At 70.0% G+C, this 185,700-nt stretch carries 165 protein-coding genes and 6 pseudogenes; 83 read left to right on the forward strand and 88 right to left on the reverse strand.

Going from position 1 to position 185,700, the window contains the following annotated elements; translation table 11 throughout:
- Positions 1-223: 223 nt before the first annotated feature.
- On the reverse strand, positions 224-709 hold the full coding sequence (locus tag DP939_RS31150; RefSeq protein WP_318656331.1) for a radical SAM protein: 486 nt from the start codon (positions 707-709) through the stop codon (positions 224-226).
- 18 nt (positions 710-727) lie between these two features.
- Here DP939_RS31150 and DP939_RS31155 point away from each other — a divergent pair, with 18 nt between their 5' ends.
- Positions 728-2,038, forward strand: a complete 1,311-nt coding sequence (locus DP939_RS31155; protein WP_113984555.1) for a helix-turn-helix transcriptional regulator — start codon at positions 728-730, stop codon at positions 2,036-2,038.
- A 140-nt stretch (positions 2,039-2,178) separates the two neighbouring features.
- Here the strand turns inward: DP939_RS31155 and DP939_RS31160 are convergent, their stop codons facing one another.
- Positions 2,179-2,700, reverse strand: coding sequence for an orotate phosphoribosyltransferase (locus DP939_RS31160; RefSeq protein ID WP_113984556.1), 522 nt, complete (start codon positions 2,698-2,700; stop codon positions 2,179-2,181).
- A gap of 65 nt (positions 2,701-2,765) precedes the next feature.
- Between DP939_RS31160 and DP939_RS31165 the strand changes: the two genes are divergently transcribed.
- Positions 2,766-3,272, forward strand: coding sequence for a GNAT family N-acetyltransferase (locus DP939_RS31165; RefSeq protein WP_199565535.1), 507 nt, complete (start codon positions 2,766-2,768; stop codon positions 3,270-3,272).
- 144 nt (positions 3,273-3,416) lie between these two features.
- Here the strand turns inward: DP939_RS31165 and DP939_RS49385 are convergent.
- Positions 3,417-3,710 (reverse strand): annotated as a pseudogene (locus DP939_RS49385) (PPOX class F420-dependent oxidoreductase); the annotation flags it as partial.
- An 84-nt stretch (positions 3,711-3,794) separates the two neighbouring features.
- Between DP939_RS49385 and DP939_RS31175 the strand changes: the two are divergent.
- From DP939_RS31175 to DP939_RS31190, 4 genes are all read left to right on the forward strand, one after another.
- Positions 3,795-5,111, forward strand: coding sequence for a WD40 repeat domain-containing protein (locus DP939_RS31175; protein ID WP_158578777.1), 1,317 nt, complete (start codon positions 3,795-3,797; stop codon positions 5,109-5,111).
- 92 nt (positions 5,112-5,203) lie between these two features.
- On the forward strand, positions 5,204-6,163 hold the full coding sequence (locus DP939_RS31180; protein WP_113984418.1) for an ATP-binding cassette domain-containing protein: 960 nt from the start codon (positions 5,204-5,206) through the stop codon (positions 6,161-6,163).
- Complete coding sequence (locus DP939_RS31185; protein WP_113984419.1) at positions 6,160-6,978, forward strand: ABC transporter permease; 819 nt, start codon at positions 6,160-6,162, stop codon at positions 6,976-6,978. The genes DP939_RS31180 and DP939_RS31185 overlap by 4 nt, the downstream gene beginning before the upstream one ends.
- Before the next feature lie 177 nt (positions 6,979-7,155).
- Positions 7,156-9,027: a serine hydrolase gene (locus tag DP939_RS31190; RefSeq protein WP_113984420.1), complete on the forward strand. Its 1,872-nt coding sequence runs from the start codon at positions 7,156-7,158 to the stop codon at positions 9,025-9,027.
- On the opposite strand, the gene DP939_RS31195 is transcribed toward DP939_RS31190, so the two are convergent.
- Complete coding sequence (locus DP939_RS31195; RefSeq protein ID WP_147268210.1) at positions 9,024-12,110, reverse strand: BTAD domain-containing putative transcriptional regulator; 3,087 nt, start codon at positions 12,108-12,110, stop codon at positions 9,024-9,026. The genes DP939_RS31190 and DP939_RS31195 overlap by 4 nt on opposite strands.
- A gap of 495 nt (positions 12,111-12,605) precedes the next feature.
- Positions 12,606-12,854: a DUF5302 domain-containing protein gene (locus tag DP939_RS31200; protein ID WP_113984558.1), complete on the reverse strand. Its 249-nt coding sequence runs from the start codon at positions 12,852-12,854 to the stop codon at positions 12,606-12,608.
- 514 nt (positions 12,855-13,368) lie between these two features.
- On the opposite strand from DP939_RS31200, the gene DP939_RS46380 reads away from it, so the two are divergent.
- Positions 13,369-14,508 carry a trypsin-like serine peptidase gene (locus DP939_RS46380; protein WP_158578778.1) on the forward strand — a complete coding sequence of 380 codons (1,140 nt, stop codon included), beginning with the start codon at positions 13,369-13,371 and terminating at the stop codon, positions 14,506-14,508.
- Positions 14,509-14,596: 88 nt separating this feature from the next.
- Here DP939_RS46380 and DP939_RS31215 read toward each other — a convergent pair whose 3' ends face one another.
- The gene (locus DP939_RS31215) at positions 14,597-15,280 is read right to left on the reverse strand and encodes a hypothetical protein (RefSeq protein WP_113984424.1); all 684 of its coding nucleotides are present in this window, start codon (positions 15,278-15,280) and stop codon (positions 14,597-14,599) included.
- A complete protein-coding gene (locus DP939_RS31220; RefSeq protein WP_113984425.1) occupies positions 15,277-15,822 on the reverse strand; it encodes an RNA polymerase sigma factor in 546 nt (181 codons plus the stop codon). Before DP939_RS31220 ends, DP939_RS31215 begins: the two co-directional genes overlap by 4 nt.
- A gap of 98 nt (positions 15,823-15,920) precedes the next feature.
- Here DP939_RS31220 and DP939_RS31225 point away from each other — a divergent pair, with 98 nt between their 5' ends.
- A complete protein-coding gene (locus DP939_RS31225; RefSeq protein WP_113984426.1) occupies positions 15,921-16,445 on the forward strand; it encodes a DinB family protein in 525 nt (174 codons plus the stop codon).
- A gap of 45 nt (positions 16,446-16,490) precedes the next feature.
- On the opposite strand, the gene DP939_RS31230 is transcribed toward DP939_RS31225, so the two are convergent.
- Positions 16,491-16,676 carry a hypothetical protein gene (locus tag DP939_RS31230; RefSeq protein ID WP_199565536.1) on the reverse strand — a complete coding sequence of 62 codons (186 nt, stop codon included), beginning with the start codon at positions 16,674-16,676 and terminating at the stop codon, positions 16,491-16,493.
- Positions 16,677-16,838: 162 nt separating this feature from the next.
- On the opposite strand from DP939_RS31230, the gene DP939_RS46385 reads away from it, so the two are divergent.
- The 7 genes from DP939_RS46385 to DP939_RS31260 are packed head-to-tail and all read left to right on the forward strand — an operon-like array spanning position 16,839 to position 24,903.
- Entirely contained in the window at positions 16,839-17,009 is a 171-nt protein-coding gene (locus tag DP939_RS46385) for a hypothetical protein (RefSeq protein WP_158578780.1), read from the forward strand.
- Positions 17,006-18,472, forward strand: coding sequence for a purine-cytosine permease family protein (locus tag DP939_RS31235; protein WP_113984428.1), 1,467 nt, complete (start codon positions 17,006-17,008; stop codon positions 18,470-18,472). Before DP939_RS46385 ends, DP939_RS31235 begins: the two co-directional genes overlap by 4 nt.
- Complete coding sequence (locus DP939_RS31240) at positions 18,472-19,575, forward strand: alcohol dehydrogenase catalytic domain-containing protein (RefSeq protein ID WP_113984429.1); 1,104 nt, start codon at positions 18,472-18,474, stop codon at positions 19,573-19,575. Before DP939_RS31235 ends, DP939_RS31240 begins: the two co-directional genes overlap by 1 nt.
- A 21-nt stretch (positions 19,576-19,596) precedes the next feature.
- The gene (locus tag DP939_RS31245) at positions 19,597-21,228 is read left to right on the forward strand and encodes a nitrilase-related carbon-nitrogen hydrolase (protein WP_113984430.1); all 1,632 of its coding nucleotides are present in this window, start codon (positions 19,597-19,599) and stop codon (positions 21,226-21,228) included.
- 33 nt (positions 21,229-21,261) lie between these two features.
- Positions 21,262-22,722, forward strand: a complete 1,461-nt coding sequence (locus tag DP939_RS31250) for a PucR family transcriptional regulator (protein ID WP_113984431.1) — start codon at positions 21,262-21,264, stop codon at positions 22,720-22,722.
- 47 nt (positions 22,723-22,769) lie between these two features.
- Positions 22,770-23,528, forward strand: coding sequence for an alpha/beta fold hydrolase (locus tag DP939_RS31255; protein WP_158578782.1), 759 nt, complete (start codon positions 22,770-22,772; stop codon positions 23,526-23,528).
- Complete coding sequence (locus tag DP939_RS31260) at positions 23,521-24,903, forward strand: hypothetical protein (protein ID WP_113984433.1); 1,383 nt, start codon at positions 23,521-23,523, stop codon at positions 24,901-24,903. The genes DP939_RS31255 and DP939_RS31260 overlap by 8 nt, the downstream gene beginning before the upstream one ends.
- Here DP939_RS31260 and DP939_RS31265 read toward each other — a convergent pair.
- The 3 genes from DP939_RS31265 to DP939_RS31275 all read right to left on the reverse strand — a co-directional run bounded on the left by DP939_RS31265 (position 24,893) and on the right by DP939_RS31275 (position 28,699).
- Positions 24,893-25,339: a hypothetical protein gene (locus DP939_RS31265; RefSeq protein WP_113984434.1), complete on the reverse strand. Its 447-nt coding sequence runs from the start codon at positions 25,337-25,339 to the stop codon at positions 24,893-24,895. The two genes, DP939_RS31260 and DP939_RS31265, sit on opposite strands and share 11 nt — an antisense overlap.
- A 41-nt stretch (positions 25,340-25,380) precedes the next feature.
- Complete coding sequence (locus tag DP939_RS31270; protein WP_113984435.1) at positions 25,381-25,836, reverse strand: DoxX family protein; 456 nt, start codon at positions 25,834-25,836, stop codon at positions 25,381-25,383.
- Positions 25,837-26,134: 298 nt separating this feature from the next.
- The gene (locus DP939_RS31275; protein ID WP_113984436.1) at positions 26,135-28,699 is read right to left on the reverse strand and encodes a glycosyl hydrolase family 18 protein; all 2,565 of its coding nucleotides are present in this window, start codon (positions 28,697-28,699) and stop codon (positions 26,135-26,137) included.
- Between the two features lie 306 nt (positions 28,700-29,005).
- On the opposite strand from DP939_RS31275, the gene DP939_RS31280 reads away from it, so the two are divergent.
- Positions 29,006-30,622, forward strand: a complete 1,617-nt coding sequence (locus DP939_RS31280; protein WP_113984437.1) for an FAD-dependent oxidoreductase — start codon at positions 29,006-29,008, stop codon at positions 30,620-30,622.
- Positions 30,623-30,754: 132 nt separating this feature from the next.
- The gene (locus DP939_RS31285; protein WP_113984438.1) at positions 30,755-31,642 is read left to right on the forward strand and encodes a ParB/RepB/Spo0J family partition protein; all 888 of its coding nucleotides are present in this window, start codon (positions 30,755-30,757) and stop codon (positions 31,640-31,642) included.
- A 13-nt stretch (positions 31,643-31,655) separates the two neighbouring features.
- Here DP939_RS31285 and DP939_RS31290 read toward each other — a convergent pair whose 3' ends face one another.
- Together DP939_RS31290 and DP939_RS31295 are read right to left on the reverse strand one after the other, a co-directional pair.
- Positions 31,656-32,114, reverse strand: a complete 459-nt coding sequence (locus DP939_RS31290; protein ID WP_113984439.1) for a pyridoxamine 5'-phosphate oxidase family protein — start codon at positions 32,112-32,114, stop codon at positions 31,656-31,658.
- A gap of 95 nt (positions 32,115-32,209) precedes the next feature.
- Positions 32,210-32,671, reverse strand: coding sequence for a DUF1772 domain-containing protein (locus tag DP939_RS31295; RefSeq protein WP_113984440.1), 462 nt, complete (start codon positions 32,669-32,671; stop codon positions 32,210-32,212).
- Between the two features lie 164 nt (positions 32,672-32,835).
- Here DP939_RS31295 and DP939_RS31300 point away from each other — a divergent pair, with 164 nt between their 5' ends.
- Together DP939_RS31300 and DP939_RS31305 are read left to right on the forward strand one after the other, a co-directional pair.
- Positions 32,836-33,309, forward strand: coding sequence for a DUF1772 domain-containing protein (locus tag DP939_RS31300; RefSeq protein ID WP_113984441.1), 474 nt, complete (start codon positions 32,836-32,838; stop codon positions 33,307-33,309).
- A gap of 13 nt (positions 33,310-33,322) precedes the next feature.
- Positions 33,323-33,652 (forward strand): antibiotic biosynthesis monooxygenase family protein, encoded by a 330-nt coding sequence (locus DP939_RS31305; protein WP_113984442.1) that lies wholly within the window; start codon positions 33,323-33,325, stop codon positions 33,650-33,652.
- 27 nt (positions 33,653-33,679) lie between these two features.
- On the opposite strand, the gene DP939_RS31310 is transcribed toward DP939_RS31305, so the two are convergent.
- Entirely contained in the window at positions 33,680-34,429 is a 750-nt protein-coding gene (locus DP939_RS31310) for an AfsR/SARP family transcriptional regulator (RefSeq protein WP_113984443.1), read from the reverse strand.
- Positions 34,430-34,656: 227 nt separating this feature from the next.
- On the opposite strand from DP939_RS31310, the gene DP939_RS31315 reads away from it, so the two are divergent.
- Positions 34,657-34,980 carry a TcmI family type II polyketide cyclase gene (locus DP939_RS31315; protein WP_113984444.1) on the forward strand — a complete coding sequence of 108 codons (324 nt, stop codon included), beginning with the start codon at positions 34,657-34,659 and terminating at the stop codon, positions 34,978-34,980.
- On the forward strand, positions 34,968-36,008 hold the full coding sequence (locus DP939_RS31320; protein WP_225878613.1) for a methyltransferase: 1,041 nt from the start codon (positions 34,968-34,970) through the stop codon (positions 36,006-36,008). Before DP939_RS31315 ends, DP939_RS31320 begins: the two co-directional genes overlap by 13 nt.
- Positions 36,009-36,032: 24 nt before the next feature.
- On the opposite strand, the gene DP939_RS31325 is transcribed toward DP939_RS31320, so the two are convergent.
- Positions 36,033-36,845: an AfsR/SARP family transcriptional regulator gene (locus DP939_RS31325; RefSeq protein WP_113984445.1), complete on the reverse strand. Its 813-nt coding sequence runs from the start codon at positions 36,843-36,845 to the stop codon at positions 36,033-36,035.
- Between the two features lie 36 nt (positions 36,846-36,881).
- Positions 36,882-39,161: a terpene synthase family protein gene (locus DP939_RS31330; RefSeq protein ID WP_113984446.1), complete on the reverse strand. Its 2,280-nt coding sequence runs from the start codon at positions 39,159-39,161 to the stop codon at positions 36,882-36,884.
- Between the two features lie 174 nt (positions 39,162-39,335).
- Between DP939_RS31330 and DP939_RS31335 the strand changes: the two genes are divergently transcribed.
- The 3 genes from DP939_RS31335 (at position 39,336) to DP939_RS31345 (ending at position 42,649) form a co-directional block, all read left to right on the forward strand.
- Positions 39,336-39,734, forward strand: a complete 399-nt coding sequence (locus tag DP939_RS31335; protein WP_113984447.1) for a hypothetical protein — start codon at positions 39,336-39,338, stop codon at positions 39,732-39,734.
- A gap of 24 nt (positions 39,735-39,758) precedes the next feature.
- Positions 39,759-41,627, forward strand: coding sequence for a hypothetical protein (locus tag DP939_RS48895; protein WP_113984448.1), 1,869 nt, complete (start codon positions 39,759-39,761; stop codon positions 41,625-41,627).
- A gap of 122 nt (positions 41,628-41,749) precedes the next feature.
- On the forward strand, positions 41,750-42,649 hold the full coding sequence (locus tag DP939_RS31345; protein WP_225878627.1) for a NaeI family type II restriction endonuclease: 900 nt from the start codon (positions 41,750-41,752) through the stop codon (positions 42,647-42,649).
- A gap of 284 nt (positions 42,650-42,933) precedes the next feature.
- Here the strand turns inward: DP939_RS31345 and DP939_RS31350 are convergent, their stop codons facing one another.
- On the reverse strand, positions 42,934-43,419 hold the full coding sequence (locus DP939_RS31350) for a very short patch repair endonuclease (protein WP_113984450.1): 486 nt from the start codon (positions 43,417-43,419) through the stop codon (positions 42,934-42,936).
- Positions 43,420-43,546: 127 nt separating this feature from the next.
- On the opposite strand from DP939_RS31350, the gene DP939_RS31355 reads away from it, so the two are divergent.
- A complete protein-coding gene (locus DP939_RS31355; RefSeq protein ID WP_199565537.1) occupies positions 43,547-44,818 on the forward strand; it encodes a DNA cytosine methyltransferase in 1,272 nt (423 codons plus the stop codon).
- Between the two features lie 21 nt (positions 44,819-44,839).
- On the opposite strand, the gene DP939_RS31360 is transcribed toward DP939_RS31355, so the two are convergent.
- Positions 44,840-45,535 carry a hypothetical protein gene (locus DP939_RS31360; RefSeq protein WP_225878614.1) on the reverse strand — a complete coding sequence of 232 codons (696 nt, stop codon included), beginning with the start codon at positions 45,533-45,535 and terminating at the stop codon, positions 44,840-44,842.
- Positions 45,536-45,643: 108 nt separating this feature from the next.
- On the opposite strand from DP939_RS31360, the gene DP939_RS31365 reads away from it, so the two are divergent.
- The 3 genes from DP939_RS31365 to DP939_RS31375 all read left to right on the forward strand — a co-directional run bounded on the left by DP939_RS31365 (position 45,644) and on the right by DP939_RS31375 (position 49,714).
- A complete protein-coding gene (locus DP939_RS31365) occupies positions 45,644-47,053 on the forward strand; it encodes a ParB N-terminal domain-containing protein (protein ID WP_113984451.1) in 1,410 nt (469 codons plus the stop codon).
- A complete protein-coding gene (locus tag DP939_RS31370; protein WP_113984452.1) occupies positions 47,053-48,885 on the forward strand; it encodes a DEAD/DEAH box helicase in 1,833 nt (610 codons plus the stop codon). The genes DP939_RS31365 and DP939_RS31370 overlap by 1 nt, the downstream gene beginning before the upstream one ends.
- 121 nt (positions 48,886-49,006) lie before the next feature.
- Positions 49,007-49,714 carry a protein NO VEIN domain-containing protein gene (locus tag DP939_RS31375; RefSeq protein ID WP_158578784.1) on the forward strand — a complete coding sequence of 236 codons (708 nt, stop codon included), beginning with the start codon at positions 49,007-49,009 and terminating at the stop codon, positions 49,712-49,714.
- Positions 49,715-49,727: 13 nt separating this feature from the next.
- Here the strand turns inward: DP939_RS31375 and DP939_RS31380 are convergent, their stop codons facing one another.
- Positions 49,728-50,039, reverse strand: a complete 312-nt coding sequence (locus DP939_RS31380) for a DUF6881 domain-containing protein (RefSeq protein WP_199565538.1) — start codon at positions 50,037-50,039, stop codon at positions 49,728-49,730.
- Positions 49,993-50,439, reverse strand: a complete 447-nt coding sequence (locus DP939_RS49390) for an HYD1 signature containing ADP-ribosyltransferase family protein (protein ID WP_113984454.1) — start codon at positions 50,437-50,439, stop codon at positions 49,993-49,995. The genes DP939_RS31380 and DP939_RS49390 overlap by 47 nt, the downstream gene beginning before the upstream one ends.
- A gap of 279 nt (positions 50,440-50,718) precedes the next feature.
- Between DP939_RS49390 and DP939_RS31390 the strand changes: the two genes are divergently transcribed.
- Positions 50,719-51,567 carry an SEL1-like repeat protein gene (locus DP939_RS31390; protein ID WP_113984455.1) on the forward strand — a complete coding sequence of 283 codons (849 nt, stop codon included), beginning with the start codon at positions 50,719-50,721 and terminating at the stop codon, positions 51,565-51,567.
- 112 nt (positions 51,568-51,679) lie between these two features.
- Here the strand turns inward: DP939_RS31390 and DP939_RS31395 are convergent, their stop codons facing one another.
- The 9 genes from DP939_RS31395 to DP939_RS31435 all read right to left on the reverse strand — a co-directional run bounded on the left by DP939_RS31395 (position 51,680) and on the right by DP939_RS31435 (position 61,226).
- Positions 51,680-52,483, reverse strand: coding sequence for an SDR family NAD(P)-dependent oxidoreductase (locus tag DP939_RS31395; RefSeq protein WP_113984456.1), 804 nt, complete (start codon positions 52,481-52,483; stop codon positions 51,680-51,682).
- A gap of 120 nt (positions 52,484-52,603) precedes the next feature.
- Positions 52,604-52,903 carry a nucleoside triphosphate pyrophosphohydrolase gene (locus tag DP939_RS31400; RefSeq protein ID WP_113984457.1) on the reverse strand — a complete coding sequence of 100 codons (300 nt, stop codon included), beginning with the start codon at positions 52,901-52,903 and terminating at the stop codon, positions 52,604-52,606.
- A 31-nt stretch (positions 52,904-52,934) separates the two neighbouring features.
- The gene (locus DP939_RS31405; RefSeq protein ID WP_113984458.1) at positions 52,935-54,962 is read right to left on the reverse strand and encodes a xanthine dehydrogenase family protein molybdopterin-binding subunit; all 2,028 of its coding nucleotides are present in this window, start codon (positions 54,960-54,962) and stop codon (positions 52,935-52,937) included.
- Positions 54,959-55,933, reverse strand: coding sequence for an FAD binding domain-containing protein (locus tag DP939_RS31410; protein ID WP_113984459.1), 975 nt, complete (start codon positions 55,931-55,933; stop codon positions 54,959-54,961). The genes DP939_RS31405 and DP939_RS31410 overlap by 4 nt, the downstream gene beginning before the upstream one ends.
- Positions 55,930-56,460, reverse strand: coding sequence for a 2Fe-2S iron-sulfur cluster-binding protein (locus tag DP939_RS31415; protein ID WP_225878615.1), 531 nt, complete (start codon positions 56,458-56,460; stop codon positions 55,930-55,932). The genes DP939_RS31410 and DP939_RS31415 overlap by 4 nt, the downstream gene beginning before the upstream one ends.
- A gap of 57 nt (positions 56,461-56,517) precedes the next feature.
- A complete protein-coding gene (locus DP939_RS31420) occupies positions 56,518-57,687 on the reverse strand; it encodes an FAD-dependent oxidoreductase (protein ID WP_113984461.1) in 1,170 nt (389 codons plus the stop codon).
- 60 nt (positions 57,688-57,747) lie between these two features.
- Positions 57,748-59,400: a PstS family phosphate ABC transporter substrate-binding protein gene (locus DP939_RS31425; protein WP_199565539.1), complete on the reverse strand. Its 1,653-nt coding sequence runs from the start codon at positions 59,398-59,400 to the stop codon at positions 57,748-57,750.
- Between the two features lie 198 nt (positions 59,401-59,598).
- Positions 59,599-60,972, reverse strand: a complete 1,374-nt coding sequence (locus DP939_RS31430) for a serine hydrolase (protein ID WP_113984463.1) — start codon at positions 60,970-60,972, stop codon at positions 59,599-59,601.
- Positions 60,973-60,977: 5 nt separating this feature from the next.
- Complete coding sequence (locus DP939_RS31435; protein ID WP_199565540.1) at positions 60,978-61,226, reverse strand: hypothetical protein; 249 nt, start codon at positions 61,224-61,226, stop codon at positions 60,978-60,980.
- A 181-nt stretch (positions 61,227-61,407) separates the two neighbouring features.
- On the opposite strand from DP939_RS31435, the gene DP939_RS31440 reads away from it, so the two are divergent.
- The 5 genes from DP939_RS31440 (at position 61,408) to DP939_RS31460 (ending at position 65,844) form a co-directional block, all read left to right on the forward strand.
- Positions 61,408-62,325 carry a GbsR/MarR family transcriptional regulator gene (locus DP939_RS31440; protein WP_113984465.1) on the forward strand — a complete coding sequence of 306 codons (918 nt, stop codon included), beginning with the start codon at positions 61,408-61,410 and terminating at the stop codon, positions 62,323-62,325.
- Positions 62,326-62,414: 89 nt separating this feature from the next.
- Complete coding sequence (locus DP939_RS31445; protein WP_199565541.1) at positions 62,415-63,440, forward strand: D-2-hydroxyacid dehydrogenase; 1,026 nt, start codon at positions 62,415-62,417, stop codon at positions 63,438-63,440.
- Positions 63,441-63,443: 3 nt separating this feature from the next.
- Positions 63,444-64,346: a dihydrodipicolinate synthase family protein gene (locus tag DP939_RS31450; RefSeq protein WP_113984467.1), complete on the forward strand. Its 903-nt coding sequence runs from the start codon at positions 63,444-63,446 to the stop codon at positions 64,344-64,346.
- Positions 64,347-65,126: an SDR family oxidoreductase gene (locus tag DP939_RS31455; protein WP_113984468.1), complete on the forward strand. Its 780-nt coding sequence runs from the start codon at positions 64,347-64,349 to the stop codon at positions 65,124-65,126.
- 79 nt (positions 65,127-65,205) lie between these two features.
- Positions 65,206-65,844 (forward strand): GntR family transcriptional regulator, encoded by a 639-nt coding sequence (locus DP939_RS31460; protein ID WP_113984469.1) that lies wholly within the window; start codon positions 65,206-65,208, stop codon positions 65,842-65,844.
- Positions 65,845-65,873: 29 nt separating this feature from the next.
- Here DP939_RS31460 and DP939_RS31465 read toward each other — a convergent pair whose 3' ends face one another.
- A complete protein-coding gene (locus tag DP939_RS31465) occupies positions 65,874-68,435 on the reverse strand; it encodes an NPP1 family protein (RefSeq protein ID WP_113984470.1) in 2,562 nt (853 codons plus the stop codon).
- Between the two features lie 280 nt (positions 68,436-68,715).
- Between DP939_RS31465 and DP939_RS48155 the strand changes: the two genes are divergently transcribed.
- Entirely contained in the window at positions 68,716-69,546 is an 831-nt protein-coding gene (locus tag DP939_RS48155; protein ID WP_225878616.1) for a MarR family transcriptional regulator, read from the forward strand.
- Here the strand turns inward: DP939_RS48155 and DP939_RS31475 are convergent.
- Together DP939_RS31475 and DP939_RS31480 are read right to left on the reverse strand one after the other, a co-directional pair.
- Positions 69,512-69,742 carry a hypothetical protein gene (locus tag DP939_RS31475; RefSeq protein WP_113984471.1) on the reverse strand — a complete coding sequence of 77 codons (231 nt, stop codon included), beginning with the start codon at positions 69,740-69,742 and terminating at the stop codon, positions 69,512-69,514. The two genes, DP939_RS48155 and DP939_RS31475, sit on opposite strands and share 35 nt — an antisense overlap.
- Before the next feature lie 30 nt (positions 69,743-69,772).
- On the reverse strand, positions 69,773-71,965 hold the full coding sequence (locus tag DP939_RS31480) for a hypothetical protein (RefSeq protein WP_113984472.1): 2,193 nt from the start codon (positions 71,963-71,965) through the stop codon (positions 69,773-69,775).
- Between the two features lie 413 nt (positions 71,966-72,378).
- On the opposite strand from DP939_RS31480, the gene DP939_RS48900 reads away from it, so the two are divergent.
- A complete protein-coding gene (locus DP939_RS48900; protein ID WP_263972358.1) occupies positions 72,379-72,513 on the forward strand; it encodes a hypothetical protein in 135 nt (44 codons plus the stop codon).
- A gap of 3 nt (positions 72,514-72,516) precedes the next feature.
- Positions 72,517-73,644 (forward strand): methyltransferase domain-containing protein, encoded by a 1,128-nt coding sequence (locus DP939_RS31485; protein WP_225878617.1) that lies wholly within the window; start codon positions 72,517-72,519, stop codon positions 73,642-73,644.
- On the opposite strand, the gene DP939_RS31490 is transcribed toward DP939_RS31485, so the two are convergent.
- The gene (locus tag DP939_RS31490; RefSeq protein ID WP_113984473.1) at positions 73,629-75,164 is read right to left on the reverse strand and encodes a helix-turn-helix domain-containing protein; all 1,536 of its coding nucleotides are present in this window, start codon (positions 75,162-75,164) and stop codon (positions 73,629-73,631) included. The genes DP939_RS31485 and DP939_RS31490 overlap by 16 nt on opposite strands.
- Positions 75,165-75,231: 67 nt before the next feature.
- Between DP939_RS31490 and DP939_RS31495 the strand changes: the two genes are divergently transcribed.
- The gene (locus DP939_RS31495; RefSeq protein WP_147268211.1) at positions 75,232-75,561 is read left to right on the forward strand and encodes a hypothetical protein; all 330 of its coding nucleotides are present in this window, start codon (positions 75,232-75,234) and stop codon (positions 75,559-75,561) included.
- 941 nt (positions 75,562-76,502) lie between these two features.
- Here the strand turns inward: DP939_RS31495 and DP939_RS31500 are convergent.
- The 11 genes from DP939_RS31500 to DP939_RS31550 all read right to left on the reverse strand — a co-directional run bounded on the left by DP939_RS31500 (position 76,503) and on the right by DP939_RS31550 (position 90,110).
- Entirely contained in the window at positions 76,503-77,174 is a 672-nt protein-coding gene (locus DP939_RS31500; RefSeq protein WP_158578788.1) for a carboxymuconolactone decarboxylase family protein, read from the reverse strand.
- 29 nt (positions 77,175-77,203) lie between these two features.
- On the reverse strand, positions 77,204-78,670 hold the full coding sequence (locus tag DP939_RS31505) for a flavin-containing monooxygenase (RefSeq protein WP_113984476.1): 1,467 nt from the start codon (positions 78,668-78,670) through the stop codon (positions 77,204-77,206).
- Complete coding sequence (locus DP939_RS31510) at positions 78,667-79,944, reverse strand: M20/M25/M40 family metallo-hydrolase (protein ID WP_113984477.1); 1,278 nt, start codon at positions 79,942-79,944, stop codon at positions 78,667-78,669. The genes DP939_RS31505 and DP939_RS31510 overlap by 4 nt, the downstream gene beginning before the upstream one ends.
- On the reverse strand, positions 79,944-81,140 hold the full coding sequence (locus DP939_RS31515) for a M20 family metallopeptidase (RefSeq protein ID WP_113984478.1): 1,197 nt from the start codon (positions 81,138-81,140) through the stop codon (positions 79,944-79,946). The genes DP939_RS31510 and DP939_RS31515 overlap by 1 nt, the downstream gene beginning before the upstream one ends.
- The gene (locus DP939_RS31520) at positions 81,140-82,261 is read right to left on the reverse strand and encodes a GDSL-type esterase/lipase family protein (RefSeq protein ID WP_113984479.1); all 1,122 of its coding nucleotides are present in this window, start codon (positions 82,259-82,261) and stop codon (positions 81,140-81,142) included. Before DP939_RS31520 ends, DP939_RS31515 begins: the two co-directional genes overlap by 1 nt.
- Entirely contained in the window at positions 82,254-83,378 is a 1,125-nt protein-coding gene (locus DP939_RS31525; RefSeq protein WP_113984480.1) for a CaiB/BaiF CoA transferase family protein, read from the reverse strand. The genes DP939_RS31520 and DP939_RS31525 overlap by 8 nt, the downstream gene beginning before the upstream one ends.
- Positions 83,375-84,988: a urocanate hydratase gene (locus DP939_RS31530; RefSeq protein WP_113984481.1), complete on the reverse strand. Its 1,614-nt coding sequence runs from the start codon at positions 84,986-84,988 to the stop codon at positions 83,375-83,377. The genes DP939_RS31525 and DP939_RS31530 overlap by 4 nt, the downstream gene beginning before the upstream one ends.
- A gap of 37 nt (positions 84,989-85,025) precedes the next feature.
- On the reverse strand, positions 85,026-85,604 hold the full coding sequence (locus DP939_RS31535; RefSeq protein ID WP_199565542.1) for a PadR family transcriptional regulator: 579 nt from the start codon (positions 85,602-85,604) through the stop codon (positions 85,026-85,028).
- Positions 85,605-85,678: 74 nt separating this feature from the next.
- Complete coding sequence (locus tag DP939_RS31540) at positions 85,679-87,316, reverse strand: thiamine pyrophosphate-binding protein (RefSeq protein WP_113984482.1); 1,638 nt, start codon at positions 87,314-87,316, stop codon at positions 85,679-85,681.
- Positions 87,313-88,746: an aldehyde dehydrogenase family protein gene (locus DP939_RS31545; protein ID WP_113984483.1), complete on the reverse strand. Its 1,434-nt coding sequence runs from the start codon at positions 88,744-88,746 to the stop codon at positions 87,313-87,315. The genes DP939_RS31540 and DP939_RS31545 overlap by 4 nt, the downstream gene beginning before the upstream one ends.
- Positions 88,747-88,877: 131 nt before the next feature.
- The gene (locus DP939_RS31550; RefSeq protein WP_113984484.1) at positions 88,878-90,110 is read right to left on the reverse strand and encodes a PucR family transcriptional regulator; all 1,233 of its coding nucleotides are present in this window, start codon (positions 90,108-90,110) and stop codon (positions 88,878-88,880) included.
- Between the two features lie 233 nt (positions 90,111-90,343).
- Here DP939_RS31550 and DP939_RS31555 point away from each other — a divergent pair, with 233 nt between their 5' ends.
- The 8 genes from DP939_RS31555 (at position 90,344) to DP939_RS31590 (ending at position 99,325) form a co-directional block, all read left to right on the forward strand.
- Positions 90,344-91,258: an ABC transporter permease gene (locus tag DP939_RS31555; protein WP_113984485.1), complete on the forward strand. Its 915-nt coding sequence runs from the start codon at positions 90,344-90,346 to the stop codon at positions 91,256-91,258.
- Positions 91,255-92,121 carry an ABC transporter permease gene (locus tag DP939_RS31560; protein WP_113984486.1) on the forward strand — a complete coding sequence of 289 codons (867 nt, stop codon included), beginning with the start codon at positions 91,255-91,257 and terminating at the stop codon, positions 92,119-92,121. Before DP939_RS31555 ends, DP939_RS31560 begins: the two co-directional genes overlap by 4 nt.
- On the forward strand, positions 92,118-93,200 hold the full coding sequence (locus DP939_RS31565) for an ABC transporter ATP-binding protein (RefSeq protein WP_113984487.1): 1,083 nt from the start codon (positions 92,118-92,120) through the stop codon (positions 93,198-93,200). Before DP939_RS31560 ends, DP939_RS31565 begins: the two co-directional genes overlap by 4 nt.
- Positions 93,200-93,988: an enoyl-CoA hydratase/isomerase family protein gene (locus DP939_RS31570; protein ID WP_113984488.1), complete on the forward strand. Its 789-nt coding sequence runs from the start codon at positions 93,200-93,202 to the stop codon at positions 93,986-93,988. Before DP939_RS31565 ends, DP939_RS31570 begins: the two co-directional genes overlap by 1 nt.
- Positions 93,988-96,126: an acetate--CoA ligase family protein gene (locus DP939_RS31575; RefSeq protein ID WP_113984489.1), complete on the forward strand. Its 2,139-nt coding sequence runs from the start codon at positions 93,988-93,990 to the stop codon at positions 96,124-96,126. The genes DP939_RS31570 and DP939_RS31575 overlap by 1 nt, the downstream gene beginning before the upstream one ends.
- Entirely contained in the window at positions 96,126-97,286 is a 1,161-nt protein-coding gene (locus DP939_RS31580) for an acyl-CoA dehydrogenase family protein (protein ID WP_113984490.1), read from the forward strand. The genes DP939_RS31575 and DP939_RS31580 overlap by 1 nt, the downstream gene beginning before the upstream one ends.
- A gap of 64 nt (positions 97,287-97,350) precedes the next feature.
- A complete protein-coding gene (locus DP939_RS31585; RefSeq protein ID WP_158578790.1) occupies positions 97,351-98,484 on the forward strand; it encodes an ABC transporter substrate-binding protein in 1,134 nt (377 codons plus the stop codon).
- A 34-nt stretch (positions 98,485-98,518) separates the two neighbouring features.
- The gene (locus DP939_RS31590) at positions 98,519-99,325 is read left to right on the forward strand and encodes an SDR family oxidoreductase (protein ID WP_199565543.1); all 807 of its coding nucleotides are present in this window, start codon (positions 98,519-98,521) and stop codon (positions 99,323-99,325) included.
- Between the two features lie 15 nt (positions 99,326-99,340).
- Here DP939_RS31590 and DP939_RS31595 read toward each other — a convergent pair whose 3' ends face one another.
- Genes DP939_RS31595 through DP939_RS31605 form a run of 3 tightly spaced genes read right to left on the reverse strand, consistent with a single transcriptional unit; the run spans position 99,341 to position 101,505 of the window.
- A complete protein-coding gene (locus tag DP939_RS31595) occupies positions 99,341-99,904 on the reverse strand; it encodes a carboxymuconolactone decarboxylase family protein (RefSeq protein WP_158578792.1) in 564 nt (187 codons plus the stop codon).
- 4 nt (positions 99,905-99,908) lie between these two features.
- Positions 99,909-100,793, reverse strand: a complete 885-nt coding sequence (locus tag DP939_RS31600) for an MBL fold metallo-hydrolase (protein ID WP_113984494.1) — start codon at positions 100,791-100,793, stop codon at positions 99,909-99,911.
- A gap of 10 nt (positions 100,794-100,803) precedes the next feature.
- Positions 100,804-101,505, reverse strand: coding sequence for a hypothetical protein (locus DP939_RS31605; RefSeq protein WP_147268212.1), 702 nt, complete (start codon positions 101,503-101,505; stop codon positions 100,804-100,806).
- Positions 101,506-101,674: 169 nt separating this feature from the next.
- Between DP939_RS31605 and DP939_RS31610 the strand changes: the two genes are divergently transcribed.
- Complete coding sequence (locus DP939_RS31610) at positions 101,675-103,096, forward strand: WGR domain-containing protein (RefSeq protein ID WP_113984496.1); 1,422 nt, start codon at positions 101,675-101,677, stop codon at positions 103,094-103,096.
- Here the strand turns inward: DP939_RS31610 and DP939_RS31615 are convergent.
- The 5 genes from DP939_RS31615 to DP939_RS31635 all read right to left on the reverse strand — a co-directional run bounded on the left by DP939_RS31615 (position 103,080) and on the right by DP939_RS31635 (position 108,015).
- Positions 103,080-103,913, reverse strand: a complete 834-nt coding sequence (locus DP939_RS31615; RefSeq protein ID WP_113984497.1) for an ABC transporter ATP-binding protein — start codon at positions 103,911-103,913, stop codon at positions 103,080-103,082. The two genes, DP939_RS31610 and DP939_RS31615, sit on opposite strands and share 17 nt — an antisense overlap.
- Positions 103,910-104,944 (reverse strand): FecCD family ABC transporter permease, encoded by a 1,035-nt coding sequence (locus tag DP939_RS31620; RefSeq protein WP_113984498.1) that lies wholly within the window; start codon positions 104,942-104,944, stop codon positions 103,910-103,912. The genes DP939_RS31615 and DP939_RS31620 overlap by 4 nt, the downstream gene beginning before the upstream one ends.
- Positions 104,941-105,984 (reverse strand): FecCD family ABC transporter permease, encoded by a 1,044-nt coding sequence (locus tag DP939_RS31625; protein ID WP_113984499.1) that lies wholly within the window; start codon positions 105,982-105,984, stop codon positions 104,941-104,943. Before DP939_RS31625 ends, DP939_RS31620 begins: the two co-directional genes overlap by 4 nt.
- Positions 105,981-107,027 (reverse strand): iron-siderophore ABC transporter substrate-binding protein, encoded by a 1,047-nt coding sequence (locus DP939_RS31630; RefSeq protein ID WP_113984566.1) that lies wholly within the window; start codon positions 107,025-107,027, stop codon positions 105,981-105,983. Before DP939_RS31630 ends, DP939_RS31625 begins: the two co-directional genes overlap by 4 nt.
- Positions 107,028-107,232: 205 nt before the next feature.
- Entirely contained in the window at positions 107,233-108,015 is a 783-nt protein-coding gene (locus DP939_RS31635) for a helix-turn-helix transcriptional regulator (RefSeq protein WP_225878619.1), read from the reverse strand.
- Between the two features lie 30 nt (positions 108,016-108,045).
- Between DP939_RS31635 and DP939_RS31640 the strand changes: the two genes are divergently transcribed.
- On the forward strand, positions 108,046-108,672 hold the full coding sequence (locus tag DP939_RS31640; RefSeq protein WP_113984500.1) for an MSMEG_1061 family FMN-dependent PPOX-type flavoprotein: 627 nt from the start codon (positions 108,046-108,048) through the stop codon (positions 108,670-108,672).
- A 3-nt stretch (positions 108,673-108,675) separates the two neighbouring features.
- On the opposite strand, the gene DP939_RS31645 is transcribed toward DP939_RS31640, so the two are convergent.
- From DP939_RS31645 to DP939_RS31655, 3 genes are all read right to left on the reverse strand, one after another.
- Positions 108,676-109,197, reverse strand: coding sequence for a DinB family protein (locus DP939_RS31645; protein ID WP_113984501.1), 522 nt, complete (start codon positions 109,195-109,197; stop codon positions 108,676-108,678).
- Positions 109,198-109,199: 2 nt separating this feature from the next.
- Positions 109,200-110,234, reverse strand: a complete 1,035-nt coding sequence (locus DP939_RS31650; protein ID WP_225878620.1) for an alpha/beta hydrolase-fold protein — start codon at positions 110,232-110,234, stop codon at positions 109,200-109,202.
- Between the two features lie 138 nt (positions 110,235-110,372).
- On the reverse strand, positions 110,373-110,852 hold the full coding sequence (locus DP939_RS31655) for an Lrp/AsnC family transcriptional regulator (protein ID WP_113984502.1): 480 nt from the start codon (positions 110,850-110,852) through the stop codon (positions 110,373-110,375).
- A 127-nt stretch (positions 110,853-110,979) separates the two neighbouring features.
- On the opposite strand from DP939_RS31655, the gene DP939_RS31660 reads away from it, so the two are divergent.
- From DP939_RS31660 to DP939_RS31680, 5 genes are all read left to right on the forward strand, one after another.
- Complete coding sequence (locus DP939_RS31660) at positions 110,980-111,906, forward strand: STM4015 family protein (protein ID WP_113984503.1); 927 nt, start codon at positions 110,980-110,982, stop codon at positions 111,904-111,906.
- Entirely contained in the window at positions 111,903-113,261 is a 1,359-nt protein-coding gene (locus DP939_RS46390) for an STM4014 family protein (protein ID WP_113984504.1), read from the forward strand. Before DP939_RS31660 ends, DP939_RS46390 begins: the two co-directional genes overlap by 4 nt.
- Positions 113,258-114,064: an STM4013/SEN3800 family hydrolase gene (locus tag DP939_RS31670; protein WP_113984505.1), complete on the forward strand. Its 807-nt coding sequence runs from the start codon at positions 113,258-113,260 to the stop codon at positions 114,062-114,064. Before DP939_RS46390 ends, DP939_RS31670 begins: the two co-directional genes overlap by 4 nt.
- Positions 114,061-115,347 (forward strand): STM4012 family radical SAM protein, encoded by a 1,287-nt coding sequence (locus DP939_RS31675; RefSeq protein ID WP_113984569.1) that lies wholly within the window; start codon positions 114,061-114,063, stop codon positions 115,345-115,347. Before DP939_RS31670 ends, DP939_RS31675 begins: the two co-directional genes overlap by 4 nt.
- Before the next feature lie 460 nt (positions 115,348-115,807).
- Positions 115,808-116,692: an STM4011 family radical SAM protein gene (locus tag DP939_RS31680; RefSeq protein WP_113984570.1), complete on the forward strand. Its 885-nt coding sequence runs from the start codon at positions 115,808-115,810 to the stop codon at positions 116,690-116,692.
- A 499-nt stretch (positions 116,693-117,191) separates the two neighbouring features.
- On the opposite strand, the gene DP939_RS31685 is transcribed toward DP939_RS31680, so the two are convergent.
- From DP939_RS31685 to DP939_RS31700, 4 genes are all read right to left on the reverse strand, one after another.
- Positions 117,192-118,361, reverse strand: coding sequence for a DUF6745 domain-containing protein (locus DP939_RS31685; protein WP_225878621.1), 1,170 nt, complete (start codon positions 118,359-118,361; stop codon positions 117,192-117,194).
- Positions 118,362-118,421: 60 nt separating this feature from the next.
- Entirely contained in the window at positions 118,422-118,742 is a 321-nt protein-coding gene (locus DP939_RS31690) for a hypothetical protein (RefSeq protein WP_113984506.1), read from the reverse strand.
- Positions 118,743-118,879: 137 nt separating this feature from the next.
- Positions 118,880-119,107 carry a hypothetical protein gene (locus DP939_RS31695; protein WP_113984507.1) on the reverse strand — a complete coding sequence of 76 codons (228 nt, stop codon included), beginning with the start codon at positions 119,105-119,107 and terminating at the stop codon, positions 118,880-118,882.
- A 184-nt stretch (positions 119,108-119,291) separates the two neighbouring features.
- A complete protein-coding gene (locus DP939_RS31700) occupies positions 119,292-119,744 on the reverse strand; it encodes a VOC family protein (RefSeq protein ID WP_113984508.1) in 453 nt (150 codons plus the stop codon).
- A 149-nt stretch (positions 119,745-119,893) separates the two neighbouring features.
- Between DP939_RS31700 and DP939_RS31705 the strand changes: the two genes are divergently transcribed.
- Complete coding sequence (locus DP939_RS31705) at positions 119,894-120,346, forward strand: hypothetical protein (protein WP_147268213.1); 453 nt, start codon at positions 119,894-119,896, stop codon at positions 120,344-120,346.
- A 9-nt stretch (positions 120,347-120,355) separates the two neighbouring features.
- Here DP939_RS31705 and DP939_RS31710 read toward each other — a convergent pair whose 3' ends face one another.
- Together DP939_RS31710 and DP939_RS31715 are read right to left on the reverse strand one after the other, a co-directional pair.
- Entirely contained in the window at positions 120,356-120,955 is a 600-nt protein-coding gene (locus DP939_RS31710; protein ID WP_113984510.1) for a dihydrofolate reductase family protein, read from the reverse strand.
- Between the two features lie 77 nt (positions 120,956-121,032).
- Positions 121,033-122,175 (reverse strand): MFS transporter, encoded by a 1,143-nt coding sequence (locus DP939_RS31715; RefSeq protein WP_225878622.1) that lies wholly within the window; start codon positions 122,173-122,175, stop codon positions 121,033-121,035.
- A gap of 170 nt (positions 122,176-122,345) precedes the next feature.
- Between DP939_RS31715 and DP939_RS31720 the strand changes: the two genes are divergently transcribed.
- The 3 genes from DP939_RS31720 (at position 122,346) to DP939_RS31730 (ending at position 126,748) form a co-directional block, all read left to right on the forward strand.
- Positions 122,346-123,266, forward strand: a complete 921-nt coding sequence (locus DP939_RS31720) for a LysR family transcriptional regulator (RefSeq protein WP_113984512.1) — start codon at positions 122,346-122,348, stop codon at positions 123,264-123,266.
- Positions 123,267-123,355: 89 nt separating this feature from the next.
- The gene (locus DP939_RS31725; protein ID WP_147268214.1) at positions 123,356-123,859 is read left to right on the forward strand and encodes a hypothetical protein; all 504 of its coding nucleotides are present in this window, start codon (positions 123,356-123,358) and stop codon (positions 123,857-123,859) included.
- Between the two features lie 3 nt (positions 123,860-123,862).
- The gene (locus DP939_RS31730) at positions 123,863-126,748 is read left to right on the forward strand and encodes a M48 family metalloprotease (protein WP_113984514.1); all 2,886 of its coding nucleotides are present in this window, start codon (positions 123,863-123,865) and stop codon (positions 126,746-126,748) included.
- 20 nt (positions 126,749-126,768) lie between these two features.
- Here the strand turns inward: DP939_RS31730 and DP939_RS31735 are convergent, their stop codons facing one another.
- The 4 genes from DP939_RS31735 to DP939_RS31750 all read right to left on the reverse strand — a co-directional run bounded on the left by DP939_RS31735 (position 126,769) and on the right by DP939_RS31750 (position 129,774).
- Positions 126,769-127,197: a hypothetical protein gene (locus DP939_RS31735; protein ID WP_113984515.1), complete on the reverse strand. Its 429-nt coding sequence runs from the start codon at positions 127,195-127,197 to the stop codon at positions 126,769-126,771.
- A gap of 322 nt (positions 127,198-127,519) precedes the next feature.
- Positions 127,520-127,888 (reverse strand): nuclear transport factor 2 family protein, encoded by a 369-nt coding sequence (locus tag DP939_RS31740; protein WP_113984516.1) that lies wholly within the window; start codon positions 127,886-127,888, stop codon positions 127,520-127,522.
- 80 nt (positions 127,889-127,968) lie between these two features.
- The gene (locus DP939_RS31745) at positions 127,969-128,928 is read right to left on the reverse strand and encodes an NAD-dependent epimerase/dehydratase family protein (RefSeq protein WP_113984517.1); all 960 of its coding nucleotides are present in this window, start codon (positions 128,926-128,928) and stop codon (positions 127,969-127,971) included.
- A 15-nt stretch (positions 128,929-128,943) separates the two neighbouring features.
- The gene (locus tag DP939_RS31750; RefSeq protein ID WP_113984518.1) at positions 128,944-129,774 is read right to left on the reverse strand and encodes an AfsR/SARP family transcriptional regulator; all 831 of its coding nucleotides are present in this window, start codon (positions 129,772-129,774) and stop codon (positions 128,944-128,946) included.
- A 242-nt stretch (positions 129,775-130,016) separates the two neighbouring features.
- On the opposite strand from DP939_RS31750, the gene DP939_RS31755 reads away from it, so the two are divergent.
- From DP939_RS31755 to DP939_RS31795, 9 genes are read left to right on the forward strand one after another with little or no spacing between them, the layout of a single operon-like run.
- Complete coding sequence (locus DP939_RS31755; protein ID WP_113984519.1) at positions 130,017-132,101, forward strand: Agd3-related carbohydrate-binding protein; 2,085 nt, start codon at positions 130,017-130,019, stop codon at positions 132,099-132,101.
- A complete protein-coding gene (gene pelF / locus DP939_RS31760; RefSeq protein ID WP_113984520.1) occupies positions 132,098-133,516 on the forward strand; it encodes a GT4 family glycosyltransferase PelF in 1,419 nt (472 codons plus the stop codon). The genes DP939_RS31755 and pelF overlap by 4 nt, the downstream gene beginning before the upstream one ends.
- Positions 133,513-134,913 (forward strand): hypothetical protein, encoded by a 1,401-nt coding sequence (locus DP939_RS31765; protein WP_113984521.1) that lies wholly within the window; start codon positions 133,513-133,515, stop codon positions 134,911-134,913. Before pelF ends, DP939_RS31765 begins: the two co-directional genes overlap by 4 nt.
- A 22-nt stretch (positions 134,914-134,935) precedes the next feature.
- Positions 134,936-135,658: a sugar phosphate nucleotidyltransferase gene (locus DP939_RS31770; RefSeq protein WP_113984522.1), complete on the forward strand. Its 723-nt coding sequence runs from the start codon at positions 134,936-134,938 to the stop codon at positions 135,656-135,658.
- Positions 135,655-136,542, forward strand: a complete 888-nt coding sequence (locus tag DP939_RS31775; RefSeq protein ID WP_113984523.1) for an NAD-dependent epimerase/dehydratase family protein — start codon at positions 135,655-135,657, stop codon at positions 136,540-136,542. The genes DP939_RS31770 and DP939_RS31775 overlap by 4 nt, the downstream gene beginning before the upstream one ends.
- Positions 136,539-137,432, forward strand: coding sequence for an endo alpha-1,4 polygalactosaminidase (locus DP939_RS31780; RefSeq protein WP_113984524.1), 894 nt, complete (start codon positions 136,539-136,541; stop codon positions 137,430-137,432). The genes DP939_RS31775 and DP939_RS31780 overlap by 4 nt, the downstream gene beginning before the upstream one ends.
- A 29-nt stretch (positions 137,433-137,461) precedes the next feature.
- On the forward strand, positions 137,462-138,769 hold the full coding sequence (locus tag DP939_RS31785; RefSeq protein ID WP_199565546.1) for a nucleotide sugar dehydrogenase: 1,308 nt from the start codon (positions 137,462-137,464) through the stop codon (positions 138,767-138,769).
- Positions 138,766-139,713 carry an NAD-dependent epimerase/dehydratase family protein gene (locus DP939_RS31790; RefSeq protein WP_113984526.1) on the forward strand — a complete coding sequence of 316 codons (948 nt, stop codon included), beginning with the start codon at positions 138,766-138,768 and terminating at the stop codon, positions 139,711-139,713. Before DP939_RS31785 ends, DP939_RS31790 begins: the two co-directional genes overlap by 4 nt.
- On the forward strand, positions 139,713-140,402 hold the full coding sequence (locus DP939_RS31795) for a hypothetical protein (RefSeq protein WP_113984572.1): 690 nt from the start codon (positions 139,713-139,715) through the stop codon (positions 140,400-140,402). Before DP939_RS31790 ends, DP939_RS31795 begins: the two co-directional genes overlap by 1 nt.
- Before the next feature lie 38 nt (positions 140,403-140,440).
- Here DP939_RS31795 and DP939_RS31800 read toward each other — a convergent pair whose 3' ends face one another.
- On the reverse strand, positions 140,441-141,046 hold the full coding sequence (locus DP939_RS31800; protein WP_113984527.1) for a dioxygenase family protein: 606 nt from the start codon (positions 141,044-141,046) through the stop codon (positions 140,441-140,443).
- A 103-nt stretch (positions 141,047-141,149) separates the two neighbouring features.
- On the reverse strand, positions 141,150-142,352 hold the full coding sequence (locus DP939_RS31805; RefSeq protein ID WP_113984528.1) for a hypothetical protein: 1,203 nt from the start codon (positions 142,350-142,352) through the stop codon (positions 141,150-141,152).
- A 245-nt stretch (positions 142,353-142,597) separates the two neighbouring features.
- On the opposite strand from DP939_RS31805, the gene DP939_RS31810 reads away from it, so the two are divergent.
- Together DP939_RS31810 and DP939_RS31815 are read left to right on the forward strand one after the other, a co-directional pair.
- The gene (locus tag DP939_RS31810; protein ID WP_225878623.1) at positions 142,598-143,188 is read left to right on the forward strand and encodes a hemerythrin domain-containing protein; all 591 of its coding nucleotides are present in this window, start codon (positions 142,598-142,600) and stop codon (positions 143,186-143,188) included.
- Positions 143,189-143,340: 152 nt separating this feature from the next.
- On the forward strand, positions 143,341-144,336 hold the full coding sequence (locus tag DP939_RS31815) for a TerC/Alx family metal homeostasis membrane protein (RefSeq protein ID WP_113984529.1): 996 nt from the start codon (positions 143,341-143,343) through the stop codon (positions 144,334-144,336).
- Between the two features lie 290 nt (positions 144,337-144,626).
- On the opposite strand, the gene DP939_RS31825 is transcribed toward DP939_RS31815, so the two are convergent.
- The 5 genes from DP939_RS31825 to DP939_RS31845 form a co-directional block, all read right to left on the reverse strand.
- Complete coding sequence (locus DP939_RS31825; RefSeq protein ID WP_113984530.1) at positions 144,627-145,943, reverse strand: DUF4407 domain-containing protein; 1,317 nt, start codon at positions 145,941-145,943, stop codon at positions 144,627-144,629.
- 1 nt (position 145,944) lies between these two features.
- On the reverse strand, positions 145,945-147,069 hold the full coding sequence (locus DP939_RS31830; RefSeq protein ID WP_113984531.1) for a hypothetical protein: 1,125 nt from the start codon (positions 147,067-147,069) through the stop codon (positions 145,945-145,947).
- Complete coding sequence (locus DP939_RS31835) at positions 147,066-149,093, reverse strand: hypothetical protein (protein ID WP_113984532.1); 2,028 nt, start codon at positions 149,091-149,093, stop codon at positions 147,066-147,068. The genes DP939_RS31830 and DP939_RS31835 overlap by 4 nt, the downstream gene beginning before the upstream one ends.
- On the reverse strand, positions 149,077-150,006 hold the full coding sequence (locus DP939_RS31840) for a hypothetical protein (RefSeq protein WP_113984533.1): 930 nt from the start codon (positions 150,004-150,006) through the stop codon (positions 149,077-149,079). Before DP939_RS31840 ends, DP939_RS31835 begins: the two co-directional genes overlap by 17 nt.
- Before the next feature lie 102 nt (positions 150,007-150,108).
- Positions 150,109-150,777, reverse strand: coding sequence for a Crp/Fnr family transcriptional regulator (locus tag DP939_RS31845; RefSeq protein WP_113984534.1), 669 nt, complete (start codon positions 150,775-150,777; stop codon positions 150,109-150,111).
- Positions 150,778-151,413: 636 nt separating this feature from the next.
- Here DP939_RS31845 and DP939_RS31855 point away from each other — a divergent pair.
- A complete protein-coding gene (locus tag DP939_RS31855) occupies positions 151,414-151,899 on the forward strand; it encodes a hypothetical protein (protein ID WP_113984535.1) in 486 nt (161 codons plus the stop codon).
- Here DP939_RS31855 and DP939_RS31860 read toward each other — a convergent pair.
- Positions 151,896-153,212 carry an erythromycin esterase family protein gene (locus DP939_RS31860; RefSeq protein WP_113984536.1) on the reverse strand — a complete coding sequence of 439 codons (1,317 nt, stop codon included), beginning with the start codon at positions 153,210-153,212 and terminating at the stop codon, positions 151,896-151,898. The two genes, DP939_RS31855 and DP939_RS31860, sit on opposite strands and share 4 nt — an antisense overlap.
- A 62-nt stretch (positions 153,213-153,274) precedes the next feature.
- Between DP939_RS31860 and DP939_RS31865 the strand changes: the two genes are divergently transcribed.
- Positions 153,275-153,859, forward strand: a complete 585-nt coding sequence (locus tag DP939_RS31865; protein WP_113984537.1) for a helix-turn-helix domain-containing protein — start codon at positions 153,275-153,277, stop codon at positions 153,857-153,859.
- Here DP939_RS31865 and DP939_RS31870 read toward each other — a convergent pair.
- Positions 153,825-154,973, reverse strand: a complete 1,149-nt coding sequence (locus tag DP939_RS31870) for an FAD-dependent monooxygenase (RefSeq protein ID WP_199565547.1) — start codon at positions 154,971-154,973, stop codon at positions 153,825-153,827. The two genes, DP939_RS31865 and DP939_RS31870, sit on opposite strands and share 35 nt — an antisense overlap.
- 91 nt (positions 154,974-155,064) lie before the next feature.
- On the opposite strand from DP939_RS31870, the gene DP939_RS31875 reads away from it, so the two are divergent.
- Positions 155,065-155,709, forward strand: coding sequence for a TetR/AcrR family transcriptional regulator (locus DP939_RS31875; RefSeq protein WP_113984539.1), 645 nt, complete (start codon positions 155,065-155,067; stop codon positions 155,707-155,709).
- Between the two features lie 113 nt (positions 155,710-155,822).
- A complete protein-coding gene (locus tag DP939_RS31880; protein WP_113984540.1) occupies positions 155,823-156,803 on the forward strand; it encodes an AraC-like ligand-binding domain-containing protein in 981 nt (326 codons plus the stop codon).
- On the opposite strand, the gene DP939_RS31885 is transcribed toward DP939_RS31880, so the two are convergent.
- Positions 156,800-158,080, reverse strand: coding sequence for a multidrug effflux MFS transporter (locus DP939_RS31885; protein WP_158578794.1), 1,281 nt, complete (start codon positions 158,078-158,080; stop codon positions 156,800-156,802). The genes DP939_RS31880 and DP939_RS31885 overlap by 4 nt on opposite strands.
- A 321-nt stretch (positions 158,081-158,401) precedes the next feature.
- Here DP939_RS31885 and DP939_RS31890 point away from each other — a divergent pair, with 321 nt between their 5' ends.
- The 5 genes from DP939_RS31890 to DP939_RS31920 all read left to right on the forward strand — a co-directional run bounded on the left by DP939_RS31890 (position 158,402) and on the right by DP939_RS31920 (position 164,115).
- On the forward strand, positions 158,402-159,388 hold the full coding sequence (locus DP939_RS31890; RefSeq protein ID WP_113984574.1) for a methyltransferase family protein: 987 nt from the start codon (positions 158,402-158,404) through the stop codon (positions 159,386-159,388).
- A gap of 194 nt (positions 159,389-159,582) precedes the next feature.
- Positions 159,583-160,797, forward strand: coding sequence for an aldo/keto reductase (locus DP939_RS45605; RefSeq protein WP_147268216.1), 1,215 nt, complete (start codon positions 159,583-159,585; stop codon positions 160,795-160,797).
- A complete protein-coding gene (locus DP939_RS46395) occupies positions 160,719-161,384 on the forward strand; it encodes a N,N-dimethylformamidase beta subunit family domain-containing protein (protein ID WP_158578795.1) in 666 nt (221 codons plus the stop codon). The genes DP939_RS45605 and DP939_RS46395 overlap by 79 nt, the downstream gene beginning before the upstream one ends.
- Positions 161,377-163,128 carry a CocE/NonD family hydrolase gene (locus tag DP939_RS31915; protein WP_199565548.1) on the forward strand — a complete coding sequence of 584 codons (1,752 nt, stop codon included), beginning with the start codon at positions 161,377-161,379 and terminating at the stop codon, positions 163,126-163,128. Before DP939_RS46395 ends, DP939_RS31915 begins: the two co-directional genes overlap by 8 nt.
- Complete coding sequence (locus tag DP939_RS31920; RefSeq protein WP_225878624.1) at positions 163,129-164,115, forward strand: aldo/keto reductase; 987 nt, start codon at positions 163,129-163,131, stop codon at positions 164,113-164,115. It abuts the gene before it with no gap.
- A 47-nt stretch (positions 164,116-164,162) separates the two neighbouring features.
- On the opposite strand, the gene DP939_RS31925 is transcribed toward DP939_RS31920, so the two are convergent.
- The 3 genes from DP939_RS31925 to DP939_RS31935 are packed head-to-tail and all read right to left on the reverse strand — an operon-like array spanning position 164,163 to position 166,950.
- Positions 164,163-164,609, reverse strand: coding sequence for a hypothetical protein (locus DP939_RS31925; protein WP_113984544.1), 447 nt, complete (start codon positions 164,607-164,609; stop codon positions 164,163-164,165).
- Positions 164,610-164,640: 31 nt separating this feature from the next.
- The gene (locus DP939_RS31930; protein WP_113984545.1) at positions 164,641-165,348 is read right to left on the reverse strand and encodes a TetR/AcrR family transcriptional regulator; all 708 of its coding nucleotides are present in this window, start codon (positions 165,346-165,348) and stop codon (positions 164,641-164,643) included.
- A gap of 42 nt (positions 165,349-165,390) precedes the next feature.
- Positions 165,391-166,950: an FAD-dependent monooxygenase gene (locus DP939_RS31935; protein ID WP_113984546.1), complete on the reverse strand. Its 1,560-nt coding sequence runs from the start codon at positions 166,948-166,950 to the stop codon at positions 165,391-165,393.
- Positions 166,951-167,268: 318 nt separating this feature from the next.
- Between DP939_RS31935 and DP939_RS49395 the strand changes: the two are divergent.
- Together DP939_RS49395 and DP939_RS31945 are read left to right on the forward strand one after the other, a co-directional pair.
- Positions 167,269-167,436, forward strand: a pseudogene (locus DP939_RS49395) (alcohol dehydrogenase catalytic domain-containing protein); the annotation flags it as partial.
- 118 nt (positions 167,437-167,554) lie between these two features.
- On the forward strand, positions 167,555-167,926 hold the full coding sequence (locus DP939_RS31945) for an aldehyde dehydrogenase family protein (protein ID WP_225878629.1): 372 nt from the start codon (positions 167,555-167,557) through the stop codon (positions 167,924-167,926).
- Positions 167,927-168,215: 289 nt separating this feature from the next.
- Here the strand turns inward: DP939_RS31945 and DP939_RS31950 are convergent, their stop codons facing one another.
- The 4 genes and pseudogenes from DP939_RS31950 to DP939_RS31965 all read right to left on the reverse strand — a co-directional run bounded on the left by DP939_RS31950 (position 168,216) and on the right by DP939_RS31965 (position 172,280).
- Complete coding sequence (locus tag DP939_RS31950; RefSeq protein ID WP_147268218.1) at positions 168,216-169,409, reverse strand: sensor histidine kinase; 1,194 nt, start codon at positions 169,407-169,409, stop codon at positions 168,216-168,218.
- A gap of 133 nt (positions 169,410-169,542) precedes the next feature.
- A pseudogene (locus DP939_RS49400) lies at positions 169,543-170,775 on the reverse strand (FtsX-like permease family protein); the annotation flags it as partial.
- A pseudogene (locus DP939_RS49405) lies at positions 170,769-171,532 on the reverse strand (ABC transporter ATP-binding protein). The pseudogenes DP939_RS49400 and DP939_RS49405, both read right to left, overlap by 7 nt.
- Before the next feature lie 101 nt (positions 171,533-171,633).
- Positions 171,634-172,280, reverse strand: a pseudogene (locus DP939_RS31965) (response regulator transcription factor).
- 261 nt (positions 172,281-172,541) lie between these two features.
- On the opposite strand from DP939_RS31965, the gene DP939_RS31970 reads away from it, so the two are divergent.
- Positions 172,542-173,774, forward strand: a complete 1,233-nt coding sequence (locus tag DP939_RS31970; protein ID WP_158578798.1) for a cytochrome P450 — start codon at positions 172,542-172,544, stop codon at positions 173,772-173,774.
- A 32-nt stretch (positions 173,775-173,806) separates the two neighbouring features.
- Here DP939_RS31970 and DP939_RS46405 read toward each other — a convergent pair whose 3' ends face one another.
- The 3 genes and pseudogenes from DP939_RS46405 to DP939_RS31980 form a co-directional block, all read right to left on the reverse strand.
- Complete coding sequence (locus DP939_RS46405; RefSeq protein WP_158578800.1) at positions 173,807-173,965, reverse strand: hypothetical protein; 159 nt, start codon at positions 173,963-173,965, stop codon at positions 173,807-173,809.
- 597 nt (positions 173,966-174,562) lie between these two features.
- On the reverse strand, positions 174,563-176,020 hold the full coding sequence (locus DP939_RS31975; protein ID WP_225878625.1) for a serine/threonine-protein kinase: 1,458 nt from the start codon (positions 176,018-176,020) through the stop codon (positions 174,563-174,565).
- A gap of 219 nt (positions 176,021-176,239) precedes the next feature.
- A pseudogene (locus tag DP939_RS31980) lies at positions 176,240-177,543 on the reverse strand (IS256 family transposase).
- A 403-nt stretch (positions 177,544-177,946) separates the two neighbouring features.
- Between DP939_RS31980 and DP939_RS49410 the strand changes: the two are divergent.
- The gene (locus DP939_RS49410) at positions 177,947-178,072 is read left to right on the forward strand and encodes a zinc-ribbon domain-containing protein (RefSeq protein WP_225878630.1); all 126 of its coding nucleotides are present in this window, start codon (positions 177,947-177,949) and stop codon (positions 178,070-178,072) included.
- 374 nt (positions 178,073-178,446) lie between these two features.
- Positions 178,447-179,019 (forward strand): endonuclease VII domain-containing protein, encoded by a 573-nt coding sequence (locus tag DP939_RS49415; protein ID WP_225878631.1) that lies wholly within the window; start codon positions 178,447-178,449, stop codon positions 179,017-179,019.
- A gap of 172 nt (positions 179,020-179,191) precedes the next feature.
- On the opposite strand, the gene DP939_RS31995 is transcribed toward DP939_RS49415, so the two are convergent.
- The 3 genes from DP939_RS31995 to DP939_RS32005 are packed head-to-tail and all read right to left on the reverse strand — an operon-like array spanning position 179,192 to position 185,271.
- Positions 179,192-182,605, reverse strand: a complete 3,414-nt coding sequence (locus DP939_RS31995) for a DEAD/DEAH box helicase family protein (RefSeq protein ID WP_113984552.1) — start codon at positions 182,603-182,605, stop codon at positions 179,192-179,194.
- Positions 182,606-182,650: 45 nt separating this feature from the next.
- Complete coding sequence (locus DP939_RS32000; protein ID WP_113984553.1) at positions 182,651-183,757, reverse strand: restriction endonuclease subunit S; 1,107 nt, start codon at positions 183,755-183,757, stop codon at positions 182,651-182,653.
- Positions 183,754-185,271: a type I restriction-modification system subunit M gene (locus DP939_RS32005; protein ID WP_113984578.1), complete on the reverse strand. Its 1,518-nt coding sequence runs from the start codon at positions 185,269-185,271 to the stop codon at positions 183,754-183,756. The genes DP939_RS32000 and DP939_RS32005 overlap by 4 nt, the downstream gene beginning before the upstream one ends.
- Before the next feature lie 256 nt (positions 185,272-185,527).
- Between DP939_RS32005 and DP939_RS32010 the strand changes: the two genes are divergently transcribed.
- The coding region (locus tag DP939_RS32010; RefSeq protein ID WP_147268219.1) for a transposase at positions 185,528-185,700 on the forward strand (173 nt) is incomplete at its 3' end.

Consider the following 185,700-nt stretch of genomic DNA (forward strand, 5'->3'; position numbering starts at 1 on the left):
CACTGTCGAGACCTCTTCAGAGATTCACTTGCGTTCGTCCTTCGGGTCTCCCCCTTGTCCTGTTGCGCCCGATGGCACCGGGCATTCTTGGGACTTCTTTTCGGGAGGCTCCACACAAAGCCGTTACCGGCTATGCGCGCTCCCTCGGGGGCCCGCCCTTTATGACCACTGAGCGGGATTCTCCACTTTCCTCTGGCGCGGAGAACGCAGGCGGCGAGAACCATCAGGCCGCACAGTAGGACGTGGCCAGGCGTACGCCGGGCAGGCGGAAGGTCTCCCACAGCGTGGGGGTGATGTGAACGAGGTTGGTGTAGATCTCGACCTCAACGTCTGCGCTGCGTGCGTGGCGCACGAGCTCGGGCAGGTCGGCGCGCAATGTCGGCTCGCCGCCGATGAACGTCACGATCGTGACGCCGATCCCGGCCGCCTGGTCGATGACCCGCCGCCAGTCCGCTGTGGTCATGGTTCCGTGAGTGCCGCCTGGGCCGCTTGACGCATAGCAGTGCCCGCATTGAAGCTGGCACTTGCCTGTGATCTCCAGCCACATGAAATCGAGGTCCATCCGCGTCTCCTTCGGGGATGCTGATGGGCCCACGACATATCGGCCGGTAGGAGGTATCCACGCGGTGAGCTGATGCCGCACGCCGTGTGCAGATCGTGCATACGGGCTCGCCGCTCGTGACAAGGCGTCGTACGGTGGGAACGTCATGTGATCGCAGGAGCGACGATGGACGCACGCGACGCGCTGTGGGACTCGTCTCGGGTTCGGAACCTGATCGACGCGAGAGACGTCGGTGGCGTGATCAAGGCCGCCCGCGTTGCGCGGGGATGGCTTCAGGCCGACCTGGGGCGTGCCGTGAACTGCTCGGCATCCACCATCTCCCGTCTGGAGACTGCTCGCCGAACCACCAGCGATCTGCCTCTGCTGCGCCGTGTCGCTGAGGCTGTTGAGATTCCGCCGGATGTTCTCGGTGCTGCGTTGGGACTGTCCGCCCCGGCATCTATTACGGTGGCCAGCACCGTTCCCCAGCGGCTCCAGGAGGATTCGGTGCGACGCCGCACGTTCATGGCTGCTGGGGCAGCCGTTCCGATCTCGCTGCTGGACAGCCTCGATGACGCGCTCGCCGTCCTACCGGCCCCCGCCGCCGAGCCCACAGCCGCCCGGGTCGCCGGACGGCTGACACAGGCGCGGTCCTTGTTCAACGCCGGCGCGGTGATTCGGGTGGTGAGCAGGCTTCCGGATCTGTTGAGCCTCGCCCACGCCGTCGCCGAGCAGCGGCGGGAACCGGCGGGCTACGTCGCCCTGGCCGCCTGCTACGACTTGGCGACCGAAGCACTGAACAAGATCGGCCACCGTGGAGCAGGCCGGATCACCGCCGACCGTGCCACTGCTTACGCCGGCCTGTCGGATTCGCCCATCGCGATGGCCGCTGCGGCCCGCCCGCTGTCCATCATCTTGCGGCATGAGGACCGCCACGCCGCCGCTGACCGTGTGACGATGCACGCCGTCGCCCGGCTGGAGAAGACCGGCCTGGCGGCCCCCGGCGAATCCGCTGCCTACGCCCAGATGCTCTGCACCTGTGCCTATGCCGCCGCTCAGGCAGGCGACCGTGAGCGCGCCCTGGAGATGATCACGGAGGCGGAGCGTTGCGCTGCGCGGCTCCCCGTGCGCAGTGCGGATGGGCGGCCGTTCAAGGTCACACCCGCTCAGGTCGCCCTGTATTGGGTGGGTGTCCACTGGTCGTTGGGCGATCCAGGATCGGCCGTGCACGTGGGCCGTTCCATTCAGGCGGCGCAGTTGCCTTCTCCGGAGCGGCGGGCGCGGTTGCATACGGATCTGGCGCGCGCCTGGTGGCAGTGGGGGAAACCTGAGCAAACCGCACGAGCGTTGCTGGAAGCGCGCCGAGAAGCCCCTGATGAGATCCGTCGGCCGTCGATTCATCGGATCGTGACGGAGCTTGCGGCTCAGTACCCCCGGGTGGCAGGAGTTCGGGCACTCGCCGCTGAAGGCCATGTGAGGGTGTCGGTCCGGGGGTGAGCCGCATCCGATGGCGTCATCTTCGGTGAGATGACAGGTGGATCGAGCCCACGTGGCAGGCAGGGGCCGATTTCGTGTTTGGTGCGTATTTCGCCGATCAGGTGCGCTGAGGCGGGCCGTCCAGCGGGAGGTGGGGGTTGTCAGGCTTGGGCGAGGTCGGTGCGGGTCAGGAGGGCGTGGAGGTGGATGCCGTGGGTGGCGAGGGACTCCGTGCCGCCCTCCTGGCGGTCGATGACGCAGAGGGCGTGGTCGATGTGGGCGCCGAGGTCGCGCAACTGGCCGGTGGAGATGGCGACCTGGCCGCCGGAGGTGACGACGTCCTCGATGACCAGGACCTGGCGGTCGTTGACCTCGGCGCCCTCGGCGAGGCGGGCCGTGCCGTACGGCTTGGCGGTCTTGCGGACGAACGCGCAGGGGAGGCCGGTGTGCCGGCCGAGGGCGGTGACCACGGCGATGCCGCCCATCTCCAGGCCGGCAAGGACCTGGGTGCCTTCGGGGACCAGGGGGGCCATGGCCCCGGCCAGGTCGTCGAGCAGGGCCGGGTCGGCCTCGAACTGGTACTTGTCGAAGTATTCGTCGGCCACGCGCCCCGAACGCAGGACGAACCGGCCGGTCAGCCGGCTGCGCTCGCGTACTCGACGGGCAAGATCCACCCTGCTCACCGCGACAGCATCCCACATCAGGCGGACGTTCCTGGGCACGAAGGGACAGTGTGGGGGTCCCGGATGTGTCGCTCAGGCCGGTGACCGAGGACGACCTCGGTATGTTCCGGCGCTTCATGACCGACCCGGAGCCGGCGGGGCCGGCGTGGCCGGGGTTCCGGGACGCCCAGGCGCCCGCGCGGCGGTTCGCGGCGGACGGGTATCTCGGCGCGGATGACGGCAGGCTCGTCGTGGCGGTGGACGGGGTCGCGGCGGGCTATGTGAGCTGGGTCGCGCGTGGGTCGAGCCTGTCGCGGCACTGGGAGATCGGGATCGGGCTGCTGCCGGACCTGCGCGGGCGCGGGGTGGGGTGGCGGGCCCAGGCGATGCTGTGCGACTACCTGTTCGCCCAGACGCCGGTGCAGCGGATCGAGGCGCTGACCCACCCGGAGAACGTCGGCGAGCAGAAGTCGCTGGAGAAGGCGGGGTTCACCCGGGAGGGGGTGTTGCGCTCGCTGGAGTTCCGGGCGGGGCGGTGGCGCGACGCCTGGCTCTACAGCCGCCTTCGCGACGATCCGGCCCCGCGCCCCTGAGGTCAGGCGGCGGCGGATGTGTGGACGGTGCGCTGCAGGGGGGGCGCTGGCGGCTTCGGCGGCGTTGGTGATGGGGTGGCCGACGAGGTTCAGGCTCCAGGAGATGGCGGGGGTGATCCGCAGGTAGTTGCCAGGGCCGAGGTGACCGGTCCGGTCGACCAGGTCGGCGGTGCCGTAGATGCGGATGAAGCGGGGCGACCAGGGGTCGGTGGAGGCGAGGTCGTCGACGATCAGCGAGACCTTGGTCTGGCCGGACCGTACGTTGCGGGCCCGGCGGGTGTTCGCCGCGTCGATGCCGCCGATGTAGATGTGGCCGTCGGCGTACTCGAAGCTGCAGGCGACCACGTCCGGCTGGCCGTCGGGGGAGACGGTGGCGACGCGGGCGAGCGGCTGGGAACGCATGTACGCGATCTCTTCTTCGGTGAAGGACATGGTCATTACTCTTCAACCTCAACTTGGGTGGAGGTCAACCCAGGGGGCATCCCGTTGACCTCCGACCGCGTTCGACATGATGATCAACACATGTCGAGAAATGTCGTCACGACGGCGGGCCTTGTCGCCGCCGTGTTGTTAACCGGGGCCTGCACCGCCGAGCGGGTCGCCGTTCCGATGGTTCGCCAGGCCGCGACCACGGCACCATCGCCGCTGCCCCCGCCCCCGCCCCTGCCGTTGCCTCCCGACGCCGAGGGCACGCCGGTCCCGGGCCTGCCGCACAGAAAGACACCCGGCCCGATGCCCCGCCCCGATGTCGAGGTCATCACAGGGGAGCCGGAGCCGCAGCCGTCCGTGCCGCCCATGCCGAGCCCCGTGCCGCCGTCCCTGCCGCCGTCCCTGCCGCCGTCCCTGCTGCCATCCGTGCCGCCGGACACACTGGCCCCCGACGCCACCCGCATCCCCGCCACCGGCGTATCCGCCCTGCCCCCGCCCCCGCCCGCCCTCGCGTCCTCGCTCGCGCAGCCGTACGCCACCGGCCTGCCCCTGCCGCCCACGGGCCCGCCGCGCTTCATCCTCGCCGGACGCACGCCCATCCCGCACTACGAGGGCCGGGCCAAGGAGCCGTCCAGCCACACCCTCGTCCGCCCCGCCGTGCACGACGCCGCGACCGGCAAGCTCATCGCCGAGGTCCCGCTGCCGCCCGGTGTGACGACGTCCTGGCAGTACGTCGCGGCCGCGCGGGACAATCGCACGTTCGCCGTGTCCACCCTGACCCGTCCAGGAGGCGATACCCGGTACGTCGTCGTACGGCTGGACGACCACGGCCGCCCGGCGAAGACGCTGCTCGTCCCGGGCGACGTGGACGACGCGCACGCGGTCGCGCTCAGCGCGGACGGATCTCGACTGGCCTTCGCCGGCTTCGACAGGGTCTCCATCGTCGATGTCGCGACCGGACAGCGCCGGGACTGGAACAGCCGCTCGCCCCTGATCAGCGGCCTGGCCTGGTCGCCGGACGGGCGGCGGCTCGCGTTCGCGGCCTCGCCGCACGGGCTGGGCGTCCTCGACCCGGCCCGGCCGGAGACGGACCTGATCGCCGCCTCCACGATCGTCAAGCAACATGAAGCGATGTCGTTCCTCCAGTCGGTCGCGTACTCCGCCGACGGCAGATCGCTGATCTACTCGCAGGGCAACGAGATCGCGACGATCCCGGCCGGTGGCGGCGAGTCGCGCGCGCTCGTCCGGCTGAAGCTGCCGGGCGGCGGGATCATCCAGCGGTTCGCCCTGGAGGGCACCGGCCGGTACGCGCTCCTCACGCACGGACCATGGCTGATCCGCGTGGACCTTGAAAAGCGCACCGCCCGTACGCTCCCGAACCCGGGCGACTTCGGGCAACCCGCCTGGTGAGGCCGCCGCTGTCAGCCGGATGTCAGGGCTGACAGCGCGCTGTGCGCGGATTGACAGCGCGGTCTCGCACGATATGCGGCATGACGATAGGCATGAGCACATCTGCCCCCGCCTTCGAGGCGGAGGGCCTGACCAAGCGCTTCGGGGAGACGGTCGCGCTGAAGGGGATCGACCTGGCCGCCAGGCCGGGGACCGTACTTGGCGTGCTCGGGCCGAACGGGGCGGGCAAGACGACGGCGGTGCGCATCCTCGCCACGCTGCTGCGCGCCGACGGGGGCCGCGCCACCGTGGGCGGGCTCGACGTCGTGCGGCACGCCGAGCGCGTGCGCCGGATGATCGGGCTGACCGGCCAGTACGCGTCGGTGGACGAGGACCTGACCGGCACCGAGAACCTGGTCCTCATCGGCGAACTCCTCGACCTGCGCCGCAAGGATGCCAAGGCGCGCGCGGATGCGCTGCTCGCGGAGTTCGGGCTGGCCGAGGCCGCGGGCAGGCGGGTCAAGACGTACTCCGGCGGCATGCGCCGCCGCCTGGACCTGGCGGCGAGCATGGTCGGCCGGCCCAGCGTGATCTACCTGGACGAACCGACCACCGGCCTGGACCCGGCCAAGCGCGACGACGTCTGGAACATGGTCCGCGCGCAGGTCGCCGACGGTGTCACGGTACTGCTGACCACCCAGTACCTGGAGGAGGCCGACGCGCTCGCCGACGAGATCTCGGTCATCGACCACGGCAAGGTCATCGCGCACGGCACCCCGGCCGAGCTGAAGAGCGTGGCGGGCGGCCAGACCATCCTGGTGCGGCCCACCGATCCGGCCAGGCTGGAGGAGACGGGGGCGATCTTGAGCGCGGTCGCCGGGCGCAGGGCCGAATCGCCCGGCCGGGGCGTGATCACCGTCCCGGTGGACGGCGACGCGGCCTTCACCGAGGTGGTGGGACGGCTGGCGGCGGCCGGTATCGGCGTCACCGAGCTGTCGTTGCGCCTGCCCAGCCTGGACGAGGTCTTCTTCACCCTGACCGGAAGCCACACCACCGAGGAGGAGGCGGCGTGACCGTCACGGAGACACGGGCCAGGACCACGGCCCCGGTGGCGGCCACGGAGCCGCGCCCGTTCGGGCTGATCAGGCACAGCTACACGCTGGCCAGGCGCAGCATCATCAAGACCATCCGGACCCCGGAACAGCTCATCGACGTCACCCTCCAGCCGCTGATCTTCCTGGTGATGTTCGTCTACCTGCTGGGCGGCGCGGTGTCGGGGTCCACCGAGGCGTACCTGCAGCACATCCTTCCGGCGATCATGGTCCAAACGGTGATCTTCGCCGGGATGGCCACCGGCGTGAACCTCAACACCGACATCGCCAAGGGCGTCTTCGACCGGTTCCGCAGCCTGCCGATCGCCCGTTCGGCGCCGCTGCTCGGGTCGGTGGCGGGCGACCTGATCAGGTACCTGGTGGCGATCGTGTCGCTGATGCTGTTCGGCACGCTGATGGGCTTCCGGGTGCAGACCGACCCGCTGTCGGCGCTGCTGGCCTGCGTGGTGACCGTGATCTTCGCGTTCAGCGTGAGCTGGATCTTCGTGCTGTTCGGGATGCTGATGCGCGAGCCGGGCGGCGTGCAGGGCGTGGCGTTCCTGACCATGTTCCCGCTGACCTTCGGAACCAGCATGATCGCGCCCGAGGAGACGCTGCCGGGGTGGTTGCAGGCGTGGGTGGGCATCAACCCGGTGTCGAAGGTGATGGACGCGGCGCGCGGGCTGATGGTCGGCGGCCCGGTGGCCGGGCCGGTGCTCTGGTCGCTGGCGTGGAGCGTGGTGTTCTTCGCGGTGTTCGCCCCGCTCGCCGTCCGGGCCTACCGCCGCAAGGCATGAGCCCGTCCTGAAGTACCGGCCCTCGAACGCTATGCGGGCCGTCAATTCTGGAGCGGGGCCGGTTCGGCGCGGCGCGTACGGGGGTATCGGCATCACGACCCCCGGGCCGCGCCGCGACGGCTTCCGGGGCCGGTGGCGGACAGGCAGTGGCAAGCCCGGCACCGAAGGGGGGTGGCCATGGCCTACGCCTGGCAGACCCGGCATGTCCAGACCGCCGCCGACTACCAAACACTGGTCGACACCCTGCGGCCACAGAACTACCGCCCCCTCGACGTGAACGGTTACAGCATCAACGGGGTCCCCCACTTCGCCTCGATCTGGGAGCAGTCGCCGGGCCCGGACTGGCTGCTCCGGCACGACCTGACCAGCGACCAGCACAGCGCGCTCTTCCAGACGCTCCCGGGCCAGGGCTACCGTCCCATCGCGGTCAGCCCGTACGACAAGGGAGGAACGGCGCGGTTCGCCTCACTCTGGTACAAGGACGCCGGATACGCCTTCGACGCGCGGCACGGCATCCTGCCGGCCGACTTCCAGGCGGTCTTCGACCAGCTCAAGGCCCAGGGCTACCGTCCGGTGGACTTCTGCGCCTACACCGACGGCGGCCAGCTCCGCTTCTCCGCCATCTGGGACAAGTCGCCGATGCCGGAATGGGCGGTCCGGCACGGTATGACACCCGGCACCTTCACCGCCGAACGCGCGCACTGGGAGGCGCACGGCTTCGTGCTGTGGCGGGTGAGCGGCTACCTGGACGGGGGGACCAGGTACGCGGCGATCTGGATCAAGGGCGCGCCCGAGGTCACCTGGCAGGCCAGGCAGGGGCTCAGCTCCGCGGAGTACCAGGCGCAGTTCGACGCGCTCAGGGCGCGCGGCTTCCGGCCCGCGAAGATCAACGGCTACGGCACGGGCGCCGCCACCCAGTACGCCGGGATCTGGCACAAGCCCTACCTGTCCGCCGACGAGGAGACGTTCATCGGCAACACCATGGCCACCTTCATGACCGCGCACGGCGTCCCGGGGGCATCAGTGGCCGTGACCAACCGGGGGCGGCTGGTCTTCGCCAGGGGGTTCGGCGTGACGGACCCGGCCACGAACGTGCCGGTCACCGCGAGCCACCTGTTCCGGATCGCCAGCGTCGCCAAGCCGATCACCGCGGTCACCGTCTTCCGGCTGATCGAACGCGGCCTGCTCGCCCTGGGCGACCGCGTCTTCGGCGCGGGGGGACGGCTCGGTACGACCTTCGGCAGGCAGCCCTACGCCCCGAACATCGACCGGATCACCGTGCAGCACCTGCTGGAGCACACCGCCGGCTGGGCCAGGTCGCAGGACCCGATGTTCAGCCGGTACACCCTGACCCAGCGCGAACTGATCGACTGGATGCTCGGGCACGACGGACGCACCCCGCCCACCTTCAACGCCCCGCTCACCCACACGCCGGGGACCACCTTCGAGTACCTGAACTTCGGGTACTGCCTGCTCGGCCGGGTCATCGAGAGGGTCACCGGCCTGACGTACGCCGAAGCCGTACGCCAGAACGTGCTCGTCCCGTGCGGCATCACCGACATGCACATCGCCGGTGACACCCTGGCCGACCGGCGCGCCAACGAGGTCGTCTACACGCCCCGGGGCAGCACGCTGAGCCCGTACGGCATCCGCATCTCCCGCATGGACTCCCACGGAGGCTGGATCGCCTCGCCGGCCGACCTGATGCGGTTCCTGGTGCGCGTGGACGGATTCGCCAGCAAGCAGGACATCCTGACGGCCGCATCGATCGCCACCATGTCCACGCCCACGACCGCCGTGGACGTCGGCGGCGGCACCGTCGACTACGCCAAGGGCTGGCACATCCACTCCAGCGGCAACCGCTGGCACGACGGCGACGTGCCGGGCACCGCGGCCATGTTCGTCCGCACCGCGGACCAGATCGGCTGGGCGGTACTGGTCAACTCGCGCAACGACTCCAACCTCGACGGGATGCGCGCCGACATCGACCAACTGCGGCGTACGGTGACCCAGCGCATCACCGACTGGCCCGCCACCGACCTGTTCTAGACGCCCTGGACGAGGGCGAGGGCGGCCTCGCGGGACAGGGCGCGGCCCTCGGCGTAAGCGGCGTCGTAGGCGGCGCGGCCGAGTTCGGTGGACAGCCGCCCGGTGATCCGGGCCACGTCCAGGTGGAACAGGTCGGGCGCACCGCGGATCTGCTCGCTCGCGCCCAGCATCCCGGCCGCGCGGCGCGGGTCGCCGCGGGCGGCCGTCGCGCCGGCCACCAGCACCGCGATCCTGGCCACGACCGGCATGTCCCTGGCCGACATCGCGTACTCGAACGCCTTCCCGGCCTCCGCGAGAGCCGTGCCGGGGTCGCCGCGGGCGACCGCGAGCTGCCCCATCGCGGTCCGCAGCAGCGCGTGGAACTGCGGCGCCACGAACGGGGCGCCGGTCAGCAGGCGGTGGCTCTCGGCGTAGGCGCGTTCGGCCGCCGCGAGGTCGCCGTCGTGCCGGGCCAGGTCGCCCAGGTCGAGCAGGGCGAAGGCGACGTTGCGCGGCGAGGTCTCGTCGTTGCCCGGGGCCGCGATGGCCTCCAGTTCGGCGCGGGCGCGCTCGACGTCGCCCTGCCTGAGCCGGGTGCCGGCCAGCCAGACGCGCTGGTGCCCGGCGTCGGCGTGGGGGACCAGTTCCCGGGTCAGCCTGATGGCCTCCTCCAGCGCCGCGATGGCCTCCGGGAAGGCCCCGAAGACCGAATGCGTCTCGGCCAGCGAGGTGAGCGCCATGCTGAGCGCCCAGCGCTCACCGGACTCGCGCAACGCCGCCACGGACGCCACGAGGTCGTCACGGCACTCGGCCATCCGGCCCTCGTTCTCCAGCAGCGCGGCGCGCAGCGACAGCAGGGAGCCGCGGACCCACGGGTCGGGGTGGGCGATCCTGCTCCCGACCACCCGCATGCCGAGTTCGGTGTCATCGGTGAACAGCGCGAACAGCGGACGCAGCAGGATGAGCATCGGGTCGTCGGTGGCCTCGGCGTCGGCCTCGTCGGCGATCCGCCGGAGGAGTCCGGTGACCTCCTGCATGTCCTCCACGCCGTTGGAGAGAATCTGGCTGACCAGATAGATCCCGGTGATCACAAGACGGGCCCGTCTGGGCGATTCGCCGGGGACGGCGAGCGCTTCGCGGATGCGCGCCGTGGTCGCGGTGCCGTCGCCGCGGATCGTCCAGTACATGCCGAGCGCGGCGGCCAGCCGTACGGCGGTGGCGGCGTCGCCCGCCTCGGCGGCCCAGTGCAGCGCGGCGAGCATGTTGTCGTGCTCGGCGTCCAGCCTGGCCACCCAGGGGCGCTGCGCGCCGCTGCGGACGTACGGCTCGGCGGTCTCGGCCAGCCGCAGGTAGTAGGCCGCGTGCGCGGCCCGCAGCCCGGCCAGCTCGCCGCGTTCGGCCAGCAGGGCCTGCCCGTACTCCCTGATCGTCTCCAGCATCCGGTAGCGCGGGCCCTCGGCGACCTGCACCAGCGACTTGTCCACCAGGGCCGACAGCAGGTCGAGGGTGCCGCCGACGTGCTCGATGGCGTCGAGGGTGGCCCCGGCGGGGAAGACGGCCAGGCGTTCGGCCAGCGCGCGTTCGTCGTCACCGAGCAGGTCCCAGCTCCAGGCGACCACCGCGCGCAGCGTCTGGTGGCGGGGCAGCGCGGTACGGCTGCCGCCGCCCAGCAGCCGGAAGCGGTCGTCCAGGCGGGCGGCCACCTGCTCGGCGGTCAGCGAACGCATCCGCGCGGCGGCCAGCTCGATCGCCAGCGGCAGGCCGTCCAGCCTGCGGCAGATCTCCACGGCCATGGCCGTGGTGCGCTCGTCGAGCGCGAAGCCCGGACGTACCGCGGCCACCCGGTCGGCGAACAGGCGTACGGCGGGACTGTGCCCGGCGGGCTCGCCGGGCTCGGGCAGCGGCAGCGGCGGTACCGGGCACAACGCCTCACCGAGGATGCCCAGCGGCTCACGGCTGGTGGCCAGCACGCGCAGCCTGGGGCAGTGCCCCAGCAGCTCCTCGGCGAGGTGGGCGGCGGCGTCGATGACGTGCTCGCAGTTGTCCAGCACCAGCGTGGTCTCGGCGGACGACAGCGCCTCGAACAGCCCGCCCATGGTGTCGCGCGGGCCGCCCGCCTTGGCCGCCTGGCCGCCGTTCGGGAACGTGGGGTTGCCCAGCGCGGCCAGCACGGCGGCGGGTACGTCGCCGCCGTCGGCGACGGAGGCCAGCTCCACCAGCCACGCGCCGCGCGGCAGATCGGCGGCCACGGTGGTGGCCAGCCGGGTCTTGCCCGCCCCGCCAGGGCCCACCAGCGTCACCAGGCGGCTCTCCTTGAACTGCGCGGTGATCCGCTCGATCTCGGTGGTACGGCCGACGAAGCTGGTCAGCGGGGTGCGCAGGTTGCCGCGGCGACGGGGTGCGGCGGGGGGCTCGGCGCGCAGCAGTTCGAGGTGGATCTCGCGCAGCTCGGGGCCGGGATCGACGCCCAGCTCCTCGGCCAGCTCCCGGCTGAACTCCGCGTACCCCGCCAGCGCCTCGGCCCGCTGGCCGGTGGCGGCGAGGGCGCGCATCAGCAGACCGCGCACCCGCTCGCGACGGGGATGGCGGGCGGCCAGCTCGCGCAGCCCGGCCACGGCGGGGGCGACCTCTCCGGCGGCGATCCTGGCCGCGTAGTGGTCTTCGGTGGCGGTCAGCCTGGCCTCTTCCAGGCGGACGGCGGTCCCGATGGCGAAGGGCGCGTCGGCGACATCGGCCAGCGCCTGGCCGCGCCAGAGGGCGAGGGCCTGGCCGAGTACGCGTGTCGCGGTGTGCGGATCGCCCGCCTCCAGCGCGCGCCGCCCCTCGGCGGCCAGCCGCTCGAACCGGTGCGCGTCGACCGCCTCCCGCGGTACGTCGAGCCGGTAACCGCCCGGCACGGACTCCACCCCATGCGGCCGGCCGAGCGCCCGCCGCAGCCGCGACACCAGCGTCTGCAACGCATTGGCCGGATCGACCGGCGAGGCGGCCCCCCACAACGCCGCGGCCAGCTCATCGGTGGCCACCATCCGCCCGGGGTCCAGCGCCAGCCGCACCAGCAACGTCCGCAACCGCGCCCCACCCACCTCCACGTCCCGCCCATCCACCCCGACCACCACAAGCGACCCCAACACCCCGACCCACGGCCCCTGCCGCTCATCGCGCGCCTCTCCCCGCGACTCTGCGGACCGGTGGGTTCGCGCCTCCGCCGTATCGCCCTGGTCGTGGGCGACGCTCAGGTCTGTGGGCCGGCTGGGGCGATGGGTGTGGGGCGTCACGGGGAGCTCTGGCCGGAAGCGGTACTCGGGCCTGCGGGTCGGCCGGGCAGGCGTGTGCGGGCGTTCTGCGGGTGTCGGAGCTGGTGGGCTCGTGCCCCGACCGTATCGCCCTGGTCGTGAGCAGGTCTCACGTCCATGCGCTGGCCTTCTGGGATTGCGGGATCGCCCGGCGTCGTGGGCGATGCTCGGGGCGGGGACTTGAGGGGGAGGTGGGGGGTGGGGCGGCCGGGCGCGCGGGGGGCTGCGAGGGCCGCCCCGTGCTGGGCGGCGCTCGCGTCCCTGGGGCAGCCCGGCACGCCCATGCTCACCGCGTGACCGTACCCCTCAGCCGCTCTTGCGCCGGAACGAGCGTCGCTGCGAGGCCGGGCCGTGCGCCCCACCGATCTTGGAGCGGCCCCGGCCGCCGTTCTTGGCGTTGGCGTCGGCCTGTGCGCTGCGCTTGCGCTCCAGCGCCTCGCGGAACTTGCGCTTCAACTCTTCGTCAGTCGTGGCGTCGTCGGCGGTGGTCTCCGCCTCCTCGGCCACGTTGGCATCGGTCTCCTGTCCCTCGGGTTCCTGCTGCGTGGGAGCCATGAAGACCTCCTGATCTCGGGCGGTGTTTGCCTTCTCATTCTGGCACCACCGGACCGCGAGGTGGCCGAACCGGTGGCTCACAGAACATGTCATGACAAATCACACTGCGCGCTTTACCTCCCCCTGCCGCCCGGCTCTCAGCGCCTGCGGGGCCGCCCTCTCCGGCCTCCAGCGCCAGGCTGCAGGCCGTCTGCCCAGAGCGCCGGTACCCGGCCGCAGGGCGCACTCGGCCCGGCGTACGGGCGTGTCGCGCGGGCTGTTCGGTGGGGTGGGACGTCGGGGTCGGGGGCTATTGGACCGGCCGACCTCCGTACGACATCGGCCAAGAATTGCGAAAAAGGTCCGTTGTGCGGCTTTGTTGAAGCAAATTACGTGCTGGGATAAAGGCCGGAACAACGGACATATGATGAAATGCTGGGCCAGGCAAAGTCGGCGCAAAGAAATGTCTTTACAGAGAGTAATTGATCAAGCACGATTGGGGGGCTGCTAGCGGAAAGTTCACGAAAGGGTGCGCATGACAATTCGATTCAGCCGTAGTGGCGTCGCCCTCACCATCACCGCCCTCGCCCTATCCGGTACTGCGGCCTTCGGGTCCGGGCCCGCCGTGGCACGGGCGGAGTCGCCCGCGGCCGCCGCGGGCGGAGTATCCAACGCCGAGCCGACCAGTGGGCGGATCGACGACTTCTGGACCGCCGAGCGCATCGCCGCCGCCCCGCCCGCCGACGCCCCCGGCCCCGGGGCCGCCGACCGCGACGCCCAGGACCAGGTGGAGAACACCCTGGCCCCGGTCTCCGCGCCGGGCACCCCGCCGACCGAGCGGCAGGCCACCCCCGAGGCCGCTCCCGACACCACCGACACCGCCCCCGAGGCCGAGCCCAACGCTCCCGAGAGCGCCCCCGACACCGACGCCTCGCCCGCCCTGGCCGGGCCGCGGGCCGAGCGTTGGCACCGGCAGGGCAGCATGCCCGCCACCAGCATCGGCAAGCTGTACTTCGTCCGCCCGGACGGCGCGACCGGATACTGCTCGGGCAGTGTCATCGCGAGCGCCAACCGCAACACCGTCTGGACCGCCGGCCACTGCATCCACCAGGGCGGCGGCGGAACGGCGAATTACTTCCACGATGTCATTTTCATCCCCGACGCCGACAACGGCCTTGAGCCGCACGGCCGCTGGGTGTGGCGTTACATGACCACCACCAACGGCTGGGCGAACAGCGGCAATTTCTCCTACGACCTCGCCGCCGTCGCGTTCAGCCCGCAGGCGGCCCGCGGCAACCTTTCCGACTATGTCGGCTCGCAGGGCTATAAATTCGGATTCGGGCAGGAATTCCAGAATGTCCATGCGTTCGGTTATCCGCAGGACGGCTACCAGCGCACCGACTTCACCGGCAACGACCTCTGGTACTGCGTCGGCAACACCCACCGGGTGAGCGACACCGACGACCGGATGCGGATCGAGTGCGACATGTTCCACGGCTCCAGCGGCGGGCCCTGGCTGGAAGACCTCCAGCTCTCCCGGGGCTGGGGCTACATCATCGGCATCAACAGCCACCGCTACGTGGACGGCAACGGCAACCCGATCGACATCTACATGTACTCCCCCAACCACGGAGACGCCGCGATCAACGTCCACAACGCCGTGTCCAACGCCTGACCTCCTCTCCCCTGCCCGCCCCCCAGGGAGTGGGCGCAGGCCCGGCGACCGCCCTGCTCGGGAGGCGGACGCCGGGCCTGATGGGGTTTCACCCCTCCTGGGAGGTCGTGGTGCCGGGTGGGTCCGTGGCCGTGCCCTGCTGTTCGTTCAAGCTCGGCCCGCGGTCGTCGTCGTTCCCGCCGGGCGGGGGAAGGGCGGGCAGCGGGACGGGGTGGCAGGGGGCGACCGGGCCGGTGATGATCTCCAGGGCACTGGAGACGGGGGCCTTGTCCGTGCCACCGGCGGAGACGGTGAGCACCAGCGTGTCGCCCTTCGCGATCCGCCCCTGTTCGATCGTGAATCCGAGTGATCCGTCGGCACCCATGGTCAGGCCGGTGGTCAGCTTCCCGGAGTGCCGGGCGGCCTTCCCCCGGGGCTGCCGGCAGGTCTGCCCGGAGGGCAGGTAGTCCACCACCGCCGAGATGCCCTTCCGCCGCAGCGCGGCCTCCAGCCCGTCCGCGTCGCGGAAGTCGTCGATCCGCACCCCGACGCTCCCGTCCGGGTCGGTGGTGACCGCGAAGGCGGCCCCGCCGAGCCCCCCGCCGATGGTCACTGTCGTCGCGGCCACCGCCGCGACCCCGGCCGCCGCGGCGGCCAGGCCGTACCCGCGCCGCCACCGCGGCCCGCGCGCGACCGGCGCAAGGCCGATCCCCGCGTCCGCCGGATCCGTCGCCGACCTGCCGGCCATGTCCTGCTTCAGCGCACTGAGCAGGCGCTCCTCGAAGTTGCTCATACCTCTCCCTCCACGTACACGACAGGTGGCGAAGCGACGGCCGCCAGCGCCCGGCGGGCCCGGTGCAGGCGGACCCGCGCGGTGACCCGTTTGACGCCCAGGGCTTCGGCCGCCTCCGACACCGTGAGCTGGTCGATCACTACGAGTTCCAGCACGGCCCGCTCCCCTTCCGGCAGGTCGCGCATGGCCTCCCAGGCCCGCCGGGTACCGCGTTCGGCGTCGATCCGGTCTTCCATCCGGCCGACGTCGTCGTCGTCCATCAGCCGCCGCCCGGCGACCCGGCCGGTGACCCGGTTCTCGACCGCCGTGCGGCGGTGCTCGGCGGACACCACGTTGCGCGCCACGCCGTACAGCCAGGCGATCTCGCTGCCCCGCCCGGGGCGGTACCCGTGCGCGGCGTCCAGGGCCGCCAGGAAGATGTCCGCGGTCAGGTCGGCGGCCAGATGCGGATCGCTGACCCGCCGTACGACGAACCGCATGACCGCGTCCACGTGACGGCGGTAGAAGTCCTCGAAGACCGCGGGGTCTTGATGGAGGCGCACCGGCCTCGCTCCCTTCGTCGTCCGCCCTTACATCCCTACTTGGGGCGAGCGCCGAAATGCGTTTCCGGCCGATGACCGTTCCCCGCCATGATGAGGGCATGATCTGGACGGCTCCACCCATCACGCGCGTCGAGATGCCAGTGACCGGCGACGAACGCACGTTGCTCGAAGGCTGGCTGGACTTCCACCGCGAGACGCTGCAGGCCAAATGCGCCGGGCTGACCTTCGCCCAGCTCACCGAGCGGGCGGCCGAGCCCTCGGGGCTGACGCTGCTCGGCCTGATCCGGCACATGGCCGAGGTCGAGCGCTCGTGGTTCCGTCACAGGTTCGCGGGGGAGGACGTCGAGTCGCTGTACTGCGGCGACCCGGACAACCTGGACGGCGACTTCGACGACGTGGACACCGCCGACCCCGAGGCGGACTTCGCCACCCTCCGCCGGGAGATCGAACTCGCCCGCGCGGCGGCGGCCGGCCGCTCCCTGGACGAGACCTTCTATCACACCCACCGCAAGGCGGAGATGAGCCTGCGCTGGATCTATCTGCACATGATCGAGGAGTACGCCCGCCACAACGGGCACGCCGACCTGCTACGCGAGCGCGTGGACGGCGTCACCGGCGTCTGACGGCCCAACGGCCCAACGGCCCAACGGCACGAGAACGCCGCAAGGTCAGTCGCCGACGGCGTCGCGCATCCGCTCGTCGGTCCAGTAGTCGGCCACCTTGGCGGGGTCGCCCTGGTTGTGGACCCCCTCGGCCGCGTCGCCGGACCCGCGGGTCAGCGCCAGCGCCGCCGCGGCGGCCCCCACGACGGCAAGCACCACGATGGCCGTCACGGTGAGTGTTCTCCTGTTCACAATTCCATACTACGCCGTCGCCCCGCCCGGAAACAGCACCCGGCGGCAAAGCCGCCAACCGCCCGCCGCGATTGCCGGAAATACAGTGCGGACTCCTTCTTCCCTCCTGCCTACTGTTGGTGTTCACGCAGGTCAGCACGGTGGGCCTGGTGAGGAGGACGAATGGACGTGAAGGACCCCGCGCTGCGCGCCGAGCTGGAACGCCGGCTCGCGACGCTGGCGCGCGACGAGATCGACGACCCGGCCCACGAGCGGCTGTCCCGCGCGGACCTCTGGCTGCTGCTGGCGATCGCCGCCGCGCTCACGCTGGCCGGCTGGGTGATGGCCGGATGACGACCGACCGCGCCACCAGGATCAATGAGGACGTCACCCGAGAGGCCACCTTCGGCTCGCTGCCGGTGCTCCGCAGCGAGCGGGTCTGGAACTTCACCGACTTCACCTGGGTGAACATCGGCCTGGCCATCGCCACCTGGGCGTTCCTGGTCGGCGGGTCCACAGCGGCGCTGGTCGGGTTCCAGAAGGGCCTGGCCGCCATGATCATCGGTAACGCGATCAGCGTGGCCGTGATGCTGCTGGCCAGCGTCGTGTCCAGCCAGCGCTACGGCGTCGAGCAGTACACGATCCTGCGCAGCGTGTTCGGCGTCGGCGGGGTCGCGGTGCTCGCGTTCACCGTGGTGCTGTTCACCGAGATGGGCTGGTCGGCGCTGCTCGGGGTGATGTTCGGCCGGGCCGCCACCCAGGTGTCCAACCAGGTGCTCGGTACCGCCATCGGCCCGAACGCGCTGCTGGTCACCCTGCTCGCGCTGGTGGCCATCGCCGCCGCCTGGGCGATCCTGGCCAAGGGGCCGCTGACCATGCGGTTCCTGAACCGCGTGGTGGCTCCCGGGCTGGCCGTGCTGACCATCGGCATGATCGTGCTGCTGGTCGCCCGTACCTCCTGGCCGGAACTGCTGGCCGCCCCGCCGCTCGACCCCTTCCCCGACGAGACGCTCAACTTCGCGCTCGCCGTGGAGTTCAATCTGGGCGTCGGCCTGTCCTGGTGGCCGGTGATGGGCAGCCTGGCCCGACTCACGGACCGTCCGCGCAGCGCGCTGTGGCCGGGGTACATCGGCCTGTTCGGGGCGACCATCGTGGCGCAGGTGGTGGGTATGGCCGCCGCGCTGACCCTCGGCGACTCCGACCCGACGGTGTGGATGATCCCGCTCGGCGGTCCATGGCTGGGGGTGCTGGCGCTGGTGTTCATCGCGTTCGCCAACCTGACCAGCCTCACCTCGATCGTCTACTCGACGTGCCTGGCGCTGCGCCAGGCGGGCGGCAACCTGCTCAACCGCATCCGCTGGGAGTGGCTGACCGGCGCGTTCTTCCTGCTACCGGCGATCATCAGCTTCTGGCCGAGCCTGCTGTACGACGGGTTCCTGGTGTTCGTCACCTGGAGCGGGGCGTTCCTGGCGGCGATCTGCGGCACGGTCATCGCCGACTACTTCGTGCTGCGCGGCCAGCGGCTCGACCTGCGCGGCCTGTACGAGCCGGGCCCGGCCAGCCCGTACCACTTCACCGGCGGCTTCAACCTCGCCGGCCTGGCCTCCACCGCGCTCGGCGCCGTCACCTACGTCACCCTCTACAACCCGCAGACGCTGGCCACCCAGCCCGCGTTCAACGTGCTGACCGCGTCCATCCCCGCGATCGTCGTCTCCGGGCTGGTCCACCTGGGCCTGTCCCACGTGCTCAACAAGAGCCAGGGCGGCTACGCCGCCGTACGCCCGGCGGCCGTGCGCACGACAGCCGAGGAGTCCTGATGCCCCGTACCGCGATGGCCGCCGTCCACGACGGCGACGGCAGTGAGCTGAAGGTCCGCGAGGTGACCGTGGACGATCCCGGCCCGGGGGAGGTGCTGGTACGGCTGGGCGCGTCCGGTGTGTGCGGCTCTGACCGGCATGTGATCGACGGCGAGTGGACGCTGCCCACGCCCACCGTGCTCGGTCACGAGGGCGCGGGCGTCGTCGAGGCGGTCGGCGCGGGCGTGACCGACGTGGCCCCCGGCGACAACGTGATCCTGTCCTGGTGTTACCCGTGCCGCCGCTGCCGGGCCTGCGCCGCGGGCAAGGCGTGGGCCTGCACCGGCACCCGCTCCGGCGAGTGCCTGCTGCCGGACGGCGGCACCCGGCTCAGCGACGAGAACGGCATGGTCTACCCCTACCTGGCGGTGGGCACGATGAGCGAGTACACGGTCGTGCCGGAGTCGGCCGCGGTACGCGTGCCCGCCGAGGTCCCCTTCGACGTGGCCAGCCTGATCGGCTGCTCGATCGCCACGGGGGTGGGCGCGGTCGTGAACAACGCGCGCGTGCCCGCGGGCGCGTCGGCCGCGGTCGTCGGCTGCGGCGGCGTCGGGCTGGCCGTCGTGATGGGGCTGACTCTGGCCGGGGCGTACCCGATCATCGCGGTGGACACCGCGGAGGAGAAGCTGGCCGCGGCCCGTTCGTTCGGCGCGACCCACACCGTGCGGGCCGACAAGGAGCCGGTGGCCACCGTGGTCGGGGAGATCACCGGCGGCGGGGCCGACCACGCCTTCGAGGTGATCGGCCGGGTCGAGACCATCGAGACGCTGCCGTCGCTGCTCGCCCCCGGCGGTGTCGGCGTGCTGGTCGGGCTGCCCCCGGAGGGCGCGCGGGCCGGGATCGACGTACTGGAGCTGGCCGAGGCGGGCAAGACCCTGGTCGGCTCCAACTACGGCGGCGCGGTCCCCAGCCTGGACTTCCCCAGGCTGGCCGACCTCTACCTGGCCGGACGGCTGCCGCTGGACTCGCTCATCTCCCACCGGATCAGGCTGGACGAGGTCAACGACGCCTTCGACGCGATGCGGGCGGGCACCCGCACGCGCAGCGTCATCGTTTTCGAGTAGTTCGCGTAGAAAGGGGCGCGGGTGAGGGTCACCGTCGGCGCGGTCCAGCTCGTTTCGGCGCACGGCGACGTCGCCGCCAACCTCGCGGCGATCGAGGAGCTGGCCGCCGCCGCCGCGCGGGACGGCGCGCGCGTGATCGTGACGCCCGAGATGGCGCTGACCGGCTACCTGTGGCCGGACGACGAGGCGGTACGCGGGTTCGCCGAACCGGTGGACGGCCCTTCGGTACGGCGGCTGGCCGCGGGGCTCTGCCGTACGACGGGCGCGTACCTGCTGCTCGGCATGCCCGAGCTGGACCCTGACCACGGCACCCTGCACAACGCCTGCGTGCTGATCGGCCCGGACGGGCCGGTCGGGAGCCACCGCAAGGCCCAGCCGTTCGCGCCCGACCCGCGCTGGGCGGTGGACGGGCACCTGCCGCCGCCGCTGTGGGACACGCCCGCGGGCCGGATCGCCCCGCTGATCTGCGCCGACGTGGACCATCCCGAGTCGGCCCGGTACGCGGCGCTGCGCGGCGCGCAGTGGCTCGCGCTGCCCACCGGCTGGGTGGACGAGGCCGCGCCGAGCGCCACCTGGCGGCTGCGGGCCTGGGAGAACGGCCTGCCGGTGGTCGCGGCCGACCTCGCCGGGGCCGAGTCCATCGAGGGCGAGGAGGTCCAATTCAGCGGCGGAACGTGCGTACTGGACCACACGGGGGCGGTCCTGGCCGCGCTGGACGACGGCCCCGGCCACGTCACCGCCACCCTGGACCTGCCGGCCGCCGCCGAGGCCCGGCGGACCCGGCTGGCCGCTCGCCGCCCGGCCGAGTACCGCCCGCTGGCGCTGTCCACCACCTGGCCGCGCGAGACGCCCGATGGCCCGGAATCAGTGACCGTGGCCGTATTGTCCGGCGACGAGCTGCCCGCCCCGCCGCCCGGTGCCGAACTGGCCGTACTGCCCGCGTTCCACCTGACCGGCGGGACACCAGAACCGCAGCGGGCGGAAGAGGCGCTGCGGACGCTCACCGGCTGGTGCGCCGCGCACGGCTGCGACGCGGTGACCGCGCTGGCCGTACCCGGGACGGACGGCCGCCCCCGGTACGCGGTCACCCTGATCACCCCCGACGGCGAGGCCGCCCGCCACGAGGCCACCCACCTCGGCCCGCACGCCGCCTGGGCCGTGCCGGGGGAGCGCGCGACCAGGCCGGTGACCCGCCCGTGGGGCCGTCTCGGGCTGCTCGCGGGCGAGGAGTTGGTGGCGTTCGAGCCGTCCAGGGTGCTCGCCGTACTCGGCGCGGACGTCCTCGCCGCGCCCGCCGCCGCGCTGGACTGGCCGCACCCGGCCCCCTTCGCCGGGACCCGGGTGCCGCTCGAACCGGCCGCGCTGCGCCGTCCCGACCCCTGGTTCGCGCACCCGGCGCGGCTGCGCGCGGGCGACTCCCACGTGTGGATCGCGCTCGCCGCGACCGGCCGCGTGCCCGGCGGAATCTTCGCCCCCGACCACGTGGCCGTGCCTCGGGAAGAGGCTCTGACCAGCGAGATAGGCTGGACAGTGCGGCGGTGCCAGGTGCGGGGGGCGCGGGGCATGGGGGCCGTGTGCGCGGCCAAGCCGCAGCTCGCGCGCCGCCGTACCGACCTGTTCGGCAGGGAGATGCTGCACGGCCCGCGGGACTGAGCCCGGCAGGGCCCGGCGGGGGACGGAGAGGCCATGGCGGTGACGATCCGGCGGCTCGTCGCCGACGCACGGCTCGGGCTGCGGGTGGTGTTCGGGCACGAGGGGCTCGACCAGCCGGTGCGCTGGGTCGTGGTCTCCGAGCTGCCCGACCCCGCCCCCTGGCTGGACGGCGCGGAGCTGCTGCTGACCAGCGGCATGTGGCTGCGCGAGGAAGAGGACCCGCGCCGGGCCGCCGAGGCGTGGGCGGGCCGGCTGGTCGAGGCGGGGGCGCGGGCCGTGGGCTTCGGGCTGGACCCGTGGTTCGCGCAGATCCCCGCCGAGATCGTCAACGCGACCCGGCGGTGGCGGCTGACGCTCATCGAGGTGCCCGCCCGCACGCCGTTCGTGGCGATCGACCGGGCCGTCGCCGACCTGAACGCCGCCGAGACCCGCCGCGAGGCCGAGCAGGGCAGGCGGGTGCAGCAGCGGCTGGCCGAGGCCGGGCGTTCCGGACGGCAGGCGGTGGCCGAACGGCTGGCCAGGGAACTGCACGGCTGGGCCGTGCTACTGGACGCGGGCCACCAGGTGGCGCTGCGCGCCCCCGCCGACGCGGGCCCCGACGACGGCGTCCTCGCCGCCCTGGCCCGGCGCGGCGACGAGGCCGGACGGCACGCGCTGCACGAGGAGATCGACGGCGTGGCCGTCACCGCGGTCCCGCTCGGCCTGGCCAGAGAGCGGCGCGGCACGCTCTGCGTGGGCTCGCCCACCGTGGGGGACCGGCCGATGTGGAGCGCGGGCGTGATCGGCACCGCCGCCGCGCTGCTGACCGTCCTCGATCGCGGCGGCGAACGCGAACTGCGCGGCGTCGTCGCCGAACTCCTCGCCGAGGGCGACCTGCGCTCCGCCGAACGCGTGGCGGGCGTCGCCGACGTGCCGCTGCCCACGCGGTTCGTCGCGGTCGCGCTCACCGGGCAGGGTCACCGCCGCGCGGCCACCAAGCTGGTCGCCGCCGGGGGCTGGCCCGTCGTGGAACACAACTTCGAGTCGGTGGTGCTGGTCACCCCCGGTTTCAGCGAGGAACGCCTGCTGGCCCTCCTGGCGGACGGCCGGGCCGGGCTGTCCACCGGCCGCGCCCCCGAGCAGGCCGTCACCGCGATCCGCGAGGCCCGCCAGGCCGCGCAGCTGACCGGCCCCGGCCGGATGGTGGTCCGGTACGCCGACACCCCCTCCATGGAGCTGGACCGGCTGCTCACCTCACCGGCGGCCGAGCGCTTCGCCGAAGCCCTGCTCACCCCCGTCACCGAGGCCCCCGACGGCGACGTGCTGATCGCCGCCGCCCGCCACTGGGTCGCCGCCAACCACCACTGGGACCCGGCGGCCACCGCCGCGGGCGTTCACCGCGAGACGCTGCGCGCCCGGCTGCGCCGCCTGGCCGCGCTCGCCGGACTCGACCTTGACCAGGCCACCGACCGTCTCGCGCTCTCGCTGGCCCTCACCGTCGGCCGCTTCCGCTGATGTTTCGCGGCCTCGCTGAGGGAAGTGGGAGGCCCTGGGAGGTGCGGATGCAGCGGCGGGAGGTCGTGGTAGACGGGGCACGGATGGTCGGATGGCGGGCCGGGCACGCCGCCGGGATGCCGGTGGTGTGCGTACACGGGGCGGGGGTGTCCAGCAGGGAGCTCCGGCCGCTGGTGGCGGCGCTCGGCGGCGCGGTGCGCGCGTGGACGGTGGACCTGCCGGGGTTCGGGCAGAGCGGCAAGCCGTCCCGGCCGCTTGAGCTGGTCGGGCTGTCCGACGCGCTGGCGGGCTGGATGGCGGCCGAGGAGATCTCCGGCGCGTGCCTGGTGGGCTGCTCGTTCGGCTGCCAGCTCGCGGTGGACGTGGCGGTGCGCCACCCCGAACTGGCCGGAGCGCTGGTACTGGCCGGGCCGACGGTGGACGCGGCGGCGCGGTCCTGGCCGAAACTGGTGTGGCGGTGGGCGCGCAACTCCGTGCGCGAGGACCCGCGGATGGCGCCGCTGAACATCGCCGACTACCGCGACGCGGGGATGCGCCGGGTGCTGTCCAGCTTCGCCACCGCGATGCGCGACCGGATCGAGGACAAGCTCCCGTACGTGGGCGTGCCCGCGCTGGTCGTGCGCGGCGAGTACGACCGGCTGGTGCCCAGGGAGTGGGCCGAGGAGGTCACCCGGAAGCTGCCGCGCGGGCGGCTGGTGGTGCTGCCCGGCCTGCCGCACATGATCCCGTTCAAGGACCCGGGCGCGCTGGTCCCGCTGATCGCCCAGCTGGTGCGGGACGGCGTTCCGGTGGTGCGGCATGGCTAGGTACGTCGCGTCGTTCGACTCGGCCACCGGCATGCTCCGCGCCCTCTCCCGCTACCTGCGCGGCATGGACGTGCCGATGCTCGGCCAGCTTCCCGGGCCGGTGGAGCCGCTGGCGTCCGGGCTGCTCGGCGCGGCCAACCGGCTGCCCAGGCGGATGGCCGAACGCGCGTACGCCACGGCCGGCTGGACCGAGGCCAGCTCCCCGGAAAGGCTCGCCAAGCTGCGGGCCGGCGACCTCGCCGAATGGGTGGTGCGGCACTATCCGCCGCGGCGCTATCCGGTGATCTTCGTGGGTTCGGCGTCCGGGGCGCTGGTCCACCTGGCCGCCGCGCTCGGCGCGGCCTGGCTGCCGCAGACCCTGCTGCTGCCCGTACGGCAGCGCGGCGTCCACCCCGACGCGCCCGCCGACGGCCTGCGCCACTGCCGCGCCGCCGGGGAGGCCATGCTGGACGCCAACCCCGACCTGCGGCTGCACCACATGCACGACGCCGCCCAGGACCGGCTGATGATCGCCGGAATGGCCTACTTCCGGGTCAAGTGGCGCCGGCTGCCCGCCGCGTACCGGAAATTCATCCGCGAACGGCTGGCCCCCGGCGGCACGCTCGTCGTCTCCGACTGCGGCCTGCGCTGGCCGACCACCCGGATCACCGACCGGTACGTCTTCCAGCACGGCGCGCTCGGCGGCCTGTCGCCCGGCGAGTATCGCGAGGGCGGCCCGAAGGTCGCCGACTACCTGGCCGAGCACGGCTCGCCGTACCGGAGCTGGGACGCCCCCGAGCCGGACGGCGAGAGCCCCGAGGCCGAATGGGGTTTTGCCCCCGAACTCCTCGGCGACCTGCGCATGGCCGCGCCCCCGGGGGCACAGGTGGCCCGGCTCGGCTTCGCCGACCCCGAGGCGCTGAGCCCGGCCGTGGCCGACCTCTACCGGGCGTGGTACGAGCGGCGCGGGGTCCCGGCGACCCGGCTGCTCGCCGAGTCGTTCGTGCTGGTCGAGCCGTGGTGGACGCTGCGCACCGGCTCGGTGCCCTATTGGATGACCTTCAACGCCGAGTCCTCGCGCCGGGCGCTGGCCGCCTACCTGGACGGCGGCGAGCCGTACGACGAGATCCGGCTGACGCTCTTCAGCCACGGCGTGCGCTCGCCGGGGGTGGCCCCGATCGCCGCGTGGCGGGAGGTGCTGGAGCGGGCCAGGAAGATCGGGGTGTTCGCCGGGGTGGACCCGCGGGCCTTCCCCCGGGACTTCGCGGTGCTGGCCCGCACCCACCGCGATCTGTCGCGGGTGCGGACGACCTACCCGATGCCGCTGCCGATGCCCCTCGGCGAGGCCGAGACCTGGCTCACCGGACGCCCCGACCTCCAGTGGGTCACACTGTGACCGACGCCGTGTCCTTCGCCTGGGGCGTGGCCACGCGGATCGCGTCGGCCGGGGTGCGCTCGCGCACGTCGTCGGCGCGGATGGTGATCACCGCGGGCGGCCCGCCCAGGTCGCCGTAGCGGGCGGTGACGGCCGGGACGATCGCCGCGCGCGCGGCGGCGGTCACCTCCCTGGCCGTGAGGCCGGGACCGGCCGCGGAAAGGAAGCCGAGCAGGGCCGCGAAGCGCAACTCCTCGGCCGCGGGCGGCGGGGCCCCCGGCGGGGCGGGACGCCCCAGCCAGAAGACCCCGCCGTGCAGGTGGCCCGGGAAGGTCGTGCCGCCACCCGCGGGGAGCGCGCGCACCGCGCCGGCCAGCAACTCGCCGAACTCGGTCAGCTCGGCCTGCGCCGGCAGGTCGGTCGTGATCAGCAGCGGAACGATGTGCGCACTCAGCATCGGCAGCCTCCCGGGCCTCCCTGTCCTACTGAACGGCCATGCTAGGCACGGCGACCGACATTTTCCCGCTGGTCGGCGCTCTGCTCCGCGTTCGCGCCTGACCGGCGCCGGATGATCGTGTCGAGTGCCCACGTACCGGGACCGAGCACGAAGATCAGCAGGAACGCCCAGGAGTACATCGCGGCGAGTTCGCCGTGGTTCTCGAATGGCACCAGGCCCAGTGGCTGGTGCGCGGTGAAGTAGGCGTACGCCATCGTGCCCGACGCCAGGAACGCGGCGATCCTGGCGAACAGCCCGAGGGCGACGAGTGAGCCGCAGCCCAGTTCCACCATGGCCGACCAGAAGCCCGGCCACGCGCCGAACGCGACGATCTCGCCGTTGCCGCCGGCACCGCCGAACAGGCCGAACACCTTGGCCACGCCGTGCTGCAGGAACATCAGGCCGACGACGATGCGGAACAGCGAGAGCGTCGGCCCGCCGTACCGGTCGAGATTCATGAGATCACCTCGAATTGCGGGGGGTTACAGAGACGGGCCGCGCCGTCCGCTACCAGACCCGGAAAGGGCACGCCTTGAAGGGGGCAAGGCGGGCCGGATGACGTCTGTGGTGACGACGCTTCTACGACCGGCGCGACCATTCTTCAGTTTTCTGATGTGCTCGCAGATGCGATTTTCAAACGCGAACCGCGTTCCGCGACGTCCGGCGTCCGGACCGACGCCGCGGAACGCGTGCTCAGGTGGTGCTCCGGCGGGCGGGCCGCCGGGGATCTCTCCCCGGCGGACCCTCAGTCACCGGTCAGGGCGCCTTCAGCGCGTTGTCCAGCGCGGTGGTGAGGACGCCCGTGTCACCGGACATCTCCCAGATCATCGCGCCGAGCAGTTTCTTCTTCTTCAGCCAGGCGACCTTCTGCTCGATCGACCAGGCGTCGTCGAACGACCACCACTGCCCGTTGTTGCCGGTGTAGCAGTAGGTGGCCACCGCCTGCGTGTCGTGCTTGATCGTGCAGTTCGGAACGCTCGACAGCAGGTTGCTGTACCCGCGGGTACCGGCCTCCTCCGCGAACTGACCGGGCGCCGCGCCCTTGGCGTCCTGCCACTCGCCGGCCTTGCCGTTGTCGGTGACGTTCTGCCAGCCACGTCCGTAGTAGGCGAGGCCGATGGTCAGCTTGCGGGGGTTGATCCCGGCGTCCAGGTAGGGCTGGACGGCGTTCTCGACGCTGAAGTGGAAGTTGTAGGGGTCGTCGACGTCGGTGTACAGGTTGCCCTGGTGACCGGTCCGGTTCGGCTCCCAGGAGTTGTCGCTGCCGGAGCCGTGGAAGTCGTAACCCTGGATGTTGAAGATGTCCATGTACTTGGCCACCTTCGCCAATTCCCAGCCGGCCTCGATCTTGGCGGGGTCGGCGGGGGTGAACGCGGTCAGCTCGTAGCGCTTGCCGGTCTCCTTGGTCAGCTCGTCGAGCTGCTTGCGGAACTCGGCGATCAGCAGCGTGTTGTTGACCTTGTCGTCAGGGCTGACGTGGTTGCCCGGGTGCCCCTCGGCGCCCGGCCACTCCCAGTCGAGGTCGATGCCGTCGAAGATGCCGGCACCGGTGCCCGGGCCGCCCGCCGCGTTGTACGTCGGCAGGTTGCCCTTGATGTAGACGTCGAGGCAGGAGGCGACGAACTTCTTGCGCGAGGCGTCGGTCTTGGCCACGTCGGAGAAGTACTTGGAGTAGGTCCAGCCGCCGAGCGAGATCAGCACCTTCAGGTGCGGGTACTTCGCCTTGAGCTTCTTGAGCTGGTTGTAGTTGCCGCGCAGCTTCTCCCAGCCGGTGTCGCCGACGCCGTCCACGGACTGCGCGGCGCTGAACGGCCTGCTGTAGTCGGCCTCGGCGTCGCCCGCGCCGTCACCCTGGTTCGGGTCCTGCGGGTTGGACGAGGTGCCCTTGGTGACGCCGTGCAGACAGGTCAGGTTGACCGGGTCGATGTTGCCGAACGCGTAGTTGATGTGGGTCAGCTTGCGGGCGTTGCCGGTCGTGTCGAGGTTCTTCACGAAGTACTGGCGGCCGTAGATGCCCCACTGGACGAAGTAGCCGACCCGGGCGTAACCGCCCGCGACGAGGTCGTCCGTGGTCGCCTTGACCGGGGCGCTCGCCTGCGACAGGTTGTCGTACAGGTCGCGGGCCCGGACGGTGAAGGAGTACTCGGTGGACGGCGACAGTCCGTCAACGGTCGCGGTGGTGCCGGTCACCGTGGTCTTGAGTTCGTCGCCCACGTACACGTGGTAGTTGGCGACGCCCTTGTTGTCGGTGGAGGCGTTCCAGGCCAGCGTGACCGAGGAGGAGGTCTTGCCGGTGGCCCGCACGTTGGTGGGGGTGGTCGGCGGCTCGGGGTCCTCGGCCGGGTCGTTGGTCTTGACCGAGATCGCGTTGCTGGCCGGGGAGAGGGTGCCCTTGCGGTCCACCGTCTTCACCGTGAAGGAGTACTCGGTGTTGGGGGTCAGCCCGTCGACGGTCGCGGAGGTCCCGGTGACCGTGGTCTTGAGCGTGCTGCCCGCGTAGACGTTGTAGCCGGTGATGGGCAGGCTGCCCGGTGTGGCCGCGTCCCAGGCCAGGGAGACGGTCTTGGTGGTCTTGACCGGGGAGCGCAGGTTGCCCGGCGCGCCCGGCGCGGTGTCGGCCGACCCGTCGCAGCGTACGTCGTTGACCCGGCAGTTGGCGGGCTCGGCGGACGCGGAGCTGAGGGTGAAGGTCGGGCTGTAGGGATCGGTGGTCCGCCGCGCGCCCACGCTGGTGTTGTAGTGCGCGGGGGTCAGCGTGACCTGGCGGCCGTTCTGGGCGAGCGTGCCGTGGTCGGCGTTGCTCGCGGTGACACCGGCGGGCAGGTCGAAGGTGATCGTCCAGCCGCTCAGCGTGGTGTCGGTGTTGTTGCTGATCACGTACGTGCCGCGGCTCCCGCTCTTGGAGAACTCGGCCATGACGGGGGAGGGATCCGGCGGGTCCCCGCCGCTGCCGTCACAGTTGGCCCCGTTGATCGAACACGAGGTCGGCTGTACGGCGGAGCTGAGGGTGAAGGTGGGGCTGTACGGCTCGGTGTTGCCGTTCGCACGCACCGTGTTGATGTAGAAGAGGGGGGTGAGCTTCACCCGTGTACCATTTTGGGCGATCGTGGCATTCTGGGGGTTGCTCGCGGTCACCCCGGACGGCAAGTCGAAGTAGATCGACCAACCGGTCACGGCGGTGGAGTTGGGGTTGCTCACCACGAACTTGCCCTGGTTGCCGGTCAGTGTGAAGGCGGCGGTCAATCGGGCGGCGGCTTGGACAGGAGCGGCCATAGCGGTCGCCACGATGAGAACCAGCAGCACAGCGGCATATCGGCGCATGCGGCGGACCCTTTCTTAAAAGAAAGTTTCCTAACAATTAAGCCGGATCGTAACCCCGTGTCCTGACGGCGGCAAGGCCCAATCACTCTGTGCGTTCGAGGTGTCAGAGCGCTACTTGCGATATGTCGCGAGTGTTGGAATACTCTGACCAGAGTATTACGAAGGCATACAAAATGCCCTCAGCAGTGCTGCAACACCGCTGAGGGCACGCAGGTCCCGCGTGGAGGCGTGACCCGAGCCTCGCTACAAGGCCGATCCCCAGGCTAGCGGGCGCGACCTCCACCTCACCCACCGTGGAGGTTTCCGATGAGTTCCATTCGCGTGCCCGTTCTCGTGGTCGGCGCCGGCTATGCCGGGCTCAGCGCCGCCGCGCTGCTCGCCTGGCGCGGCGTCGCGGTCACCCTCGTCGAGCGGCACCCGAGCACGTCCGTCCAGCCCAAGGCGTTCGGCGTCAACTGGCGGGCGCTCGAACTCCTGCGCCCGGTCCCCGGCCTGGAGCGCGAGCTGAGCGAGATCTCCGAGGGCATCGGCGACGGCATGCGCATCGCCATCGCGTCCAGCCTCGCGGACCCCGACCCCAAGATGATCGTCGAGGACTCCGACGACGACTTCTCCTTCCTCCGCCAGGTCACCCCCGTCCCCGACATCGGCGCCCCGCAGGCACAGGTCGAGCGGGTGCTGCGGGGCAAGGCCGAGGAGTACGGCGCCGACCTGCGGTTCTCCACCGAGCTGACCTCCCTCGTCCAGGACCCTGAGGGCGTCACCGCGACCGTCCGCGACCTCGCCACCGGCGCGGAGACCACGGTCAGGGCCGACTACGTCATCGCCGCCGACGGGCATCGCGGCCGGGTCAGGTCGATGCTCGGCATCCCGGTCACCGGCAGGGGCGAGCTCGGCAGCACCTGCGCCATCATGTTCGACGCCGACCTCACCGGCCTGGTCCGCGACCGCCAGGTCACCCTGTGGTACCTGCAGAACGAGGTCTTCAACGGGGCCATCGTCACCGGCACCGGGGTCGGCGCCCACGTCCTGGCGGTCCACTACGACCCGGCCGCGGGCGAGAGCGAGGCCGACTTCACCCCCGAGCGGGCCCGCGAGCTGATCGAGGTGGCCCTCGGCGTGCCCGGGATCGAGGCGAAGGTGCTCGACCGCAACGCCTTCGCCGTCGCGCACACGCTGGCCGCCCGCTACCAGCAGGGCCGGGTCTTCCTGGCGGGCGACGCCGCGCACACCATGCCGCCCACCGGCGGCCAGGGCGGCAGCACCGCCCTCCAGGACGGCGCGGACCTCGCCTGGCGGCTCTGGCTGGTGCTCTCCGGCCAGGCGGGCCCCGGCTTCCTGGGCTCCTACGACGCCGAGCGCCGCCCGATCGGCGCGATCACCGCCGACTCCCAGCTCGCCAACCTCGCGGTGCGGATGCCCCCGGCCGCCCGCGCCGAGTTCCCCGAGCCGGTCTCCGACCCGTTCGCGGTCATCATCGGGCAGCGCTACCACTCCGGCGCGGTGCTGGCCGAGCCGGGCGACGACGGCTCGCTGCTGGAGCCGCCGATGATGCCGACCGCGCGGCCCGGCAGCCGCGCCCCGCACATCACGCTGACCAAGGACGGGCGCGAGGTCTCGGTGATCGACCTGTTCGGGCACGGGTTCGTACTGCTGGCGGGGCCGCGGGGGCGGGCGTGGGCCGACGCGGCGGGCGCGGTGGCGCAGGGGCTCGGCGTACGGCTCGCGCCGTACGTGGTGGGCGGGCCCGAGCTGGGCGACCCCGGCGACGCCTGGCCCGCGAGGTACGGCGTGGCCGAGACCGGCGCGGTGCTGGTACGCCCCGACGGCCACATCGCCTGGCGCGCCCGCGAGGCCGCCGCCGACCCCGCACGGACCCTGGAGGACGTCCTGCGGGCCGTGCTCGACCGGCCCGCCGGGTAATTCGAATTTCCCGTTCGATCCACGGACCCCCGCCGGGCGAATCACTCCTGGCATGTCCTTCAGGGGGAGTGGACAAACGTGACACGGGGGAGTGTTACGGTCGTCGGTCCGCCGACGACCGTTCCGATAGCCATGCTGTCGCCGGGAGACTCGCCGCGCCTGGCCGGCGAGGATCCCGGCCACGCGCTGCTGCTCGCCGAGTCGAACGCCAGGCTGCCGCCGATCATCGTGCACCGCCCGACGATGCGGGTGATCGACGGGATGCACCGGCTGCGGGCGGCGATCATGTGCGGCGCGGACACCATCGAGGCGCGGTTCTACGACGGCGACGCGGACGCGGCCTTCCTGCTCGGGGTGCGCGAGAACATCACCCACGGGCTGCCGCTCTCAGGGGCCGACCGCGAGGCGGCGGCGGTCCGGGTGATGGCGGTTCATCCGGAATGGTCGGACCGGGCCATCGCCGCGGCGACCGGGCTGTCGGCCAAGACGGTCGCCGCGATCCGGCGGCGTACCGGCGGCGACGCCGCCCACCGGCGGGCCCGCGTCGGCCGTGACGGGCGGGTGCGGCCGATCGACGGCGGCGAGGGGCGGTTGCGCGCCTCTCAGATCATCCAGGCCGGTCCGGAGGTGTCGCTGCGCGAGGTGGCCCGGCGGGCGGGCATCTCGGTGGCCACCGCCCGCGACGTACGCGAACGCCTCCGCCAGGGGCGGCACCCGCTGCCGCCCCGGCAGCGGCGCACCAGGGCCGTCCCGGCGGGCCGTACCGTGCGTACCTCGCCGGTCGCCTGGCCCGAGGTGCGCGACAAGCTGGGCAGGGACCCGGCGCTGAAGTACAGCGAGTCGGGCCGCCGCCTGCTGCGCTGGCTGGACGGCCACGCGCTGGCCGCGGGCGAGTGGGAGGCCCTGGCCAGGGCGGTGCCCAGTCACTGGACCGGCGACCTGGCCCACCTGTGCAAGCTCTTCGCCCGGCGCTGGCTGGACTTCGCCAAGGCCCTCGAAACGCCGCCCTCGGGCTATTGAGGCGGCCTGAAGGTCAGGCCAGCCAGCGGCCGTTCTCCATCAGGGTGCGGCCGGGGATCTCGCCGCGGTGCCGCCAGGCCAGGATGCGCCGCGGGGTGAGCCGCAGGTAGACGCAGCCGGGCACCCTGGCGGGGTCGAGCGGGAGGCCGGACGGCGGCGCGAAGCCGGCCGGCAGCTCGCCGGGGGACAGCACCTCCACCGGGCCGTCCACCAGGATGACGTCGGCCGGAGTGCCGTACGCGGCCCGCGCCCGCGGGTCGGCCCGCAGGTTGCGGGCGGTCCGGTGCCGCTCATGGGTGGCCATCACCACGTGGCCGCCGTCCCAGGCGCAGCCGAGCGGCACCATGTGGGTCCCGGAGGGACCGCCGGTGGCCAGCCACAGGTGGCTGTCGCGGGCCAGCGTGTCCAGCACGTCGGACTTGCGCTGCGCGAGGTCGCGGACGGGCGCCGGGGCGGCTCCGGTCAGGGACATCTATACTCCTTTTTCTTTGTCGCCGGATTTATGCCGACGCCCGATTTATGCCGACGCCGGATCTTCTCGCGCCGGATTCTCTCGTCGCCCCGCCATCAGACGACGGACACCGCCGCGGCCGCGTTTCCGGCCAGGGCGAGAACCGCGAACACCGTCCGCACATAATTCCATTTCTCCCATTCGGCGCGGGGGTCCACCCAATCGATGGGAATGGCGGCGGGATCGAGTGCTTTGACCCGGTGGTTGATGGGCACGTTGCGCGTCTGCGAGACGAACCCCGAGGCGATCAGCGAGACGGCGGACGCGGCGAACAGCACCCGGGGCACCATGTCCTCGGAGAGCACCGTGAGCACGGCGTCGCAGATGACGGCGGTGATCACGGTGATCGGCATCATCGGGTCGTACCGCCGGCCGAACGACTTGTGGAAGGCGATATAGCGGTCGGGCGCGAGCGCCCGCATCGCGGGCCAGACCCCGATGGCGGTACTGAAGAGCACGCCCGCCACGAGTCCGCTGGCGACGATTACCGTGGCGGTGAGAATTCGGGCGAGCAGCATTTCGGTCCTTTCGCCGGTCCCGGCGGCAGTCTGCCGAGGTTGGCTTGAGCCGAACTAGAGCGGCACTGGTGTGACCATGGAATCCGAATTCGAGCGTCGTTCGAGGTCCGCACGAGGATGCCCCGCCAGGCTTGGGCAGCGTCGGGCGAGCCAAGAGGAGCAGGATGACCGAGTTGCTGTTGCCGGTGGCGCTGTTCACCAACGGGATCGCGGCCGGCGTACTGGTCGGGACGATGCTCGGCGTGGTCCCGTTCTACCGGACGCTGGGCGCGCCCGAGTACGTCCGGGCGCACGCCTTCAGTTCCACCCGTTATGACCCGTTCCAGCCCATCTGCCTGGTGACCACGCTCATCATCGACACGATCGTGGCGATCACACTGGACGCGTTCACCGCACGGGTCCTGTGCGCCGCCGCCGCCGTCACCACGCTCGGCGTCATCCTCATCTCACTGAGCAGGAACGTCCCGATGAACCGCTGGATCGTCCGCCAGGACCCCGACGCGATGCCCGCCGACTGGGACCTCACGTCCTTCCGGGAGAACTGGGCCCGCTGGAACGGTATGCGTGCACTGGTGGCGCTTCTGGCCTTTGTCCTCAACATCTCGGCCGCCGTCGCCCTGCTGGCGTACGGCTTGTGAAGGGAGGTCCGGCATGGCGGAGACGACCGCATTCCGGGTGATGCTACGGATGCAGATCTTTCCCGGCATGGAGCAGGAGTTCGAGAAGGTGTGGTACGCCGGGTCCGACGTGATCGGCAGGCAGGCGGGCAACCTCGGGCAGTGGCTGATGCGCGGCGAGGACGAGGAGGAGGGCGTCTACTACATCATGAGCGACTGGGTGGACGAGAGGGCCTTCCGCGCGTTCGAGGGCACCGACGAGCACATCGAGCACCGCACCCAGCTGCACCCGTACCGCTCGAAGGGCTCGATGGCCACCATGAACATCGTCTACGCCCTCAACAGCCCCGCCGTCACCTCCTGACCCCGCCGTCTGAACAGGGCACCCGGGTCAGCCGGCCGCGAGGACCACTCGTTGCAGCTCGCGCATCTCCCCGCTGGGCTCCAGCCCCAGCTCCCGGTGCAGGATGCGGCGCAGGCGCTGGTACACCTCCAGCGCCTCGTGCCGCCGCCCGGCCCGCGACAGGGTCTCCATGAGCTTGAGATGGAACCACTCGTCCAGCTCGTAGACGGTGGTCAGCTCCTTCAGCTCGCCGATCAGCTCCTGGTGCTGCCCCGAGCGCATCCGGGCCTCGATCTTCAGCTTGATCGCGTGCACCCGCAGCTCCTCCAGCCGGGTGCGGTAGATCGCCAGCCGGGGGCCGGTGACCACGTCGGCCAGGGCCGGGCCGTGCCACAGCGCCAGCGCGCCGCACAGCGTCGCCGCCGCGCGCTCCGCGTCGCCCGCCCGCAACAGCTCGCGGGCCGCCCCGACCTGCCGCTCGAACTCCACGGCGTCGAGTGAGCCCTCCGGGATGTCCAGCAGATAGCCGCCGTGCTTGGTGACGAGACTGGGCAGGCCCGATGGGCCCGCCGCCCGGGTGAACTGTTTTCGCAACTGGTAGACGTAGGTCTGCAAGGTCGTACGCGCGCTGGGCGGCGGACGGCCCTCCCACAGTTCCTCGGTCAGCACGTCGGTCGGGATCACCTCGCCCGCCGCCGACAGCAGCAGCGCGAGCACGCTGCGCTGCTTGGCGGCGTTGGGGGTGACCCGCCGCAGGCCGTCGTGGACCTCCAGGGTGCCGAGCACCTGAAAACGCATTCGCCCCTCCCGATCGCCGGCGGTCACGTGTCCCACCTGATGTTGTAGCGGTCGGCCCTGACGCCTCACTGTCGTCTTCCTTTCTTATGGGCTCGGCAGGAGTTCGGTGGCGCTTCGGTGGGCCGTTCGAAGCCCGCTCAAGTGCGGTTCGAGAGCCACCGCGCAGACTCCTGAGCAGAGCGCTCATGCGCTCGCGGCCCTCGCCACCTACGGGAGAAATCACACGTATGGAACGAATTCTGATCGTCGCCCGGATGCGGGAGCCCGCGGAGGCCGAGATCGCCCGGCTCTTCGGCGACTCCGACGGCAACACCCCGCTGCCCGAGCTGGGCGGTGCGGTGAGCCGCAGCCTGTTCTCCTTCCAGGGGCTCTACTTCCAGCTCATGGAGGTCGAAGGCTCGGCGAAGGAGACGATGGCGCAGATCCGCGAGCGGCCGGAGTTCCAGGAGCTGAGCCGCAACCTGACGCAGTACATCGAGCCGTACGACCCCCAGAGCTGGCGGTCGCCGCGCGATGCCATGGCCACGGAGTTCTATCGGTGGGAGCGGTAACGGACATGAAGGACACCGCGGTGACCCGCGAGTCGCTGTTCGGCATGATGCAGGCGTACAAGATGACCAGCCTGCTGCGGACCGGCGTGTCGATGGGCGTGTTCGACGCCCTGGCCGGCGGCCCGGCGACGGCCGAGGCGGTCGCCGACCGGCTCGGCTGCGCCCCGCGCGGCATGCGCATCCTGCTCAACGCCCTGGTCGCGGTGGGCCTGGCCGAAGAGCGCGACGGCAACTACACGCTCCCGCCCGGGGTCGCCGACCTGCTGGTCGCGGGCGGTCCCGGCTATCTGGGCGACATGGTCAAGGTGATGTCCAGCGACTGGGAGTGGGACGCGCTGAAGCGGCTGGACGACGCCGTACGCCGGGGCGGCACGGTCCTTGAGGTGCACGCCGAGACCCCCGGCTACCAGTACTGGGAGGACTTCGCGGCCTACGCGGTGGCGGTGGCCCGGCCCACCGCGGGCGTGGTCGCCGACGCGCTGAAGTCGTGGGCGAGCGGGCGGGAGTCCATCGACGTGCTCGACGTGGCCTGCGGCCACGGCCTGTACGGCCTGACGCTGGCCCAGCGCAACCCGCAGGCCAACGTGTGGGCGCTGGACTGGCCCAACGTGCTCACCCAGGTGGAGACGCACGCCGGCCAGCTGGGCGTGCGCGACCGGCTGCACCAGGTGCCCGGCGACATGTTCCAGGTGCCGCTCGGCGGCCCGTACGACGCCATCCTGGTCACCAACGTGCTGCACCACTTCTCCGAGCAGCGGGCGGGCGAACTGCTGGCCCGGCTGGCGCCCGCGCTGAAGCCGGACGGCAAGATCGTGCTGGTCGGCTTCACGCTCGGCGACGAGAACCCGGCCGACGACCCGGCCCCGCATCTGTTCTCGATCCTGATGCTCGCGTGGACCTACGAGGGGGAGGTCCACTCGATCGCGGCGTACGACCGGATGCTCACCGCCGCCGGCTTCACCACGGGCCGCCGCCACGATGTGCCCGGCCTGGCCTTTCGCGTGCTGGTGGCCGACAAGGCCGGCTGATCGCCGATGCGCGGGGGAGGGAGGTCACAGGGCGCGGCGGGCCAGGCTACGGTGCCAGCCGCGCTCGGTGGCCAGCGCCGGGTCGCGGGTCAGCACGGCCTGGTGCAGGCCGTACAGCTCGTCGCCGACGTCCAGGCCGTACTCCTGGCGCAGCACCGCCGACAGCGAGTCATAGACCTTCAGCGCCTCGACCTGCTGCCCGCACCGGAACAGCGCGATCATGAGCTGCCCGCACAGCCGCTCGCGCAGCGGATGCCTGACCACCAGCCGGCGCAGCGTCGCCACGATCTCGGCGTGGTTGCCCAGCGTCAGCTCCACGTCGAACCGCCGGTGCAGCGCCCGGAACCACTCCTCGGTGAGCTGTGGCACCTCGTCGCGGACCAGCGAGTCGGAGGCGATGTCGGCGAGCGCCGGGCCCCGCCACAGCCCCAGCGCCTCGCGCAGCAGCCGGGCCTCCCCGGCCAGGTCGCCCACGGTCTCGGCGCGGGACGCCTGGTCGAGGAGGTCGCGGTACCGCAGCAGGTCGAGGTCGTCGGCGGCCACCTCGATGAAGTAGCCGCCCGGACTGGTGTGGATGCTCTGACAGGCGCCGTGGCCGTCGCCGAGCACCCGGCGCAGCCGCGCCAGGTGCGTCTGCAGCGACGCCCGCGCGTCGCGCGGGAAGCGGTTGTGCCACAGTCGCTCCATCAGGTCGTCCGCCATGACCACCCGGTTGGCGGACAGGAGAAGCGCGGCCAGGATGACCCGTTGTTTGGCGGCGTTGACGACGATCGCCTGGCCGCCGCGCCGGACATCGAGTGGTCCCAGGATCGCGAACTGTAGTGAGGCATGCCGCATGCGTGACCCCCCGGGCTTCTCTGTGTAGTCAAGAGATTACATAAGGTCAACATCCTTTGACCAGGGGCGGCTCGCGACTCGCAGCGCGGATGTGCCGAGGCCCGAGGGCAGCAGCGCGAACTCCGCGTGCGGATCGGCGGACCGGTACCTGCGCCGCAGCTCAGGTTCGCCGTAGCGCTCGCACTCCTGGTGCCAGGCGAGGATGCCGGACATCCAGTCCTTCAGGGCGTCGGCCTCGCGCAGCAGCGCCGCGCGCACCTGCTCGTCCAGCTTCAGCGTCTCGAACATGGCCGGCAGATCGACCGACGCGATGTGCTCGAACTGCCGCATCCGCGCCTCCATCAGGTCGGCCACCACGTCGCGGGCCTTCAGCCGGTCGGTGTCGAGGAAGTGCTCGACGACCACCACGATGTTGTGCAGCTCACCTTCGAACTCGACGTCCTTCTGATAGGAGAACAGGTCGTTGGTGAAGCACGCGTAGTCGCTCGCGGCGGTCTCCAGCTCGCGCAGCACCCGGTGCCGGTACAGCTCCTCGGGCACCAGGTGGGCGTGCGGCAGCCGGGCCAGGGCGATGGTGAGGTCGGAGCCGAACGTCCTGCGGCGCATCTCGACGTAGTCGATCGGGTCGGGGATGCGGTTCTGGGCCTGGTTGCCCAGCTCCCACAGCCAGCTCTCCAGCATCACCTCGATGGTCTTGCGGAACCGGACGCGGGCCGCGTCGCTCAGGCGCTCCGCCGTACGCCGCCACAGGTCGTCGATCCCGCGCTCCAGCGGGTGCTCGGCGGCCACCGTCACCGGGGCGTCGAGGTCCAGCGGCATGAGCGCGAGCAGCCGCTCGTTGGTGAGCCGGGCCGTGGCCAGGTCGCGGCGCGCGCCGAAGACCAGCGGGTAGTAGTCGTCGGCGTAGGTGCCCCACGACAGCCACTCCGAGGAGATGAACAACTGCTCGGCGTCGGCGTCGGCGTGGATGTTGGCGGCGCAGTACGGGAAGTCGTACCCGACGAACTCCCGCTCGGTCCACAGCGCGCCGCGCTCGACCCCCGGCAGCGACTCGAACATGCCCATCCGGCGGGCCCAGGCCACCGCGTGCTCGCGCGCGGCCGGAAGGTGCGGGCTGGTGCGGACCGGGAACGGCATGTAGAGGTCGGGCACCGGCAGGTGGCCGACCGGCAGGAACGGCTTGAACGAGTACTGGCGCATCCGCTGGCGAAAGCCCGGCCGGTCGGGCGTGGGCAGCAGCCAGGTGGCCGCCGAGGAGCCGAGCGCCGGGAACCCGAACGCCGGCGCGCCCACCGCGGGCCCGTCGCCGGTGGCCAGCTCGTCGTTCATGTATCGGCTGGACCTGGCGTGCCACTCGTGCCCGCCGGACTGCCAGTCCTGCAGGCCCTTGACGTAGGCGGCCACCGCGACCTGCTCGTGCGCCGGGCAGGCCCGGTCGGCGAGCAGCGCCGGGACCTCGGTCAGCGCGGTGTTCTCGAACTGCTGGAGCCGGGAGGTCAACTGGTCGTTGACCAGCTCGGCGGCCTCCTGCGTGGAGCAGCCGAAGAACCGCTCGAAGACCAGCACCGCGTTGGCGTTCTCGCCCTCCTCGCGGACCTCGCGCTCATAGGAGAACAGGTCGTTGCGCAGGTGGACGGCGTCGGCGAAGGTGTCTGCCAGCACCTCCATCGGCCGCGTCGCGGCCAGCCGGTCGGGCACCTCGGCCCGCACCGCGTACTCCACGAGGTTGGCCGACCAGGGCGCCCCGCCCACCCGGCGGCGCATCTGGACGTACTCGATCGGGTTGGCGATCCGCCCCCTGTTGATGTTGTCGAGCTCCCACATCGACTCCACCATCAGGTTGTGCGTGCTGGTGATGAACCGCCGCCGCCAGCCGTCCGACATCGCGGGCACCGTGCGCGCCCACAGGTCGGCCAGCCCGGCCTCGCACGGGTTGGTCGGCTCCGGCGGGGTCTCGCCGTCCATCGTCATGAAGCGTTCCAGCCGGTCCAAGTACGCCTGCGCGCCCTCGGTGTCGCCCGTGTGCTTGTAATGGGCGAGGAAATGGTCGTCGAAGAAGAAGACCCAGACGTACCAGTCGGTGATCAGGTCGAGCGCCGGGCCGTCGCAATCGGGGTGGGTGTAGGCGCACATCAACGGGTAGTCCATCCGGTCGAGCTCGGGCTCGTCCCAGATGACACCTCCGCCGGGTTTGGGCGAGTCGAGCATGCCCATCTCCCTGGCCCACGCCGTACTGTGCGCACGCGTGCGCTCCAGGTGGGGGTTGAGCCGCGCCGGGTGCGGCACGTAAAAGCCGGGCAACGTGAAGGCGTGCATGGGCTGCCTCTCATGGTGGCCAACGTACGGTAATGAGCGTGGCACTTTGCGTGGCGTCCCGCAAGGCGGTAAGGCACCGAAGATCTTGAAGTGAGTATGGGGTTACTCATGCGCGTGGGACGGCCGCTGACAAGACTGGCGATCAGGGTTGCAGGCCGTCAAGAGGGGATCACGATGCCAAACGGGCTGAGCCCGGCCGCGTTCATCCTGCCCGACGTCGGCGTGGACCGTGACCCCCGGGTACGGGCCGACTTCGAGTTCCGGTCCGGCGGCGTGCGCGTCGGCTGGTACAAGTTCATCAGCTACGACATCGACAAGATCCAGTCCACCCGGCTCTGGCTCGACCACCTGGTCGTGACGATCATCAAGGGCCCCGAGGCGATGAAGGAAATCCCCGCCCACGAGACCGACGCCGTGCTCCGGACCCACGCCGCCTCGGCCGACAACTGGGCCGCCCGCTCCCGCCGCCTCCAGTTGCTGCTGGGCGGCACGCTGACCGCCGAATGGGACGTCGAGTTCCCGGTGGCCCTCTATCCCTTCCGGCTCGACGGCACATGGACGCTCGCGGGGTAGTGATTGGTGCCACACTAGGGTGCCGTGAGGACCTTCTATGAGCCTGATGAGGACGAGGAGTTCGAGGCGGCCAAAGACCTCATCGTCCGCAGGTGCGCCGCCTGGGCGGCCGAGCGCGGTTCGCGGGCCGATGAGGCGGTGCTCGCCGCGGCTCTGGACTCGCGGCACGTGAGCGTGGACGGGCGGCTCGCGTACTGGGGGCGCGACCAGGTCCGCCGGTTCCTCTGCGAGTACGTCCCGCGCCACATCATCGCCGACCAGGACGTCCTGGAACGCGCCCCGGAGAGCCTGCTGACCCTGCTGCGGCACCTGGCGGACACCGGGCTGCTCGACCCGCGCGGCCTCGACCCGGACGCCCTTCCGGCCGCGATCTCCGAGGCCGCCGCGGACTATCCGGACATCGTCGCCGATCCGCGGCGGCAGTCGCTCGCGAAGTACTGGACCCTGCTGGCCCTGGACCACGGCGTCGACCTTGAGGACCAGGACGCCCTGGACCGCTTCCAGCAGGACATCGACGCCGGCCGCGTGCCCTGCGACCACGAACTGCTCGACGAGCTGGCCATTGCCCAGTTCCTGGGCGAGGATCAGGAGGACGGACGGGCGTTCGCCCAGCCGCCGGTGGCCCTCCCGCCCCCGGCCGAGGTGGCCGAGGCCGCGGCCCGCAGCGAGACCGTCCGCCGGCTCACCCTGCTGTACGAATGGGCCGATGACCAGCCGCTCACCGCCAAGGGCCGGCTGCGCGCGGCCGACGCCCGCGAGCTGGCCGCGCTGCTCGGCGTCGAGTCCCCCCAGATGCTGCTCGCCTGGGCACGGACGGCCGGCCTGGTCCGCGTGGTCAAGGGCCGCCTGCGGCGCATCGCCAAGGCCGCGCCCCTCGTACGCGACCCCGAGGCGCTGTGGCGACGCGCCTTCGAGCGGTTCTTCGAACTGGGGGCGGAGATCGGCACGGGCGACTCCATCCTGTCCGAGTGGTTCGACGAGATCATCCCCGACGTCCTCAACACCCTGTACGGCATGCCGTCCCCCCTCCCGGTGGCCCGGCTGCAGGAGACGGTGTGGCTGGCCTGCCAGGAGAAGTACCTGGTCGAGGACGACGAGCACTGGCGCGCGGGGGTGGACGCCGACCTGGATGCCGCCTTCGCGGCCCTCGCCACGCTCGGCGCCGTCGAACTCACCCACGGCATCGCCGACGCCCTCTACTCCAGCGACCTGCGCCCCTCCGACGATGGGGACGAACCACCGCCGCTGCCCCCCGAAGTGTGCGAACGCCTCCTCGTCGTACTCGCCGAGCCCGGCCCCCTGGTCCACCTGACCCCCCTCGGCACGAGCGCGACCCGCGCCCGCATGCTGGCCGACGGCCGCGACGTCCCCCTGCTCGGCGAACTCGCCGGCGCGCCCCCCGCCGGCCTGCTCGGCGTACTCGCCCAGCACTACCCGGAGGAGGAGGCCGCCATCGAACTGGCGGGCTGGCTGTCGGCCCACGACGGCGACACCGAGCCCCTGCTCCAGGCCGTACGCGACTGCCCCTACCGCACCCGCGCCTCCGCCATGCTCGCCGTCCTGGCCGGAGCCCACCCCGACGGCCCCGCCCTCCTGACCCGCCTGCGCCACGACCGCGTCATCGGCCCCATCGCCATGACGGCCCTCGTCGAGGAAGGCCGCCTCTCCCACGACGACCTCACCGCCGACGACCAACTCGCCATGCTCACTGAGGCCATGCTCGCCCTCCTCGAAATGGGCGGCCCCGAGGCCGTCCACGACCAACTCGCCACCCTCCCCACCCCCGCCGCCCACGAACTCGTCCAAGCCGTCGCCACCTCCCCCCACCCCGCCCCCACCGCCCTCACCGACTTCCACACCCTCATCGCCACCCCCCTCCTACGCCCCCATTGACCCACTCCGCCCAAAGAAGCTCCCCCCGCCTCAACCACAGCCCACACCCTCTCTGCACCCACAACCTCCTCAGCGCTGAACTCATCGCCTCCGGGAGTCTGGAGAATCGCTACTTGCATGACGTGGACGCTGAGCTGGAAGCAGTAGCAGCTCATCTGCTGGCGCTTGACTGCAGCGGAAGAAGAATGGGGGGTGCGATCAGGCGTACTTTTGACATGCTGTTGGACGGGCAGCATACTGGACGTTTTCGCTGGGAACAGCTCCACAAGACAGAAAAGACGCACTGCGGAACTCTGGTTGAAATCAACCTGCAGCGTGAGTTCGATTTCGCCGACGGCGAGATACTGGACTATTCCATTGCGAACGCAGAGGTCGACTGCAAATTTTCTCAGAAGCTGGCCGAGTGGATGATCCCGCCGGAGGCTGTAGGCGGGCTGGTCCTGGGGTTGTGGGCCAATGACTTCGCAGGAAAGTGGAGCGCCGGTCTTGTCCGGACCACCGCGGAGAACCTCAACTCTGGGAAGAACAGGGATGCCAAACGGACCTTGAGCCAGCGGGGCCGCTCAGCTATTCGATGGCTATTCAAGGACGCTCCATTGCAGGCCAACATCCTTCTGCATCTGCCCCCACAGGACATCGACGCGATATTTCGGTCGGCGGCTGGGCAGAAGCGGGTCAATGAGCTCTTCCGCCGGCTCCAGGGACGCCCTATCAGCCGGAACGTAGTGGCTACCGTGGCGATGCAAGAGGACTACATGAAGCGGGTCCGCGGCAACGGTGGGGCTCGTACGACACTGCGGGACGAGGGGATCGTCATCTTCGGCCAATACCAGAGGCACTCCGAGATCGCTCTCGCTCTTGGCCTGCCACCGATCGGTCCGGGCGAGTCGATGAGTGTCCGGCTCGCCCGCCGGCGACCGCACCATGAAGGTGCTGCTTCTGCCGCGATCGACGGTGAGCGTTGGGTGGTCGCTGGCTCTAGCGATCCGCCGGAGCGCGCCCCACTGCTGCCCCGGATCTGATCCCTGGCTAGCCGCTAAACGGTGCCGTTACCAGCCAAACGACAGCTTCTGTAACCTGTCGATGGTGGGGGCATTTATCGGCGTGGTCGCTGGGGCGAAGAGGGCTGCGGCGTACCATGGTGCAAGAGGTGCAGCGGGTGGCTTGCCAGCGCTCACTCAGGGTGGCCGGCAAGAGGCGGCCGATCGTTCGGCCAGTGGCTTGCTGGGTGAGGCGATCAGCGGCAATTGCCGCGTTTGGGTGAAGCACTGGGATGCTTTACCGTCGCTCTGGGAGAGACCATGCCTCAGCCAGGGTGATTTTGGCGGCGGCTATCGCTAACCTCGCTCGTATGTTCGGGCTCAGGGCGCAGTGCCGTGACCACGGCCTCGACGGCTGTCGTCAGCGGCTCATGCTCCCAGAGGCGGACCACCTTCCAGCCGGCTGCCTCCAGTGCGGCGTTGACGGTCTGATCGCGTTCCATGTTCCGGCGCAGTTTCGGCGTCCAGTACCACTCGTTGGTTGTGGGCTGACGGCCGTGATCGGGGCATACATGCCAGAAGCATCCGTCGACGAAGACTGCGACCTTCCGGGCGGTGAACACGATATCCGGCCGGACCTTCACCTTCTCGAGATCGATCCGCAGGTCCTTCCGGTACCGGTAGCCCAGCCGATGGAGCGCGCTCCGGAGTACCACCTCCGGCTTGGTGTTGGCCCGGCGGTTGGCCTGCATGTTCTTCGACCGGCCTTCGTTGAGCGGTGCGGGGTAGAGCCCCTGCTCATGGGCCTGCATCCTGGCTTGAAGTCGTCTGTGCTCAGACAAATCTGGTGTCCCGATAGGCTCACGGCTCACTGTCTTCTCCGAGAAGATACAACTGCCCGGCGGCCCGCGCGGCTACCAGATCACGAAAGGGGTCCCTGTGACCGAGCAACCACTTCGCGTCATCGAGATCTGTGCCGGGGCCGGTGGCCAGTCGCTGGGGCTCGAGAAGGCAGGATTCGAACACGAGCTCGCCATCGAGCTGGACGAGAACGCCGTCAACACACTGAGGCACAACAGGCCACGGTGGAAGGTTCTGCACGGAGATGTCGCGGACACGTCTGTCTGGAAGCCTGCTGACTATGCCCCCAGAGAGCCGGGACAACGCCCAATTGATCTGCTGGCAGGAGGGGTTCCCTGCCCGCCGTTCTCTATAGCTGGAAAGCAACTGGGCGCAAACGACGAACGCGATCTGTTCGCCTGGGCGGTAGAGCAGGTGAACGTACTTAAGCCTCGCGCAGTACTCCTGGAGAACGTACGCGGGCTGAGTATGCCACGATTCGCCGGATACCGGCAGCATGTTCTGGACCGCCTCCAGGAGTTTGGGTATGCGGCGGAGTGGCGTCTTTTGCAGGCCGCGGACTTCGGAGTGCCGCAACTCCGGCCGCGATTCGTGCTGGTTGCTATGCAGCGCGAGTACTTCGCGCATTTTCACTGGCCTGAGCCTGCCGGTGAGCCGCCCACAGTCGGCGAGGTCCTGCTGCCGCTGATCTCCGCCAGAGGCTGGAAAGAAGCTGAGGCCTGGGCCAAAGTGGCGAGCGGCATAGCGCCGACAATCGTGGGCGGATCCAAGAAGCACGGTGGTGCGGATCTTGGCCCGACGCGTGCCAAGCGGGCGTGGGCCGCATTGGGAGTGGACGCGCTCGGAGTCGCGAACGAGCCCCCAGCACCTGATGACACCTTTCCTGTAGGCCCCAAGCTCACCTGCGAGATGGTCGCGCGAATACAGGGCTGGGACGGGGATGAGTTCGACTGGACGTTCACTGGCAAGAAGACCTCGACCTATCGGCAGATCGGCAATGCATTTCCGCCGCCAGTCGCCAAGGCACTTGGTTTGGCGATCGCCGCCGCGCTGAACCGCACGGCTCCGCAGCGAGAGCTAGACCGGGATAGCGAGCACGACCCTGTGTATCGGGCACTTCGCGACCGGGGTGACTTCATGACCGCAGCGCAGATCGCCCGGGCCGTCGGCAAGGAGTTGGAGCCGCATGAGCTTGAGCACACGATAAGCTTGCTGAGCCGTGACTTTCATATAGATATCAGCGATAAGACGCCAGTAGCTTATAAAATCGGCGATTTCAAGGGTTTCCTGGGACAGGACGACCACGTCAGGCACTCGTTGTTCGAGAAATCCCGGAGTCGCATCAGCTAACAGCCATGGGCACCCGCAGGATCAGTCCTCCAGTGCGTCGAGGACTTCCTTCCGGGCCTCTTCTGGCAGACGCCGATAGCTGCTCCACGCCCGCTCAAGAGGAGTCGAGCCACGGCGGCCCCGTTCGATCCAGCGCCTGAGACGGCGCTGGTCGTGGGCTTCGAGCGTCTTGATGTCAGCGAGTACTTCATCAGCTCGGGCGGGCACGCCGAGGTCGCCGGCGCGGCAGCGCTTACACTGCGTGGCGAGCAGCATGCTCTCACTGCCGTCTGGAAGGATGGCAGCGACTCGCGTGACCGACAGGACGGCCGTCTGGTTGGAGTCATCGAGATACGGCTCGCCGCCGGAGATCCCGCAGATTGTGCACATGTAATCGTCACGTTGCAGGATGGCCTGCTTCTCCTTGGCCGAAATCGCCTTGCTGGGCGCAGCGGCACGGCGCGCGGCAGGATCCCACACCGGTACGCCGGCTTCAACGAAGCGCTGGTCCTCCGCGGTCAGTGTCGCGTCCTCAGTGTTGGTCAGGATGACCCAGCCGTAGTCACGAAGGTCGCGCACCCGCCGGTCCACCTGCGAGATGCCTGGGAACGCCGCACGGAGCTGGCCTTTGGTGAAGGTATTGCCCTCGCCGACAACCTGGGTGAGCCAAAGAGCGGCCCTGACCATGGTGCCGGCGTTGTGATCTGGGTCGTTCCAGGCGCGGGGGGGCATATCCATTGCTTCCTTTTCTCCAGGCGCAACATGAGGATCATCCTGGGCGCTGGCTGCGCTCTCTATCATGATGCCTGGAGTTCTGTATCACCTGGATCACCTGGAGGCGACGGCATGGCTGTGAGATTCGGTGTCCCTCCCGAGGGCGAGAAGATCCGCAGCTTGGTGGAGGAACGCCTGAGGCAGGCCATGTCCGAGGACTCCGCCAAGATCACGGTTGACTGGCGCGGCGAGCAGCGGCACCTCTACGTGATCTCGATGCCCGTTGACGTGCTCTACTTCAACGCCGACACACATCGAATCCGGGCGCAGAGGACCCTGGATCCAAAGCGCAATCGGATCCTGGAGGAAGAGCCCTGGAGCGAGGCAGCGCAGACATACCTCCATGACCTCCTCCGGCAGAAGGCATCCGACCCGAACCAGACGGACCCCGACTACACAGCTCTGATGGATGAGCTGGAGGACTTCGGGCAGCGAGAGCCAGGGATCATCAGCCCAGACGGAATCATCGTCGACGGGAACACCCGCTGTGCGGCTCTGCGGGATCTCGGAGTCAAGGACATTCGCGTTGGCGTACTGCCCGCCGACACCTCGCGCCGGGACATCAACAGCGTCGAACTCGCCCTTCAGCTCCGCAGGGACAAGCGAAGGGACTACTCCTACATCAACCGCCTCATCGCGATCGAGGAGGAACTCGCCAGCGGGCGGCGAGAGGAGGATGTGGCCCGTGACTTCAACATCAAGGTGAAGACTCTGCGGGCCGACCGCTGGGTCTACCAGATGATTAACGAAGCCATTGAGCGCAGCAGCGTGGACGGTCGTTCGCCGCTCAGGCTGATCGACTTCGAGGAGCATCAGGAAAAGCTCCGGGAATTGCAGCGGGACTTCGCGAAGAAGGCCGCAGTTGACCCCGACGCCGCCGAACTGCTCAAAGAGGCAAGGCTCGCGATGGTCGTGCTCAACTACCCGAAAACTTCACTCCGATATGCGGAGGAAGACTTCCATAGCAGATACCTCGACGAACGCCTGCCCGCCGATCTACGCCCGGCCGTACAGGAGTCTGGCACGGTCTCGATTCCGGGTTTGCCCGGCGTCACGGTTCAGGATGGTACGGCCGCCGTCAAATCAGCTCGCGCGCTCACCGACCAGCTGCTCCAGGCGGAAGCGGTGAGAGTAGCGGGCGGCGGGGAGAACTCGGCGGAGGCGGTGGAAGCCAGCCGGTTGATCAAGTCGGCGCGCGAGACATTCGACGTCGCGGTGAAGCTGGCCGGCCAGAACGCTCAGTTCGAGAAGCGCAAGGTCGCCGTCCAGGAACGGCTGACCGATGCCGCTGACTACGTGAGACAGTGTGCCGCGGAATTCGCCGACGCGAAGTCCAAGCGCGCGCTGGATGAGGACGCTTTCGACGATGCGCTGCTGGAACTGCGTGACAGCCTGGCCCGGCTGGCCCGGCAGGCGGGCCGCACCTTCAGCTCGCCGGGCGATGGCGTGGAGTGGCTGCTGGCAGTGACGCGGGAAGACTGATGCTGGAAGCCGTGCAGAAGAACAGCCTGGAGATCGGTTTCGGCGATGGCGTCGCCAGAGCACGCCTGCATGCCCGAGGTGATCGCGAAGATGATCTGAGGAGACTGGCGCTCAAGTTCCGCACCGGCATTCAGCGCAGGGCCGGCATTCTTGAGGTTGACGTCGATGACCTGTTGGTGAATCTTGTCGCCCTCACGTCCTGGCCTGAGCCGGCCACGGTTGTCTGGGACCCCCAACTCGCACAGCTAGCGGCCGACTCCGCGGCTGATGCCCAGGCGATGGGCGAAAGAATCGAAAGCGGTAAGCCTCCCGCCGAGGTCGCTGTTGAGGATGTCCCGCAGTTCCTGGGAGCTTCGTGGAAAGGTGGCCTCACCAGCTTCCAGCTTCGCGACATCGCCCGCTTGCTGTCACTCAGACACGGAGCCAACTTCTCGGTTCCCGGAGCTGGCAAGACCCGCGTCGCATTGGCGGTTTTCAACGCCCTTCGCAGCAAGGGGGTTGACCGCCTTCTGATCATCGGCCCGAAGTCCTGCTACGAGTCGTGGCTCTTCGAGAACCAGGAATGCCTCACCGAGCCGCTGCGCATGGAGGTCTACGGAAAGGAGAACGACCCGTCCGCCGAGGCGCTGCTCGTCAACTATGAGCGCCTGCGCTTCGACGGCGTGGCGAACGACCTCGGCCAGTGGCTGTCGGCACGACCATCGATGCTGCTGCTTGATGAGGCGCACCGGATGAAGCTCGGCGCCGATGGAGCATATGGCGGAGCGTGCCTGGCGCTCGGCCCAAGAGCCAAACACCGCCTCATCCTCACGGGTACGCCGGCCCCCAACGGCCCCAGGGACCTGGAGAACCTCTTCGGATTCGTATGGCCGGGCCATGGGCGCCAGAAGGTCATCCAGGCGGTTGCCGGGGGAGACCTCGCGGCGGCGAGCAGAGTGCTGCGCCCCCTGTTCACCCGGACGACAAAGGGTGAACTCGGCCTTCCCCCGGTGACGACGACCCTCCGCACGGTGGCGATGCCACTGCTGCACAAGGAGATCTACGACGCGCTTCTGGGCCGGTTCTCCGCGCGAGCCGCTGGATCCGAGGACGACTTTCTCGCGCTCGGCAGAATCGTCGTCTACATGCTCATGGCCGCGACCAGCCCGGCCTTCCTCGCGGTCGGCACCACTCGTTATGAGCCGCTCGACTACCGTGTACCGCCCCTGACGATTCCTGAGGGCTCAACCCTGTCGGCACTGATGCACGACTTGCCCAGCTACGAGATGTCGCCCAAGTATCAGGAAGTGCTCGCCATTGTCGCCAGCAATGCCGCGAAGGGGCGCAAGACGCTGGTCTGGTCGACGTTCATCCGGAGCCTGAACACCTTGCAGCGGATGCTGGCTTCGTTCCAGCCGGCCATGGTGCACGGGGGGACGGAGGACCGGGAGGCTGAGATTGCCCGGTTCAGGAAAGACCCCTCGTGTATGGTCCTGCTCTCCAACCCCGCCACCCTCGGCGAGGGCATCAGCCTCCATCACGAGTGCCACGACGCTGTGTATGTCGATCGTGACTTCGCAGCCGGCCGCTTTTTGCAGAGCCTTGACCGTATTCACCGGCTGGGACTGGCACCCGATACGCAGACCCGGATAACGGTCCTGGCCTCCGAGGGAACAATCGACGAAGTCGTCGAGCAGCGCCTGGCGGAGAAGCTCGTTTTCATGGGCAGCATCCTGGACGACCCAGCCGTACGTGAACTCGGAGACCTCTACGAGGAGCCGGCCGCCGGAGCCGGACTCGACCATCGTGACCTGCAGGCGTTGATGGGTCACCTCCATGCCGCTACCGCCTGAGTCCATACTGCGCGCCGCTGCCCGCTGGCTGGAAAGGCTCCCAGCCAGCGGGCACAAGCGATGCCGGGCCCTGTTTTCCGCGCATCCGGACTTCAGCGACTTCACCCCGACCCAGTACGACGTGGCCTACAACTGGCTCAGGGAGGCTGGGCTGCTCGAGCGTGTGGCCGAGCCCGGCCCTGTCCCTCAGAGAATTTTCGAAGCGGCCGTGCTTGGCCTGCCTTGGTTTCAGGACGCGGACATCCTCGTGCAAGACCCTGGCGAACTACCGGAGGATGCTCTTACAGCAGCCGAAGCCCTGGGCATCGACCGTGGACAAGCCTTCCGGCATGTCCACGCGCTCTGGGGCAAGGTTGATCTGGAACAGCGGGAGAGGATCGGCGCGGCAGGTGAAACCGCGCTGGTCAAACTGCTGGAAGGTTCGGTAGACGCTCAGATCAGGCACGTCTCGCAGGCTTCCGATGGGCATGGGTACGACATCGAAGTAGCAGGCACATCCTGCTGGCTGCACATCGAGGTGAAGACTACGCCCCGCCGGCAACGCATTACGGTTTTCCTGTCCCGGCATGAGTACGAGACCATGATCCGTGATCCCGCCTGGCAACTTGTGGCTGTCCGCTTGTCCGCCAACTTGGAGATTGAGGCGGTCTGTTCGGTGCCCCGAGAGTGGATCGCGCAGAACACACCACGTGACCGGGTGGTTAGCGGGCGATGGGAGTCATGCCGTCTGACTGTTCCGCTCAGTGAGATCGCCAACGGTATTACCAGGCTGATGTCACTCTTGTACGATGACGCGTCCCCGATGATCGACGGTACCGCTGGATGGTGAGTGGCCGCCGACGCTACCGGGTCACCGGCCCAGGTTCATCCCCAGGCCCAGCGGCTCTGCTCCATATGTGTTCAAACTCCGCCCTGGTGATCGTCGACGCGGAGAACTCCTCCTGCGCATCGATCTCCTCCACCGGACCAATCGGCACTTCGCTCAGCCCGGTTGCCGCAGTCTCCGTCTCAGCGTCTGCCCGCTCCAGCCGCTCATCACGGAACACCTGAACCTTCCGCAGCTCGTAGCCTTCATCGTCTATCTCGCTGTAGAGCTTTACCGGTTCCTCAGGAAAATCGTGGTGCCACTCCACCCGGAGGTATCGGATCATCATTCGCTCCCCAGCTCACAACCCGGCCCGTAAGGTCGAGCGCTTCCCGGCCCGGGATGACGAAGACGTGCTCCCGGCCCTGGATGATCTCCAGCTCGGCTACGTTGATCCCAACATAGTGGGTGAACCGCCCCGATGCCTCGGGAGCGCGCACGAGCCAGTAGGAAAGCTGTGCGTCCGACATAGCGCCCGGCTTGATGTCGGACACATACTGCCCGTCGCCGTAACGGGCATCCCTGCCGTTCCGCTTTCGCAGAGACGGGTACAACCTCAGACCTCTGAGGATCGACATCATGCTGGTAAAGCGGGTGTAGTGCCAGAATACCTGGTAGTCGTCTCGCGGGGCGGATGAGAGGTACTTGTTTCCGGGATTCCCGGACTGTGGGTCAGAAGTCACGTCCATATAAAAGCACCCCCTCGATCAGGGGTAGCGGTCGCTGCCCAGGAAATGCGATTGCAGAATATTGAACTTTGTTGCATGACCGTAGGCGCCGGTCTTGCAAGCGGCTGATGAAGAGGATGCCGGGCTGAGGCCACAGCTGTGCCAGCTGTATCCGCCGGTCCCCTCAGATCTTCAAAAAAATTCAACGGAGTGAACATGCGGCCCCGGCCTCCTCCGCTCCGCGCCTATGGCATGATCTCCCTATCCTGGTGATTTGCCCGACGTGGGAGGGTATGCCGTATGGTCACCGCAGACAAAGCCTCGCCCCAGTACCCCGAGGCGGCCTGGCGCCTGATCGTCGCGGCTATCGATGCCGTGGGGTGCCCGGCACGCAGGATCGCTGACTGTTCAGAGGGTACTGTCAGCGCCTTTTCTCTCATCGCGCCTGAACTCAAGGGGCATGACCTCACCGACTCGACCCTGAGCCTCTGGCGCCACCGCAAAGTGAAGCGCATTCCCCGCCGCGAGAAGCTGATCGTGTTGAAGCTGACCCTCCTCTGCCTTGGTGACCCTTTGTCTCATAGCTGGTCCGATGCGCAACGTCGGACTGCTTTGCAGAATGCTGTCGAATTCGCTGACGAGGTCTGGAAGGCGCGGGACGAAGATGAGGAGTCTCGCGCGCTTGCTGTCATGATAAAGGGGGATGCTCGGTATGCGCGCACGGTCGAAATGCTGAGCGAGTACGGGGAGCGACTGCTCCGGCAGGTGGGCGTCAGGAGTAGGGGAGAGGCTGAAGCCAAACTGGCGGTGCTGCACCAACTCAACGGGGACAGCGACGATGCCCGATACTGGTCGGTCCTGGCCGCTGCGGTAAATCCTGCCTACAAGGCTGTTTCGTCTCAAAAGGAGCTGTTCAGCACGGCTCGCCGCTTCGCAGCGGGATATGAGCGTGTCCGTGACCGTGAGGCGGCGCGCATGTACCTGGTCCGTGCGGCAGGGGGCGGCGACGGGGACTCGGCCTACCAGCTTGGCCAAATGGCCGAATTGGAGGGAGATGTACGCGTGGCGGTGGATTGGTACCGCCGCGCCGCCGATTATGGCCACCCTGACGGAAGGCTCCGCGCAGAGAGTCTCATGGCCACCTTCTGATGCGCCTCACCCAGAGCACTGGACCTCCTCGCCTACCAAACCGTCCCCGGCAGATCAATCAGACGCCAGGGACGGGAGTGATGGAAAGAGTGTCACGGGGTTGGATGGAAGGTTAGAGGAGGGCGGAGCCGCGGTTGCGGGCGGAGGCGGCTAGGGCTTGGGAGAGGCGTTCGGCGCCGCTGGCGCGTTGCCAGCGGGCCCAGAGGCGGGGGGAGAGGCCGGCGAGGGTGGCGCCGACGCGGAACATGGCGGGGGCGACGTTGATTTCGAGGGCGTTGGTGCGGATGGCGCGTTGGACGGCGCGGGCGACGTCTTCAGGGGTGACGGAGCCGACGCCCGGGGGGAGTGGTACGCCGGAGCGGGCGAACATGCCCTCGTCGCGGACGAAGCCGGGGTGGATCGCCGAGACGCCGATGCCGTGGGGGTGGAGGTCGGCGTGCAGGGCCTGGGTGAAGCCGCGCAGGCCGAACTTGGTGGCGTTGTAGAGCGATGAGCAGCACTGTGCGGTCTTGCCGCACATGGAGTTCATGAACACGAGGTGGCCGCGTTTGGCGGCCATCATCTGCTCGGCCGCGGCGCAGGCCATGACGATCGGGGCGCGGAGGTTGACGTCCAGGCAGCCGTCGATGTCGTCGATGTGGAGTTCGGCCGCGTGCACGGCGGGCATGACCGCGGCGTTGGCGACCAGGATGTCCACCGGACCGGCCTGGCTGAGCAGTTCGCGCGGGCCGTCCGGCTCGGAGAGGTCGGCGGGGATCGCCCGCGCGTCGAGCTCGGTGGCGAGCCGGGCCAGGAGGTCGGCGCGCCGGCCGCTGAGGACGACCTTCACTCCCTGACCGGCGAGGCGTCGCGCTATCGCCCTTCCGATACCTCCGGTGGCTCCTGTGATCAAAGCGGTGGTTCCGGGCAGCCGCATCCCATTGTCCTTACCTCGAACGGCATTGCCCCATCACTATAGGTATTCAGGGTACTTCGTATAGTGAGGATGACGGGAATTGTTCCTAAGTGGTCACACCTCGCCGACGTTCGGCCCCGGTCATCCCAGGTAGAGGCGGTCGGCGAAGGCGCCGCGTTCGTCGCGTTTGGCGTCCGCGATCCGCTCGATGTCGTGCCAGGTGTGCCCGTGGACGGCGGCGAGCGCCCGCAGGACCTCCAGAACGTCGCCGATCTCCGCCGCCACCTCGTCGTGCCCCGCCTCGCTCAGCTCGGTCGACTCCTCGAACAGCTTCGCGATCAGGGCCGCGCGGTAGTCGCTGTCGCCCAAGACGGACACCACCGGCGTCCGCCCGCTCCGCCGGATGATGTCCGGAATCTTGTCGCGGACCAGTTTTCCCATGTCGGAGGACCCTACCGGCCCATTCGGGATTTCAGGAGAGGAGTTTGTCCGGGGTGATGGGGAGGTGGCGGATGCGGTGGCCGGTGGCGTGGTGGACGGCGTTGGCGATGGCGGCGGCGGTGCCGACGATGCCGATCTCGCCGATGCCCTTGCTGCCCATCGGGTTCAGGTAGGGGTCCTCCTCGTCGATCCAGGCGACCTCGATGGCCGGTACGTCGGCGCACGCTGGGACGTGGTACTGGGCCAGGTCGTCGGTGAGGAAGTCGCCGAAGTCCGGGTCGAGGACGGTCTGTTCCATCAGGGCCATGCCGAGCCCCATCGTCATGCCGCCGATGAACTGGGAGCGGGCCAGTTGCGGGGCGATGATGCGGCCCGCGGCGAAGACGCCGAGGAGGCGGGAGACGCGTACCTCGCCGGTGTCGGCGTGCACCCGGACCTCGGCGAACTGCGCGCCGAAGGCGTGCCGGGCGAAGTCGGCGGCCTCGCCGACCTCCTCGGTGGTGTCGGCGGTGGCCTCCTTGCCGCCGTTCTTGAGCAGGGCCTCGCAGGCGCGGACCACGGCGGTGCCCCAGGAGGCGGTGCCCATCGAGCCGCCGGCCAGGGTGGCCTTGGGCAGGTCGCTGTCGCCGATCTCGACGCGGACCTGTTCGGGCGAGGCGCCGAGGGTGTCGGCGGCGATGCGGGTCAGGGCGGTACGCGCGCCGGTGCCGATGTCCACCGCGGCGACCCGGACGATGAAGTCGCCATTGAGCACGCTCACCGACGCCGACGTAGGACGGCGATACGCCGGATAGGTCGAGGAGGCCACCCCGGTGCCGACCAGCCAGCGCCCCTCCAGCCGGATGCCCGGCTCGGGGTCGCGGCGCGCCCAGCCGAACCGGTGCGCGCCCTCGCGCAGGCAGGCGACGAGGTTCCGGGAGCTGTACGGCCGGCCGCTGCCGGGTTCGGCGTCCGGCTCGTTGATGATCCGCAGCTCGATCGGGTCCATCCCGGCGGCGATGGCGAGTTCGTCCATCGCCGACTCCAGGGCGAACATGCCCGGCGCCTCGCCGGGCGCTCGCATCCAGGAGGGCGTGGGGACGTCCAGCCGCGCCAGGTGGTGGTCGGTGCGCAGCGCGGGAGTGGCGTACATGACCCGCCCGACGATCGCGGTCTGCTCGGCGAACTCCTTCAGCGTCGAACTCTGCTCGACCACGTCGTGGTCGAGCGCGGTGAGCCGTCCCTGGGCGTCCGCGCCGAGCCTGACCCGCTGGATCGTCGGGGTGCGATAGCCGGTCATGTCGTACATCTGGTGCCGGGTCAGCGTGAGCTTCACCGGACGGCCGACCGCTCGCGCGGCCAGCGCCGCGATGACCGCCTGCGGGCGCGGCGTACCCTTCGAGCCGAACCCCCCGCCGACATGCCTGGACACCACCCGCAGCCGTTCCGGCGGCAGCCCCAGGACCCGTGCGGTGATGTCCCGGTGGCCGGTCGGCCCCTGCGTCGAGTCGTAAAGGGTCAGGTCGCCGTCCGGCCCCCACACCGCGATGGTGGCGTGCGGCTCCATCGCGTTGTTGTGCAGGACGGGGGTCGTGTAGACCTCGTCCACCGTCACGGCCGCGTCCGCCAGCCCGGCCTCCACGTCGCCCTTCTCGGTGCGCGAGGGGAAGACGGGGTTGACGACCTTGGGCCGGTAGAGGCCGGGGTGGTCGGGGCGCAGGCGTACGTCGTGCGGCTCCTCGTCGTACTCGACCCGCACGCCCGTCCGGGCCGCCTCCCGCGCGACCTCCAGCGTCTCGGCCACCACGACGGCCACCGCCTGCCCGTGGTAGGCGATCTCCGGGCCCTGGAACACCGCCAGTTCCGGATCGCCGGTGTCGCCCAGTTCGGGCCGGTCGGCGCTGGAGAGCACGGCGAGTACGCCGGGCGTGGCCAGCGCGGCGCTCGGGTCCAGCGACCTGATCCGGCCCTTGGCGATGGCCGACTGCACGACGAACGCGTAGACGACCCCCTCGACGTCGTACTCGTAGGCGTACGTGGCCTGGCCGGTGACCTTGTCTCGTCCCTCGACGCGGTTCATGGCGCCAGCTCCCGGAGGGTGGAAGTGATCAGATTGCGGGCCAGCGCGACCTTGTAGGCGTTGCGCGGCAGCGGGCGGGCGAGCGCGAGTTCGGCGTTGGCCGCCGCCGCGTACGCCTCCTCACCCGCGACCGAACCGATCAGGGCGTCCTCGGCGCGGCTCGCCCGCCACGGTACGTGGGCCACGCCGCCCAGCGCGAGCCGGCATTCGCGCACGATGCCGTCGGAGTCGATGTCGAGCAGCGCCGCGATCGACACCAGCGCGAACGCGAACGACGCCCGTTCGCGCACCTTGCGGTAGGTGGACCGGCCGGTCGGCGGGGCGGGCAGCTCGATGGTGGTGATCAGCTCGCCCGGTTCGAGCACGGTGTCCCGCTGCGGGTCGGTGCCGGGCAGGCGGTGCAGGCCGGGCATCGGCACTTCCCGGTCGCCGCCGGGACCCGTGACGTGGACCTTCGCGTCGAGCGCGGCCAGCGCCACGGCCATGTCGGAGGGATGGGTGGCCACGCAGGCGTCGGAATGCCCGATGATGGCGAGATTGTGGTGTTCGCCGGGGATGGCGGGGCAGCCGGTGCCCGGCTCGCGCTTGTTGCACGGTTTGGAGATGTCCTGGAAGTAGCCGCAGCGGGTGCGTTGCAGGAGGTTGCCGCCGACCGTGGCCATGTTCCTGACCTGCCCGGACGCCCCGCTGAGCACGGCCCGCGCCAGCATGGGGTAGCGCCGCCGGATGTCGGGGTGCGCGCCGAGGTCGCTGTTGCGCACGGTCGCGCCGATCCGCACACCGCCGTCGGGCAGCGGCTCGATCCGGTCGTACGGCAGGCGGCCGACGTCCACCAGGCGTTCGGGCGTGGCCACGCCGAGCCGCATGAGGTCCACCAGGTTGGTGCCGCCGGCGAGGTACATCGTGCCCGGCTCGTGCAGGCCGACCGCCTGCCGCCCGTCGCCGGCCCGCACGTAGTCGAACGGTCTCACCGCACCACCTCCGCCTGCGCGCCCGGCGCGGTGACGCCGGCGGCGGCCTGCTCGATGGCGGCCACGATGTTGACGTACGCCCCGCACCTGCAAAGATTCCCGCTCATCCGCTCGCGGATCTCCGCGGCGTCCAGCGCCGGGTCCGCGCTCAGGTCATCGGTGATCGCGCTCGGCCCGCCCTCGTCCAGCATCCCCACGGCGGAGCAGAGCTGCCCCGGTGTGCAGTATCCGCACTGGAAGGCGTCCAGCTCGATGAACGCCTCCTGGAGCGGATGCAGCCCGTCGCCGTCGGCCAGCCCCTCGACGGTGGTCACCTGCGCCCCGTCGCAGGCCACCGCGAGGAGCAGGCAGGAGTTGACCCGCCTGCCGTCCACAAGGACCGTGCACGTCCCGCACTGACCGTGGTCGCAGCCCTTCTTCGAGCCGGTCAGCCGCAGCCGCTCGCGCAGCAGGTCGAGGAGCGATGTGCGCGTATCAACGTCAAGGTGATGCTCCACATCATTGACTCGAACGGTAACAGAAGCCATACCCGAGGTGGTGCCCGTCCGCATGGCGGCCAATCCTTTCCTTGATCCTTCGCCATGCTACGAGGTGGACCGGCTCACACCGGCGGCGGCCCGGAGCGCGCCCTGCGCCGCGCGCACCGCGCTGTTCATGGAGATCTCGCCGCGCATGCCCGGGGCCGCGACCATGTCGCCGGCCAGGAACACCCCGTCGCCGCGCTCGATCGCCGGACGGTCCCGCCAGGTGAAGCCGGGCAGGTCCAGGGCCCCGGTACGTCCCTTGGCCGCGGCCGAACGCTGCCAGGTCACCCGCTCCCGCCAGCCCGGCACCGCCAGGTCGGCGAACGCCTCCACCCGGGCCCGCGCGTCCGCCCTGCTCTCGCCCTTCTGGATGGGCATGTCGAGCTGGAACAGCGTCTCGCCCGCGGGCGCGGTGGTCGGGTCCTGCATGGAGTAGCTCTCGTGGAACCCGCCGGTGTCCAGGTCCCAGCAGATGAACCAGTCCTTCGGGCCGGACCGCACCGCGAGGTCGAGCATCACGCAGTTGCCGCCCTCCCAGCGCAGCGAGGAGTCGCCGAGCAGGCCGCGCGCCGACGACAGTTCGGTCGCGACGATCGTCGGCTCCTTGGGGAGTTCGGTGACCCGGGATTCGAGTTCGATCCGCACCCCCAGCTTCCGGGCGTGCGCCTCCATCCGGCGGACGACCGCCTGCCAGCCGCCGATCACCCAGCGGACCGCGGGCGGCTTGGGCGCGAAGACCCGCCAGAGCAGGTCCCAGACGAAGGCCGCGGACAGCCGGCCGGTGTCGGCGTCGAAGGTCACGACGCTGATCGCGTTCGCGGCGGCCTTGGCGACGTCCTCGCCGTACCGGGCCGAGGCCCAGGAGTGGAAGTCCTGGTCCACGGGCGCGGAACTGCCGCGGTGGGTGAGCATCATGCGCAGGAACCCGAGCGGCGGGAGGCGGTGCATCCGCCCCTCGCGGATGAAACCGATCTGCATCATCTGGCGGAGCGGCGGCTTGCCCAGCGGGCCGGTCAGCCCGCGCTTGACCATCCAGCCCCAGTGCGGTCCGTCGGCGTAGAAGACGTGCGCGCCCTCGTGCGCCACGTACGGCCCGCTGGTCGCCCGGCCCCGGCCGCCCACCTCGCGATGCGCCTCGTACAGCGTCACCTCGGCTCCGCCCTCGGCGGCCGTGATGGCCGCGGTGAGCCCGGCGAGCCCGCCACCCACCACAACGATCTTTTTCGACACGTTCGTCCCTTTCCTGCTTGTCTCACCTCCTAGGAGGGTTTCGCGTGGCGGAATGTGACATCAGCCGGGAAAAGTGTCAGGTGGCACGCACAGCAGCGGGTGCTGGGTGTCGGAGCAGGGCCGGTTGCCGAACGTCCGCAGGATGTTCTTGCCCCCCTGGTCGGTGAGGTACTGCAGGAAGGCGGCCCCGATGGAGTCGGCGGGCAGCTCGCCGTAGGTGTAGGCGAGCTCGGTCTGCCAGTAGGGGTAGCCGCCTTGCTCGATGCCCGAAAGCGTCGCCGGCTGCTGGTCGATGCGCAGGCGTACGACGCCCGCGGGGGCGCCGTCGGCGCTGCTCGCCTCGCTGTAGCCGAGCGCGCCCTTGATCTCGGCCACCTTCTGCAGCAGGGTCTGCGTGTTGTCGGCCTCGCAGTAGACGTTCTTGGAGTTCGGCAACTGGGCGCAGTCGTTCGTCTGGGGCTGGGGTGTGCGTGGCGAGCCGTTCAGGAGGCGCTGCTCCAGGGCGGTCCGGGTACCGGAGCCGGGGTTTCGGCCGACGAGCTTGATGGGAATCGGAGCGCCGCCCACATCAGACCATTTGGTGAACTTCTGCGAGTAGATTCCGCGGATCTGGTCCAGGGTGAGGTCACTGACGTCCGCCTCCTCGTTGACGACGAGGGCATAGGCGGAGTAGGCGACCGGGTGGGAGAGCACCCGGGAGTGGGTGCCCGGGGCCGGCTTTCCGTCGGTGAAGGCGATGTGGTCGCCGAGGCCGATCGTGCCGCGGATGTTGGCCTTCTTTCCGGCCGTTTCCAGCGCGTCGAGCCCCGGGGTGCTGCCGAGGAAGGTCCCGTCATTGATGGGAATCCTGGCCCCTTTGCCCTGGCACAGGCTCACGTACGTCTCGGCGGCCCGGCGTACGGCGGGCCCGAACGCGGTGGACCCGTGCAGGTACAGGGTGCCGCCGACGCAGTCCAGCGGCGGCGGTTCCGGGCGGAAGAACAGCGTGATGCTCGACTGCGCCACGGCCGCCGCCGTCAGCAGGGCGATCAGGAACAGCGCGGGTTTGGAGGCGAAGGTGTGGCTCTCGGTCGGCGCCAGTTTGAGCCGGGACGCCCAGCGGAGCCAGCGGAACAAACGATTCTGCCGCCCGCTCACCGCGGCGCGGAACTCCGGATCGGGAAACTTGTCCCCCGGTTTCCCGGAGGCACGTTCCAGCACCGCCAGGACCTTGTAGTGCTTCTGCGGGTTGAGTTTCACCTTCGGCAGCAGGATGACGCCGGAACCGTCCTCCTCGCCGATTCCGAAGCCGTCCGCCTCGACGGGCTTGTGGTCCTTGTCGCGGGCGATGAAGAAGTCGCGCAGTTCCGGCTGGCCGACCTCGGTCACCGCCATGCCGACGACCCGGCGTTCCCGGAACGTCACGCGTATGCCGGTCGTGTCCGCCTCGGGCGTCAGGTAGTCGCTTTCGACGATCTCCATCCAGCCGGCGTTCTCGATCCGGACCAGGACGAACGACGGTTCGACCAGTTCCCTGCCGTTGTCGTGGATGCGTGACAGCACGTCGGCGCTGGGCGCGTGGAACGTGTCCGTGGCCAGGGTGTCCATCTGCACCCGATAACCCAGCCGTTTGCGGCGGACGACCGCGAACTCCCAGACGAACGCGCCCAGCGGGATCGCGAGGCTGAGGATGGCGACGACCGAGTCGAAATCCCATTCGATGTCGAATAACACCGTCGTTTCCTTATGATGGCGAGGTGGCGTGCCCCCTCCGCCACCACAGACCGGAAATCCCCGGTGCGAATGCCCGCGATCTGAGCCAGGCTTTCTGAGTGCCAGGAACCAGCCGGTCACCCGGATAGCCGACCTTATACGTGTGGCAGTTAACATCGGCCGTCCGCCGTGTTAACAGACGGATACGGCGGTCGTGGATCAGCCGGTCCTCGGGGTGACCCGGCAATTGGTGTGCAGGTAGCGTGCCGTTCCACCGTCCGTGAAGTCGTAGATCGCGACGGTCTGGGTGTCCTCCAGCGGATCATCGGAGGGCATCAGGAAGTGCGTTTCGCCGACCGGCAGCAGTTCGCGTGTGATCCTTTCGGGTTTGCCGAGGTACCGCGCCTCCATCGCGTTCATCGCGAACGTGAGATACAGCCGTCCGTCTTCCGCCGTCACCTCGTAGCGGATGCCGGGACGTTCATAGACGCCGACGTACGCGGAAAGGTCGCGCGCCCCGGCCGGATCGGGTTTCGGCAGGCCGGGGATGGTGACCGTGCCCAGTTCGGTAAGGATCTCGTTGAACACCTCGCGATAGAAGGGCTCGCGCGGGCCGCCGTTCGTGAGCATTGTCAGTGCGACGCCGGAATCGGGGAGAATGCGCAGCCGGGCGTTCTGGCCGACCGTACTGCCGTCGTGCGCGTAAACGGGAACGCCGTGCCAGTCGCACACGATCAGGCCAAGCCCCCATTCCGGCCCGAACATATACGGATCGGGTACCGGCACTCGCGACCGGGTCATTTCCGCGACGGCCGCCGGCGACACGATCCGGGTGCCGTCCGGGGCCTTTCCGCCGTTGAGGAGAACGTGCGCGAGCGCGAGCACGTCCCCGGCCGTGGAATTGACGTTGCCGCCCGGGCCGAAGGCGCGCGGAAGGTACGGCAGCGGTGTTTGAATCGGCCCCTCCGCGCGGGAGCGGACGATGTGCCCCGTGGCGGCCCGGCCCCGGTCCACCTGGCCGGGGCGGGTGCTCGTGCCGGTCAGCCCGAGCGGGCCGAACAGGCGGTCGCGCATGATGTCGTCCCACCGCGCGCCCTCGATGACCTCCATGATCCGGCCGAGGATCGCGTAGCCGAGGGCCGCGCTGTACCCGTGGGTGCGGCCGAGCGGGTGGACCTGCGGGGCGGCGGCGATGCCCGCGACCATGCGTTCCAGCACGTCGTCGCCCTCGCCGGGGTCGCCGAAGCTCTCCTCGATGCCGTTGGTGTGGTCGAGCAGGTGGCGCGGGGTGACCTTGGCGGTGGTCTCCGGGTCGGCGACCCGGAAGCCGGGCAGGTAGGCGCGGACCGGCGTGTCCAGGTGCACCTTGCCCTCGTCGGCCAGGGTCATGAAGGCGAGCGCGGTCCAGGTCTTGGTCATGGAGCCGAGCTGGTAGATCGTCTCGGTGGTGGCGGGCGCGCCGGTCCGGACGTCCTTGACGCCTTCGGCGACCACGGTGACCTCGCCGTCGCGCAGGACGCCGATCACGGCGCTCGGGATCCGGTACTCCGCCAGCAGCTCGGCGGTCCGCGCGCGTACGCGGGTCAGGTCCATGGGCGCTACTCCGGCAGGCCGACCGCGTTGGCGGCGTCGGCCTGGACGTAGTCGGTGTCGGCGAAGGGGCCGGCGTACTCCTCCATGAACGCCCGCACGCCCGCCACCGAGTCGTGGACGATGACGTTGACCGCCCGGGTGCCGTCGGTGCTCGCCACGGCCAGAGCCCACCGGGCCTGGCCCGGCAGCCTGCCGTACGCCTGCTTCAGCGCGTCCCAGAACCCGTCCTGGTCCGTGACCGTGGAAATCGCCATGACATGCATGCTCGTCGTCCCTTCCTGCTGTTTCAAAACAGGGAAAGGCTACGTTGCGTTTCCATATTCGTCAATAAACTACCATTGATAATTGCAATGGCTCTGCCGATTAATGCAATACTCCGTTGCAATGTGCTGCCCGTGAACGCCACACTGGGAGCCGGACGAACAGGAGGGTTCGATGCCCGGAGGCAGGCTGTCCCACGACGATCGCCGGTCCATCGCGGCCTGGCTGGCCGAGGGGGCCGGGTACGCCGAGATCGCCAGGCGGCTGGGCCGGCCGACGTCCACGGTCAGCCGGGAGGTCGCGCGCAACGGCGGCCCCGGCGGCTACACGGCCGACCGTGCCCAGCGGGCCACCGGCGCCCGCGCCCGCCGCCGCGGCCCCGCCCCGGCCAGGGAGACCCCGGCCGCCGGTCCGGTGCAGGAGTTCGTCGAAGGGTTCGCGGCCCTGCTCGCCGGGACCGGGCTGTCCCGGATGGCCGCACGGGTGTTCGCCTGCCTGCTCACCGCGGACGCCGCCGGACTGACCGCCACCGAACTCGTCCGCCGGCTACGGGTCAGCCCCGCGTCGGTGTCCAAGACCGTCGCCTACCTGGAGACCATGGAACTGGTCACCCGCGAGCCGGTGCCGGGCGGCCGCCGCGAACGGTACCTGATCGGCGAAGACGCCTGGACCCGCGCCTGGCGTACCGACACCCGCGTCCACGACGAGGTGGCGGCCGCCGCCCGGCGCGGCGCCGCGCTCATGGGGCCGGGCACCCCCGCGGCGGCCCGCCTGACCCAGATGAGCCGCTTCTTCGGCCAGGTCAGCGCGGCGATGGGCGGCAGCGCCATCAGCGACCACGCCACCGCCGACGCCCTCACCCTGATCGCCGCCCTGGCCCACACCGCCCGCCCCCTGACCCTGCCGGAGCTGTCCACCGCCCTGGACCTGCCGGTGGCCGGCCTCGCGGACGCCATCGAGGCCATCGAACGCCATCCGGTGATCGCCGACCCCTTCACCCTCCACCGCACCCCTACCGCCGCCTACGCCCTCACCCCGCTCCCCGACCGGCTGAGCGCCGCGCAACAGGCCGCGCTCGATGCACTGGCCTGAGAAAAGTCATGGCGGGGGCTGGAGCGAGACCGGGGAAGGGTGCTACTGTCCAGGCCCATCGTCGATTGTCGACAATCCAAGGATCTCCGTTGAGTCTCAAGGTCCTCATCGCCTCGCCCCTGGAAACCGAGCACGTCAAGGCCATCGCCGCCACCGACCCCCGGGTGGAGGTGCTGTACGAACCGGACCTGCTGCCCACCCCCCGCTACACCGCCGACCACGGCGGCGTCCGGCCCGACCTCGCCGAGCCGGAGTCGCGGCGCTGGCGCGACCTGCTCGCCCAGGCCGACGTCAGCTTCGACTTCGACTGGTGGGAACCGGCCCGGATGCCCGCCAACTGCCCCGGGCTGCGCTGGGTGCAGGCCACCAGCGCGGGCATCGGCCAGTTCGTCGAGCGGCACGGCCTCGCCGGTTCCGGCCTGGTGTTCACCACGGCGGCGGGCACGCACGCGGGGCCGCTGGCCGAGTTCGCCCTGATGGGCGTGCTGCACTTCGTCAAGGGCATCCCTGACCTGCGGCGCTGGCAGGCGCGGCGGCACTGGGAGCGCTACACGACCCGCTCGCTGGCCGGGAGCCGGGTGGTGGTGGTCGGGCTCGGCGGGATCGGCCGCCGGGTGGCCGAGGTGTTCGCCGCCCTCTCCGCACGGGTGGTGGGGGTCGGCCGGCCGGGCCGCGAGTACGACGTGCCGGGCCTCACCGAGGTCCGGCCGTTCACCGAGATCCGCGAGGCGCTGACCGGCGCGGACGCGCTCGTACTGGCCTGCCCGCTGACCGACGAGACGCACGGCCTGATCGGGCCCGCCGAACTGGCCGCGCTCGCGCCCGGCGCGGTCGTGGTGAACATCGCCAGGGGACCGGTCATCGACGAGCCCGCCCTGGCGGACGCGCTGTCGTCCGGCCGGCTCGGCGGGGCGTGCCTGGACGTCTTCGCCGAGGAGCCGCTGCCCGCCCGCTCGCCGCTGTGGGCGATGGACAACGTGATCGTCTCCCCGCACTCGGCCTCCACCGTGGACGCCGAGAACGCCCTGCTGACCGAGCTGTTCACCGACAACCTGCGCAGGTGGCTGGACGGCCGCCCGCTGCGCAACGTCTTCGACAGGGAAAAGGGGTACTGAGGAATGACGGCATTCCACGGCACGTGGTACATCGTCCCGACGCCGTTCGACGAGGACGGGTCGCTGGACACCGCGAGCCTGGCCCGCACGGTGGAACTGGCCGCCGCCTGGGGCGCCGACGGCGTCACCATCCTGGGCGTGATGGGCGAGGTCACCAGCCTGACCGACGACGAGCGCGAACGCGTGCTCGCCACCGTGTCCAAGGCGGCCGGCGGGCGGCTGCCGTTCGCGGCCGGGTGCTCGGCCGCCGCCACGACGCTCGTCGCCGAGCGAATCCGCCGGGCCGCCGCCCACGGGGCCGCCGGGGTCATGGTCGCCGCGCCGCCGCTCGCCGCCGACGTGGACGGCCTCGCCCCGTTCTTCGCCCGGGCCTGCGCGGGCAGCCCGGTACCGGTCATCGTGCAGGACGAGCCGAACGCCACCGGCGTCAAGATCCCGGTGTCGGCGCTGCTGGCCATGCTGGAGGCGGCCGGTTCTGACGTGGTCAAGCTGGAGGACCCGCCCACCCCGCCCAAGATCACCAAGCTGCTGGCGGCGGCCCCGGAGCTGACGGTGTTCGGCGGGCTCGGCGGCGTGTCCGCCTACAGCGAGCTGACCAGGGGCGCGGCCGGGACGATGACCGGGTTCGCCTTCCCGGAGATCCTCCGGGCGGTACGTCAGGCCGTCGAGGCGGGCGACCGGGCCCGCGCCGCCCGCGTCTTCGACCGCTACCTGCCCTACATCGCCTTCGAGGGCCAGCCCGGCATCGGGCTCGCCGTGCGCAAGGAGGTGCTGCGCAGGCGCGGCGCGCTGGCCACCGCGCGCACCCGGGGCGCGGCGCTGGACGCGGTGACCGTCGCCGAGCTGGACGACGTGCTGGCCCGCGTCGGCCTCACGCCCGGTCCCGACCAGTTGGAGGTCGGGTAGATGGACCTCGGGCTGAAGGGCCGCCGGGCGCTGGTCGGCGGCGCGACCTCCGGCCTCGGCCGGGCCATCGCGCACGCGCTGGCCGCCGAGGGCGCGGAGCTGCTGCTGTGGTCCAGGGACGAGGAACGGCTGGCCGGGACGGCCGCCGAGATCGCTCAGGCCACAGGGGTCAGGCCGCGGGTCGTGGCCGCCGACGCCACCGATCCGGGCGCGGCCGACCGAGTGGCGGCGGCGGCCGGTGACGTGGACGTCCTGGTGCTGAACGCGGGCGGCCCGCCCGCCGTCCCGCCCGGCGCGACCAGCCCGGACGCCTGGCGATCGGCCTTCCAGATGCTGTCCGTGACACCGATCGAGCTGGCCACGCGGCTGCTGCCGGGCATGCGCGAACGCGGCTTCGGCCGGATCGTCGCGGTGCTGTCGTCGGGCGTGCGGGAGCCGATCCCGGCGCTGGCGTACTCCAACGCCGGCCGTTCCGCGCTCGCCGCCTGGCTCAAGACGGTCTCCCACGAGGTCGCCGCCGACGGCGTCACCGTCAACGGCGTACTGCCCGGCCGGATCGCCACTCCGAGGGTCGCCGCCCTGGACGAGGGCGCGGCGGCCAGGGAGGGCGTCCCGGCCGCCGAGGTGAGCGCGCGCAGTCAGGCGACCATCCCGGCCGGCCGGTACGGCAGGCCCGAGGAGTTCGCGGCGGTGGTCGCGTTCCTCGCCTCCACGGCGGCCTCGTACGTCACCGGCTCGACCGTCGCCTGCGACGGCGGAATGCTGCGGAGCCTGCAATGAGCCTTTCGGCCGGCCGGTCCGTGGACGCGCTCATCGGAGCCCGGATGAGAGGAGCCCGGATGAGAGGAGCAAGGCCGCGGTGATCGAGCACCTGTCCCTCCCCGACACGGTACGGCTCGCGCTGCGCCGGAAGATCCTCAACAACGAGCTGCCCGCGGGCACCCGCCTGGTCGAGGCGGGCATCGCCGACGACTACGGCGTCAGCCGCGCCACCGTCCGCCAGGCCCTGCGCGACCTCCAGAACGAGGGCCTGGTGGACATCAGCCCGCGCCGCTACACGATGGTGACCCGGATGTCACCCGAGGACATCCACGACATCTGCTACGCCCGTTGCGTCCTCGAAACCGCGGCGGCCCGCGACGCCCTGGCCCGCCTGCCCGACGGCTTCTTCGCCCGCCTCGAACGCATCATCGAGGAGATGGCCGCCGCCGCCGAGGCCGGCGACATACTCGAACTCGTCGACATCGACACCCGCTTCCACCACGAGATCGTCCGCGCCTCCGGCCGCCGCCGCCTCGGCGACCTGTGGAGCACCATGAACGGCCATATGTACGCCCTGATGCGCTCCTCCCTGGACCGCCGGCACCTCGCCATGCCCGAGGCCGTCGCCCGCCACCGCCACGTCATCGACGCCCTGGCCGGCGGCGACCTCAAACTCATCGAAACGGTCATCCACGACCACTACCTGCAGCCGGTCCTCCCCGAAGAGCCCTCCTGAGCCGCGTCGGCGACACGACACGGAATTTGTTAGGGGTGGAAGGTGTCGAAGTAGTTCGGCGGCAGTTTGTTGAGCCAGGCGTGGGTGACGCCGGTCCAGCCGATGCGCAGGAAGTCGGCCTTGCCGTCTCCGTCGATATCGGCGAACTGGACGTCCTTGGGGGGAACCTCGGCGTCACCGGCGATTCTTCCGATGTCGCGCAGCTTTCCGCCCGCGCCCTTGGCCCCTTCGTTGATCCAGGCCCGCGCGCCGCCATTGGCGGTGATCAGGATGCGGTCGGCGCGCTTGTCGCCGTTGATGTCGGCGTACCTGATCTCCCGGGGGAGCTTCAGGGCGCGGCTGATGTTCTGCGGAGGCGTCCAGTCCAGCCACTTGCGGCCGTCCTTGTTCTGGAAGTCCCGGTTGTACCAGGCGGTCGTGGTGCCGTCCGGCTGGATCAGCAGGTAGTCGTCCCGCCCGCCCCCGGTGACGTCGGCGAACCGGATCTTCGTGGCGGGGTCGGTCTTCAGCCGGTCGCCCGTGGAGCCCTCCGAGAATACGCTGGCGATGCCGTCGTACTTCTTCATGCACATGCGCGAACCGGCCGGATTCTCGCCCTTCCAGGTGCGGACGAATATGCGTCCGGTGAGATCGACGATCATGCAGTCCGGAAAGCCGTCGCCATCGACGTCACCGAATCGCAACTGATTGCCGACCGCGCCGGGGTCGGGCTTGATGGAATGCTTGCCTTCGACGAAGGGCACCCATTTCCTTCCGGAAGGGCCGCTGTTCCACCAGAACCGGACGTTCTGGTCCTTGTCCACCGTCACGAATTCGGCTTTGCTGTCCTTGTTTATGTCGACCATCATGAAACGGGTCGAAGAGGGGTACTGCACGTCCTGGATGACGCCCCGGTCGTCCCAGCCGGACCCCAGTTTGTTCGGGTTGGTCTCGCCGACTTCTTCGGCCCCCGATCCAAGGTCCTCCATCCCACAGGGATGGGAATCCGCGTTCGGCGCCTGGGCGTTCGGCGGAAGGATCCACTTCCTGTCGTTCGCCTCGCGGGCCGCCTTCACGAACGCGTCCGCGATCTTCCGGTAGCCCTCGTCGGTGGCATGGATGCCATCGTCAGAACCGACATCGTCCCGGTCCATGCCGGTCGTGTCGGCGTAGACCACGTGCAGGCCATTATTCGCGAGCCGCTTCACCAGGTCGGAGATCTGGGCCGTGAACGCCTCCCCCCGTGCGTTCCGCGCGGCATCGTGGAAGGGCTGCATCCCCGCGACCAGGACGGTGACTCCCGGGGCATCGGCCATGACCTGCTTGATCAGGCTCTCCAGCCGGCCGATCGCACCGTCCATCCGGTCATAGATGACGTCGTTCCCGCCGGCGAGGAGGGTGATGAGGTTGGGCTGGTAGGTCCGGACGGGACAGCTCGCCTTATCGGCGATCTCGCTGATCACACGGCCCCCCCAGCCTTCCATCTCCCGATCCGCCATCGTGCCCACCCGGCGGGAACCCACCCAGTCCACCCGGGGCGTGGAGGCATCGGAGCCCGGGTTCGGCACACCGGCGTTGCGATCGGCGATCTCTCCGAATCCCCGGTCGGCATCGGCCCGGAAACCGTTCCCGTGCGTGCTGCCCTCGCCGACCACGCTGGAGGACCCGAGCCCCATCACGCGGATCTCGCGCGCGGGCGGCGGCAGGTTCGGGTCCGACATGCCCGCCGGCAGGCGGTGTTCGGCGGGGTTGAAGTCGAACGGCAGATCCTTGTGGGCCTCTTCGACGTTCTTCCGGAAGGTGTCGTCCTGGTCTTTGAGTCCGAAGGTGGCCTTGCCCCAGTTGTGTCGGGTGAGGGTGTCCCGCACTCTGGTCGAGGGGTAGCCCTCCCAGCTCACCAGGTCTGGGAGGTGCCATCTGCGGTAGTGGTTCTGTAGCGGATGCTGTGAATCGGCGAAGCGGAACCCGTGCGTCAAGCCCCCGTCCTTGTGGTAGACGATCTTCGGGTGGGTGCCGTCGTGGAACTCGACCTCGGTGGCCTTCTTGATGTCGTAGTCGCCGTGGAGGGAGGTGGCGACGTACTCGGGCCTGTCGTCCTTGGTCCAGACGATGATGTGCTCCCAGTCGTGCGTGTGCCCGCAGACGTCGCAGCCGGGTTGTGTGGTCTGGTCCTTCTGGAAGTACAGGTCGTACATGTGCGCGCACCACCCGTTGGTGTTGCACCGGGAACGCGCGTACATGTTGCTGTTGTCCAGATCGGACGCGTCGCGGCAGGCGCCGTTCAGCGCCCCGCCGAGGGGCAGGCCCGGGGTCACGGTTCCGTCGGGGCCGATGGCCACGGACGCGTAACAGCCGTCCTCGTCATAGTCCATGGCGGGCTGAAATCTGAGGTTCGCAGCGCTGGCGTTCTCTTTGATCTCCGGCGGCGGCGGCTCGGCCCAGGCGGGCGATGCCGCGCCGGTGATCCCCAGGGCGGCGATCAAGGTCACCGCCAGGGCGGAGGCGGTGAGTCGCCGCCCCCTGAGGCGCGGACGGGCGAGGGCCGTGCGGATCGGTGTCGCCGTACGTGGCCTGGGTAACGCCCGCCCGGCGCGTGCTCTCAGGATTCTCACTGATCGGTGTCCCGTCTGAAGTCGCGCTCAACCGGCGAGGCGGCGTTCTTGACGCCGTCGGTCATCGATTTCGCCGGTGCTGGCCCACCCTCCGGCCTCGATCCGGGGCAACGGCGGGTGCCCGCGCGCATCCCCGGCGACGCCGAAGGATCATGGGCCAGCGTCTCGTAACCACTGACCGATCCACAATCCGTTTGCTGCTCATTTTCTGGTCATTCGCCAGGTAGGGCCGGTGTTAAGATCGCATGCGTGTTGCATATATGCTTATCGCATGGATGTGATGGAACGTACGGAAGCGGCGATCGGGCGATGGCATGAGGCCGTCGAGACGGGTGATCCTGATGCGGCGCGGGCGGCCGTGACCGATCAGGTGATGGTCGACGGGCCGAAGGGGGCGGGGGTGATCACGGCGGAGGAGTTCGCCGAGTGGATCACGCGGTCGGGGATCCGGCTGCGGGCTCGGTCCTGGCATCCGGTCGGTGACCGGGTGATGGTCGTCGAGCAGGACGCCCGCTGGCCGGGCGACCAGGCGTGGAGCCAGGTCGCCACGATCTTCCGCGTCACCGGCGACCGGGTCTCCGCCGCGCTCCGGTTTCCCGATCTTCGAGCCGCGCTGGACTTCGCGTCCACTCACCCCGAACTCGCCGAGGCCGAGACCGAGGCCGAGGGCGCGGGGCAGGCGCTGTTCCGGTTCGTCCGGCACTGGTCACGGCGCGCGCACGGGCCGGACGACGGCGAGCGGGGCCGCGAGGTACTGGTGACCGAGGCCGTCTGCGCCCTTCAGGAGCGCGGTGAGGTGACCGTCAACGACGTGGCCGCCGAGCTCGGCATCGACCAGTCAGGCGCGTCCCGCATGCTCGCCCACGCCACCGGACGCGGCCTGCTCGCCATGATCCCGTCCGAGACCGACGCGCGCCGGCGTGCCGTCACCCTGACGGACGCGGGCCGCGACTTCCTGACCGCGGCCCACCAGTGGCAGGACGAGATCTTCGCCGCCCTCACCGACGGCTGGACCTCCGCCGAGCGCACCGGCTTCCAGCACGCCATGACCCGCCTCATCGCCGCTTCCGCCACCCTCACCCACGGCCCCGCCGGGCCAGGGTCGCGGTAGCGATCCCGCCGAGCATCGCGCCCGCGCCCGCCACGATGAGCAGGGCGGGTTTGCCCAGCGTGTCCAGAGCGAACGCGATTCGCATCTCGCCTAACGGAATACCCTCCCAGATCTGGGAATCGAAGAGCAGGACGAACAGCCCCCAGGCGATCAGGGCCGTGCCCGCGGCCACGAAGGCAAGCGTGATCTTGTACATGCCCGCATCGTAGGGGCTCTCGGGGGTGGGTCAGGGGCGGCGGCCCGGCTTGCGGTAGGTGACGACCTTGTCACTCTTCCCCGGGAAGGCCATGACGAGCAGACGCTGGCCGGCCCCCTGCTCGCCCTCCCACGGGAACCACGCGTAGTGCACGCGTATCCGGTACGGCCCCTGGTAGCCGTCGAGCGCGAGGTCCGGAAGCCCCCCCTCGCCGCCCGCAATCTGATCCGCGAGCACGATGGAGCCCCCGGCCTTCCGGTAGCCGACCTCGACGACATGGTCCCAGCCCTTGGTCTCGACCGGCGGGCGGCGGGCGTAGGTCTCCACGGTGACGCACACGTCGGTGTCGGAGTCGGTCAGTATCAGCACGTGGCCGGGCCGGGCGGCGACCAGGCCGTTGTCCTGGGCCTTGTCCAGGAGGCTCATGTCGGCGGGGTCGTAGTCGTCCTCTGGCGTGCCGTACGCCTCCATGACCCCGTAGTCCGTCCGCTGCGGCTCCGTGACCCGGGTCGCCTTCGCGGGCTTGATGAGCGGGCGGTGGCGCGGAGTCGCGTCGCACATGCGCTGGGCGTCCGCCTCCCACTCCGCGAACTCCTTGTTCCGGGCGTCCTCCGCCGCCTTGACGACCGCGGCGGCGCGGGGGCAGATCGGGGCCAGCGGGTACGTCAGGGCGTCGCGTTGCAGACCCTGCCAGGCGCGCAGGCGGGCGACCTCCTGAGGGTCGTTGCGCGTGTAGATGCCGCACAGTTGCCGGCCGTGCGCGAGCAGCGCCCGGTCGGGGGCGGTGGCGACGTACTTGAACGCGGGGTCCTTACGGGTCCTGCACACGAACCGCTGCGCGGTGGTCAGCTTGGGCTCTTCGTACTGGAAGGTCACCTGGTCCTGGCGCGGCTCGCAGTCCGCCGCCGTGGTGACCGGGCCGCGGGAGTGAGCGGCGGTGGGGAGGAAGGTGACGAGTACGGCCGAGGCGAGCGCGGCCAGGAGTACGTGGTGGCGCGGGCGTTCGGCCGGGGCCGGGGCGTACAGCAGGAACAGGATGAACGCGGAGGCCGCGAGGGCGGCGCTGAACCAGAGCGGCGAGATGCCGCCGGTCAGCACGATCTGCTGGTCCCTGACGAACAGGCTCTCCGGGTACCACGCCAGTGCGCCGGGGATGGGGTCCCAACTGTCCGGCTTGTTGGTGAGTACGCCGATCACGCCCACCGTGGCGGTGAGGACGAGGACCAGCACCGTCCCCCGGAGCAGGCGCCGCGTGCGGAGCAGGACCGCCGCCAGGATCAGCAGCGCGGGGACGCCGACGCCGACGAGCACGTCCAGGGCGAACCACGCCCTGACCGCGGCGACGCCGCCGTCCTCGCGGATGAAACGCTCGATCTCGCCCCGGGGTCCGTGCCAGAACGGCATCCCGCGGGCGAGGTTGACGGCGGCGGGCACCATCGGCAGTACGACGGCCAGCGCGAACCACGGCCACCACCGGGCCGTGGCCCGGACGCGCCGCGGCGGGGCGGCCGGAAGCGGGCTCGCGAGATCGTGGGCCGAACGGGCCTGCCAGATCATCCCGAAGACGTTGAGGGCCCCGAACAGCGACCAGACCAGCAGCTCAACGGGCACCTGGTCGTACCCGTACGCGACTATGAACGCCGAAGGGTGCAGGAGGCCCATCACCACGCTGAGCACCCCGAACCCCACCGTGCCCCTGCTCCAGCGAGGGTCCCTGACCTGCGCCACCAGGATCGGGAGCATCCAGGCCAGCCAGAACAGGTCATACCATCGCGTCACGAAGAGGAGCCCTTCCGGGGACCCTAGGCCGTACACTACAGAGTCGGTGATCCCGGCCAGCCCGCTCAGCGTCCCCCCGACGAGCACGGCGAGCCGCAGCCACCTCGACGAGCGCAACACCAGGAAGAACAGCACGACGGTGCCCAGATGCCAGACGGAACTGAGCGCACTTTGCCACCACGTCCACGGGAACACGGTGTACTCGACGAAGGACCAGGCGACGTTCAGATAAATCGCCCAGCGCAGCAACATCACCCACCGGTCACGAGGCGGCGAATCCCCGCGTACCGGGCCACGCAGCACCTGCCAGTAGGCCCACGCCTGCACCGCCACGACCGGGGCCAGCACCAGGACGACCCACCATCTGCCGGTGAGCCCTTCCATCGCCGACTCGCGCACGACGGCCCACCACACGAAGTCGACCTTGCCGGTGACGAGCGTCACAACACCCAAGGTGACCGCAACTACCACATAACCCGCCACGATGAACGCGGCAATCGTGCCGAAACGATAACGGCGCACGGCGTACTCCCCAAAGTTGGAGCGCCAACTGTAGCGACCCGTCGAAAAACCGATCAACCGATTCCGGAAATCTCCTGATACGGGTACGCCTTGCGATAGAAGCGCATATATTAGCCGCCTTTGTATGCCCGGGTGATTGTCGGTGCGCTTCGCTCGCTCCCTCGGGCACCTGCAACCCCGCGAAGCCCGGCAACGCCGACGGCAAGGACAGCGGGGCAGGTCCGCCATGACGTCGTTTCCCAGAGGCGCAGGGATCTTACGCGAAAGTCATTGTCGGCCCGGCGTGGTAGCCGTATTGTCACGCTGAGCATCCGGCCTCGGACGGGGAGGGAAAAATGAGCGCCACATATGGCGACCACGAGGGCAAGCCGGCAGAGACCAAGCCTCTGCCCAAGCCCAAACCCAACCCTGCGAAGAAGGACACGCTCCCCAACCCCGGGAAGCACGAAAAGCCCGGCGAGAAGAAGTAACGGATGGACATCGACATCGCGGGGCGAATCGAGAGCATGATCGACGCGATCATCGCCCGGCCCGCCGCCCGCACGCATGCCGCATTGCACGCCGTGCCACGGCACTTGTTCATCCCCCCGGTCGGTATCGCCGACGCATCGGGCGGCGGCGAGGTCGTCATCGACCGCGACGCCGACCCGGACACATGGTGGGACGCCGTCTACCGAAACGTGCCCATCGTCACCCAGCTCGACGACGGCACCACCGATCTCCGGTCCGGGACGTCCGGTCTCTACAGCTCGTCCAACTCCGCACCCGGCACCGTCACCGATTTCCTCGACCTCCTCGATCCGTGCCCCGGGCACCGGGTGCTGGAGATCGGCACGGGCACCGGCTGGACCGCCGCTCTGCTGTCCCACCTCGTCGGCGCGCACAACGTGACCTCGATCGAGGTGGACGCCGCGCTCGCCGAGCAGGCCGCGAAAAACCTCGGCGAGGCCGGGGTGCACCCGCACCTGATCACCGGTGACGGCGCGGGCGGCTCTCCTGAGAGGGCGCCGTTCGACCGCGTACACGTCACCTGCGGAATTCACGCCGTGCCGTACGCCTGGGTGGAACAGACCCGCCCGGGGGGCGTGATCGTCCTGCCGTACGATCCCGGGTTCGTCGCCGGGCACGCACTGCGGCTCACCGCCCGGCCGGACGGCACCGCATCGGGCACATTCGACGGCGGCGCCGAGTACATGATGATGCGGTCCCAGCGCATCATCGCGAACGCAGAAGATGGCACCAGCCGCGAGACGCGGACGCGCATCGACCCCCGCACGATCACACAGGCGTCCCCGGGGGCCGCGCTGGCGATCTCCGCGATCACCGGGCTTCATATCAGCAGCCACCAGGAGACCAGCCGACTCCTGACATGGGTGACGGACCCCGCTGACCCCGCATGCTGGTCACTGGTCATCTACGTTCCCGACGCCGGTGATTACGAGGTCCACCAAGTGGGGGACCGGCCGCTGTGGGAGGAAGTCGTTGATGCCTACTTCCGGTGGCTGGACTGGGGTGAGCCCGGCCGGTATCGATTCGGGATGACCGTCACCCCGGACGGGCAGCGGGTGTGGCTGGACACGCCCGATCACACGCTCGGCTGATGATCATGCGGGAGGAGGGCGCGGAACTCGCGTACCGCTCCCTGGTTCTTTTGATCGATCGGCACGGCCCGCAGTACGCGGCGGCCGGTCTCGGTGATCATCACGTTCCGGTATGAGCCCGGCAAGGAGGCGAACGCCTCCGATGCCTCCCTGGCACCTTCATCTACTCCGCCATTCACCACGGTGCACAGTGCGGCATGGAGAGCCAGGTTGACCGGAACGTGGTACCCCACTGAACCACCAGGTTGGGCCAGGACACGCTGCCGCATCTCCTCCGCCCGCGCGAAGTCGCCGATGCAGGAATACACCTGGGCGCACATGTAGTTCAATGGGTGCTCTGCGGTATCCCAGATGCCCTCAACCGTAGGAACACCGCGCTCGGACATGTCCAGCAGTCGATGCACGGCTGTGCGGGCTTCTTCCTTGCGGCCGAGCAGAGCCAGCGTGATCGACTGGACACCGGTGAGCAGCGCCAGCCCCGCGGATGGCGTTGGGGCATCGCCAGCGCGCTTTAGAGCATTGTCGATCACCCGCAGGTTCGTCGCCGGGTCACGCAGACCGAACAGGCTGAAATTGGCCTCGTTACCGGCGATCTGTAGCCACAGCCCCATGTCGCCACTGACTTCGGCCGCGCCGCGAGCCGTCCGGTACCAGCGCAACGCCGATCCGACCTCACCGAGCCGGGTGAGGACGCCGGCGTGGTAGGCCGACAGGGTGGCCGTCACACGCTGAAGTTCCATCACCTCGGCGGCGGGTGCGGTCGTCATCTGCTGCTGGATGGCCACGAGGTCTGTGAGCAGATCATCGTGTACCTGGACGGCGGGACGTGTGCGGATCGCGTGTAGATGATCCGTGCAGGCGATGTGCCAGTCCTCCAGGGCGCGTGGGGGCTGGAGGGTCATGTCGAGTAGTTCACGGGTGGCTTCGGCGCGCGTGCCGGGCGTGGCGGCGAGGCCGAGCCCGGTGGCGGCCAAGAGCAGCAGACGGCGGCGCTCCATTTCTTCTTCCTCACTGAGGGGCTTTTCTCCCACACTACGCAATCGGTCACCTTTGGCGATAGAGGTGTACAACTCCACAAGCCGGCCATCCGCGCCGAACTTCCGGTCGAGTACGGCCACGGATTCGATGGGCGGTATATGCACCCCTCGCTCCCATTTGCCCAGCCCTGAAAACTCTGTGACCCCTTGAGCCGCCTCACGTAACGTCAGTTTCGCCGCGTTGCGGTACGCGCGCAATGTAGCACCGAAGTGCTCCCACTCTGGGCCTGGGGCCTTTGTCATGGTCGTTCCCTGCTCGTGACCTGGCCGTTCCTGTGGAGTCGTGGAGAGCTCGGCTCTCCACGCGAAAGGGCTGGTTCGCGTCCATCGCCACAGCCAATATTGCACTGTCCGATCCAGTCGGGCCAGGAAATGCGGGAACCCGTCGAGCGACCGGGCAGTGGCTCGACGGGTCCCCTTGGCCGCAAAGGAGGTGCGACCTAGTGCATGAGAATAGGGCGCAGGCGAAGATCGCGAGCGCATTCGCCGGATTCGACGCGAAAGTCGCTAATAGTGTGCCGCATCGCGAGCGTGGCTGATGGACCCGTTCATGCCCCCCTACCAGCCGCGCACGCCGTCCGAGATCATCGCGACCGCCAACCGGCTCGTTGCGGCGGTCACCGCGTTGGGGCTGCGCGGCGTCGCGCTCAACGAGGATCACGGCAGGGCGCTGGTGTCGGTGTGCCACGGCTTGGTCGCCGTTGTGGACAAGGACGGGATCTGGTGGCACAGCCCGCGCAGGCTCCGGCCGGGTATCCCGCTGTACGTCCACCGCTGCACCGTGCAGCGGGCCGCTGAGGACCTGGTGAGCGACCATGCGCTGCTGAACCCTGGCCCACGGACCCCCGTGGAGGTGCGGCATGCCGCAGCTCCTCTTTGACGCTCCCAACCGCTCCGCCACTGCTCATCCAGTCGGGCGCGAGCGGTATGACCCGGCAGCATGGTCGCGCCGGGAGGCCCATGCCGGATGCCCCCGGAACCCTCGGTGCAGGCTGGGGACGGGTACGGCCGGTCCCGTTCGTATCGATTACGGCTGCGACCACGGCAGGACCGTCATCACCGCGCGGCATGACCATGACCGTGGCGGACGTGCGGTGATCACGTTATGAGCAGGCGCGGCAGTGCGGTGCGGTCGCTGCCGCGCCGTACGCCGGGGACCGCAGGACTCCCCGGGCGGGCGGGCCGGAGCCGGTAGCACCGGCCCGCCCGTACCTCCTCCATATGCGCGCGGCGGCTGGAACCTTCCCTCCGGCTCTCAACGCCGCGTCGTGCACCGGCCGTCTCCGGTCCAGCCGGTGCCCACTCCGGGCGGGCCCGGGAAACCCCAGGCCCGCCCGGCTCACCGGCATTACTCCCAAGGCGCGGCGAACCCACACCACCCCGCCGCGCGGGCACGGGGAACGCGGAGCCCCCTGCCCCAGGGTGTGGGCGGGCCGGATCAAGGGTCGCCCGGCCTGCCCACACCCGCCACCGGCTGAGGTGGGTCCACTGGACCCTTTCCAACCGGTCGCTTGGGCCAGGTCAGGGGACGCCTCCACCGAACTCGGCCCGGGCATGGTAGTCCGGCAGGACGCCTGGTCATGCGGGCACGGAATCCCACTCACCACCTCTGACCAGGGAGCTTGAGGTTGAAAAAGGTTCACTGTTCGGCATTGGCGCTAGTTGTTGGGCTGCGTGGGGAGTGGCGGCTTCTTTGGCCGGTGTGATTTGGGGTTGAGGTTCTTGGGGAGCAGGAAATGCCCGGTGGGTTACATGGGGGACGTGTGTTCGGTGGCGGTAGCGGTCGGGCGGAGCCCGACTTAAGGAAGGACTGTCCGAGCGTTAGCGAGGGCCTTTTGGCTCGTTGGGGGTGGGGGGGTTGTTTTGGAGGGTTTGGAGGATGGGGAGGGCCAGGTCGAGGGTGCGGATGCCGATGAGGCCGGCTACTTCGAGGACGGCCATGATCTCGGTGGGGGTGGCGCCGTGGTCCAGGGCGTTGTCGATGTGGACGCGGAGGCCGTCGGCGTACATGTGGGTGGCCGAGGCGTCGATGGCGATGTAGATGAACTCCTTGACCTTCGCCGGCAGAGGGCCCGTCTCCCAGGGGATGGCGGAGTAGCGGGTGTAGGCGGCGAAGTAGGCCGGGTCGAGGGTGAGGAGGTCGTCCCAGCCCGCGTCCCAGTAGCCGCGGCGGCGGGTGAAGTCGGCCTTCAGCTCGTCGATGCGGGGGTCGTCGGCGGCCGGGTACCGGCCGCGGCGGCGCAGGGACTCGGCGAGCAGAGGGACGCCCGTGGTGAGGGCGTGGACGCCGAGGACCGAGGTGAGCTGGAGGGTTTCCACGATCTCGGCGGGGGTGGCGCCGTGGGCGAGGGCGGCGCCGGTGTGTTCCCGTACGCCGGGCGCGTGCAGGTGGGTGACCGACGCGCTCACGGCCAGTGCGACCAGGTGCCGGATCTTGGGCTCCAGCGCCGGTACGGCGGCCAGCGCCTCGTACGCCGCCTCGAACTCGTCCATCGACTCGGCCCCACTCGGCTCGGCCCCACTCATCGGGAGCCCCGCTCGGTGAAGCCGAAGTACGGCAATACCTTGCTCAGCAGGTAGTACTCACCGTGCGGCTTCGGCCACTGTGTCACGTTCCGTCCAGACTTGGAGTGGTAGTAGTTCGTGCAGTTGGCCTCCATGGCCGACGCGTTCTTGTGGAGCTGAGCGTCCACCCACCGGACCCAGCGGTCCAGCGCGGCCGGTTTGGTGTCCACCGCGCGCACCCGCCGTCGCCGCATCCGGGCGACCGTCCGAGCCGCGACCTCGGCCTGGCGTTCCAGGTTGGCGATGACCGAGAAACCGCCGTTCGTGTTCGGCCCGTAAAGCATGAAAAAGTTGGGGAAATCCGGCACGGTGATGCCCAAGAAGGCCGCAGCGTCCCCGTCCCACCGATCGTGGATGCTGACGCCCCCCACCCCCCGCACCTCCAGCGACGCCAGGAAGTTGGTCGCCTGGAACCCGGTCGCCATCACCAGAACGTCGATCTCGCGCTCGACGCCCGTCTCGTCCACGATGCCGTTCGGCGTCACCTTGGTCACCGCGTGCGGCACCAGCTCCACATTGTCCCGATTGAGCGCCGGATAGAAGTCCGTCGCCAGCACCGACCGCTTGCACCCCCACGGATAGTCCGGCGTCAGGTGCTTCCGCACCTCCGGGTCCGCGATGGTCTTCTCGATGTACGCCCGGCACGCCAAAAGGTTCCGCCGCTGCCGTTCCCCGCCCAGGTCGTACCCCTTGAACCCCTGCCTGAACTGGTAGAAGTGATACAGCCGCCACGCCTTCTGCAGCAGCGGAAAGCGCCGGTAGAGCGCCCGTTCGCGCGGCGTGAAGTCGCGTTCGCCCTTGGGCAGGACCCAGCCGGGCTGCCGCTGGAAGACGTACAACTGAGAGACCGACGACGCGATGGCCGGGACGACCTGGGTGGCCGTCGAGCCGGTGCCGACCACCGCGACCCGCTTGCCGGTCAGGTCGTGCTCGTGCTCCCACCGCGCCGTGTGAAAAGCAGCCCCTTCGAACGACGAAAGCCCTGGCCAGTCCGGATAGCGCGGGTAGTTCAGCAGCCCCAGGCAACTGATCACCACCTCGAACCGCTCCCGCGACCCGTCCCCCAGCGCCACCTCGTACGACCCGGCCTCCTCGTCCCAGGTCGCCGACTCCACCCGCGTGCCGAACCGGCAGTGGCGGCGCAGCTTGAACTTGTCCAGCGCGTGCTGGGCGTACGCCTGCAGTTCCTCCTGCCGGGCGTGCGTCCGCGACCAGTCGTACGTCAGAAACGAGAACGAGTACGCGTGCGACGGGATGTCCACCTCGCAGCCGGGGTACCGGTTGTCCCACCAGGTGCCGCCGGGCCCGTCCGACTGCTCGAAGATGACGAAGTCGTATATGCCCCGCCGCTTCAGATTGACCGCCGCCGCGATCCCGCCCAGCCCGCAGCCGACGATCGCGACCCTTGGCCCACGCACGCTCATAGGGACATCAACCTCTCCATCACTCTCACGCCGAACCGCAGCGCCTCGACCGGCACCCGTTCATCGACCCCGTGGAACATGGCCGGGTAGTCGTAACCGGCGGGCAGCAGCATCGGCGTGAAGCCGTACGTCCGCATGCCGAGGCGGGTGAACCACTTGTTGTCGGTGCCGCCGCTGAACACGTACGGCGCGGCGCGGCTCCCGGGCAGCACGTCCCGCAGCGCCGCCGCCAGCCGGTCGAACCACTCGCCGGTGTGCTCGGAGACCACCGGGTCGGTACGCCGCAGCAGCCGCACCCGCGCCGTCGGCCCGGCGCACTCGTGGACCTGCCGGTCCAGTTCGTCCTCCTGGCCGGGCAGGTACCGGCAGTCGATCCTGGCCCACGCCTCGCCGGGGATGACGTTCTCCTTGTCGCCCGCGCCGAGCCGGGTGACGTTGACGGTGGTGCTCATCCCGGCCGCCAGCATCCGGCCGAACGGCCCGGTCTCCTCGGTGAGCACCCGAAGCACCTCGCCGGGGTCGCTCACCTCCCGCCCGGCCAGTGCGGAGGCGAGCAGCCGCATCGGCTCGGGCACCGCCACCGGTCGCGCCCCGAGGTCGGCGAGCCGCAGTACCGCACGAGCCAGCGCCGGGATGGGGTTGTCCAGCGCGGCCATGCTGCCGTGCCCGGCGATGCCGGGCTGGTCGATCTCGTACCAGCGCAGGCCCTTGTCGCCCACCGAGATCGCGAACGTGGGCGGGCCGTCCGGCGGGGTGGCCACGTTGAAGCCGCCCACCTCGCCGACGCAGGCCGCGCAGCCCTCGAACAGCTCCGGATGTTCGTTGACCAGGTAACCGGCACCCAGCGTGCCGCCGGTCTCCTCGTCGGCGACGAAGGCGAGCACGATGTCCCGGCGCGGGCGGACGCCCGCCGCGGCCATCCGGCCGACCGCGGCCAGGGTCATCGCGACCGCGTTCTTCATGTCCACCGCGCCGCGGCCCCACACCTGCCCGTCGCGGATCTCCCCGGCGCGCGGGTGCACCGACCAGGCGGCCGGGTCGGCGGGCACGGTGTCCAGGTGACCCTGGACCAGCAGGGCGGGCAGGCCGGGTTCGGTCCCGGCGAACCGGGCCACCACGTTGGTACGCCGCGGCTCGGCCTCGAAAAGCGCGGGCGAAAGCCCCGCGGAGGCCAGCAGCCCGGCGACGTACTCGGCCGCGTCCCGCTCGTCCGCGCCCGGGTTGGTCGTGTCGAATCTGATCAGATCCGCACAGATCTCCTCGACCGGCTTCATCAAGTGTCCAGGCCGAGTGTCAGCGCGGCCACCGCGTACGTCTTGACGGCCGTCAGGTAGTCCTCGATCGGCACCGACTCGTCGTCCCAGTAGCAGTCCATCGACCCGGGGCCGTACGTCACCGCCTTGATCCCCGACTCCCAGAAGATCGGCGTGTCCGGCCACGCGGGGTGGCTGTCGAACGAGGCCGGCCCGCCGGAGACCCGCTCGTGCGCGGCGGCCACGTCCGTGAGCAGCCGCTCGCCCTCGGGGATGCGCAGTGAGCTGCGCGGATTGCGCAGGCAGGTGGCCTCAAGGGCGACCTCGACGGGGAACTCCGCGAGCTCGTCCAGCGCCCGCGCGACCGCCCCCCGTATGTCACGCAGCACGTCGTCCTGGGTCTGGTCCGGCGGGAAGCGCACGTCGAAGGTGATCCGGCAGTGCTCGGGCACCAGGTTGTGCGCCACGCCCCCGGAGATCTGGGCCACGTTGCAGATCTTGCGGTCCGGCAGTTCCCGCCCGGCCGCGTCGGTGATCGGCATCGCCAGCACCTCGCGGACCACCTCGGCGGCGCGGGCGACGGCGTTGACGCCGATGTCCAGCGCGGTGGTGTGCGCGGCCCGGCCGCGTACGTCCACGTTGACGTACGCGATGCCACGCTGGCCGGTGAGCACCCGCAGGTCGCTGGGCTCGCAGTTGATCGCGTAAGTGCCGCGCAGGCCGTCGCGGATGGCCTGCCGGGTGCCCTCGCCGCCCTCGAAGTGGTTCGGTACGGCGAGCACGACCACGTCACGCGGCGGGCGGGCCCCGATCGAGGCGAGCACCCAGGCGGCCATGGTCATCGCCGCCGTCCCGGCCTTCATGTCCGCGACGCCCACGCCGTACACGAGCCCGCCGGAGACATCGCCGCCGAACGGGTCGCGCGTCCAGGACCGCGACGGCGGGTACACCTCCATGTGGCCGTTGAAGATCAGCGCGTCGTCGGGGTCGCCGCCGGACTTGAGCCTGGCCAGCAGGTTCGGCATGCCGTCGGTCCCCGAGTGCGGCAGGTCCACCGCCAGGCCCACCGCGCGCAGCGGCCCGGCCAGGTGCTCGGCCGCCGCGGTCAGCGCCGGGCCGTCCCCCCACACGCTGGGGATGCGCAGCAGGTCGCGCAGGAACTCGACGATCTGCTCCCGCCGCGCGTCCACGGCCTCGATCGCCCGCTCAACCGTCATCACCCCTCCTTCCAGGGCCCGCTGGGCCCGAAGACACGTTCGTGGAAGCGTTCGCCGATGGTCAGGTAGCCGTCGGCGTCCGGGTGCAGCCCGTCGTAGAGGCCGGCCGCGTCGGCGGGGCCGAGCAGCGCGGTCCCGTCCAGGTACGAAAGGCGCGGATCCGCCCGTACCGTGACGACCTCCTCGATCAGTTCGCGCATCGCGCGCAGCGTCAGGCTCGCCCCGGGCACGGAGTCGCCCTGCGCGACGTACGTCCCCCGCTCGTCCTGCGCGGTGGGCCCGGCCCGGTCCTCGGCGGTCGGGCAGATGATCGGCGACACCACCAGCAGCGGCGTGTCCGGGTGCCCTTCGCGCACGGTGTCCAGGAAGCCGTGCAGCGCGGGCCCGAACGTCCGGATCTTCATCGTGTCCAGGTTCAGTACGTTGATCCCGACCTTCAGGCTGATCAGGTCGGCGGGTTCGTCCCGGATCGTCCGAGCCACGAAGGGATCGAGCTGGCAGCAACCGGAAAAGGCCAGGCAGAGCAGGTCCAGCCCGGCCTTCCTGGCCACCTGCGCGGGCCACGTCCGGGTCGGCCCGTACGCCTCCGCGCAGTGGCTGATCGAGCTGCCGTAGTGGATCCACCGGCGTCCGGGCAGCACACCAGGGGCCGCGTCACCGTCCACGCGCAGCGCGCGCAGCTCGACCACCGACGCCTGCGGCAGCCACAGCTCGATGTCCTTCCAGTCCCGGCCGAGGCCGTCGAACCGGATGGTCTCGGGCGTCCCCTCGATCCTCTCGACCACCGCCCCGGCGGCGACCGAGCACAGGTCGCCGCGCCCGGCGGGCGCGGAGATCACCTGGTTCCCGTCCACCACCAGGTCGAAGGCGACCGGCGGGGCCGGGAAGTACGCGTTGCGGAAGCGGGTCACATGGGCGTCCAGCTCGATCGCGTCCGCGTCGGTGCGGAACACCAGCCGCACCCCGGCCGGGCGCGGGGCGACCATCCGCATGTACGGGTCGGTCATCTGGACCTCGGTCCACGCGGGCAGCCGCTTGGGGACCAAACCCGTCGCGGTCCTGTCCAGGCGCAGCGCCCCGGCGACGGTCACCGGGCCGCCTTCCAGCGGAAGCTCAGCCATCGATCCAGCCCTCGATCAGGTGGTCGTGCTCGCCCAGCGCGGGCGCGGGCCGGAACTCGGTCACCGTGCCGGTCGTGCGGACGCCCCCGGCCAGGGTGCGAAAGCCGTCCGGCTCGGTGACGATCAGGTCGCGGCCCTCGGTCAGGGCCAGCGCCTCGCGTACGTCGAGCACCGGCCCGCACGGGATCCCGGCCTCGGACAGCGCCCGCTGGACCTCCTCGGCGTCCATCCCGGCCAGCGCGGCCTCCACGTCGCCGCGCAGCCGCTGCCGGTTGTGGCCGCGTTCGGCGTCGCTGCCGTACCCGGGCGCGGTGAGCCATTCGGGATGGCCGAGCACCGTGGCCAGCCGCTCGAACAGCGAGTCGCTGGCCACGCCGATCGCCACCGCCCGGCCGTCCCCGGCGGTGAACACCCCGTACGGCGCGCTCACCGCGTGGTGCGCGCCGGTCGGCGTGATCTCCTCGTCGGTGTGCAGGGCCCGCATGGCGCTGGACTCGAAGACCGACAGCAGCCCCTCGAACATCGACACGTCGATGTGCTGGCCGCGCCCGGTGCGCTCGCGCTCGCGCAGCGCGGCCAGTACGCCGACCGCCGCGTACAGCGCCGGGACGATGTCCCCGATGCTGATCCCCACCCGCACGCCCGGCCCGCCGTCCGGGCCGGTCACCGACATCAGGCCGGACATGGCCTGCACGATCAGGTCGTACGCGGGACGGCTCGCCAGCGGCCCGGTCTGCCCGAAGCCGCTCACGCTCACCGCGATCAGCCCGGGATTCATCCGCAGCAGCTCATCGACGGGGAAGCCGAGCCGGGCCAGGACGCCGGGCCGGAAGTTCTCCACCAGCACGTCGGAGCGGCGGATCAGCCCTTCCAGCCTGCGGCGGCCCTCCTCGGTCTTCAGGTCCAGGGTGACGCCGTACTTGTTGCGGTTGATCAGCCGGAAGTACGTGCTGTCGCCGCTCTCGGTGAACGGGCCGAAGTGCCTGCTGTCGTCGCCGCCCGGCGGCTCGACCTTGATCACCTCGGCCCCGAGGTCGGCCAGGATCCGCGCGCACAGCGGGCCGGACAGGACCCGGCTCAGGTCCAGTACCCGGACCCCCTCCAGGGCGAGGCTCATCCGAACCACCGCAGCCCGCTCTGCCGCACGGCGTCGGCCGCCGTGTCGTAGCCCGCGTCGGCGTAGCGCATGATGCCGATGCCGGTGTCGCCGGTGAGCACCGCTTCCAGCCGGCCGGTGGAGGCGGGCGCGCCGTCCGCGATGGCGGTGACCCCGGCGCTCTGCATGTAGCCGGCGTACCCGCCGCCGCCCGCGTGGATGGCCACCAGGTCGGCCCCGGAACCGGCGTTGAGCAGGGCGTTCAGCAGCGGCCAGTCGGAGATCGCATCCGAGCCGTCCGGCATGTTCTCGGTCTCGCGCAGCGGCTGGGACACCCCGCCCGCGTCCAGGTGGTCGCGGGTGAAGGCCACCGGGCCGCGCAGGTCGCCCCGCTTCACCGCCTCGTTGACCAGTACGGCCAGCCGGGCGCGCTCGCCGTGCGCCAGCCAGCCGATCCGGGCGGGCAGCCCGGGGGCCTCGGGCTGGCGGACGTACTTCCTGGCCAGCGGCACCCAGCGCCCGGCGAGCGGGTTGTCGGGGAACTCGCGCGTGACGATGTCGTCCACCACGTCGATGTCGGCGGGGTCGCCGGAGGCGGCCACCCAGCGGAACGGCCCGAGCCCCCGGCAGAACAGCGGCCGGATGTAGCGCTCCATGAAGATCGGGATGCGGAACGCGTCCACGCCCATGGACGCGGCCTGGGCCCTGATGTTGTTGCCGTACTCGAAGACGACCGCGCCCGCGTCCTGCCAGTCGAGCATGCACCGGACGTGCTCGGCGGCCGAGTCCAGCGCCCGGCGTACCAGCTCGTCAGGGTCGCTCGCGCGCAGTTCGGCGGCCTCGGCGGGGGTCATCCCGGCGGGCACGTAGTAGCGCATGTCGTGCGCGGGCGTCTGGTCGGTCACCACGTCGGGCACCAGGCCGCGGGCCCGCATCGCGGGCAGCGCCTCGGCGGCGTTGCCGAGCAGGCCGATGGAGGCCGGGGCCTTGGCCGCCAGCCGTTCATCGGCCCAGGCCAGCGCCTCGTCCAGGGATTCGGTCGCGCGTTCCAGGTAGCCGCTCTCGATCCGCCGGGCGATCCGGCCGGGGTCGGCCTCGACGCAGATTGCGACGCCCCCGGCCATGTACGCGGCGAGCGGCTGCGCGCCGCCCATCCCGCCGAGCCCGGCGGTCACCACCAGCCGCCCGGCCAGGCTCCCGGCGAAGTGCTCGTCGGCGACGGCCGAGAGGGTCTGGTACGTGCCCTGCAGGATGCCCTGCGAGCCGATGTACTGCCAGTCGCCCGCCGTGTAGCCGCCCCACATGATCAGGCCGCGCTGCTCCAGCTCGTAGAAGTGCTCGGCGGTGGCCCAGCGGCCGATCAGGTTGCTGGTCGCCATCAGCACCAGGGGGGCCGACGGGCCGCTGGGGAAGATCCCGATCGGCTTGCCGGACTGGATGACGAGGGTCTGGTCCTCGTCGAGTTCCTGGAGTGCGCGGATGGTGGTGGCCAGGGCGGCGTGGTCCCTGGCGGCCTTGGCCAGCCCCGCGTAGATGATCAGGTCGTCGGGGCGCTCGGCGTGGTGGAGGGTGTTCTCCAGCATCCGCAGCAGCGTCTCCTGGCGCGGCCCCCGGCAGCGTACGGCCCTCATGACCGCCACCCCCGGCCCGTGCTCAGTCGGCCCGTGCTCAGTCGGTCAGGGCCTCCGCGAGGTCGCCCATCCGGGCGCGGGCCGCCGTCAGCCCGCCCGAAAGCACGTCGCTCCAGAACGCCAGCGAGGCCAGCTCCACCCGCACCCCGAGGACCAGTGGCGCGAGCCGTTGTTCCAGGTCGGGGATGCCGCCCAGCCGGTCCATCGTGCGCTTGAACTCGGCGAGCCTGCCCCGATGGAACGCGACCCGGGCCTCGGCCAGCCGCCGTACCGTCGACTCGTCGCCCAGCTCGCTGAAGAACAGCTTCAGCTCGGCCTCGTCGCGGATCTGGTAGACGTCGGCCTCCGGCTCGCGCAACCACTCGCGCAGCGCCTCGCGGCCCTTGTCGGTCAGCGAGTACGTCCGCCTGCGGCGTCCGCCGCTCTCCGTCGTCTCCGCGAGCAGGCCCGCGTCGGCCAGCCTGCGCGGCTCGCCGTACAACTGGCTGTGCGGGAACGGCCAGAAATATCCGATCGACCGGTCGGCGGCCCGTTTCAGCTGGTAGGAGGAACTCGGGCCGCGCAGCCCGATCAGTCCCAGCACCAGGTACGAGCTGGACGTCAGGTTGATGGACACCTGCCAGAACGTACCATCCGTTTCGGACGGTCACAATGGGCCTCCTCGGGGACGGGAATGGGGAGAATCAGTCGTCAGCTCAGCAGTTGCTGCGCGCCCGCCGCGCCGCGCATCGGGGCGAGCGCGGTCAGGTCCACGTCGATCACGTACGGCCCGGCCGACTCGACCGAACGGGCGAACGCGCGCTCGAACCCGGCCACGTCGGCGACCCGCTCGCCGGGCACCCGCATCGCGGCGGCCAGCGCGGCGAAGTCGGGGGTGTGCAGGTCCACGTCGTTGCGCGCGCCCTCGAAGGTGGCCGACTGCACCTCGCGCAGCACGCCGTACCCGCCGTCGTTGAACACGCAGATCGTCAGCGGCGCACCGGCCTGCGCCACGGCGGCCAGTTCGCCGATGGACAGCATGATCCCGCCGTCGCCGTGGATCACCACGCCGCGCTCGCCGCTGCCGAGCACCGCGCCGAGCGCGAGCGGCAGGCCGGGGCCGATGGCGGCGGACGTGGGGTTGAGCGAGGTCCGGGGGGTGAGGACGGGCAGCAGCCGGTCGCCCCAGCGGTAGGCGGGGACGGTCGCGTCGCGGACCACGACGCCGCCGCGCGGCAGCAGCCTGCGGATGGACTCCATGATCGCCCGATGGTCGGGGCCGATGGCGTCCAGCGCGGTCTCGCGGGCCCGGGTCGCGGCCTCGGCCGCCCGCGCGGTCCACTTGCGCTCGCCGTGCGGCTCGGCGTCCGCGAGCAGCGCGCGCAGCGTCTCGCGGGCGTCGCCGTGCAGGGTGACCGCCGGGGGATAGGTACGCCCGAACGCGCTCGCCTCGGCGTCGGCGTGGATCAGCCGGGAGGTCAGGCGGAGCCGCCACTGGTCGGTCTGGTACATCTGGAAGCGGGTGCCGACCGCGAGGACGACGTCGGCGTCCTCGATGATGTCGCGCAGCGGCGGTACGGCGACCAGCGCGCCCAGGCACAGCGGGTGATCCTCGGGCAGCGCCCCCCGGCCCTGCACCGAGGTGACGACGGGCACGTCCAGAAGCTCGGCCAGGCGGCGCAGCTCCGGCCACGCCTCGGCGGCCAGCACGCCGCCGCCCGCCCAGATCAGCGGCCGTTCGGCGGAGGCGAGCAGGTCGGCCGCCGCGCGCACCCGATCTTCCGGCGGCGTGGCGCGCACGATGGGGTCGGGCGGGCGGACCGTCACGCCGGTCCGGGCGTACTGGAGGTCCACCGGGATCTCCACGGCGGCCGGCTGCGCGGGCGCCGAGCACGCCGTACGACCGGCCGCGATCACCGCCTCGGCCACGTCCTCCACCCGGCGCGGCGACCAGGTCTCCCTGGTGAGGGTGCGCAGCATCGCCCGCTGGGCGTCGGCCTCGTGCAGGTAGCCCCGGCGCTGGCCGTAGAAGCGGGTCTCGATCTGCCCGGTGATCAGCAGCACCCGCGAGCCCGCGAACGACGCCTCGAACAGCCCGCCCATCGCGTTGGCGGTGCCCGGCCCGGTGGAGGCGAGCGCCACGCCGAGCCCGCCGGTCACCCGGGAGTAGCCGTCGGCGGCGTGCACCGCGGCCTGCTCGTGCCGGACGTTGACGACCCTGATCCCGCCGTCGCGGCTGATCGCGTCCAGGATCGGCAGGTTGTGGATGCTGGCCACGGCGAAGACGTGCGTGACGCCGAGCGCGCGCAGTGCCTCGCAGACCAGGTCGCCCCCGGTGCGCTCGCTCATCGGGCCGCTCCCTCACGCCGCTGGACGGACTTCAGCTCGGTGAACTCGGCGATGCCGTGCGCGCCCAGCTCCCGCCCGTGCCCGGACTGCTTGTACCCGCCGAAGGGGGCCAGCCCGTTGAACGGCGCTCCGTTCACCGCCACGCTGCCCGCCTCCAGCCGCGCGGCCACCGCCAGCGCGTGCTCCTCGTCGGCCGACCACACGGCGGCGGCCAGGCCGTAGTCGGTGCCGTTGGCGATGTCCACGGCGTCGGTCTCGTCCACGTACGGGATGACGGCCAGCAGCGGCCCGAACACCTCCTGCCGGGCCAGCGGGATGCGCGGATCGGTGACCGTGAACGCCGCCGGTCCGGCGAAGAAGCCGGTGCGCGGCAGCTCGCTCTGCGGATGCGCCCAGATCGTCCTGGCCCCGTCAACGGGCGCGCGTTCCAGGTGGTCGTTGACCCGCTGCTGCTGCCCGGCGCTGGCCAGCGGGCCGACGTCGGCATCCGGGTCGTGCGGCATGCCCACGCGGTAGCCCGCCATCGCCTCGGCGACCAGCGTCTCGGCCTCGGCCAGTTTCTGGAAGGGGACCAGCAGGCGGGTCAGGGCGGTGCAGGTCTGCCCGGAGTTGATCATCACGGTGCGGACGCTGCCCGCCACGGCGGCGGCGAGGTCGCCGTCCGGCAGCACGACCGACGCGGACTTGCCGCCGAGTTCCAGCGCCACCCGCTTGACGCCGGGGGCGGCCAGCTTGGCGACCCGGCGTCCGGCCCTGGTGGAGCCGGTCAGCGACACCATCGCGGTGCCAGGGTGGCCGACCAGGTACTCGCCGACGTTCATGCCGTTGCCCAGCACCAGGTTGAACGCCCCGGCGGGCGCGCCCGCCGCGTGGATCGCCTCGGCCAGCACGAACGCGTCCAGCGGGGTGATCTCACTCGGCTTCAGCACCACCGGGCACCCGGCGGCCAGCGCCGGGCCGACCTTGGCCACGGTCTGGAGCAGCGGGAAGTTCCACGGGGTGATCGCGGCCACCACGCCGACCGGCTCCCGGAAGACGGTGGAGTGCCCGATCCGCGAGGTGAACTCGACCTCCGGCAGGGCGGCGGCCGTGTTGCGCAGCGTGGCCACGGCGGTCCGCACCTGGTAGCCCTCGCAGTGCTTGCGCGGCATGCCCATCTCCCTGGAGATCAGCCCGGCCAGGTCGGCGGCCCGGTGCTCCAGCTCGTCGGCGATCCGCGTGAGCAGCGCGGCCCGCGCCGCGGGCTCCATCGAGCGCAGCGCGGGCCGGGCCGCGGTCGCGGCGTCCACGGCCGCGTCCACGTCCTCGGCGGCCGATTCCCTGACGGTCGCGACGCAGTGACCGGTGCTGGGGTCCAGGACGGCGATGACGTCCTCGCCCCTGCTCTCGGTCCAGCGTCCGCCGATGTACGTGTCCGCACGGTGGTCCATGTACGCTCCGCTCACGTCCTGGCGATCGGCTCGAAGCCTAAGCCGATTCCGCGCGGACCTGATGAGGGTGGGAGACCAAAGAATCGGCGGGCGGCTTATGGCCCCATCACAGCCGGATCACGAACGCCGCGTCAACCGAACAGGCGGGCGCGCAGGTCCGTGCGGCCCTCCTCCTGGTCGCGGCGCATCTCCACCGCGTCGTAGGCCATCAGCGCCACCCCGAGGTCCCCGATGTCGGCGATCCGGCGCATGTCCCGGCCGGTCAGCGTGGCGATCTGGCGCAGCCGGTAGGCCACGGTGTTGGGGTGGACGACCAGCTCTTCCGCGGTCCGCTGGAGCGCCATGTCACACGCGATGTAGGCGCGCAGGGTGTCCAGCAGGTGCGGCTTCTCGGTCAGCGCGCCGATGCGGGTGTCGATGATCCGCCGCGACACCCAGCGGTTGTGCGCGAGCAGCACTTCCAGGATGACGTCGGTGCACTTGGTCACCTGGCCGCGCTGCCCCCGGTACATGCCGATCTCCAGTGCCGACAGGGCCTGGCGGCAACTGTGCCCGGAGGCGGCCAGCGACTCCCCGGGCTCGCCGGAGGACACGAACAGTGACCGGCCCAGGTCGTCTTCGAGCATCCGGGTGAGGAGTTCGACGATGCCGGGGCCCTCCCGGTTGGTCGGCACCAGGGCGAGCAGCAGGCCGTTGCGGTCGCGGATCAGCGCCTCGCGGCGCGGGTCGTGCCGGCCGAGCACCTCCAGGAAGCGCCGGCGCACCCGGGCCCACTGCTGCGGGCTGGGCAGCGGCTCGTGGCAGGCGGCCACCGCGCGGAACGGCTGGTGCGGGTTGATGTTGAGCACCCTGGCGTGGTTGTTGACCGTGCTGGCGTCCATCGGCGGCCCGGCGACCAGGCAGCTCAGCAGGTCGGTGCCGACCCGCGAATGCCAGCTCGACAGCTCGCCGTAGGTGGTGCTGAAGGACTCCAGCTCGTGCGTGCACAGCTCGTCGAACAGCTCGGCGATGGCGGCGAGGGCGCTCCTGACCTCGTCCCGGCCGATCGACGGATCGGCGAGCAGGTGGTCGGTGATGACGCGTTCGAGCGAGCGCAGCCACTCCACGGCCTCGGCGACGGACTTGCCCTGCAGCGCGACCCGCGCGCCGCGCCCGATGTGGACGTCGTCGTCGAACCGCTCGCCGGTCAGCGCCACGGCGCAGTGCCCGACGATCCGTACGGCGGTCTCGAAGGTCTCCATCGGCGCCTGCCGGTCGGCCGAATCGGCGGCGGAGACATACTGACGGACGAACTCGTTGGCGATGTGAGTAGAGGCGGCCTTCAGACGGGAGGCCACGGCGGTCAGGGCGGCTGATGTTGGCATTTCACTCTCCAGACCCCAGACCGCGACGAATATCACGCCTGTCACACAGCGTCAAGGTTCGCTACGTTGGCGGGGACTGTGTGAGCGACACATGGGGGCCCGGACACCTTTGTGACCGGGTCCTCATGACACCGCACGCGCAGTGAACGTTGACTGTCCCCACTGCCAATCCCCGTCAACCAACCTCGAAATCAACGCCCCGACCGACGACCCCACGGGAGGGAAGGTGAGCGATGGCGACGCGCTCGACGGCGACGCTACGACCGCCGCCCGGTGATGACGAGGGCGAAGGACCCGCCGTGCCCGGCGAACGTCCCCGCCCCTTCCTGCGACGACCGCGGTTCGCCACGGTGGCGCTGGCACTGCCGGTGGCCTTCATGGTCCTGGTGTACGCCTACCCGGTCGGCGCCATGCTGCTCAAGAGCGTCACCGAGCCGGAGTTCGGCTTCGGCAACTTCGGCCGGGCGGTGTCGGACGCCACCACCTGGCACGCGCTCGGCGTGACCGTCCGGATGTCGGCCGAGGTCGCCGTGCTGACGGTGCTTCTCGGCTTCCCCGTGGCGTACGTGCTCGCCCGGGTGACCGCCAGGGCGGCGCGCATCCTGTCGGTGCTGGTGGTGATCCCGTTCTGGACGAGCGTCCTGGTCCGGTCCTTCGCCTGGATCGTGCTGCTGGGCGACGGCGGCGTGGTGCCGCGGCTGCTGTCGCCGTTCACCGGCGACACCGCGGGCCTGCTGTACTCCGAGGCCGCCGTGGTCATCGCCCTCACGCACATCCTGCTGCCCTTCCCGATCCTGATCATCAAGGGCACGCTCGACCAGATCGACGACTCCCTCGTACGGGCCGCCCGCACCCTCGGCGCGGGCCCGGTGCGCGCGTTCCTGCGCGTCTACCTGCCGCTGGCGTTCCCCGCGATCGTCAGCAGCGGCATGCTCGTGTTCGTCATCGGCCTGGGCTTCTACGTGACGCCCGCGCTGGTCGGCGGACCCAAGGAGAGCACGATCGCGGTCGTCATCGCGCAGAGCGTCCAGGTGACCTTCGACTGGGGGCTCGCGGCGGCGCTCGCCACCATGCTGCTGGTCGTCGCGGTGGCGCTCACCGTGATCGTCAGGAGGCTCACCAAGGTGAAGGGGCTGGTGTCGCTGTGACCGCCACCGCCCGCGACCGGGTCATCGAACGCAAGATCCGCACCCGGCCCGACCGGCTGCCCGCCGGTCCGCTGGAACGGGTGCTGCGCTGGACGCTGCGCGTCGTGGTCGCGCTGGTGTTCGCGTTCCTGGTCATCCCGATCCTGATCGTGGTGATCGAGTCCTTCAACAGCGTGGACTACCTGACCTTCCCGCTGGAGGGCTGGTCGCTGGTCCACTACGAGCGCTTCTTCAGCGACCCCGCGTGGATCGACGCCACCCTGCAGAGCGCCAAGATCGCGGTGCTCGCGGCGGTCATCGCGACCGTCGTCGGCACGTTCGGCGCGTGGGGCATGGCCCGCACCCCCGGGCGCGGCGCCGGGTTCGCCTTCGCGCTGATGTACTCGCCGATCGTCGTCCCGATCATCGTGCTGGCGATGGGCTTCTACTTCGTCTTCGCCGACCTGCGGCTGGTGGGCGACTGGGTGGCCATCTCGGTGGCGTACTCGGTGATGGGCGTGCCGTACGTCCTGACCTCGGTGTCCAGCGCGCTCCAGCAGCTCGACCCGGAACTGGAGAACGCCGCCCGCACGCTCGGCGCGCGGATGCGGCAGACGCTGGCGCGGATCACCCTGCCGCAGCTCACCTCGGCCATCTCGGCGGGCGCGCTGTTCGCCTTCGTCATCGCCTTCGACGAGGCGGTGATCATCCTGTTCGTGGCCGGAAGCGACTCGGTGACGCTCGCGCGCAGGCTGTGGGACAGCGTCCGCTACGACCTGACGCCCACACTCGCGGTGGCGGGGACCGTGCTCATCGTCGTCTGTGTCGGCCTGTTCCTGATCACCGAGCTGATCAAGGCCCTGCGGGAAAGGAGGCGTTCGTGACCGACCAGGTCGTCTTCGCCGGCATCTGCAAGCGGTACGGGACGTTCTCGGCCGTCCGCGACCTCAACCTCGGCATCAAGGAGGGCGAGTTCCTGACCCTGCTCGGTCCCAGCGGGTCGGGCAAGACCACCACGCTGCGGATGCTCGCCGGCCTGGAGGCCGCGACCTCGGGGGACATCCTGCTCGCCGGTCGCCGGGTCACCGACGAGGTGCCGGAGAAGCGCAACATCGGGCTGGTGTTCCAGAACTACGCGCTGTTCCCGCACATGACCGTGGGCCAAAACGTCGCCTTCCCGCTCCAGATGCGGCGCAGGAAGCGGCCCGACATCGCCCGCGAGGTCGATCGGGTGCTGGAGATGACGCAGCTCGGGCCGTACAAGGACCGCTACCCCCGGCAGCTCTCCGGCGGCCAGCAACAGCGCGTCGCGCTGGCCCGCGCGTTCGTGTTCGACCCGAGCGTGCTGCTGATGGACGAACCGCTCGGCGCGCTGGACCGCAACCTGCGCGACCACATGCGCCTGGAACTCAAGTCGCTGCAAGAACGCATCGGCGCGACCGTCATGTACGTCACCCACGACCAGGACGAGGCCCTGGCCCTGTCCGACCGCATCGGCGTCATGCACCAGGGCGTGCTCCAGCAGACCGCGCCCCCCGGCGAGATCTACGAACGCCCGGTCAATTCCTTCGTCGCCAAGTTCCTCGGCCAGTCGGTGTGCCTGCCCGCCAAGCGGCTGGAGCGCGGCAAGCGGAGCGTGCTGTCGGTCGAGGGGCTGGACGGGCGCATCCTGGTGGACGCCGAGAACGACACCTGCCCGGACGCCACGGGCGACTTCATGATCCGGCCGGAGCGGTTCACGCTGGCCGCCGAACGGCCCGACACCGCCGACGTCAACGCGATCAGGTGCAAGGTCGAGACCGCCGTCTACCTCGGCGCGCAGGTCGAGGTCCACCTGCGGGCGGGCGCGGGCGCCCAGGTGCAGGTCGCCGTGCCCGCCGCCAACGCGGGCGACCTCGCGGCGGGCTCCGGGCACTGGCTCACCTTCCGCCCGTCCGACGGCCTTTACCTGAGAGGTGTGTAGTGGAGATCAGCGGGCTGAACAGCCTGACCTGGCGGATGGACGGCGCGGTCGGGGTGCTCACCCTGAACAAGCCGGAACGGCTGAACGCCATCGCCAACCGGGACATCGACGAACTCGACCGGGTGGTCATGCTGGCCGGTCGCGACCCCGGCGTACGGGCCATGGTGATCACCGGCGCCGGGCGCGGGTTCTGCTCGGGGGCCGACGTCAAGGAGTGGCACGCCCGTTCCGACCGCGACGAGGAGTCCTGGCCGGCCAAGATGCACCGGGTCATCACCCGGCTGTACTGGCTGCCCAAGCCGGTCATCGCGGCGGTCAACGGCGTCGCCGTGGGCGGCGGCTGCGACCTCGCGCTCACCGCCGACATGCGGTTCGCCTCGACCACCGCGCGGTTCGGCGAGGTGTACGCCCAGCGCGGCATCTGCCCCGACGCGGGCGGCTCCTACCTGCTGCCGCGCCTGGTCGGCGAGGCCAGGGCCGCCGAGCTGATCTACACCGGCCGGATCGTGGACGCCGCCGAGGCGCTGCGGATCGGCCTGGTCAGCGAGGTCGTCGAGCCGGAGGCGCTGCTGGACCGGGCGATGGAGCAGGCGCGGATCTTCGCCGCCGGGCCGACCATCGCGATCGGCGAGGCCAAGCTGAACATCCGCAGGGGCCACTCCATCGGCATCGAGGAGGCGCTGCGGGGTGAACTGCGGGCTGGTCACCGCTGCGCGCAGACCGAGGACATGGCCGAAGGACTCAAGGCGGCGATCGACAAGCGCGCGCCCGTCTTCGTGGGGCGCTGATGGACGGGCACCGGCTCGACCGCCTGTTCCGCCCCGCCAGCGTCGCCGTCGTCGGCGCGTCGCCCAAGGGCGGGTACGGCCTGCGCACGCTGCGCAACACCCGCGCGCTCGGTTTCGAGGGCCGCCTGTACGTCGTGCACCCCACCCACCGCGAGGTGGACGGCGTGCCCGCGTACCCGTCGCTGGCCGACCTGCCCGAGGCCCCCGACGCGGTGGCCGCCGCCGTCCCCGCGCACGCCGTGCCCGGGGTGGTGGCCGAGGCCGCCGAACTGGGCGCGGGCGGCATGGTCGTGTACGCCGCCGGGTTCGCCGAGCAGGACGCCGCGGGCCGCGCCCGGCAGGCCGAGATCACCGCCGCCGCCGCGGACCGGCTGCCGCTGATCGGCCCCAACTGCCTGGGCCTGGCCAGCTACCGGGGCCGGGCCGCGCTGTGGGGCATCGAGATGCCCTACGGGCACGTAGGGTCGGGTGGTCCAGCGGGGGGCACGGTCGCGCTCGCCGCGCAGAGCGGCAACATGGCGCTGACCACGATGCTGTCCGGCCGGCTGCCCGCCGTCGCCTACGGCGTCTCGCTGGGCAACCAGGCCGTGCTGGGCCTCGCCGACTGCCTGGACTACTTCGTCACCGACCCCGGCGTGCGGGTCGTCGGCCTGGTCATGGAGGGCCTGGCCGACCTGGCCCGGTTCCGGCGGCTGGCCGAACGCGCCGCCGAGCGCGACGTGGCCGTGGTGGCGCTGAAGGTCGGCCGGTCGGCCAGGGGCGAGGCCGCGGCCATCGCGCACACGGGCACGCTGGCCGGGAGCGACGCCGCCTACGACGCGCTGTTCCGGCAGACCGGCGTCCACCGGGTGGACGACCTCGACGAGATGATCGCGCTGTGCTCGCTGCTGGCCGCGCCCAAGCGCCCGCGCGGCGGCGGGCTCGCCGTGTACGCCAGCTCCGGCGGGGAGTGCGGCCTGGTCGCCGACCTCGCCGAGGCCACCGGCGTCGAACTCGCCGAGCTGGACGAGCCCACCGAGGCCGCGCTCGCCGCGGTGCTGCCGGACTACGCCAAGATCGCCAACCCGCTGGACCTGACCGCCTCCTCCTGGGGCAACAGGGACGTCTACCGGGCCGCCGCGCGGGCGATGGGCCGGTGTCCCGGCGTCGGCGCGGTCGCCTTCACGGGCGACTCCCCGACGTACGCCGACCCGCTGGACGAGGTGGGCTGGCCGGAGATGGTCGGCGGCGCGGCCGAGGCCGCCGCCGGGCTGAACGTGCCGGTCGCGCTGGTCACCACCACCACCGACATCGTGCCCGGCCTGGTCACCATGGCCCACGAGGAGGGGGTGGTGGTGCTGGCCGGGGTGCGGCCCGCGCTGCGGGCGTTCGCGCTGGCGGCCGAGCGCGGCCCCGTCGTACCGGTGGCCGACCCAGGGCCGTCCGGCGTCCGGCCGCAGGCCCGTGACCTGCTCGCCCTCGCCGGGGACGAGCCGACCGAGACCGACGCCAAGGGCCTGCTCGGCGCGTACGGCGTGGCCGTCCCGGCCGGCGACGTGGCCGCGGACGCCGAGACCGCCGTGCGGATCGCCCGGCGCGTCGGGTACCCGGTGGTGGCCAAGCTCCAGGCCCCCGGCCTGGCGCACAAGTCCGACATCGGCGGCGTCGCGGTCGGCCTGGCCGACGACGCGGCCGTGCGTGACGCCTACGACCGCCTGGTCAAGGCCGGGATCGACGCGGGCGGGCCCGGCACGCCGCCGACCGTGCGGGTCGAGCGGATGGCCGGACCCGGCGTGGAGCTGATCGTCGGCGGGCGCAACGACCGGGCGGGCTCGCTCGTCGTCATCGGCGCGGGCGGCGTGCTCACCGAACTCGTCGCCGACGCCGCCTGTCTGCTCTGGCCGTTCGGCCCGGACGACGTGCGCGCCGCGCTCGCCGGGCTGCGCGTCGCCCCGCTGCTGAACGGCTACCGGGGCGGCCCGCCCGCCGACGTGGCGGCGCTCGCCGACGTCGTCGTACGCGTCGGACGGCTGCTCGCCGACCTGCCCGAGATCGGCGAGATCGACATCAACCCGCTGCTGTGCCGGCCGGAGGGCGAGGGCTGCCTCGCGCTGGACGCGCTGATCGTGCGCGCCGCCGGGAAAGGACCACGGACCTGATGGACTTCACCATTCCCGACGACCTCGCCGAGTTCCGCAAGGTCGTGCGCCGGTTCGTCGACAACGAGCTGCTGCCGTACGAGGATCATGTGGAGGAGCACGACGGCCTGCCCGAGGAGGTCGAACGGAGCATCAAGAAGAAGGCCGTGGAGATCGGCCTCAACGCGATCGGGATGCCCGAGGAGGTCGGCGGGGCCGGGCTCGACGTACTCGGTCAGGTGCTCGTCACCGAGGAGCTGTTCCGCGCCCTCGGCGGCCTGGCCGAGGTCGTACCGACCGCGCCCTCCATCCTGCTGGCCTGCGACGACGCCCAGCGCGAGCGGTTCCTGCTGCCGTGCGTGACCGGCGACAAGCAGTGGTGCTTCGCGCTGACCGAGCCGGACACCGGCTCCGACGCCGCCGGGATCAAGACCCGCGCCGAGCGGAGGGACGGCTCGTGGGTGATCAACGGCCGCAAGCGGTTCATCAGCCACGGCGACTCGGCCGACTTCGCGATCGTCTTCGCGGTCACCCACCCCGACCGGGAGAAGGACCGGATCACCGCGTTCCTGGTCGAACGGGGTACCCCCGGCTTCGCGGTCGGCCAGACGCACAAGACGATGGGCCACCGCGGCTACCGGCAGGCGGAACTGGTCTTCGACGACTGCGTGGTACCGGCGGAGAACGTGCTCGGCGAGCCCGGCCACGGGTTCGACATCGCGCACGGCGGGCTCAGCTCCGGCCGGGTGATGACCGCCGCCCGCTGCCTGGGCCCGATGGCCCGGCTCATCGACGAGGGTGTGGAGTGGGCCAAGCAGCGCGTGCAGTTCGGCCGTCCGATCGCCGACTACCAGGCCATCCAGTTCATGCTGGCGGACTGCGCGACCGACCTCCAGGCCGCACGGATGCTCACCTACAGCGCGGCCTGGGCCGCCGACCAGGGGGAGGCCGCCAAGATCGTCAGCGCCAAGGCGTCCGTCGCCAAGCTGTTCGCCAGCGAGGCCCTCGGGCGGGTCGCCGACCGGGTGCTCCAGATCTTCGGCGGCACCGGCTACATGAACGAGACGTACGTCGAGCGCGCCTACCGCAACGCCAGAATCGAGCGCATCTGGGAGGGCACCTCCGAGATCCAGCGCATCATCATCGCCCGCAACCTGCTCAAGAGAGGCATGTTCGCCTGACCTCTCCCTCCGGGCCCGCACCGGCCCGCCGCTTCTCCCCCCTTGCATGAAAGACGGTTTCGCCATGCCCAGCTCACACCACGATCACCGCCGGGAACTCCTGTCGCGGCGCGGCCTGCTCGGCCGCGGCGCCCTGCTGGCCGGGGGCCTCGCCGCCGTCCCCCTGCTCAACGCCTGCGGCTCCGGCGGCTCGGGCGGCTCCGGTTCCGGCTCCGGCGGTTCGGGGGGCGGCGGAGGCGGGCGGCTGGTCGTCGCCGACTGGGGCGGCGCGCTCCAGGACGCCGAGAAGAAGTACATCTTCGACCCGTTCAGCAAGGAGACCGGGATCGAGGTCGCCATCGCCGGGCCGCCCACCGGGGCCAAGATCAAGGCCATGGTGGACACCGGGAACATCGAGTGGGACCTGATCGCCGGCGGCCCGTCCATCGTGCTGCCGCTCGGCCGCGACTACTTCGAGCCGCTGCCCGACCGGCTGCTGAACATCCCGGGCATCGACCCGTCCTACGCGGACAAGAACTGGCTGACGTACTACCTGTTCTCCATCGTCATGGCCTGGAACACCGAGGCGATGAAGGGCGCCAAGCCCGAGGGCTGGGCCGACTTCTGGGACGTCCAGAAGTTCCCCGGCAAGCGCACGCTGCGCGGAGCGGACCAGGGCGTGCCGCCGGACCTGGAGTTCGCCCTGCTCAGCGCGGGCGTCGCGCCCGACAAGCTGTACCCGGTGGACGTCGAGAAGGCGTTCGCCCAGCTCGGCGCGCTCAAGCCGAACGTGCCGCAGTGGTGGACCTCCGGTGCGCAGCCCGGTCAGATGCTGGTCAGCGGGCAGGTCTCCGCCTCCAGCATCTTCGCGGGCCGGCTGGACGCGCTGAAGAAGCAGGGCGCGCCGCTGGACTTCACCTGGAACGGCGGCATGCTCCAGCTCGGCGCGTGGTCGGTGCCGAAGGGCGCGCGCAACAAGGAGGCCGCGTTCAAGCTCATCGAGTACTCGGTCCGGCCGGAGGTCCAGGCCGCCGTGTGGAGCAAGTACAACAACGGACCGGCCAACTCCAAGGCCCTGGAACTCATGGACAAGGAGTGGGCGAGCACCCTGCCCTCCCACCCGGCCAACGCCGAGATGCAGTTCCTGTACGGCGCCGACTGGTGGAGCAAGAACCGCAACGAGGTGCTGAAGCGGTTCCAGACGTTCGCCGCCACCTGATCGCCTCATTCACAACCACTACCGGGGAGCAACGTTGGAATCTTTGACAGGCCGCGCCTATCTGGTCACCGGCGGCGGAACCGGCATCGGCGCGGCCGTCGCGCTCCGGCTGGCCGAGCTGGGCGCGTCGGTCACAGTGCTCGGCAGGCGTAAAGAGCCGCTGGACGAGCTGGTCGCCAAGGTCGAGAGCGCGGGCGGAGCGGCGCTGGCGCACCCGGCCGACGTACGCGACCCCGCGGCCGTCGAGGCGGCGGTGGAGGCCGCCGAGGCCCGGTTCGGCCGGGTGGACGGCCTGGTCAACAATGCCGCGGGCAACTTCGTCGCCCCCGCAGAGAACCTGTCCGCCAACGGCTGGCGGGCGGTGGTGGACATCGTGCTGAACGGCGCCTTCAACTGCACGTCGGCCGTGGCCAGGCGGCTGATCAGGGACGGACGGCCGGGCGCGGTCGTCAACGTGGTGGCCACCTACGCCTGGACCGGCCACCCCGGCACCGTGCACAGCGCCGCCGCCAAGGCCGGGGTCGTCTCGATGACCAAGACGCTGGCGGTCGAGTGGGCCAGGTACGGCATCCGGCTGAACTGCATCGCGCCCGGCCCCACCGAGACCGACGGGGCGGGCGCGGCGCTGTGGGCCTCGCCGGAGGAACGCGAGCGGGTGCTGTCCTCGGTGCCGATGCGGCGCTTCGCCAGCACCACGGAGGTCGCCGGGCTGACCGCGCTGCTGCTCAGCGACCGCACGTCGTACGTGACGGGCACGGTGCTGACCGCCGACGGCGGGCAGTCCCTCGGCGGCCAGATCTACGGGACCCCGGTCGAGGAGCTGGCCAAGGCCCGCCGCTGACCCTTTGCGACCGCTTCAGGACGCGGGCCGCTCCGGGAAACCGGGGCGGTCCGGGTCCAGCGGCACCCCGGCCGAGTTGAGCGTGACGGCGACCGTCCAGTACCGGCCGATCACCGCGATCAGGTCGATGAGCTGCGCGGTGTCGTAGGTTTCCGCCAGGACGGCCCAGGTCGGGCCGGATACGCGCGCGTCGGCGCGCAGCTCGTCCGCCGCGCGCAGCAGCGCGGCCTCGAACGGCGTCCAGCCGGGGGCGTCCGGGCCCTCGGTGACGCGGCGGATCTCCTCCGCCGACAGCCCGGCCCGCTCGCCGAACAGCGTGTGCTGGCCGAAGGCGTATTCAGAGCCGCACAGCCACGTCACCCGCAGGATCGCCAGCTCGCGCTCCCTGGGCGGCAGCGTGGAATCCCCCAGCAGGTACTCCTGCAACGGGCGCTGCGCCTTCATCAGGCCCGGGTTGTGCGCCCACATGCGCGACACGCCCGCCGTGCCCGCGCGGGCGGCGTCGCCGAACAGCTCGCGTTCCAGCCGGTGGTAGTCCTCCACCGGCACCGGCTCGATGCGCACCTCGTCGGCTCCCATCGCGCTAACCCGCCTGGTCCTCGTCGCGGCGCACGGTCGCCCGCACCCCGCCATCGGCCTGGCGGGAGACCCCGACCACGGTCAGGATCGGGAAGTGCGGCGCGAGCAGCGCCGCGTTCCGCTCGGCCGCCAGGGCGGCGACCATTTCGCGGCTCTCCACGGACCGGGGCGGGTCGTAGTCGATCACCGGCAGCCAGCCGGGGTGCTCCAGGTGGGCCGGGTGGTGGGCGAGGTCGCCGACGATGACCGCCGCCGCGTCGCCGTCCGCGACCAGCACGACGACGTGTCCGGGCGTGTGGCCGTGCGCGGGCAGCACGGTGACCGCGTCCGACAGCGGCAGCTCGCCGCCGAACGTGCGCAGCAGGCCCGCCTCCGCCACGGCCTCGATCCGCTTGCGCACCGCCGGGACCATCGAGTGGTTCGCCGGGATCGCGGCGACCTCCTCGCCGGTCCAGTAGGCGATCTCGCGCTCGTGCACGTGGACCTCGGCGCGGGGGAAGGTGGGCGTGCCCGCGTCGTCCTTGATCAGCCAGCCGCAGTGGTCGGCGTGCAGGTGGGTCTGGACGATCCGGTCCACGTCGCCGGGCCGCACGCCCAGGTCGGCGAGCCGGTCCAGCATCCCGCCCGCGGCCGCGAGCCCGGCCACCTCGTGCGCGCGGTGTCCCCACCCGGCGTCCACGAGCGTCACCGATCCGTCGCCGGTCACCAGGAACGCGCCGAAGTTCACCCGGAACGGGTGGTCCGGGTCGTTGACGCCGGTGGCGGGCATCCACTCCTCGGGCGGCACGCCGTTGAACCACGTACGCCGCGGTGCCTCCACCACACCATCGCTGACCTGCGAGATCCGCATCCGTCCGACCTCGATGGTGGCCGATGTCCGAAACCGCACGTGTGCTCCCCTACTTCGTGATCCGGTCGTACTTGACGCGCCAGCTGACGGTCCGGCCCTCCCACGCGGGCGGGCCGGGCGTCAGCGAGACCGTGCCCGGCGCGGGCACCGGCGGCGCGGCCTCGGCCTCGTACAGGGCCAGGTACGCCGGGCAGCCCGGCTCCGGGTGCCGGAACTCCCGCCACCGCTCGAACCGCGAGCCCCGGTCGTAGCCGAACGCCGCGATGATCTCCGGCAGGTGGACGCGGGTGTAGAAGTCGTCGAAGTCCGCGATCTCCTGCTCGCCCGACTCCGCCGCCGGGTCGATGCCGATCAGCGCCACCCGCCCGGCGGAGACGTCCCGGCCGGTCCAGGCCGTGCGCTGCCAGATCAGCCGCCACACCGGCTCCATCCGCCGCCACGGCGACGGCCCCGGCGGGTACACCGGCCGCTCCTCCTTCGGCCCGGTGATCCGCTCGGTGAACCGCCGCGCGGCCTCCTCGCCGTCCAGGCCGTACACGGCCAGCCAGCGCGGCCACGGCCCCGGCGGCGGATCGACCTGCGCCAGCTCGTACCGCTCGGCGCACACGAACCCGGGGTTCCTGGCCATGACATCGCCGAGGTGGGCGTCGTAGAAATCGTTGAAGGCGGCCATCTCGTGGGGCGGCTCGTCCGGGGGCGTGTTGATCCCGACGGCGTACACGAACGGGCAACTCCACGGCGAAAGCGTCATGGCGCGGCCGTCACCCCCATCAGCGAGGTACATCTATCAAAAAGCACCATACATTTCGGACGGTTGGCGCGCACCCCCACCCCTCCCGGAAACGACCCGATTCTGTCGCCGCGGTCCTCTACGCTCCGGAGCAATCGATCAAGCGCGGCGAATCTGGAGAAGCGCGGACATGACCTACCTTGAGTTGTCCGAGGACGGCGGCGGGGCGCACAAGTTCTACGAGGTGACCGTGGCGGGCACCCAGGTCACGATCAGCTACGGGCGGATCGGTGAGGTCGGGCAGACCAAGGTCACCTCCTTCCCCACGCAGGCCAAGGCCGAGGCCGCGGCGGCCAAGAAGATCGCCGAGAAGACCCGCAAGGGCTACGCCGCGGCCGTGCGCGGGATGCGGGTGCGCCGGGCCGTCACCCGCCGGGCCATCGCCAGCACCCGCTCCACCGCCCGGCAGGCCCCCGTCCTGTGGCGCTTCCGCAGCGGCGACGCCGCGTTCGGCATCTTCGTCGACGACGAGCGCTGCTGGGTCGGCAACCAGCGCGGCGACGTCTACACCCTCACCCACCAAGGCGACGTGACCGGCCGGTTCCGGCTGCCCGACGGCGTCAAGTGCATCGTCGCCGACGACTTCTGGATCTACGCCGGATGCGACGACGGCCGGGTCTACGACCTGAGCGGCAAGGTGCCGAGGTCCGCCTACGAGATCTCCGCCGACGTGGACATCTACTGGCTGGACATCCACGACGGCGTGCTCGGCGTCTCCGACCAGGACGGGCGGATCACCGCGATCGACTACGAGGACGAGTTCCAGTGGGCCCGCACGGGGTCGGGCTCGTCGGGCTGGATGGTCCGCTGCGACCAGGACGCCGTCTACCACGGCCACTCCGGCGGCGTCGCCCGCTACGACACCGCGGACGGCACGCTCGTATGGGAGAACACCCAGGCCGACGGCGTGCTGTTCGGCTGGCAGGAGTCGGATTCGGTGTACGCGGGCACGACCCGGCGTACCGTCCACCGGCTGGCCAAGGGCGACGGCCGGGTGGAGGCGGTCTACCGCTGCGACGGTCCGGTCTACTCCTGCGCCACCTCGCCCGGCGGGCGGTACGTCTTCGCGGGCGACAACCAGTCCTCGGTCTACTGCTTCACCGCGGCGGGCAAGCGGTTGTGGAAGCTCGGCACCGGCTGCGGCTCGGCCTTCTCCATGCAGTTCCTGGACGACCGCCTCTACATCGTCACCACCGACGGCTCGCTGGCCTGCATCGACGCCAGTGAGGCGGCCATCGCCGCGGCCGAGCAGGGCACCGTTCCGCAGCCGGTGGACGTCAAGGCCGCGGCCACTTTGCAGGTGGTCGAGCCGTCCACCGTGCTGGAGGTGGTGGACGAGCCCGGCGACACCGGCGACGGCGTGGTGGTGGAGTGCGTACGGGAGGGCGAGCGGCTGCGCGTCCGCGTGGTCAGCCCCGGCTACGAGACCTGGAACGTGCAGTTCCCCAAGGACGTCCGCGAGGCCGGCGCCCGCTACCTCGTAGACGGCGTGCGCTCGGCCGGCCGCGGCGGCTTCTACCGCGCCTACGGCGACATCAGGCGCCTCCGCTGACCGCCGGGGCCGTTCGGGCCAGCACGTTGTGGCGGCCGATGGGGAGCATGAGGGGGCGGCCGGAGACGGGGTCGTCGATGATGCGGCTGTCCAGGCCGAAGACCGTGCGGACACACTCCTCGGTGAGCACGTCGGCGGGTGTGCCGCAGGAGTGCAGCCTGCCCGAGGCCAGGGCGATGAGGTGGTCGGCGTAGCGGGCGGCGAGGTTGAGGTCGTGCAGGACCATCACGATGGTGGTGCCGCGGGTGTGGTTCAGGTCGGTGAGCAGGTCCAGTACCTCGACCTGGTGGCAGGCGTCCAGGAAGGTGGTCGGCTCGTCCAGCAGCAACAGGTCGGTCTGCTGGGCCAGCGCCATGGCGATCCAGACCCGCTGACGCTGGCCGCCGGACAACTCGTCCACCGCCCGGTCGGCGAGGTCGGCGGTCTGCGTGGCGGTCAGGGCGGCGGCCACCGCCCGGTCGTCCCGCTCGGTCCAGCGGGAGAACATCCCCTGGTGCGGGTGGCGGCCCCGGCCGACCAGGTCGAGCACGGTGATGCCCTCCGGCGCGACCGGCGACTGCGGCAGCAGGCCGAGCGTCCTGGCCAGTTGCCTGGCGGGGGTACGGTGCACCTCCTTGCCGTCCAGTACGACGCGGCCCGCGCGCGGCGTGAGCAGCCGGGACAGCGAGCGCAGCAGCGTCGACTTGCCGCAGGCGTTCGCGCCGACGATGACCGTGATCCGGCCGGGCGGCACGACCAGGTCGAGGGAGTCGATGACGACCCGGTCGGCATAGCCGAGCGCCAGGCCCTCGGCGGTCAGGGAGTGGGACGTGGTCATGGCGAGCCTCCGGCACGGTGGGTGCGGACGATCAGGTAGACGAGGTACGGCGCGCCGAGCACGCCGGTGACGACGCCGACCGGGAAGCGGGTGTCGAACGCGAACTGCCCGGCGAAGTCGGCCACCAGCACCAGCAGCGCGCCGACCAGCCCGGACGGTACGAGCGGCGAGCCGCCCACGCCGGTCAGCCGGGCCGCGATGGGCCCGGAAAGGAACGCCACGAACGCGATCGGCCCACTGGCCGCCGTGGCGAACGCGATCAGGCCGACGGCGGCGACGATCACCACGATCCGGGTGCGTTCGACGCGCACCCCGAGGGCCGAGGCGGTGTCGTCGCCGAGCCGCAGCGCGGTCAGGTCGCGTCCCCGGGCCAGCAGCACCGGCGCGAGTACGGCGGTGGCGATGACGGCGGGCAGCACCTCCGCCCAGGTCGTGCCGTTCAGGCTGCCGGTCAGCCAGCGGGTGGCCTCCTGGAGGTCCCATTCGGCGGCCCGGGACAGCACGTACGCGGTGACGCTGTCCATGATCGCGGCGATCCCGATGCCGATCAGGATCAGCCGGGTCCCGGCGACGCCGTCCCGGAACGCCAGGACGTACACCAGCAGCGCCACCGCCAGCGCGCATGCGATGGCCAGGACGGATACCTCGGCCCCGCCCAGGGACAGCGACACGATCGCGATGGCCGCCGCGGCGCTCGCGCCCGAGCTGATGCCGATGATGTCCGGGCTGGCCAGCGGGTTGCGGAGCATCGTCTGGAAGGTGACGCCCGCCATGCCGAACCCGAAGCCCGCGACCACCGCCAGCACCGCGCGCGGCAGCCGGAGCCGCCCGACCGTGAAGGTCGCGCCCGGCACCCGCTCGCCGAGGATGACACCGATCACGTCGCCGGGCGGGTAGAACGTCTGCCCGGCCATCAGGGTCAGCGCGAAGGCGGCGGCGACGAGTACCGCGAGCGTGGCGACGACCAGGCGGCGGTGCGCGGCACGCCGTCGCCGTCCCCGGACCACCGACTCCAGTACGGTCGCGCTCACAGGTCACGCACCTTCTGGCGGCGGACGATGTAGATGAAGAACGGGGCGCCGATCAGCGCCGTCACGATGCCGACCTCGACGTCGGCCGGGCGGGCCACCATGCGCCCGACGACGTCGGCGGCGGTGAGCAGCCCGGCCCCGATGAGCGCGGAGAACGGCAGCAGCCAGCGGTGGTCCACGCCGACCAGCAGCCGGCACGCGTGCGGGACGATGAGCCCGACGAAGGCGATCGGCCCGGCGGCGGCCGTCGCGGCGCCGCACAGCACCACGGCCCCGAGGGCGGCCGTGGCCCGGATGACGGCGACGCGTTCGCCCAGCCCGGCCGCGACCTCATCGCCCAGCGCCAGCGAGTTCAGCGCCCGCGCCGACAGCAGGCAGATCGCGAAGCCGACCGCCAGGAACGGCAGGACGTGCCCGATGCGCTCGTACGACGCGCCGCCGACCCCGCCGATCTGCCAGAGCCGGAAGCCGCCCGCGATGTCGTTGCGGGGCAGTACCACGGCGCTGACCAGCGACGCGAAGGCCGCCGAGGTGGCGGCCCCGGCCAGCGCCAGCTTGAGCGGGGTCGCGCCGCCGCGCCCGAGGGACCCGACGGTGTAGACGAACACGGCGGCGGCCCCGGCTCCGGTCATCGCCACCCAGACGTACCCGGTCGGCGAGGTCAGCCCGAAGAACGCCACGGCGGTGGCGACGGCGAGCGACGCGCCCATGTTGACGCCCAGGATCCCGGGGTCGGCCAGCGGGTTGCGGGTCACGCCCTGCATCACGCCCCCGGCCAGGCCGAGCGCCGCGCCGATGAGCACGGCGAGCAGCGTGCGCGGAATGCGCTTGGTGACCGCGGCCTGTTCCAGCGAGCCGTCCGCGCCGCCGAGCGCGGCCAGTACGTCGGACCAGGTGGTGCCGCGCGAGCCCAGCGCGACCGAGGCCACCATGATCACGGCCAGTGCCGCGAGCACCGCCACCGACCACAGCAGCCGCACACGCGCCGGACGCCGCGACCGCGCGGCGTCCGGCAGGTGGTCTGTGCCGACCGCCGTCACTTGACCTTGTCCGCGGCCTCGGCCAGCGCCTTGGCGTAGTCGTCGAGCACCCAGGAGATCGACAGCGGCGTCGGGTTCGCGGCGGTGCCGAGCGGCTTGGTGCCGTCCAGCAGGTACACCGAGCCGCGCTTGATCGCCGGGATCTTCGACAGCAGCGGGTCGCCGCGCAGCTTGCCGAGCAGTTCACCCTTCGCGTCGCCGTACCCGGTGATGATGTCCACGTCGTCGAACACGTCGATCTGCTCCGCGCTGCGGGTCAGCGCGAACTTCTCGGTGCCCTTGGACGCCTCGGCGATGCTGCCGGGGGTCGTCATGCCCAGGTCCTCGAAGAACAGCGTGCGGGTGTCGTGCGTGGTGTAGAAGCCGATCTCACTCACGTCGTTGGGGTCCACATGGGTCATGAACATCACCGACTTGCCCTTGAGCTGAGGGTACTTCGCGGCGACCCGGGCGATGTCGCCCTCGATGCCGCCGATCAGCTTCTCGCTCTCCGCGGCCAGGCCGATGGCCTTGCCGTTGAGGCGGATGATCTCGCGCCAGGGGGTCGCCCAGGCGGCCTTGGGGTAGGCGACCACGGGGGCGATGTCGCTGAGGGTGTCGTAGTCCTGCTTGGTCAGGCCCGAGTAGGCGGCCAGGATGACGTCGGGCTTGGTGTCGGCGACGGCCTCGAAGTCGATGCCGTCGGTCTCGTCGAACAGCACCGGTTTGGGCGCCTTCAGCTCTTCCAGCCGTTTTTCCACCCAGGGCAGCAGGCCGTCGCCGTCATCGTCGCCGAAGTTCGCGGCGGCCATGCCGACCGGGGCGACGCCGAGGGCGAGCGGCACCTCGTGGTTGGCCCAGTTGACGGTGGCCACGCGTACCGGCTTGGCGGGGATGGTGGCCTGTCCGAGCGCGTGGTCGATGGTCATGGGGAAGGCGCTGCCGGTGCTTGCGCCCGGTTTCGCGGCCTCGGCGTTCGGCTGCGGCGCGCCGCCGCAGCCCGCGATGCCCAGCAGGACGGCGGCGGTCGCCACGAGGGCGCGCAGGCGGTGTCGAGGCTTCAATCCGTACTCCACTTTCGATGTCGGGCCAGCCAGGTTAGGTAAGGCTTGCCTTCGCTGGCACCTTAGGAGAAGTGGGCGGCTTGTCACAATCGTCCGTTTGGGACAGGGGTTGTAGCGATCCGGACATCGGGGCCGGGCTTCAGGGGGTCCGGAACGCCCCCAGGGCCGGGCTTCAGCGGGTCCGAAAGGCCCCCAGGGCCGGGCTTCAACGCGTGCGGAAGGCCCCCGGGGTCAGTCCGGTCGTACGCCGAAAGGCCGCGCCGAACGCGCTCGCCGAGCGGTACCCGACCTCCTCGGCCACCGCCTCCAGCGCGCGGCCCTGGGCGAGCAGCCCGACCGCGTGCTGCGCCCGCGCCGCCGCCACCCAGCGGGCGAAACTCGTGCCGGTCTCGGCGTTGAAGGCGCGGCTGATCGTCCGGACGCTCACGCCCAGGCGGGCGGCCCAGTCCGCGAGCGTCCGAGGGTCGCTCGGATCGTCCCGGACCGTCTCGGCGATCGGGCGCAGCAGGCCGGACGTCGGCATCCGCAGCAGCAGCTCGCGCGGGGAGGGGGTGAGCACATCGAGCACCATCGCCTCGGTCAGCGCCCGCGAGGCGGCCGGAAGCTCGGCGTCGGCGAGCCGTTCCAGCAGCAGCCGCAGCAGCGGCGTGATCTCCACGCCGACGGGCGTGGCGGAGATCGAGGTCGTGGTGTCGTACCCGAAGAAGCCCGCCCGGCACCGGGTGCCCGCGACCGCCGAGCCGGAGTGCAGCGTGCCCGCGGGCATCCACAGGCCCAGCGCGGACGTGACCGTCCAGACCCGCGAACCGACCACGGCGGTGGACGCGCCGCGCTCGTTCCAGAGGAGTTCGTGCCACGGGTGGGAGTGCGCGGTCCAGGTGATGTCGTGGTCGAAGGTCTCGCCCCAGCCGAGGATGGGATGCGGCATCTCCGCCGGACCGGCCGCGACCACGGGCAGCGTGCGGGTCTCCCTCGTTACGTATTCCACAGAGGTTAGCCTTACCTTATATTCGGGAGGATGGACCCTGAGATCCGCACGGTCACCACCGAGGCCGAGCTTCGGAAGATCGTGAAAGAGCCGCCGCAGTCCCTCTGGGACAAGGACATCGCCCGGATCGACGAGCACGCGCGCACCCTCATCGCGCACTCGCCGCTCGTGCTGCTGGCCACCTCCGGCGCAGGCGGCACCTGTGACGTCTCGCCCAAGGGCGACCCCGCGGGTTCGGTGCTCGTGCTGGACGAGCATCGCCTGGTGCTCGCCGACCGGCCCGGCAACCACCGGGTGGACGGCCTCCGCAACGTGCTGCACAACCCGCAGGTCGGGCTGCTGTTCATCGTGCCGGGGATGAACGAGACGCTGCGGGTGAACGGGCGCGCCACGATCGTGTCGGACGCGCCGTTCTTCGACGCCCTGACGGTCCGCGGCAAGCGCCCGCGGCTGGCGCTCCTGATCGACGTCGAAGAGCTGTACATGCACTGCGCCAAGGCGTTCCTGCGGGCGGCGCTGTGGGAGCCGGGCACCTGGCCGGACCGCAAGAGCCTGCCCTCGCTCGGACGGATCGTCAAGGACCAGATGGGCCTCAAGGTCGCGGCCAAGGTGATCGACGCCGGGCTCGCCCTGGACGCCCGGACCAACCGGTACTGATCGCTACCAGCCGCGCTCGCCGTCCAGGAGTTCGCGCAGTACGTCCGCCTGCCCGGCGTGCCGGCTGGTGTCCATCGTCACGTGGACCATCGCCCAGCGCAGCGTGTAGTCCCCGGTGGTCTGCGCGCCGGTGTCGTCCAGGTCGAGGGCCTGGACGACCTCGTCGCTCGCCCGGCAGGCGGCGCGGTAGCGGGCGAGCAGGCCGTCGAGGTCGTCGTCGTCCGCGACCCGCCAGTCGCCGTCCGGGTCGTCAGGGCCGAACGGCACCGGATGCTCCCGGCCGCCCAGCACGCCGCCGAACCAGTCGTGCTCGACGGTGACCAGGTGGGTCAGCAGGCCGCCCACCGTGGTCGCCGACGGCACCAGCCTGGCCCGCAACCGCGCTTCGGAGAGGCCGGTCGCCTTCGCCTCGACCGTCGCCCTGGCGAAGCGCAGCCAGGCCCACAGCATGTCCTTCTCGCCGAGCCGGTGCGCGGGGATGCGGCGCGCCTCCGTGTGCGCCGCGACCGGAACGTGGTGGGCCACCGCTACGCCATCCGCTCGCAGAGCCAGGCCAGTGCGAGCGGGTAGCGGTACTCGATGCCGCCGTGGCCCCCGTCGAACAGCTCGAAATGGATGCGCTCGTCCGGTACGCCCGCCGTGGCGAGCGCCCGCCGGAACGCGGTGGCGCCGAAGTCCAGGAAGTACTCGTCCTTGTCGCCCGCGTCGATCCAGATCGCCCGCAGCGAGCGCAGCGCCTCCGCGTACACCGGGCGGCCCGCCATCACCACCGGGTCCCAGGCCAGCCAGCGCTCCCAGACCTCCGGGTCCAGCGCGCCGGTGTCGTCGAAGGGGACGCGCACGGTGCCGTCCTCGTCCGCGGAGTACGCCGAGGCGTAGGCGTAGACCTCCATGAGTTCGAGATCGCCCGGTTTCGTGCCGGGAATCCGGGTGCGGAAGTCGGCCAGGAAGCGTTCGTAGGATCCGTCGTACCGGTCGCGCAGCAGCCGGGCGCGCCAGGTCAGCTCATGCCGGTAGCCGACGTCGAACAGCGCGTCGCCCGCGTGGGTGGCGAGCGCGCCGAACAGGTCCGGGCGCAGCATCGGTGTGATCATCGCGACGTAGCCGCCGGTGCTCTTGCCCGCCAGCGCCCGGTGATCGCGATCGGCCAGGGTGCGGTAGCGGGCGTCCACCCACGGCACGATCTCGTCGCACAGGTAGGAGTGGTACCGGCCGGTCGCGGGGGAGTTGAGGAACTGGCCGCCGCCGTACGCGGTCCACCCGTCGGCGAAGACGACGATGGCGGGGGGCGTCCCGCCGCGCGCGAACAGCGCGTCGACCAGCTCCGGGTGCGGGGTGCGGAACGGCGTACGGTTGAACCACATCCCGCCATGGCCGCTGTAGCCCGGCGTCACGTAGATCACCGGATAGCGGCGGGCCCGGTCCTCGTCGTACCCGGGCGGCAGGTACACCAGCAGCGGCCGCTCGTGCGGATCGCCGAGCGGGTTGCCGCGCAGCAGTTCGCTGTCGATCACGGCATGCTCGAAACGCCCGGCGAGATCGGCGGACCAGGGCAGCATCATCTCTCTCCTCGCTTGGTCGGCAGGGACTCTAGGCGGGAGAGGGGCCGGTACGGGTGCCGCGCGGCTCCTTGGCGACGTTCCGTCAGCGGCTCGCGGGGGCGGCGGCCCGGTGGCGCCGCCCGGCCGACGAATCGTCGGTCACCGTACGCCGGGGGCGGCCTCGATCGACGACAGCACGATGGTGGTGATCGTCTGCCGGACGCCGCTCATCGACATGATCTGGTCGAGCAACTGCTGCAGGGCCAGCGAGGACGCGGCCCTGACCTTCAGCAGCGCGCACCACTGGCCGGTCACCCGGTGGCACTCCTCGACCACGGCCTCGGGGGTGGACATCTGGAACAGCCGGTCGATGACCATCGCCAGCCGGTCGTGGTCGGCCTGCACGGACACGAACGCGCACAGCCCGAGATCGACGGCCGACCACTCGACCACCGCCCGGTAACCGCGGATCACACCCTCGCTCTCCAGGCGTTTGACCCGCTCGTGTACGGCGGGGCGGGACACGTGCACCCGCCGCGCGATCTCCTCGTGGCTGATCCGCCCCTGGGTGGAGACCAGCCTGATGATCTCCCGGTCCACCGTGTCCAGATTCCTGGGCATCCGCGTCCGTCCGTCCATCCGTCCATCGTGGGGTGAAATGTCGAATCCCCATCATCCCGGGGCGTGTGCGGCGGGTGTGAATCTTGTCGGCCCCGGCTGCTAGAACTTGACTCCCCTTCGTCGTTCGCCGCTGAGGAGTCCCCCCGTGATACACCAGCATCTCACCGAGTTCCATGGCCTTCCCGTCCATGAGGTGGGCGATGAGGTGACCGAGCCCCGTCCGCTCGCGGCGGAGGTCGCCTGGCGCGTCGCGGGCGACGATTTCGACGACGAGTTCGAGGAGACCTTCGCCGAGCTGCTGGAAACGGTCGACTGCGCCGCCGTGCGCGCCCTGGTCGTGGGCACGTGGGGCTGGGCCCACGACGACCGGCGGGCCGACGTGCCGATCGGGCTGCTCATCGAGGCCGCGCCGCGCTTCCCCGCGCTGGAGGCGATCTTCCTGGGCGACTACGTCAGCGAGGAGTCCGAGATCTCCTGGATCGGCCAGTCCGACGTGACCCCGCTGCTCACCGCCTACCCCCGGCTGAAGCGGCTCGACGTACGCGGTGGCGACGGCCTTGCGTTCCAGGCCGTCGACCACGCCGCGCTGGAGACGCTGCGCTTCGAGACGGGCGGCCTGCCGGCCGATGTGGTCCGCGCGGTCGGCGCGTCCACCCTGCCCGCCCTGCGGCACCTGGAGCTGTGGCTGGGCACCGAAAACTACTCCGGCGACTCCGGCCCCGACGACTGGGCGCCCATCCTCGCCGGGCGTGGGCTGCCCGCGCTGCGCCACCTCGGCCTCCAGGACAGCGAACGCCAGGACGACGTGGCCACCGCCGTCGCCACCGCCCCCATCGTGGCCCGCCTCGAATCCCTCGACCTGTCCATGGGCACCCTCTCCGACGCGGGCGCCGAGGCCCTGCTCACCGGCCAGCCCCTCACCCACCTCAAGCGCCTCAACCTCCGCCACCACTACCTGAGCGCGGAAATGAGCAAGCGCGTCCTCGACGCCCTGGCCGACGTCGAGGTCGACCTCTCCGACGAACAAGACTTCAGCGAGCACAACTGGCGCTACATCGAGGTCTCCGAGTGACCGTGTTCGCGGTGGTGGGGACGCCGGGTGATCGGCGGGTGCGGCTGTTCGCGGACGCCTTGCGCGCGTTCGGACTGGCCGAGCCCACCGTCATCGCCTGGCGCGACGTCCTCACGGGGGCCCCAATTCACATCCCCGAAGGCGCCTGGGTCCGCATCGACTCCCCCGGCGAGGACCCGGCCACCGACGCCCTCCTCCGCGGCCCGGGCCCTCCGACCCGCGTCGGCGGCGGCGCCTCCTGGTACGCCGGGTTCCTGCACGGCCTTGAGCGCGTACGCCACGCGGTGTCCCACACCCCCGGCGCCCGCCTCCTCGCCGACATCGACGAGATCGCCACCATGTTCGACAAACGCCGCTGCCACACCCACCTGTCAGCCGCCGCCATCCCCGTCCCCCCCGCCCTGGGCCCCGGCCCCATCACCGGCTACCCCCACCTACGCAAGGCCATGACCCAGGCCGGCTGGCACCGCGTCTTCATCAAGCCCCCTCACGGCTCCTCCGCCGCCGGAATCGTGGCCCTCCAAACCCAAGGCCCCCACCTCCACGCCACCACCCCCATCGAACTCCTCCCCTCCCACCCCACCCCAAGCGCCGTCGCCACCGCCCTTACCGCTGCCCCCGCAGCGACCGCCCCCGCCATACCTGCCCCGAGCGCCGTAGCGGCGCCCGCCGCGACCGCCACCGTCCCGGCCGTTCCTATTGCTCTGATCGCCCCCGTTGCCGTAACCGCCACCGTCTCCACTGGCGTAGCGGGCTCTACCGCTGTAACCGCGACTGCCGCCGCTCCCACGGCCGCCTCGACCGTCAACACGGCCGGGGCCGCCCCCACCGTCCCGGCCGTGCCTGAAATGCATAACTCGCTGCGCGTCCGCACCTACACCGACGAAGCCGACGTGGCCGCCATCATCGACGCGCTCGCCCCTGACGGGCTGCACGTGGAGCGGTGGTTTCCCAAGGCGTCCATCGACGGGCGGGTGTTCGACCTGCGCGTCGTGGTCATCGGCGGGCGGCCGACGCATGCCGTCGTACGCGCCAGCCGTACCCCCATGACCAACCTGCACCTGGGCGGCACCCGAGGCGACCTCGAACACGTCAGAGCCCGGCTCGGCCCCGACAGATGGGAGCGGGCCATGCTGACATGCGCCCGCGCGGCGGCCTGCTTCCCCAATTCGCCCATGGTCGGCGTCGATCTCATGGTCGGCATCGACTGGCGTCGCTTCGCGGTGGCCGAGGTCAACGCGTTCGGTGACCTGCTGCCCGGGCTCACCGGCCTGCCCGACGGCGCGGCCCCCGGCCTGGACTGCCACGCCGCCCAGGTGGCCCACCTCCTCGCGACCGGCGGCGGCCCGGCATGAGAGACATGCACGCGATCGTCGGCACCTACGACGTACTCCTGGTGACCCTCGACACCCTGCGCTACGACGTCGCGGCCGAGCTGCTGGCCGCAGGCAGGCTGCCCACGCTCGCGCGCGCCCTGCCCGACGGCGCATGGGAACGCCGGCACGCGCCCGGCAGCTTCACCTACGCCGCGCACGCCGCGATCCTGGCCGGTTTCCTGCCCACCCCCACCGCGCCCGGCCCGCACCCCCGGCTGTTCGCCGCCGCCTTCCCCGGGAGCGAGACCACCGCCCCCGGCACCTACGTCTTCGACGCCGCCGACCTCCCGAGCGGGCTGGCCAAGGCGGGCTACCACACGGTGTGCGTCGGCGGCGTCGGGTTCTTCAACAAGCTCACACCACTCGGTGCCGCGCTGCCCTCGCTGTTCGCCGAGTCGCACTGGCGCCCGGAGTACGGTGTCACCTCGCCGACCTCCTTCGAGGAGCAGATCGCCTGCGCCGAGACGGCGGTACGCGACCGCACCGACCCGGTCTTCCTCTTCCTCAACGTCTCCGCGCTGCACCAGCCGAACCACTTCTACCTGCCAGGCGCGACCGGCGACTCACCCGCGACCCACGCCGCCGCCCTCGAATACGTCGACCGGCACATCGGCCGGCTGTTCGCACTGATGACCGCGCGGCGGCCGTGCCTGGCCATCGTGTGCTCCGACCACGGCACCGCGTACGGCGAAGACGGATATGTCGGTCATCGCATCGGCCACGAGGTGGTCTGGACGGTTCCGTACTCCGAGTTCGTGCTCCACCCGGGGGAGTGGCCATGAGGCCCTATGAAGCCTACGTTTACGCCTATCCGCACAAGACCGCCTACCGCGAGCTGGACCCGAGGCCCCCGCTCGCCAAGGTCTGGGCGGCCGAGCCCACCGACGCGCTCTTCCTCTACCTGCACGTGCCCTTCTGCGAGATGCGCTGCGGCTTTTGCAACCTGTTCACCCGTACCGGAGCCCCGGCCGAACTGGTGTCCGCCTACCTCGACGCACTCGGCCGCCAGGCGCAAGCCGTACGCCGGGCGCTTCCGGGCGACGCGCGCTTCGCCACCACGGCGATCGGCGGCGGCACGCCCACGTACCTGGAGGCGTCCGAACTGGCCCGGCTGCTCGACCTGGCCGAGCAGGTCATGGGGGCCGACCTCGCCGCCACCCCGCTCGGCGTCGAGACCTCCCCGGCCACCGCCACCCCGGACCGCCTGACCGTACTCGCCGAACGCGGCACCACCCGCGTCTCCATCGGGGTGCAGAGCTTCATCGACACCGAGGCCAAGGCCGCGCTACGCCCACAGCGCCGGTCCGAGGTCGAGACCGCGCTGGCGGCCATCCGCGCGGCCGGGTTCCCCACGCTCAACATCGACCTGATCTACGGCATCGCCGGCCAGACACCCGCGACCTGGCGATACTCCCTCGACGCGGCCCTCGCCTGGCGTCCGGAGGAGATCTACCTCTATCCGCTCTACGTCCGGCCGCTCACCGGGCTGGGGCAGCTCGACCGCGAATGGGACGACCAGCGGCTCGCCCTCTACCGCCAGGGGCGCGACCACCTGCTGGCCGCGGGGTACGAACAGGTGTCGATGCGGATGTTCCGGCTACCCGGCACCGGCTCGGGCACCGAATACTGCTGCCAGACGGACGGCATGGTCGGCCTCGGCTGCGGCGCCCGGTCCTACACCGCCGACCTGCACTACTCCTTCGAGTACGCGGTGGGCGTACGGCACGTACGCGCGATCATCGACGAGTTCGTCGGCCTACCGGCCACCGCATTCGAGGTGGCCAACTATGGCTTCGAGCTCGACGACCTCGAACGCCGCCGCCGCCACCTCATCCAGTCCCTACTCCAGGCCGAAGGTCTCGACCGGCCCGCCTACCAGGCACGCTTCGGCTCCGACGCCCTCGACGACTTCCCCCTCGCCACGTTCGCCGACCGCGGCTGGCTCACCGACGACCCGTCCCACATCCGCCTGACCCCCGAAGGACTGGCCCATTCCGACGCCATCGGCCCAGCCCTCTTCTCCGGCCACGTCCGCGACCTCATGGACTCCTATGCCCTCCGCTGACCCCCTGTCCATCTGGGACCTCACCGCCCACCACCCGCCCACTGACCCCCACTTCCCCCGACGTACGGACCCGGCCGATGGCCTCCCGGACGCGGCTGATGACATCCCTGCGTCCAGAGATGTGGCTACGACATCGACCGCCGACATCCGCTCACCCCAGGATGTAGGCGTACTCCCGGTGAGTGAGATCCGATCGGCCCGGCATACGGACGCGGCGGATGACCTCTCGGCGTCCGCGCATGTGGAGGTGTCTCGGGACATGCAAGCGGCAGGTGACATCTCTGCATCCGAGGCTGTGGCTACGACCTCGCACGTCGACATCCACTTGCCCCGGCATGGGGGCGCGGCCGATGGCCTCCCGGCGTCAGAGGGCGATATCCGGCCGCTCCGACATACGGATGCCGCTGGCGGCATTCCCACGTCGGGGCGTGCAGGTACGTCCGCGACCGGCGAGGCCCAACTGGCGGGGGTACAGGCCGATGGCACTCCCAGGCCGGATGAGCTGACCTTGCTCTACCGAGGCCCGTTGGCCAGTTGCGATTACGACTGCCCTTATTGTCCGTTCGCCAAGCGGCGGGACGACCCTGACCGGTTGCGCGCCGATCGGGCGGCGCTGGGCCGGTTCGCCGACTGGGTCGCGGCGCAGGACTTTCCCATTTCGGTGTTGTTCACGCCGTGGGGCGAAGGGCTGGTCAGGTCGTGGTACCGCAGCACGATGATCGAGTTGAGTCATCTGCCGCACGTACGCAGGGTGGCCATCCAGACCAACCTCAGCAGCCGCCTGCGCTGGGTCGCCGAAGCCGACCGCGACACGCTCGCCCTGTGGGCCACCTACCACCCGGGCCAGGTGACCCACGAGCGGTTCATCGGCAAGTGCCGCGAACTGCTCGCCCACGGCGTGCGCTTCAGTGTCGGCGTGGTCGGCCTGCCCGACCATGCCGAGCCCGCCAAACGGCTGCGGGCCGAACTGCCCGATGAGGTGTACCTGTGGATCAACGCGGCCGAGGGCCACCTCTACACCGACGAGGAGGCGGCCGGCTGGACCGCGATCGACCCGTTGTTCGGCTACAGCCGGACCCCGCACCGCAGCCTCGGGTTGCCCTGCCGTACCGGCCAGAGCGTGGTATCGGTGGACGGCGAAGGCACGGTACGGCGGTGTCACTTCGTCGAGCGGCCGATCGGCAACCTCTACGACGGCTCGGCCCTGCGCGCCCTACGCCCCCGCCTGTGCTCACTGCCGGTGTGCGACTGCCACATCGGCTACGTACACCTCGAACCGCTCGACCTCTACCGTGTCTTCGCCGGTGGGGTGCTGGAGCGCATCCCCGCCGCCACGCCGGATTGATCGCATCCGCTGGCCCGGTACGTGTGTCGCGAACCGCTCGATCTCTACCGTGTTTTCGCTGGTGGGGTGCTGGAATGCATCCCCGCCACGCCGTACCGGTCGCGTCTGCTGCTCCGGTAGGCGCACCTCGAACGCTCGACCGTTACCGTGTCTTCGTCGGCGGGGTGCTGGAGTGCATCCCCGCCGCCACGCCGTACCGATCAGGTCTGTTGCTCTGGTAGCTGTGCCCTGAACGGCTCGGCCTTTACCGTGCCTTCATCGGTGGGGTTCTGGAATGCATTCCGCCGCCACGCCGTATTGACCATGTCCGCTGGCGAGATGCCTTGAACCGCCCGGCTTCTGTCGTGTTTTCGCTGGCGGAGCGCTGGAACGTATCCCCGCTGGCATGCCGTATCGACCACAACTGCTGGTCCGGGACGTGTGCCTTGAACCGCTCGACCGTTTCCGTGTCTTCGTCGGCGGGGTGCTGGAGTGCATCCCCGCCGCCACGCCGTACCGATCAGGTCTGTTGCTCCGGGTCGTACTGGTCCGCGCGCAGGCCGAAGGTCCAGGCGACGCCCTCTCGGGCGGTGGTGACGTACGGCGGCACGCGCAGGAAGTACGTGCGGCTGGTGCCGTCGGGCTCCGGTGTGGAGTTGATCACCTCGACCATTACCAGTGGCTCGTCGTCGGCGAGGTCGGCCCGCCAGAGCACGCCGGTGGCGTCTCGCTGGATCAGCTTCGCGTCCGATTCTCGTAGATAGCGGTCGAACCCGTAGTGTTCGAGCATCACCCGGCGCAGCTCCGCGTTCTCCTCCCGCCGGATGCGCGGGGCCGACAGGTCGGCCATCGCCGCGCCGAACTCGGCCGGGACGGGCATGCCGTGCCAGGCGTGCAGGGCGAAGCCGTCGGGGAAGGCGAGGGCCGGGCCTGCCGCCTGATGCAGGCGGCCCAGGTCGTCGCGGTGCAATTCTGCCGGACGCTCGCACATCAACACGACCCGCTCGAACGGCCACCACCACCCCGCCTCCCGCGCCGCGCGCAGCACTCCGTCGAGCGGGCCGAGGTCCAAGTCGCCGGCGCGCGCCAGGCCGTCGAAGAACGCGAGCCAGGGCGCGTCGTGCTGACCGAGGGCCGCGTCGAGGGTCGTGCGGCGCAGCAGCGACTCGATCTCGTCGTCCAGGTCGTCACGGGGGGAAGTGCCGGAAGCGCCGGAAGGGTCGGCGAGGCACCGGCTGATGCCGCCGCGGATCTCGCTTGTGAGCCGGTTGACCCGTGGCCACAGCTCGCCGCCGATGAACTCCCAGGCCGCCGCCCACCCGGCGGGCGTGAGCAGGGAGAGCGCCTGCGCGCGGACGTACTCCCAGGGCTCGGTCAGGACGAGGTCGCGGACCGGCGCGCCGGGATCGAGGCGGAACAGCGCAGGCGGGAGACCTTCGGGCGGCGGGGTGTGGTCGTGGTCCGTGGCGGAGCCGGAGAGGACGACGGCGGCCACTGTGGCCTGGGCCGGTGAGGCGAACCAGATGAACCGCTCGGGCTCGGCGAGCCCGGCTTCGCGGTAGGCGGCCCGGACGCCCGCTTCGGCGGCGGGCCGATCTGCCGGGCCGGTGGCATAGGCGACGGTGGTCCACGCGGTCACGGCGTCGGCGAGGGACGCGGCCAGTACGGGTGAGAGGACGGGGGTGCTCATGGGTTTCCTCGGCTGTGAGCTGTCGGCTGTCGTGGGGGAGTGAAGGGGCGGGCCGGGCGCTCAGTCGGCGACGTAGCGGGCGAAGCTGCCCGGCACGTACTCGCGCTGCCGTATGACCCGGAACCACCCCTTGGGCAGCGCGATGGCGGCGTGCTCCTCGTGGACGAGCCGCCCGCCCTCGGGCAGGTGCAGGAACTCCGGCATGTCGGAGCCGCGCCGCCCGAGCAGCGAGCCCGGCCCCGGTACGGCGTGCGCATGGCCGGTGGCCTCACCGAGCGCCAGCACCAGCCGCCCCCGCCCGTCACGCGGCGCGGCCTCCAGCCGCTCCGGCACGGCCTCGGCGGCGACCGGCATGAGCAGGATGTCTCCTTGACGGAACACTGGAACCTCCGCGTCCTTTCCGACCTCGATGGGCCTCGATCGAAGCCTCGTTGAAAAGCCTCGATGAAAAGGTAGAAGACGCGACCGACAATTCCGCCGAGGCCAAGGCCAAGGCCAAGGCCGAGCCCGAGGGCGGCTCAGCCCCAGAGAAGGACCAGGACGGTGAGCACGAGGCTCAGTGCCACGAAGCCCGGAGTCCTAGGGTCTCGCGCCGCCCCCCGGCGCGCGGAGATCATCAGCGTGACGCCCAGGGCCAGGGCCGTCACCAGGTGCAGCACGTACCACACCACAACGAGCGCGCCGACCACGCAAAGCCCGACCCCGATCAGCGCAGACGCGTACCGCAGCCGCCCCAGCAACGCCACACGACCGTGCCCAGCGCGAGCAGCATGGTCGCGTTGCAGAGCAACCTCCGCACGAATAGCCCACCGGCCGCATCGGAGCCAAGGGCCAAAAGCGACCGGTAGGCACCGCTCATCTCAACCCCCCACAGCGGCTCATAATCCCCCGAATAGCTCCATGCCGGGACATTACCCCGCGAACGATCCACTACGTCGCGCAGAACTCGTTGCCCTCCGGGTCGAGCATGACCCACCAGTGTCCGGCAGGCCCCTGATCCACCTCGCGAACCCGAGTCGCCCCCAGCCCTTCCAGCCTGCTCACCAGCTTGTCCAGCCCACCAGGCTCGCCGTGGACGTCGATGTGCAGCCGGTTCTTGCCGGACTTGCCCTCCGGCACCTCCTGGAAGAGCAGCCGCCTGCCCCGCCCCACACCACTGACCTCGTCGAATGGGTCGTCGGGATGACGGACCGCGGCGTACCCGCGAAAGACCTTGCGGCCGCGATGTTCGACGATCGCCTCCTCCCCGATGTGTCCCGCGCCCAGCAACCGCTCGATGAGCGCGCTGGGGTCCTCCACCTCGTACTCCAGCGCCGCCGCCCAGAAGTCCGCGAGCGCGGGCGCATCCCTGCTGTCGATGACGAGTTTCCAGCTCAGTGCCATGTAACCAGTTATAGGGGTTACGCGGTCGAGTCCGCAACCACCCGCCCAGTCTGTACCCACTCATCCCTAAAAAGGGCATTACACACTCTTTGCCCTGTCTTGACCTGATTGTCTTGTTGGCCGCCGTACGCGCGCGTACCGTCCGCGATGTGAGCCCTGCACAACCCGGCGATCAGCCCGATCGCCCATCCCTCCTCGACGAGCTCGAACAGCCCTGCGCCACCTGCGGCGGCACCGGAAGCCGAGTCGATCCCGCCTGGGAACCCTGGCGAACCCGCCTCCAGGAACTCGCCGACGCCGCCCGCCAAGCCCGCCAGGAGGCGGGCCTTCCCCCCGACACCCCGGTCACCGGCCTGGGCGAGGTGATCGGCATCCGTGATGAGCCCGGCCGCCGGCCCCCCGCCGACATCCCCCAGGCGGTGGTGGAGGCCGAACGCGCGATCGACGACCACATGGACGCCCGCCCGCTCAGCTACCAGCAGGAGGTCTGCGCCCTGTGCCGCGGCGCCGGTCAGGTCCTCACCGACACCGGCAGCCAGCTCGTCGACCTGCTGGAACGGTACGGCTTCGTCCGCACCCACCCGCCCGCCCCCCGCCGCTGACCACCCCGGCTACCTGACCACCTGATACGTCACATGGGTGACCAGCTCCGTGCCCCAAGCGTCGCCGACCGGACGCAGTTCGGTGTCTTCTACGCCGTCGAACAGCCGTTCACCGCGACCGAGGATCAGGGGCACGGTGTGCACGCGCAACTCGTCGAGCAGCCCCGCCGCCAGGTACTGGTTCACCGTCGCCGCGCCCCCGGCGATGGCGACGTCACGGTCGCCCGCGACCTCACGCGCCCGCGTCAGCGCCGCCTCGATCCCCTCGGTGACGAAGTGGAACGTCGTACCGCCCTTCATCTCCAGCGGCTCGCGCGCATGGTGGGTGAGGACGAACACCGGCGCGTGGTACGGCGGCTCCTCGCCCCACCACCCTCTCCACTCCAGGTCCCACGCGCCCCGGCTCGGCGCGAACATGTTGCGGCCCATGATGAACGCCCCGGCCGCGACGATGGCGTCGAGCACGTCGGAGTGCCGCTCAGGCTCCTCGACCATCCACCTGTGCAGGCGCTCCCCGACGCCCTCGCCGAACGGTTCCTCCAGGCTCTGCTTCAGGCCCGTCACGTAACCGTCGAGTGACATCGACATGTCACACGTGACCTTGCTCATCTCGTACCGCCTCCTCGGCTCTACGGCACCCCTCCGGTGCCGCCTTCACGAGAAGGTCGGAGCCACCGGCCTCACCTCTACACGCCGCCCCGAACCTTTTTCGCGAGCAGCCCGGCGACCAGCGCCGCACCCGCGAGAGCGGCGGACCCCCACAGCAGCGGCGTGATCCCGGCCGCCTCCACCACGACCCCGCCCAAGTAGGCGCCCAGGGCGATGGCGGCGGTGAAGACGCCGACGTAGAGTCCGGTGACCCGCTCGGCGCGGTCCGGCGCGGACCGGGTCATCCAGATCTGACCGGCCACCGACAGACCGCCGTACGCCACGCCCCACAGCGCGACCCCGGCCCCGGCCGCTCCGGCCACGCCGCCCGCCAGCGCGAGGACCACGATGGCCGCGCCGATCCCGGCGGCCAGGCCCAGGACCGTCGCGCGGGGGCGGCGCGCCGCCAGCGCCCCGGCCGCGAAGTTGCCCACGAGCCCGAAGACGCCGTACACCAGCAGGACCACAGCGACGGCGGCCGGCGTCAGCCCGGCACGTTCCTCCAGTACCGGCCGCACGTACGTGTACGCCGCGAAGTGCGCCGTGACCAGCAGCGCGATCACCGTCAGGCCGCCGAGCACCGCGGGGGTACGCAAAAGCGACGTACCGGACACCGCGGTGGCCGGGCCCGCGGCCGGGCGCGGGAGCCGGGGCAGGGTCAGGAGCAGCGCGGCGGCCAGGAGTACCGCGGTGGCCGACAGTACGGCGAACGCGGCCCGCCACCCGAACGCGTCGCCGACGAGCGTGCCCAGCGGCACCCCGGCGACGGACGCCCCGGCCACCCCGCCGACCGCGAAGGACACGGCCAGCGCGGCATTGCGCGGGGCCACCAGCCGGGCCGCGACCGCCGCCGCGAGCCCCCACACCGCGCCCATCCCGACCCCGAGCACCGCGCGGGAGACGACCAGCAGGCCGAACCCGTCCGACACGGCGGTCAGCGCGTTGCCCCCGGCCAGCACCACCATCGCCGCGGCCAGTACGACCCGGCGGTCCAGCCCGCCGAGCAGCCGCGGGACCACCGGCGCGGCCACGGCGGTGACCAGCCCCGTGATCGCCAGGCTGAACCCGGCCGTCCCGGGGCTGATCCGCAACCCGTCCGCCATCGGCGTCAGCACGCCGACCGGCAGCATCTCCGACGTCACGACCACGAACGTGCTCAGCGACAACACCGCGACCGCCACCCACTGCCACCAGGAGGTACAGCCTGCGGTCCCGGCACCCGAGGGCCGAACCGGCGCAGATGTAGAGGAATCCATGCCTTTCAGGCAACCAGCGGGCAAGGGCGCGGAACAACGGCGATCCGCTCAAGGAACGATGAGCTAGATTTATCGATGAGCCGTGGGGGAGCGTGATGCGACAGGTACACGTCCAGCAGATCGAGTGCCTGCTGGTCCTGGCCGAAGAGCTGCACTTCGGCCGTACGGCGGAGCGCCTGGGCTACTCCCAGAGCCGGGTCAGCCAGCTCATCGCCGCCATCGAACGCCGCGTCGGCGTACGCCTGGTGGACCGCACCAGCCGCCGCGTGACCCTCACCCGCTTCGGCGCGCAGTTCGTGGCCGAGGTACGCCCGGCGTACGAGTCGCTGACCACCGCCTTCGCCCAGGCCCGCGACCGCGCCCAGCGCGGCGCGCTGCGCCGGCTGCGCATCGGCTTCCACGGCAGCCTCTACGAGGAGATCACCGAGTCCTTCCGCCGCCTGCGCGCCGACCAGGACGTCACCATCGCCCTGACCGAGATCCCGCTCGGCTCCCCGTTCTCCGGCGTCCTGGACGGCCTGCTCGACGCCGCCATCATCGAACTCCCGGTTCGCGAACCGGCCCTGACCGTCGGCTTCCGCTTCCCCCCGCAAGACCACCTGCTCGCCGTAGCGGCCTCCCACCCTCTCGCCACCCGCACCCGCGTCCACGCCGAAGACCTCGCCACCCTCGACGTCCTCCGCCCATCCGGCGACGCCCCCACCTACTGGCTGGACGCCCGCGTCCCCCGCACCACCCCCTCCGGCGCCCCCATCCCCTCCTCCACCCACATCACCACCGTCCAAGAGGGCCTGGCCCTCGTCGCCACCGGCGACCACACCATGCTCGTCTGCCACCCCCTCGCCACCCGCACCACCCGCACCGACGTCCACTACCTCCCCATCGACGGCCTCCCCGAGCCCTCCCAACTCGCCCTCATCTGGCCCACCACCCACACCACCCCCCAACTCACCACCCTCGCCCACCTCCTCCACGAGCAGTTCGCCGATTCGCGATCCATCCGAACTCACAAATAGATTCACGCCCCCGGCGGCGTCGACGAAAACGAGCCGGTGCCGAGCCTTTCGGTGTTTGAATGCGGAGATCCGAACACCGGGAGTTCATCATGAGGCGGACGGTTCTGCTGCGCGATGTGGTCCGTGACGGTGTACGTTTCGCCGTCGATGAGAAGTATGTCCACGCTGACGAATTACGCGTATTTGACGCATTACAGTACGACCTTGACGATGAGCGCATTCTTCGCAGGCTGCGACGTGCGCCGCGGCGTGATCCGCTGGCGTTCGGGGCCGGGGAGATCGTCAATCTGCTGGGGGCGATGCTGTGGATCGCCGTGGACGAGAGCGTGCGCCAGGGCGTCGGCACGATGCGCGTTTCGCTGGGGAACCGCCTCTGGGCAAGGCTGCGCAGGGTTTTCCAGCGTTCGGGGGACCGGCGGGCGGAGGTGCCCCCGCTGACCCCTTCGCAACTTCGGGTCGTGAAGGACTGCGTGGACCGCAAGTTGCGCGAGGCCGGGCTGCCCGAGAAGCAGGCGCGGGCGCTGAGCGAGCAGGTCGTCGGGCGCCTCGTCCTCGACACGGTTGAGAACGAAGCGATCGAGGGCGGGAGTTAGCGGATGTCCGCCAGGAGGCCCGCCGCCGTGGGCACCACCTTCCGCTTCGCCCTGCTCCTGTCGTTGATCGTGCTGGCGGCGGTGCACTGGCTGCGTCGTCTGGTACGGATCGGGCGTGAGGACGCGGTCGCCCACGATGCCCACTGCCGGACCATCGTGGGGGCCGATTTCGGGGTCGATGCGCCTGGCGTTTGGGACATGTACGTGCGCTGCATGGAGGGACACCCGCGGCTGGTCGAAATCCAGTGGGCGTGGACCGGGGTGGCCATGGCGGGCCTGCTGGTGGTGGCGCTGATCGGCTACTTCGGGCTGCCGCGCTGGAGGTGCGGGCGGCGAGGGCTGGTCCCGCTGGCCGTGACGGACGCCGCCGAGCCGGGGACGCTGGAGGCCGAGCTGGCCCGGCTGCGCGATCAGGCGGGGCTGCCGGCGCGGCGCGTCCGGTTCATGCTGGACCCCTACAGCCGGGGGAGCGGCGCGCTGGTGTTCGGATATCTCCGCCGGTACGTGGTGTGTCTGCACGCGGGTCTCGTCGCCACGCGGGAGCGGGACACCGCCGGATTCGACGCCGTCATCAGGCACGAGTTCAACCACATCACCAACCGGGACGTCGATCTGACCTACTCCGTGATCGCGGTGTGGCGGGCGTTCCTGGTCGTCGTTCTCGCGCCCGCGCTGGCGTTCATCGTCGTGCCGGGGCTGGCCGGTGACGGCCCCAAGGATGTCGTCGGCATGGCCGTACTGGTCACCCTGGTGTACCTGGTCAGGGGCGACATCCTGCGTACCCGGGAGTTCCACGCCGACGTCGTGCCGCACGACTGGGGCACCGGCGCCGGCGGGCGGCTCTCCGCGGCGAAGCCACGGTGGCGCATATGGCGCTTCTCGCACATCTGGCGCAGCCACCCCAGCGACGAGGAACGGCGGCGGGCCATCGAGGACCGCACTCTCCTCTACCGCGCCGGGCCCGTCCCGTACTTCGCCGGAGGAACGGCGACCGCGCTGGCCGCGGGCTTCTCCGCCGCGTTGCCTGGGTTCACGCTGATCGCCTGGATCTTGGGCACGCTGCTCACCCTGATGGCCGCGACGCTGGTCTGGCGCTCGACCGTCCATGTCGCCGGGGGCTCGCCGGTCGCGCAGGGGTGGAAGGACGGCATATGGCTCGGTGCCGGCCTGGCGACCGGGTCCCTCGTCGCGCTGCCCGGAGCCGAAGGGGCATGGCCGCCGCACCACCCGTGGGTCCTGGTCGCGCCGTTCGCGATCGGGGCGGTGATGTGCGTCTGGATCAGACACGTCGCCCGCGCGGCCGGGGAGCCCTGGCGGGCCGCCGTGTTCTGGACCGCGCAGGTCGCGGTCGTCGCCGCCTTCGGCACCCTGCTCGCGTACTTCTTCCAGTACGGCCTCGCCGCCCTCGGCTCCGGCATGCCGCTCGCCGCGTTCACCGAGGTGGCCGCCGGTGACGCCTGGGCGACGGTGCCGTCCTGGATGACGTTCTGGTACCCCATGACGATCTTCCTGGAGACCGAACCGCTCGCGGTCGTGGGCGCGGCCCTGCTGTGGGTCGTCCCGGCGGCGGTCTGCATCCGCACCGCCCGGCCGCGCGCGCTGTGGGCGGCGTTCGGGGCCGGGCTCGGCGCGCTGCCCTTGGCGGCCCTGGCCGGTCTGCCGGCGTGGCAGAGCGCCCCGCCTTCCGCCGCCTCGGCGGCACTCACCCAGCAGGTCCACTTCGCCCTGTTGACCTGCGCCGTCATCGCCCCCGCGGTCCTGGTGGCGGTGCTGTTCACGCTGATCGACGAGTCGGCCGTGCATGGCCTGGTCGCCGGTGGCGTGGCCCTGCTGTCCGGAGTCGCGGCGACCGCCGGGTGGCTCCCGGTCGGCGCGGGCCTGGGGGTGCGTACGCTGACCTGCGGTCTGTTCGTGCTCTGCGCCGTGGTGGCCATCACCGCGGGAGCCGTTCGGGCTCGCCGCGATCCCGTCCGGCGGGCGGAGCTCGTGACCGCGCGGTCGGCGTTCGTCCTTCGCGTCACGGTGATCGCCATGGTCGGTGTGTCGGGCGCGTCCGGCGCACGGGCGGTGAGGCTGCCCGACGCCCCTATCGCCCGGCCCAACTCCGAGGTCATCAGGAACCGGGTCGAAGCCTGGCTCGCCGCCGGGGGCCTGAACGCCGTGCGCTCACTCGGCGATGCCGCGCGCCGGATGGAGGAGGACGTCGTGGCCGTCACCCGGCTGCGGAAGGTCCCCGCGAAGGCGACGGCGGGCGAGGCCGCCGGGGTCTACGAGGCTTTCGGCGTCGCGCTGGGAGAGGTCGCCGGTCGCTGCGCCGAGCTGGCCGACCTCGCGACGCGGCACGAGCGGTTCATCCCGCCGCCCGACCCGGCCGCGGAGACACGGTGGACCGAACTCATCCGGCAGTCCCGCGTGGAGGGCATCACCTGCGTACGCGAACTCGACTCGGGGGAGGCGACGATGCCCGGCCTGGTCCGGGCCGCGAGAGTGCCGGGGCCGCTTACGGATCGGTTCATGGCGAGGATCATCGCCGTGACCGGCAGCCCCATCAGCGCCGTACCGGACAAGCCGCCGACCCGCCGCCCGCAGCGGCCGATCACCGCTCCTGCCGATTTCATGGTGACGCTGTGCGGCAGGTTCACCGCCGCATGGAACGGCTGGAGCGACGATCGCCCGATGACCCCGTTCCTGCGCTCGGCACTGCGCGACCTGGCCCGGCCGGGATCGACGCTCAAGAAGCAGGCCACCTTACTGAAGAAGGCCATCGACACCCATGCCGGGGTCGCGGCGGGCGGTGAGCGAGGCGAGGTCCTGGACGCCGTTCGCACCATCGTGCACCTGAGCCAGCTCGCCCTGGACGGCCGTTGCCGCGATCTCACGTACCGCTAGGGCAGTCAGCCAGACCACCCTCAATAGCCCGCGGCGACCTTGAGTTCTTTCCACGCGGTGGTCAGAGCCTCCCAGCGCTTGTGACAGCCGAAGTCGTTGGTACGTGCCCCCCGGTTGAACCAGGTCTTGCAGCGGCGGAATCCCTTGATCGCGGCGTTGGCCCGGTCGATGGCCGTGGGCACGGTCGCGTACTTCACATCGGGCGGTGCCGCCTTGAGTCTCGTGTCCAGCGCCGCCACGGTCTCGGCGACTCCGTCGAGAAGCCGCTGGTGGTCGCAGCCATCGCGCGGACTGCCGGGAAGCCCCGGAATGCAGTAGATGAGCATCACGCCGTCCGCGCCGATCTTCGCCCCGACCTCTTCGTCCAGCAGCTCGAAGGACGGTGAAGGAGCCGCTTTGATCGGCTCCGGCGAGCCGCCGCAGCCGGTCATGAGCGGAACGAGCGCCATACCGGCCATGACAGAGCGCCGCATCGTCCCTCGCTTCCGACGTACTGCCAAGAGCCTTGGGAAACGAAACGCTAACACGGGGACCGGCGCCCAGGCAGGCCGATCGGATTATGGTAGGGCAAGAGTGGAATGTCACTGAGTGGGGTGAAATGGGGGAATAGTGCCCTGGGGTTCCAGGTCGTTTCGGGGAATGGCGTCGCGCGTGGGTGTCGGGGTGGCAGAATTCGGTGTGGGGGATCAACCATGCGGGCCTGCCCTATCACTCGCTGGCGGCAGGCCCGCTTTTATCCCGTGGTTCGGAATCCCGTGGTTTGGGAAACGGTCAGCGGTGGGCGTTTTCTTTTAGTTCGATGACCCAGGCGCGGCGTTCGGCGATCTTGGCGTTGCGCATGATGAAGACCTCGGCCATGGACATGCGCATCTCGCCGCCTGTGGCGCGGCGGACGGTGCCGGTGAGTTCGGCCATGATGACGTCGTTCTGTTCGACCATGCGGACGACCTCGAGGTGCGGGGGGTTGACGAACTCGGGCGGGCCGTCGATGGCCTTGTCGTAGGCGTCCTTGCCGGTGAGGTGGAAGGCGCCGAAGACGGTCCATTCGATGTCGTCGGTCAGGCAGGACAGGATCTGGGCGTGGTCGTTCTTGCGGAAGCCGTCCAGGTACCTGTTGACGGTCTCGATGTTGCGGGACATGTCCCGTTCCTTCCCGTAGGTGGTCGTTTCACCAGCAGGTCGGAGCGGTAGGCGGGTTCTCGACATCACTCCCCGGGGCATCACTCCTTCGCGTTGAGCTGACCGGTGGCGATCAGTTCCTCCACGGCGTCGCGGACGGCCTCCAGGGAGGTGTGGCGGGGGTGGTGGCCGAGCAGGCGGGCGGCCTTGGCCATGCTGCAGTGGGGGCTGTGGATCAGGTGGTCGTAGGTGATCTCGGCGTCCCGTTCGGAGACGGTGTGCCGCCATTGGTCCCAGGGCAGGTACGTCAGGCGTGGTTCGTGGCCGAACCAGCCGGAGACGGCCTCGGCGTAGCCGCGCAGGGTGAGGGCGGTGGGGGCGACGGAGTGGAAGCTTTCGCCGATCGCGTTCGCGGGGGTGGCCAGGGCGTCCATGAAGAGGCGGGCGACGTCGTCGGCGTGGACATGTTGCAGGGTCTCCATGCCCAGGTTGGGCAGGGTGACCTCGGAGCCGTCGGCGAGGGCCTGGAAGACGGCCGGGTCGAGGTTGCCCGCGGGGTTGATCGGCATCCAGCCGCGGCCGGTGATGTGGCCGGGGTGGATGATCGTGGCGGGGAAGCCCGCGCGGTGGGCCTGGTCGAGCAGGTACGCCTCGATGGCGGCCTTCGCCCTGCCGTACTCGCCGATCGGCCGCCGCGGCGAGTCCTCCGTGGTGGGCAGGCGCAGGCTGGGGCCGTGCACCCAGATCGTGCCGCAGTGCAGGAAGTGCCGCACCCGGCCGGACAGCGCCGCCACCATCTGCCGGGCGCTCGGCTCGTCGAAGCAGATCAGGTCGATGACCGCGTCCGGTTCCAGCGCGGCGACGCGGCGCCCGAAGGAGCCGTCCGCCTCCTCGCCGACCCGGTCGGCGGTCACCGGCGTGACCCGCCGCCACGCGCCGTGCGCGCGGTACGGGGCCCGCTGCCCCCGGCTGACCGCGATGACGTCGTGACCCGCGTCCACCAGCCGGGGGACCAGATATGAGCCGATATGTCCGCTTGCTCCGATAACGACTACCCGCATCCGCCAAGCATAAGATCAGCGGTGCCAGCGCGAGCAGTGCAGACAGTACTTCCCGTGTTCACGCCTCTCGGTGTGCGTGTGATGGCCGCGGGGGTGCCAGGTCAGGGTGAGCGATGAGTCGCTGGTCAGGATCGCCGCCTCCAGGCGCCGCAGTTCGGGTGAGGGCTCCAGGCCCAGGTCGTTGCTGAGGATGTGCCGGCCGTCCCGGTAGACCTTCAGCGCCTCGGCCTGACGGCCGCTCTGGTACAGGGCCAGCATGAGCTGGCCGCGCAGGCGTTCGCGCAGCGGGTACTCCCGCACCAGGGCGGACAGTTCGCCGATCAGGTCGTCCGGCCGGTTCAGCCGCAGGTCGGCGTCGATCCGGTCGCACAGCGCCGCCATCCGCTCCTCGTCCAGCCGGGCCGCCTGGCGCTGCAGGAACGGGATGTCCTCCAGGCCCGACAGCGCTGGACCGCGCCACTTGCCCAGCCCGGTGCGCAGCAGGTACGCGCCCTTGGTCACCTGCCCCGCCTTCAGTGCCTGGCGGCCCCGCCTGACCAGTTGCTCGAACTCCCATGCGTCCACCGACCCCGGCGGGACGTGCAGGATGTAGCCGCCCGACTCATAAGTGATCTCGACGGCGGCCTCCAGCGTGCGTCTCAGCCGGTGGAGCTGCAGCCGAAGCCGGCTCTTCGCCCGGTCGCCGTTGTCGTCCGGCCACAGCGAATCGATCAGCAGGCCGCTACGCGCGACCGTGCCGCAGTGGCAGAGCAGCAGCGCGAGCAGAATCTGCTGGTTGGCGGAGCGAATCGGTAATCGGCGGTTCGCAACCAGGACTTCCAGTACGCCTAGAATTCCGAACTGCATCGGCTTCCCCTTGCGGGACAGCGGAACCCGTCGCCCTGATCATAGAGCCGGGTCCCGCCCATGGTAACCGGGCCTTGAAATCATCGTGAAACTCAAGTGAAACGCCCGGACTTGACACTTCCTGACGAACTCACGTTTCCCGCCCCTCACTCGGTGCTCAGGGAGTTTCGATGAACGTCTTCCGGTGTGCCCGGCGACCTTACTCGCCAAGGTTTCGGCGAGTTACCGCGCTGGTCAGTGCGATGGTGCTGTTTTCCGGTCTGGTGTCCGCCGATATCGGACCGGTCTACGCGAACGAGGCCCACGCGCCCGGCGGCCACGAGCACGGCGCGCCGCCCAAGGCGCCCGTCGCGCGTCCGAAAGTGGACAGGCCGGGACCGCTCCCGGTGAAGAAGGGCACGGTCCCGCTGCGCCGCTCGGCCAAGGTCGCCACGTCCGCCCCGGCGCGTGCCGCCGCCAACGCCGGCCGGGTCGGGCTGCGCGCGCTGGTCGTCGCGCTCGACGCCACCGACTGGGGCCTGGCCACCTGGCGCAGCACGCTCGACCGGATCGGCGCGCAGTACGACGTCCTGCACGCCAAGACCCAGCCGCTGAACGCCGCCGACCTGCTCGGTGCCGACGGCGCGGGCAAGTACAACGCGATCCTGCTCACCAACTCCGGCCTGATGTACTTCGAGAACGACGCCTACCTCAGCGCGCTCACCACCGAAGAGTGGAACACCCTGTGGGCCTACGAACGCGACTACGGCGTCCGCCAGGTCTCCCTCTACACCCCCTACGGCACCTTCCCCGAGGACTACTGCCTGCGTGCGGGCAGTGAGGGAGGCGTCGGCCAGACCCCGGTCAGCGCCGCGCTGACCACCGAGGGCGCAGCCGCGTTCGACCACCTCAAGCCGGGCATCGCGCTGCCGATCTCGCTCTCCTACGTCTACCGCACCGAGATCGCCACCGGCTGCGCTGCGACCCCCATCCTGACCATCGGCGACGACGTGGTGGGCGTGCGCACCACCGCGCCGGACGGCCGCGAGCGGATGGCCCTGACGTTCACCTCCAACCAGTACCTGCCCCAGGCCGACCTGCTGACCTTCGGCCTGTTCCGCTGGGCCAGCCGCGGCCTGTACCTCGGCGAGCAGCGCCACTACCTCAACACCGACATCGACGACTGGTTCAACTACACCGACCACCTGCACTCGGACGGCACGATCGACACCACCCCGGGCTTCCGCCTGAGCCGCGCCGACGCCGCCAGCACCTACGACAAGCAGAACGCCTTCCGCCTGGCCAACCCGCTGGCCTCGGGCTTCACGCTGAACATCCCCTACAACGGCGAGGACGCCGACGTCCAGGCCCCCGCCTCGTGCGACGCCCCCGCCCCCGGCCGCGACGCCCTGACCAGCTACTCCCGCTGCCGCGCCGACGCCTTCCGCTGGGTCAACCACACCCTGACCCACCCCAAGCTGAACACCACCGACTACGCCACCAGCCGCGCCGAGATCGCCGACAACCTGACCAGGGCCACCGCCATCGGCCTGACCGTGGACCCGGCCGTGCTGAAGACCGGTGAGTACTCCGGCCTCGGCGTCTACCACCCGGACCCGAACAACGACATCGACCCGCCGACCGACCACGGCCTGGCCGCCTCCAACCCCGAACTGCTGCGCGCCGCCAAGGACGTGGGCGTCGCCTACCTGCACGGCAACATGTCCTTCCCCAGCCACGTGCCCGCGTGCTTCAACTGCGGCATCAGGCACCCGCTTGAGCCCGCGCTGACGATCGTCCCGGACTGGCCGACCAACATCGCCTACCACACCACCGCCCCCGACGAGGAGACGTACTTCTACAACTCCTACTACGGCCCGGACGGCAAGTTCCCCTACTGGCCCGAGGACCAGACCTACGAGCAGATCCTGGGTCACGAGAGCGACGTGGCCATGCAGCACGTGATGTCCGGTTCGGTCTACACGCACACCTTCCACCAGGGCAACCTGCGCGACTACGGTTCCGGCGAGAGCCTGGTCTTCGACTGGCTGCAGGCGGTGCTCGACAAGTACAACGCCTACTACAACGTGCCGCTGCTCAGCCCGGACTGGACCGCGCTGGCCCGGTACGTCGACCGCCGCACCACGCACTTCGCCGGCCTGTCCGGAGTGAGCGCCGTCTACGACGCCACCGCGGCCACGATCACGTTCACCTCGGCCGCGGACGCCTCCGTCTTCGCCACGGGCGCCGACGCCACCGGCGCGGAGACCTACGGCAGCGACAAGGTGGCCCACCTCGCGCTCACGGCCGCGACCCCGCTGACCGTCCCCGCGAGCGTACGGCCGTGAAGGTGACGTTCGTCTCGGAAGGGACGTACCCGTACGCGATGGGCGGTGTGAGCGTCTGGATGGACCAGCTCATCCGCGGCATGCCGGACTATCGCTGGGAGGTGGTGGCGATGACCGTGGACGGGGCCGAGCGTTCCGTGTGGGAGTCGCCGCCCAACCTCGACCGGGTCGTGTCCATTCCGCTGTGGAAGCCCCGCGCCCGGCGCCGGTCCCGGTCGCCGGCGCGGGACTTCGCCGCCGCCTACGGCCGGTTCCTGGAGATGGTCCTCGCGCCCGCCGTGATGGGCGAGGGCAGCGTGGAGTTCCTGGCGGTGCTCGAATCGATCTGGGAACTCACCGGTGAGGGCGGCGACCTCGTCGCCGCGCTCACCGCGAACCCGTCGCTGACGCAGGTCATGGACGCCTGGCACGGCAGCAGGACCGACGGCATCAACCTGGCCGACGCCATCAACGCCGGCCACCTGATGGGCCACATGCTGCGCCCGCTGGCCGAGCCGCCGCCGCGTACCGACCTCGTGCACGTCACGATGAACGGCCTGAGCATGCTGGTCGCGATGGCCGCCAAGTGGCGGTACGGCACGCCGGTGGTGCTGTCCGAGCACGGCGTTTACCTGCGGGAACGGTACCTCCAGTACGTCAACGAGCCCGCCTCGCACGCGGTTCGGGTGCTGCTGCTCAGCTTCTTCCGCAGGCTGGCCGGGGCCGCCTACCAGGCGGCCGACCGGATCGCGCCGCACTCGACGTACAACAAGCGCTGGCAGGTCTACAACGGCGCCGACCCCGAGCGCATCCACGTGATGTACAACGGCGTCGAACCGGACGACTTCCCGCAGGCCGAGACCGAACCGGACGAGCCGACGGTGGTCTTCATGGGCAGGATCGACCCGCTGAAGGACCTGCACACGCTGCTCCGGGCGTTCGCGCTGACCCGCGAGAAGGTGCCGGGCGCCCGGCTGCGGATCTTCGGCGGCGTGCCCGAGGGCAACGAGAGCTACCACGAGAGCTGCCTGGCTCTGATCCGCGAGTTGGGTCTGGAGGGCCACGCGGTCTTCGAGGGACGCGTGGCCGCTCCGATGGCCGCCTACCACGCGGGCCATGTCGTCGCCCTCACCAGCATCTCCGAGGGCTTCCCCTACACCGTGGTGGAGGCCATGGCCTGCGGGAGGCCGGTGGTGTGCACGAATGTGGGCGGCGTGGCCGAGGCGGTCGGCGATGCCGGGCTCATCGTGCCGCCGCGCGACCACGCCGCCGCCGCCGACGCCTTCGCCCGGCTGCTGCTCGACGCCCCCTTGCGCGAACGGCTGGGCGGGAACGCCCGCACCCGCGTGATGGAGCGGTTCACCCTGCGGCAGTCGCTCGACGACTATCGGGGCGTCTATGAGGAACTGGTGCGGCCGGCGTCGGCGCCGGCATGACGGCGGCGGACGCGGATGGCACGGCACCGCGGTCGATCGACGAGCTGATCGGGTCGGTGGGGACGTTCATGTCCAGGGCGGTGGAGGCGCAGCAGGTGGCCGCCATCCTCGAATCGCAGGGACTGAACGACAAGATCGCCCGCGAGCGGTACGGCCATCCGGACGTCTTCTCGCTGGCCGCCGCCGCGTTCTCGCGGATCGCCGAGACCCGCCAGCCGGGCCCGGCCACGGAGGAGGTGCTGCCCAGGGCCCGCCCGGCCGCCCAGATGACGCACGGGCTGCTCTACGCCCTGCCCGCGGTACTGCTCCCGGCCGCGTCCGGCCTGGTGGGGGCGCGCTGGCTGATGCCGGGGATGGTCCTGACGACCGGCCTCGGCTGGATCCTGAGCAGCACCGCGGCCCAGCTCGCGTACTCGCTGATCGGCCGCGGCATGCCCGGTTCGGCGGGCCGGGTGCTGCGGTCCGGGCTGCTGCTCGGCGTGCTCGCGGGCGTGGTCATGTCCGCCACGCTCGCCCTGTACCGGAACGGTCCGGCGGCGCTCGTGGCGCTCGGCGCGACGCAGATGGCCTTCCAGCTCTCCTCCGGCATCCTGCTGCTCTACCGGCGGGAGAAGCGGCTGGCGGTCTTCATGCTGCCCGCGGCGGCGGCGGGCGTGGTCTACATCGGCGTGGGCGAGCCGGAGGCCGCGCTGCTGGCCGTCTGCCTCGGCGTCGTCTGCGTCGCCGCGATCACGGGCGCGGCGGTACGCCTCACGCTGCGCACCACGAAGAAGGAGCCCGCGCTGCGCACGCTGCTGCGAACCGACCTGCGCGGCCTGCTGCCGTCGTTCGTCTACAGCGTGCTCAGCGCGACCTTCCTGCTCCAGGCCGAGGCCCCCTACGTGCTGGACCGGATCGACATCGCCGTGGCGGGCGCCGGGCTGGTCCTGGGGATGGGCGTGCTGGAGTACCGGGCGCACGCCTTCGAGGACGAGGCCAGGGCCCTGATCAGGCAGGTGCGCTACCCGGCCGAGTTCATCAGGCGGGCCGCGGTGGCGCTGGCCAGGGGGGTGGTGCTGTGCCTGCTGGCACTGTCCGTGCTGGCCGTGCTCCCGCTGGCCTTCCTGTACGCGACCGGCGCGCTCTCGCACGAGAGCATGGTCATGGCCGCCGCCCACGTGACCGTCGGAGGCGCGTACTTCCTGGGCTTCCTGCTCGCGAACCAAGGCAAGGTGGTGCTCCTGTGCGTGGTCCAGGGCATGGCGCTCGCCGTCCACCCCGGTGCCGGCCTGCTGCTGCCCGCGGCGCACGTCCCGCTGGCCGACGTCCGGCTCTTCCTCGGCGCGGCGGCGATGTTCCTGGTGTTCCTGCTCGTCCTCGCGGCGTCCGGCCTCAGGGACGTGCACCGGTTCTGCTGATCGATGAGAAGTGAGGTGTGTCATGCACGTCGTCATACTCGCCGGAGGCAAGGGAGTGCGCCTGCGGCCGTACACCTCCGCGCTGCCCAAGCCGCTGGTGCCGATCGGCGAGGAGTACGCCATCCTCGACATCATCCTGCGGCAGCTGCACGCGCAGGGATTCACCCACGCCACCCTCGCGGTCGGCCACCTGAGCCCACTGATCAGGGCGTTCGTGGGCGACGGGTCGCGCTGGGACCTCGCGGTGGACTTCACCGAGGAGGTCACCCCGCTGTCCACCATCGGCCCGCTGTTCCCGATCCGGCAGCGGCTGCCCGAGCACTTCCTGGTCATGAACGGGGACGTGCTCACCACGCTCAATTACGCCGACCTGCTGCACAAGCACATGGCCGCCGACCTGCCGCTGACCGTGGCGACCTCGCCTCGGGTCGTGAAGATCGACTTCGGCGTGCTGGAGAACAAGGGCGGGCGCATCGTCGGGTTCAGGGAGAAGCCGCTGCTCAGCTACCTGGTCAGCATGGGCGTGTACGCCCTGTCCCGCGAGACGATCGCGCGCTACCCGGATGGCATCTCCTTCGGCTTCGACGACCTGGTGCTCGACCTGCTGGACCGGGCCGAGTACCCGGGGGTGTACGAGTTCGACGGCTACTGGCTGGACATCGGGCGGCCCGACGACTACGACGAGGCCAACGCCCACTTCGAGGAGTTCAGGCCACTGCTGCTGCCCTCGGAGGCGGTGCGATGACCACCGTGCTGCTGTTCGGCGCGACCGGGTTCCTCGGCCGCGAGGTACGGTCCAGGCTGGCGGCCGACACCAGGCGGCCGCGCGTGGTGTGCCCCGGCCGCAACACCCTGGACCTGCTGCGGGCCTCGCCCGGCGAGGCCGCCGGGCTGCTCCTGGAGGTCCGCCCGGCGGCCGTGATCAACTGCGTGGGCCGGATGGGCGGCGGCTACGACGTACTGCTGCGCGGCAACGCGGGCGTGTCGGCGCTGCTGATCGAGGCCATGACGACGGCGGAGTCCTCCGCCCGGTACGTCCGTCTCGGCTCGGCCGCGGAGTACGGCCCCGGCATCCCCGGGACCTCCACCACTGAGGACACCCCGCCCCGCCCGGCGAGCGCCTACGGCGTCAGCCACCTGGCCGGTACGCTGCTGGTCCGCCAGGCGGCCCAGGAGGGCAGGGTGGACGGCCTGACGCTGCGGATCTTCAACCCGATCGGCCCCGGCACGTCGGCGGAGAACGTGCTCGGCCGGGCCCGCGAACTGGTCGGGCAGGCCCTCGCCGCCCGCTCCCCGCACATCGAGCTGGGCCCGCTCGGCGCGTTCCGCGACTTCGTGGACGTCCGCGACGTCGCCGACGCCGTGGTGCGCGCCGCTTTCGTACCGGAACTGCCCGACCTGCCGGAACGGGTGCTCAACGTGGGCAGCGGCCGGTCCGTCGTGGTCCGCGAGCCGGTGCGCCTGCTGGCCGAGGCCATGGGCTACGACGGCGAGCTGCGCGAACGCGGAACGGCGTCGGCGAGGTCGCCTGCCGTGGACTGGAGCAGGGCCGACGTCACCAGGACCGGCCGGGTCCTGGGCTGGCGGCCCCGGCACACGCTGGCCGAGTCGGTCAAGGCGATGACATGAAAAGCCTGCTGGTGGCGGGGCTGCTGGCCGTGTCATCGACTGGGCTGCTCGGCTGCCCGGCGGCGGCCCCGCCCGCCCCCGTGAACGGCCTGCGCGGGATCACGTCGTTCACGTACGTCCTGGACGGCTACCCCAAGGGCCGCCTGGACGCCGTGGCCCGCGCGCCGCACCCGCTCGCGATCATCGACCTGTCCCGCGACGGCACCACCCCGGGCTACTTCACCGCCGCCGAGATCGCGCGGGTCAAGAAGACCGGCAAGCGCGTGCTGGCGTACATGGAGATCGGCTCGATCGAGGGGTTCAGGTCCGAGTACGCCGATGACCTCACGCTCAACACCTGGAAGGACTGGCCGGACGAGCGCTTCGTCCGCTACTGGAAGCCCGCCTGGTGGACGCGTGTGATCAAGCCCCGGCTCGACCAGGCCCTCCGCGCCGGGTTCGACGGGGTGTACCTGGACACCCCGCTGGCGTACGAGGAGATCGACCTGTCGCTCGTCCCGGGGGAGACCCGGCACAGCCTGGGCCGCAAGATGACCGGCCTGATCGTCAAGATCAGCCGGTACGTCAAGCGGGCCAGGCCCGGCTTCTCCGTCGTCCCGCAGAACTCGCCGGAGCTGCGCCACCACCCCGGCTACACCGCCGCCATCGACGGCATCGGCATGGAGGAGCTGTTCTACCTGGCCACCGACCGGCCCTGCACGGCGAGCTGGTGCCGGGAGAACCTCGCCGAGACCCTGGCGCTGCGCCGCCAGGGCAAGGTCGTCCTGGCCACCGACTACGCCATCCGGCCCGCGAACGTCCGGGCCGCCTGCGCCCGCCAGCGCCGGCACGGCTTCGCGGGCAACGTCACCGTGGTCGCCCTCGACCGCGTCAGTCCCCCCTGCGCATGAGACGAGACGAGCGGAGAAAGGAGCACGAGATGCCGAAGACAGTCGGCGTTGTCGGCCTGGGCTACGTGGGGCTGACGCTGACCGCGGCCCTGGCCGGCAAGGACTACCGCGTTCACGGCATGGACGCCGACCCGGACGTCGTGGCGGCGCTGGCCGCCGGTCGGGTCCACCTCTACGAACCGGGCGTCGCCGAGGCGTTCCAGCACCACCTCGGTGAGCGGATCACCGTCGCCCACGACCTGCCCGACGAGCCGCTGGACGCCGTCGTCCTCGCCGTCTCCACACCCGTGGACCTGTCCACGGGCCGCCCCGACCTGCGCAATCTCGCCGCCGCCGCCGAGAACGTGGCCGCCAGGTGCGGCCCGGAGACGCTGGTCGTCGTCCGCAGCACGGTACCGGTCGGGACCAGCCGCGAGGTCGTGCTGGACGTACTGGCCGCGCGCTGGGGCCGGGTGCGGCTGGTCATGGCCCCCGAACGCACGATCCAGGGGCAGGCCCTGCGCGAGCTGGTCGCGCTGCCCCAGGTGATCGGCGGCCTGGACGAGGAGAGCCTGCGGGCGGGCATCGACCTGTTCCAGGGACTCGCCGAGCGGATCGTGCCCGTCTCCAGCCTTGAGGCCGCCGAACTGGTCAAACTCTCCAACAACTGCCACACCGACCTGATCTACGCGTTCGGCAACGAGGTGGCGCTGATCGCCGAGCAGCACGGACTGGACCCGCTGGAGGTCATCAAGGCCGCCAACGTCGGCTATCCGCGCCCCGACCTGTCCAAACCGGGGTTCGTCGGCGGCGGCTGCCTGTCCAAGGACCCGTACCTGATGATGGCCAGCACCCGGCCGGAACGGCGGCCGTACCTGGTCGGCAGGGCCCGCGCGCTCAACGAACGCCTGCCGGGGCACGTCGCCGAGCGGCTGGTCAAGCTGATCGGCCAGACGTTCGGGACCACGGCCGGGATCACCCTGTCGGTGCTCGGCTGGGCCTACAAGGGCTGGCCCGCCACCGACGACATGCGCGGCACGCCCATCGCCGACATGATGCCGGTCTTCACCGCCGCGGGCATGCGGGTGCTCGGCCACGACCCGCTGGTCACCGACGAGGTCATCCGCCGCCACGGCGGCGAGCCGGTCAGCCTGGACAAGGCGTTCGCCGCGGCCGACGCCATGATCGTCATCAACGACCACCCCGACTACCGGGACCTCGCCGTCGATCTGCGGCTGGCCACCTCCGAGCTGCGGGTGATCTTCGACGCCTGGCGGGTGCTCGACGAGACGTCCGTGACCAGGTACGGCGTCCGGTACGCGAGCATCGGGTACGTCGCCGGGGAGGCCGCCTTATGAAGGTCCTCGTGCTGGGCGGCGCCGGTTTCATCGGCCTGCACCTGACCCGCAGGCTGGTGGAGGGCGGGCACGACGTCACCGTCGTGGACGACTTCTCCCGCGGCGCCAGGGACACCGCGCTGGCCGAACTCGCCGGGCGGATCGACCTGCGCTCGGCCGACCTCACCGACCCCGCGGCCTACGCCGCCATCGAACGCGGCTGGGACCAGATCCACATGCTGGCCGCGGTGGTCGGGGTGCGCAACGTCGTGTCCGAGCCGACCCGCGTCATCAGGGTCAACACCCTGGCCCTGCTCAACCTGCTGGAGTGGATCGGCGCAGGTGAACGGCTGTTCTTCGCCTCCACCAGCGAGGTGTACGCGGGGGGCGTGAGCGCGGGCGTCGTCCCGGTGCCCACGCCGGAGACCGTGCCGCTGATGATCGAGGACGTGGCGGCGGCGCGGTTCACGTACGCGATGAGCAAGATGCTCGGCGAGGCGGCGGTCCTGCACGCCGCGCGGGCCAAGGGCTTCCCGGCCGTGGTGGGCCGGTTCCACAACGTCTACGGGCCGCGCATGGGGGCCGACCACGTCATCCCCGAACTGTCCCTGCGCGCCACCCGCGGCGAGGACCCCTTCCTGCTGTACGGGGCCGACCAGAGCCGGGCCTTCTGCTACGTGGACGACGCGGTGGAGGCGGTACTGCGGCTCATGGACGCTCCCGGGGCCGCCGGGCAGATCGTCCACATCGGCAACGACGCCGAGACCAACATCGGCGACCTGGCCAAACTGGTGCTCCAGATCGCCGGGCACACCCCCGCGATCCGGCACGTACCGGCCCCGCCGGGCTCGGTCGCGCGCCGCTGCCCCGACCTGTCCCGGCTGCGCGCGCTCACCGGCCACGAGCCGCGCGTCTCCCTGGAGGAAGGCGTACGCCGGACCTTCGCCTGGTACCGGGAGGCGTGATGCTGCCCATCGCGTTCTACTACGGGGCGGGGGAGCTGGACCGGCTCTCCCGCTTCGGCAAGGTCGTCCTCCAGGCCGACTTCTACACCGAGGGGGAACTGAGCGTGCTCAAGGCGCGCGGGGTCCAGACGCTGGGGTACCTGTCCCTGTCGGAGGACGTCGGACCGCCCGCCCCCTGGCAGCGGCCGGAGCGCAACCCCGACTGGGGCGGCGCGTTCGTCCACGTCGGAGATCCGCGGTGGATAGCGCACGTGGTGGCCCAGGCGCGGCGGGCGATGGCGCGGGGGTTCGGCGGGCTGTTCCTGGACACGCTCAACCTGGAACAGACCTATCCCGAGGACCTGCCGCACCTGCTGACCCTGATCGCGGCCGTCAAGGAGGAGGCCGGGCCCGACTACCTGCTGGCCAACCGGGGGTTCGGGCTGCTGCCCGAGTTGGCGGACCTGGTGGACGGGATCTTGTTCGAGTCCTTCTCGGCCCGCTGGGTGAACACCGACGGGTACGCGCGCTGGCCGGACGACGTGCTCGAAGTACACGCCTCGGTGGCCGAACGGCTGCTGGGGCTGGACGTGGACCTGTACGCGCTCGACTACGCCGACAGTGACGAACTGGCCGACTTCGCGCGGCGGCGGGCGGGGGAGTACGGCATGTTGTGCTTCGTCAGCGACCGGGTGCTGTCGCGGATCTGACGCGGGCGCCGCCCCGGCGGGGGCGGCGCCTGTGGCCGTCAGGAAAAGTTCAGTACGAAGTCGAACGTGGCCTGGCGTGGGGTCTGGTTCGGAGGAACCGCCATCAGCAGGCGGGGGTCGTACTGCCAGTCCAAGATGTTCTGCGGCTCGTTGGGGAAAAAGAGCTGGGTCGTCAGTATCGGCCGGCCGCGGGCCTGGACCTTGACGTGGATGTGGCGGGTGCGGCCGTAGTACTGCAGGCCAGGGAAGATCGTGGTCAGCCGGTACTGCCCCTGCGCGTTGGTGAACTGATGCCCGCGGAAGTTGTCCCCGACGTTGTCGTAGTTGCCGGAGGCGTCGGCGTGCCAGAAGTCCAGCAGGGCGTTGGCGATCGGCCGGCACGACAGGTTGTAGACACAGCCACTGACGATGAGCGGCGCGCCGCGTCCGGTAAAGGTGTCGCGCAGCGGGGAGGTGGGCCTGTATTCGGGGCCCTCGGGCGACAGCGGGGTGCGCGCGGGGGGCGGCTCGCAGTCCGGCGTGGGCTCTGTGTCGGCGGCGAGCGCGGGAAACTGCTGAAGAAGCACGGGAATCGGCGCGGCCAGGATCGCCGCCCTCAGCAGCGTCTTCCGGGAAACGACCCGGCCGGTGTACTCGGCGTCCACGGCGACCTCCTCTTTCCGGGGCGGCTTGCTACCCCAGAAGCTGACACCGCGCTTTGCCGCCGAGTACCCCACATAAATCCATAACCGGCGGGATATGGCTGTTTCAGCGGTTCATTCGCAGGCTGAGCGCCGGGTGCGGCCCGTTGGTCTCCAGCCGGTACTCCTGCCCGGACTTGTGCGCGTTGTCCTCGATCACCCGCTCGCTGGGCGCGCGCTCCCCGCCCATGATCTGCTCCTGCATCCTCTCGAACCGCTCGTGCGCCTCCTGCACGTACCCGGTGCCGAGCGTGGTGTAGTCGATCTGCGTGGCGATCAGCTCGCGAATGTAGTCCTTGTTCGGCTCGAAGGTGACCGGCTTGGGAAGCTCGGAGGCGAGGACCTGTTCCGGGTCGCGGCCGTCGTGCCGCTTGAACAGCTCGGCCGCCAGGCGCAGGTGTTCCAGTTCCATGTTCAGGTGCAGTTCCCAGATCGCCCGCACCCTCGGGTCCGATTCGGTCTCCATGAACGAGTGGTAGAGGTAGCACTCGTTGTACTCGTGGTTCAGCAGCATCTCCCACCAGGTCTCGCCCGGGTCCACCAGCGATTCGTAGTGGGTGACGTGCTCTTCCTCGATCAGCCCGATCTCCTGGTAGAGCTGGCGGGCGATCGGTTCCATGTAGAGCGGGCCGACGTTCATGTAGAAGTTCATGGTCTGCTGCTCGGCGGCCATGATGGTCAGCGCGTGCAGTTTGGAGACCGGCGCGGCGACCGACCTGTCGTACGGCTCGCGGATGTTGTCCACGGGGTCGCGGTGGTGCAGGTACGTCGGGCGGCCGGGCATGACCTCGGTCAGCGCGTCCACGATCTTCTCCGCCTTGCGGTGCTCGATCATCTCGTACAGGTTCGCGTACCGGTACAGGTGGTCGAAGTCCTCCAGCACACCGAACTCGTAGGCCCGCGTGAGGTATTCGTCCGGTTCCATCCGGGCCACCCAGGCGGTCAGGTCCACCGCCACCTGCTCGTACGCGAGCGTGGTCTCCAGTACCGAGGCCAGGCCGGGCAGCAGCCAGTTGACCGCCTTCTGCTGCTGGGCCTCGATGTAGCGGACCCGGGCCAGGTGCCGTTTGAGGTCGATGTCGGGGCAGTGCCTGGCCAGTTGGTGGCTGAACAGGACGGCCTCCACCTCGATGCCGTTCATGGCGATGATCCGGCAGCGGGTGTAGGGGTCGGAATGGTCGGGGTCGATGGGGGCCACGTCGAGTTCCCGCCAGTTGCGGACCTGCCGGTCCAGCGGGATTCCGCGCTCGCGCAATGGATTGAAGGACATCCGTGCCTCGCTCTCTCGGCTCTCGGGCCCGCGACGGCGGCAGGAGCCCCATGGCGCGGCGTACCCGGGGGCGGGCAGCGGAATCTTGCGCTCATCTCCGCATTCGGTATGTGAGCCGGGCATCGTCCAGATGTTTCCCCTTCAGTGGCGAAAGTGACGTACCGGGCGCGCGTGCCCGATCGTCCGCCGGGTAGGGCCCAGCGGTGTTCGCGCACCACCGGGCATCAGCGGAGGAGAGAAAAGACATGGCCGAGCGGCAGACGGTTCCCGAGCGGATGGACGAGGCGGACGTCATCGATCTTCTGCTGGCCCAGCACGCGCTGATCCGGGACCTGTTCGACGAGGTCGAGCAGGCGCCCGTGGAACGGCGGGCGGAGGCGTTCGGGCGGCTGGTCCGGCTGCTGGCCGTGCACGAGACGGCCGAAGAGGAGGTCGTGCACCCCTACGCCCGGCGCAAGCTGGACGGCGGGAGCGCCGTGGTGGACGACCGGCTGGCCGAGGAGAACGAGGCCAAGCAACTCCTGCAGCACATGGATCAGGCGGGGGCCGACGATCCCGATTTCATGGCGAACCTGCTGCGGCTCCGCACCGCCGTCGAGGCCCACGCGCGCAGCGAGGAGCGGTACGAGTTCCCCAAGCTGCGCGCCCACACCAGCGACGCCGAACGGCGGGGCATGGCCGCTGCTGTCAAGGCGGCGGAGGCCATGGCCCCCACGCACCCGCATCCGGGCACCGAGTCGGCGGCCAGGAACGTGCTGATGGGCACCCCTGTCGCCATCATGGACCGGGCCCGCGACGCGATCCGCCGGGCCAAGGGCGAACCGACGACGGGATGACCCGGGGGCTCGGTTAGGCTGGCGGCGAGGGGAGTACTTCCCAAGGACCGGCCCGGTCAGTACGGACGTGACGTTGACGTCCTCGGGCGGACGCCCGCGCGGGCCGTGGGTGAAGGAGACCTCGGACGGCCGAACGCGTTCGAGGAGGCTCCATGCCCGCTGTGGCGATTGTCCAGCCCGCCGACCTGACCACGATCGGGTCACCGGCACTGTGGGCGGTGACGCTGGCGGGGCTGGCCCTGCTGCTGGGCGCGGACTTCCTGCTGACCCGCCGCCCGCACGAAGTGCGCATGCGCGAGGCCGTGACCTGGTCGGCGTTCTACCTCGCGCTGCCGCTGGCCTTCGGGGTGTACCTCTGGCAGGCCTTCGGGACCGGCGTCGCGGTGGAGTTCTACACCGGGTTCGTGGTGGAGAAGTCCCTGTCGATCGACAACCTGTTCGTGTTCATGCTGCTGCTGTCGGCCTTCGCCGTCCCGCGCATCTACGCGCAACGGGTGCTGCTGTACGGCATCATCGGCGCGCTCGTGCTCCGGGCGATCTTCATCGCGCTGGGCGCGGCCGTACTGCGCAGCGGTACGTGGGCGTTCCTGCTGTTCGGCGCGATCCTGATCGTCACGGCCGGCAAGGTGCTGAAGGACGCCATGTCCGGGCACGGGGAGCAGGTCGACGTCTCCCGGATGCGCTCGGTACGCCTGCTGCGCCGGTTCATGCCGGTCACCGACGACTATCGCGGCTCGCGCCTGACGGTCCGCGAGAACGGCCGCCGCGCGCTGACCCCGCTGGCGCTCGCCATGGTGGCGGTGTTCGCCACCGACATCGTCTTCGCCGTCGATTCCGTCCCGGCCGTGTACGGCATCACCGAAGATCCGTTCCTGGTCTTCGCCACCAACGCCTTCGCCCTGCTCGGCCTGCGCGCGCTCTACTTCGTCATGCAGAGCGTGCTGGCCAGGCTGCGGCATCTGAACCACGGCCTGGCCATCATCCTGGCGTTCATCGGCGTCAAGCTGGTGCTGCACTGGGCGCACGGCGTCTGGCCGTGGCTCCCGGAGATCCCCACGCTGGTCTCCCTCGGCGTGATCATCACGGTACTGGTCACCGTCACGATCACCAGCATGCTCGCCGCCGACCGCGCAGGCCCCGGCCGCTAACGCAACCACACGGGAAGCGCCCGAAAAGCTGCCGAAGGGCGGCCCCCATACCGACCAAAGCCTCGCCGCCGTCACCGAGATCCACGACGACCTCCGCCACCGCGCCCACACCAACGCCGCCTACGTCAACTTCCCCGACCCCGCCCTACGCCGCTGGTGGGACGCCTACCACGGCCCCAACCGAAATCGAACACCACTACGACCCGACCCGGCCGCCTGGCGGCGTGTTCCGATGGCCGGGCACCTGACCAGATCGCTCCATGATGCCGCTACCGGCGGCGTCCCTATCGTCACGTCGGCGTCGAGCTCATGAAAGTACGGGCCAGGCGGTCGATTTCGTCGTCCCTGGATGCCTCGTCCGCGCGCTGATTTCGGTCGATGCGGCCGCGTTCGGCTTTCAGCCGGCGCTCTTCCTCGCGCAGTTTGACCTCGTACTCGCCGGTCTTCTGGCGGGTGGTGAAGTTCAGCTCGGCTTCGTGGCAGGCCGCGCCCGCACGCAGTTCCTGGTGGAGGAGGCGGTCGTACTCGGTCTTGCCGTTCAGCACCTTGGAGATGATCGGCATGCAGTCGAGCAGGACGAAGATGATACGCAACAGCCAATGGGCGAAGTTGACCATGCCACTCTGGCTCGCGACGGTGCCCAATGCCTCCCATCGGTCGAGCAGGCCGATGTCGGTGTAGGCTCGCTTCTTCTCCTCGGCGTGCTCGGTGATCTTCCTGCTGAGTGCCGCCGCGCGTTCCTTTTCGGCGTTGGCGCGATCGGCCGCGAGGGAGCCGAGTTCCGTCTTCAGTTTCGCCACCTCCGCCTGCTGCGCGGGGATGTCATGCTTGGCGAGGAAGGTGTTGAGCTCGTTGTTCCGGGCCTTGCACTCGGGTCCGTCGCCGGGGACGCCCGTCGTACGGTTCGGGACCTTGACGCCATAGCATTCGCGGTCGCGGCGACTCGTCAGCCTCGCGTGCTCAGCTATGTCCGCCGCGAGTCGGTCTTCCGCCGCCTGGAGAGTGCTCTGCCTCTGCGTCATGTTGCCTTCGACGGCGAGTGCCTGGTCGCCGCCATCGAGAAGGTAGCCGGTACAGTCGACACCCGAAGGAGCCGGCCCCTTGAGCGGGTTGCACTGCTTGTACCGGCTCTCCGTCAAGCTGATCGCCTGGTCGCGTTCCAGCATGATCTGCCGGTCGAGCCGCTCCTGAAAGAGCTTCAGGGTCAGCGGCTCGGCGATGAGGACGCCGATGACGACGGCGAGGGCGAGCCGGATCAGTACGTTGCCCCAGCGGGACCAGCCGTCCTTGTCGCCGTGCAGGCTGTAGATCAGGAATCGGTCGAGATTGGCGATGATCAGACCCCACAGCACAGCCACCGGCACCAGCAAGAGCGGGGGCACCTGCGAGAGCAGTGTCAGCGCGGACAGTACGGAGGAGCCCGCGATGAGCGCGGTACTCACCACGATTCCGCCGAGGCTGCTGTAACGAGAACGTTCCTGGGGAACACTGGCGAGGATCTTCTCGTCGACCCCGGCGAACCAGCGGAGGACCATCCCGGGAGTGAGCCGGCCCCGGTGCCGGGGGCGGCGTCCATGCTGCTCGGTCGCCGTGGATCTGTGGAGCATGTCAACCACGGACGTCCTCCTCCATGAAGAAGTCGTCGTCGGCGTCGCCCGCCGTCACCTCGGGCCGGGGCTCATAAGCGGGTCCTTCGAGTTCCTTCACGTGCTCTTCCGGCTCGACTTCATCAAAGGTGGCGAGCAGTTCCTTGCCGGCCGTCTCGTTGAACAGGCCCTGGTCGATGGCCGCCCGGACGACGTCGGCCCTGGCGCGAGCCTGAACGACCTGCAACTCGTACTCGCTCTGGATCTTGCGCTGGGCGGCGCTGTGTTCGCGGTCGGCCAGGGCGGCGTATCGGTCGGCGATCTGCTGGCCGTTGAGACCGGGAACGGTGACGTACAGACTGTCGGCGGCACCGGGACCGCTGCTCAGGAAGTCCTTGTACTCGGCGGCTCCGGTGATGTGCTGATCCCGGTCGAGGGCCGCCTCCTGCCGGGCGAAGTCATTGGCGCTGTGGCCCTTGACCTGCAGGTAATCCTGCTCATCGAGTTCGAAGTCGCGGTCGAGCTTGCGTCTGGCGTCGCGAAGGCCGTGTTCGCCCTGGATGTTGTGCAGGCTGGTCTCGTAGTGCCGCCGCCCCTGGGCGATCTCGTCGGGGGCGTGTACGTCGAGGCCGGCGAACCCGGCCGTCATACCGGGCAGCGCGCACGGCACCAGGGTCGCGTACGCCTTCACCTGGGCATGCACCACCGTCCACAAGTCGTGGACCTCGTCCAGCCCGTGACTTCGGCCGAGTTCGAAGAGCTTGTGGTAAGCCCGGATGTAGGTGACCAGGTGCTCGGTGACGTCGGTCAGGCCGGCGCGCACCACCTCGATCGGCTCCTCGACCGTGCAGCGGAACTGTACGGCGATCGTGAAGTCGTGGGCGCCGGAGGAGTTGATCGGTACGTTGATCGTGGTCGAGTGGTCCTTGGACATGTCCACGACGCTGACGCTCTCCCCGTACAGCACGTGCGGCTCGTCGCCGCGCAGCCGCCGATCGCCCAGCACGAACGTGCCGTCGTACCCGAAGACGAGCCGCTGGTGCGGGAGCTGGCGGGGCAGGCTGGAGATCAGGCGCCGGGGTTTGCTCAGGAACCCCTGCTTGGTGACGGGCTCTAGCGGAATCTGGCTGATCACCGGGTAGCTCATGGACGCTTTCCAATGGTGTCGAGGGACAGGACAGCGGGGCTCAAGAAGATCCGGAGCAGTGACAGGAGAAGTTCCAGCCGGTTCTGGTCGGTGTTTCGGGCGATGGCGTAACGCCGCAGGTCATGGGCCAGCAGCGGACGTTCCTTCGCGGGGAGCGCCTCGACGAGCCCTGCGAGCAGGGCGCGGACAAGGTCGCGGTCACCGGTATCGCGCCCGTCGAAGGCGCAGACGGCGTCGTACAGGGCGGCCAGAGCTTCCTTTCGGTGAGGGCGCTTGACCAGGACCGCCGACCACAGTTCGGCGAGGAGGGTGGCCGATTCGGGGCAGTTGCGCAGGTGAACGGTGACCGTGGGGATCCCGGTACCGTCCGCGTGAGCCGACAGCACGCTCAAGATCGCCCGAATCAGCGGGTCGATCGCACGGCCGACCCGCCGGTCGTTGCCGATCTTGCGCGCGAACAGGTCGAGCAACGGGAGTGCGTTGCCGGCGGCCTCCGTCAGCGTCGCGAACAGGCGGGCCAGTGCGATCTCCGCGTGCCGGACGGGCTTCTCGCTGTCCCTGACCTGCAACCAGAGCATCCGGGCCGCCTCCGATGGGAACCGGATCCCCAGCTCACCGGACCAGGCGAGGGCGGCGGTGAACTTGGGTCGGGCGGCGGAGGCCAGCGTCCACGAGGTGACCGTACGCAGAACCTCCGGACGGGTCGTCTCGTCCAGGCACAGCCATGAGATGGCCATCGCGGCGGTGGCCTGACTGCGCATGACGCCCCTGCCGCGGGCCCATGGAGTGAGAAAAGTGCCTTCCACGTGCGAGTAGCCCGCGACGGAGGCCAGAACCGCCACACCCCTGGCGATCTCCGCCTGCACGCTCGGATCGCGTAGTGCGGCGCACTCATTGAGCCATTCGGTGACCGGATCCCACAGCCGCATGCCGTGTCGCTGGTACAGCTCCCGCATCACGTGTGTTCGGTGACTCGGGACCTTGAACTCCAGCCTGCGTTGCGGCGACAGGCTGAAAAGCGAGCCTTCCTTCACCCGGAGCAGGCGGCGGCTCGGCATCGGATCATCCGCCGAGATGACATCCGGTTCCCCGCCGATACCGGCGATGGACTCCAGCCGGGCGAGCAGCGACTCGAAGCCGTTCTCGGGGAGGCCGGCGGTGAAGGCCATGGCGGCCATCTCGAACAGCTCACCGCGAGTACGCTCGCCATCGAACCAGGTGACCACGTCGCGCCGCCCGGCGGCCTCCAGCCAGCCGAGCGCCTTGTCCAACGGAACCCCTGAGGCCAGCTCGCGCGCCAGCCTCACCACGTCGGCCATGGCATGGTCGGTGGTGATCTGGGCGGCCGCCTCGTCGGCGACCTCAGGCGCCACCCGGTGAGCCCGCAGGACTTCGCAGGCCGGGGGCGGTAGCCAGGAAACCTGGTCTCCTTCTGGCAGTGAGGTGGCCGTCCCCGTGATCACCAGGTAAGCCTCGGCATCGCGGACGCGGCGCCTGATCTCGCGTACGTGAAAGTCGGCGATGCTCCCGTCAACGTCGTCCTTGGGCCAGTCGCACAACAGATAGCCGTGGGCCTTCCGGTATTCGCGGGCGGCCAGCCTTTCCAGTGTGTGCACCGGGCTGAGCTCCACCACGTCGCGCCGCGCGCCGACGAAGTCATGAAGCAGATTGAGCGCCGCCGTCCGGCGGCCCGTGCCGGTCTTCCCGATCAAGGCCACGATGTTGCCGTTCCCCAAGCGTTCGGCGGCGGCCTCGTAGCCGGCGTGGCGCGCGAAGCAGGCGCGAGCCTCCTCCATCTCGTACTGGGATACGGGGCCGGACGTGCGGCGAGACTTGGGGCGGGAACCCGAGATGCCGAAAGAGGCTCCTCCGATGTCGCCGTGGATGTGGTTGATGACGGTCTGGACCTGGGAGACCTGCGCGAAGATCTCGTCCGTCGCCTCGGCCTGGTCGGTCAGATCGACCGGCGTGGCCTCCTCGCCGATCAGTACCCCTTCGCCCGGTGAGTCAGTTTCGGATGCCAAAGTTGATCTCCTCCCCGGAAATGGGGGCGCTGATCAGGTTGACGGTCATCTGGTCGGCGTTGAACTGCTGCGCGAACTGCTTCACGGCGGCGTCGACACGCACCAGCTCTTCCAGGGACCGCAGCAGGTCGTCGCGCGACTCCGGGGCGGCTGGTCGCCCCTGCTCGGACCGGAACTCCTTGATCTTCGCGAACAGCTTTCGGGCACCACCGAGGCCGGTCTCGGTGCCGTAGGCGCCCAGACGTTCGAGGGCGCCACCGGCGATCAGCGCCCACAGGGTGTCGGCGACCTCAGGCAGATTGTCCATGTCGAGAGTTCCTTTCTGACCCAGGTCTTCTGAGGGGATCCACATCCAGGCGACTTCGGTGCGTTCCTTGGTCGGCACTTCCAGCCGGGTGAAGGACTCTGGCCGGTAAGAGGTGTGGAGCTGCCGGACGACTTCCTCGTAGAGCCGATCGGTGAGGACCAGCACCAGGTCGGCGCGCGGGTTCATCTTCAGGGCGGTACGGGCGGCCTCCGCGTCGCGCAGCCGGCAGGTGGTCACGACGACCTGGCCGACGAAGCCCATCGCGCCACGTTTCACGACCCCGTGGCCGATGGCGATGCGTATCCGCAGGCGGGCGTCGTCCCGGCGTTCGCGGTTGTGGTCGTGGAGCGCCTTGCGCACGCGGTGCACCAGGTCGTCGATGACCCGGAGCTCGGGCTCCCCCTGCGGGAGGACGATGACCTCGCCGTCGCCGGCTTCCTGGCGGGCCCAGGTCTCGCGGCGCAGGCCCGCCTCTCGTGCGCCGCGGTCCATGACCTGGGCAAGACCCGACTGGATCGAGTCGTGCCGCAGGTCGTCGCCGCGGCCGTATCCTTCCGCATCGACCGCCACGACCAGGCGGCGGCTGAAATCAGAATCAAGCATCATGTCACCTTGTGGTTGGGATAACGATCGATCAGCGTGGTCGGGGAGATCGACGGGGATAGAGTCTGGCGAAGATCGCGTCGCCTCAAGACGTACCGGTACGCTTCAGCGAAAATTAGTCAGGCCGGTCGGGTCGACGATGATCTTCCGGCGGTGACCGGGGTCGATGAGCTCAAGTTCCTTGAAGCGTCGGATGGCTTTGAAGACGGCGTCCTTTCTGGCCCCGACGAGATTGGCGATCTCCTCGTGGGTGAGATCGACCCCGAGGTACCGCTTGCCGTCGGCTCTGTCGACCCCGTGCCGATCGGAGATCTCCACGAGCACCTTCGCGACCCGCACCGGCACGCTGAACTGGGCGAAGTCGGTCCTTCTCCGGTTGGCCCAGTCGAGCCGGTCGGCGATCATCCTGGCCAGTGCATTCCATGCGGCCGGGTGGCGATCGAGGAAGTCGGTGAACGCCTGTGCCCGTATGACGTGCACCAACATCGGACTGCACGCGGTCACCATGGCCGATCTCGGCTGCCTGCGCAGAGCCGCCAGTTCGCCGACCACATCGCCGCTCACGCGAATGCCCAGCATGGCCGCCCCGCCCGATTCCAGGTAGGCCATCACCTTCACGCACGCAGTGAGCCGCTGACCTGGGATGGACCTCAGGAGAAAGACCTCGGACCTCTCTGGATCTCCTTGGTGGATGAGTGCTTCGCCGGTCTGCCGCGGGGACGACGGCGCGAGAGCCAGGAGCTCCGCCCGCTCCTCCGGGCTGAGTCTGTCCATGAGGGTGCCAACGGGCCACCTGGCGGGGATTTGATCATTTATCACGGATTAAGCGCCTTGAGTCATCGATGTGAAGCTGTTAGAAGCTACACCCTGGAATATCTGAGAGCCAGGTGAGAATAGCCATTAGCGTGCAGGTATGTGGTGCATTGTCCGGCTTATTCCGAAAGGTGGGACGAGATCCGGGACGGCGGGAATGATGTTCCGGCGATTGGCGTGGTGTGGTGGAACATTAGCGCCGGTCTAAGCCTTATGTCCTTGTAAGGCGTGCCATAGGGCTTTTGTGATATCTGTACTTATCCGGTAGTGGCTTCGGGGGCGGCGCGGGAGCGGGGGCCGTTTGATGTGGCGTTCGTGGGGGTCGATGGGGGCATTGCGTGGTTTGAGGGGTAGGGGGCCGATGTTCCGGTCACCATGACGCCCGAGCAGGCGGGGGCGGTGCTCGGTGCGTACGCCGTCTGCGTGATCCGCTACGGGGTGTTCGACAATCCGCCCACGTACGTGGAACGGCCCGAAGGTGACCGGCGGGGAACCGGTGTCCGTGTCACCGCCCGTACGTCGATGGCCTTGGGCGGTGATCTTGCCAGGAGGGGGTGGGGGAAGGAGACTCGTGTCATGTGACGCCTTGGGAGGGACATGAGCAGGGAGCGATTACCGCGTACGCTGGGCTTCGCCGCGACCGTCGTGGGGCTGTTCATCGGCCTGTCCCCCATTCCGCACAACGGTGACAACACCTGTGGAAGCGCGTTCGTGCCGGACGGCTACTTCCAGTGCCCCGCCGACCAGAACGCCCGGCGGCTGCTCGCGGGGATCTTCCTCATCCCGGGTCTGATCATGATCATCGCGGGGGGTGGCGGCAAGGGGAGGAAGAAGGGCGGGTCCGACGATCCGCCTGGGCCGGAACGGTGGCAGCCGGGGGATCTCGTGATCGACGCCCGCGGCCGGTTGTTCGTCCGGGCGGACGGGGAGGATGAAAGGCTCGGCCGGCCATGGGCCCTGCCGGCGCACGACACTCTCGACATGTCCGGCCGGCCCATGGTCCCGCGGGGGGTGGCCGGGGAGTGGGAGCCCACCCGGCCGCTGGCGCTGCTGGTGCGCCATGGACGTCCGAGCCGAACCTAGAACACCTCGCGTACCTCCGGCGGGGAGCAGCCGATCGCGGCATCGTCGGGGGTGGCGGCGGTGACCTCGGGCAGGTGGACGATGAGGTCGTAGGCGTCCAGCGCGCTCGTGGGGGCGTAGTACTCGCCCAGGCCGGCGCGTTGCACGGTGGCGGCTCGGACGGCGTCCGCGTCGGCCGGTGACAGTCGTCGCAGGTCGGTGGCGAAGGGGCCGTCGTGGCTCGCGTGCATGAGGGCGTCGAGGCTGCCCGGCTCCGGGGCCCGCATCGGGGCGAAGAGGGTGCCGGACTGGAAGGCCACGGGGTCGGGGTTGAGCATGCGGCCGGTCCCGGAGGTGGTGCCGATGATCAGGTAGTCCTCGCCCAGCCGGTCGGCCAGGTGGACGCCCAGCGGGGTGACCGGGTCCATGCCGGGGAGTACGGCACGCTGGCGCTGGATGTGGCCGTTGTGGGCGGCCAGAACGATCCTTTCCTGGCGTTGCAGAATCCATTCGACCGTGTCGGCGATCTCGGCGTCGCGGTTGAACAGCACGCTCTGCTGGTCGCCGCGGACCATGTCGCGGACGACCGAGTCCAGGGTGAGCGCCAGGTGCATGGACCGCAGCGCCCGCTCGAACCCCTCGGCGGTGGTGCGCCGCACGTACTCCGACCGGCGGCCCCGCATGCGCGCGGCGAGACCGGCGAGGCCCGCGGTCAGCGCGTCCTTCGACGCGGCGGGGAGGCCGGCGTAGGCGGCCAGGGCCGTGGGGATGCCGAACGCGGACGTCGCCGCGGCGGCCGCGGCGGTCTCGCGGAGGGCCGGGTCGAACCGGAAGTCGGGATCGGCTCGGGCGAGGTAGGCGAGGACGGCGTCGAGGGCGGGGAGCACGGAGGCGTTCTGGCCGCCCAGGTCGATGCCGTAGAAGCCGACGGGCCGCGCGGCGGAGCCGTTGTGCCTGCGCATCCACGCCAGGTGCGCGCCCATCTCCCGCCACAGGCCCATCAGGGACGTCAGGCCGTACGCCATGACCTCGTCCAGCCGGTCCTCACCGCCACGGACCCACGCGTCGGCCCTCCAGCCCTCGGTGAATCCGGTCTCCATCGCGTACGCGCCGAAGCCGTGCCGCTCGGTGAGGTGGCGCAGGACGCGGTGGCGCAACAGAAAGAACTCGCGGTTGTAGTGCGCGCTCTCGCCGATCGCCACGATCCGCGCGTCACCGATCGCGTCGTCCAGCCATTCCAGGTCGTCCGGCGCGGCGGCCGGGTCCAGCGTGCGCAGCGGGATCACCGCCCTGTCGCTGAGCCGGGGCGGTGTCGTGGCCGGGTGCGTGGTCATCGGTGCCTCTTCCTGAATAGTCCCAACTTTGGGAAAAGTATCAGATATGGGAACATTGCTGAGTGGACACCCTGGAGTTGATCTTGCATCCGGTCCGGCTGCGCATCATGTGGGCGCTGTCGGGCGGGCGCACCCGCACGACGTCCGACCTGTGCGAGAGCCTGCCCGACGTACCCAAGACCACCCTGTACCGGCACGTCGGCCTGCTCGCCGACGCCGGACTGCTGGAAGTCGCCGACGAGCAGCGGGTGCGCGGCATGATCGAGCGGTATTACCGGCTCCGGCGCGACGCCGCCCAGATCGATCCCGGCACGGCCAAGGCGATGTCGCTCCAGGACCACCGCCACGGGTTCGCGGCGGCCATGGCGGCTCTGCTCGCCGAGTTCAACGCCTATCTCGAACGTCCCGGAGCCGATCCGGCCACGGATCAGGTGGGGTATCGGCAGGGGACGCTGTGGCTGCGCCCGGAGGAGATGGCGCAGATGGCGGATGAGCTGCGGGAGATGTTCGGAGCGCGCGCCGGGAACGGGCCGGGGGAGGGGCGCAGGCCGTACATGATCAGCCCGATCTTCTTCCCCATGGACTCCATGGACCCCTTGGACCCCGCGGACCCTATGGAGAAGGAGAAGGGCGAAGGTGACCCGTGATGGCCGAGACGGCAGGCCACATCCGGAGGGCCAGGTTCCGCGCCAAGATGCCGTGCCGGGTCGCGGGCACCAGGAGCCCCGCGGCCAGGCGGACGCCGCGCTGCTTGGGATCCGCCAGGCGCCGGTGCCCGCTCTCGTAGCGCTGGAACGCCGCCCGAGGGTCGTCCGGGCTCGCGGCCAGTTCCCCGGCCAGCGTGTACGCCCCCGCCATGGCCAGGGTCGAGCCGTCACCGAACAGCGACGCGCACGACGCCGCGTCGCCGAGCAACGCCACCCGCCCCTGCCACCAGCGCGGCAGGGCCACCCGGCTCACCGAGTCGAAGTACAGGTCCGCGGCGCTGCCGACCCGCTCCAGCAGCTCCGGAGCCCGCCAGGACACCCCGGCGAACGCGCGCGCCAGCATCCGCTTGTGCAGGCCGGTGTCGCGGTGGTCGAAGCCGGGTTCGGCCGGGGCGCGATAGAGAAAGAACGCCCCCTCACCACCAGGAACGGGACAAACGGCGACGGCCTTGCCCGGCACGTTGTGCAGGAGAATGTCCCTGCTGCCCTGGCCGGGCCCGCCGCCGAGCGGCATCGTGGCGACGTACAGGCCCATGTGGTGGACGAGGCCGGTGCCGAACGTCAGCCGCCGGGTCACCGAGTGCAGCCCGTCGGCCCCGATCACCAGGTCGAAGCGGCGTGCCGTGCCGCTCTCGAAGGCGACCTCGACCCCGCGCTCGTCCTGCCCGAGCGAGGCGATGGAGTCGTCGAAGACGAACTCGGCCTGCTCCCGGCCCGCCTCGAACAGGATGGCGGCCAGGTCGCCGCGCGGCAGCTCGATCTCGCCCGGCCGCTGGACGGCGCGCATGTCCAGCCGGCCGGTCCGCCTGCCGTTCGCGTCGACGAAGGTGACCCCGGTGTTGCCGGTGGCGGCCTCGCGCAACCGGGGCAGGACGCCCATCCGCCGGGCGATCCCGACGGCCGGGCCCTTGACGTCCACCGGGTTCCCGCTGGAGCGCGGCTCCCGGGCCCGCTCGACGACGGTGACCCGGAAGCCGTACCTGGCCAGCCAGTACGCCAGTGTCGGCCCGCCGACGCCGGCACCGGAGATCAGCGCAGTCCGCTGCTCGCCCACGACACACCCCATAACCGGATGAATTTTCTCCGCTTCGCTGACTGTAACCTAAGCGGAGAAGAATCGTCCAGTTCGAGGAGGCGGCCGAGAAGTGCCAGGTACGACACCGCGGCTGCGCGCCGACGCCCGTCGCAACCGGGACCTGATCGTCACGGCCGCCCAGCACCTGTTCCTTGAGCAGGGCGTCGACGTGCCGCTGGACGAGGTGGCCCGCCGCGCGGGTGTGGGCATCGGCACGCTCTACCGCCGCTTCCCCGACCGCGACGCCCTGCTGCGCGCCGTCGCGGAGGACACCCTGCGCAGCCTGGTCGGCCTGATCGAGACCGCCCGCGACGAGGAGCCCGACGCCTGGCACGCGTTGTGCCGCTTCCTGCGCTCCTGCGCCGAACTGCGCTTCGGCGAACTGGCGGCCGAACTCGACCCCCGCCTGTACCCGCAGATGCGCACCGGCCCGCACCTGGACGAGATGCGCCGGCGAGTGATCGCCGCGGTCCTGGACCTGACCGCGCGCGCCCAGGCCGAAGGGGCGATGCGCCCGGACGCCGGCCCCCTGGACGTCGCCATGCTCATGACCCTGCACGTCTACACGCCGCCGAACATGCCCGGCGATCAGGCCGTGCGCCGGATGGTGGAGATCGTGCTGGACGGCCTCCGCGCCGGCTCCGGATCCCCTCTCCCCGGCACCCCGTCCACCGGCGCGGCCGACCTGCATCGCTACACGGCCGTGGATCCCTGACACGCCGCGCCCACGTCAGGGGCTGTCGCGCGGCAGTCGCCTATGATTTCATATATGAATTGGTACGGCATGTCGGCCGTGCCTGAGCACCGTTCGGTACGGAGGTGCGGGCCATGGGCGTTCTGGTCCGGACGACCGATGTGGCGATTCGGGAGCGCGAGGAACTCTGGCGGCACACGGTGTCCCGGTCCTTCGTCCCCCTTGACTTCGAGTTCCGTGGCCCCGGCGGCTTCGCCGGCGAGATCTCCGGCGAGATGCTGGGCACCGTGATGGTCACCGAGGTGACCGCGGCCCCGCACCGCGCCGAGCGTACCGAGCAGCACATCAGACGCTCCGACGAGGCCGGGTTCTACAAGCTGAGCCTCCCCACCAGCGGGCGCGTGCGGATCGCCCAGGACGGGCGGGAGGCCCCGCTGCTGCCCGGCGACATCGCGATCTACGACACGAGCCGCCCGTACCAGGTCACCTTCGACGGCACCTGCCGGGTGATCATGGTCATGTTCCCGCACCGCGAGCTGCGCCTGCCGGGCGACGCGATCCGCGAGGTCACCGCCCGGCGGGTGTTCGGCGGGCGGGGGCTCGGCGGCGTGGTCTCGCCCATGCTGGTGAACCTGGCCGGCCACATCGACGAGGTCGGCGACTCCCACCCGATGCGGCTCGCGGACAACGTCGTCGACCTGATCGGCACCCTGTACGCCTCCCTGCTGGGCGAGTGCGCCGACGCCTCCGACTCGATGCGCATGCTGCTCACCCGGGCCAAGATGTTCATCGCGCGGCACCTCGACGACCCCGCCCTCGGGCCCGAGGCGATCGCCGCGGCCTGCTACGTGTCCACCGGCTACCTGCACAAGCTGTTCCGCGCCGAGGGCATGTCGGTGGGACGGTACATCCGCGAGCGCCGCCTGGAGCAGTGCCGCCGCGACCTGCTCGACCCCGGCTCGCGCGAGGTCGCCGTCAGCGCCATCGGCGCGCGCTGGGGCTTCGCCGACGCCGCGCACTTCAGCAGGGTGTTCAAGACGAGCTACGGCCTCGCCCCCCGGGAGTACCGGCTCAGCCGCGACGTCGTCCCCTGCGCTCTCTCCGACGCCTCCTAAGGCCCGGCGCGACGGTGTTCGACATCGAGCGGGGCCGGCTCCGCGACGTCGTCCGCCGGGGTCCGGCGGCGGCCTGGGAGCGCGACGAACCGGTACGCGGCCCAGGCCGCCGCGCGGGTGGCCGCCATCCCGCAGGTCATGGCGACGGCGCTCGCGCCGCCGATCGAGGCGGCCGGGGCGAGCAGCGCCCCGAGCAGGAAGCCGCTGCTGCCGAGCAGCGCCGCCGCCGTCCCCGCGTTGGCGGAGTGCCGGGCGAGCGCCAGCGCCGTCGCGTTGGGCGAGGCCAGCCCGCCCGTCGCGACCGTCAGGAACAGCGCGGGCAGGAACACCGCCAACGGCGCCCGCAGTACCGCGGCGGCCAGGCAGAACACGCTCGCGACCACGGCCACCAGCGCGCCCCCGGCCAGCAGCGGTTCCGGCTTCAGCCGGCGCAGCAGCACCGCGTTCACGTACCCGCTCAGCACCAGGCCCACCGAGTTGACGCCGAAGATGAACGAGAACGTCTGCGCGCTCACGCCGTAGCCGCCTTCGAGCACGAACGCGCTGACCGAGATGTAGATGAACAGCGCCGCCCCGCCGACGCTCGACCCGAGCGCGCAGCCGACGAACACCCGGTCGCGCACCACGGAGGTGAAGCCCACGCGGACCCGCCGCAGCCCGCCGACGTGCCGCAGTTCCGGTTTGAGCGTCTCCGGCAGGGCGGTCACCGCGACCAGCAGCAGCACCGAGATCGCGCCGAGCGTGACGAAGATCCCGCGCCAGTCCGTGACGTACAGCAGTTGCCCGCCCAGCACCGGCGCCACGATGGGCGCGACCCCGCCGACGAGCATCAGCAGGGACAGGATGCGCGCCATCCGCTGCCCCTCGTACATGTCACGGACCATCGCCCCGACGATCACCATGCCGGCCGACCCGGCCAGCCCCTGCACGAGACGCAGGATGTTCAGTGCCGCGATCGAGGGAGCGGCGGCGCACAGCAGCGACACCACCGCGTACGTGGCCACGCCGACGAACAGCGGGCGCTTGCGCCCGATCCGGTCGCTGAGCGGCCCGATGAAGAGCTGCCCGGCCGCCAGGCCGATCAGGCACGTCGAGATGCTCCACTGCGCGGCGCTGTCGGAGGCGTCGAGCTGACGGGCCAGTTCGGGCAGCGCGGGCAGGTACAGGTCGATCGACAGCGGGCCGAACGTCGACAGGGCGCCCATCACGAGCAGCCGGCGGCGGTGATGCCGCGCCGGTACGGGCCCGGCGGACTGGTCGTCGCTCACGCGGCTCATTGAAAGCCCCTTTCCCTTGCTGCGCCGGGGAAGAGAGTGGGACGCCGTCCAACCAGGTAGGGGGTGCCCAGGAAGCATCGCAATCGTATATGTCAGCAATGCCGGTCAGATGTCAATGAGCGCCGCCCAAATGTCATTCCTAACGGAATGCCATGGATATCGGCCACGTTTCCCAGCTGATTTCCGGCCGGTGGTGCGGCGGACGGATCTCAGTGACACATCAGGTGACGCCGGTGCCTTGCCGGCGGGCCTGGCCTCCTACCACATTGCATACGACTTGTGATGTTCTCCGCCCGCCGCGATTTCGCCGAGGAGTCCCCGATGTCCTCCCACACGACGGCGACCGCCGCCGACCCCAGTCCCATCGTCAACGTCGCCACCGGTTTCATGGCGGCCAAACAGCTCTTCGCCGCCGGCGAGGTCGGCGTCTTCGCCGCCCTGGCCGACGGCCCCCTGACCCCGGCCGAGCTGGCGGGCCGGACCGGGATACCGGAGCGGTCCGCGCGGATCCTCGCCGACGCCATGGCCGGTCTGGGCCTGCTGGCCTTCGACGGAGGCCGGTACCGGAACGAGGCGGCGGCCGACGCCTACCTGACGGGCCGCGAGGGCGCCCCGGACCTGCGGGCCTTCCTCACCTTCTGGGACCAGGTGAGCTACCCGCACTGGCGTTCGTACACCGACTCCGTGCGCGCGGCGGCGCCCTCGCCGTTCGACACCTCCGCCCCCGTGGGGGAGGACGTCTTTCGCGACGGGGTCACCGCCTACAACGCGCTGCACGCGCTGATGCTGGCCGAGCACTACGACTTCGGCGCGCACACGCGCGTCGCCGATCTCGCGGGCCTGTCCGTGGAGTTCGTCGTCCAGGCGGCGGCCCGCAACCCCCGGCTGCACGCGGTCTTCGTGGCGCCGGACCCGCCGGACCCGAGCAGCGTGGACGAGCGCTACCGCGACCGCGTCGCTTTCCACACCGCCGACCCGCGCACCGACCCGGTTCCCGGCCGGTACGACCTGGTGCTCCTGGAGCACGTCGCCCACCGCTTCGACGCCGACGACAACCGCGCCTTCCTGCGCCGCGCGCGGGAGATCGTGGAGCCCGGCGGCAGGCTGCTGCTCGTCGACTTCTTCCTGGACGCCGCGGACGGGCGCGGGCTCGACCCCCTGCTGGCCGGGGAGTACCTGGTCGTGGACGGGACCGTCGTCCACCCCGAGGACGAGGCGCGCGGCTGGCTGGCCGAGACCGGCTGGCGATGGCTGGAGACACGCGAACTGCCGGGCAGCCCGCGCGCCCTGATCGCCGAAACAGTCTGATCCCCGAAACAGTGAACCTTTTTCAACCTCAGGTTCGCTGGTCAGAGCTGGTAGGCGAGATGCCGTATCCGCATGACCAGGCGTCCTGCCAGGGCACCAGGCCCGGTCCGAGCCCGACGGAGGCACCCCTGACCTGGTCCAATGGACCGGTTGAAAAAGGTTCAGTCTGACCGCCGACCAAAGAAGGGCACGACATGACCAACGTGTTCACCCGTCCGCTCGGCCGCGACGGCTTCCAGGTCCCCGCCCTGACCGTGGGGTCCTGGCACACCTGGGACCGCACGCCGTTCGAGGAGACCGTCAACGTCATCAGAGCCGCGGTGGACGCCGGGGCGTCGTACTTCGACGTCGGCGTCTACAGCGCCATGCGGCCCGGCCAGGTCGGCTCGCCCACCGACGTCATCTTCGGCCGCGCCGTCCAGGCCGCCGGCGTCGCGCGGGACGACTACGTGCTCCAGGTGAAGAGCTGGGTGGAGCGCAGCGGCAGCGCCGAGGACATCGTCGCCCAGTTCGACCAGGCCGTGTTCCGCATCGGCACCGACCACGCGGAGATCGTGGTGTTCGGCGACCTGGTCGGCGAGCACGTGCCGTACGAGGTGATCGCCGAGGGCGCGGCGGCGCTCGTCGCGAGCGGGCGGGTGCGCCACTGGGGCGTCAACAACTGGTCGGCCACCGAGATCCGGAAGGTCGTGGCGGCGGCGGAGAAGGCGGGGCTGGTCCCGCCGGCGCTCGCTCAGCTCAAGTACAACGTGGTGCGCCGCTCGATCGCCGAGGGCGAGCCGTTCCGCGGTGTCATCGCCGACCACGGGCTGAAGGTGCAGGCGTCCGACGCGCTGGAGGGCGGTTTCCTGCTCGGCAATCCCCGGCGGCGGCCCACGGGCAACGACCCGGGCGACATCCACGGCCTCGTCGAGGAGGCCAGGCCGGGGCTGCGGGCGCTGGCCGGGGAACTGGGGGGGCACCCTGGCGCAGCTCTGCCTGGCGTACGTGCTCACCAACGACGACCTGTGCTCGGTCGTGATCGGCGCGCGCACGACCGAGCAGATCGGGGACGACCTGGGGGCGTTTCAGCTGCTGGAGCGGGTCGGCGCCGACCGGCTGCGGGAACTGCTGGCCCCGTACTGGCTCGACAGGGGCCGGGTGGACCCGGAGAGCTCATGGTCGTCCGTGCCGGACGACGACCCGGTGAAGTACGCCCTGATCCTCCCGGACGCATAACCGCCGCTGGTCAGTCCCCCGGCACCGGGCGGACACCCTGCTCGGTGCCGGGGGTGCTGTCGGCGCGGACCCAGCGGACGACCAGCTCGTCCTTCGCGCCGAAGCGGACCAGGTGCCGTCCCACGACGTCCTCCAGCCCGGCCATCGCGTCGGCGTCGCCGTCCAGCCGCAGCCCGAGCTGCCGCACGTGATGGAGCTGCGCCGCGGCCTGACCGGCACCCGTAGCTGGCAGGTCCGGCCCGGCGAGGAGCACCACGCGACCACCGGCGAGCGCGGCGGGCTGTGGGCGGGCCGCAACCGCCCGCCCCAGAAGCTGTTCGGGGTCGGGTTCAGCGCGCAGGGCGGCGGCCCGTCCGGACGGTACCGCGCCGGCCCCGACCACGACGGCGAGGTGGCGCGGACGCTGCTCGACGGCGTGCCGGAGGTGTTCGGCGATGCCGCCCTGGCCGGCGGCGGGGCCGTGGGCAACGAGATCGACCGCTACGACCCCGCGCTCGGCAGCCCGCCGGACGCGCTCGTCATCGCCACCTCGGAAGGGCTCGGCGACGGCTACCAGTACGTGATCGAGGAGCTGGAGGGCACCAACCCCGGCCAGGGCGCGACGGAGAACCCCCGTGTCCGCTCCGACATGGTGTACTTCCGCACGCGCGGCGGCGGCTCGGTCTTCTCCACCGGCTCCATCTCCTACAGCAGCGGGCTTTCCGCGAACGGCTACGACAACGGGATCTCCCGCGTCACCCGCAACGTCATCGACCGCTGGCTGGCCGCCGATGTCTGAGTCGATCATCGTGGACCGCATGCTCGCGGTCCCCATGCGCGACGGCGCGATCCTGCGCGCGGACGTGTACCGGCCGGCCGGGCAGCGGTGCCCCGCCCTCGTCTTCCGTACCCCGTACGACCGCACGAGCCTTGGCATGTACGGCACGTTCGCGCTGCGCGCCGCCTCTGCCGGGTACGCCGTCGTCATGCAGGACGTCCGGGGGCGCGGCGCGTCCGAAGGCGGGTTCACCCCCTTCGTCAACGAGCGCGAGGACGGCTACGACTCCATCGACTGGATCGCCGCCCAGCCCTGGTGCGACGGCAACGTCGGCATGTTCGGGGGCTCCTACGACGGTGTCACCCAGTGGCAGGCGGCGATGTCGGGACACCCGGCGCTCAAGGCCATCGCGCCCAACGTCACCGCGTCGAGCTACCACCACGGCTGGGTGTACCGGGGCGGGGCGTTCCAGCTCAGCTTCAGCCTGGGCTGGACGCTCTCGCTGGCCGCCCACAACGCCGCCCGCGACCCGTCCGTCCCCGCCGGGATCCGCGCCGCGCTGACCGACGCCGCCGACCGGCTGCCCGCCACGGCGGCCGCCCTGCCCCTCGGCGACCACCCGTACCTGGACGCCATCGCCCCCTACTACCGGGAATGGCTGTCCCACCCCCGCTACGACGAGTACTGGGAACGGCTCGACGTCTCACGGGCCTACTCCGGGATCAACGTCGCCGCGTTCAACCTGGGCGGCTGGTACGACACCTTCCTCGGCGGCACGCTCGCCAACTTCGCCGGCATGCGCGGGCAGGGCCCCGCCTCCGTGCGCGACCGGCAGCGGCTGCTCGTCGGGCCGTGGCCGCACGCCGGCCTCTTCAGCGGAAACCCGGTCGGCGAATGGAACTTCGGCGGCCGGGCCACCGGCTCCGCCATCGACGCCGACGGGATGCAGCTCCGGTGGTTCGACACCTGGCTGCGCGACGGTGACGACGGCATCGGCAGCGAACCGCCCGTACTGCTGTTCACCATGGGCGCGGACGAGTGGCGGGTGGCGGACTCCTGGCCGCTGCCCGGCACCGAGTACCAGGACTGGCACCTGCACAGCGGCGGTCGCGCGAACACGCTGCACGGCGACGGCGAGCTGCGCCGCGAGAAGCCGTCCTCCGGTCAGCCCCCGGACACTTTCCTCTACAACCCGCGCGACCCCGTGCCCACCCTCGGCGGCGCGCTGTGCTGCAACCCCGTCCACACCCAGGGCGGCGTGTACGACCAGCGCCCGATCGAGGCCCGCCCGGACGTCCTCGTCTACACCTCCGAACCGCTCACCGAACCCCTCGATGTCACCGGCCCGGTCACGGTCGTCCTGCACGCCGCCAGCACCGCGCCCGACACCGACTGGACGGCCAAGCTCGTCGATGTCGGCACCTGCGGCTACGCGCGTAACATCGCCGACGGCATCATCCGGGCGCGCTACCGCGACTCGGCGAGCGAGCCCCGGCCGCTGACGCCGGGCGAGGTGGTCGAGTACCGGATCGACCTCGGGGCCACCAGCAACGTCTTCCAGCCCGGCCACCGCATCCGGCTGGAGGTGTCGAGCAGCAACTTCCCGCACTTCGACCGCAACCCCAACACCGGCGAACTCCCTGGCACGTCGGCCGAGATGACCAGCGCCCTGCAGAGCGTCCACCACGCCGGGCCGTACCTGTCGCGGCTCATCCTGCCGGTCGTCGCGCCCGACGCGGCCCGGCCGTACAGAAAGGAGCCGTGAGTGCGCACGCGTGAGCTGGGCGGCACCGGCATGGCGATCACCACGGTCGGCTTCGGAAGCTGGGCCACCGGCGGCCCGGGGCTGATGGGCTGGGGCGTCCAGTCCGACGACGAGTCGATCGCCGCGATCCACCACGCCGTCGCCCACGGTGTCAACTGGATCGACACCGCCGCCGTCTACGGGTTCGGGCACGCCGAGGAGGTGGTGGGCCGGGCCCTGTCCGCCCTGCCGCCGGCCGACCGGCCGCTGGTCTTCACCAAGTGCGGCCTGGTCTGGGACGAGCACGGCGTCGAGAGCAACGACCTCACCCCCGAATCGATCAGGCGCGAATGCGACGACTCGCTGCGCCGCCTGGGCGTCGATCGAATCGACCTGTACCAGATCCACGCCCGGGACCCGGACGGGCCGCCGATCGAGGAGTCCTGGGGTGCGGTGCTCGAACTGGTCGAGGCGGGGAAGGTCCGGCACGCCGGGGTGTCCAACTTCGACGTCGAGCTGCTGGAACGCTGCGAGGCGGTCGGGCACGTCGCCTCCCTGCAACCGCCCCTGTCGCTCATCCACCGGGACGCCACCGCCGACGTCCTCCCCTGGTGCGCCGCGCACGACACCGGTGTGATCGTCTACAGCCCGATGGCGTCCGGGCTGCTGTCCGGCACGTTCACCGCCGAACGCGCCGCCGCCCTGCCCGGCGACGACTGGCGGTCCCGCGCCGCCGAGTTCCGTTCACCCAGGCTGGAACGCAACCTCGCCCTCCAGGACGCGCTGCGCCCCCTCGCCCACCGCCACGGCACCTCCGTCGCGGCGGTCGCCATCGCCTGGACCACCGCCCTCCCCGGAGTCACCGCCGCCATCGCCGGCGCCCGCACCCCGGCCCAGGTCAACGGCTGGCTGGACGCCTCCGACCTGCACCTCACCCCCGACGACCTCCAAGAGATCGCAACAGCCCTCCACACCACCGGCGCAGGCCACGGCCCCCCGACCCCCTGACCGGCAGAACGGGCCGGACGGAACCTCATCCCGTCCGGCCCGTGGCGTCAGTCGAAATCCACGATCTGTGGAGCACGCTCTCCCATGGTGACCTCGATCGCCATCAGCGTTGCTCGTGCGCGCTCACGGATATCGGCCCAGGCTTGAGACTCTTGCAACGCCTGCTCGGTCCAGTAGCCGGAGTTCTCCTCGCCGCTGATCCGCTCCAGAATCTCAGCTATTTCTCTGAGCCGGCCTTGGACGTCCGGGTCCACCGCCAGGCCATCCTCGATGTCCCGCCGGAGCAGCCGTAGGAAGTCGTCGTATTCCAGCGCCAGCTCGTCCACCGGTATACGCGCCCGGCTCAGTATGTCCACCTGGCGATCGGCGTCGAGCGCCAATCTCGCGAGCGCTCGGAGGAGTCCCGGCATCGCCGGTATCGCTTCTGGATGCTGTGCGGTCATGGTCGTTTCGTCGGCCGCTCGGTCGCCGGTGAACTCCACCACGTCGTACACGTCAACAGGGGCGGGACCACCTTCCACTTCGTCAACGACGGTACTCGGCTCGGTCGCCGACCGGGGTGTGGGCGATGCCGTTGATGAGCATCCGGAAATGCCACGACAAACGCTGTTGCGGGGTGCCGCCGAGAAGGTGGGCGGCCAGGGCGTGCAGGTGCGGGTGGGTGCGTTCGTCGGCTCCGTGCAGGGCCTCGCTCAGCGCGTCCCACTCCTGATCGGCGTGCGGCGACTGCGCGCGCGCCGATGTCTCGGCCGCGGTGGCGGTGGCCGCCTGCAGTAGCGTGTCCACGCCCCAGGCCGCCTGCGCCGGTGGCACACCGCCCTCGTCGAGCAGCGACAGCAGCCGCTCCAGCAGCCTCAGATAGTGTTCGCCGCTGGGCCGGGCGGCCAGGGCGGCTCGGGCCAGCTCCGGATGCGCGAACAGCATGAAGGTGTAGGAGGTGAGCACTCCGGCCAGCCGTTCGCGCCAGTCGCCGCCGTGGGCGGCGGCGTCCAGATCGACCTCGCCGAGCAGTTCGTCCAGCATGGCGGCGTGCAGCTCGTCGGTGTTGGCCACGTAGACGTACAGCGAGGCGGGGCCGGTGTCCAGCTCCTTCGCCAGCCGCCGCATGGTCACCTTGGCCAGCCCCTCGGCGCGCAGGATGGTCACGGCCGTGGCCACGATCCCCTGGCGGGTCAGGGCCGGTTTGGCGGGCCGGTCGCGGCGGCTGATCGGGGCTTTGGAGCGTGGCGGCATGGATCACAGCCTAACGAACGCGTTCGTCGCCAGCCTGCCCGATCATGGTTCGAGCCCGGTCAGGTGGCCGAGCGCCGCTGTCAACGCGCGAGCGCGGTCAGCGGGGGCATGGGCGGTACGCCAGGCGATGTATCCATCGGGGCGGACCAGCGTGGCGCCCGTGGCGGTGATGCCGTAGGCGGCCGGGAAGGCGTCCGGCTTCATCGGCTTGGCGTCGGTGCCGATGCCCGCGAAGGTGATCGGGACGCCCAGGCGTCGCCCGCTCTCGCAGGCGGCGGCCCAGCGGTCGTCCTCCGACAGCAGCACCCAGCCGCGCTGGAACAGATCCAGGATCGATCGCTCTTCGCCGTCGGCCATGACGGGCAGGTGCGGCGCCCGCGTGCCGGGCTGCCCCGCCCACTGGTCCGGACGCCGTGCCGGCGGCAGATCCGGCCCCGCGCCGAGGATCGCGGCCGAGCGGTAGAGCTGCCCCAGCTCGATGGCGACGTCATCGAGGATCGGTACGTCCGGCTTCGGCGCCTTCAGATGGGCCTTGAAGTCGGCGCGGGCGAAGAGCTGGTCGTGGCGCAGTTCGGCGATCGGGCGGCGTTCGGCGTCATAGGTGTCCAGCAGCGCGGGCGCCGCCTGCCCGGACAGGACCGCGGCGAGCTTCCAGGCCAGGTTGTGCGCGTCCTCGATGCCGGTGTTGGCGCCGAACCCGCCGCGGTTGGGCGGCAACTGGTGGGCGGCGTCGCCGGCCAGGAACACCCGGCCGGAGGAGAAGCGGTCGGCGACCAGCGCCGCCAGCTCCCATCGGCCGGTGGTGATCAGTTCGATGGGGACGTCGGTGCGTCCGATCGCCTTGCGTACCCGCTCCCGCTGCGCGTCCTCGTCGCGGTCCACGTCGTCGCCGAGCATGAGGACCCAGCGGCCGTCGGAGTACGTGGCGAGGAACGCCCGGAAGTCCGGCTGCTGGATCTCGAACTGGACGACACCGCGCTCCAGATACTCATCGAGAGGAGCGCGGAACAGGACGCTGCGCTGCGTCGAGAGCAGCCCCTCGCCGGTACGGCCGATGCCCAAAGCCGTACGTATCCCGCTGGCCGCGCCGTCGGCCGCCACCATGTACCGGGCGCGCACACCGTACTCCCGGCCGCTGTCACGATGCCGCAGCACCGCGCTCACCCCGTCGCCGTCCTCGGTGAACCCGATGAACTCGGTGCTCAGCCGGATGTCGGCCCCCAGTTCGAGGGCCCGCCGCCGCAGGATCGGTTCGAGCCGGTCCTGAGCAACGGCCGCCGCCCGGACCGGCGAGAACTCGATGCGGGGCTGCGCGCCGCCCGGCGTCCACGCGTACTCCTCGAACCAGGCGCCCGCCAGGCTTTCCACCCGGGCACGCCGCGGTGATACCGATCCCTGCCGGGATTCGGGCATCTCGATGCCGGCGGCTCGAAACAGTTCGACGGTGCGGGTGGTGTATCCGATCGCGCGGGGATGCGGCGAGCTCCCCGGATGCCTTTCCACCACCATGACGGGCACGCCCCACCAGGCGAGGAACACCGCCGCGGACAGCCCGGCAAGACTGCCGCCCACGATGAGGACCGGTACCGATTCCGTGGTCATGACAGACCTCCTGTGCAGGTGTTGAGAACTCGATCGTAGCGAACATGTTCGCCACGAACAAGTTCGTCAGGCTTAGGGGTGGACGGACCCGGCGTCTCCGCTACTGAGCAGCAACGGTCCGTGTTCAACCACATGCACTCGGCATAGCCTTTTGCTCTCGCCGCGCTGTCAGCGGCGTCCGGCCGAAAGGGGGTGGGCAACGCCATGCAGGTACGCGCGGCGGTCGTCGCCCGACCCGGCGGCGCTTTCGTCATCGAGAGCCTCGATCTGGAAGCGCCGCGCCATGACGAGGTGCTCGTGCGAGTCACGGCCTCGGGGATGTGCAGGACGGATCTGCACATCCGCGACCAGACGTACCCCGTACCGCTCCCGGTCGTCGCCGGGCACGAGGGCGTGGGAGTCGTCGAAGAGGTGGGATCGGCGGTCTCGTCCTTTCGGCCCGGCCAGCGGGTCATCATGTCCTACCCGCGCTGCGACCAGTGCGCGGCGTGCCTGGCGGGCCGGCCTCAGTACCGCGCGCACGGCTCCGCGCTGTCCTTCGGCGGCTCGAGACGGGAGCACCGCCCTGCGGGACCGGAGATCGGCGAGCCCGGTCCACGGGCACATCTTCCAGCAGTCGTCGTTCGACGACCCCAAGCTGCCGATCGTTCAGGAAGAGACGTTCGGCCCGGTCCTGACGCTGCAGACCTTCTCCACCGAGGACGAGGCCGTCAGGCTCGCGAACGACTCCGACTCCGACTACGGTCTCGCCGCGAGCGTCTGGTACCGCGACCTGGACCAGCCGCTGCGGGTGGCCAGAAAGCTCCGGGTCGGGACCGTGTGGATCAACGAGTGGGCCGTCGTGCACGACGAGTTCGAAGAGGGCGGGTACAAGCAGAGCGGCCTCGGGCGTCTCAACGGGTTCTCCGGCATGGACGACTTCCTGGAGGCCAAGCACATCACGCAGAGCGACGCGGCCCGCGGATCAGGCCACTGAGGGTCGGTTGGGGCGGTGACCGCGTCAGGCGATCTGGCGCGAGATGGTCACGCGTTCGACGAGGCCGGACTGGAGCTCGGCTGGAACGTGTCGATCCACGACGGCAAGTCGGACCCGGCGATCGCCTCCACCAAGATCCGGCAGGCGATCGCCGCAGCCGGGTGGAGCCGGAGAGGCGCGGGCTGCCCGCCACCGACCCGTCAAGTGGATCAGGACGCCGTGGCGGATGTGCCGGGACATGACCCGCGACGACAGCGCGCGGGACCTACCGATCACGCCCGACGTTCGATCAGATGTGGACGGGCAGCTCGATCTCGGCAGTGGTTGTGCCTGTCGCCGGGCTGTCCAGGCTCAGCGTTCCGTCGACGGCGGACAGCCGCTCGCAGAGGCCCTTCAGACCGCTGCCCGCCCCGATCCGGGCACCGCCGGAACCGTTGTCGTGGACCCGGATCCGCAGCAGCCTCCCGCTGACGCGCACATTCACCGACGCCTTCGTCGCCCCGCTGTGCTTGGAGATGTTCGTCAGCAGCTCGGCGACACAGAAGTACGCCACACGCTCGATCACCTCATCCGGCCGCTCGGCGATGTCCACGGTCAGCTCCACCGGGACGGCGGCCTGCATCGCCAGCGGCGGCAACGCGCTCTCCAGCCCCTGGTCGAGCGCGGCCGGACTGATCCCGTCGATGAGGCGCCGCAGTTCCGCCATGACCCCGTCCGTCTGGCGGCGGGCCCGTACGACGAGGCTCCGCGGCCGATCGGCGGTGGACAACCCGCACCTGTCCAGGGCCGTATCGGCCAACGACAGTGTCATGGCGAGGGCGACGAGTTGCGCCTGCGTCCCGTCGTGCAGGTCCCGCTCGATCCGGCGAAGCTCGCGTGCCCCCTCGGCGAGCACGGTACCGCGAGCCTGTTCGAGAGTCCGCAACCGTTTCTGGGAGGTGCTGGGGCCGAGCAGCATCCGGGCCAGGAGCAGGTGCAACGCCATCAACGCGCGGACCGCGATCGGGACGAGCGACAACACGACCAGGCCGCCCAGCACGACGCCGGCACCCGACCACGGATTCGACTGCAGGACCAACGCCCAGACGACGGACCACACTCCCAGCCCCGGCACTGCGATGGCCACCACGAATGTGATCGCGTCGATCGGGAACCTGAGCGCCAGGTACAGCATGCCGCGCCAGGCGGTCACGTCGGAGAGGCTGTTCTGGATCCAGCGCAGCGGGCCGGAGGCGGGTGGCCCCGGCTGAGTCGTTTCGATCGGCTCGCCCAGCGCCATCTGGATCAGACGGGCATGCGCCCGGCCGAGCAGGCGGGCGCCCTTCAGGCCGACGGCGAGAAGGGGTAACCCGATCAGGGTCAGTGACAGCAGACCTCCGACGTAGAGGATGGCCATGACGTAGGCGAGTCCGATCAGCGAAAGCGGCGGCGCGGCGAAGGCGTAAGCGAACATCGCGGGCCGTACCGTCGTCCATCGCTTCACGTTGGTCCCGCTGCTCTCCGATGTCGTCGTCACTGTGCGGCCACGGCGGAACGGCGGGCCTCGTCACGGCCCACGCACCACTGAGCAGGACGGTGGCGACGGCCAGTGCCATCGCCCCAAGGATCATGGGCCCGTACGTCCGCAGCGAGATCCAGGGCCATGGCCCTCCGGTGGCCGCGTACGCGAACGCCATGCTCACCGGCGTCGCGGCGAGAATCCCGAGCAGGGCCCCCGAAAGAGCGATCAGCGACGCTTCCGCGCCGAGCATCCGGAAGAGCTGCCGTCGTGTCGCACCGGCCATCGTGATCAGTGCGTACTCCCGCCGCCTCGTCGCCGTCAGCGACACGAGGGTGTTCACCATCGCCACGGCCCCGAAACCGGCCAGCATCACGAGCTCCAGGCCGCGCAGCCAGATGTCACTGTCCGAGACGGTCAGCGCGGCCACGTGCCGGATCGTCCCCGTGGTCGTGGCGAACGTCAGCGAGAGCCCCACCAGCAGCGCGATCGGCACCAGCGCGGAAGCCGTCCGCTCGGCCTGCCCGGCCAGATCGGCGGCGGCGAGCCCGCCGCCCGCGTCACCCCGGTGCCGGCGGCCGGCCAGTCGCAGCGGAACGCCGAGCAGCCTGACGGCGGCCCGTGCCGGCACGGGACCGAGCACCGCGATCGCGGCCATGGCCACCAGTGCCCCGAGGAGGGCTCCCTGCGCCGCCTTGTCCACCGGCTGCCGGGAGATGAACGCGCTCATCACGCCCACACCCCCGAGGAGGAGCAGACCCAGGATGCCCCGTATCCAGCCCAGTTCGCCCTTCTCGTTCGCGCTGAGCCGCGTCGCCGTCATCGGTCTGCCACGGATCGCGCGATATGCCGCGATCTTCGCCGCACTGACACTGACCAGCAGCGTGACCACTGTCCCGATCAGCATGGGCAGCGGCGACCCGGGTACGTCGGCGGCGGCCGGGGCGAGCCCGCGTGCCGCCATCTCCGTCAGGAGCCGCCGCGCGGCCCAGGCGCCGAGCAGCCACGCCGGCGGCGACACCAGCAGTGTCACCAGCACCACCTGACCCCGGACGAGTCGCTTGACCTGAACGGGCGTCGCGCCGGTGGTCCGCAGCAGGGCCATGTCCCGGTACTGCCGGCGGACCGCGAAGCCGAGCGTGTTCGCGACGACGGTCAACGCCATCAGCATGGCGATCTCCCCGAACGCACCGGCGATCATGCCCAGCCGAGAACCGCCGACCCCGCCGATGGCCGTCACCATCAGCGATCCGAAGAGGGTGATGACGGCGACCGCCAGGAAGAGAGCCGTGGCGAGCGCGACGAACGTGGCCGGCCGTGACCGCAGGGCTCCGAACGCAAACCTCAGCATGCCGGGGCGCCCAGCTTCTCAGCGATCAGCGCGGCCGACGGGCGTACGAGGTCGTCCACCACCGCGCCGTCGGCCAGGACGACGACCCGGTCGGCGAAGCTCGCGGCCACAGGGTCGTGGGTCACCATCACACAGGTGCGGCCCTCGTCGTCCGCTCCCTCCCGCAGCAGCCACAGCACCTCCCTGCCGGTGTTGCGGTCGAGCGCGCCGGTCGGCTCGTCGGCGAAGAGGACCGACGGCCGGCCGTGCAGCGCGCGTGCCACGGCGACCCGCTGCTGCTGGCCGCCGGAGAGTCTGCCCGGCAGTTCCCTGCGCCGGTCGACAGACCGACCTGCGCCAGCGCGGCGGTCACTGCCTTCCAGTCCACGCGAGCGCCTGCCAACAGGGCCGGGAGGGCGACGTTCCGCTCGACGGTCATCGCGGGCATCAGGTTGTACGCCTGCAAGATGAACCCCGCCTTGGCCCGCCTCAGCAGCGCCAAGCGACGCTCGGGCAGTGCCGTGATCTCGGTCGAGTCCCAGTGAACCGTGCCGGACGTCTGCCGATCCATGCCCGCGACGCACTGCAGCAAGGTCGACTTGCCCGACCCGGACGGCCCCATGACGGCGGTGGACGTGCCCGGCGGGAACTCGACGTCCACCCCGCGCAGCGCGTGAACCTGACCGCTGCCGCGGCCGTACGTGCGGCGCAGGTCAACGGCTCGGATACCCGTACCGGTCGCTTCAGTGGCCGGAGCCGGATCCATCCTGTACGACATGATGCGATTCTCCGCGCCCTGGACCGCTCGGACGATCGTGTTACCCCCCGGATCCGTTGTTCGGATATCCGCCCCTCAGAGGCGGGAGGCCACTCCGGGTCTCACGCTCTCAGCTCCCGCAGATACGCGACCACGGCCTTGACCCGGCGATTGCCCACGTCGGTCGGTGGCAGGTCGAACTTCGTGAACACCGCCGCGGCGTGCTTCTCCACCGCCCGTTCGGTGATGAAGAGCAGCCCGGCGTGGACCGGTTCGAGTGGCCCTGGGCCATCAGGTCCAAGACCTTGCGTTCCTGTGCGGTCAGCCGATCGATGCGGCGCCGGCGGCCGTTCAGCATGCGGCTGACGATCTCCGGATCGAGAGCGACGCCCCCGTTCGCGACCCGGCGCAGCGCGTCGATGAAGTCGGACGTGGCGGCGACGCGCTCCTTGAGCAGGTACCCGATCCCGGACGCCTCGCCGGCGAGCAGCCGTGCGGCCATGGCCGGCTCGGCGTGCTGGGAGAAGACCAGGACGCCCACATCCGGGTACTCCGCCCGGAGCCGTTCCGTCGCCCGGATCCCCTCGTCGGTGTGGGTCGGTGGCATGCGGATGTCGACCACGGCGACGTCCGGCCGATCCGCGGCCACCGCGGCGAGCAGCCCGTCCGCGTCACCCGCGGTGGCGATGACCTCGCAGCCGCGCGCGGTGAGCAGTTCCACCATGCCCTCAAGCAGGATCACCGAGTCCTCGGCGATGACCACCCGCACGACGCCCCCCGGTTCGCGGACTCGGTGCCTCTGTGGAGCCATTCAACCAGAACGCATCCGCCCTCCGGCCGCCCCTCACGTGCCCGGCGGAACTCCCTTCGAGTTTCCTGTTGTACGTATGCCACTGTTCTGACACCGCCCGATCAGCGATCTATAACCCAGACGCTCTCTGATGGATCGATCACCGCTGTTCTACGGTGATCCTGGCCGGGATGCGCGCGCATCGGGCCGGAGCCCTCGCCCTTATCAAGGATGGTCAGTGTGACGTCGGACAGGTCTTGGAACATCGGAGAAATCCGTCATCCTCTTAATCAGGACGCGCAGGGCGTCAACCGGCCGCCCTTGGACATCAATCCGCTGTATCACCACATCCGAGAGACGCCGACCGGCGTGGCAACGGTACAGCGGGCCTCCGGACCCGCGTTCTTGATCACACGCTGGGAGGATGTGAGGTTCGTCCTCCAGGACCCGCGATTCTCCCGGGAACACGCCCTCGATGCCGACGACGTCCCCGGCCTCGCCGGGACCCTCCTCGGCATGGACCCCCCCGAGCACACGGAACTCCGGCGCCTCGTCAGCCCGGCGTTCACCGCACGCGCGGTCGCCCAGCGACGCCCCGAGCTTGTTCGTCAAGGTGATAGATTTCTCAAAGAGATGATCGATCAGGGCGACTACGCCGATTTGATGAAACGCTTCGCTTTACCCTTTGCCTTGAACACGATATGCGATCTGCTCGGCTTACCGGAAGAGGACCGGGAGGCATTCTACAAATGGAGCATGTCGTTCCTCGCGACATCGGATGCCACGCGAGAAGAGGCGCGCGCGTCAGGAGCCGTCATGGCGGAGTATCTCGGCACACTGATCGAGCAACGGCGTCAACGGCCGGCGGACGGCCTGCTCTCGCATATTGCCGCACATGCCCAAAATTTCCCTCCCGAACAGGTGATCATGCTGCCGATCGCCTTGTTCATCGGTGGCTGGGAGACCACGGCTGGGAATATCGGGACCTTTGTCCAGGTACTGCTGAGCCGTCCCTATCTCGAATACGAAAGCGGATTCAAATATCTGGTGCGGCACCCCGAAATGCTGGACGGTGCGGTGACCGAACTGGAGAGAATGTTCTCCAACGCCGCGGCCGATGGCATGCCCCGACGCGTCATGGACGATGTCCGGCTCCCCGGGGGAGGGCTCCTGAAGGCGGGAGACGTGGTCATTCCCTCGATGGACGCGGCCAACCACGATGCGCGGGCATTCGACGCTCCGCAGCGGCTGGACTTCGCTCGTGCCACCGAGGGGCGCGGGCACCTGTCATTCGGCCACGGCACCCATTACTGCATCGGCCGCCATCTCGGCCATGAGGCGGTGGTGATCGCCATCGGCCTGTTGGTGCAATACCTGCCGGAGCTGAGGCTGGCAGTCGCGGCGGAATCAATCCCGCGAAAATTCGGCCATGCGGTGACGGGCCCCATCGAGCTGCCCGTCACATGGCGATGACGTCCCCGCCATCCGCCTGACCGGGGGGCGGGTCACAGGAGGACGCAGCCGCCTGCCTTGAGCTGGCCGCCGGGGGCCAGGGGCTCGATCGTCACCGTACGGCACAGATAGGTGCCCGCGAAGGCCCCGAACGCGATGCTCACCCGCGCATTGCCGCGCGGCCCGGCGCCGAAGACGGCTCCCCACGTCATGCGGTACTCCCTCCGGCCGGTTCCACATGTCCGAGCAGCCAGAAGAACCCGTCGGCCGCCTGGACCGGGGCCAGTGCGAGGTCCGGTGGACACCACCGACATCTTCGCCATGGGGGCGGCTGAACGATCGAGGGCTGAGCCGTAAGCACCCCGCTCGAAGACGCCCTGATCGCCTTCGACGACCTGGTCCGCCAGGGCAGGGTGCTCTACACCGGCGTATCGGAGTGGACAGCCCCGCAGGTCGAGGCCGCCGTGCCCGCGATCGGCGAGCATGGCCTGCGCAGCCACATCATCGCCGGCCGGCCGCAGTACTGGATGGCCGGCGGGACGGCGCATCGGGCGGCTCGCGTTCCAGCCGGTCGCGCAGGGCGTGCCGACCGGCAAGTAGCTCTCCCCGGTTGCCGCGGGGGCCCACCAGACCCGAACAGGCCGCCAAGAACGCCTCAGCGTCCAGCGTCACCCTCGACGAGGCCGCATTCAAGAGGATCGACGAGCGGTAGCCGGGACGTCAGGCCGTCGCCCTCGCGTGGACGTCTCCCGGGCCACGCTCTGGCGGGGTGATCTACGGGCCGTTCCCCGGCCCGATGCCGGCGCCGGTCACGAGGCGAAGGCAAATGTTCGTTGGAAGACGTCCAGATATGCGGTGGCCTTGATCCGGTCGGCGTCGCGTACCACGAACGCCATCATGATCGCGCGGCCCGAGTCGTCGGCCAGCGCCCGGCAGTAGGCGCGAACCGTGACCCCGTCAATGGTGAACCGGTACTCCAGTTCGGCGCCGGGGAACGCGCCGACGGTGATCTCCTTCTGGCCGATCACCTCCGACTCCTGGCCCTCGGGAAATGCCTGGCGGAACTTCTGGAGAAGCTCGGCCGGTTCGCCCAGGCGAGCGGGGCGGACGACAGCGAGCTGCCAGACCGACTGATCGAACAGGCCGCTCGGCTGTGACCAGCTCACCTGCTTCTCGTCGCCGCCCCTTTCCCAGCCGTCGGGCACGGCGATGGTGAAGCCGTCCTTCTCCGTGTAGCGGGTGAAGCCCTCGGGGACCGCCGACGCGGTCGGTTTCTGGACAGGGGATAAGGTCGCGGTCGGGGTCGCGGTCGGGGTCGCGGTTCGGATGGGGGGTGAGCCGTCGGCCCGGGTGATCCAGACGGCCGTTCCGGCGGCGATCGCCACCGCGGTCGCGGCGGAGGCCGCCAACACCGCCGCCTGGTTCCGGCGCCGCTTTCCCGGCGAGGGCGCGCCGGACAGCGACAACAGCGCAAGGGCCTGCTCCGCATTCAGCCGCTGGCCGGGATCCTTACGCAGCAGCCCCTCGATCACCGGACGCAACCGTTCCGCGTGAATCATCGGGAGGGGCGGCCGCTGCACGATGGCGCCGATCGTGGCCACCAGCCCGTCCCCGCCGAACGGCCTGCGCCCCTCCACCGCCTCGTACAGTGTCACCCCGACCGCCCACAGGTCGGACGCGGCCGAAGCCTCCTCGTTCGCGAACAGCTCAGGGGCCATGTACGGCGGCGTGCCGACCAGCCGATCGGTCGATACCGTGGCCGACCCGTCCTGCACGGCCGCCGCGATGCCGAAGTCGGTCAGCACCGGGCGGCCATCCCTGAGCAGGATGTTGGCCGGCTTGACATCACGATGCACAACCCCCGCCGCGGTCGCGGCGGCCAGCGCACCGATCACATCCGCGCCGATCTCCGCCACCTGGGATTCGGGCAGCGGCCCCGCGGTCTTGATCAGCTCAGCGAGCGAGGGCCCGTCGATCAGCTCCATCACGATCCACGGCAGCCCATCCGCTTCGACCACGTCATAAACGGTGACGATGCCAGGGTGCCCCCGCAAACGCACCGCCGTACGCGCCTCGCGCAGCGTACGACGCAGCCGCGCCTCCTTCTGCCCGGCAGAGTGATTCCCCGGGAACACCACTTCCTTTACCGCAACGATCTGCCCCAGCAACTCGTCACCGGCCCGCCAGACGACCCCCATCCCACCCTGCCCAAGCGGAGACAACAGGCGGTACCTGCCGACCAGAACACGCGCTGCTTCCTCGGGCACGCAGTGGAACCTATCCAATGATCACCCACCCATGACCACCCACCGCCCCCACCCGCCGGCCAAGCGCGCCGCCGATATTCCCACCAACCACCAGGTGTCCCCTAATGCTGCAACGGCACATGGTTGATCCATAGGGGATCATGGCGGGTGGGGGTATCACTCTAAGGGTCTGTCTGCCGGGTCTGTCCAGTAATCGGTGTATCTCGGTTGTGAAGGGATCTATCGGGCGGTCGGGTTCAGGCGGCCTTCGAAGGTGATGGCGAAGGCGTTCAACGCGGCCTTCCAACGGGTGACCCAGCGTTTGCGGCCCCTGCCGGTCGGGTCCAGGCTCATGATCGCCATGTAGACGCACTTCAGTGCGGCCTGCTCGTTGGGGAAGCGGCCGCGGGCCTTGACCGCCCGCCGGATCCGCGCGTTGACCGACTCGATCGCGTTGGTCGAGCAGATCACCCGCCGGATCTCGACATCGAAGTGCAGGAAGGGCACGAACTCCGCCCAGGCGTCCTCCCACAGCCTCACGATCGCCGGATACCTACCGCCCCAGACCTCGGCGAACTCCAAGAACCGCTCCAGCGCGGCGGCCTCGGTCGGCGCGGTGTAAACCGGCCTGAGCGCCCTGGCCACGGCGTCCCAGTGCTGCCGGGCCGCGTACCGGAACGAGGCGCGCAGCAGGTGCACCACACACGTCTGCACCACCGCCTGCGGCCAGACACCCTCGATGGCCTGCGGCAGCCCTTGAGCCCGTCGCAGACCACCATCAGCGCATCACTCACGCCGCGGTTCTTGATCTCGGTCAGCACGTGCAGCCAGAACTTGGCGCCCTCACCGCCATCCCCGGCCCACAGCCCGACGATGTCCCGCTCGCCGTCCACCGTGACGGCCGGCGCCACATAGATGGGCCGGTTGGCGACCTGGCCGTCGCGCAGCTTGACATGAATCGCGTCGATGAAGATCACCGGGTAGACCGGATCCAGCGGCCGATTCTGCCACTCGGCCATCCCCTCCAGCACCTTGTCGGTGATGGTGGAGATGGTCTGCCTGGACACCTCGGCCCCGTAGACCTCGGCCAGGTGCGCGGAGATCTCGCCGGTGGTCAGGCCTTTGGCGGCCAGTGAGATGACCATCTCATCCACGCCGGACAGGCGCCGCTGCCGCTTGCGCACGATCTTCGGCTCGAAGCTGCCGTCCCGGTCCCGCGGGATGGTGATCTCGACCGGGCCGACGTCGGTGATGACGGTCTTGGGCCGGGTGCCGTTGCGGGTGTTGCCGCGCTCGTTGCCGGAGCGTTCGTGCTTGTCGTAGCCGAGATGGTCGGTGATCTCGCCTTCCAGGGCGGACTCCAGCACCAGCTTGGTCAGCCGGCCCAGCAGCCCGTTCTCTCCGACCAGTTCGATCCCGCCGGCTCGCGCCTGGTCCACCAGCCTGGCCACCAGTTCTCGATCCGTCGAGTCCTCGGGCTTCTTACGCGCCACCGCGGCGTCCTCCAGGTCGAGCTGTGTCGATGCCTGGATCACAGTACTCATCAGGTGCGTTCTCCATGATCAGGAGTTACACCGAAAACCGTACAGTCCCCTCTGAAGGAGGCCGGCTTGAAGGACAGGCAGCAGCAGCGGAACTGCCCACCGTGATGTCCCTCTTAGCAGGGTTGCATCCGCGGCACCCACTTTAGGAGAGCGGGGCTGTAGGGCTGGCTCCCGTGCTCTGACCTGCGCAGATGCTTCACGCTCTAAATACCACGGGAAGATCATCCCGCGTATATCCCCGCACCCAGGCCGTAGGGCCGCTCGGGTCTCAACTTCAGGGGCAGCGAGGTCATCTGGGTTTCACTGTTGTCAGTGGCGTATGCCATGCTCCCGTTCGTGAGAGATCAGGATAGAGACGCCGACCGGTCCGAGCTCTGGGCTCGGCTGCGGCCGACCCTCTCAAATCCCCGAGCTCCGCCCGGAGAAGATGCGGCCGTCGTCCCTGGATCGCTGCTTATGGCGGTGTGCGATGGCCGGATGCGGCCATGACTGGCCAGCAAGCTTGCGGTTCCGGGCTCGGCGCCTTTAAGCCGACAGGGTGCCCCGAATACTGGAAGAAGCGGAACCGAGCGCCCAGTCCTGGCGAGTCGCTTGCTGAGGTGAATCCGAAGTTGGCGGATCAGCTCGACGAGGTCATGATCACCCTGGATGGACTGCGCACGATCTGCTGCCCAATTCCAACAGCAAGGAGAACTTACTCTGCCTTATGGCAATGGACGGTGTCCGTCGACAGCGGTGAGCCGCCAGCCCTTTCTTGGACATCGCCGTAGAGCCAGGATGTGGACGTGGCCTTACCCTCTGGATAGTTGACTACCTTCAACTCTATGCCTGAAATAGGCTGAGGGCACATATTCATGCTGGCTGAGATCCGTCGAATGGCAAAGAAAAAAAATGGATACTGAGATGCGCACGTGTTCCAGGTGTAAGAACGAGAAGCCTCTGACTGAGTTTCATGCGGGTGAAAAGAAGATCCGAAAAGACGGCTCCCAGTATGTGCGTCCCAGGACTGTATGCAAGGCCTGCGTGAATGCCCGACGCAGAGAACTCGCCCTGGACCCGACACGTCGACAGGCGAATGCATCCTATTATCACCGCGCGAAGGCCGAGGATCCCGACAGGTGGGATTTTCTATGGGGAAAAACCGCTAAGATTCGAAAGTATGGCTTGACTCCTGACGACCTTGAGAGGCTTCGACGGGAGTTGGGTAATCGATGCCCGATCTGCATGCGTGAAGCGTCATTGGTTATGGATCACGACCACAAGACTGGCCGACTCCGTGGCCTAATATGTGGCACTTGTAATACGGGACTGGGACTTCTCGGCGACAATATTGGACGCCTGTTTCGCGCAATTGGCTACCTCCATGACTATATTGGCCCCGAGGTGCCTCCGAAACAAAGAAGGACGCGGAGGAAATTGCCGCCAATATCCGCTATCAAAGATGCCTATCAAGAGTCAGCGGACGAATCTCTCTAGAGTTGGTCTTACGGTGGCTAGAGTTACCATTCCTATGTCACACTCAGCGACTGTTGAGCCCGACGGATGCTACGGCAGCGATCTCCTCAGCCCCATACGGCGAGTCCCGAAGCGCGCGATCGTCGCGGCCCAAGCCAAACCCGGCCCGGGAGCCATGCCACTGTTGCGGATGTCAACCCACCTCAGCACTCCTCGGGATCGCCGTCTCTTTTACGGATCTCAAAACTTCGGCGATGAAGTGCACGTCAGCGATGTTGTGGAAGACGACGTCGGGGTCTCCAAGACGCTTGAAGGGCGGTTCATATAGGTCGCTGACATCTAGGTAGCCGTTCTTCGCGAGGGAGTCGATGATGAGCTCGACGAAGCTGTACTCGGCCGGGGAAAGGGTGCGCCCCTGCTGAAACTCGCTGAAGGCGCGCACAGCGGCCTCCCGGCTCAGACCGGTGATGGAACGCAGGAAAAGGCCGAACCCTTCATGCTGCTCGGCAATCTGGTCGATATCGGCGTCGGTGCCGAACCCCAGGTCGAGAAAGACGTCCTTGAGCGCGTCGAGGTCGGAGCTGGTGATCTGACGTCCCCGCAGGAGCTTCTGGACGACAAGATTGTCGTCATGACTGCGTAGATAGGTGCGAACCTTCCGTTCGAACTTCGACCGGTCAGTGCCGATCGCCAGACCCCGGAGCTCGGAGTGAGTGAGCTCGCCGAGTTCATCCTCGAAGTCGGTGTACACGACGGCGCGGCGCCGTGCGGGAATGAGCCGGACTAGACCGCGTAGGGTGCGGCGCATGGTCTCCAGCATCGACAGGGTGACGTCCTGCCACCAGTCCTCACCCGTGAGGTCGGTGAGGAGCTCGGCGTGCCGCGCGACAACGGGGTTGTTGAGCGTGGTCGGATCGAGAAGATCCTCGGCGATCCGCTGAACTTGGAGTCGTAGTGCACCGTATCCAGGATCGCCGACGAGCAGTCCGAGCTGCAGCCGCAGCGCCAGTAGGTCGAACCGCTTGGCCTCCTCGCTGGAGTCGTCGTCTTTGAAGGTCGAGGGCAGGCCGGCGAGCTTGTCCTTGAGTTCATCGCGCTTCTCGGCGGTGATCTGCTTCCACGACTCCGGGTCGAGGAACGTGTCCACCTCATGCAGATGCCGCCGTACTTCGATGTTGTTTCGGTTCATGCCAGCGACTTCGCCTTGCAACCGGATAGCCACGTCGCTGCGTACTGCGACATCGCCTTCGGCCGAAGGCTGCTCCTGGTCGAGGATGTACAGCAGGTCGGCGCGCTGGGCAAACAGTCGCTCGCTCAGCGACTGCTGTGCACGTCCCTCGGTCTCGGCAATATCGGCGTTGAAGTACTCCACATTGCGGGCGAGATCGAAGACAAGGAACTGCGCCTTGTCCTGCCCCGGGCCGAACAAGTCCTTACAAAGGCGCGTACCCCGTCCGATCATCTGCCAGAACTTCGTCTTGGAGCGCACGGCTTTGGCCAAGACGAGATTCACGATCTCAGGGATGTCGATGCCGGTGTCGAGCATGTCCACGGAGACTGCCATGCGCAACGCCGAGTCCTTACGCCGGAACTCATCAATCAGTTGCTCCGCGCCGCGTGTCTGGTGACTAATCACTCGGGCGAACTCGCCTCCGTGCTCGGGATACAGCATGTTGAACCGGTCGACGATAAATTCGGCATGCCGCTGATTGCGCGCAAAGACGATCGTCTTTCCGAGCCGGTCACCGCCGTCGACGCGGTAGCCGTAGGTCATGACGGTCTGAAGCATCTTGTCGATGGTGTCATCATTGAACAGGAACCGGTTGACCTCGTCAGCGGCGACCTCGGTCGGGGCCCCGTCATCCTCATCCCAGTCGAGTTCATCCCAACGCGCCTTCTCCTCGTCCGACAGGTCGTCGTAACGAAGACCCCGCTGGGGGAACTTTAACGGCACGTTGATTGTGAACGGTCCTACCAGGAAGCCGTCCTCCTTTGCCTGGTCCAGGTCGTAGGCGTCGGTTGGGTTGCCCTCCTCGAGATTGAAGACCCGGTAGGTATTGCGGTCGATCTCGTTCTTAGGGGTAGCGGTCAGCCCGACCAGCAGCGTGTCGAAGTAATCGAAGATCGCCCGGTATTTGTTGAAGATCGATCGGTGTGCCTCGTCCACGATCACCAAATCGAAGTAGCCCGGCCCGAACTTGCGTTCGCCATTGTCGGACACTTTGTTGATCAAGTTGAGCATCGTCGGGTATGTCGAGACGTACACCCGGGCGCTGTCGTTCTTCTCCGTCAGAAGGTTGATCACAGGAGTACCCGGCAGGTGCTGTTTGAAGGCGTTGGTCGCCTGCGTCACCAGCTCCTTGCGATCGGCGAGGAACAGCACTCGCTTGATCCAGCCCGCCTTTTGCAACACGTCGACAAGTGCGATGGCGGTCCTCGTCTTGCCGGAGCCGGTCGCCATCACCAGGAGCGCATGGCGCTGGTTGTCTCGATCGAAGCGCTCCCCGATTCGGCGGATGGCGCGGTGCTGATAGTAGCGCTCGACGATTTCCTCGTTAATCGGTGTGCTGCTGAGTGCCTGACGTGATGCGCGTCGAGCGATCAGTGAACGCAGCTCGTCCTTGGTGTAAAAGCCCTGGATCGGCCGGGGTGGGTATTTGTTGCCGTCATCCCAGATCCAGGTCTTGTAACCATTGGTGTAGAAGATGACCGGACGCCGACTAAATTTGTATTCCAGTGCAGTGGCATACTCCTTGGCCTGCTCTTGTCCTTCTAACGGGGAGTGAGTTGCGGCCTTCGCCTCCACCAGTCCCAACGGTCTACCGTCGTCATCCCAAAGGACGTAGTCCACCCTGCCCTTGCCGGACTTAGTCGATGACAGGCGGTCTACTGAGTACTCTCGGTCCTCCGCTTTATCGAGTGGCCAGCCTGCCTCGTGGAGTAGTAGGTCAATGAGATGGCTTCGGGTCTCGGCCTCGTTGTAGTCGTGCGTGTCGCGGCGCTGGGCATTGACGAGCTTGGCAGCCTTGATCTGTTCCCGTAGCCGCATTACTTCGGCGTCCAGGTCCTGGCTGCGTCGCCGCTCCTTGGCCAACTCCTCCTGCTGCTCGGAGAACTTGGTGGCCATTGCCTGCAACTCGGCCTGCTTCTTCTGTCGCACTGAGGCTGGCTCAGGCACAGGGATCACGGAGGCGTCGAACTCCAACCCGGATGCGGGGACGTCCGCCTCATGCTGGGCGTAGTTGCGGGCGAGCCAGTACAGAACATGGAACAACTCCGCCACGGTTCGCGTCGCATCCCTGCTGTGCACTGGCCTGGCGGAGTGCACAGCCAGGTTTCCCTGCCTGCGAATCACGTCCATCTTCGCCCGCAGCGCTGGCCCTGCCAGGTTGACCAACGTCGGCTCGTTGATCATGGCGCTGAGATCCCGGTGATGGGGTTCCCGAAGTGTGTCGTCGACCTTATAAAGCCAGTTCAGCGCTAGCTCGATTGTCCGCCGCGCATAGAAGCACGACGTCCGAGGGTCGGCGATCGCCAACCGTTCCGCCCGGATCGCTTGGTCATATAAACTCGGCCACTCTGCCTTCAGGAACCCGAAGTTGCTCATGACTACCGCCCTAGCCCAGCAGTACGGACAGACACCACCAGTCTCTCACAACTCCCCACGGAACGCCTTGGCTTGCAGGGACGCGAAGAGCTCATCAACCTTCACTCTATGATCTTCTTGAGCGATCCTGTGACGCTCAAGGAGTAGAAGTTTATGCGCAAATTCTCTTTGTAGCGACAACGGGGGAACCATAAGCTGGATTGATGAAAAGCTGGATTTGCTGACGAGGCCCTTCATTCCCCCAGTTGATTTACCCTGGATGAGGCGCTTACCTGTTCTCAGATGCATGAGTGCATAGAGCAGGTCGACTTCTTTTGGGCTGAATGCGTTGATCTGCTGATTGAATGCTACGCGCCTGCCTGTAAGAGCCGAATTTCCGATGCTGTTCGGGCTTCCTGCAATACAGGTAACCAGAATAGACTCCGGGCCTGTGACGCGTGCCAGTTTGATCCCTTTGCTCGAAAGCCCTTCGCTTGCTTTGGTGACGTGCATCTTTGCTGGATTGATGTTATCTGATTTTATCCACTCGATATCGTCGCCGTAGTTAGCGATATCCTTCCTGGGTGGAGTGTTTCCTGTCACCACAGTGCCAAGGTCGGATATGGCCCGCATTTTCCAACCTGCCGGGTTGGATAGGGGGTCTCCGAACATATCTAGGAAGACAGATCGCGCGAGTTCGTCGAGGAGAGAGGTGGACTGTTGCCGCCTTGCTCGCATCTTAGATACCTGATCCAGTACCTCCGCGATTCGACGCTGCTCTTCGGGGGGTGGCAACAGCAGGCGCTTAGCATAAGCGTCATCCCGGTTGAGTCCTGGAACAGCTGCAGCTCGGTTAAGCTCTTTGAGTCCAAGGTCGCCGAGCCGATAGTAGAGCCATCGCAGATCAACGCTAGTGGCGGATGAGTCTACGTAATAGGTAGTGTCTATCGGCCAGCAGCCTTCAGTTGAATAACTAACTTCGCCGAAGGAACCCTTACGGCCAATCACGATCGTTGGCCCATGTGCTAGAAAGCGATTATGGGTCCCCACGGGGCCGTTTGATCCATATACGGGAGCCGGGCCTGGCTCTCGCTCCGCAGCGGGGAGACTTTTTCCGTACTTGAACTCGCAGATTTCTCCGAGTTGCACCTCGCGCCATCCCGCGCCTGTCATCCGAGAGCTTCCTTCAGAGTGGAGAGGCCGGACTGGATTTCAGATTCCAGGGACTCGAGATCGGCGATGATGTCGAGAGGTGGACGGTGTTCAACTTTCTCGTGCACGATTTTCTTGTAGCGGTTAAGGCTGAAGTCATAGTTCTGGGCGACGATGTCGGCCTTGGGGACGATGAAGCTTTGGGCGGTTCGAGGCCGCTGCTGTTCAGAACCGTCTCGACGGACCCATCGGGCAAGGATGTCGGGGAGGTTGTTCTTCGCGTGGTCAGTCTCGTCTAGGGCGACTTTGGGACGCGGCCCTTGCTTTTCTTCGGGCAGCAGCGGGGCACGCTTGTCGTCGAGGCTGTAGCCGTCAGCGGTGACGTTGTAGAACCAGACATTGTCGGTACCGCCGGCATTGGTCTTGGTGAAGAGGATGATGGCGGTGGAGACTCCGGCGTAAGGCTTGAACACCCCAGACGGCAGCTTGACGATGGCATCGAGTTTGTGCTTCTCAACCAGCATCTTTCGCAGGCCCACGTGGGCGTTAGTGGAGCCAAACAGCACCCCGTCAGGAACGATCACAGCAGCACGACCGCCGGGCTTGAGCAGCCTCAGAAACAGGGCCAAGAACAGAAGCTCGGTTTTCTTGGTCTTGACGACCTGGAGCAACTCCTTGGCAGTGGTCTCGTAATCGAGGCTCCCCGCGAATGGCGGGTTGGCCAGGATGAGGGAGTACCGCTCGATCTCATCCGCAACATTCTGAGCGAGAGAGTCTCGATAGCGGATGTCGGGCTGTTCGATCTCGTGCAACAGCATATTCATGCTGGCGATCCGTAGCATTGTCGAATCGAAGTCGAATCCATGGAACATGCTGTTGTGGAAATGCCGCTGCTGATTGCGTTCCAGTAGGGCCTCAGAGTGCTCGCGCTGGACGTACTCGGCAGCCGCCACTAGGAATCCAGCAGTTCCGCACGCGGGATCGCAGATCTCGTCTCCTGGGCTCGGGTTCATCATCTCGACCATGAGCTGGATGATGTGCCGCGGTGTGCGAAACTGGCCATTCTGCCCTGCTGTGGCGATCTTGCTGAGCATGTATTCGTATAGGTCGCCCTTGACGTCCCCCTGCTCCAGGGGTAGTTCGGCCAGTATATCCACGGCCTTTGTAAGCAAGTTCGGGGTGGGGATGGTGAACCGGGCGTCCTTCATATGCTGGGAGTAAGTGGACTCCTTACCGCCGAGCTCTCGCAACCATGGGAATACCTCGTCCGCGACAGTCTTGTACATCTGGTCCGGATGCTTCTCTTTGAATACCGACCAGCGGAGGTCTTTGATGTCGTCCGTGTAGACCGGGTTCTCGATCGGCTTGCCGGTAAGGTTAGCCTTGCGTTCCTTGCTGGTCTGGATGCCGTCCAATCGCTTAATGAACATCAGGTAGGTGATCTGTTCGATGACCTCCAAGGGGTTCGAAATCCCGCCGGACCAGAACGCGTCCCACAACCTGTCGATCCTGCTGCGCAGCTCACCCGTAATCACGCTGCGCAGCATAGTGGAGGTCGGCGGCAACAGGTGGATCGTTCTCGACCTACGTCCTTCCAGATCATCTCTACTGGGGCGCAGGGGACGGAGCTTCCTGCGGCTCGTCCCTCTGGTACTTCGGGAGTCCTGTCGGCTGACCATCGAGGACACCATTGGTGCCGTTGCGCGTGGACGCTTAGAGCGTGTTTGAGAAGATCGTTCATGTCCGGCGTGGCGGCGTGATCATCGGACCCGGGACCGCCAAGCTGGCCCGGTGTCCCCTGATCGCTACCCCTCCGACCTCACCGACGCCCAATGGGAACTGATCGAGCCCCTGCTACCCGAGCCGAACACCGGCGGGCGACCGGAAAAGCACCCGCGCCGGGAGATCGTCAACGCCATCCTGTACGTCGTGCGTTCCGGATGCCCGTGGCGGTACCTGCCCAC

This window comes from Spongiactinospora rosea, from assembly GCF_003315795.1.
Classification (GTDB): Bacteria; Actinomycetota; Actinomycetes; order Streptosporangiales; family Streptosporangiaceae; genus Spongiactinospora; species Spongiactinospora rosea.

Coding starts and splice junctions, on each gene's coding strand:
- DP939_RS31685 (WP_225878621.1), bottom strand. CDS start 118,361: ATGAGCACCCCCGTCCTCTCACCCGTACTGGCCGCGTCCCTCGCCGAC.
- DP939_RS31500 (WP_158578788.1), bottom strand. CDS start 77,174: ATGGACGAGTTCGAGGCGGCGTACGAGGCGCTGGCCGCCGTACCGGCG.
- DP939_RS31765 (WP_113984521.1), top strand. CDS start 133,513: ATGACGGCGGCGGACGCGGATGGCACGGCACCGCGGTCGATCGACGAG.
- DP939_RS31805 (WP_113984528.1), bottom strand. CDS start 142,352: ATGTCCTTCAATCCATTGCGCGAGCGCGGAATCCCGCTGGACCGGCAG.
- DP939_RS31370 (WP_113984452.1), top strand. CDS start 47,053: ATGCTGGAAGCCGTGCAGAAGAACAGCCTGGAGATCGGTTTCGGCGAT.
- DP939_RS31930 (WP_113984545.1), bottom strand. CDS start 165,348: ATGCCGCCACGCTCCAAAGCCCCGATCAGCCGCCGCGACCGGCCCGCC.
- DP939_RS31335 (WP_113984447.1), top strand. CDS start 39,336: ATGCCAAACGGGCTGAGCCCGGCCGCGTTCATCCTGCCCGACGTCGGC.
- DP939_RS31710 (WP_113984510.1), bottom strand. CDS start 120,955: ATGAGCAAGGTCACGTGTGACATGTCGATGTCACTCGACGGTTACGTG.
- DP939_RS31830 (WP_113984531.1), bottom strand. CDS start 147,069: ATGAGCTACCCGGTGATCAGCCAGATTCCGCTAGAGCCCGTCACCAAG.
- DP939_RS31700 (WP_113984508.1), bottom strand. CDS start 119,744: ATGGCACTGAGCTGGAAACTCGTCATCGACAGCAGGGATGCGCCCGCG.
- DP939_RS31795 (WP_113984572.1), top strand. CDS start 139,713: ATGCTGCCCATCGCGTTCTACTACGGGGCGGGGGAGCTGGACCGGCTC.
- DP939_RS31915 (WP_199565548.1), top strand. CDS start 161,377: ATGTCTGAGTCGATCATCGTGGACCGCATGCTCGCGGTCCCCATGCGC.
- DP939_RS31585 (WP_158578790.1), top strand. CDS start 97,351: ATGCCCAGCTCACACCACGATCACCGCCGGGAACTCCTGTCGCGGCGC.
- DP939_RS31155 (WP_113984555.1), top strand. CDS start 728: ATGGACGCACGCGACGCGCTGTGGGACTCGTCTCGGGTTCGGAACCTG.
- DP939_RS31350 (WP_113984450.1), bottom strand. CDS start 43,419: ATGCAGGCCCATGAGCAGGGGCTCTACCCCGCACCGCTCAACGAAGGC.
- DP939_RS46405 (WP_158578800.1), bottom strand. CDS start 173,965: ATGACGTGGGGAGCCGTCTTCGGCGCCGGGCCGCGCGGCAATGCGCGG.
- DP939_RS31360 (WP_225878614.1), bottom strand. CDS start 45,535: ATGGATATGCCCCCCCGCGCCTGGAACGACCCAGATCACAACGCCGGC.
- DP939_RS31555 (WP_113984485.1), top strand. CDS start 90,344: ATGGCGACGCGCTCGACGGCGACGCTACGACCGCCGCCCGGTGATGAC.
- DP939_RS31295 (WP_113984440.1), bottom strand. CDS start 32,671: ATGCTGCTCGCCCGAATTCTCACCGCCACGGTAATCGTCGCCAGCGGA.
- DP939_RS31290 (WP_113984439.1), bottom strand. CDS start 32,114: ATGTCCCTGACCGGAGCCGCCCCGGCGCCCGTCCGCGACCTCGCGCAG.
- DP939_RS31265 (WP_113984434.1), bottom strand. CDS start 25,339: ATGCTGAGTGCGCACATCGTTCCGCTGCTGATCACGACCGACCTGCCG.
- DP939_RS31785 (WP_199565546.1), top strand. CDS start 137,462: ATGCCGAAGACAGTCGGCGTTGTCGGCCTGGGCTACGTGGGGCTGACG.
- DP939_RS31610 (WP_113984496.1), top strand. CDS start 101,675: ATGACCTACCTTGAGTTGTCCGAGGACGGCGGCGGGGCGCACAAGTTC.
- DP939_RS31545 (WP_113984483.1), bottom strand. CDS start 88,746: ATGGACCACCGTGCGGACACGTACATCGGCGGACGCTGGACCGAGAGC.
- DP939_RS31225 (WP_113984426.1), top strand. CDS start 15,921: ATGATCTGGACGGCTCCACCCATCACGCGCGTCGAGATGCCAGTGACC.
- DP939_RS31735 (WP_113984515.1), bottom strand. CDS start 127,197: ATGGCGCTCGTTCCGCTCATGACCGGCTGCGGCGGCTCGCCGGAGCCG.
- DP939_RS31235 (WP_113984428.1), top strand. CDS start 17,006: ATGACGACCGACCGCGCCACCAGGATCAATGAGGACGTCACCCGAGAG.
- DP939_RS32000 (WP_113984553.1), bottom strand. CDS start 183,757: ATGACAGGCGCGGGATGGCGCGAGGTGCAACTCGGAGAAATCTGCGAG.
- DP939_RS31890 (WP_113984574.1), top strand. CDS start 158,402: ATGTCCTCCCACACGACGGCGACCGCCGCCGACCCCAGTCCCATCGTC.
- DP939_RS31250 (WP_113984431.1), top strand. CDS start 21,262: ATGGCGGTGACGATCCGGCGGCTCGTCGCCGACGCACGGCTCGGGCTG.
- DP939_RS31175 (WP_158578777.1), top strand. CDS start 3,795: ATGTCGAGAAATGTCGTCACGACGGCGGGCCTTGTCGCCGCCGTGTTG.
- DP939_RS31255 (WP_158578782.1), top strand. CDS start 22,770: ATGCAGCGGCGGGAGGTCGTGGTAGACGGGGCACGGATGGTCGGATGG.
- DP939_RS31275 (WP_113984436.1), bottom strand. CDS start 28,699: ATGCGCCGATATGCCGCTGTGCTGCTGGTTCTCATCGTGGCGACCGCT.
- DP939_RS31755 (WP_113984519.1), top strand. CDS start 130,017: ATGGTGCTGTTTTCCGGTCTGGTGTCCGCCGATATCGGACCGGTCTAC.
- DP939_RS31770 (WP_113984522.1), top strand. CDS start 134,936: ATGCACGTCGTCATACTCGCCGGAGGCAAGGGAGTGCGCCTGCGGCCG.
- DP939_RS31395 (WP_113984456.1), bottom strand. CDS start 52,483: ATGCGGCTGCCCGGAACCACCGCTTTGATCACAGGAGCCACCGGAGGT.
- DP939_RS31575 (WP_113984489.1), top strand. CDS start 93,988: ATGGACGGGCACCGGCTCGACCGCCTGTTCCGCCCCGCCAGCGTCGCC.
- DP939_RS31885 (WP_158578794.1), bottom strand. CDS start 158,080: ATGAGCCGCGTGAGCGACGACCAGTCCGCCGGGCCCGTACCGGCGCGG.
- DP939_RS31670 (WP_113984505.1), top strand. CDS start 113,258: ATGAGAGACATGCACGCGATCGTCGGCACCTACGACGTACTCCTGGTG.
- DP939_RS46380 (WP_158578778.1), top strand. CDS start 13,369: ATGACAATTCGATTCAGCCGTAGTGGCGTCGCCCTCACCATCACCGCC.
- DP939_RS31595 (WP_158578792.1), bottom strand. CDS start 99,904: ATGGGAGCCGACGAGGTGCGCATCGAGCCGGTGCCGGTGGAGGACTAC.
- DP939_RS31315 (WP_113984444.1), top strand. CDS start 34,657: ATGGAACGAATTCTGATCGTCGCCCGGATGCGGGAGCCCGCGGAGGCC.
- DP939_RS31380 (WP_199565538.1), bottom strand. CDS start 50,039: ATGATGATCCGATACCTCCGGGTGGAGTGGCACCACGATTTTCCTGAG.
- DP939_RS31810 (WP_225878623.1), top strand. CDS start 142,598: ATGGCCGAGCGGCAGACGGTTCCCGAGCGGATGGACGAGGCGGACGTC.
- DP939_RS31880 (WP_113984540.1), top strand. CDS start 155,823: ATGGGCGTTCTGGTCCGGACGACCGATGTGGCGATTCGGGAGCGCGAG.
- DP939_RS31505 (WP_113984476.1), bottom strand. CDS start 78,670: ATGAGCGTGCGTGGGCCAAGGGTCGCGATCGTCGGCTGCGGGCTGGGC.
- DP939_RS31540 (WP_113984482.1), bottom strand. CDS start 87,316: ATGAGCGAGCGCACCGGGGGCGACCTGGTCTGCGAGGCACTGCGCGCG.
- DP939_RS31450 (WP_113984467.1), top strand. CDS start 63,444: ATGACGGCATTCCACGGCACGTGGTACATCGTCCCGACGCCGTTCGAC.
- DP939_RS31855 (WP_113984535.1), top strand. CDS start 151,414: ATGAGCAGGGAGCGATTACCGCGTACGCTGGGCTTCGCCGCGACCGTC.
- DP939_RS31525 (WP_113984480.1), bottom strand. CDS start 83,378: ATGAGCCTCGCCCTGGAGGGGGTCCGGGTACTGGACCTGAGCCGGGTC.
- DP939_RS31485 (WP_225878617.1), top strand. CDS start 72,517: ATGGACATCGACATCGCGGGGCGAATCGAGAGCATGATCGACGCGATC.
- DP939_RS31750 (WP_113984518.1), bottom strand. CDS start 129,774: ATGCAGTTCGGAATTCTAGGCGTACTGGAAGTCCTGGTTGCGAACCGC.
- DP939_RS31260 (WP_113984433.1), top strand. CDS start 23,521: ATGGCTAGGTACGTCGCGTCGTTCGACTCGGCCACCGGCATGCTCCGC.
- DP939_RS31580 (WP_113984490.1), top strand. CDS start 96,126: ATGGACTTCACCATTCCCGACGACCTCGCCGAGTTCCGCAAGGTCGTG.
- DP939_RS31305 (WP_113984442.1), top strand. CDS start 33,323: ATGGCGGAGACGACCGCATTCCGGGTGATGCTACGGATGCAGATCTTT.
- DP939_RS31490 (WP_113984473.1), bottom strand. CDS start 75,164: ATGCGCTCGCGATCTTCGCCTGCGCCCTATTCTCATGCACTAGGTCGC.
- DP939_RS31530 (WP_113984481.1), bottom strand. CDS start 84,988: ATGAGGGCCGTACGCTGCCGGGGGCCGCGCCAGGAGACGCTGCTGCGG.
- DP939_RS31285 (WP_113984438.1), top strand. CDS start 30,755: ATGCTGTCGCCGGGAGACTCGCCGCGCCTGGCCGGCGAGGATCCCGGC.
- DP939_RS46385 (WP_158578780.1), top strand. CDS start 16,839: ATGGACGTGAAGGACCCCGCGCTGCGCGCCGAGCTGGAACGCCGGCTC.
- DP939_RS31845 (WP_113984534.1), bottom strand. CDS start 150,777: ATGGACAGACTCAGCCCGGAGGAGCGGGCGGAGCTCCTGGCTCTCGCG.
- DP939_RS31520 (WP_113984479.1), bottom strand. CDS start 82,261: ATGGCTGAGCTTCCGCTGGAAGGCGGCCCGGTGACCGTCGCCGGGGCG.
- DP939_RS31240 (WP_113984429.1), top strand. CDS start 18,472: ATGCCCCGTACCGCGATGGCCGCCGTCCACGACGGCGACGGCAGTGAG.
- DP939_RS31775 (WP_113984523.1), top strand. CDS start 135,655: ATGACCACCGTGCTGCTGTTCGGCGCGACCGGGTTCCTCGGCCGCGAG.
- DP939_RS31330 (WP_113984446.1), bottom strand. CDS start 39,161: ATGCACGCCTTCACGTTGCCCGGCTTTTACGTGCCGCACCCGGCGCGG.
- DP939_RS49390 (WP_113984454.1), bottom strand. CDS start 50,439: ATGGACGTGACTTCTGACCCACAGTCCGGGAATCCCGGAAACAAGTAC.
- DP939_RS48155 (WP_225878616.1), top strand. CDS start 68,716: ATGGAACGTACGGAAGCGGCGATCGGGCGATGGCATGAGGCCGTCGAG.
- DP939_RS49415 (WP_225878631.1), top strand. CDS start 178,447: ATGCGCACGTGTTCCAGGTGTAAGAACGAGAAGCCTCTGACTGAGTTT.
- DP939_RS31720 (WP_113984512.1), top strand. CDS start 122,346: ATGCGACAGGTACACGTCCAGCAGATCGAGTGCCTGCTGGTCCTGGCC.
- DP939_RS31430 (WP_113984463.1), bottom strand. CDS start 60,972: ATGGACCTGACCCGCGTACGCGCGCGGACCGCCGAGCTGCTGGCGGAG.
- DP939_RS31745 (WP_113984517.1), bottom strand. CDS start 128,928: ATGCGGGTAGTCGTTATCGGAGCAAGCGGACATATCGGCTCATATCTG.
- DP939_RS31405 (WP_113984458.1), bottom strand. CDS start 54,962: ATGAACCGCGTCGAGGGACGAGACAAGGTCACCGGCCAGGCCACGTAC.
- DP939_RS31180 (WP_113984418.1), top strand. CDS start 5,204: ATGAGCACATCTGCCCCCGCCTTCGAGGCGGAGGGCCTGACCAAGCGC.
- DP939_RS31440 (WP_113984465.1), top strand. CDS start 61,408: ATGCCCGGAGGCAGGCTGTCCCACGACGATCGCCGGTCCATCGCGGCC.
- DP939_RS31840 (WP_113984533.1), bottom strand. CDS start 150,006: ATGATGCTTGATTCTGATTTCAGCCGCCGCCTGGTCGTGGCGGTCGAT.
- DP939_RS31510 (WP_113984477.1), bottom strand. CDS start 79,944: ATGAAGCCGGTCGAGGAGATCTGTGCGGATCTGATCAGATTCGACACG.
- DP939_RS31995 (WP_113984552.1), bottom strand. CDS start 182,605: ATGAGCAACTTCGGGTTCCTGAAGGCAGAGTGGCCGAGTTTATATGAC.
- DP939_RS31200 (WP_113984558.1), bottom strand. CDS start 12,854: ATGGCTCCCACGCAGCAGGAACCCGAGGGACAGGAGACCGATGCCAAC.
- DP939_RS31815 (WP_113984529.1), top strand. CDS start 143,341: ATGCCCGCTGTGGCGATTGTCCAGCCCGCCGACCTGACCACGATCGGG.
- DP939_RS31390 (WP_113984455.1), top strand. CDS start 50,719: ATGGTCACCGCAGACAAAGCCTCGCCCCAGTACCCCGAGGCGGCCTGG.
- DP939_RS31300 (WP_113984441.1), top strand. CDS start 32,836: ATGACCGAGTTGCTGTTGCCGGTGGCGCTGTTCACCAACGGGATCGCG.
- DP939_RS31655 (WP_113984502.1), bottom strand. CDS start 110,852: ATGGACGGACGGACGCGGATGCCCAGGAATCTGGACACGGTGGACCGG.
- DP939_RS31615 (WP_113984497.1), bottom strand. CDS start 103,913: ATGACCACGTCCCACTCCCTGACCGCCGAGGGCCTGGCGCTCGGCTAT.
- DP939_RS31860 (WP_113984536.1), bottom strand. CDS start 153,212: ATGACCACGCACCCGGCCACGACACCGCCCCGGCTCAGCGACAGGGCG.
- DP939_RS31780 (WP_113984524.1), top strand. CDS start 136,539: ATGAAAAGCCTGCTGGTGGCGGGGCTGCTGGCCGTGTCATCGACTGGG.
- DP939_RS31935 (WP_113984546.1), bottom strand. CDS start 166,950: ATGACCACGGAATCGGTACCGGTCCTCATCGTGGGCGGCAGTCTTGCC.
- DP939_RS31150 (WP_318656331.1), bottom strand. CDS start 709: ATGACGTTCCCACCGTACGACGCCTTGTCACGAGCGGCGAGCCCGTAT.
- DP939_RS45605 (WP_147268216.1), top strand. CDS start 159,583: ATGACCAACGTGTTCACCCGTCCGCTCGGCCGCGACGGCTTCCAGGTC.
- DP939_RS31825 (WP_113984530.1), bottom strand. CDS start 145,943: ATGCTCCACAGATCCACGGCGACCGAGCAGCATGGACGCCGCCCCCGG.
- DP939_RS31435 (WP_199565540.1), bottom strand. CDS start 61,226: ATGGCGATTTCCACGGTCACGGACCAGGACGGGTTCTGGGACGCGCTG.
- DP939_RS31190 (WP_113984420.1), top strand. CDS start 7,156: ATGGCCTACGCCTGGCAGACCCGGCATGTCCAGACCGCCGCCGACTAC.
- DP939_RS31415 (WP_225878615.1), bottom strand. CDS start 56,460: ATGGCTTCTGTTACCGTTCGAGTCAATGATGTGGAGCATCACCTTGAC.
- DP939_RS31280 (WP_113984437.1), top strand. CDS start 29,006: ATGAGTTCCATTCGCGTGCCCGTTCTCGTGGTCGGCGCCGGCTATGCC.
- DP939_RS31215 (WP_113984424.1), bottom strand. CDS start 15,280: ATGAGCAACTTCGAGGAGCGCCTGCTCAGTGCGCTGAAGCAGGACATG.
- DP939_RS31475 (WP_113984471.1), bottom strand. CDS start 69,742: ATGTACAAGATCACGCTTGCCTTCGTGGCCGCGGGCACGGCCCTGATC.
- DP939_RS31270 (WP_113984435.1), bottom strand. CDS start 25,836: ATGAATCTCGACCGGTACGGCGGGCCGACGCTCTCGCTGTTCCGCATC.
- DP939_RS31605 (WP_147268212.1), bottom strand. CDS start 101,505: ATGACGCTTTCGCCGTGGAGTTGCCCGTTCGTGTACGCCGTCGGGATC.
- DP939_RS31675 (WP_113984569.1), top strand. CDS start 114,061: ATGAGGCCCTATGAAGCCTACGTTTACGCCTATCCGCACAAGACCGCC.
- DP939_RS31640 (WP_113984500.1), top strand. CDS start 108,046: ATGGACCCTGAGATCCGCACGGTCACCACCGAGGCCGAGCTTCGGAAG.
- DP939_RS31310 (WP_113984443.1), bottom strand. CDS start 34,429: ATGCGTTTTCAGGTGCTCGGCACCCTGGAGGTCCACGACGGCCTGCGG.
- DP939_RS31730 (WP_113984514.1), top strand. CDS start 123,863: ATGTCCGCCAGGAGGCCCGCCGCCGTGGGCACCACCTTCCGCTTCGCC.
- DP939_RS31725 (WP_147268214.1), top strand. CDS start 123,356: ATGAGGCGGACGGTTCTGCTGCGCGATGTGGTCCGTGACGGTGTACGT.
- DP939_RS31365 (WP_113984451.1), top strand. CDS start 45,644: ATGGCTGTGAGATTCGGTGTCCCTCCCGAGGGCGAGAAGATCCGCAGC.
- DP939_RS31650 (WP_225878620.1), bottom strand. CDS start 110,234: ATGATGCTGCCCTGGTCCGCCGATCTCGCCGGGCGTTTCGAGCATGCC.
- DP939_RS31550 (WP_113984484.1), bottom strand. CDS start 90,110: ATGCCAACATCAGCCGCCCTGACCGCCGTGGCCTCCCGTCTGAAGGCC.
- DP939_RS48900 (WP_263972358.1), top strand. CDS start 72,379: ATGAGCGCCACATATGGCGACCACGAGGGCAAGCCGGCAGAGACCAAG.
- DP939_RS31740 (WP_113984516.1), bottom strand. CDS start 127,888: ATGTCCCGCAACATCGAGACCGTCAACAGGTACCTGGACGGCTTCCGC.
- DP939_RS31400 (WP_113984457.1), bottom strand. CDS start 52,903: ATGGGAAAACTGGTCCGCGACAAGATTCCGGACATCATCCGGCGGAGC.
- DP939_RS31455 (WP_113984468.1), top strand. CDS start 64,347: ATGGACCTCGGGCTGAAGGGCCGCCGGGCGCTGGTCGGCGGCGCGACC.
- DP939_RS31790 (WP_113984526.1), top strand. CDS start 138,766: ATGAAGGTCCTCGTGCTGGGCGGCGCCGGTTTCATCGGCCTGCACCTG.
- DP939_RS31495 (WP_147268211.1), top strand. CDS start 75,232: ATGCCCCCCTACCAGCCGCGCACGCCGTCCGAGATCATCGCGACCGCC.
- DP939_RS31325 (WP_113984445.1), bottom strand. CDS start 36,845: ATGCGGCATGCCTCACTACAGTTCGCGATCCTGGGACCACTCGATGTC.
- DP939_RS31515 (WP_113984478.1), bottom strand. CDS start 81,140: ATGACGGTTGAGCGGGCGATCGAGGCCGTGGACGCGCGGCGGGAGCAG.